This window comes from Paraburkholderia madseniana (assembly GCF_009690905.1).
GTDB classification, from domain to species: Bacteria; Pseudomonadota; Gammaproteobacteria; order Burkholderiales; family Burkholderiaceae; genus Paraburkholderia; species Paraburkholderia madseniana.
In genome coordinates, this window is record NZ_VOSW01000002.1 from 1 (window position 1) to 194734 (window position 194734).

At 62.2% G+C, this 194734-nt stretch carries 186 protein-coding genes, 1 tRNA gene, 1 rRNA gene, 1 other RNA gene, 2 pseudogenes and 1 riboswitch; of the genes and pseudogenes, 77 read left to right on the forward strand and 114 right to left on the reverse strand.

All coding sequences use genetic code 11. The features are described 5' to 3' along the window. Positions 1–712, forward strand: a 712-nt coding sequence (locus FSO04_RS01460) for a sigma-70 family RNA polymerase sigma factor (protein WP_414693368.1), incomplete at its 5' end; no start/stop codon positions are given. Further along, the gene (locus FSO04_RS01465) at positions 709–1362 is read left to right on the forward strand and encodes an NrsF family protein (protein WP_154558034.1); all 654 of its coding nucleotides are present in this window, start codon (positions 709–711) and stop codon (positions 1360–1362) included. The genes FSO04_RS01460 and FSO04_RS01465, both read left to right, overlap by 4 nt. Before the next feature lie 199 nt (positions 1363–1561). On the opposite strand, the gene FSO04_RS47350 is transcribed toward FSO04_RS01465, so the two are convergent. The 3 genes from FSO04_RS47350 to FSO04_RS01480 are packed head-to-tail and all read right to left on the reverse strand — an operon-like array spanning position 1562 to position 2421. Next, a complete protein-coding gene (locus FSO04_RS47350) occupies positions 1562–1774 on the reverse strand; it encodes a GDCCVxC domain-containing (seleno)protein (RefSeq protein ID WP_154558035.1) in 213 nt (70 codons plus the stop codon). Beyond that, positions 1774–2061, reverse strand: coding sequence for a mercury resistance system periplasmic binding protein MerP (gene merP / locus FSO04_RS01475; RefSeq protein WP_154558036.1), 288 nt, complete (start codon positions 2059–2061; stop codon positions 1774–1776). The genes FSO04_RS47350 and merP overlap by 1 nt, the downstream gene beginning before the upstream one ends. Before the next feature lie 9 nt (positions 2062–2070). Beyond that, positions 2071–2421 carry a mercuric transporter MerT family protein gene (locus FSO04_RS01480; RefSeq protein WP_154558037.1) on the reverse strand — a complete coding sequence of 117 codons (351 nt, stop codon included), beginning with the start codon at positions 2419–2421 and terminating at the stop codon, positions 2071–2073. Between the two features lie 67 nt (positions 2422–2488). Here FSO04_RS01480 and merR point away from each other — a divergent pair, with 67 nt between their 5' ends. Further along, on the forward strand, positions 2489–2899 hold the full coding sequence (gene merR / locus FSO04_RS01485; RefSeq protein ID WP_154558038.1) for an Hg(II)-responsive transcriptional regulator: 411 nt from the start codon (positions 2489–2491) through the stop codon (positions 2897–2899). A 188-nt stretch (positions 2900–3087) separates the two neighbouring features. On the opposite strand, the gene FSO04_RS01490 is transcribed toward merR, so the two are convergent. Next, complete coding sequence (locus FSO04_RS01490; RefSeq protein ID WP_154558039.1) at positions 3088–3327, reverse strand: DUF2442 domain-containing protein; 240 nt, start codon at positions 3325–3327, stop codon at positions 3088–3090. 386 nt (positions 3328–3713) lie between these two features. Here FSO04_RS01490 and FSO04_RS01495 point away from each other — a divergent pair, with 386 nt between their 5' ends. Beyond that, complete coding sequence (locus FSO04_RS01495; RefSeq protein WP_154558040.1) at positions 3714–4043, forward strand: hypothetical protein; 330 nt, start codon at positions 3714–3716, stop codon at positions 4041–4043. Between the two features lie 127 nt (positions 4044–4170). Here the strand turns inward: FSO04_RS01495 and FSO04_RS01500 are convergent, their stop codons facing one another. Continuing rightward, on the reverse strand, positions 4171–4614 hold the full coding sequence (locus FSO04_RS01500) for a MarR family winged helix-turn-helix transcriptional regulator (RefSeq protein WP_154558041.1): 444 nt from the start codon (positions 4612–4614) through the stop codon (positions 4171–4173). A 175-nt stretch (positions 4615–4789) separates the two neighbouring features. On the opposite strand from FSO04_RS01500, the gene FSO04_RS01505 reads away from it, so the two are divergent. After that, a complete protein-coding gene (locus FSO04_RS01505) occupies positions 4790–6325 on the forward strand; it encodes a DHA2 family efflux MFS transporter permease subunit (RefSeq protein WP_154558042.1) in 1536 nt (511 codons plus the stop codon). Between the two features lie 47 nt (positions 6326–6372). Here FSO04_RS01505 and FSO04_RS01510 read toward each other — a convergent pair whose 3' ends face one another. Further along, positions 6373–7050 carry a FadR/GntR family transcriptional regulator gene (locus FSO04_RS01510; RefSeq protein ID WP_233464711.1) on the reverse strand — a complete coding sequence of 226 codons (678 nt, stop codon included), beginning with the start codon at positions 7048–7050 and terminating at the stop codon, positions 6373–6375. A 321-nt stretch (positions 7051–7371) separates the two neighbouring features. On the opposite strand from FSO04_RS01510, the gene dgoD reads away from it, so the two are divergent. The 3 genes from dgoD to FSO04_RS48220 all read left to right on the forward strand — a co-directional run bounded on the left by dgoD (position 7372) and on the right by FSO04_RS48220 (position 9308). Further along, the gene (gene dgoD / locus FSO04_RS01515) at positions 7372–8520 is read left to right on the forward strand and encodes a galactonate dehydratase (RefSeq protein ID WP_012434262.1); all 1149 of its coding nucleotides are present in this window, start codon (positions 7372–7374) and stop codon (positions 8518–8520) included. Positions 8521–8748: 228 nt separating this feature from the next. Further along, on the forward strand, positions 8749–9051 hold the full coding sequence (locus FSO04_RS01520) for a hypothetical protein (protein WP_154558043.1): 303 nt from the start codon (positions 8749–8751) through the stop codon (positions 9049–9051). Positions 9052–9077: 26 nt separating this feature from the next. Then, positions 9078–9308, forward strand: a complete 231-nt coding sequence (locus FSO04_RS48220; protein WP_154558044.1) for a YodC family protein — start codon at positions 9078–9080, stop codon at positions 9306–9308. An 85-nt stretch (positions 9309–9393) separates the two neighbouring features. On the opposite strand, the gene FSO04_RS01530 is transcribed toward FSO04_RS48220, so the two are convergent. Next, on the reverse strand, positions 9394–10326 hold the full coding sequence (locus FSO04_RS01530; protein ID WP_154558045.1) for a CopD family protein: 933 nt from the start codon (positions 10324–10326) through the stop codon (positions 9394–9396). Then, on the reverse strand, positions 10323–10700 hold the full coding sequence (copC, locus tag FSO04_RS01535; RefSeq protein WP_154558046.1) for a copper homeostasis periplasmic binding protein CopC: 378 nt from the start codon (positions 10698–10700) through the stop codon (positions 10323–10325). The genes FSO04_RS01530 and copC overlap by 4 nt, the downstream gene beginning before the upstream one ends. A 370-nt stretch (positions 10701–11070) precedes the next feature. Between copC and FSO04_RS01540 the strand changes: the two genes are divergently transcribed. From FSO04_RS01540 to FSO04_RS01555, 4 genes are all read left to right on the forward strand, one after another. Then, on the forward strand, positions 11071–11802 hold the full coding sequence (locus tag FSO04_RS01540) for a c-type cytochrome (RefSeq protein ID WP_154558047.1): 732 nt from the start codon (positions 11071–11073) through the stop codon (positions 11800–11802). Between the two features lie 21 nt (positions 11803–11823). After that, positions 11824–13122 carry a c-type cytochrome gene (locus FSO04_RS01545; protein ID WP_154558048.1) on the forward strand — a complete coding sequence of 433 codons (1299 nt, stop codon included), beginning with the start codon at positions 11824–11826 and terminating at the stop codon, positions 13120–13122. Positions 13123–13240: 118 nt separating this feature from the next. After that, positions 13241–13861 (forward strand): PAQR family membrane homeostasis protein TrhA, encoded by a 621-nt coding sequence (gene trhA / locus FSO04_RS01550; protein WP_093635539.1) that lies wholly within the window; start codon positions 13241–13243, stop codon positions 13859–13861. A gap of 233 nt (positions 13862–14094) precedes the next feature. Then, positions 14095–15675 (forward strand): DEAD/DEAH box helicase, encoded by a 1581-nt coding sequence (locus FSO04_RS01555; protein ID WP_154558050.1) that lies wholly within the window; start codon positions 14095–14097, stop codon positions 15673–15675. 38 nt (positions 15676–15713) lie between these two features. Here the strand turns inward: FSO04_RS01555 and FSO04_RS01560 are convergent, their stop codons facing one another. The 4 genes from FSO04_RS01560 to ggt all read right to left on the reverse strand — a co-directional run bounded on the left by FSO04_RS01560 (position 15714) and on the right by ggt (position 20550). Then, positions 15714–16244 carry a pyridoxamine 5'-phosphate oxidase family protein gene (locus FSO04_RS01560; protein WP_154558051.1) on the reverse strand — a complete coding sequence of 177 codons (531 nt, stop codon included), beginning with the start codon at positions 16242–16244 and terminating at the stop codon, positions 15714–15716. Positions 16245–16379: 135 nt separating this feature from the next. After that, entirely contained in the window at positions 16380–17207 is an 828-nt protein-coding gene (locus FSO04_RS01565; protein WP_154558052.1) for a ferritin-like domain-containing protein, read from the reverse strand. 340 nt (positions 17208–17547) lie between these two features. Continuing rightward, entirely contained in the window at positions 17548–18912 is a 1365-nt protein-coding gene (locus FSO04_RS01570) for an MFS transporter (protein WP_154558053.1), read from the reverse strand. Beyond that, positions 18913–20550 carry a gamma-glutamyltransferase gene (gene ggt, locus FSO04_RS01575; protein WP_154558054.1) on the reverse strand — a complete coding sequence of 546 codons (1638 nt, stop codon included), beginning with the start codon at positions 20548–20550 and terminating at the stop codon, positions 18913–18915. A 342-nt stretch (positions 20551–20892) separates the two neighbouring features. On the opposite strand from ggt, the gene FSO04_RS01580 reads away from it, so the two are divergent. The 3 genes from FSO04_RS01580 (at position 20893) to FSO04_RS01590 (ending at position 22906) form a co-directional block, all read left to right on the forward strand. Beyond that, the gene (locus tag FSO04_RS01580; RefSeq protein ID WP_063497289.1) at positions 20893–21672 is read left to right on the forward strand and encodes a DeoR/GlpR family DNA-binding transcription regulator; all 780 of its coding nucleotides are present in this window, start codon (positions 20893–20895) and stop codon (positions 21670–21672) included. Between the two features lie 308 nt (positions 21673–21980). Further along, a complete protein-coding gene (locus FSO04_RS01585; protein WP_054034465.1) occupies positions 21981–22178 on the forward strand; it encodes a hypothetical protein in 198 nt (65 codons plus the stop codon). A 101-nt stretch (positions 22179–22279) separates the two neighbouring features. Then, on the forward strand, positions 22280–22906 hold the full coding sequence (locus FSO04_RS01590) for a TetR/AcrR family transcriptional regulator (protein ID WP_154558055.1): 627 nt from the start codon (positions 22280–22282) through the stop codon (positions 22904–22906). An 89-nt stretch (positions 22907–22995) separates the two neighbouring features. Here the strand turns inward: FSO04_RS01590 and FSO04_RS01595 are convergent, their stop codons facing one another. Then, positions 22996–23370, reverse strand: a complete 375-nt coding sequence (locus FSO04_RS01595) for a hypothetical protein (RefSeq protein ID WP_154558056.1) — start codon at positions 23368–23370, stop codon at positions 22996–22998. 202 nt (positions 23371–23572) lie between these two features. On the opposite strand from FSO04_RS01595, the gene glpD reads away from it, so the two are divergent. The 4 genes from glpD to FSO04_RS01615 all read left to right on the forward strand — a co-directional run bounded on the left by glpD (position 23573) and on the right by FSO04_RS01615 (position 28621). Then, the gene (gene glpD / locus FSO04_RS01600; protein ID WP_168435532.1) at positions 23573–25102 is read left to right on the forward strand and encodes a glycerol-3-phosphate dehydrogenase; all 1530 of its coding nucleotides are present in this window, start codon (positions 23573–23575) and stop codon (positions 25100–25102) included. 330 nt (positions 25103–25432) lie between these two features. After that, entirely contained in the window at positions 25433–26932 is a 1500-nt protein-coding gene (glpK, locus tag FSO04_RS01605; protein WP_154558058.1) for a glycerol kinase GlpK, read from the forward strand. A 92-nt stretch (positions 26933–27024) separates the two neighbouring features. Continuing rightward, complete coding sequence (locus FSO04_RS01610) at positions 27025–27738, forward strand: MIP/aquaporin family protein (RefSeq protein WP_154558059.1); 714 nt, start codon at positions 27025–27027, stop codon at positions 27736–27738. Positions 27739–27934: 196 nt separating this feature from the next. Then, complete coding sequence (locus FSO04_RS01615; protein WP_154558060.1) at positions 27935–28621, forward strand: HAD family hydrolase; 687 nt, start codon at positions 27935–27937, stop codon at positions 28619–28621. Positions 28622–28714: 93 nt separating this feature from the next. Here the strand turns inward: FSO04_RS01615 and ribB are convergent, their stop codons facing one another. The 4 genes from ribB to FSO04_RS01635 all read right to left on the reverse strand — a co-directional run bounded on the left by ribB (position 28715) and on the right by FSO04_RS01635 (position 32426). After that, entirely contained in the window at positions 28715–29434 is a 720-nt protein-coding gene (gene ribB, locus FSO04_RS01620) for a 3,4-dihydroxy-2-butanone-4-phosphate synthase (RefSeq protein WP_171927487.1), read from the reverse strand. Between the two features lie 146 nt (positions 29435–29580). Next, positions 29581–29763, reverse strand: a riboswitch (FMN riboswitch). A gap of 134 nt (positions 29764–29897) precedes the next feature. Beyond that, positions 29898–30587, reverse strand: coding sequence for a helix-turn-helix domain-containing protein (locus FSO04_RS01625; protein ID WP_054034477.1), 690 nt, complete (start codon positions 30585–30587; stop codon positions 29898–29900). 239 nt (positions 30588–30826) lie between these two features. Next, positions 30827–31993: an MFS transporter gene (locus tag FSO04_RS01630; protein ID WP_154558062.1), complete on the reverse strand. Its 1167-nt coding sequence runs from the start codon at positions 31991–31993 to the stop codon at positions 30827–30829. Between the two features lie 31 nt (positions 31994–32024). Further along, a complete protein-coding gene (locus FSO04_RS01635; protein ID WP_154558063.1) occupies positions 32025–32426 on the reverse strand; it encodes a VOC family protein in 402 nt (133 codons plus the stop codon). A 116-nt stretch (positions 32427–32542) separates the two neighbouring features. Here FSO04_RS01635 and FSO04_RS01640 point away from each other — a divergent pair, with 116 nt between their 5' ends. From FSO04_RS01640 to lnt, 7 genes are all read left to right on the forward strand, one after another. Next, positions 32543–33526, forward strand: a complete 984-nt coding sequence (locus tag FSO04_RS01640) for a LysR family transcriptional regulator (RefSeq protein WP_154558064.1) — start codon at positions 32543–32545, stop codon at positions 33524–33526. Between the two features lie 161 nt (positions 33527–33687). After that, entirely contained in the window at positions 33688–35061 is a 1374-nt protein-coding gene (gene miaB / locus FSO04_RS01645; RefSeq protein WP_154558065.1) for a tRNA (N6-isopentenyl adenosine(37)-C2)-methylthiotransferase MiaB, read from the forward strand. Positions 35062–35107: 46 nt separating this feature from the next. After that, positions 35108–36181, forward strand: coding sequence for a PhoH family protein (locus tag FSO04_RS01650; RefSeq protein ID WP_154558066.1), 1074 nt, complete (start codon positions 35108–35110; stop codon positions 36179–36181). Between the two features lie 84 nt (positions 36182–36265). Next, positions 36266–36727, forward strand: coding sequence for an rRNA maturation RNase YbeY (gene ybeY / locus FSO04_RS01655; RefSeq protein WP_154558067.1), 462 nt, complete (start codon positions 36266–36268; stop codon positions 36725–36727). Positions 36728–36766: 39 nt separating this feature from the next. After that, complete coding sequence (locus FSO04_RS01660) at positions 36767–37480, forward strand: gamma-glutamylcyclotransferase (RefSeq protein ID WP_168435533.1); 714 nt, start codon at positions 36767–36769, stop codon at positions 37478–37480. Between the two features lie 242 nt (positions 37481–37722). Then, entirely contained in the window at positions 37723–38619 is an 897-nt protein-coding gene (locus tag FSO04_RS01665; RefSeq protein WP_054034680.1) for an HlyC/CorC family transporter, read from the forward strand. Positions 38620–38668: 49 nt separating this feature from the next. Beyond that, positions 38669–40378 (forward strand): apolipoprotein N-acyltransferase, encoded by a 1710-nt coding sequence (gene lnt / locus FSO04_RS01670; RefSeq protein ID WP_154558068.1) that lies wholly within the window; start codon positions 38669–38671, stop codon positions 40376–40378. A 125-nt stretch (positions 40379–40503) separates the two neighbouring features. Here lnt and loiP read toward each other — a convergent pair whose 3' ends face one another. Both loiP and FSO04_RS01680 read right to left on the reverse strand, forming a co-directional pair. Next, the gene (gene loiP, locus FSO04_RS01675; protein WP_154558069.1) at positions 40504–41262 is read right to left on the reverse strand and encodes a metalloprotease LoiP; all 759 of its coding nucleotides are present in this window, start codon (positions 41260–41262) and stop codon (positions 40504–40506) included. Between the two features lie 295 nt (positions 41263–41557). After that, positions 41558–42172, reverse strand: coding sequence for a glutathione S-transferase C-terminal domain-containing protein (locus FSO04_RS01680; RefSeq protein WP_171927491.1), 615 nt, complete (start codon positions 42170–42172; stop codon positions 41558–41560). A gap of 233 nt (positions 42173–42405) precedes the next feature. On the opposite strand from FSO04_RS01680, the gene FSO04_RS01685 reads away from it, so the two are divergent. The 8 genes from FSO04_RS01685 to ruvB all read left to right on the forward strand — a co-directional run bounded on the left by FSO04_RS01685 (position 42406) and on the right by ruvB (position 50907). Then, complete coding sequence (locus FSO04_RS01685; protein WP_154558071.1) at positions 42406–43812, forward strand: aminopeptidase P N-terminal domain-containing protein; 1407 nt, start codon at positions 42406–42408, stop codon at positions 43810–43812. Between the two features lie 31 nt (positions 43813–43843). After that, positions 43844–45085 carry a UbiH/UbiF/VisC/COQ6 family ubiquinone biosynthesis hydroxylase gene (locus tag FSO04_RS01690; protein ID WP_154558072.1) on the forward strand — a complete coding sequence of 414 codons (1242 nt, stop codon included), beginning with the start codon at positions 43844–43846 and terminating at the stop codon, positions 45083–45085. A 267-nt stretch (positions 45086–45352) separates the two neighbouring features. Then, positions 45353–46420 (forward strand): tRNA dihydrouridine synthase DusB, encoded by a 1068-nt coding sequence (gene dusB / locus FSO04_RS01695; protein ID WP_154558073.1) that lies wholly within the window; start codon positions 45353–45355, stop codon positions 46418–46420. Next, on the forward strand, positions 46417–46650 hold the full coding sequence (locus FSO04_RS01700) for a Fis family transcriptional regulator (protein WP_007180440.1): 234 nt from the start codon (positions 46417–46419) through the stop codon (positions 46648–46650). The genes dusB and FSO04_RS01700 overlap by 4 nt, the downstream gene beginning before the upstream one ends. Before the next feature lie 55 nt (positions 46651–46705). Continuing rightward, positions 46706–48271 carry a bifunctional phosphoribosylaminoimidazolecarboxamide formyltransferase/IMP cyclohydrolase gene (gene purH / locus FSO04_RS01705; protein WP_154558074.1) on the forward strand — a complete coding sequence of 522 codons (1566 nt, stop codon included), beginning with the start codon at positions 46706–46708 and terminating at the stop codon, positions 48269–48271. Between the two features lie 172 nt (positions 48272–48443). Continuing rightward, complete coding sequence (gene ruvC, locus FSO04_RS01710; protein WP_097390381.1) at positions 48444–48986, forward strand: crossover junction endodeoxyribonuclease RuvC; 543 nt, start codon at positions 48444–48446, stop codon at positions 48984–48986. A gap of 153 nt (positions 48987–49139) precedes the next feature. After that, complete coding sequence (gene ruvA, locus FSO04_RS01715; RefSeq protein WP_093635484.1) at positions 49140–49721, forward strand: Holliday junction branch migration protein RuvA; 582 nt, start codon at positions 49140–49142, stop codon at positions 49719–49721. Positions 49722–49842: 121 nt separating this feature from the next. Continuing rightward, the gene (ruvB, locus tag FSO04_RS01720; RefSeq protein ID WP_154558075.1) at positions 49843–50907 is read left to right on the forward strand and encodes a Holliday junction branch migration DNA helicase RuvB; all 1065 of its coding nucleotides are present in this window, start codon (positions 49843–49845) and stop codon (positions 50905–50907) included. Between the two features lie 33 nt (positions 50908–50940). Here the strand turns inward: ruvB and FSO04_RS01725 are convergent, their stop codons facing one another. The 3 genes from FSO04_RS01725 to tyrS form a co-directional block, all read right to left on the reverse strand. After that, a complete protein-coding gene (locus tag FSO04_RS01725) occupies positions 50941–51621 on the reverse strand; it encodes a histidine phosphatase family protein (protein WP_154558076.1) in 681 nt (226 codons plus the stop codon). A 111-nt stretch (positions 51622–51732) separates the two neighbouring features. After that, the gene (gene dtd, locus FSO04_RS01730; protein ID WP_063497315.1) at positions 51733–52191 is read right to left on the reverse strand and encodes a D-aminoacyl-tRNA deacylase; all 459 of its coding nucleotides are present in this window, start codon (positions 52189–52191) and stop codon (positions 51733–51735) included. Between the two features lie 56 nt (positions 52192–52247). Further along, positions 52248–53492, reverse strand: a complete 1245-nt coding sequence (tyrS, locus tag FSO04_RS01735; protein ID WP_154558077.1) for a tyrosine--tRNA ligase — start codon at positions 53490–53492, stop codon at positions 52248–52250. Positions 53493–53698: 206 nt separating this feature from the next. On the opposite strand from tyrS, the gene FSO04_RS01740 reads away from it, so the two are divergent. Next, the gene (locus tag FSO04_RS01740; RefSeq protein WP_168435534.1) at positions 53699–54829 is read left to right on the forward strand and encodes an anhydro-N-acetylmuramic acid kinase; all 1131 of its coding nucleotides are present in this window, start codon (positions 53699–53701) and stop codon (positions 54827–54829) included. A gap of 87 nt (positions 54830–54916) precedes the next feature. On the opposite strand, the gene erpA is transcribed toward FSO04_RS01740, so the two are convergent. The 4 genes from erpA to FSO04_RS01760 form a co-directional block, all read right to left on the reverse strand. Next, entirely contained in the window at positions 54917–55282 is a 366-nt protein-coding gene (erpA, locus tag FSO04_RS01745) for an iron-sulfur cluster insertion protein ErpA (RefSeq protein ID WP_007180424.1), read from the reverse strand. 269 nt (positions 55283–55551) lie between these two features. Next, entirely contained in the window at positions 55552–55944 is a 393-nt protein-coding gene (gene rpsI, locus FSO04_RS01750) for a 30S ribosomal protein S9 (RefSeq protein WP_007180423.1), read from the reverse strand. An 11-nt stretch (positions 55945–55955) separates the two neighbouring features. Continuing rightward, entirely contained in the window at positions 55956–56384 is a 429-nt protein-coding gene (gene rplM, locus FSO04_RS01755) for a 50S ribosomal protein L13 (protein WP_007180422.1), read from the reverse strand. Then, entirely contained in the window at positions 56356–56979 is a 624-nt protein-coding gene (locus FSO04_RS01760; RefSeq protein WP_154558078.1) for a hypothetical protein, read from the reverse strand. Before FSO04_RS01760 ends, rplM begins: the two co-directional genes overlap by 29 nt. Before the next feature lie 88 nt (positions 56980–57067). Between FSO04_RS01760 and FSO04_RS01765 the strand changes: the two genes are divergently transcribed. Further along, positions 57068–57490, forward strand: coding sequence for an OsmC family protein (locus FSO04_RS01765; RefSeq protein ID WP_063497318.1), 423 nt, complete (start codon positions 57068–57070; stop codon positions 57488–57490). A gap of 104 nt (positions 57491–57594) precedes the next feature. Here FSO04_RS01765 and rnpB read toward each other — a convergent pair. From rnpB to pyrC, 3 genes are all read right to left on the reverse strand, one after another. Beyond that, an RNA gene (gene rnpB, locus FSO04_RS01770) (RNase P RNA component class A) lies at positions 57595–58008 on the reverse strand. A gap of 41 nt (positions 58009–58049) precedes the next feature. Further along, positions 58050–58883: a DUF3025 domain-containing protein gene (locus FSO04_RS01775; protein ID WP_154558079.1), complete on the reverse strand. Its 834-nt coding sequence runs from the start codon at positions 58881–58883 to the stop codon at positions 58050–58052. An 11-nt stretch (positions 58884–58894) separates the two neighbouring features. Further along, positions 58895–59974, reverse strand: a complete 1080-nt coding sequence (gene pyrC, locus FSO04_RS01780) for a dihydroorotase (RefSeq protein WP_154558080.1) — start codon at positions 59972–59974, stop codon at positions 58895–58897. 190 nt (positions 59975–60164) lie between these two features. Here pyrC and FSO04_RS01785 point away from each other — a divergent pair, with 190 nt between their 5' ends. Continuing rightward, a complete protein-coding gene (locus FSO04_RS01785) occupies positions 60165–61094 on the forward strand; it encodes a class II glutamine amidotransferase (protein ID WP_154558081.1) in 930 nt (309 codons plus the stop codon). Between the two features lie 83 nt (positions 61095–61177). Here FSO04_RS01785 and FSO04_RS01790 read toward each other — a convergent pair whose 3' ends face one another. From FSO04_RS01790 to FSO04_RS01815, 6 genes are all read right to left on the reverse strand, one after another. Next, a complete protein-coding gene (locus FSO04_RS01790; RefSeq protein WP_054034498.1) occupies positions 61178–61903 on the reverse strand; it encodes an amino acid ABC transporter ATP-binding protein in 726 nt (241 codons plus the stop codon). Next, positions 61900–62577 (reverse strand): glutamate/aspartate ABC transporter permease GltK, encoded by a 678-nt coding sequence (gene gltK / locus FSO04_RS01795; RefSeq protein ID WP_154558082.1) that lies wholly within the window; start codon positions 62575–62577, stop codon positions 61900–61902. The genes FSO04_RS01790 and gltK overlap by 4 nt, the downstream gene beginning before the upstream one ends. Then, positions 62577–63317 carry an amino acid ABC transporter permease gene (locus FSO04_RS01800; RefSeq protein WP_154558083.1) on the reverse strand — a complete coding sequence of 247 codons (741 nt, stop codon included), beginning with the start codon at positions 63315–63317 and terminating at the stop codon, positions 62577–62579. The genes gltK and FSO04_RS01800 overlap by 1 nt, the downstream gene beginning before the upstream one ends. A gap of 82 nt (positions 63318–63399) precedes the next feature. Beyond that, entirely contained in the window at positions 63400–64293 is an 894-nt protein-coding gene (locus tag FSO04_RS01805; protein ID WP_154558084.1) for a glutamate/aspartate ABC transporter substrate-binding protein, read from the reverse strand. Between the two features lie 265 nt (positions 64294–64558). Beyond that, positions 64559–65872 carry a Glu/Leu/Phe/Val family dehydrogenase gene (locus FSO04_RS01810; protein ID WP_054034502.1) on the reverse strand — a complete coding sequence of 438 codons (1314 nt, stop codon included), beginning with the start codon at positions 65870–65872 and terminating at the stop codon, positions 64559–64561. Between the two features lie 138 nt (positions 65873–66010). Continuing rightward, on the reverse strand, positions 66011–66973 hold the full coding sequence (locus FSO04_RS01815; protein ID WP_154558085.1) for a LysR family transcriptional regulator: 963 nt from the start codon (positions 66971–66973) through the stop codon (positions 66011–66013). Positions 66974–67114: 141 nt separating this feature from the next. Between FSO04_RS01815 and purB the strand changes: the two genes are divergently transcribed. Continuing rightward, on the forward strand, positions 67115–68503 hold the full coding sequence (gene purB, locus FSO04_RS01820) for an adenylosuccinate lyase (protein WP_054034504.1): 1389 nt from the start codon (positions 67115–67117) through the stop codon (positions 68501–68503). 95 nt (positions 68504–68598) lie between these two features. On the opposite strand, the gene FSO04_RS01825 is transcribed toward purB, so the two are convergent. The 4 genes from FSO04_RS01825 to edd form a co-directional block, all read right to left on the reverse strand. Next, positions 68599–69102 (reverse strand): gluconokinase, encoded by a 504-nt coding sequence (locus FSO04_RS01825; protein ID WP_154558086.1) that lies wholly within the window; start codon positions 69100–69102, stop codon positions 68599–68601. 10 nt (positions 69103–69112) lie between these two features. Further along, the gene (locus FSO04_RS01830; RefSeq protein WP_154558087.1) at positions 69113–70498 is read right to left on the reverse strand and encodes a GntP family permease; all 1386 of its coding nucleotides are present in this window, start codon (positions 70496–70498) and stop codon (positions 69113–69115) included. 253 nt (positions 70499–70751) lie between these two features. Further along, positions 70752–71393 (reverse strand): bifunctional 4-hydroxy-2-oxoglutarate aldolase/2-dehydro-3-deoxy-phosphogluconate aldolase, encoded by a 642-nt coding sequence (gene eda, locus FSO04_RS01835; protein ID WP_054034506.1) that lies wholly within the window; start codon positions 71391–71393, stop codon positions 70752–70754. Positions 71394–71395: 2 nt separating this feature from the next. Then, positions 71396–73312 carry a phosphogluconate dehydratase gene (gene edd, locus FSO04_RS01840; protein WP_154558088.1) on the reverse strand — a complete coding sequence of 639 codons (1917 nt, stop codon included), beginning with the start codon at positions 73310–73312 and terminating at the stop codon, positions 71396–71398. A gap of 291 nt (positions 73313–73603) precedes the next feature. Here edd and FSO04_RS01845 point away from each other — a divergent pair, with 291 nt between their 5' ends. Beyond that, positions 73604–74449 carry a MurR/RpiR family transcriptional regulator gene (locus FSO04_RS01845; RefSeq protein WP_154558089.1) on the forward strand — a complete coding sequence of 282 codons (846 nt, stop codon included), beginning with the start codon at positions 73604–73606 and terminating at the stop codon, positions 74447–74449. 126 nt (positions 74450–74575) lie between these two features. Here the strand turns inward: FSO04_RS01845 and FSO04_RS01850 are convergent, their stop codons facing one another. Beyond that, the gene (locus tag FSO04_RS01850; protein WP_166618134.1) at positions 74576–75730 is read right to left on the reverse strand and encodes a YadA family autotransporter adhesin; all 1155 of its coding nucleotides are present in this window, start codon (positions 75728–75730) and stop codon (positions 74576–74578) included. A 572-nt stretch (positions 75731–76302) separates the two neighbouring features. On the opposite strand from FSO04_RS01850, the pseudogene FSO04_RS48670 reads away from it, so the two are divergent. Next, a pseudogene (locus FSO04_RS48670) lies at positions 76303–76564 on the forward strand (hypothetical protein); the annotation flags it as partial. 168 nt (positions 76565–76732) lie between these two features. Here the strand turns inward: FSO04_RS48670 and FSO04_RS01855 are convergent. The 11 genes and pseudogenes from FSO04_RS01855 to FSO04_RS01905 all read right to left on the reverse strand — a co-directional run. Beyond that, a pseudogene (locus FSO04_RS01855) lies at positions 76733–77443 on the reverse strand (YadA family autotransporter adhesin); the annotation flags it as partial. Beyond that, positions 77386–77922, reverse strand: a complete 537-nt coding sequence (locus FSO04_RS01860) for an ESPR-type extended signal peptide-containing protein (RefSeq protein WP_154558091.1) — start codon at positions 77920–77922, stop codon at positions 77386–77388. The pseudogene FSO04_RS01855 and the gene FSO04_RS01860, both read right to left, overlap by 58 nt. A gap of 548 nt (positions 77923–78470) precedes the next feature. Next, positions 78471–78887, reverse strand: a complete 417-nt coding sequence (locus FSO04_RS01865; RefSeq protein WP_054034510.1) for a CopD family protein — start codon at positions 78885–78887, stop codon at positions 78471–78473. 111 nt (positions 78888–78998) lie between these two features. Then, the gene (locus tag FSO04_RS01870) at positions 78999–80270 is read right to left on the reverse strand and encodes a glutamate-5-semialdehyde dehydrogenase (RefSeq protein WP_154558092.1); all 1272 of its coding nucleotides are present in this window, start codon (positions 80268–80270) and stop codon (positions 78999–79001) included. A 126-nt stretch (positions 80271–80396) separates the two neighbouring features. Next, complete coding sequence (holA, locus tag FSO04_RS01875; protein ID WP_154558093.1) at positions 80397–81518, reverse strand: DNA polymerase III subunit delta; 1122 nt, start codon at positions 81516–81518, stop codon at positions 80397–80399. Positions 81519–81602: 84 nt separating this feature from the next. Beyond that, complete coding sequence (locus tag FSO04_RS01880) at positions 81603–82154, reverse strand: LPS-assembly lipoprotein LptE (RefSeq protein WP_168435535.1); 552 nt, start codon at positions 82152–82154, stop codon at positions 81603–81605. A gap of 91 nt (positions 82155–82245) precedes the next feature. Next, entirely contained in the window at positions 82246–84840 is a 2595-nt protein-coding gene (gene leuS / locus FSO04_RS01885) for a leucine--tRNA ligase (RefSeq protein WP_154558094.1), read from the reverse strand. A gap of 218 nt (positions 84841–85058) precedes the next feature. Continuing rightward, positions 85059–85496, reverse strand: coding sequence for an ExbD/TolR family protein (locus tag FSO04_RS01890; RefSeq protein ID WP_154558095.1), 438 nt, complete (start codon positions 85494–85496; stop codon positions 85059–85061). Positions 85497–85524: 28 nt separating this feature from the next. Continuing rightward, complete coding sequence (locus FSO04_RS01895) at positions 85525–86241, reverse strand: MotA/TolQ/ExbB proton channel family protein (RefSeq protein ID WP_154558096.1); 717 nt, start codon at positions 86239–86241, stop codon at positions 85525–85527. A gap of 65 nt (positions 86242–86306) precedes the next feature. Then, positions 86307–87104, reverse strand: coding sequence for a 4-hydroxy-tetrahydrodipicolinate reductase (dapB, locus tag FSO04_RS01900; protein WP_154558097.1), 798 nt, complete (start codon positions 87102–87104; stop codon positions 86307–86309). A 203-nt stretch (positions 87105–87307) separates the two neighbouring features. After that, positions 87308–88147 carry an outer membrane protein assembly factor BamE domain-containing protein gene (locus FSO04_RS01905; RefSeq protein WP_154558170.1) on the reverse strand — a complete coding sequence of 280 codons (840 nt, stop codon included), beginning with the start codon at positions 88145–88147 and terminating at the stop codon, positions 87308–87310. Between the two features lie 158 nt (positions 88148–88305). Here FSO04_RS01905 and fur point away from each other — a divergent pair, with 158 nt between their 5' ends. Beyond that, positions 88306–88734, forward strand: a complete 429-nt coding sequence (fur, locus tag FSO04_RS01910; RefSeq protein WP_012434340.1) for a ferric iron uptake transcriptional regulator — start codon at positions 88306–88308, stop codon at positions 88732–88734. 118 nt (positions 88735–88852) lie between these two features. Here fur and FSO04_RS01915 read toward each other — a convergent pair whose 3' ends face one another. The 3 genes from FSO04_RS01915 to FSO04_RS01925 all read right to left on the reverse strand — a co-directional run bounded on the left by FSO04_RS01915 (position 88853) and on the right by FSO04_RS01925 (position 91852). Beyond that, positions 88853–89365, reverse strand: coding sequence for an ureidoglycolate lyase (locus tag FSO04_RS01915; protein WP_154558098.1), 513 nt, complete (start codon positions 89363–89365; stop codon positions 88853–88855). A 13-nt stretch (positions 89366–89378) separates the two neighbouring features. Beyond that, positions 89379–90389, reverse strand: coding sequence for an allantoicase (gene alc / locus FSO04_RS01920; RefSeq protein WP_154558099.1), 1011 nt, complete (start codon positions 90387–90389; stop codon positions 89379–89381). 134 nt (positions 90390–90523) lie between these two features. Next, positions 90524–91852, reverse strand: coding sequence for a C4-dicarboxylate transporter DctA (locus FSO04_RS01925; RefSeq protein WP_168435536.1), 1329 nt, complete (start codon positions 91850–91852; stop codon positions 90524–90526). 227 nt (positions 91853–92079) lie between these two features. On the opposite strand from FSO04_RS01925, the gene FSO04_RS01930 reads away from it, so the two are divergent. After that, the gene (locus FSO04_RS01930) at positions 92080–92772 is read left to right on the forward strand and encodes a FadR/GntR family transcriptional regulator (RefSeq protein ID WP_154558100.1); all 693 of its coding nucleotides are present in this window, start codon (positions 92080–92082) and stop codon (positions 92770–92772) included. An 88-nt stretch (positions 92773–92860) separates the two neighbouring features. Here the strand turns inward: FSO04_RS01930 and gap are convergent, their stop codons facing one another. Together gap and tkt are read right to left on the reverse strand one after the other, a co-directional pair. Further along, positions 92861–93871 carry a type I glyceraldehyde-3-phosphate dehydrogenase gene (gap, locus tag FSO04_RS01935; RefSeq protein ID WP_063497349.1) on the reverse strand — a complete coding sequence of 337 codons (1011 nt, stop codon included), beginning with the start codon at positions 93869–93871 and terminating at the stop codon, positions 92861–92863. A gap of 96 nt (positions 93872–93967) precedes the next feature. Then, complete coding sequence (gene tkt, locus FSO04_RS01940; protein ID WP_154558101.1) at positions 93968–95989, reverse strand: transketolase; 2022 nt, start codon at positions 95987–95989, stop codon at positions 93968–93970. Between the two features lie 291 nt (positions 95990–96280). Here tkt and speE point away from each other — a divergent pair, with 291 nt between their 5' ends. From speE to FSO04_RS01955, 3 genes are all read left to right on the forward strand, one after another. After that, entirely contained in the window at positions 96281–97168 is an 888-nt protein-coding gene (gene speE, locus FSO04_RS01945; RefSeq protein ID WP_168435537.1) for a polyamine aminopropyltransferase, read from the forward strand. Between the two features lie 114 nt (positions 97169–97282). After that, positions 97283–97696 carry a VOC family protein gene (locus FSO04_RS01950; protein ID WP_054034519.1) on the forward strand — a complete coding sequence of 138 codons (414 nt, stop codon included), beginning with the start codon at positions 97283–97285 and terminating at the stop codon, positions 97694–97696. 19 nt (positions 97697–97715) lie between these two features. Further along, on the forward strand, positions 97716–98456 hold the full coding sequence (locus FSO04_RS01955) for a 16S rRNA (uracil(1498)-N(3))-methyltransferase (RefSeq protein ID WP_154558103.1): 741 nt from the start codon (positions 97716–97718) through the stop codon (positions 98454–98456). 100 nt (positions 98457–98556) lie between these two features. Here FSO04_RS01955 and FSO04_RS01960 read toward each other — a convergent pair whose 3' ends face one another. The 3 genes from FSO04_RS01960 to FSO04_RS01970 all read right to left on the reverse strand — a co-directional run bounded on the left by FSO04_RS01960 (position 98557) and on the right by FSO04_RS01970 (position 102307). Beyond that, positions 98557–99117 (reverse strand): barstar family protein, encoded by a 561-nt coding sequence (locus FSO04_RS01960; RefSeq protein ID WP_054034683.1) that lies wholly within the window; start codon positions 99115–99117, stop codon positions 98557–98559. Between the two features lie 16 nt (positions 99118–99133). Then, positions 99134–99550 (reverse strand): ribonuclease, encoded by a 417-nt coding sequence (locus FSO04_RS01965; protein WP_154558104.1) that lies wholly within the window; start codon positions 99548–99550, stop codon positions 99134–99136. A 417-nt stretch (positions 99551–99967) separates the two neighbouring features. Then, a complete protein-coding gene (locus tag FSO04_RS01970) occupies positions 99968–102307 on the reverse strand; it encodes an NADP-dependent malic enzyme (protein ID WP_154558105.1) in 2340 nt (779 codons plus the stop codon). A gap of 207 nt (positions 102308–102514) precedes the next feature. Here FSO04_RS01970 and thiL point away from each other — a divergent pair, with 207 nt between their 5' ends. The 4 genes from thiL (at position 102515) to FSO04_RS01990 (ending at position 105225) form a co-directional block, all read left to right on the forward strand. After that, positions 102515–103513, forward strand: coding sequence for a thiamine-phosphate kinase (gene thiL / locus FSO04_RS01975; protein WP_154558106.1), 999 nt, complete (start codon positions 102515–102517; stop codon positions 103511–103513). Further along, positions 103503–104075 carry a phosphatidylglycerophosphatase A family protein gene (locus FSO04_RS01980; protein ID WP_171926716.1) on the forward strand — a complete coding sequence of 191 codons (573 nt, stop codon included), beginning with the start codon at positions 103503–103505 and terminating at the stop codon, positions 104073–104075. Before thiL ends, FSO04_RS01980 begins: the two co-directional genes overlap by 11 nt. Before the next feature lie 96 nt (positions 104076–104171). Then, on the forward strand, positions 104172–104672 hold the full coding sequence (locus FSO04_RS01985; RefSeq protein WP_154558107.1) for a CinA family protein: 501 nt from the start codon (positions 104172–104174) through the stop codon (positions 104670–104672). Positions 104673–104712: 40 nt separating this feature from the next. Then, complete coding sequence (locus FSO04_RS01990; protein ID WP_154558108.1) at positions 104713–105225, forward strand: cupin domain-containing protein; 513 nt, start codon at positions 104713–104715, stop codon at positions 105223–105225. 16 nt (positions 105226–105241) lie between these two features. On the opposite strand, the gene pyrF is transcribed toward FSO04_RS01990, so the two are convergent. The 12 genes from pyrF to FSO04_RS02050 all read right to left on the reverse strand — a co-directional run bounded on the left by pyrF (position 105242) and on the right by FSO04_RS02050 (position 118257). Further along, positions 105242–106057 carry an orotidine-5'-phosphate decarboxylase gene (gene pyrF, locus FSO04_RS01995; RefSeq protein ID WP_154558109.1) on the reverse strand — a complete coding sequence of 272 codons (816 nt, stop codon included), beginning with the start codon at positions 106055–106057 and terminating at the stop codon, positions 105242–105244. Positions 106058–106193: 136 nt separating this feature from the next. Continuing rightward, positions 106194–107246, reverse strand: coding sequence for an aldose 1-epimerase (locus tag FSO04_RS02000; RefSeq protein WP_154558110.1), 1053 nt, complete (start codon positions 107244–107246; stop codon positions 106194–106196). Between the two features lie 218 nt (positions 107247–107464). Continuing rightward, on the reverse strand, positions 107465–108424 hold the full coding sequence (locus FSO04_RS02005) for an SMP-30/gluconolactonase/LRE family protein (protein WP_233464709.1): 960 nt from the start codon (positions 108422–108424) through the stop codon (positions 107465–107467). Then, entirely contained in the window at positions 108421–109221 is an 801-nt protein-coding gene (locus FSO04_RS02010) for an SDR family NAD(P)-dependent oxidoreductase (RefSeq protein ID WP_154558111.1), read from the reverse strand. Before FSO04_RS02010 ends, FSO04_RS02005 begins: the two co-directional genes overlap by 4 nt. Before the next feature lie 63 nt (positions 109222–109284). Further along, a complete protein-coding gene (gene araH / locus FSO04_RS02015; protein ID WP_154558112.1) occupies positions 109285–110301 on the reverse strand; it encodes an L-arabinose ABC transporter permease AraH in 1017 nt (338 codons plus the stop codon). Positions 110302–110355: 54 nt separating this feature from the next. Next, positions 110356–111891: an L-arabinose ABC transporter ATP-binding protein AraG gene (gene araG / locus FSO04_RS02020; protein ID WP_168435538.1), complete on the reverse strand. Its 1536-nt coding sequence runs from the start codon at positions 111889–111891 to the stop codon at positions 110356–110358. A 268-nt stretch (positions 111892–112159) separates the two neighbouring features. After that, on the reverse strand, positions 112160–113158 hold the full coding sequence (locus FSO04_RS02025; RefSeq protein ID WP_154558113.1) for an arabinose ABC transporter substrate-binding protein: 999 nt from the start codon (positions 113156–113158) through the stop codon (positions 112160–112162). A gap of 130 nt (positions 113159–113288) precedes the next feature. Beyond that, positions 113289–114065: an SDR family oxidoreductase gene (locus FSO04_RS02030; RefSeq protein ID WP_154558114.1), complete on the reverse strand. Its 777-nt coding sequence runs from the start codon at positions 114063–114065 to the stop codon at positions 113289–113291. Next, complete coding sequence (locus FSO04_RS02035; RefSeq protein WP_154558115.1) at positions 114062–114742, reverse strand: 2-dehydro-3-deoxy-6-phosphogalactonate aldolase; 681 nt, start codon at positions 114740–114742, stop codon at positions 114062–114064. Before FSO04_RS02035 ends, FSO04_RS02030 begins: the two co-directional genes overlap by 4 nt. A 36-nt stretch (positions 114743–114778) precedes the next feature. After that, a complete protein-coding gene (locus tag FSO04_RS02040) occupies positions 114779–115837 on the reverse strand; it encodes a 2-dehydro-3-deoxygalactonokinase (protein ID WP_154558116.1) in 1059 nt (352 codons plus the stop codon). Continuing rightward, positions 115834–116805, reverse strand: coding sequence for an IclR family transcriptional regulator (locus FSO04_RS02045; RefSeq protein WP_154558117.1), 972 nt, complete (start codon positions 116803–116805; stop codon positions 115834–115836). Before FSO04_RS02045 ends, FSO04_RS02040 begins: the two co-directional genes overlap by 4 nt. Before the next feature lie 471 nt (positions 116806–117276). Next, positions 117277–118257 (reverse strand): glycosyltransferase family 2 protein, encoded by a 981-nt coding sequence (locus FSO04_RS02050; RefSeq protein WP_154558118.1) that lies wholly within the window; start codon positions 118255–118257, stop codon positions 117277–117279. Between the two features lie 251 nt (positions 118258–118508). On the opposite strand from FSO04_RS02050, the gene FSO04_RS02055 reads away from it, so the two are divergent. Further along, positions 118509–119336 (forward strand): glycosyltransferase family protein, encoded by an 828-nt coding sequence (locus FSO04_RS02055; protein ID WP_154558119.1) that lies wholly within the window; start codon positions 118509–118511, stop codon positions 119334–119336. A gap of 22 nt (positions 119337–119358) precedes the next feature. On the opposite strand, the gene mtgA is transcribed toward FSO04_RS02055, so the two are convergent. The 5 genes from mtgA to mpl all read right to left on the reverse strand — a co-directional run bounded on the left by mtgA (position 119359) and on the right by mpl (position 125299). Continuing rightward, a complete protein-coding gene (gene mtgA / locus FSO04_RS02060) occupies positions 119359–120081 on the reverse strand; it encodes a monofunctional biosynthetic peptidoglycan transglycosylase (RefSeq protein WP_154558120.1) in 723 nt (240 codons plus the stop codon). Positions 120082–120153: 72 nt separating this feature from the next. After that, the gene (aroE, locus tag FSO04_RS02065) at positions 120154–121017 is read right to left on the reverse strand and encodes a shikimate dehydrogenase (RefSeq protein ID WP_154558121.1); all 864 of its coding nucleotides are present in this window, start codon (positions 121015–121017) and stop codon (positions 120154–120156) included. Further along, a complete protein-coding gene (locus FSO04_RS02070) occupies positions 121014–123128 on the reverse strand; it encodes a ribonuclease catalytic domain-containing protein (protein ID WP_168435539.1) in 2115 nt (704 codons plus the stop codon). Before FSO04_RS02070 ends, aroE begins: the two co-directional genes overlap by 4 nt. 177 nt (positions 123129–123305) lie before the next feature. Then, positions 123306–123908, reverse strand: a complete 603-nt coding sequence (locus tag FSO04_RS02075) for a YqiA/YcfP family alpha/beta fold hydrolase (protein ID WP_093645190.1) — start codon at positions 123906–123908, stop codon at positions 123306–123308. Further along, positions 123905–125299 carry a UDP-N-acetylmuramate:L-alanyl-gamma-D-glutamyl-meso-diaminopimelate ligase gene (gene mpl / locus FSO04_RS02080; RefSeq protein ID WP_154558122.1) on the reverse strand — a complete coding sequence of 465 codons (1395 nt, stop codon included), beginning with the start codon at positions 125297–125299 and terminating at the stop codon, positions 123905–123907. Before mpl ends, FSO04_RS02075 begins: the two co-directional genes overlap by 4 nt. A 212-nt stretch (positions 125300–125511) precedes the next feature. On the opposite strand from mpl, the gene FSO04_RS02085 reads away from it, so the two are divergent. The 10 genes from FSO04_RS02085 to FSO04_RS02130 all read left to right on the forward strand — a co-directional run bounded on the left by FSO04_RS02085 (position 125512) and on the right by FSO04_RS02130 (position 133827). Then, on the forward strand, positions 125512–126165 hold the full coding sequence (locus tag FSO04_RS02085) for a UDP-N-acetylmuramate--alanine ligase (RefSeq protein ID WP_154558123.1): 654 nt from the start codon (positions 125512–125514) through the stop codon (positions 126163–126165). A gap of 11 nt (positions 126166–126176) precedes the next feature. Then, on the forward strand, positions 126177–126725 hold the full coding sequence (locus FSO04_RS02090) for a TlpA family protein disulfide reductase (protein ID WP_154558124.1): 549 nt from the start codon (positions 126177–126179) through the stop codon (positions 126723–126725). Between the two features lie 194 nt (positions 126726–126919). After that, complete coding sequence (gene aroQ, locus FSO04_RS02095; RefSeq protein WP_154558125.1) at positions 126920–127375, forward strand: type II 3-dehydroquinate dehydratase; 456 nt, start codon at positions 126920–126922, stop codon at positions 127373–127375. Between the two features lie 76 nt (positions 127376–127451). Next, a complete protein-coding gene (accB, locus tag FSO04_RS02100) occupies positions 127452–127922 on the forward strand; it encodes an acetyl-CoA carboxylase biotin carboxyl carrier protein (RefSeq protein WP_097390440.1) in 471 nt (156 codons plus the stop codon). A gap of 128 nt (positions 127923–128050) precedes the next feature. After that, the gene (gene accC, locus FSO04_RS02105; RefSeq protein ID WP_054040733.1) at positions 128051–129418 is read left to right on the forward strand and encodes an acetyl-CoA carboxylase biotin carboxylase subunit; all 1368 of its coding nucleotides are present in this window, start codon (positions 128051–128053) and stop codon (positions 129416–129418) included. A 3-nt stretch (positions 129419–129421) separates the two neighbouring features. Then, complete coding sequence (gene prmA / locus FSO04_RS02110; RefSeq protein WP_154558126.1) at positions 129422–130324, forward strand: 50S ribosomal protein L11 methyltransferase; 903 nt, start codon at positions 129422–129424, stop codon at positions 130322–130324. Between the two features lie 48 nt (positions 130325–130372). After that, positions 130373–131719, forward strand: a complete 1347-nt coding sequence (locus FSO04_RS02115; RefSeq protein ID WP_154558127.1) for a zinc-ribbon and DUF3426 domain-containing protein — start codon at positions 130373–130375, stop codon at positions 131717–131719. Between the two features lie 71 nt (positions 131720–131790). Next, positions 131791–132291 carry a thiol peroxidase gene (gene tpx, locus FSO04_RS02120; protein ID WP_154558128.1) on the forward strand — a complete coding sequence of 167 codons (501 nt, stop codon included), beginning with the start codon at positions 131791–131793 and terminating at the stop codon, positions 132289–132291. Between the two features lie 95 nt (positions 132292–132386). Beyond that, positions 132387–133325 (forward strand): carbohydrate kinase family protein, encoded by a 939-nt coding sequence (locus tag FSO04_RS02125; RefSeq protein WP_154558129.1) that lies wholly within the window; start codon positions 132387–132389, stop codon positions 133323–133325. 25 nt (positions 133326–133350) lie between these two features. After that, complete coding sequence (locus tag FSO04_RS02130) at positions 133351–133827, forward strand: outer membrane lipoprotein (RefSeq protein ID WP_054040737.1); 477 nt, start codon at positions 133351–133353, stop codon at positions 133825–133827. 254 nt (positions 133828–134081) lie between these two features. Here FSO04_RS02130 and FSO04_RS02135 read toward each other — a convergent pair whose 3' ends face one another. The 3 genes from FSO04_RS02135 to FSO04_RS02145 form a co-directional block, all read right to left on the reverse strand. After that, positions 134082–134696, reverse strand: coding sequence for a histone H1-like DNA-binding protein (locus FSO04_RS02135; RefSeq protein WP_093645210.1), 615 nt, complete (start codon positions 134694–134696; stop codon positions 134082–134084). Between the two features lie 30 nt (positions 134697–134726). Next, on the reverse strand, positions 134727–135053 hold the full coding sequence (locus tag FSO04_RS02140) for a hypothetical protein (RefSeq protein WP_093645212.1): 327 nt from the start codon (positions 135051–135053) through the stop codon (positions 134727–134729). A gap of 85 nt (positions 135054–135138) precedes the next feature. After that, complete coding sequence (locus FSO04_RS02145; RefSeq protein WP_054040807.1) at positions 135139–136374, reverse strand: ribonucleotide-diphosphate reductase subunit beta; 1236 nt, start codon at positions 136372–136374, stop codon at positions 135139–135141. Between the two features lie 339 nt (positions 136375–136713). Between FSO04_RS02145 and FSO04_RS02150 the strand changes: the two genes are divergently transcribed. Continuing rightward, entirely contained in the window at positions 136714–136989 is a 276-nt protein-coding gene (locus FSO04_RS02150) for a hypothetical protein (RefSeq protein ID WP_154558130.1), read from the forward strand. 88 nt (positions 136990–137077) lie between these two features. Here the strand turns inward: FSO04_RS02150 and FSO04_RS02155 are convergent, their stop codons facing one another. The 4 genes from FSO04_RS02155 to FSO04_RS02170 all read right to left on the reverse strand — a co-directional run bounded on the left by FSO04_RS02155 (position 137078) and on the right by FSO04_RS02170 (position 142484). Next, positions 137078–140083 carry a ribonucleoside-diphosphate reductase subunit alpha gene (locus tag FSO04_RS02155; RefSeq protein ID WP_154558131.1) on the reverse strand — a complete coding sequence of 1002 codons (3006 nt, stop codon included), beginning with the start codon at positions 140081–140083 and terminating at the stop codon, positions 137078–137080. 529 nt (positions 140084–140612) lie between these two features. Continuing rightward, positions 140613–141209, reverse strand: a complete 597-nt coding sequence (gene ampD / locus FSO04_RS02160; RefSeq protein WP_154558132.1) for a 1,6-anhydro-N-acetylmuramyl-L-alanine amidase AmpD — start codon at positions 141207–141209, stop codon at positions 140613–140615. Continuing rightward, positions 141206–141547, reverse strand: coding sequence for a PP0621 family protein (locus FSO04_RS02165; protein ID WP_154558133.1), 342 nt, complete (start codon positions 141545–141547; stop codon positions 141206–141208). The genes ampD and FSO04_RS02165 overlap by 4 nt, the downstream gene beginning before the upstream one ends. Before the next feature lie 10 nt (positions 141548–141557). Next, a complete protein-coding gene (locus tag FSO04_RS02170; protein ID WP_154558134.1) occupies positions 141558–142484 on the reverse strand; it encodes a cytochrome C assembly family protein in 927 nt (308 codons plus the stop codon). An 81-nt stretch (positions 142485–142565) separates the two neighbouring features. On the opposite strand from FSO04_RS02170, the gene ffh reads away from it, so the two are divergent. Both ffh and FSO04_RS02180 read left to right on the forward strand, forming a co-directional pair. Then, entirely contained in the window at positions 142566–143933 is a 1368-nt protein-coding gene (gene ffh / locus FSO04_RS02175; protein ID WP_154558135.1) for a signal recognition particle protein, read from the forward strand. Positions 143934–144076: 143 nt separating this feature from the next. Beyond that, the gene (locus FSO04_RS02180; RefSeq protein ID WP_012434394.1) at positions 144077–144628 is read left to right on the forward strand and encodes a hypoxanthine-guanine phosphoribosyltransferase; all 552 of its coding nucleotides are present in this window, start codon (positions 144077–144079) and stop codon (positions 144626–144628) included. Between the two features lie 138 nt (positions 144629–144766). Here FSO04_RS02180 and FSO04_RS02185 read toward each other — a convergent pair whose 3' ends face one another. Both FSO04_RS02185 and FSO04_RS02190 read right to left on the reverse strand, forming a co-directional pair. Beyond that, a complete protein-coding gene (locus tag FSO04_RS02185; protein WP_054040747.1) occupies positions 144767–145366 on the reverse strand; it encodes a MarC family protein in 600 nt (199 codons plus the stop codon). 12 nt (positions 145367–145378) lie between these two features. Continuing rightward, positions 145379–147115, reverse strand: coding sequence for a proline--tRNA ligase (locus FSO04_RS02190; RefSeq protein WP_154558136.1), 1737 nt, complete (start codon positions 147113–147115; stop codon positions 145379–145381). Positions 147116–147487: 372 nt separating this feature from the next. Here FSO04_RS02190 and FSO04_RS02200 point away from each other — a divergent pair, with 372 nt between their 5' ends. Beyond that, entirely contained in the window at positions 147488–148231 is a 744-nt protein-coding gene (locus FSO04_RS02200) for an RNA pyrophosphohydrolase (RefSeq protein WP_154558138.1), read from the forward strand. A 76-nt stretch (positions 148232–148307) separates the two neighbouring features. Next, positions 148308–148865, forward strand: coding sequence for a CNP1-like family protein (locus FSO04_RS02205; RefSeq protein WP_154558139.1), 558 nt, complete (start codon positions 148308–148310; stop codon positions 148863–148865). A gap of 114 nt (positions 148866–148979) precedes the next feature. Here FSO04_RS02205 and proB read toward each other — a convergent pair whose 3' ends face one another. The 4 genes from proB to rplU form a co-directional block, all read right to left on the reverse strand. Next, a complete protein-coding gene (gene proB / locus FSO04_RS02210; RefSeq protein WP_093645233.1) occupies positions 148980–150098 on the reverse strand; it encodes a glutamate 5-kinase in 1119 nt (372 codons plus the stop codon). Between the two features lie 73 nt (positions 150099–150171). Then, positions 150172–151296: an Obg family GTPase CgtA gene (cgtA, locus tag FSO04_RS02215; RefSeq protein ID WP_154558140.1), complete on the reverse strand. Its 1125-nt coding sequence runs from the start codon at positions 151294–151296 to the stop codon at positions 150172–150174. Positions 151297–151525: 229 nt separating this feature from the next. Then, entirely contained in the window at positions 151526–151789 is a 264-nt protein-coding gene (rpmA, locus tag FSO04_RS02220; RefSeq protein ID WP_007180330.1) for a 50S ribosomal protein L27, read from the reverse strand. A 25-nt stretch (positions 151790–151814) separates the two neighbouring features. Further along, positions 151815–152126: a 50S ribosomal protein L21 gene (gene rplU, locus FSO04_RS02225; RefSeq protein ID WP_007180329.1), complete on the reverse strand. Its 312-nt coding sequence runs from the start codon at positions 152124–152126 to the stop codon at positions 151815–151817. Positions 152127–152365: 239 nt separating this feature from the next. Between rplU and FSO04_RS02230 the strand changes: the two genes are divergently transcribed. The 9 genes from FSO04_RS02230 to FSO04_RS02270 all read left to right on the forward strand — a co-directional run bounded on the left by FSO04_RS02230 (position 152366) and on the right by FSO04_RS02270 (position 160481). Then, the gene (locus FSO04_RS02230; RefSeq protein WP_154558141.1) at positions 152366–153358 is read left to right on the forward strand and encodes a polyprenyl synthetase family protein; all 993 of its coding nucleotides are present in this window, start codon (positions 152366–152368) and stop codon (positions 153356–153358) included. A 36-nt stretch (positions 153359–153394) separates the two neighbouring features. Then, positions 153395–153471 (forward strand) — tRNA-Pro (locus tag FSO04_RS02235). Positions 153472–153674: 203 nt separating this feature from the next. Next, the gene (locus FSO04_RS02240; protein ID WP_171926738.1) at positions 153675–154979 is read left to right on the forward strand and encodes an HlyC/CorC family transporter; all 1305 of its coding nucleotides are present in this window, start codon (positions 153675–153677) and stop codon (positions 154977–154979) included. A gap of 132 nt (positions 154980–155111) precedes the next feature. Then, complete coding sequence (locus tag FSO04_RS02245; protein WP_154558142.1) at positions 155112–156419, forward strand: GspE/PulE family protein; 1308 nt, start codon at positions 155112–155114, stop codon at positions 156417–156419. Continuing rightward, entirely contained in the window at positions 156416–157645 is a 1230-nt protein-coding gene (locus FSO04_RS02250; RefSeq protein WP_154558143.1) for a type II secretion system F family protein, read from the forward strand. The genes FSO04_RS02245 and FSO04_RS02250 overlap by 4 nt, the downstream gene beginning before the upstream one ends. Positions 157646–157671: 26 nt before the next feature. Beyond that, a complete protein-coding gene (locus tag FSO04_RS02255; protein ID WP_154558144.1) occupies positions 157672–158613 on the forward strand; it encodes a prepilin peptidase in 942 nt (313 codons plus the stop codon). 3 nt (positions 158614–158616) lie between these two features. Then, positions 158617–159225, forward strand: coding sequence for a dephospho-CoA kinase (gene coaE, locus FSO04_RS02260; RefSeq protein ID WP_154558145.1), 609 nt, complete (start codon positions 158617–158619; stop codon positions 159223–159225). A 200-nt stretch (positions 159226–159425) separates the two neighbouring features. After that, complete coding sequence (gene zapD / locus FSO04_RS02265; RefSeq protein WP_030100922.1) at positions 159426–160181, forward strand: cell division protein ZapD; 756 nt, start codon at positions 159426–159428, stop codon at positions 160179–160181. Positions 160182–160283: 102 nt separating this feature from the next. Further along, positions 160284–160481, forward strand: a complete 198-nt coding sequence (locus tag FSO04_RS02270) for a DNA gyrase inhibitor YacG (protein WP_154558146.1) — start codon at positions 160284–160286, stop codon at positions 160479–160481. 99 nt (positions 160482–160580) lie between these two features. Here the strand turns inward: FSO04_RS02270 and FSO04_RS02275 are convergent, their stop codons facing one another. The 4 genes from FSO04_RS02275 to secA all read right to left on the reverse strand — a co-directional run bounded on the left by FSO04_RS02275 (position 160581) and on the right by secA (position 166115). Then, entirely contained in the window at positions 160581–161003 is a 423-nt protein-coding gene (locus FSO04_RS02275) for an NUDIX domain-containing protein (RefSeq protein WP_154558147.1), read from the reverse strand. Continuing rightward, positions 161000–161869 carry an ATP-binding protein gene (locus FSO04_RS02280; protein WP_154558148.1) on the reverse strand — a complete coding sequence of 290 codons (870 nt, stop codon included), beginning with the start codon at positions 161867–161869 and terminating at the stop codon, positions 161000–161002. The genes FSO04_RS02275 and FSO04_RS02280 overlap by 4 nt, the downstream gene beginning before the upstream one ends. A 42-nt stretch (positions 161870–161911) precedes the next feature. After that, positions 161912–163153, reverse strand: coding sequence for a bifunctional glutamate N-acetyltransferase/amino-acid acetyltransferase ArgJ (gene argJ / locus FSO04_RS02285; RefSeq protein WP_154558149.1), 1242 nt, complete (start codon positions 163151–163153; stop codon positions 161912–161914). Positions 163154–163304: 151 nt separating this feature from the next. Next, positions 163305–166115 (reverse strand): preprotein translocase subunit SecA, encoded by a 2811-nt coding sequence (gene secA / locus FSO04_RS02290; protein WP_154558177.1) that lies wholly within the window; start codon positions 166113–166115, stop codon positions 163305–163307. Positions 166116–166405: 290 nt separating this feature from the next. On the opposite strand from secA, the gene FSO04_RS02295 reads away from it, so the two are divergent. Next, a complete protein-coding gene (locus FSO04_RS02295; RefSeq protein WP_054040773.1) occupies positions 166406–166891 on the forward strand; it encodes a DciA family protein in 486 nt (161 codons plus the stop codon). Between the two features lie 81 nt (positions 166892–166972). Here the strand turns inward: FSO04_RS02295 and lpxC are convergent, their stop codons facing one another. From lpxC to coq7, 18 genes are all read right to left on the reverse strand, one after another. Continuing rightward, entirely contained in the window at positions 166973–167890 is a 918-nt protein-coding gene (gene lpxC / locus FSO04_RS02300) for a UDP-3-O-acyl-N-acetylglucosamine deacetylase (RefSeq protein ID WP_097390468.1), read from the reverse strand. 290 nt (positions 167891–168180) lie between these two features. Then, the gene (locus tag FSO04_RS02305; RefSeq protein ID WP_154558150.1) at positions 168181–168684 is read right to left on the reverse strand and encodes a peroxiredoxin; all 504 of its coding nucleotides are present in this window, start codon (positions 168682–168684) and stop codon (positions 168181–168183) included. Positions 168685–168934: 250 nt separating this feature from the next. Then, on the reverse strand, positions 168935–170131 hold the full coding sequence (gene ftsZ, locus FSO04_RS02310) for a cell division protein FtsZ (protein ID WP_054040778.1): 1197 nt from the start codon (positions 170129–170131) through the stop codon (positions 168935–168937). A 132-nt stretch (positions 170132–170263) separates the two neighbouring features. Beyond that, positions 170264–171496, reverse strand: coding sequence for a cell division protein FtsA (gene ftsA, locus FSO04_RS02315; protein WP_074282118.1), 1233 nt, complete (start codon positions 171494–171496; stop codon positions 170264–170266). 27 nt (positions 171497–171523) lie between these two features. Further along, complete coding sequence (locus FSO04_RS02320) at positions 171524–172276, reverse strand: cell division protein FtsQ/DivIB (protein WP_154558151.1); 753 nt, start codon at positions 172274–172276, stop codon at positions 171524–171526. Positions 172277–172311: 35 nt separating this feature from the next. Further along, the gene (locus tag FSO04_RS02325; protein WP_097393451.1) at positions 172312–173253 is read right to left on the reverse strand and encodes a D-alanine--D-alanine ligase; all 942 of its coding nucleotides are present in this window, start codon (positions 173251–173253) and stop codon (positions 172312–172314) included. A gap of 5 nt (positions 173254–173258) precedes the next feature. Further along, positions 173259–174662, reverse strand: coding sequence for a UDP-N-acetylmuramate--L-alanine ligase (murC, locus tag FSO04_RS02330; protein ID WP_154558152.1), 1404 nt, complete (start codon positions 174660–174662; stop codon positions 173259–173261). After that, positions 174659–175777, reverse strand: a complete 1119-nt coding sequence (gene murG / locus FSO04_RS02335) for an undecaprenyldiphospho-muramoylpentapeptide beta-N-acetylglucosaminyltransferase (protein ID WP_154558153.1) — start codon at positions 175775–175777, stop codon at positions 174659–174661. The genes murC and murG overlap by 4 nt, the downstream gene beginning before the upstream one ends. Then, positions 175774–177054, reverse strand: coding sequence for a putative lipid II flippase FtsW (gene ftsW / locus FSO04_RS02340; RefSeq protein WP_154558154.1), 1281 nt, complete (start codon positions 177052–177054; stop codon positions 175774–175776). The genes murG and ftsW overlap by 4 nt, the downstream gene beginning before the upstream one ends. Continuing rightward, entirely contained in the window at positions 177051–178562 is a 1512-nt protein-coding gene (gene murD, locus FSO04_RS02345; RefSeq protein WP_154558155.1) for a UDP-N-acetylmuramoyl-L-alanine--D-glutamate ligase, read from the reverse strand. The genes ftsW and murD overlap by 4 nt, the downstream gene beginning before the upstream one ends. A gap of 23 nt (positions 178563–178585) precedes the next feature. Beyond that, positions 178586–179755, reverse strand: coding sequence for a phospho-N-acetylmuramoyl-pentapeptide-transferase (mraY, locus tag FSO04_RS02350; RefSeq protein ID WP_154558156.1), 1170 nt, complete (start codon positions 179753–179755; stop codon positions 178586–178588). A gap of 17 nt (positions 179756–179772) precedes the next feature. After that, positions 179773–181200 carry a UDP-N-acetylmuramoyl-tripeptide--D-alanyl-D-alanine ligase gene (locus tag FSO04_RS02355; protein ID WP_174825269.1) on the reverse strand — a complete coding sequence of 476 codons (1428 nt, stop codon included), beginning with the start codon at positions 181198–181200 and terminating at the stop codon, positions 179773–179775. Continuing rightward, a complete protein-coding gene (locus FSO04_RS02360; RefSeq protein ID WP_154558157.1) occupies positions 181197–182744 on the reverse strand; it encodes a UDP-N-acetylmuramoyl-L-alanyl-D-glutamate--2,6-diaminopimelate ligase in 1548 nt (515 codons plus the stop codon). Before FSO04_RS02360 ends, FSO04_RS02355 begins: the two co-directional genes overlap by 4 nt. After that, on the reverse strand, positions 182741–184606 hold the full coding sequence (locus FSO04_RS02365) for a peptidoglycan D,D-transpeptidase FtsI family protein (protein ID WP_154558158.1): 1866 nt from the start codon (positions 184604–184606) through the stop codon (positions 182741–182743). The genes FSO04_RS02360 and FSO04_RS02365 overlap by 4 nt, the downstream gene beginning before the upstream one ends. Continuing rightward, positions 184603–184953 (reverse strand): cell division protein FtsL, encoded by a 351-nt coding sequence (gene ftsL / locus FSO04_RS02370; protein ID WP_115781101.1) that lies wholly within the window; start codon positions 184951–184953, stop codon positions 184603–184605. The genes FSO04_RS02365 and ftsL overlap by 4 nt, the downstream gene beginning before the upstream one ends. Then, positions 184950–185903: a 16S rRNA (cytosine(1402)-N(4))-methyltransferase RsmH gene (gene rsmH / locus FSO04_RS02375; RefSeq protein ID WP_154558159.1), complete on the reverse strand. Its 954-nt coding sequence runs from the start codon at positions 185901–185903 to the stop codon at positions 184950–184952. The genes ftsL and rsmH overlap by 4 nt, the downstream gene beginning before the upstream one ends. 15 nt (positions 185904–185918) lie before the next feature. Continuing rightward, positions 185919–186347 (reverse strand): division/cell wall cluster transcriptional repressor MraZ, encoded by a 429-nt coding sequence (gene mraZ, locus FSO04_RS02380; protein WP_025647927.1) that lies wholly within the window; start codon positions 186345–186347, stop codon positions 185919–185921. A gap of 410 nt (positions 186348–186757) precedes the next feature. After that, the gene (coq7, locus tag FSO04_RS02385) at positions 186758–187390 is read right to left on the reverse strand and encodes a 2-polyprenyl-3-methyl-6-methoxy-1,4-benzoquinone monooxygenase (protein ID WP_154558160.1); all 633 of its coding nucleotides are present in this window, start codon (positions 187388–187390) and stop codon (positions 186758–186760) included. A 302-nt stretch (positions 187391–187692) separates the two neighbouring features. Here coq7 and FSO04_RS02390 point away from each other — a divergent pair, with 302 nt between their 5' ends. Next, entirely contained in the window at positions 187693–188865 is a 1173-nt protein-coding gene (locus tag FSO04_RS02390) for a porin (RefSeq protein ID WP_154558161.1), read from the forward strand. Between the two features lie 208 nt (positions 188866–189073). On the opposite strand, the gene FSO04_RS02395 is transcribed toward FSO04_RS02390, so the two are convergent. Then, positions 189074–190747, reverse strand: coding sequence for a long-chain fatty acid--CoA ligase (locus FSO04_RS02395; RefSeq protein WP_154558162.1), 1674 nt, complete (start codon positions 190745–190747; stop codon positions 189074–189076). Positions 190748–190893: 146 nt separating this feature from the next. After that, entirely contained in the window at positions 190894–192972 is a 2079-nt protein-coding gene (locus FSO04_RS02400) for a molybdopterin-containing oxidoreductase family protein (RefSeq protein ID WP_154558163.1), read from the reverse strand. Between the two features lie 178 nt (positions 192973–193150). Between FSO04_RS02400 and FSO04_RS02405 the strand changes: the two genes are divergently transcribed. After that, positions 193151–194347, forward strand: a complete 1197-nt coding sequence (locus FSO04_RS02405; RefSeq protein ID WP_154558164.1) for a M20 aminoacylase family protein — start codon at positions 193151–193153, stop codon at positions 194345–194347. A gap of 265 nt (positions 194348–194612) precedes the next feature. On the opposite strand, the gene rrf is transcribed toward FSO04_RS02405, so the two are convergent. Continuing rightward, positions 194613–194725 (reverse strand): 5S ribosomal RNA (gene rrf, locus FSO04_RS02410). Positions 194726–194734 lie beyond the last annotated feature (9 nt).

Genomic DNA, 194734 nt, shown 5'->3' on the forward strand with positions numbered 1-194734 from the left:
CTTTTTTCTGCGTGACAACCTACCGACCGCGCAGCAAAATTCCCACTGGCTCCGGCACCCCCCCCCCCCCCCGCCTCATCCACTTCAAGGCTCCGAGCGAAAGGGCCGAGGCTCGTCCACGCCGACCCGGCAGGCTGCGCCACTGGCCAGTCGTGCGGATGGCAAGCTGGACTGGTCCCTGGCCATGGCGCAGGCGCAAACCGGCGACCAGGATGCCTATCGTCGGTTGCTCGAAGACATCACTCCGTATCTTCGTGCGCTCGCTTCACGGCACATCCGGAATGTCGACGACATTGAGGACACGGTTCAGGACGTGTTGCTAACCGTGCACTCAGTGCGCAACACATACGACCCGTCCCGCCCATTCGGGCCGTGGCTGGTCGCCATCGCAAGCAGACGCATCGTCGACGGTCTGCGTCGGCGTGGACGCGTTTGCTCACATGAATCTTTAATGGAAAATGAGCTGGAAACCTTTGTTGCTGATGGAGCGAACCTACAGGAAGAGGCAGTGAACGCCCGCCTGATACGGGAAGCTATCGAACAATTGACGGTCGGCCAGCGCGACGCGATGCGCATGCTGAAGCTTGAAGAAATGTCACTTCAGGAGGCTGCTGCCGCAAGCGGAATGTCGGTTGCGGCGTTGAAAGTAGCTACACATCGAGCAATGAAACATTTACGGGAAATGTTCCGGCAGAAAGGTAGCGAATCATGACCCGAACCTCCGACCTGATTGATGTCCTGGTCGCTGACGTAACACCTGTCAGGCGTCTGCGTGCTCCTGCGGCGAGAGCCGCATGCTGGTTATTGTTTGCGGGAGCTGTGATGCTCTTCGTCGGTATCGCGCACGGGGTACGTGCAGACATCGCAGTCAAACTGCATCAACCTCCTTATGTCGTCGGCGTCGCTGCAGCCATGACAACGGGTGTTCTGGCCGCCGCGGGTGCTTTTCTTGGCGGCGTGCCTGGCATGTCGCGCCGCTGGCTTCTTTTACCCGCCCCGGGCTCGCTCGTTTGGGTCGCCACGATTGGCTACGGCTGCCTGACTAACTGGGTCACAACTGGCCCGGAAGGTATGTCTATCGGCGAGACGGCCAAATGCTTTGCCACGTTGGTATTAGTCGGGATGCCACTATCGCTCGTGATGCTCATTATGCTGCGCCACGTTGCCCGACTATCGCCAGGCCCGGTCATCATGGCAGGAAGTCTCGCGGTCGCTGCAATGACTTCCGTGGCCTTGTCGATTCTCCACCCGCTCGACGCCACCGCGATGATATTGCTGTGGAACCTCGGTGTCGCCGGGCTTTATCTGTCGTTGAGCGGCCGGTATGGCGAGCGACTTTTGAGCTGGGTAACGCAGCGTTAGCGCGCGGGTGATTCGAATAAGACGTGTACCGGTCCAAAGCCCCGGATACAGTCAGTGGTACCGCGCGCACCTTGACGTCTGGCATGACCGCGCCGTCTTCCACTTCCTGATGAACCCATCGCAACGGGACCCTTACATCCGCGTGCTGATGAGAACACTCAGGTCGAATGGTCACGTTGTGATAGCCACGTGAACATGGTCAGGCGCAGCAGGAGCCAGACTGCTGCATCGGCGGGCACCTGTTGGTACCGTACGAGCAATACACGCAGCAATCCCCGGGTTTCGGTCTGACCACTGCCTTGCAATGCTCGCATTCGTAAAACCACACACAGGCGTCGGTGGGCATTGTCTCGTCTTTCCTGTGCCCGCAGGCGGGACACGTGATGCTCGAATCCAGCACGACTGCAGCCATCACTGCACCTGCTTTACGTGAGACGGATAGCCGGCATCGGTCGTGGCGTTCGTCAACGCGTCGACCGAAACCTTCTTCGGGTCAAATACCACCTCCGCGCGCTTGCTTGCGAAGTCGACCTTTGCCGAGGTCACGCCGGGCACTTTCTCAAGTGCCTTGCGAACCGTAATCGGACACACAGCGCAATCCATGTTCGTGACGTCAAGGGTGACCTTGCGAAGCCCCTCGGCGAGGGCCGTGGATGCACTCAGCGCCGTCGCGACGAGCACAGCAATCAATTTCTTCATGGCAGGTACTCAATAGAAGAGCGGCGCATACAGGGGAAACGACATGAGCGCGAGCGCAGCCGGCATCACGACCCAGAAAATGAAGCGCTGCCGATGTCGCGCCGAAGGCACCGCGCAGGCTTTGCCCACCGCACATTCTTCGGACCTGGTGTAGAGCCTGCGAAAAGCGACCGCGAAAAACGCGATGGATATGGCGACAAATAGGGGTTGGAACGGCTGCAACGCGGTCAGGCGCGAGCCCCATGCGCCCCCGACTCCCAGCACAACAAGGAGCAAGGGGCCGGCGCAACAGGCGGATGCCCCGAATGCGGCAGCGGTTCCGGCTAACAAGGAGCCGGTAGTGGCCCAGCGAGGTCGCATGGCACTTCCTTTTCGGACTGGTTGAGTCTAGTCTAGGTGCGTACCTAAGTACGGAGTCAAGCGCGCCATGCAGGAAATGACCATCGGACAACTGGCTGAAGCGGCAGAGGTCAACATCGAAACAGTGAGGTACTACCATCGTCGCGGGTTACTGCCGGCGCCACCCCGCCCAGCAGGCGGCATCCGCCGATACCCGATAGCCGTACTGACGAGGCTTCGCTTTATCAGGCGGTCCCAGTCGCTTGGCTTTTCGCTCGATGAGGTGGAGGCGCTGTTGTCTCTGCACGATGGTCAGGCGTGCAACGCCGCGCGCGCTATCGCCGAACACAAGCTTGTCGATGTGCGCCAGCGCATCCAGGATTTGTCCATGCTGGAAGCCGCGTTGGCAACACTGGTACAGCGCTGCTCGACGTCGAAGGGCAAGGTTTCGTGCCCACTCATCGACACGCTGATGAACGGCGGTGGGCTGACCCAGTGAGCGCGTCAGCTTGACGCCGTCGAACGGACACGGATGTTTTGGCTAGACCTGCGCGACAGTGACGCTCACGGCATTGACGCCCGAGCCGCGTGTGTATGCGGGGTGTGACGAATCGCCCGACAGACGTGATATCGGAACGCACACGCGTACGCTGCAGGTCCAGGCAGAATACGCTCAACAGCGAAACGCTAGCGACCCGCGTTCTCGGGCCGATATGAAAGCAACGCTGGAACGTTCACGTCTTCATCTATTTCAGGCCAGATTATCTGCTCATGGTCCAGAGAGATGGCAAAGTGTTCGCGCTCGGCTGCCGTGGCGGCCTGCAACACGGGAAACCAGTCCAGTGGAAATTGAACGGCGGGGCCGTCGGACATGTCGATGAACATGTGCACGCGGTCAAAATGCACGTCCACCGCAGCGCGGTTCATGGTCATCTCCTGAAGTGAATCAGCTTAAAGATAGACCGCGGCAGAGCGGCATTCAAGAAAGAAGGCAGGAAAGAAGGCCCGCGCCAGCGCTGGTGTTTCGGGCAATTATCACCGGGGTGGGCTTGTACGCCTTGGGCGGCTCGTTACCCGGACAGGAAGCGAAGTGGGAACCGTCCCTGAAACCGAATGTAAAACTATGCGCGACTGCTACCCGGAACTGCTATCCTGAGAATCCTAGCAGCCGCGAAACCAAGCCGGACAAGGCTCACCGGCCATCTGGCGCGAGTCCCTGATTCGCCACAACTGCAAGAAAAAGCCGCTGATCCGCAAGGTCAGCGGCTTTTTTGTTTTGGTCTTCCAAATAGCAACTGCAAGGAGGTTTCTTGATGACGTTCCGCACCGCCGCGCTTGCCGTGGCCACCGCATCCGTCGCGCTTTTCACCGCCGCATCGCAACTCTCCGTCAACGCCCAAACGCCGCCCGACAGTCAGTGGCGCGCCAGTCCAATCACGCTTTCGACGTTGCTGCAGGACGGCTACAAAATCGTCGCCGTAGTAAACGGCGCGCACGGCAATGCCGGCTCGGCCGATACGATTTTCGTTCAGCGCGATCAGAGCGCCTTCAAATGTATCGACCCGTCTCCGGCCGATGCAAAAACCAAGGCTGCGTGCTTCGAACTGGTTCAGCCGTCAGGCGCCGCCCCCGAATCCAAATAGGCGGATGACTTTGCAGAATCGAGTCATCGGCTTTAACGCTCGCAACGAAAAAGGAGCGGGCTTACGCTCGCTCCTTCGCACTATCTTTGCCGGATCCTGCGCCAACTAAAACGGACAAGCCCCACGCTCACCGATCCACCAGCCGGCTGAGATTCCCGCGCACCCGTTGCAGCAGCGCGATGAGCTGCTTCGCTTCTTCGTCGGTAAAACCGTTCAGCGCTTCGAGCGCGATTTCATCGCCCACTTTGCGGGCCTTGCCGAGCGTGCGCTCGGCCTTCGGTGTCATGCGCACCTGGCGTTCGCGGCGATCCTCCGGATTGGCCGTGCGCTCGATCCAGCCGCCCTCCTCCATCCGGTCCAGCAGACGCCCCGCCGAAATGGGCGCGACTTCGAGCAGGTCCGCGAGGCGCGCCTGATTGACATCGCCGTAATGGGCGAGGTTGGCCAGCACGCGGCACTGCGCGCGCGTCAGATCGACCGATGACTTCGCGAGATCGTCGAAACGCTTGCCTGTCAGGCGGCCGACGTCGGAAATCAGAAAGCCGAAGCGTTCTTCGAGTTGGATGGTCATGGGCCGATTATACGAAAGGCTTCCGTTTGTCAGCGTCGAAATGGGCGGAAAACCGGCGCAACGGGCGCAACGGGCGCAACGGGCGCAATTCAGGCTCCGCATAAATCCTGATGGGCGGATGCGCTTGCAGCCAATATAATAAGCATGCTTACTATCTCGAAGGTCCCACTCCCCCATGTCCACCGACTCCGCGTCGACGAGCGCCGCCCGGCTCAATCGGCCGATGATCACCATCTCGATCATGCTCGCGACGCTGATCCAGACGCTCGACAGCACCATCGCCAACGTCGCGCTGCCTCACATGCAGGGCACGCTGTCGGCGTCGCAGGATGAGATCACGTGGGTGCTGACCTCGTACATCGTCGCGGCCGCGATCGCAACGCCGCTGACCGGCTGGCTGTCCGACCGGCTGAGCGTCAAGCGGCTGCTGATCTTCTCGATCGGCGGCTTCACGGTGGCCTCGGCGCTATGCGGCTTGTCGGAAACGCTGACGCAGATCGTCGCATCGCGTTTGCTGCAGGGGATTTTCGGGGCCTCGCTGGTGCCGCTGTCGCAGTCGATCCTGCTCGACATCAATCCGCGCGAAAAGCAGGGCCAGGCGATGGCGGTGTGGGGCATGGGCGTGATGGTCGGACCGATTCTCGGGCCGACGCTCGGCGGCTGGCTCACCGATAGCTACAACTGGCGCTGGGTGTTTTTCATCAACGTGCCGATCGGCGCGTTTGCGCTGTTCGGCGTAGCGACCTTCCTGCCCGCGCGTGAACCGAAGCACGACGCGAAATTCGACGCGTTCGGCTTTGCCACCCTGGGTCTCGCGATTGGCGCGCTGCAGGCAATGCTCGACCGCGGCGAGCAACTCGACTGGTTCGGTTCGAATGAGATTGTCATCGAGGCGCTGGTCGCTGCGATCAGCTTCGCGTTCTTCCTCGTGCATACGGCGACGGTCGGCAAGAAATCGTTCTTCAAATATGAGTTGCTGAAGGACCCGAACTTCGCCACCGGCACGTTCTTCATCTTCGTGATCGGCGCGGTGATGTATGCGACGCGCGCGTTGCTGCCGCCAATGCTGCAAAACCTGATGAACTATCCCGTCGCGACCACGGGCCTCGTCACGGCGCCGAGCGGCGCGGGAACCATGGTCGCGATGCTGTTCGCCGGACGGCTATTGAAGCGGATCGACGCGCGGCTTCTCCTGCTCGCCGGCTTCCTGATCTCCGCGTTCGCACTGTGGCAGATGATGCATTACACGATCGTGCTGTCGGAGTCGGACATCGTCTGGCCCGGCGTGGTGCAGGGCTTTGGTCTCGGCCTCGTGTTCGTGCCATTGAGCGCGCTGACCTTCTCCACGCTTATGCCCGAACTGCGCGCCGACGGCACTGCGACGTACAGCCTGATGCGCAACATCGGCAGCAGTATCGGCATTTCGATCGTGCAGACGCTGATGACCCGCAACACGCAGGTCTCGCATGCTGACCTCGCAGCGAATGTCACGCCGTTCAATCCGGCAATCCAGTCGATGCTCAATAGCGGCTCGAATTACGACCTGGCGGTGCTGAATGCGTCGATCACGCAGCAGGCGTCGATGATCGCCTATCTGAACGACTTCAAGCTGATGTTCGTGGCGACGCTACTGGTCATTCCGCTGCTGCTGTTGATCCGCCCAGCGCGCCAGGCGCCGGATGCATCAGTGGCGCACGCGGCAATGGATTGAGCACGATGATGGCGTCAAGCGGGAGCGGCACAGCTTTCGCGTCACACTCACGCTTCGATTCTTCCTCGCGTTACGCCCAGCAATCCCGCCATTGCGTCTCGCGCCGCCGTTGCATCACGGTCGCGGATCGCTTCGAACACCGCCGTGTGTTCGGCCAGCGACGCGTTGAACACGTCTGCGCGTTTCGCGTTCAGGCGTAGCTGCGCTTCCAATGTGCGCTCGATTAGCGTGCCGAGCGGGATCAGCAATTCGTTGCTGCAAGCCGTCAGCACGCTCAGATGAAATTGCAGATCGGCGCGCACCCATTCATCGACGTTACGCGCCCCGACCATCGACGCATGCGCTGCCGCGAGCGCATTGAAGGTGCCGTCCGTATGCGAGGCCGCCGCCAGACCCGCCGCATACGGCTCGATCATCTCGCGCATTTCCTGCAGCTTGAGCGCGAAGGCCATCGGCTCGGCGACGCGCGAATACCAGTCGAGCACATCGACATCGAGCAGATTCCACGCGTGTTTCGGCCGCACCCGTGTGCCCACCCGTGGCCGCGATTCGATCAGCCCTTTCGACGTCAGCGTACGCAGCGCCTCGCGCAACACCGTCCGACTCACGCCGAAGGTGTCCATCAACTCCGCCTCGCGCGGCAGGATCGAATCGGGCGCGTAGTCGCCACGCAGAATCGCGGTCGCCAGCAGATGGGCGACGCGCCCATGCAGATCGTGCTGAATAGCTTTCTCCCAGCAGCCTCTCGGCGCTATTGATATCGGAACTGAGCCCGGAACGACCGCGATTATCCGGCATCTCAACCCGCCGACCTCTGGCTTCGGCGCCGTTGCGGCGTTGGCATGCTGGCCGGCGTTCGGCGGCAACCTCATCGTCGCCGTCGCCCGGCGAATATCCAGCCGCCCCGGCCGGCATCTTTACCAACGCCCGGCCACCATTTGGCCAATAGTACTATTAATAGTACTTACTCGCGCTTTTGTTGTAGCATGTGAATCCTCGAAATTGTCCGCACACGCAGGCACCCAGGCCGCAAGGAGACGCACACCATGAAAATCACCAAGCTCGAAACCTTCATCGTTCCGCCGCGCTGGTGCTTCCTGAAGATCGAGACGGACGAAGGCATCGTCGGCTGGGGCGAGCCGGTGGTCGAGGGCCGCGCGCACACCGTGGCGGCCGCCGTCGAGGAGCTGTCCGACTATCTGATCGGGAAAGACCCGCTGCTGATCGAAGACCACTGGCAGGTGATGTATCGCTCGGGCTTCTACCGCGGCGGCCCGATCACGATGAGCGCGATCGCCGGCGTCGACCAGGCGCTGTGGGACATCAAGGGCAAGCATCATGGCGTGCCGATTCATGCGCTGCTCGGCGGCCAGGTGCGCGACAAGATCAAGGTGTATTCGTGGATCGGCGGCGACCGTCCGAGCGACGTCGCGAATAACGCGCGTGCCGTGGTCGAACGCGGCTTCAAGGCAGTGAAGATGAACGGCTCCGAAGAGCTGCAGATCATCGACACCTTCGACAAGGTGCAAGGCGTCATCAACAACGTCGCCGCCGTGCGCGAAGCGGTGGGACCGAACATCGGCATCGGCGTGGACTTCCACGGCCGCGTGCATAAGCCGATGGCGAAGGTGCTGGCCAAGGAACTCGACCCGTACAAGCTGCTCTTCATCGAAGAGCCGGTGTTGTCGGAAAACGCGGAAGCCTTGCGCGACATCGTCAACCAGACCAACACGCCGATCGCGCTGGGCGAACGTCTGTATTCGCGCTGGGACTTCAAGCACATCCTGTCGGGCGGCTACGTCGACATCATCCAGCCGGACGCGTCGCACGCGGGCGGGATCACCGAGTGCCGCAAGATCGCGTCGATGGCCGAGGCGTACGACGTCGCGCTCGCGCTGCACTGCCCGCTCGGCCCGATCGCCTTGGCCACCTGCCTGCAAATCGACGCGGTGAGCTACAACGCGTTCATTCAGGAACAGAGCCTGGGCATTCACTACAACCAGGGCAACGACCTGCTCGACTACATCAAGAACCCCGAAGTCTTCAAATACGAAGACGGCTTCGTGTCGATTCCGCAAGGCCCGGGCCTCGGCATCGAAGTGAACGAAGAGAAGGTGCGCGAGATGGCGAAGGTCGGCCACCGCTGGCGCAATCCGGTGTGGCGCCATGAGGATGGTAGCGTCGCGGAATGGTAATTGCCGGCGCACACGTTACGGCTGACGTAGCGTGTGCCGTCTCAGTTACGTAACACCCCGGACCGAACCGGCCGGAATACGCCCTTCGCGGCACTTTGCCGGCGCGGTCACACCACCCGCAAAGCCTTACCCACAAAGGCTTTCAAGCCGTTTGTTCGGCATCAGACATACGCATGGCCCGCTCCTTGCTCAAATGCATTCAAAACGACAAATGCATCGGGGAACATCATGGGCGAATTCCTTCCAGACTATCTGCTACGCGAACAGGCCGCCGTCGGCGCGCTGGTGGTGTTCGGCGTGCTTCGCATCATCGGCGCGATGCTCGCGTACGAACGCGGCTGGCGCATCTCGGTGGTCGAAAAATGCTTTATCGCTGCCGCGGTGCTGTACTGCCTGCCGCAACTCTTCGAGCTGCTGACCCACATGTACAGCTCACGTGCCGCAGGCGCGGAACTGGAAGGCAAAGCAGCGGGCTGCGCGATCGCGCTCTTCTGCGCGCCGATTCTCGGACATCGGCTCGGCCTCGAATGATCGGTTTCATCGAACGGACGCTCATCATGCGACCGCGAAAGAGACCTGCGAGCCCCGCGAAACCTGCCTACCGAGCCGGCGACGTCCTGACGCTCAGGTCCGGCGGACGTCCGATGACCGCCACCTGGAGCGGACCGGTGCTGTTCGCGCCGGGCAACTGGTTGATCTGCCAGTGGTTCGGCAACGACGGCGAACTGCAGCAGGAAATGTTTCCGGAAGAGACGCTGAAACGGGCGCACAACACGCTCGCCGCCTAAAGGGCAGTAACGGATCAGCCGGCCACCGCCGGGCGACCGTGTGTATTGCGCCGCACGCCTTTGCTGTGCGGCGCTTTTTTTAGCCTTAACTGCCCAACGCGGCGAATGCCGGCACGCTGTGCGACAACACGGCCGCAGCGACGAACACGCCGACCATCGCCAGCGCTTCGAGATAGAGCACGTTGACGAAGGTATGCGCGTCCATCGTCGAGGCCGTGCGGCGCAGGCGCGGCAGCGCCGAGAAGCGATTGAGCCCGCCGAGCACCAGCGCGAGCGCGACTAGCGCGAGCTTCAGCGTCAGCACATGGCCCCACGTGCTCATCTGGATGGCTTCGAACGAGCCGCCCGATCCACGCACGGCATTGAAGATCCCGGTGAGCAGCACCAACCCGACCGCCACAACGGATACGTGCGACACCTGCGTCGCCGTGCGGATCAGCATCCCGCGCGCGGTCGACGTGCCGAGCGCGGGCAATACCGCGAGCCCCGCCGCCATCGCCAGTCCGCCCCAGACGCTCGTCACCAGCACATGCAGCGTCTGCATGCCGATCGCCGCCGAGGCCGGGCCGGCATCCGCCGCATGTCCGAGCGACGCCTTGCCCGCCGCGATGGCTATCACCGCGAGCCACAGCAGCGCATTGCGCAGCATGCCCGTGTGATTGGCCATGGCCGTGCCCAGCAGCACCAGCGCGCCGGCGAACGCCACGCTCCAGCCGTAACCGACATGGGTTTGCGTCAATACAGTCGGCACCACGCCAATCGCCGACGGCAACGCGAGGCCGCTCATCGACGCCGCCTGATACAGCAGCCAGCCCAGATCCGCGAGCACCAGCACGACGGTGGCGGTCAGCATCGACCGTTGCGCGCGCAACCAGGCGGGCCGTGCGGGGTTGATCTTGCTCTGCGCGTCCTTGGCGAGCCAGGCGCTGAGCAACGCCGAACCGACGGCAAACGCAAACGCGACATTCATGAGCGCGGCCATCGCGACCTGCCCGATCCACAGTCCGTCCATGCTCATTTGACGATGAACGCGAAGTTGCCTTGCGTACGGTGGCCGTCCGTGGCAACGGCGACCCAGTGCACCGCGTAGCGGCCGGCCGTCAACTGCGGCAGCGCCAGGTGCATCACCTTTGCATCACTTTGGTCGACTTGCGACGCAGTCGGCGCGGCGGGCTTGCCGCTCGCGTCGCTGAGTTCGATCCGGCTGAAAGCCGGTTCGAGCGGCTCGGTGAAATGGATCGTCACTTCAGTGGCAGTGGCCACTTCGGCGTTCGCCGCCGGCTCGCTCGACACTAGATGCGCATGCGCGAAAGCCGTGGACGTCATGACCAGCGCCGCGGCGCCGAACGTCAACGCACGGAGCGCCGGACGGGAAAAATTGAATAGCTTCATGTAAGGCCGATAGCTTGTGGAAAGTAAAACGGTAGACGGTGAGCCGATGGTCGTCCGCGTCAGAGGGACGCCGGCGCGCCCGGAAGTGTACGCTTCGATGGCCGGTGCGCGCGTCGGTTCAACTTGCTTTGTTATGCAGGCCCATGGGAACGACATGTGCGTCTGTGATCCGGCAGACAAAAATCGAGATGGCCGCCCCGCTTGCCAGCCGATGACGCGCGTCAAACTGTCGCATCGCCGTGACACCCGGAACCTTCTCTAATGTGGCAAATAGTCACCATCAGCCTTCGATGATAGAATGCTGCGTCGCCGCAGCGCCGGCTGCCCTTCACACCGAGCCGCTCGAAGTTCGGTCAGGTCCCCGATTTTGATGGAGTTACGCGTGTCTTCAAGACGCATTTTCCGCCCGTTGCTTGCCCTTCTGCTGATCGGCTCCGCGGGTGTCTATAGCGCTGCGAAAGCGCAGACTCAACCGAAGGCCCCCGATACGATGGAAGCGCGCGTGCAAGGCTGCACGGCCTGCCACGGCTCCCATGGCCAAGGTACCGACAACGACTACTTCCCGCGTCTCGCAGGCAAGCCGGCCGACTATCTGTACAACCAGTTGCAGAACTTCCGCGAAGGGCGCCGCAAATACCCGCCGATGAACTACCTCGTCACGTATCTCTCGGACGACTACCTTCATCAGATCGCCACGTACTTCTCGCAGCAACGCCCGCCCTACCCCACGCCGGCCAAGCCGACCGTGTCGGCGGCCATCGTTGCGCGCGGCCAGCAGATCGTCCTGAACGGCGACGCATCCAAACAGATTCCGGCTTGCGCGGCTTGCCACGGCAAGGCGTTGACCGGCATGGAACCCGCTATCCCGGGTCTGGTCGGCCTGCATGCTGACTACATGAGCGCGCAACTGGGCGCATGGCGTTCGGGCTCGCGCCATGCCATCGCACCGGATTGCATGCACACCATCGCCACCCGCCTGACTGACGAAGACGTGAACGCCGTCGCTGCCTGGCTTGCCACGCAAAAGGCTCCACAAAACCCCGTGCCGGCTCCGGCCCGCTCGTTGAAGACTCCGCTTGCCTGCGGCAGCGAACCGCAATAAGGCACCGGGAGAGACACTCAAATGAAACGCAAGTCTTTGTTCGCCCTCTCGGCAGTCGTCGTCGTTGCGGCTGCCGCACTCGTTCCCGTCCTGTGGTCGGGCGGCGACAACCTGCATAACGGCACGGCCATGGCGGCAACGCCCGCCGACCAGGCCGCACTGATCAAGAAGGGCGAGTACCTCGCCCGCGCCGGCGACTGTATCGCCTGCCACACGGTGCGCGGCGGCAAGCAGTTCGCCGGCGGCCTGCCGATGGCTACGCCGTTCGGCACGATGTTCACGCCGAACATCACGCCTGACGACCAGTACGGTATCGGCAAGTGGACGCAGGACGACTTCTACCGCGCGATGCACACGGGCCGTTCGAAAGACGGCAGCCTGCTGTACCCGGGCTTCCCGTTCACGAGCTACACGAAGGTCACGCGCGCCGACTCGGACGCGATCTACGCGTACCTGCGCTCGGTCACGCCGGTCAATGTGGCGAGCCGTCCGCACGAACTGAAATTCCCGTTCAACCAGCGCAACATGCTGATCGGCTGGCGCACGCTGTTCTTCCGCGAAGGCGAGTACAAGGCTGATCCAACCAAGTCGGTCGAATGGAACCGTGGCGCGTACCTGATCGAAGGCCTCGGCCACTGCGGTATGTGCCACACGTCGATCAACGCCATGGGCGGCCCGGTCAACTCGGCTGCTTTTGCCGGCGGCCTGATCCCGCTGCAGAACTGGTATGCGCCGTCGTTGACGTCGAACAAGGAAGCCGGCCTCGGCGACTGGGAAACCAAAGACATCGCCGATCTGCTGAAGACCGGTGTGTCGAACCGCGGCGCGGTGTTCGGTCCGATGGCTGAAGTGGTTCACAACAGCCTGCAGTACATGTCGGACGAAGACATCAACGCGATGGCCACGTACCTGAAGACGATTCCGCAGAAGAGCGAAGCGCCGGAACCGCTGCAGCTCGAGACCTCGGAAAAGTTCGGTGGCGAACTGTTGAAGCAAGGTCAGAAGATCTACGCTGACAACTGCGCGAAGTGTCACGCGGAAAACGGTCTCGGTATGCCGCCGTCCTTCCCGCCGCTGGCGAACAACCAGTCGATCCAGATGCCGTCGGCGGTCAATCCGATCCGTATGGTGCTGAACGGCGGCTACCCGCCGAGCACGGAAGCCAACCCGCATCCGTACGGCATGCCGCCGTTCGCACAGGCACTGTCGAACACGGAAGTGGCCGCTGTTGTGACGTACATTCGTATGTCGTGGGGCAACCATGGTACGGCTGTGTCGCCACAGCAAGTGTCTGATCTGCGTTCGGCGCCGCTCGACTAAGCGGCGTTAGATGTACCGGGGGCGCGGCCTGCGGAATACGCGGCCGCGCCCTTCGTTTTTGCAGGACCGGTATCATGTGGGTACAAACCCTTATGAAACCGCGCAGGAGGAAAGAGCCGTGCATGTCGGTGAGCGTTTCAACAGCATTACCCATCTCGTCGGCGCCGTGCTGTCGGTGGCGGGGCTGGCTACGCTCGTGACAATGGGCGCGCTCGACGGCGACGCGTACAAGGTGGTGAGTTTCAGCGTCTACGGTGCGATGCTGTTCGTGCTGTATGCTATCTCGACGCTCTACCACAGCGTGCGCAACCCGCGTGTCAAAGCGGTTCTGCAAAAATGCGACCATTCGGCGATCTATCTGTTGATCGCCGGCAGCTACACCCCGTTCACGCTGGTCACTTTGCGTGGGCCGTGGGGCTGGTCGCTATTCGGCGTAAGCTGGGGGCTTGCCGCTCTCGGCATCGTGCAGGAACTGACGCTCGGGCGACGCACCCGCAGCGTTTCGATGGTGCTGTATGTCTTGATGGGATGGCTCGCGCTCGTTGCCGTCCGCCCGCTGGTTCAAGCTTTACCGGCAGCGGGTACCGCCTGGCTCGTGGCCGGCGGGGTCATCTACAGCGCCGGCATCTACTTCTTCATCAACGACGAGCGCATCCGGCACGGACATGGTATCTGGCACCTGTTCGTACTGGCGGGCAGTCTGTGTCAATTCGTCAGTGTTGCGCGCTACGTCGCGTGACATCCCACGGCGGCGAAATGCAACTTAAGGCCAGTCAACGTGTCTGCATAGCGCGTTGAAGCATTCGGCACGCATTTGAGCGTGCCGCCGATTTCTCTGCGACCGGAACTGGGCTTTGGCCTCGAACGCGCCATAGAGGCGTGTTCATGCCGTGCCTGTGCCCGCTGGTACCCGCCTGGGTCCATTGGGTGCCGTCTGGTGCCGTTCGCGAAACTGCATTGCAAAGAGCATTTATGTCTTTTGATTCCCTCGGCTTGTCCGAACCGCTGGTCCGCGCTGTACACGAACTCGGCTACACCACCCCGACTCCGATCCAGACACAAGCAATCCCCGCCGTGCTCAACGGCGGCGACCTGCTGGCTGGCGCGCAGACCGGCACCGGCAAGACCGCCGGCTTCACGCTGCCGATCCTGCAGCGTCTGAACACCATGCCCGCCGTCACCACGGCATCGGGCAAGCGCGCCGTGCGCGCGCTGATCCTCACGCCGACGCGTGAGCTGGCCGCACAGGTCGAAGAAAGCGTGCGCGCCTACGGCAAGTATCTGAAATTGAAGTCGACCGTGATGTTCGGCGGCGTCGGCATCAATCCGCAAATCGGCGCGCTGCGCAGCGGCGTGGACATCGTCGTCGCGACGCCGGGCCGTTTGCTCGACCACATGCAGCAGAAGACCATCGACCTGTCGCATCTCGAGATTCTCGTGCTCGACGAAGCGGACCGCATGCTGGACATGGGCTTCATCCATGACATCAAGCGCGTGCTCGCGAAGCTGCCGCCGAAGCGTCAGAACCTGCTGTTCTCGGCTACGTTCTCCGACGAGATCAAGACCCTCGCCGACAATCTGCTCGACTCGCCGGCACTGATCGAAGTCGCCCGTCGCAACACGACGGCTGAACTCGTCGCACAAAAGATTCACCCGGTCGACCGCGATAAGAAGCGTGAGCTGCTCACGCACCTCATCAAGCAACACAACTGGTTCCAGGTGCTGGTGTTCACGCGCACCAAGCACGGCGCGAACCGCCTTGCCGAACAACTGACGAAAGACGGCATCAGCGCACTGGCGATTCACGGCAACAAGAGCCAATCGGCCCGCACACGCGCGCTCGCCGAGTTCAAGGACGCCACACTGCAAGTGCTGGTCGCGACCGACATCGCCGCACGTGGCATCGATATCGATCAGCTGCCGCACGTGGTCAACTACGATTTGCCGAACGTGCCGGAAGATTACGTGCACCGCATCGGCCGCACGGGTCGTGCAGGCGCATCGGGCGAAGCGATTTCGCTGGTGTGCGTCGACGAACTGCAATTGCTGAAGGACATCGAGAAGCTGATCAAGCGTCAGGTGCCGCAGGAAGTGATCGCCGGTTTTGAGCCGGATCCGACTGCGAAGCCGGAACCGATTCTGCGCCGTGGCCAGGGTGGTGGCGGCGGCGGTGGCAATCGTCAGCCGCGTCAGAGCCAGGGTGCGCCGAAGCGCGAGGGCGGCCAGCGTGACGGCGGCCGCCGCGATGGCGCGTCGTCTGCCAAGCCCGCACAACGTTCGGGTCAGCGTCCGGCGAATGGTCAGCAGCAGCCGAAGCCGCAAGGTGCGAAGCCGGCCGGCAACGGCGGCCAGCCGCGCCGCGACGGCCAGCGCCATGACGGTCAGCCGCGTGCAGCGGCGCACGAAGGCAGCGCCGCGCAACATGCACCGCGCAAACCGCAGGGTGCAAAGCCGCAAGGCGGCAATCCGGGGGCTTTGCTGGGTGGCGCAAAGCCGCGCAACGACGCGCCGCGTGGCGGCCAGCCGACGCGCAGCGGCCAGCGCGGCCGTTAAGTTTCAAGCACTGCCCGCTCGCTAGCCGTCGTCCCAGACTAACGGCTAGCCGCAGCGGCAGCCTGCTTCAGGTGCTCGATCTGCCGTTCCCATCGATCGAGCACCGCCTCCCCTTCCCCTTCCCCTTCCAGTTCAAACGTGATGCCGTTCGTCAGGCGCGCATAACGCACGCTCTGCGCCTCCGCTGTGTCGATCGAGCCGATCATGTACACGAGGCCGCTATCGTCGCCTGTCACGCCCGCTAGCGGCGTCAAACGCAACTGCACCTGATAGAACGCCTCGTCGCAGACGAACGTCAGCGCGGCCCGGCCGTTTTGCGCGATCACGCGTGCCGCCCGAGCCTGTGGCCACAATGCGATGCACAGCGAGCGCGAATCAGGCGCGTACAACTCGCCGACGCCAAGCAGCGACGTGCGCACATGGCCGTTTGGATCGACGGTGAGCAGCGACGCGGTGAACCCCGTCTTGCTCGCCAGCGACGACCCGTCGAACAACGTGCGGACGGAGTCGGGCCATTCGTCGAACACGTTCTGTTCGAGCGGACGTTCGGGTGAAGGAGAATCGCTCATGGTATCGATCCAGTCAGTGGCGAGTTGCCGAGGTTGCGAAGGCTGCCGAGGATCAATCATGCCTCGAAAAACAAATGGCCCGCACAAGCGGGCCATTCATCTTCATCTGTACACCGCGAACTCAGCAGAAAAACCTCAGCGAAAGAACACGTGCTGCGTGATCTTGGCGAGCGGATAATGCACGCCCGGCTGAATCTTGGCCGGCAGATCGAGCGGCTTGAGCAGCATCTTCACGCACATGTCCGCTGACAGATTGCGCCGAACCAGCGCATTGATGCGCGCAGCGCGTTCGCGGTTATAGGCCGAATCGTGCACGCGTTCCGGATAACGAATCGCGAAAACATGGCGCAACGCGATCTCCGAGTCTTCGTTCTTGATCTCAATCACACGCCGCATCAATGCGCCGAGAACCGCAAGACGGCCATTGCCTTCGATCTTGTTGTACTTCTTGAAGAACTTGAAAAAGTGTTTGTAGTGACGGACTTCGTCAGTGCGAATGTTGTCGGTGATCTGCTTGAGCACGGGCTCGTCCGAACATTCGCCAATCGCGCGATACAGCGTTGCGGTACCCGTTTCCACCACACAGCGCGCGACCATCTCGAGCGCGCGGGTCTTTTCGAAGTCTTCGACCGAGCAGGTCAGCGAATACTCTTCCATGAAATTGCGGAACGCGGTGTCCCAATCGAACTCAGGCCAGACGTAGGCGACATACGTCTTGAGCGCCCGGCCATGCTGCATTTCTTCCGGCTCCCACTCCTGGTTGAGCCAGGCCGAGACTTCGGGGTCGCCGTCGAAGAAAGTACTCAGATTACTGGTGTAAAGATCGGTACCGCTTTCGATAAACGAAGCGGCGCACAACAGAAGCAGCAGGTCCTCGTTAGCGACGGCCTTCTGACGGTCTATGCGGGTGAGGTCGATATCCTCGATCCGCCAGGGCATCACATGGTTCAGCTCAGTGTGCATTGTGTCTTTGCTCCGAAAGCTGTATCGACTCGTGGAGCGCTCGAAACCGCCCACTATCGCAAGGGCGGTCCGCCGTGTCAGATACAGCGCCTTGATTAGAGTTAACCCCTTGTATCCTGCATCTTAGCCGGTGTTTCACAATTCTGCAGATAACCCAGCACAGACCGTGCCGAACCACCGCAGTTCCAATTTCACGGTAGTCGATTCCTTCAGTTGGTTACAAGCGGCACACGCAAGGCAAAAAAAAACCAGCTCGAAGAACTGGCTTTGGCTTGAAAAGAGATTCCACGTCAACCGCGACAAGGCTCGCTGCGAAGCACAACGGCTGCCGGCCACGCCGTCATGCGGGCTGAACGCCGTCGAGAAGCCGGACGCGCCGCATACGCCACGCGACCACGACAAGCGACAACCCCGACAACACTGCCGCAATCAGGACGTAGTAACTTGGCGCCAGCTTGTCGCCGGTCAAGTGAATGAAGGTCTCCACGATCGTCGGTGCAAAACCGCCGAAAATCGTTACGCCGATGCTGTAACCGATTGAAAGACCGGTCGAGCGCACCTGCGTTGGAAAGATCTCGGACATCAGTGCGGGCATCGGTCCGGAGTAAGCCGCCTTGAAAATTCCGGCGGTGCCTTGCAACAGCAGCAGCCAGCCGATCGTCGGATGCGACTGCAGCAAAGCGAACATCGGATAGATCAGCAAGCCCATCAGTATCGACGTGGTCAGCATGATGCGAATCCGGCCAATGCGGTCGGACAATGCGCCCATCACGGGCGAAAGCAGGAACTGCAAGCCGCCGTTGAGCACCACCACCCCGAACGACGCAGCAGCGGGCATGTGCAACTGCTTGACCGCGTACATCGGCATGTAGAGCTGCAGCACGTACACGCCAACCGTGGATTGCGCGACGATGCCCACGGCCAGCAACAGATTCACCCACTGGTTGCTGAACGACGCGTCCTTCGCGTCAGACGCCACCTGATGTTTGCTCGCGGACTCACGCGCTTTACGCAAGGCGAGAAACTCCGGCGTCTCGTCGAGATGCGAACGGATGTAATAGCCCACCGGCCCGACCAGCAGACCGAAGATAAACGGAAGGCGCCAGCCCCAGCTATTGAGTTGCTCAGGCGGCATCCACGCGGTCAGGAGCGAACCAAAGGCCGCCGCGGTGATCGCGGCCAGACCCTGGCTCGCGAACTGCCAACTCGCGTAGTAGCCACGCCGTGACGCGCTGTGTTCGACCATGAAGGCCGTCGCGCTGCCGAACTCACCGCCCACCGCGAAACCTTGCACGAGCCGCGCGAGCAGGATCAACACGGGCGCCGCAAGACCGATCGACGCATACGGCGGCATCACCGCCATCGTGAAGGTGCCGACCATCATCAGCGCGATGGCGAGCGTGAGCGCCGCCTTGCGGCCCTTGCGGTCGCCGTAGACGCCCAGCACGATCGCACCCAGCGGCCGCATCAGGAACGAGATGCCGAAGGTGGCAATGGCGAGCAGCGTAGAGAGCCACTCGTCCTGCATCGGGAAGAACTGTTTCGCGATGATGGTCGCGAAGTAACCGTAGACCAGAAAGTCGAACCACTCGAGCGCATTGCCGACCGACGAAGAAAACACGATACGCCGCACCATCGCTTTGGAAAGCGGCGCGGACGTGGAATGCGGGGATGCAGTCGCGGATTGCGACGCGGGGATGTTCATTTAGAACCCCGCTGCCAATCCGTCGCGACGGCTGTCGCTTGCCGCCACATAGCCGCGCTCCGGATCGTTGCGGTCGAGCTTCCAGATGTACTGGCCGGAGCCGAAGTCCATGTACGGATCGTCGACCGACTTGATCGTGTGACCCAGCTTCTCCAGCGCCGCGGCGGTCGTCGGATCGAGCGTCGCTTCGATGTCGATCGTGAAGTCGCGGTTGACCTTCCAGCGCGGCGCATCGCAGGCGGCCTGAGGTTGCTGACCGTAGTCGAGCATCCGCACGATCGATTGCAGGTGGCCTTGCGGCTGCATATCGCCGCCCATCACACCGAAGCTCATCACCGCTTCCTGCTTGCCGTCCACCTGCTGCGTCAGGAACGACGGGATGATCGTGTGGAACGGCCGTTTGCCGCCCTCCACCACGTTCGGCGACTTCGGGTCCATCGAGAAGCCGCAGCCGCGGTTCTGCATCGCGATGCCGCTATCGGGCACCACGATGCCCGAGCCGAAGCCCATGTAGTTCGACTGGATGAAGCTGACCATCATGCCGCGCTCGTCCGCCACCGACATGTAGATCGTGCCGCCGGCCTTCGGCATGCCGAAGTCGAATTGCGTGGCGCGTTTGTGATCGATCAGCTTCGCGCGCGACGTGAGGTACGCGTCGTCGAGCATCTGCTCGGGCGTGACGTCCATCGAACGCGGATCGGCGACGTAGCGGTAGACGTCGGCGAATGCCAGCTTCATCGCTTCGATTTGCAAATGCTGCGACTCGACGTTGTCGACGGCGAGTTCCTTCACGTCGAATTTTTCGAGGATGCCCAGCGCGATCAGCGCCGCGATGCCCTGGCCGTTCGGCGGAATCTCATGCACGGTGTAGCCGCGATAATCCTTGCCGATCGGCTCGACCCAATCCGCTTCGTAGTTGCGCAGGTCGTCGAGGGTCAACGCGCCGCCGCCTTCACGCGCAAACGCCGCGATCTGTTCGGCGATCTCGCCTTCGTAGTAGGCGCGCGGACCTTGTTCGGCGAGCTTGCGCAACGTCTTCGCGTGGCCGGGAAAGCGCACCAGTTCGCTGACTTCCGGCGCGCGGCCGCGCGGCATGAAGGTTTGCGCGAAGCCCGGCAGGTCCTTCAATTCGGGTACGGCTGCCGCCCATTTGTAGGCGACGATGCTCGCCACCGCGTGACCACGCTCGGCGATCTCGATCGCCGGCTCCATCAGATCGGCAAACGGCAGCGAGCCGAATTTCTGATGCAATGCTTCCCAGCCGGCGATCACGCCCGGCACCGTCACGGCATCCCAGCCGCGCTTGGGTTGTTTGGCAAGACCGTTTTCCTCACCGTACTTGCGCTTGAAGTAATCGACGTTCCAGGCCGCCGGCGAGACGCCCGACGCATTCAGGCCATGCAGCTTCTTGCCGTCCCACACCAGCGCGAAGGCGTCCCCGCCGAGGCCGCAGGAGACCGGCTCGACCACCGTGATGGCGGCCGCTGCCGCGATCGCCGCGTCGACGGCATTACCGCCTTTCCACAGCATCCGCAGACCGGCTTGCGCTGCGAGCGGATGCGAAGTCGAAACGATGTTGCGCGCGAATACAGGCAGACGCGGCGTCGGATAGGGGTTTTGCCAGTTGAAGCCAGTCATGTCGAACACTCTCGAAAGCGCGGTCCGGCGCGTTCTATAACGCCGGAAACCATGGGGAACGGGTAAAACTCGGGTAGCACGCGGGGTACAACGCGGAGCCTTGGATTGCAGCGCGATCCGGCACAAAAAACAAATTCATTTATCAAATGAATAAATGCGTAAATGACCTGAATAGGTCGCCGCAGGGTCGCCCTGGACCCGAACCATGACGCATGAGTTGGCAGACAAGACGCGCGATGGTCTTACAATACGCTCACCCTCGTTCACGCATTACCCGTTTGCCGGCTCGGCTTGTCGCGCCGGTGACGGGCAGCGCCGACAAAAACCCACGACCCGAGACACATGACCCGAGACCCCCGCCTGACTCTCAACGCCCGGCAACAGGAACTGCTGGAGTGGGTGCAACGCGACGGCTTCGTGACCGTGGACGACCTCGCGGCCCACTTCGACGTGACGCCGCAGACGATCCGCCGCGACGTCAACTGGCTCGCCGACATGAACCTGCTGCGCCGCTATCACGGCGGCGCAAGTCTGCCGACCAGCTCCGAGAACGTCTCGTACACGGCGCGTCAGCGGATGTTCCACGAAGAGAAGCGGCGCATTGCAACGCTAGTGGCCACTCACATTCCCGATCAGGCGTCCCTCTTCATCAACCTCGGCACGACGACCGAAGAAGTCGCACGAGCGCTCAACCGGCATCGCGGCCTGCGCGTGATCACCAACAATCTGAATGTCGCCAGCATGATGAGCGGCTATCCGGATTGCGAAGTGCTGGTGACGGGCGGCATCGTGCGGCCGTGGGATAAGGGCATCGTCGGCGAACTGGCGATCGACTTCATCCGGCAGTTCAAGGTGGACTTCGCGATCATCGGTACGTCGAGCATTGAAACGGACGGCACGCTGCGCGATTTCGACACCCGCGAAGTGCGCGTGGCCGAGGCGATCATCCAGCATGCACGCACCGTGTTTCTCGCCGCCGACAACTCCAAATTCGGCCGTCCGGCGCTCGTTCGCCAAGGTCACCTCGATCAGATCGACGCGCTTTTCACCGACGCCGCGCCACCCGCCGAGATGAACGAAACGCTCGCCGCCGCCAACTGCCAGGTGTATATCGCCGAGTGATCCCAGGCGTCTTCCGCCATGTTGCAGTGCACGCGAAACTTCGAGTGAAATCAAGGATCTGGCCGCTGCCCCAAACCGCCTCTGCGGGTCGCAATTGTCAAAGGGAAAATTTACTGGGACCCCTTTGGTGTTTGTCCGGCGGTTGACTACACTCCAGTTCCCCGGCGTCCGTTCCGCGTTACGCGGAGTGCCGGCAGCGTGAACCTGTCGTGATAGCCGCACCTCCCGCCTGATCCTCTAGCGGACTCCACTGGCATCGTGCCAGTCGCCTCCAAGGCCGTCCGCGTTTGCTTGACATGGAGAGAACGATGCTGAGTCCGCATGAATTCGCCACGTTGTTGCTCGTCAAGGACGCTCCCAATCAAGTCGATATGGAGCGAGAAGAACTCGACGCCTTGCTGGAACGCCAGCTTGTGCAACTTGAACGGCTCGCGTCGGGCAACGAACAATGGCGCGTAACCGAAACCGGCGACAGTGCGCTGCGGGCCATCAAGCGTTTTTCCTAGTACCCTGGATTACAAAGCAAAGCGGCCGCATCAACGGCCGCTTTGTTGTGCCCAATTCATTTACGCAGTAAATTGACGCGACGGACCTTCTGCCTTCGCGCATGCCAAAAACGCTCTCTTCCGACGACATCCAGCAATTCCGCGAAACCATGCGGCGCGTAGCCGAAAACGCATTCGCCACGCGCGGCGCGCAAGGCGTGACGATGCGCGAACTGGCGAAGGAACTGGGTTGCAGCGCGATGACGCCCTATCGCTACTTCCGCGACAAAGACGAAATCCTTGCGATGGTCCGCGCGGCGGCGTTCAACCGTTTCGCGGCGCGACTCGAAGCCGTGGCGAAGGAAGCGCCCGCGACCGACCGTTCCGCCGTCAGCGACGCCTACGTGGCGTTCGCACTCGACGAGCCGCACGCCTACCGCCTGATGTTCGATCTGACGCAGCAGGATGGCGCCTATCCGGAACTCCAGGCCGCATCGCACCGCGCCTGGCGCATGCTCGGGGCGCATTTCGAGCAGCTCGTCGCCGCGGGCCTTCTGGAAGGCGATCCGGAATTGATCGGTTACGCCTACTGGGCAAGCCTGCACGGCTTCACCATGCTGGCGCTCGCCAATCAGTTGCCTTTGCCACAGGCGCAACAAGCCGCAGGGAGCAACGCGCCGACGCGCGAGGCCGTCTTCGCGCAGATTCGTCGGATGTTGTGGCGCGGGGCGCAGCCGCAGCGCTGCTAGTCGCGCGTTAGCTCCGAGTCAGCGGCGCAACCCACTCGACGCGAATATCCGAGTGGGAAGGACTGGGTGGAAAACGCCGGGCGTGAAACTCAGCCCGCTCGCAAAGTCGGATCGGCCGCCGCGCGCCAGCTCAACGCTTTGGCTCGCTGGTCGGTGAAGAAAGTCACCCACTGATTACGCGCTTGCGGGTCCGTACTCGCTCCGAGGCTCGTGTAATGCTGTGCAAGCGACGCCTGAAACGCGCAGTAATCGTCCTTCGACAACTTGCCGCGCCGGTTCGCCACATACGCATCGAACAGCGTCGCGTAGACGCCTTGCGCGTCGTTGCCGTAGTCGACCGTCTGGGCACTGCACATCTGCTGCAACGATGCGAACGAAGGTGCGCCCATCGTCCCGTTCAAGCTCGGCGAGCTGATGCATCCCGTCAGGAGCGCTGCGGCGCCGATTATCCAAAATCCACGCATGAATTCACCTCGAAATGGCTGCTTCCGAGAGTATCGTCCGTGGCCACGCGTTACGCCACCAACTTAGCCAACCGCTAGAGGGGTCCGTAAGAAAACCGAACTTTACTTTTTCGAATATGTTCATTAAAGTTCGCAAACGAACACTATCGGTTCAATAGTTTTTCCAAACCAGTTTCTGAATACGACGCAGAGGACACAGCAGGTGACGCAAGGCTCGAGATACGATTTGCTCGTCGTGGGCGGCGGGATCAACGGCGCAGGCATCGCACGCGATGCGGCGGGCCGCGGCCTGTCGGTGCTGCTCTGCGAACAGGACGATCTGGCGTCCCATACGTCGTCGGCCAGCACCAAGCTGATTCATGGCGGCTTGCGCTACCTCGAGTACCGAGAGTTCGGGCTGGTGCGCAAAGCCCTGCAGGAGCGCGAAACGCTGCTGCGCGCCGCGCCGCACATCATGTGGCCGCTGCGCTTCGTGATGCCGCACATGCCCGATCTGCGCCCGGCCTGGCTGATCCGCGCCGGCCTGTTCCTTTACGATCACCTCGCCAAACGCGAACTGCTGCCCGGCTCGCGCGGCATTGTGATGCGCAACCATCCTGCCGGCGCGCCGCTGGTCGATTCGATCAAGCGCGGTTTCGTGTATTCGGACGGCTGGGTGAATGACGCGCGTCTGGTCGTGCTGAACGCGCTGGATGCGAAGGAACGCGGCGCGAAGATTCTCACGCGCACCAAGCTGCTGAGCGCGGTACGCGCCGGCGGCGAATGGCGCGCACAACTCAAGCGCGCGGACGGCACGATCCTCGACGTGCGCGCCGCTTCGATCGCGAATGCGGCCGGACCGTGGGTCGGCGAATTGCTGCACGGCGCGCTCGGACGGGAAGCAACGCACAGCGTGCGCCTCGTGAAAGGCAGCCATATCGTCACGCGCCGTCTGTTCGAACACGATCACGCGTACATCTTCCAGAATCCGGACAAGCGGATCATCTTCGCGATTCCGTACGAACACGATTACACGCTGATCGGCACGACCGACCTCGAATATCGCGGCGACCCATCGCAAGTGGCGATCAACGCCGACGAAACACAGTACCTGTGCGATTCGATCAACCGCTACTTCAAAGAGAAGATCTCGCCGCAAGACGTGCGCTGGACCTACTCGGGCGTGCGTCCGCTGCTCGAGGAAGAAGGCGCGGACAACCCATCGGCGGTTACGCGCGACTACTCGCTCGAACTCGATGCACCTGCGGGCGAAGCGCCGCTGCTGTCGGTGTTCGGCGGCAAGATCACGACCTTCCGCAAGCTCGCGGAAGAAGCCGTCGACAAACTCGCGTACGCGCTGCATAACGGCACACCCTCGTGGACGGCCGGTGCGCCGTTGCCCGGTGGCGATATTCCGCAAGCCAACTTCGAGCGCTTCCTCGCCGGTTTCAAGCAACAAAATGCATGGCTGCCCGCCGATCTGGCTCACCGCCTCGCGCGTGCATACGGCACGCGTGTGAAAAACATCATTGGCAACGCGCGCTCGGTGGCCGACCTCGGCCGCGCTTTCGCGCCGGGTCTCTACGAAGCCGAACTCACTTACCTGCGCGACACCGAATGGGCGCGCAGCGCGCAGGACGTCCTGTGGCGCCGCTCGAAACTCGGCCTGCACGTCGAACCGGGCACGCTCGATTCGATCACACACGACATTGACGCATGGTTCGCCCGCGAGCCGTTCCGACAGAGCGCCTAGCTAAACCGGTTAGTTGGATCGCTTAGTTAGGCCGCTTGGTTAAACCACTTAGTTGGGTCATTTAGTTGGGTCATTTAGTTGGGTCATTTAGTCAGGTCACTGAGTTAAGCCATTTAGCTGAGCCGCATAGCCAGACCACCTGGGTCAGGCTATCGCAACACGGCCTCGCTACGTGAATGGACCCGCATGACCCGAACGAATTTTCACCCCTCGGCTACTGACAAAGCCGGGACGCACACGCTCAAACTGTTGCAGCCCGCTTAAAACAACAAGCCGTTCCCGTCGCCGGTCAGCAATCCGGCGATTCATAAAACACATGGAGAAGAGACAATGCAGGATCAGTACATCCTCGCGCTTGACCAAGGCACCACCAGCTCCCGCGCGATGCTGTTTGACCGGCTCGGCAATATCGTGTCGACCGCTCAGAAAGAATTCCAGCAAATCTATCCACGTCCGGGTTGGGTCGAACACGACCCGCAGGAAATCTGGTCGACCCAGGCCGGCGTCGCCGCCGAAGCGGTCACGCGTGCCGGCATGAACGGCACCTCGATTGCCGCGATCGGCATTACCAATCAGCGTGAGACCACCATCGTGTGGGACCGCGAAACCGGTCATCCGATTTATAACGCGATCGTCTGGCAAGACCGCCGCACCGCCGACTTCTGCGATCAGCTCAAAGAGCAAGGTCTCGAAGAGAAAGTCCGCGCGAAAACCGGTCTGCCGATCGACTCGTACTTCTCGGCGACCAAGATCCGCTGGATTCTCGACAACGTCGAAGGCGCACGCGAAAAAGCGAAGCAAGGCCGCCTCGCCTTCGGCACGGTGGATAGCTGGCTGGTTTGGAATTTCACCAAAGGTGGTCTGCACGTCACCGACGTGACCAACGCGTCGCGCACGATGCTGTTCAATATCCACACGCTGAAGTGGGACGACGAACTGCTCGAAGCGCTCGACATTCCGCGCAACATGCTGCCGGAAGTGCGTGCATCGTCGGAAGTGTACGGGCCGACCAAGACCACCGTGTTCGCCTCCAAGATTCCGCTCGCGGGCATCGCCGGCGATCAGCACGCGGCCCTGTTCGGCCAGATGTGCACGGAGTCGGGCATGGTGAAGAACACCTACGGTACCGGCTGCTTCCTCGTGATGAACACCGGCGACAAGCCGATCGAATCGAAGAACAATCTCGTCACCACCATTGCGTGGCAGATCGGCGACCAGATCAACTACGCGCTCGAAGGCAGCATCTTCATCGGCGGCGCGGTAGTGCAATGGTTGCGCGACGGCCTCGGCATCATCAAGAACGCAGCCGAGATCGAAACGATGGCGCGCAGCGTGCCGCATAGTGATGGCGTGTATCTGGTGCCCGCGTTTGCAGGCCTCGGTGCGCCGCACTGGAATGCACGGGCTCGCGGCACGCTGTTCGGTGTGACGCGCGGCACGAGTTCGGCGCACATCGCTCGCGCCGCGCTCGACTCGATCGCGTATCAGTCGCTCGACGTGCTGAAAGCGATGGAGGCCGACTCCGGCATTCGCATCGGCGAATTGCGTGTGGACGGCGGCGCTTGCGCGAACAATCTGCTGATGCAATTCCAGGCGGACATTCTCGGCGTGGACGCAGTGCGTCCGAAGATATCGGAGACGACCGCATTGGGCGCGGCGTATCTGGCCGGTCTCGCAGTCGGCTACTGGAAAGACGTGAACGAACTGAAAAGCCAGTGGGCGCTCGATCGTCGTTTCACGCCTGCCCTGCCGCACGCTGACGTCAAGGAGTGCCTCGACGGCTGGCAGCGCGCGATCCGCGCCGCGAAGGCCTGGGCCGACACGCCCTGATTGCTTTCCACCGGTTCCATAAGACACCTTTCGACATAACGAAGCCGCCTATCCAGCGGCTTCCCTAACAACTATATTTCGGATACCAAATCATGTCTCCTTACATTGCGGAATTCATCGGCACCGCGCTCCTCGTGCTGCTCGGCAACGGCGCGGTTGCCAACGTGCTGCTCGCGCGCACCAAGGGCAAAGGCGCGGACCTGATCGTGATCGTGATGGGCTGGGCGATGGCCGTGTTCATCGCCGTGTACGTCACGGCATCGTACAGCGGCGCGCACCTGAATCCTGTGGTCACGATCAGCCTCGCGCTGGCAGGCAAATTCGCGTGGCTCAAAGTGCCGGGCTACATCGCGGCGCAGATGCTCGGCGGGATGGCGGGCGCCCTGCTCGTGTGGCTCGCGTATCGTCAGCACTTCAATAAGGAAGGCGATGCCGACGTGAAGCTCGGCGTGTTCTGCACGTCGCCCGCGATTCGCAGCGTGCCGCATAACCTGCTCACTGAAATGATCGCGACGTTCGTGCTGATTCTCGGCGTGCTGTATCTGGCTTCGCCGCAAGTTGGCCTCGGTGCGCTCGACGCGCTGCCGGTCGGCCTGCTGGTACTCGGCATCGGCATTTCGCTCGGTGGCCCGACCGGTTACGCGATGAGCCCCGCGCGCGACCTGTCGCCGCGTCTGATGCACGCGCTGCTGCCGATTCCGGGCAAACGTGACAGCGACTGGCGTTATTCGTGGATTCCGGTGTGCGGTCCGTTGTTGGGCGGCGCGGCGGCAACAGGGCTGTATTTGTATCTGCACGCGCACTGATTCTGCACCGCACGTGGGAGCGTATATGGGGCCCGCACAAGGCGCACTGATCACGCTCCCACGGCGCAAATGAGCGCCGACGGCAAGCGAAGGCGCCGCGCACGCGGCGTCAAAGCACGTATCATGATGCTTTCAATCTCCGCGCATGAGCTTGCAACTGTCTTGCTCGCGTGCCTCTCGCTTCCCGTTTTAAAGCATGATCGACCACCTCATCTGTGACTGCGACGGCGTGCTCGTCGACAGCGAAATCATCGCTGACCGCGTAATGCTCGAAACGCTGTCCGCCACCTTCCCCGGCCTCGACTTCGAACCCGTCGTCAAGACGGCGTTCGGCCAGCAGACCTCGCGCTTTCTCGAAGGCATCGAGAAGTCGTTCGATATCACGCTGCCTGCCGATTTCTTCAATACGATTGAACACAATGTCGAGCTTGAACTCGCGGCGTCGCTCAGCCCGATCAACGGCGTGCGCGACGCCTTGCAACGCGTGACGCTGCCGGCCGCGGTCGTGTCGAACAGCCGGATGGCGCGCGTGAATGCGTCGGTGCGGCGCGCGGGTTTGCAGCAGATTTTCGGCGAGCGGATTTTCAGCGCCGAACAGGTCGCGCGGCCCAAGCCTTATCCGGACGTGTATCTGTTCGCTGCGAAGACGCTGGGCGTGGAGCCCTCGCGCTGCGTCGTCGTGGAAGACAGCGTGGCCGGTTTGAATGCGGCACGAGCGGCGGGCATGAAGACGATTGCTTTCGTCGGTGCGAGCCACATCCCCGACGGTTATGCGGACGCGCTGCGCAAGATGGGCATGACACGCATCATGAAGCATATGGATGAACTGCCCGCGCTGGTCGAGGCCGGTGTGCGCGGCGAGTTTGGCGACGTGCAGTCTTAACGGATGCAGCAATAAAAAAGCCGGCTGCAATTGCCGGCTTCAGAATCCTGAGAAACCCCGCGCTTTTCCGAGCGCGGGGTTTTTTCTAACGCATCAAACCTCATCCGCGACGCATTCGCGCGCCGTCGCCAGCGCCTGGCGGAATTCCACCAGCTCGGCGATCGTCAGCATCGGCAGATTGTGTTGTTGAGCGAAGCGCTCCACATCCGCGCCGCGCGTCATCGTGCCGTCCGCGTTCATCAGCTCGCACAGCACGCCGGCCGGCTTCAGACCCGCGAGAATCGCCAGATCGACCGTGCCTTCGGTGTGGCCGCGACGCGCGAGCACGCCGCCTGGTTGTGCACGCAGCGGAAACACGTGTCCCGGACGCACGATGTCGGCAGGTTTCGCCGTATCGCTGATAGCCGCGCGGATTGTCGTCACGCGATCGAGTGCGGACACGCCGGTGGTCACCCCATCGCGCGCTTCGATCGAGACCGTGAACGCGGTGCCGTGACGGCTCTCGTTGTTGACAGACATCGGCGGCAGTTCGAGTGCGCGGATCTTCTCGTCGGGCAGGCACAGGCAGACGATGCCGCTGCATTCGCGGATCAGCAAGGCCATGGTTTCGACGGAAAGACGCTCGGCGGAAACGATCAGATCGGCTTCGTTCTCGCGGTCGTGATCGTCTTGCAGGACGACAGCGCGGCCATCGCGCATGGCTTGCAAGGCGGCGGCGATACGCGGCGGAACGGGCTCGGTGGCGAGCAGCGGGAGGTCAAGTGACGCGCTATCCGCAATCACCGACGGAGCAGGAAAAGTAGCAAAGGACATAGTTGAAACGCTCATCGCAAAAGTTGGGCGAAAAACGTTTCAGGGCATTGCAAACAGACAAAGACGCGCCGTTGAACGCCGCGCAAAGCGGCGCTCGCGCACCGCCCGAACCTCTGGCGGCATCACGGAAACGAACATGACTATCTGCACATCTTCTTCCATCCGGACTCTAACCGTCGGCTCTGGCTTCTCACCAGATCTGCTGACCCCACTGCGCTTTCGATACGCTGAAAGCTGAACGAAGCGGGCGCTCGCGGGCTCACCGGCTCACGCTTTCGCGCTGCCGGCATACCGCCGGTGGGGAATTTCGCCCCGCCCTGAAGACGCACTGATTGCCGGATTGACCGGCCGGCAAAGAATACAACAGTCGCGCGAAACCTGCAGCGCAACCCCTACTGGCTAGACGGACATCTCGGCTTCACCGCCGATTTTGACAGCACATCCGCCTGAAAAACCGCATTCGTCAAACCGGCGCGGCCTGGCGTGTCAAATCGTGCGGCGCGGGCACATCCCAGCGCGGCGGCGTTTCCGCCTTCAACGTGACGCGAAACGCGCGCGCTTCGGTGTCGCCGGGATTGCGCAGGCTGTGCGGCTGGTCGGCATCGAACACGATTGCGTCGCCCGTGGCCAGCAATTGGCGCTGGTCGTGCACGCTGACTTCCAGCGTGCCTTCGCTGACCACCAGATTCACCGTGGTGCCCGGCGCGCGGCGCGTGCCGGCCTCGGTATGCAACGGCGCGATACGCAGCTCGTGAAACTCGGCGGCGGTCGGTTCGGCGTCGGGATAAAGCGGCCGGGCCGAGTAGCGCCCATTCGAACTGACGAGCCGCGACGAACGCTCCGCCGGCAAATGCTCGAAGCCGTTGGTCGCATGACGCCGCAAGAACGCCGCCACCGAAACCTTCAACGCCGATGCCACTTTGCAGAGCACCTTGATCGACGGCACGCTGCGCGCCGACTCGATCTGCGCGAGCATCGCTCGCGAGACGCCCGAGGCGCGGGCGAGAGCGTCAAGCGAAAGTTGGCGCTCGGCGCGCAAACGGGCGAGATTCACGCCGACCAGATGTTCAAGAGCATCGAAAGGTTCAGCGGCACGCGGCGACGCATCGGTGTCAGCCGTGGGATCGCGAACCAGCGCAAGCGGGGAATGCATGATTGCCTCCAGGAGCGCCGCCGGACGGCGGGCAAGCGGTTAGTGGAAGCAAGATAGCACTGCGCCCCGCCGCGCCCAACGAAGTTATCTTCACACTGTTATCAGCATTGCGGAGGACGATTCTCGCAAAGCTTGTGCGAATTTTTCATATGGGCGTGTCTGGGGCAGATGTGGTTGAGCACGCTCACACGCACTCAACCACATCTGGATCCGTGGACGTCAGGTGCGCCCACGCAGACTCAGGCGCCTTGCGCCACGGTCCTTGCCGGCGCATCCATCCGCGCCGCGAACCACGTGAGCAACAACGCCACCACGCTAACCGCTGCCGCAACCCACGGCAGCGTATCGAGCGAATGGCCGTGATTGATCACCAGACCGCCGAGCCACGCGCCGCCCGCATTGCCCACGTTGAACGCACCGATGTTCAGCGTCGAAGCCAGATTCGGCGCGGCGGCGGCCTTCTCGACCACACGCATCTGCAACGGCGGCACCGTCGCGAACGCCGCAATGCCCCACACGAAAATGGTAATCGCCGCCGCCACCTGCGAGTGGCTGGTACGCGCGAAGATCGCCATGACTACCGCGAGCGCCACCAGGATTCCCATCAGCGAAGGCATCAACGCGCGATCCGCGAGCTTGCCGCCCACGGTGTTGCCGATCGTGAGACCGACGCCGAACAGCACCAGAATCAGCGTGACACCACGCGGCGAGAAACCGCTGACCTGTTCGAGAATCGGCGCGATATAGGTGAACACGACGAACACACCACCGAAGCCCAGCACGGTCATCGCGAGCGCAGTCCAAACTTGCGGGTCCTTCAGCACGCGCACTTCGTGACCCAGACCAACCGGGCCGGAATCATGGCGATTTGGCACCAGCAGCGACACGCCCGCCAGCGACAGCACGCCAAATGCGCTGACGATCCAGAACGCCGCACGCCAGCCAAACTCCTGGCCGACGAAAGTCCCGAACGGCACGCCGAGTACATTCGCGAGCGTCAAGCCGGTGAACATCAGCGCAATGGCGCTTGCCCGCTTTTCAGCCGGCACGAGCGAAGCCGCCACCACCGCACCGATGCCAAAGAACGAGCCATGCGCGAACGACGTCACCACGCGCGCGATCATCAGCACCGAATAGCTGGACGCAATCGCGCACAGCGTATTGCCGACGATGAACACGCCCATCAGCAACTGCAACGCGAGTTTGCGCGGCATCTTGCTGGTGACCACGGCGAGCAGCGGCGCACCGACGGCGACGCCGAGCGCATAGCCGCTCACCAGCAAACCGGCCGAGGGAATCGACACAGTCAGATCGCGCGCGACCTCGGGCAGCAAGCCCATGATCACGAACTCGGTCGTGCCGATCGCGAAAGCGCTAATCGCGAGCGCCAGTAATGGAATGGGCATTTTTCTACTCCAGGTTCTAAAGTTGAGCGTGTTAGCCACGGTGGGCGTTGCGCAGCGCCGTCACGAATTCGATGACCACACCCGGCGCGAGCGCGACGAAAAGCTGCTGTTCGGCTTGCTGCGGCCCCATCTGCGGCACTTCGGCAAGCTGATAAAGCAGGTCCGCCGCATGCACGCGCCGCAAGAGCGTCGCCCATTCGTCGGCACTTTCCAGCCGGAAGGCGACATGGTCGATGCGCGGCATGGCCCTGCCCGCTACGGCGGGCACCGTCGCATCGATCAGATGAATCACCGGCCGGCCGTTCGCATACAGCCAGTAGCCGTCGATCGAAAACGGCGGACGCGCGCCCTCCGTCAGCCCGGCGACGTCGACGAAGAAACGTCGGGCGGTCTCGAGGTCAGCGGTGACGATCGTTGCGTGATCGAGTTGCATGGCGTGGGCTGCACGGAGCACAAAGGGTTTACGAGGAGTGCATTGTGAGCGGAACACGCCAGTTTGATAATTGGCGTAGCATTTGAAGCATTTTCAAATCTATTTGAAAGATCGCGATGGACAACCTCGGTGACATCCGCCTGTTCGTGGAAGCGGCGCAGCAGGGCAGCCTGTCGGCGGCGGGCCGCAAGATGGGCCTGACGCCGGCCGCCGCCAGCGCGCGGCTGGCCAAACTCGAAACCGGGCTGAAAACGCGCCTGTTCGAGCGCACCACCCGTCAGCTCAGGCTCACGGACGAAGGCCGCCTCTACCTGAACTGCTGTCGCCAGGCGCTGCAATCGCTCGACGACGCCGAAGCCGCGCTGCAAGCCGGCCAGGGCGTGGTGCGCGGCAAGGTGCGGATCTCCGCGACCTCGGACTTCGGTCGCAACCTGCTGATGCATTGGCTCGACGAGTTCAACGCGCTTTATCCGGAAGTCACTTTCGCGCTGACGCTGTCGGACTCGCTGTCGAATCTGGTGCAGGAAGACATTGATCTGGCGATCCGCTTCGGCGTGCCGCAGGACAGCTCGCTCATCGCCCGCAAACTGGCGCCGAACCGCCGTGTGCTGTGCGCGTCGCCGGACTACATCGCACGCAAGGGCGAGCCGAAAGACCCGAACGATCTGGCGAATTTCGACTGCATCGTGCTCGGCACCGCATCCGGCCCGGCCAACGAATGGCGTTTCACGCGCGGCGACGAAGTGCAGCACTACACGGTGCCGTTCGAAACGTCCCGGGAAACCAACGACGGCGCCGTCGCCCGCGAATGGGCGCGGCGCGGCTACGGGATCGTCATCAAGTCGATGTGGGACGTGGAAGCGGACTTGCGGAGCGACTGCCTGAAAATCCTGCTGCCCGAATGGCGCTACCCGGACGCGCCGTTGCACGCGCTCTACCACCGCAACCGTTTCATGGCGCCGCGCGTGCGCGTGCTGCTCGATTTTCTGAGCGAGCGCTTCGCGCAGGTGTCGGACGAACTGGAAGGCCTGCTGGGCTTGCCGCCGGAGCGGCCGCGAGCCAAGGCGGCCGCGGAAACCGCATCCGGTGAAGGGCTATAATATTGAGCTACGCTGCAAACGTGCATTGAAAGTGGACCGAAATAGGCTCAAGCGGGCTCAAGCAAGCCCAGGCGCCGCCCCGCGGGCAGTCCGCACGTTTTCACCTCTCTCCACCTTTTAAACGACGCCCCCAGGTTAACCACTGCGACCGGCGAAAATCGATGACCAAGAAAGTTTATGTAAAGACCTACGGCTGCCAGATGAACGAGTACGACTCCGACAAGATGGTCGACGTACTCGGCGCGGCTGAAGGCCTCGTCAAGACCGACACCCCGGAAGACGCGGACGTCATTCTCTTCAACACCTGCTCGGTGCGCGAAAAAGCGCAGGAGAAAGTCTTCTCCGAACTCGGCCGTGTGCGCGAGTTGAAAGAAGCGAACCCGAATCTGATCATCGGCGTGGGCGGTTGCGTGGCGAGCCAGGAAGGCGCGTCGATCGTTGCGCGCGCACCGTATGTCGATCTGGTGTTCGGGCCGCAAACGCTGCACCGTCTGCCGCAAATGATCGACAAGCGCCGCGAAAGCGGCCGCGCTCAGGTCGACATCTCGTTCCCGGAAATCGAAAAGTTCGATCACCTGCCGCCGGCGCGCGTCGATGGCGCGAGCGCGTTCGTGTCGATCATGGAAGGGTGCAGCAAGTACTGCAGCTACTGCGTCGTGCCGTACACGCGCGGTGAAGAAGTGTCGCGTCCGCTCGACGACGTGCTGACCGAAATCGCCGGCCTCGCCGACCAGGGCGTGCGCGAAGTCACGCTGCTCGGCCAGAACGTGAATGCTTACCGCGCCGGCATCACGCTCGGTTCGTCGGAAATCGCCGACTTCGCCCAGTTGATCGAATACGTCGCGGACATTCCTGGCATCGAACGGATTCGCTACACCACGTCGCATCCGAAGGAATTCACGCAGCGCCTGATCGACACCTACGCCAAGGTGCCGAAGCTCGTCAGCCACCTGCATCTGCCGGTGCAGCACGGCTCCGACCGCATTCTGATGGCGATGAAGCGTGGCTACACCGTGCTCGAATACAAATCGGTGATCCGCAAGCTGCGCGCGATCCGCCCTGACCTGTCGTTGTCGACGGACATGATCGTCGGCTTCCCGGGCGAGACGGAAGAAGACTTCGACAAGATGATGGCGCTGGTGCACGAGCTGAAGTACGACACCAGCTTCTCGTTCATCTACAGCCCGCGTCCCGGCACGCCGGCCGCGAATCTGCACGACGACACCCCGCGTGAAGTGAAGCTCAAACGTCTGCAACATTTGCAGGCTACGATCGAAGAGAACGTGCAGCGCATCAGCGATTCGATGGTCGGCAAGATCGAGCGGATTCTGGTCGAGCGCCCGGCGCGCAAGGACCCAAACGAACTCGCGGGCCGCACCGAGAACAACCGCGTGGTGAATTTTCCGGCGCCGGTCGCGTCGCACGCACGGTTGATCGGCCAGATGGTGGACGTGAAAATCGTCCATGCGTACCCACATTCGTTGCGTGGCGAACTCGTGCTGGTGCACGACGACGCGCCCGCAACCACCCACTGAGCGACGCCAGCCAGCGTCACGAACCCCACAGGATCGATCCTCCGCCTTGAAGACCACTCAGCAGCATCTGGAATTCACCGCTTCGCGCGACGACAACGCGCGGCTCGCCAACCTCTGCGGACCGCTCGACGAAAATCTGCGGCAGATCGAGCAGGCGCTCGACGTGACGCTGCAACGCCGTGGCCACCGCATCACGATTCGCGGGCGCGGCGCGAAACTTGCGCTTACCGCGCTCGAAAAGTTCTACGACAACTCGCAGAAGCCCCTGTCGGTCGACGACATCCAGCTCGCGCTCGTTGAAGTGCGTCAGCCGGCACGCCATCGCGCGAACGGCAACGGCCATGGCACGGAAGCGCTGGACCCGCGCTTTCCGGGCAATCCGGATCACCCGTTCGACCAGCCCGCCGACAGCGGTGACGACGATCTCGAAGAACTCGGCCCGAAGCTGTACACACGCCGCGCCGATCTGCGCGGCCGCACGCCGATGCAACGCGAGTATCTGAAGCAGATCATTTCGCACGACGTGACTTTCGGCATCGGTCCCGCCGGAACGGGCAAGACCTATCTCGCGGTGGCTTGCGCGGTGGACGCGCTGGAGCGCGACCAGGTCAAACGCATCGTGTTGACGCGTCCGGCCGTCGAAGCGGGCGAACGCCTTGGCTTCCTGCCGGGCGATCTGGCGCAGAAGGTCGATCCGTATCTGCGTCCTTTGTATGACGCGCTATACGACCTGCTCGGCTTCGACAAGACCGCCAAGATGTTCGAGCGGCAGATGATCGAAATCGCGCCGCTCGCCTACATGCGCGGCCGCACGCTGAATCACGCGTTCATCATCCTCGACGAGGCGCAGAACACCACGCCCGAACAGATGAAAATGTTCCTCACGCGGATCGGCTTCGGCTCGAAGGCGGTGGTCACCGGCGACACGACCCAGGTCGACTTGCCGCGTGGCGCGAAGAGCGGGCTGATCGAAGCGCAGCAGGTGCTGGCGGACGTGCGCGGCATTGCGCTCACCCGCTTCACGAGCGCGGACGTGGTGCGGCATCCGCTGGTCGCGCGAATTGTGGAGGCGTACGATGCGCATTCGCAGAAAACCGCCAGTCCGGCGGATTCGCGCTAGATTGCGTCGTTGATTTACGTCGTTAATTTTGCGCCGAACTCCACTGGACAGGCCGCAGCAAACCAGGCAACAAACCGAACAAGCATGAGCCGCGCACCGAAACTGACGTTGAATCTGCAATTCCCTGCCGCCAAGACCTGGCCGGAACATAAGGCGCTGCTGCCGCGCGCCACCGTGGCCGGCTGGATCAAGGCGGCGCTCTTCGCGGACGGCGAGCTGACCGTGCGTTTCGTCGATGCCGACGAAGGCCGCACGCTGAACCGCACCTATCGCGGCAAGGATTACTCGACCAATGTGCTGACGTTTGCGTACGCCGAATCGGAAGACGATCCGGTGACGGGCGATCTGATCCTGTGCTGTCCGGTGGTCGAAAAAGAAGCCGCCGAACAGGGTAAGCCGCTGATCGCGCACTACGCGCATCTGCTGGTGCACGGCACCCTCCATGCGCAAGGCTACGACCACGAGGTCGAGGAAGAAGCCGAGGAGATGGAAGCGATCGAAACCGAAATTCTCGGCAAGCTCGGGTTCCCGGATCCTTACCAATAGTCTTTCCCAACCTCTTTACCCTCTCCGTCAGAAACCACCGTGAGCACGTCCTCCCCTGAAACCGATACGCGAACCACGCCCTGCCCGGACTACCCGCCCGCGCTCGGCGAACCGCGGCTGCTGACGGACGAGGAGTTGCGCGCGTCGCTCGAATGCACGTTGCGCGACTGGGACCGCAAGAGCGATCTGTGGCTGTTCGGTTATGGTTCGCTGATCTGGAATCCCGGTCTGCCTTCCGTCGAAGCGGCCCGCTCGAAAGTGCACGGTTATCACCGCGGACTGTATCTGTGGTCGCGCGTGAATCGTGGCACGCCCGAACAGCCGGGCCTCGTGCTCGCGCTCGATCGCGGCGGCTCGTGCTCCGGCATCGCCTTCCGCCTCGCCGCCGAGGGCGCGATGCCGCATCTGGAAGCGCTGTGGCGCCGTGAAATGCCGATGGGTTCGTATCGCCCGACGTGGCTGCCCTGCGTGCTCGCAGACGGCCGGCGCGTCGACGCGCTCGCGTTCGTGATGCGGCGTGACGTACCGACCTATACCGGCAAGCTGCGCGACGAGGTCGTCAAAACCGTGTTCGGCTGCGCGAGCGGTCGCTACGGCACCACGCTCGACTACGTCAGCCGCACTGTGCACGCGCTGCGCGAAAGCGGCATGCCCGACCGCGCGCTCGAAGCGCTGCTCGAGCGTTGCCGGGAGGAAAACCGCGAGGCCGGTCATGACGCTGACCGGCAAACGGGCCAAGGATCGGCACAATAAGCCGCGCGCAGCCGAACGCACTGCAGCGCGCCGCCACACTCCACCACACGCCGTACTTTTTTGCTCGAAAACGCTTTTCTTCGCGTAATCAGTTAGGATTGACCCATGCCCACCGCACGCGGCCGGGCGGGTTCATCACTGCTTCGCTCATCGCCCAGCCCGGCAGGACACGGTCCTGCCATGTGCCTGGTGTATCCTTAATGCTCTGCAACAGCGCGCCCAGTCTCGCCGGGCGCACTACCATGAACGACACGTATCCCAGTCGACACCGAACTAGCGACAAACCACAGGAAAAACGCTCACTCCTCGAGCGTCTGACCGACTTCATCTCGCCCGAACCCGACTCGCGGGCCGAACTCCTTGAAATCCTCCAGGACGCGCACGAGCGCAACCTGATCGACGCCGACTCGCTGTCGATGATCGAGGGCGTATTCCAGGTGTCCGAACTCAGCGCCCGCGACATCATGGTGCCGCGTGCTCAAATGGACGCGATCAACATCGCGGACAACCCCGCTGAATTCATTCCCTACGTGCTGGAAAAGGCGCACTCGCGCTATCCGGTGTTCGAAGGCAATCGCGACAACATCATTGGCGTGCTGCTCGCGAAAGATCTGCTGCGCTACTACGCCGAAGACGAATTCGACGTGCGCGGCATGCTGCGCCCCGCTGTCTTCATTCCGGAGTCCAAGCGCCTGAATGTGCTGCTGCACGACTTCCGCGTGAATCGCAATCACCTCGCGGTGGTGGTCGACGAATACGGCGGCGTGGCCGGCCTGATCACGATCGAAGACGTGCTGGAACAGATCGTCGGCGATATCGAAGACGAATACGATTTCGACGAGGAAAGCGGCAACATCATCGCCTCGCCGGACGGCCGCTTCCGCGTGCGCGCGCTCACGGAGATCGAGCAGTTCAACGAGTCCTTCGGCACGCATTTCCCGGACGACGAAGTCGATACGATCGGCGGTCTCGTCACGCATCATTTCGGACGGGTGCCGCATCGCGGCGAAAAAGTCCGCCTCGACGATCTGATCTTCGAGATTCTGCGCGGCGACGCCCGCCAGATTCACATGCTGCTGGTGCGCCGCGACCCGCTCGCCGGCCAGCGCGAGCGCGAAGCACAGCACGTGCAGACCTGATCCGCTCCTTTTCCTCGCTTCTTCAACTCCTCACGCCGACCGCGCAACAATGGCCGACCCGATTACATCCCGTTCGCGCCGCGGCGTGAGTGCCTCTGCCGCCCCTGCCACCCGGGAAGCGCGCGGCCGTGCACTGCCCCGCTGGCATTACCTCGTCGCGCTGGTCGCTGGTGCGGCCAATACGCTGTCTTTCGCGCCAACGCCTCATGGCGGCTGGCTCGAACTCGTGATCTTCGCGTTCTTTTTCGCATGGCTCACGCGCACGACCGGCTGGAAAAGCGCCGCGCTGACGGGCGGCGCATTCGGCTTCGGCAACTACGTCACCGGCGTATGGTGGCTGTACGTCAGCATGCACGACTACGGTGGCATGGCCGCACCGCTGGCGGGCGCCGCGGTCGTGCTGTTCACGCTGTATCTGGCGGTGTATCCGGCGCTGGCTGCCGGCGTCTGGTCGTTCTGCGCGGGGCACGCGCGCAACGGCGCGGCCGATACCGACAAGCCGTTCTCGCCGACCTGGCACGGCGCGCTGGCGTTTGCGAGCGCGTGGGCGATCGGTGAATGGCTGCGCGGCACCGTGTTCACCGGTTTTCCGTGGCTCGCGAGCGGTTATGCGCAGGTTGACGGGCCGTTCGCCGGGTTTGCGCCCATGGCGGGCGTGTACGGCGTCGGCTGGATGCTGGCGCTGGTCGCGGCTTTGATCGTGCAGGCGCTGATGCCGCTGTTGCCTTCGCGCGGGCAGCTCGATACCGCCGACGGCGGCAATGAGGGCAAACGCGGCGTCGCACGCGTTGCTATGCCGGCGGGAATCGCGGTTGCGCTGATCGCGGCCGGCCTGCTGCTGCCGCTCGCGCAATGGACCCTGCCCGCCAACGCACCGCTGACGGTGCGCCTCCTGCAAGGCAACGTCAAACAGGAAATGAAGTTCGAAGAATCCGGCATGCGCGCCGCGATCGACCAGTATCAGCAGATGATCACGTCGAAGCCCGCCGACCTGATTGTCACGCCGGAAACCGCCATTCCGGTGCTCGCGCAGCAATTGCCGCCGCAGTTCGCGTCGGCGGTGCGCAACTTTTCGGACACGACCGGCACTGCGATCGTGTTCGGCGCGATCGGCGGCACGATTACGCCGGAAGGCCAGGTGATCGACTATACGAACAGCCTGTTCGGCGTCACGCCGGGCACGCGCGACGTATATCGCTACGACAAACACCATCTCGTGCCATTCGGCGAATTCGTGCCGTGGGGCTTTCGCTGGTTCGTGAATCTGATGAGCATTCCGCTCGGCGATTTCGCGCGCGGCGCGCCAGTGCAGAAGCCGTTTATCGTGCATAACCAGCCGGTCTCGGTCGACATCTGCTACGAGGATATTTTCGGCGAGGAGATTGCGCGAAACATTCGCGAGAGCGACACGCCCGCAGGTGTACTGGTCAACTCGACCAATCTCGCCTGGTTCGGCGACACGATCGCGCTGGATCAGCATCTGCAGATTGCGCGCATGCGTTCGCTGGAAACCGGCAGACCGATGCTGCGCGCGACCAACACCGGCATGACCGCCGCGATCGACGCCAACGGCAAGGTGATCGGACGCCTGACGCCGTACACGATCGGCTCGCTCGATGTGACGGTGCAAGGCACCTCGGGCAGCACGCCCTATGTGACGAGTGGCAATAACACGGTGCTGGCAGTTTCGTTATTGCTGCTGGCGTTCGGGTTTGCATTCGGCCCGGGGATTACGCGGCGGCAAAGCGGTAAGAAATAACTCGCGATAAACGGCGTGACTGTGCGCATGCCGTTTAAACGTGAAAGCACAGTGGTGAATCTCGCCCCAATAGAAAAACGCGCGCTCCGGAACCCCGTGAGCGCGCGTTTACAAAAAATCAGGCTTTACTGATTCGATGCGATCCGCTGCTGAATATGTTGGGCGCGCGCCGGTGAAGCCGGATGCGAACTCAACATGCTCGACTTGCCGCCATCCAGTTGTGCGAGCTTGTTGAACGCCGTCACCAATCCCGACGGATCGAGATTCTTCTTTTTCTGCAAGTCGAATGAATAATCGTCGGCCGCGCTTTCCTGAGTTTGCGAGAACTGCGCATTAATCAGCTTCTCGGAAAAATCGCCAAGCTGCGAACCGGACAACGCCCCCGCCACACCACCCGCCGACGATGCCACCGAACGCGCCGCCGAAGTCGCGTACGCGACCTGCATCGCCTTCTTCGTATGGCCGAGCGCAACGTGGCCCATCTCGTGGCCGACCACACCGCGCACTTCGTTGTCGTTCATCATGTCCATCAGACCGCTATAGACGCGCACGCAGCCGTTGGCCATCGCCCATGCATTGACGTCCTTGGTTACGTACACCTTGTAGTTCACCGGCACGCCGTTGATGTTGTTGCCCAGTTGCGCGGCGATCTTGTTCAGGCGTTTCTGATACTTGCTGTTCGCGGCGGCAATCTGATTTTCACTATCCAGTTGCGCGCACGACTTGTCGGTCAGCGCACGCACATCAGCATCGCTGAGTGTGGCGGCCTGGGCGGCCTGCTGGCCGGACTGGATCAGCGCAGTCGGATTAACGTTGCTGACGTTCGAGCACGCAGCAAACAGCGCACAGGCAGAAGCGGCAATAACAAAGCGGTACGATTTCATGGTGGAAGTCTCTTTTGCGGACGTTATTAATATCGACGGCGCGTTTTAATGCACCGTCCATTCGCAATGGCCGCAAATCACGGGAGAAAAACTCCACGTATGTCGATTGCATAAACCATTGCGCCACGCGGCAGACAAAAAAAATGCGCCTGACGGGTAGGCGCATTTTTACCACAAACGTAAGCTTAAATTTATGCTTATGAAAGCGTGAATGACATCATTTTGCAATTTAGCGAAAATTGCGGGCAGCGCGATTCCAGACAACCGCACCATTGAGCGGCAACGAGTACTTCGCTCAATTCGCCGGCACCGTATCAATGAACGACTGACGCAACGACAGTTTCTGGAAATGTTTATCCAGATTCGGATACCCTTCGCGCCAGTTCAACTCAGGCATGCGGAAATCGAGGTAGCCCAGCGCACAGCCCACCGCGATATCCGCGAGTGTGTAGTGATTGCCCGTGCACCACGGCTTGGTGCCCAAGCCTTGTGACATGGCGATCAGGCCTTCGTCGATCTTGCGCTGCTGCCGCGCGACCCACGCGTCCACGCGCTGTTCGGGCGCGCGCTGGGTGCTTTCGAGGCGAATCAGCACCGCGGCGTCCAGCATGCCGTCGGCGAGCGCCTCCCAGCAGCGCACTTCGACGCGCTCGCGCCCCGACGGCGGAATCAGCTTGCCGACTGGCGACAGCGTATCCACGTATTCGCAGATCACCCGCGAGTCGAACACCGCTTCGCCGTCTTCCATCACGAGGCACGGCACCTTGCCGATCGGATTGAAGGTGTGAATCGTGGTATCCGGCGCCCAGACGTTCTCGGGCACGAGTTCGTAGTCGATCTTCTTGTCGGCCAGAACGATCCGCGCTTTGCGCACGAACGGGCTGGCGAGCGAACCGATGAGTTTCATCATTACCATCTGCCTTTTCTTGAATTCGGCGAAAGTATAAGTGGTCGGCGGCATTCCCGAGCACAGCGCTGTCGCTTCGCAAGCCGCATGGATGCTCGCTGTGGATGGATTGCAACATTGCCGCGACACTAGCATGCCGTCTACCCGGCCAAATGGCTAACGTGGCTGGGGCGACCACCTCTCCCCGCCAGTATCCGCGCAAAATAAGTCTCCGCATTGGGCGCTACAATCTCACGATGAACCAGCCGACCGAACCCACCATCGCCATCGACGTCTACCGCACGCGCCGCGAGCGCGTCCTCGCCGCGCTGCGCGCGACGGGTGGGGGCGTCGCCATCGTCCCCACCGCGCCGGAAAAGCTGCGCAACCGGGACGCCGACTACCCCTACCGGCACGATAGCTATTTCTACTATCTGACGGGTTTCACGGAGCCCGAGGCCTTGCTGGTGCTCGACGCAAGCGCCGCATCGGGCGAACCGGCCTCGATCCTGTTCTGCCGCGAGAAGAATGTCGAGCGCGAGACATGGGAAGGTTTCCGTTTCGGGCCGGAGGGCGCACGCGAGGCGTTCGGCTTCGACGCCGCCTTCCCCGAGAGCGAAGTCGACGCGCAACTACCACGCATTCTCGCCGACAAGCCATCGCTGCATTACGCGCTCGGCACGTCGGCGGCACTGGACGAACAGGTGCGCGGCTGGCTCGACGCGGTGCGCTCGCTAGGCCGCAGCGGCGTCGCCACGCCCACAGTCGCGCATGATCTGATCCCGTTGCTCGACGACATGCGGCTCATCAAGGATCCCCACGAACTCGCCATCATGCGTCGCGCCGGACAGATTTCCGCGCAGGCGCATCGCCGCGCAATGGCCGCCTGCCACCCCGGCGTGCGTGAGTACGAACTGGAAGCCGAGCTGCTCTACACCTTCCGCAAATTCGGCTCGCAGGCGCCGGCTTACACGTCGATCGTCGCCGCGGGCGCCAACGCCTGCGTGCTGCACTACCCGGCCGGCAACGCGATCGCCCAGGACGGCGACCTGATCCTGATCGACGCCGCCTGCGAACTCGACGGCTACGCATCCGACATCACCCGCACCTTCCCGGCGAGCGGCCGCTTCACGCCGGCGCAGCGCGAGTTGTACGACATCGTGCTGGGCGCGCAGCAGGCTGCCGTCGACGCCACCCGCGTCGGTGCCACCTTCGACGATCCGCACCAGGCCGCCGTGCGCGTGCTATCGCAAGGGCTGCTCGACACCGGCATCGTCGACCGCGCGAAGTTCGCCTCGGTCGACGCAGTGATCGCGGAGCGCGCCTATGCGCCGTTCTATATGCACCGTACTGGCCACTGGATCGGCATGGACGTGCACGATGTCGGCGACTACCGCGAACGCGGCGCACCACGCGACGAAGCGGGCGCGCTGCCGTGGCGCACGCTGCAGGTGGGGATGACGCTGACCATCGAGCCCGGCTTGTACATCCGTCCGACCGAAGGCGTGCCGGAGCGCTACTGGAACATCGGCATCCGCATTGAAGACGACGCGATCGTCACGGCGGCAGGTTGCGAGCTGATCACACGCGACGTCCCGGTGGCGGCCGGCGAGATCGAGGCGCTGATGCAGGAAGCCCGCGCGGCCCAGCCGCTAAAGCAGTAACCGAGGCAGTAACCCAAGGAAGCAACCCGCAATGAACGACGTTTCCCAGTCGACGGTGATTCTGAAACCCGCCGCGTCCGACCATGGCTTCGATTTCGACGTGACGATCGTCGGCGCCGGGCCGGTCGGGCTGGCGCTTGCCGGCTGGCTGGCGCGCCGCAGCGCGACGCAGGCGCTGAAGATCGCGTTGATCGACGCGCGCGAACCGGAAGATTCGATTACCGATCCGCGCGCGATCGCCGTCTCGCACGGCAGCCGGATGATTCTCGAACCACTGCGCTGGCCAGCCGACGCCACCGCGATCCAGCGCATCCACGTGTCGCAGCGCGGCCATTTCGGCCGCACGCTGATCGACCACAGCGAGCACGGTTTGCCGGCGCTCGGTTACGTGCTGCGTTATGGCTCGATCGTGCACGGTCTCGCCGAAGCGGTTCACGCGACCTCGGTGCACTGGTTCCGCTCCACCTCCGCCGCGGCGCCGACTCAGGACCTCGACGGCGTCACGCTGCCGATCGAAACCGCGGGTGTCACACGCAATCTGCGCACGCGGATTCTGGTGAATGCCGAAGGCGGCCTGTTCGGCGACCAGAAACAGAAAGCCACCGGGAGCACGGGCAGCAGCGCAGTCGGCGGAACGCGCGATTACGGGCAGACCGCGCTGGTCGGCACGGTCGCCGTGTCGGCGCCGCAACCGCATGTGGCGTGGGAGCGCTTCACGTCGCAAGGACCGATCGCATTGCTGCCGATGGGCGGCGTGCGCGGCGCGAATTACGCGCTGGTCTGGTGCTGCGCACCCGACGAAGCCGCGCGACGCGCACAACTCTCCGACGACGAATTCCTGCTCGAACTCGGCGCCGCATTCGGCAACCGCATGGGCCGCTTTACGCAAATCAAGGGACGCGCGTCGTTCCCGCTGGGACTGAACGCGGTCGATACGCTGGTGAACGGCCATGTCGTTGCAATCGGCAATGCGGCGCAGACGCTGCATCCGGTGGCAGGTCAAGGTCTGAATCTGGGCTTGCGCGACGCACACGCGCTCGCCGATGCCTTGTCGGCGGAAGGTCCGACCCCGCTGGCTCTCGCGACGTTCGCGCAACGCCGCGCGCTCGACCGGCGCCTGACGATCGGCGCCACCGACACGCTCGCGCGCCTTTTCACCGTCGACTTCCCGCCGCTCGCCGCCTTGCGCGGCCTCGCCCTCACCGCGCTCGAATTCGTGCCGCCGGTGAAAACCGCGCTGGCGCGGCAAATGATGTTCGGCCAGCGCCGCTGAGCGCGCCGCCCGTTCGCGCCCAACGCCCTCGGCCGCTGCAGCCTTTTTAGGCACCGTGCCAGGCACATAAGCAGGCCCATCAGCGTCGCCGCGCGAACGGTGCCGGTTCTATGAACCGGACCACTTTCATAGAAGATTTAATGAGTTACGACAGACTCAAGTCGGGTGTCGACTATCCGTTAACGCTAAAATGGCGGTTTTCCTTCGCATTTCGCGCAAGCTCCGATTGACAGAAACTTAACAATCGGTCACAAGCGCGTCCAAGTCATGCCCACTCTCGGCTCCCACAATCTGCGTAACAACCTGTTCGTCGCCCCCATGGCCGGCGTAACCGACCGGCCGTTCCGGCAACTGTGCAAACGGCTGGGCGCGGGCTATGCGGTGTCGGAAATGGTCGCCTCGAACGCGCAGTTGTGGAAAAGCGAAAAAACCATGCGCCGCGCCAACCACACGGGCGAGGTCGAGCCGATCGCCGTGCAGATCGCCGGCGCCGATCCGGCCATGATGGCCGAAGCCGCTCGCTACAACGTGGCGAACGGCGCGCAGATCATCGACATCAACATGGGCTGCCCGGCCAAGAAGGTGTGCAACGTGGCCGCGGGTTCCGCCTTGCTGCAGAACGAGCCGCTGGTGCAGCGCATCGTCGAGGCCGTGGTGGGCGCAGTGGGCGTCGGGCCGGATGCGGTGCCCGTCACGCTGAAGATCCGCACCGGCTGGGATCGCGACAACAAAAACGCTTTGACGGTAGCGCGTCTGGCCGAAGCCGCCGGCATTTCCATGCTGACCGTGCACGGCCGCACCCGCGCCGACCTGTATCACGGCGACGCCGAATACGAGACCATCGCTGCCGTCAAAGCAGCGGTGCGCATTCCGGTGGTCGCCAATGGCGACATCACGTCGCCGCAAAAAGCCCGCGAGGTGCTCGCCGCCACCGGCGCCGACGCCATCATGATCGGCCGCGCCGCCCAGGGGCGTCCGTGGCTGTTTCGCGAGATCGAGCATTTCCTGCAAACGGGTGAGTTGCTGCCGCCGCCGCGCATCGACGAAATCCAGCAGGTGATGAACGAGCATCTCGAAGATCACTACGCGTTCTACGGCGAATTTACGGGCGTGCGCACTGCGCGTAAGCATATCGGCTGGTACACTCGCGGCCTTTCTGGCGCCAACGTGTTCCGGCACCGTATGAATACGCTGGACACCACGCGCGAACAACTCCTCGCCGTCAACGAATTCTTCAACGCCCAAAAGGCGATTTCCGACCGCCTCGTCTACGTCGACGAGACGCTCAGCAAGAACGACGGCGAGCCGGACCATACCGACCGACTAGCAGCATGAGCAAGAACAATATCGAACAATCTGTCCGCGACAGCCTGGGGATGTATTTCCAGGATCTCGACGGCTCCAATCCGCATGACGTCTACGACATGGTTATTTCATGCGTGGAAAAACCCTTGCTCGAAGTGGTGCTCGAGCAGGCCGGCGGCAATCAGTCGCTGGCCGCCGAGTATCTCGGCATCAACCGCAATACGCTGCGCAAGAAGCTGCAACAGCACGGTTTGCTGTAGTTCGTTGTAGTTTCAAGCGCCCTGCCACGTTTCCCTTCGGCTTTTCGTCTTCATCATGATCAAGCAAGCGCTCATCTCCGTTTCCGACAAGTCCGGCATCGTCGACTTCGCCAAGTCGCTGTCGGACCTCGGCGTCAAGATCCTGTCGACCGGCGGCACCGCGAAACTGCTCGCGGACGCGGGCCTCTCCGTCACCGAAGTCGCCGACTACACGGGCTTCCCGGAAATGCTGGACGGGCGTGTGAAAACGCTGCATCCGAAGGTGCACGGCGGCATTCTTGCGCGCCGCGACCTGCCGGAACACATGGCAGCGCTTGAAAAGCACGACATCCCGACGATCGACCTGCTGGTCGTGAATCTGTACCCGTTCGTGCAGACCGTGTCGAAAGAAACGTGCTCGCTGGAAGACGCGATCGAGAATATCGACATCGGCGGCCCGACCATGCTGCGCTCGGCCGCGAAGAATCATCGCGACGTGACGGTGGTGGTCGATCCGGCCGACTACGCGGTCGTGCTCGACGAAATGCGTGCGAATAGCAACGCTGTCTCGTACAAGACGAACTTCCGTCTGGCCACCAAGGTGTTCGCGCACACCGCGCAGTACGACGGCGCGATCACGAACTACCTGACGAGCCTCACCGACGAATTGCAACACTCGTCGCGCAACACCTACCCGGCTACCTTCAACCTGGCTTTCGACAAGGTGCAGGATCTGCGCTACGGCGAGAACCCGCACCAGAGCGCCGCGTTCTATCGCGATCTGTCCGTGCCGGCTGGCGCACTGGCGAACTACAACCAGTTGCAAGGCAAGGAACTGTCGTACAACAACATCGCCGATTCCGATGCAGCGTGGGAATGCGTGAAGACGTTCGACGTACCGGCCTGCGTGATCGTCAAGCACGCGAATCCGTGCGGCGTCGCAGTGGGCGCGGACGCGAACGAAGCGTATGCGAAGGCGTTCCAGACCGATCCGACCTCGGCGTTCGGCGGCATCATCGCGTTCAACCGTGAAGTCGACGAAACGGCGGCGCAAGCCGTGGCCAAGCAGTTCGTCGAAGTGCTGATCGCACCGTCGTTCAGCACGGCGGCTCGTCAGGTGTTCGCGGCCAAGCAGAACGTGCGTCTGTTGGAAATCGCCTTGGGTGACGGTCATAACGCGTTCGATCTGAAGCGCGTCGGCGGCGGCCTGCTGGTGCAATCGCTCGATTCGAAAAACGTGCAGCCGCACGAATTGCGCGTGGTCACGAAGCGTCACCCGACGCCGAAGGAAATGGACGACCTGCTGTTCGCATGGCGCGTCGCGAAGTACGTGAAGTCGAACGCGATCGTGTTCTGCGGCAACGGCATGACGCTCGGCGTCGGCGCGGGCCAGATGAGCCGCGTGGACTCGGCGCGTATTGCGAGTATCAAGGCGCAGAACGCCGGTTTGACGCTGGCGGGTTCGGCGGTGGCGTCGGACGCGTTCTTCCCGTTCCGTGACGGTCTGGATGTGGTGGTTGCAGCAGGCGCGACCTGCGTGATTCAACCGGGCGGCTCGATGCGCGACGACGAAGTGATCGGTGCAGCAGACGAGCACAACATCGCGATGGTGGTGACCGGCGTGCGTCATTTCCGGCATTGAATTCGACTTCGCGGGCGGCGTCTTTGTGATGCGATGCTCGCCTGCGTAGCTTGCGCGAAACGGCCCGGTGGAGTTTTCCGCCGGGTCGTTTTGTTTTGGAACACCGACCGCCACACGGCGCGTTCGTTGTAGTATCGCAAGCACCTGGTTTTAACCGCATACGCGGCATCTCATGAGAATTCTCGGCATCGACCCCGGCTTGCGCGTGACCGGCTTTGGCGTAATCGATCAAACCGGACACACGCTCAGCTACGTCGCAAGCGGCGTGATCAAAACCGCCGACGCCGATCTGCCATCGCGTCTCGGCACCATTTTCGAAGGCATTTCGACGCTGATCCGCCAGCACTCGCCGGATCAGTCGGCGATCGAAAAAGTGTTCGTCAACGTCAATCCGCAATCCACCCTGCTGCTTGGTCAGGCGCGCGGCGCGGCGATTTGTGGGCTGGTGGCGGGCGGCGTGCCGGTTGCCGAATATACGGCGTTGCAGTTGAAGCAGGCTGTGGTCGGTTATGGCCGCGCGACCAAGGAGCAGATGCAGCAGATGGTGGTGCGGCTGCTCAACCTCTCCGGCGTGCCTGGCACTGATGCCGCTGACGCCCTCGGCATGGCGATTTGCCACGCGCATGGGGGCTCGACGCTGAGTACGCTCGGCGGCATTGCGCCGTCGCTAGCGAAGAAAGGCTTGCGTGTGCGGCGTGGGCGGTTGGTGGGCTAGGTGTTCAGTTCCGGCTGCCAGCGCCATGATCCGCAACATCACTGAGCCTGCTTCGGGCCGCACGAATTGTGGAAACAGCGCGAATCGCGACTACGCATCATGCCGCGCACCCACTGCGCTACACTCGCCCTTTCTCTCAAGATTGAATCCGCCATGATCGGTCGCATTGCCGGCGTTCTGCTGGAAAAAAACCCGCCGCATCTACTCGTCGACTGCAACGGCGTCGGTTACGAAGTCGATGTGCCGATGAGCACGTTCTACAACCTGCCGTCGACCGGTGAACGCGTCGTGCTGCTCACGCAAATGATCGTGCGTGAAGACGCGCATCTCCTCTATGGCTTCGGCACCGCCGAAGAACGCTCGACGTTCCGCGAACTGCTGAAGATCACAGGCATCGGCGCGCGTATGGCGCTCGCCGTGCTCTCCGGCATGAGCGTGCATGAGCTGGCGCAGACCGTCACGATGCAGGACGCCGCGCGCCTGACTCGTGTGCCGGGCATCGGCAAGAAAACAGCGGAGCGGCTGCTCCTCGAACTGAAGGGGAAGATCGGCGCCGACCTGGGCGCGCTGGCGGGCGCGGCGTCGGCATCCGACCACGCCTCCGATATCCTGAACGCACTGATCGCATTGGGTTACTCCGAAAAAGAAGCGTTGGCGGCCGTCAAGAACGTGCCGGCCGGCACCGGCGTTTCCGAAGGCATCAAGCTCGCGTTGAAGGCGTTGTCCAAGGGTTAAAAGCCCATGCCGTGACGGTGGCGCCGCGTGCGACAAGTAAAGCTTCGCACACGGCGGTGCGGCGCACACCCTGGCCGTTCGGCCGAGTTTCGCAACGGGCGGGGCGCGGTACAATGACCGCATGATCGAAACCGACAAACTCGCCGCCGAGCGCATCATCGCGGCCACGCCCGTCTCGCCGAACGAAGAAGCGTTCGAGCGCGCGTTGCGCCCACGCCAGCTCGAAGAATATGTCGGGCAGGAAAAAATACGCGGTCAACTGGAAATCTTCATCGAGGCTGCCAGGCGCCGGTCGGAATCGCTCGACCACGTGCTGCTGTTCGGGCCGCCGGGTCTCGGCAAGACCACGCTCGCGCACATCATCGCGCGGGAAATGGGTGTCAATCTGCGGCAAACATCCGGCCCGGTTCTTGAACGCGCCGGCGACCTCGCTGCATTGCTCACCAACCTCGAAGCCAACGACGTGCTGTTCATCGACGAAATCCACCGGCTCTCGCCGGTCGTCGAAGAAATTCTGTATCCGGCGTTGGAGGATTATCAGATCGACATCATGATCGGCGAAGGGCCGGCCGCGCGCAGCGTGAAGCTGGATCTGCAGCCGTTCACGCTGGTCGGCGCAACCACCCGCGCGGGTATGCTGACCAATCCGCTGCGCGACCGCTTCGGTATCGTCGCACGGCTCGAGTTTTATAACGCCGAAGAGTTGGCGCGCATCGTCACGCGTTCGGCATCGTTGCTACATGCGCAGATCCACCCGGATGGCGCATTCGAAATCGCCAAGCGCGCACGCGGCACGCCGCGGATCGCGAACCGGCTGTTGCGCCGCGTGCGCGATTTCGCAGAGGTGAAAGCGGACGGCAACATCACCGCTCAAGTGGCGGACGCGGCACTCAAGATGCTCGACGTGGATGCGGTCGGCTTCGACCTGATGGACCGCAAACTGCTCGAGGCGATCCTGCACAAATTCGACGGTGGCCCGGTCGGCGTCGACAATCTGGCAGCGGCAATCGGCGAAGAGCGCGACACGATCGAAGACGTGCTCGAACCGTACCTGATCCAGCAAGGCTTCCTGCAGCGCACGCCGCGCGGCCGCGTCGCCACACTGCTCACGTACCGGCATTTCGGTCTCGCCGCGCCGGATGCTTCGAGCCCCATATCCGGCCTGTGGGATGCGGCCGCGACCTGAGCCGGATGCGCGAGTTGAAATAACTCGCGCCGTTTAACGCCCCGGTTCCGGCACCCTCTTCTTGAAGCTATCGTCATCGCTCGGCGCGTCGAGATGCGACACGTCCGCCCACGACACGATCGTCGCCTTGCTGGCGTCGTCGGCATAATCCACCACGTTGACGCTCGTATTCAGCAACGCGTAATCACGCGGCGCATCGAGTGACAAACCGCACGCAAAACGACGTACGCAATCGAGCACACCGCCATGCGCGACCACAGCGATCCGGCCGCCCGGATGCACTGCCACCAGAGGCTCGATCGCGTGCAGCACGCGGTGATAGAGCGTGCGCTGCGATTCACCTTCAGGCGGCGCGAAGCCAGGATCGCGGGTTTGCCAGTGCGCGTACTCATCAGGGAAACGGACGGCGATTTCGTCGCTGTCATGCCCCTGGAACGCACCATACGAACGCTCACGCAAACCTTCACGCAGTTGCAGCGGCAGGCCGAGCGCGTCGGCGATCGGCTGCGCGGTTTGTTGGGCACGTTGCAGATCGCTCGAATAGATCGCGTCGAGCCGTGCGCCCTCTTTCACCTCACCCGCGATGCGGCGTGCAAGGCGTTGCGCCTGCGCGAGGCCGGTCGTCGCGAGCGGAATGTCGATGTGACCTTGAATGCGCTTGATGCGGTTCCAGTCGGTCTCGCCGTGGCGGATGAACAGAATCTGCGTAGTCATGGGATGAGCGTGGGCGCCAGTAGCCGGTTATGCCGAGCCGCTATTGTCGCAAGAAGCGGCTGGAGGAGTGGAAGCGTGCCGCCGCGTACACCATGCGGCAGCAGTGGAAGCTCAAGCGTTCGTCTGCAGCCAGAACGTGACCGGTCCGTCATTGACTAGCGACACCTGCATATCGGCGCCGAACTCGCCTGTCTCGACGATCGGGTGCTTGGCGCGCGCTGCCGAGACGAAGTAATCGAATAGCCGCTTGCCCTCGTCGGGCGGCGCGGCGGGCGTGAAGCTGGGACGCAGGCCGCTGTTGGTGTCGGCAGCCAGCGTGAACTGCGAAACGAGCAGCAAGCCGCCTGCGCGCCCTGCGCCGTCGAGGTTCTGCACGGAGAGATTCATCTTGCCGGCCGCATCGCTGAAGACGCGATAGCCGAGCACCTTGGCGAGCAGCCGGTCGGCTGCAGCCTCCGTGTCGCCACGTTCGGCGCATACGAGCGCGAGCAGGCCCGCCTCGATTGCGCCGGTCACGCGGTCGTCCACGCGCACTTCCGCGCGGCGAACGCGCTGGATCAGCGCGATCATCGGCTCGACTCCAGATGCAACAACGCTCGAGTCGCCATCGTGTTATCGCTGAGTCATCAAGCCGTCAGCGTGACACGCGCGAAACGGCGCTTGCCGACCTGCACGACGTACTCGCCGGCTTCGACCTTCAGTCCCTTGTCGGACACGGTCGTGCCATCGATCTTCACGCCGCCTTGCTCGATGTTGCGCAGCGCCTCGCTGGTCGACGGCACGAGGTTGGCCTGCTTGAGCAACTGGCCGATTGCGAGCGGTGCGCCCGCGAGCGTCACGGCCGGAATATCGTCCGGCACGCCGCCCTTCGCGCGATGATTGAAGTCCTCGAGCGCGCGTTCGGCATCGGCTTGCGAGTGGAAGCGCGCGACAATTTCCTGACCGAGCATCACCTTGAAATCGCGCGGATTGCGGCCCGCTTCGATTTCCTTCTTGAAGCCGGCGATCTCGTCCATCGGACGGAACGACAGCAGTTCGAAGTAACGCCACATCAGCACGTCGGAAATGCTCATTAGCTTGCCGAACATGTCGGTCGGCCTTTCGCTGATACCGATGTAGTTGTTCTTCGACTTCGACATCTTCTCGACGCCGTCCAAGCCTTCGAGCAAGGGCATCGTCAAGATGCACTGCTGTTCCTGACCGTACTGCTTCTGCAGTTCACGGCCCACCAGCAGATTGAACTTCTGGTCCGTGCCGCCGAGCTCGAGGTCGGCATTCAGCGCGACCGAGTCATACCCTTGCATCAACGGGTACAGGAATTCGTGGATCGAGATCGGCACGCCGCCCTGGAAGCGCTTGGTGAAATCTTCGCGCTCGAGAATCCGCGCCACCGTGTAGCGCGAGGCGAGCTTGATCATGCCGTCGGCGCCGAGCGGCATCGACCACTCGCTGTTGTAGCGGATTTCGGTTTTGTCGCGGTCGAGCACGAGTGCTGCCTGCTCGAAATACGTCTTCGCGTTCGATTCGATCTGCTCGCGCGTGAGCGGCGGGCGCGTGGCATTGCGGCCCGACGGATCGCCGATCAGCGAGGTGAAGTCGCCGATCAGGAAAATCACCGTATGACCGAGATCCTGCAACTGGCGCATCTTGTTCAGCACGACCGTGTGGCCGATGTGGATGTCCGGCGCGGTCGGATCGAGGCCGAGCTTGATGCGCAGGGGCACACCAGTGGCCGCGCTCTTCGCGAGCTTCTGTGCGAATTCTTCTTCGATCAGCAGTTCGTCGACGCCGCGTTTGGTGACGGCGAGTGCGTGACGGACTTCGTCGGTGATCGGGAAGGCGGGGCTAGGCTTGGTGGACTCGGTGCTCATGCTGGAAACGTGAAGTCGCGAAAAAAGGAGATTGTCCCATAGATGCGCGCCGCCGCGCCCACTGACTCGGCTACAGGCGCACCGTCGACGCATGATTTCGGCTTGCCGGGACGCGCCATTGGCACTGTGACGCTTTATATTCGACCGCGCTTGCGCCGATAATCTGCTAAAACAGATCGCAACGAATCATCGAGAGGAGCAACAACGTGGCGCAAGACCCCGCAGACGGCGTCTACTTGGGATTGATGTCCGGCACGAGCATGGACGGCGTGGACGGTGTTGCCGTCAGATTCGCGAAAGGAAAGCCGCCGGTGGTGCTGGCCGAGGCGTTTGTCGGCTTCGCGGCAGGCTTGCGCGACGCGCTGTTCGCGCTTCAACAGCCTGGGGACAACGAGATCGAACGCGAAGCGCTGGCCGCCAATGCACTCGCCACGCGCTACACGGTGTGCTGCCACGAACTGCTGGGAGCCAGCCGTGTTCCGGCCTCAGAAGTCCGTGCAATCGGCGTGCACGGTCAGACGGTGCGGCATCGGCCGGAAAAGGGTTACACGCGGCAGATCAACAACCCCGCGCTGCTCGCGGAAATGATGCACATCGACGTGGTTGCCGATTTTCGCAGCCGCGACGTCGCGGCCGGCGGCCAGGGCGCGCCGCTCGTGCCGGCGTTTCACGCCACGGTGTTCGGCGCGAAAGACGAAACGCGGGTGGTCTGCAATCTCGGCGGCATCAGCAATATTACGATCCTGAACGCGACCGGCGGCGTGCGCGGTTTCGACTGCGGACCGGCGAACGCGCTGCTCGACGAATGGGCGCAGCGCCATCTCGGCAAGCCCTTCGACGAAAACGGCCATTTCGCTGCGGGCGGACAGGTCGATCGCACGTTGCTTTGTGCATTGCTCGACGAACCCTTTTTCACGCAACAACCACCGAAAAGCACCGGCCGAGACCTGTTCAACCCGCAATGGCTGGATGCCAAGCTCCAACCGTTCGCCGCCCTCGCTCCCGCCGACGTGCAAGCGACACTGGTCGCGCTGACCGCAGTAACGGTTGCCCGCGAAATCGAACGGCATGCGTCGGACGCCAAGGCGGTCTATGTGTGTGGCGGCGGCGCGCGCAATCCGGAGATTCTGAAGGCCCTGCGACAGGCGCTGGAAGACAGCGGTGTAAGCGGCGTGCCCGTGATGACAACCGACGCGCTCGGCGTCCCGCCGAGCCAGGTCGAGCCGCTGGCGTTCGCATGGCTGGCGATGCGTTGTGTGGCGCGCTTGCCGGGCAATTTGCCGGCGGTCACTGGCGCCGCTGCCGAGCGCGTGCTCGGGGCGATCTACCCGCGTTAAGCCAAGAGCCTGGCTTTCAGCGCAGGCAACAAAAAACGGGGCCGAAGCCCCGTTGCTTTTACATCCTGTCGTCTAACCGGCCAACCATCAAACCGAGAACGACGAGCCGCAACCACACGTGGTCGTAGCATTCGGGTTCTTGATGACGAACTGCGCGCCGTTGATGTCGTCCTTGTAGTCGATCTCAGCGCCGACCAGATACTGGTAGCTCATCGAATCGATCAGCAACTGGACGCCGCTCTTGTTCATGACGGTGTCGTCTTCGTTGACGGCTTCGTCGAACGTAAAACCGTACTGAAAGCCCGAGCAGCCGCCGCCCTGCACGAAAACGCGCAGTTTGAGGTCCGCATTGCCTTCTTCTTCGATCAGTTGCTTGACCTTGTCAGCCGCTGCGTCGGTAAAAACGAAGGGGGCGGGCATCTCGGTCACGGGTGTATCGGTGACTGCGTTCATTCGAACTCTCCAAAAAGCTTCTAACCGCTATTGTAGGGCTGATCTCGATATCGTGCCGAAGCCCACAAAATCAATGGGTTCTTACAGCAAATTCAATGGTCGGCCCTGATGCCGCCACCAGCCTGCCTGAGCAGACCGCGTCGGCAGCTCCGGCAACAAAACCCTTACCGCGCAGCCTGGCCGCGAACCAATAAAAAAAGCCGCCTTCGCGAAAGCGTTGGCGGCTTTTGCAGCATTCCAGCCCGAAAGCCGGATTGCACACGAAGCGATTAACGCTTCGAGAATTGCTTCCGGCGACGTGCCTTGTGGAAGCCGACCTTCTTACGTTCGACTTCACGAGCGTCACGCGTAACGAAGCCAGCCTTCGACAGTTCCGGCTTCAGCGTTGCGTCATAGTCCATCAGCGCGCGGGTGATGCCGTGGCGAACCGCACCGGCTTGACCCGTTTCACCGCCACCGTTCACGTTGACTTTGATGTCGAACGTGACGCCGTGGTTCGTGAGTTCCAGCGGCTGACGCACGATCATCAGTGACGTTTCGCGCGAGAAGTAATCGGCGATAGGCTTGCCGTTTACAATGATCTCGCCCTTGCCAGCCTTGATGAAGACGCGTGCGACGGCGCTCTTGCGGCGGCCCGTGCCGTAATTCCAGTTACCGATCATGTGGGCTCCCCTTAGATCTCGAGCGCTTTCGGCTGTTGTGCCGAATGCGGATGCGTTGCTTCAGCGTAGACCTTCAGCTTCTTGATCATCGCGTAGCCGAGCGGGCCCTTCGGCAGCATGCCCTTGACCGCTTTCTCGAGCGCACGGCCCGGGAAGCGTTCTTGCATCTTGCCGAACGTCGTTTCATAAATACCGCCCGGGTAACCCGAGTGACGGTAGTACTTCTTGTCAGTAGCCTTGTTGCCCGTGACACGCAGCTTGCCGGCGTTGATAACGATGATGAAATCACCGGTGTCGACGTGCGGAGTGAATTCAGGCTTGTGCTTGCCGCGAAGACGGTGTGCCACTTCGCTGGCGACACGCCCGAGAACCTTATCCGTCGCGTCAATCACGTACCATTCACGCGTAACCTCATGGGCTTTTGCGGAAAACGTCTTCATGATCGATCCAAAAAAATTGCTGCGCCCAATGTATTTTTTCCTGCTTGTAGTGTGCGCATCGAGGCGCGTGCAGGCTCTCCCTGGTTCTTCCTCCGCGGGCGCGGATGCGGAAAAGCTCTGAATTATAAAGGAATTTGTCACGCGGAGTCAAAGCTTGCGGGGGTTTGGGCGAGAAATCGGGCGATCCGGCACCCGGATTTGGCCATTTGCCCTTCCCGCTCGCCCCGAATCTGGGGTTCGTGAGATCGAAGCCGTGGGCGAAAAAAAACCCGAACGAGCGGTTCGGGTTTAATCCACCAAAGGAGGAGGTGGAGGAGACAGCGGAGGTTGCAGAACTGCTGCAACCGATGGGATCGATTATATGAGGCGCCCTTGTGCGACGCAAGAACATTTGCATTGTGAAATTCGATTTTACAATGTGGCAGACGGGCTCACTGGCCAAAAAATTCTGAATTCCTTTTAAAATCAATGGCAAAAACCCTTTTAAGAGCTTGCATACACAGACATCATCTAGAGTAAAACCCCTAAACCCGTCAGGGCATTCCCGAATCACCGAAACATGCCGCACCGCAACACGCAAGCGGTCATCGGGCATAAGTTCCAGCGAAAGTCCCTTCGGGCGGACGCGCAAACACCGGGCTACAATGCGTTTTCGATATAAGCGAAGCGCGGTGGAGCACAGCATGGAATGCAAAGTTAGCTGGATGGGGCAAGACGGGATGGCATTTGCGGCCGAGACGGGCAGCGGTCATCTGGTCACGATGGATGGCGCGCCGGAAGGCGGCGGCCGCAATCTCGCTCCGCGTCCGATGGAAATGGTTCTGCTCGGCACGGGCGGCTGCACGGCGTACGACGTCGTGATGATCCTGAAGAAAAGCCGCCAGGAAATCGCCGGTTGCTCGGTGACGCTGAAGGCCGAACGCGCCAGCGAAGATCCGAAGGTGTTCACCAAGATTCACTTCCACTTCACCGTGACGGGCAAGAATCTGAACCCGGCTACCGTGGAGCGCGCGATCAATCTGTCGCACGACAAATACTGCTCGGCGTCGATCATGATCGCGAAGACTGCTGAACTCACGCACTCGTTCGATATCGTCGCGGGTTGAGCGCGGCGCGTCGGCTTCTGCGCGGATAGCCGCGCATTTAGCCTAGCCAGTGCGCACAAATAAAAATGCCGGCGTCCACACGGACGCCGGCATTTTTTGTTGGGTGGCAAAGCAAGCCGATAAGCCGGATTCTGTGCACGCGCCACGTCCGAAAACGCGATGCGCGTAGCAGTCATTCCTCTAGGCGCGCCATTACTGACGCGCTCAAGCTTCCTACCCGCAGACGTGACGGGGGCCCCGTCCTGCATCTCGAAGATGCTAGCCTGCCTACTTGGAATTGCTCCGGGTGGAGGTTACCGTGCCGGTCTGCCTTGCAGCAGCCGCGGTGCGCTCTTACCGCACCGTTTCACCCTTACCTGATCCCGGCTTGCGCCGGGCCATCGGCGGTTTGCTTTCTGTTGCCCTGTTCCGCGTGTCACCACGGATGGCCGTTAGCCATCACCCTGCCCTATGGAGTCCGGACTTTCCTCGCCCTCTTTGGCCGAAACCGCAGAGGCCGCGACTGCCTGGCCTGCTTTGCTGGGGCGCATTTTAACACTGCGGCGAATAGGGTGCGGCTTTAGCGCGAACGTCGTCCTGTACGAAAGACCGACGTGTCTTCGTAAAACTCGGGCGATTCGTTCTCGGCGCACCAGCCCGGAATCCCCAGCACCGGCAGCGGCGCAAACATGCGGCTCGTCAATGCCTCGGTGTTCAGGAGTGCCGTGCTGACAGCCTCGTCGAGCCAAGCGTCGCGCGCTGCGGCGTCCCATCCGAAGTACTCGGACGGCACGTCGACGATCCACGCGTGGCCCGTGCAGGCCTTGAACGGCGCGATCAGCTTTTCCAGCAACGCATGACCGAAGCAGCGCACTTCGCAGCGTGCGCCCCAGGCATCACGGTGAGCAACCATGAGCGTCTGCCAGTCGAACCCGCGCAATGCCGCGCTCAACGCGGGGTCGGCGCAGGCGAACAGCAGCGCGTTTTCGTCGAATAAGGTCAGCGTATCGCGCACGCCGCCGCGGGTCGGGCCGACGCCTAACACGTCGATCGCCGCCGACTGCCGCGCGTTCAGCGCCGCCTTGATCCGCGGAAAAGCAAACCACATCGACCCATTGAAGAAGTCATGCAGGTTGTGGCGCGTCGGCACGCAGCCGGTCGACGCGATGTGCGCCTCGTAAGCCGCGCCCGGCGGCAGATCTTCCTGCGCAATGAACGCGAGGCGCTGGCCGCGCCCCGTAACCTGCCGCATCTCACCGGCATCGGCATTCATTTCTGCAAGCAAGGCCGCGTAGCTCGTCAGCGCGCCCTGCTGCCAGCGCTCGCCGCGCGCCGCGAACTGCGCGAACCACGGTTTCGACCAGTCGATATCGGCGAAACCGAAGCCTACGCGCGCCGCTTCTTGCACCTGCATCTAATGCAACTTCAGACGAGGCGCCAGCCAATCGACTCACCGCCACGCAGCGGCACAACAGGCGTATCGCCGACCGGCAACTCGGCCGGCAGCGTCCATTCTTCGCGACGCAACGTGACTTTCTCTTCGCTGCGCGGCAGACCGTAGAAATCCGCGCCGAAGAAGCTGGCGAAGCCTTCGAGCTTGTCCAGTGCGCCGGCTTTGTCGAATGCTTCCGTATAGAGTTCGAGCGCATGCAACGCCGTGTAGCAACCCGCACAGCCGCACGCGTGCTCCTTCAAACCCTTCGGATGCGGCGCGCTATCCGTGCCGAGGAAGAAGCGCGGATTACCCGAGGTCGCCGCCTCCACCAGCGCCACGCGATGCGTCTCGCGCTTCAACACCGGCAGGCAGTAGTAATGCGGGCGAATGCCGCCCTGGAAGATCGCGTTGCGGTTGTACAGCAGATGGTGCGCGGTGATCGTCGCGCCCAGCAGCCCCGGCGCCACGCCGGCTTCGCGGATGTAGTCGACTGCATCTTTCGTGGTGATGTGCTCGAACACCACCTTCAGCGCCGGAAATGCGCGGCGCAGAGGCGTCATCACGCGGTCGATAAACACTTTCTCGCGATCGAACAGGTCGATCGACGAATCCGTCACTTCGCCGTGCACCAGCAGCGGCATGCCGGTTTCCTGCATCACTTCGAGCGTTTTGGCGCACTTCATGATGTCGGTGACGCCCGCGTCCGAATTGGTCGTGGCACCCGCCGGGTACAGCTTCACGCCGTGCACGAAGCCGCTTTCGCGCGCGCGGCGGATTTCGTCGGGCGGCGTGTTATCGGTCAGGTACAGCGTCATCAGCGGTTCGAACTTCGCCCCAGCCGGGATCGCGGCGACGATGCGCTCGCGGTACGCCTGCGCCATTGCGGTCGTGGTGACCGGCGGCTTCAGGTTAGGCATGATGATCGCGCGGCCGAACTGGCGCGCGGTATCCGGCAACACGGCAGCGAGCATCTCGCCGTCGCGAACGTGCAGGTGCCAGTCGTCCGGGCGGGCGAGCGTAACGGAGTTGATGGTGTCGACGGAATCGAGGGAGGCGTTGGAAGCGGTCATGGCGAGAGGGGAACGAGATTCGGCGGCAAAAAAAGCAAATCGGCGCGCTCGAAGCGGTACAAATCACAGCAATTCGCAGCGCTGGAGCCTAAACACACGTCAATTTTGCTATTTGGCGCTTCTGGCTCGGTGATATGCTTGGAAAATCATCATTGTAACGGCTCGCCCCGTTCACAGGCTTACCCGCAACATGTGCCAACTTCTCGGAATGAACTGCGCCGCGCCGACGGACGTCACGTTCTCGTTCACCGGCTTTGCGGCGCGCGGCGGCGTCACCGATCACCACGCGGACGGCTGGGGCATCGCCTTCTTCGAAGACAAAGCCTGCCGCCTGTTCATCGACCATCAATCGTCGGCGACCTCGCCGATCGCCGAGATGGTCAAGCGCTACCCGATCAAATCGAAGAACACGATCGCGCATATTCGCAAAGCGACGCAAGGGCACATCCTGCTTGAGAACTGCCACCCGTTCATGCGCGAATTGTGGGGGCGCCACTGGATCTTCGCGCATAACGGCGACCTGAAAGATTATTCGCCGGCGCTCAACGGCGTCTATCAACCCGTCGGCACAACCGATAGCGAACTCGCCTTCTGCGCGTTGCTGCAAGGTTTGCGCAAGGCTTTTCCGGGCTGCCAACCGCCGCTGGAAGAACTGTTCGCAGCGCTCGAAACGCTCACGCGCGAGATCACGCAATTTGGCGTGTTCAATTTCCTGATGTCGAACGGCCAGGCGCTGTTCGCGCATTGCTCGACGCATCTGCATTACATCGTGCGGCGCTGGCCGTTCTCGACCGCGCATCTGGTCGATGCCGACGTGTCGATCGATTTCGCCAAATACACGACTCCGGAAGACCGCGTCGCCGTGATCGCGACCAAGCCGCTCACCGATAACGAAGTGTGGACCGCCTTCAAACCGGGCGATCTACTGATGTTCCAGCACGGCGAAGTGATCGGCCGGGTCAATGTGCCGGTGCCGGCTTCGGTGCTGGAGAAGCTGCGCAATCCGGCGTTGGATGCATCGGCTTCGGCAACTACGATTGCGGCTTCGGTTGAGGCGGTTGCCACAGCCGCCGATGTCGACCTCGAAGCCGCGGACGACACGGCTGCTTTCGAGTCCTGATACGAAAAAGCCGCCCGGTTCGCGCCGGGCGGCTTTTTTCTGCCTAGGCCACGCCAACCAACCAGCGCGGCCCAAGAACACCCTCAGTGCAGGATCTTCGCCAGAAAATCCTTCGCACGATCCGACTTCGGATTCGCGAAGAAGTCTTCCTTCTTGTCGTCTTCCACGATCAAGCCCTTGTCCATAAAGATCACGCGGTGTGCGACCTTCTTGGCAAAGCCCATTTCGTGCGTGACGCACATCATCGTCATGCCTTCTTGTGCCAGTTCGACCATCACGTCGAGCACTTCGTTGATCATTTCCGGATCGAGTGCCGAAGTCGGCTCGTCGAACAGCATGGCGATCGGGTCCATCGACAGCGCGCGCGCAATCGCCACGCGCTGCTGCTGACCGCCCGACAATTGCCCCGGAAACTTATCCGCATGCGCACGCAGGCCGACTCGATCGAGCAGCTTGTAGCCCTTGGTCGTGGCTTCGTCCTTCGAGCGGCCGAGCACCTTGACCTGTGCGAGCGTCAGGTTCTGCACGATCGACAGATGCGGGAACAGCTCGAAGTGCTGGAACACCATGCCGACCTTCGCACGCAGCTTCGACAGATTGGTTTTCTTGTCGGTCAGCGATTGGCCGTTGATGACGATCTCGCCCTTCTGGAACGGCTCGAGGCCGTTGACGGTTTTGATCAGCGTGGACTTGCCCGAGCCCGACGGCCCGCACACCACCACCACTTCACCTTTTTTGACTTCCGTCGTGCAGTCGGTCAGCACTTGAAACTGGCCGTACCACTTCGAAACATTCTTGATAGAGATCATCTTGCGACCTTTTTCTGAAGACCTTTGACGAGGCTCGACGCGATCACGCAGATCACGAAATAACACGCGCCCGCGAACAGTACCATTTCGACATTCGTGCCGTCACGGTCGCCAATATTCGTGGCGGTGCGGAAGAAGTCGGCGAGGCTGATCACGTAGACGAGCGACGTATCCTGAAACAGCACGATACCTTGGGTGAGCAGCAGCGGCACCATCGCGCGGAACGCCTGCGGCAGCACGATGAGGCGCATCGCCTGCGGGTAGCTCATGCCGAGCGCAAACGCGGCATTGACCTGCCCACGCGGCACCGCCTGAATGCCAGCGCGGATGATCTCCGAATAGTACGCCGCCTCGAACAGTGAGAAAGCGACCATCGCCGAAGCCAGCCGGATGTCGATATCCGGCGACAAACCCAGCACGTTCTGCAGCACCTGCGGCACGATCAGGAAGAACCACAGCAGCACCATCACCAGCGGGATCGAACGGAACACCGTCACGTAGGCCTTGGCGAACCATTCGAACGGCTTGATCGGCGAAAGCCGCATGATCGCGAGAAGAGTGCCCCAGACAATGCCGATCACAATCGCAATCAGCGTGATCTTGATGGTGACGATAGCGCCGATCCACAGCGTAGGCAGTGCGCCCGGAATACCGCTCCAGTCGAAATGATGCATCACTTACCTCCGATATAGCCGGGCAACCGGGTCTTGGCTTCGACCCAGCGCATCAGTTGCATCACGACCAGATTGATCAGCACATAGGCTAGCGTGACCGCGATGAACGACTCATACGTCTGCGACGTGTAGTCGACCAGTTGGCGCGCCTGGGCTGACAGATCCAGCAGACCGATGGTCGACGCAACCGCCGAGTTCTTGAAGATGTTCAGAAACTCGGACGTGAGCGGCGGCACGATGATCCGGTACGCAACCGGCAACAGCACGTAGCGATACGTCTGCCATTGCGTAAAACCCATTGCCAGACCCGCGGCACGCTGGCCGCGCGGCAATGCGTTGATACCCGAGCGCACCTGCTCGCACACGCGCGCGGCGGTAAAGAGCCCGAGGCACAAAATAGACGATGAGAAGAACTGCGCGCTCGGCGGCAGTTGTTTGTACCAGTTCCCCATCGACACGGGCAGCAACTCCGGTATCACCAGATACCAGATAAAGAACTGCACGATCAGCGGGATGTTGCGGAAGATCGCGACATAGAGCGTGCCGATACCCGATGCCCATTTGTTCGGCACCGTGCGCAGCACACCGAACAACGAACCGACAATCAGCGCGATCACCCATGCCGACAGCGACACGGTGATCGTCACCCAGAAGCCGGACAGCAGCCAGCCCAGATAGGTGGTCGGCTCGCCGGTGGAGACCGGACTCAGCAGAATGCCCCAGTTCCAGTGATATGACATGACCAAGACTCCAGCAAAAAGAAACGGAAGAAGCGCGTGGCCCCTTCCGTTTCGTTCAGCGTTTCAAAAAAACAGCTAAGGTTTAATCGATTGCCTTGTCATTCGGGCTCTTGTAGAGCGCCTTGATGTCGTCGCTTTCCGGGAAGGCCAGGTTCAGGCCCTTCGGCGGAATCGGCGATTCGAACCACTTCTTGTAGATCTGGTCGGCTTCGCCCGAGGTTTCGACCTTCGCGATCGCGTCGTCGACGACCTTCTTGAATTCCGGATCGTTCTTGCGAATCATGCAGCCGTACGCTTCATGCGATTGCGGCGTGCCAACGATCACGAAATCGCCCGGGTTGTTCGACTTGGCGCGTTCGCCTGCCAGCAGCGCGTCGTCCATCATGAACGCGGCAGCACGGCCGGTGGAGAGCGTCAGGAACGACTCGCCGTGGTCCTTCGCGCTGATGATGTTCATGCCCATGCTCTTGTCCTGATTCATCTTGCGAAGCAGGCGCTCAGAGGTGGTGCCGGCGGTCGTGACGACCGTCTTGCCCTTCAGGTCAGCGAAGTCCTTGATGCCGGAGTCTTTCTTGGTCATCAGGCGCGTGCCGATCACGAAGATCGTGTTCGAGAACGCAGCCTGTTGCTGGCGCTCGGTGTTATTCGTGGTGGAGCCGCATTCCATGTCGACGGTGCCGTTTTGCACCAGCGGAATACGGTTCTGCGACGTGACCGGGGTGAGCTTGACCTTCAGGTTAGGCATATTCAGCTTTGCCTTGACCGCATCCACCACCTTCAGCGCGAATTCCTGCGAGTAGCCGATGACATTCTGCTTGTCGTCGTAATACGAAAACGGGATCGACGATTCGCGGTGACCCAGCGAAATGACGCCCGTGTCCTTGATCTTTTTCAGCGTACCAGCGTCTTGCGCATGCGCGCCAACCGTAAACAGTCCGAGAGTCGCGAGCAGCAGCGCAGCTTTTTTAACCTTCATTTGTGATCTCCTTGGCAAGAACCGGCGCCAGTTTAGCAAAGTAATTATTCTGAAAGTATGGCTATAAACCATGTTTGTTGCGCACGCGCGCCGCGGCGGGATTACAGCAGCTTAACCCGTCAATTCAAACGCGGCGGACACGCAAAGGCGGGCGGCATCGATAGGATGCCGCCCGCCGGGGGAAACACGCGGTCTTGTGGACCACGTCAAAGCAAGGATTCGCAGCGGCCCGCGAGGTGGCGGGCCGCCGTGTCATGCCAGTCGATCAGGGATACAGGCCGCGCAATTCGCGCGCTTCCAGTATCCGCTTACACGCGACGATAAACGCCGCGGTCCGCACGGAGACCTTCTGTTCGCTCGACACTTGCCACACTGCGGCAAATGCTTCGCGCATCACGCGCTCGAGACGCTGGTTGATCTCGTCTTCCGTCCAGAAGAAGCTCGAGAAGTCCTGCACCCACTCGAAGTACGACACCGTCACGCCACCGGCGTTGGCCACCACGTCCGGAATCACGAGAATGCCACGGTCGTGCAAAATGTCGTCCGCTGCCGTGGTGGTCGGGCCGTTGGCGCCTTCCACGACGATCTTCGTCTTGATCTTGCCGGCGTTCTTTTCGGTGATCTGGTTTTCCAGCGCGGCCGGAATCAGGATGTCCGATTCGACCGTCCAGAATTCTTCGTTCGTGACTGCATCGGCTTCCGGGAAACCGCCCACGCCGCCGTTCTTCGCCACGTAATCCGCCAGCGCAACAGCATCGATACCAGTCGACTTGTACAGCGAGCCGGTGTGATCCTGCACTGCGACCAGCTTCGAGCCCGCTTCCTGGAACAGACGTGCGGCGATACCGCCCACGTTACCGAAACCCTGAACGGCAATCCGCGCGCCTTCGATGTCGACACCGATACGGCGTGCAGCTTCGGAAGCCACCACGAACACGCCACGGCCCGTCGCTTCACGGCGGCCCAGCGAACCACCCAGCGCGATCGGCTTGCCCGTCACGACGCCCGTAGCCGTTTGGCCCTGGTTCATCGAGTACGTGTCCATCATCCACGCCATGATCTGCTCGTTCGTGTTCACGTCCGGCGCGGGGATGTCGGTATTCGGTCCGATGATGATGCCGATTTCACTCGTGTAGCGGCGCGTCACGCGCTCCAGCTCGCCACGCGACAGCGTACGCGGATCGACACGGATACCACCCTTCGCACCGCCGTACGGCACGTTCACAGCAGCATTCTTCACCGACATCCACGCCGACAGCGCCATCACTTCCGAAAGCGTCACGTCCTGGTGATATCGCACACCGCCCTTACCCGGACCGCGCGACACGTTGTGCTGCACGCGATAGCCTTCGAAGTGCGCGACCGTGCCGTTATCGAGTTCGATAGGCACATCGACGATCAGAATGCGCTTCGGGCGCTTCAGGGTTTCGAGCCAGCGGGACAGCGAGCCGAGGTACGGCGCGACGCGGTCGACCTGACGCAGGTAGTTGCCCCACGGGCCGAGGTCGTCTTTATTCAGGTAGGAAGGAACAGACTGCAACGTTGACGCGGATTGTGCTGCTTGTTGCTGGGATGACATGAACGCTCCGGCGTTGATCGAGTGACAGCATTGTCGAAAAACGCCGTTTTGAAATCCAATGCCGTTTCATTATCCGATTATGTTTTTTTTGCATAACCGTTAAGAAGCTGCAAATTCGCGTCGTGGGGACGCAGGTTTTCAGGCAGCGCCTGCGCCTTGCGCCAACTCCTCCGATACCACGTCCCACAACTGCCGCACGAGTATCTGCCGCGCGTCGTCGCCTTTCGCGGCCAGCTTGTCGCGATAGAGGCGAATCTCCATGGTCAGCGTGAGCTGCCCCTCGGGTGTGCCACGCGTTGCGCGATCGAGGCGGATCAGCTTGCCGTCCGCAATCGCGTCTTCCACCGCGCTGTGCGGCAGGAAGGCGATGCCGTGGCCGGCCAGCGCCATGGCCTTGAGCCCCTCGGCCATGTCGGTTTCGTACAACCGGTCGAGATACAGACGCTCCGGCGCGTTGGCGAGGATCACCTCGGTCATGCGGCCCAGGTACGCGTTCGGCGTGTAGGACAGATAGGGCGTGGGCGCCTCGGGGGTGCCCGGCAACGTATGACGCGCCCGGCCGGCGCGGCCCGGCGCGGAGAACGGGCTGATCGGCTCGTTGCCGAGCGTGAGCATGTCGTAGCGCGCCGGATCGAGCGCGATTGGATGGCTCGGATGGTGATAGGCCATCATCAGATCGCAGCCGCCTTCCACCAGCGCCAGAGCCGCGTCGTGCACGTTCAACGCCCGCAGCCGGGTATGGATCGGACCCATTTGCGCTTCGATGCGCTGCAGCCAGCGCGGGAAGTACGTGAGCGACAGCGTGTGCGGTACCGCGAACTCGATGGTGGCCTGCGGCGTCGCCGTGTGCCCGCGCAGCAAGGCACGCGCCTCGTGGAACTGCGACAGCATCGCGAGCGCCTGCTCGTAGAACACCTGGCCTGCTGCCGTCAGCCGCGTCGGGTAAACCGAACGATCGATCAGTTCCGTGCCCAGCCACGCTTCCAGCGCCTGAATCCGCCGCGAAAATGCTGGCTGCGTGACGTGACGAGATTCGGCCGAGCGGCTGAAACTACGCGTTTCCGCCAGCGAAACGAAGTCTTCGAGCCATTTCAGTTCCATGCGGGGCCTGCTACCAGCGGGAGGGAGGAAGTCAGCATTCTAGCGGCGCGGGGTGGTGCCGCCGGGTTGAGTGGTAAAATTCGCGGTTCCCTCCGTTCCCGATCCGCTCGCTGAGCGCTCGCTTTGACTCCGGCCCCCATCATGTCCGACACCCGCCCCGACACCCTGTTCGCGCTGAACGCGCTCTCCCCGCTCGACGGCCGTTACGCCTCGAAGACCGAAGCCCTGCGCGACTGGCTTTCGGAAGCCGCTTTCATGCGCAATCGCGTGACGGTTGAAATTCACTGGCTGATCGCGCTCTCGCACGCCGGTTTCGCCGAAGTGCCGCGCTTTTCCGAAGCCGCCGAACAATTCCTGCTGCAACTGGCCGAGCGCTTCACCGCGCACGACGCCGCGCGCATCAAGGATATCGAACGTGTGACGAATCACGACGTGAAAGCGGTCGAGTACTGGCTGAAGGAATCGGTCAAGGGTCAGGAAGAACTGGAACGCGCGAGCGAGTTCATTCACTTCGCGTGCACCTCAGAAGACATCAACAACACCTCGCACGGCCTGATGCTCGCCGGCGCACGTGAACACGTGATTCTGCCGGCACTGCGCTCGGTGCATCAGCGCCTCGTTGCGCTGGCTCACGCGCAAGCCGAACAGCCGATGCTGTCGCGCACGCACGGCCAGCCGGCCAGCCCGACCACGCTCGGCAAGGAAATCGCCAACGTCGCCGCACGTCTGGAACGCGCGATCGATCGTATCGCCAAGGTCGAACTGCTGGGCAAGATGAACGGCGCGGTCGGCAACTTCAATGCGCACCTGTCCGCATATCCGGAATTCGACTGGGAAGCGTTCTCGCGCGAAGTCGTCGAACAGCGCCTGAAGCTCACGTTCAATCCGTACACGATCCAGATCGAACCGCACGACTACATGGCCGAACTGTTCGACGCCGTATCGCGCGCCAATACGATCCTGCTGGATCTGGACCGCGACGTGTGGGGCTACATCTCGGTCGGCTACTTCAAGCAACGCACGAAGGCCGGCGAAATCGGATCGTCGACGATGCCGCACAAGGTCAATCCGATCGACTTCGAGAACTCGGAAGGTAATCTGGGTCTCGCCAACGCCACCCTGCGCCACCTCGCCGACAAGCTGCCGATTTCGCGCTGGCAGCGTGACCTGACCGACTCGACGGTGCTGCGCAACATGGGCGTTGCGTTCGGCTACTCGCTGCTCGCATACGACTCGCTGATTCGCGGTCTGGACAAGCTCGAAGTGAATGCACAGCGTCTGAACGAAGACCTCGACAACTGCTGGGAAGTGCTGGCCGAACCGGTGCAAACGGTGATGCGCCGTTACGGCATCGAAAACCCGTATGAGCAGTTGAAGGAACTGACGCGCGGCAAGGGCATCACGCGTGAAGCGCTGCAAACGTTCGTGACCGGTCTCGCGATTCCGCAAGATGCGAAGGACCGTTTGCTTGCCATGACGCCGGGTTCGTATATCGGCAAGGCAGTCGAACTGGCGAAGCGGATCGCTTAAGGCCGAGTCATTACCTCGCAGCTTCGACCATAAAAAAGGCGCTCACAAACGTGAGCGCCTTTTTTTCATCCTGCGACGTCAGTAAGCCTAAAGCCTCAGCGCGAAGTCATCTGCTTCAACACCTCTTCGACGATCTCTTCCGGCGACAATTCGATGCTCACCGTGATCGCCTCATCCGGGCCCGGCTCTTCGAGCGTATCGAGCTGGCTTTGCAACAGCGACGGATCGAAGAAGTGACCGGTGCGCGTGGTCAACCGCCCGCGCAGCACCTCGAACGAACCCTTCAGATAGACGAAGCACACGTCCTTATCGCCGCTGCTACCGCCGCGCAGAACATCGCGGTACGAGCGTTTCAGCGACGAACACGTGAACACCGCCTTCTCGCCCGCCCTCTGCTTTTCCTCGATCGCCGCACGGATGGTTTGCAACCACGGCCAACGGTCTTCGTCCGTAAGCGGAATGCCGTGGTGCATTTTCTCCTTGTTGGCGGCGCTGTGAAACGCGTCGCCGTCGGTGAACGCGCAGTGCAGGCGTTCCGCCAGCATTTCGCCAATCTTCGTCTTGCCGGCGCCCGACACGCCCATTGCGATCAAAATCATCAAAAACTCCTTACACGACCGTCGCGAGCGCGAAAGTCAAACCCAAGCCCATCAGCGAAATGATGGTTTCGAGGAGCGACCATGTCTTGAAGGTCTGCCCCACCGTCATACCGAAGTATTCCTTGATCAGCCAGAAACCGCCGTCGTTGACGTGCGAGAAAATCAGCGAACCCGAACCGGTGGCGAGCACCAGCAATTCCGGCGTGACCTGCACGCCGCTGGCGGCCGTGATCGGCGCGACGATGCCGCATGCGGTGGTCATGGCAACCGTCGCCGAACCCGTGGCCAGACGAATCAGCGCGGCCACCAGCCAGCCGAACAGCAGTGGCGACAGATGCATGGCCGTCGCAACGGTGACGATTTCCTTCGAAATGCCGCTATCCATCAGCACGCGCCCAAAACCACCGCCCGCGCCGACGATCAGCGTGATACCCGCGATCGGTGCGAGACATTCGCCACAGAACTTCTGGATCTGTTCACGACTGAAGCCGCGGCTCGCACCGAAGGTCCAGAAGCTAACCAGCACGGCGATCAACAATGCTACGTCCGAATTGCCCACGAAGTGCAGCAGATCGTTCGGCAAAGTCTTCGGCGTGGAGACGAGGTCGGCCCAACTGCCGATCAGCATCAGAATTACCGGCAAGAGGATCGTGAACAACGTGACACCGAAGCTCGGCAATTCGCGCTTCGGCGCCGCGCTTTTCGCGTTATTTTGCGCGTCATCACCATGGCCGAGGAATTGCGCGGCGAGCGGATTGTTCTCCGGCAGCTTGATGTAACGGCTGATCAGCAGCGCGAACAGCGGGCCGGCGACGATCGCCGTCGGCACGCCCACGATCAGACCGTACGCAATCGTCTTGCCGATGTCGGCGTGATACGCCTGCACCGCGAGCATCGCTGCCGGGTGCGGCGGAATCAGACCGTGCACGACGGACAGACCCGCGACCATCGGCAAGCCGACCAGCAGCAACGACTTGTTGGTACGTTTGGCGACGTTGAACGCGATCGGAATCAGCAGCACGAAACCGACTTCGAAAAACACCGGCAAGCCGACGATGATCGCTACGACCATCATCGCCCAATGGATGTTCTTCTCACCGAACCACTCGATCAGCGTGGTGGCGACGCGCTCCGCGCCGCCGGATTCGGCCATCATCTTGCCGAGCATGGTGCCGAGGCCGACCACGACCGCGATGTGGCCGAGCGTATTGCCGTTGCCGGTTTCGAACGATTTGACGATCGTGCCGATCGGCATGCCGGATACAAGACCCAGCAGCAGCGAAACGATGATCAGGACGAGGAACGGGTAAACCTTGTAACGGGTGATCAGCAGGATCAGAAGTGCGATGGCGATCACCGCGAAGACCAGCAGCGTGCTGCCGTGGACAGCTTCCATGAAGCTCCTCCTTTGCGTTATTGATTGTTGGTGCGGAACACAGCTGGCACCTGTCTCACGGCGACCTCAAGCGGTGCCTGAAAACCCGGCAAGCCGCGCGGACGCTGAATTTTACTGTTTGTTGTCTCTAAAAGCGCGCGAATCCGGCGCGCATATCGCAAAGGAGCCTCGGCGCGACAGCCTGACAGGCTGTTTCGACGAGGCTCCTTTGTGTAGGGCCTGGTTACCGGCCTAAAGTACGCGCCGTTTCAACTCAATGTGCAGGCGCGGCCAGCTCGCTGGCGGCACGTGCGAGACGCGTGACTTCGTCCCAGTTTTGCGCGGCAAGTGCAGCCTTCGGCGTCAACCACGATCCGCCCACACACACCACATTCGGTTGTGCGAGGAAATTGATGGCGCTTTCGGCCGTGATGCCACCGGTCGGACAGAATTTCAGCGTCGGGAACGGGCCGTAAAACGCCTGCAGCATCGGGATACCGCCGGCTTGCTGCGCCGGGAAGAACTTGACGATTTCGTAGCCGAGTTCGAGCGCCGCGATAATGTCGCTCGGCGTCATGACACCCGGCAGCAGCGGCAAACCCGCATCTTGCGCGGCCTTGTGCATGTCTTTCGTGAGACCTGGCGACACGCCGAATTGCGCGCCCGCTTTCTTCGCCTGAAAACAATGCTCGGGCTTCGTGATCGTGCCGACCCCGACCACGATGTCTTCGGACAGCTGGCTCGCGCGTTCGATCGCTCCGAGTCCCGCAGCCGTGCGCAGCGTGATTTCGAGCACCTTCACGCCGCCCGCATGCAGCGCGCGCGACACGTTTTCGCCCTGTTCGACCGAGTCGAACGCGAGCACCGGAATCACCGGGCCGAGGCGCACGATATCGCTTACTGTTTTCGCCGTCATAGTCAGACTCCTTGTTTCTGCAGCTCGTGGCTGGCTTGAGTGGTGCTTGTGTGTGCTTTCTTGTGTTCGCCGTGCTGCGCGCCGCGTTCGCCCACCATCGGACCGAACACCGAGGCGCCCTGCTCCGCCGGCGCTGCCGCCGCACGGAACACGCCGAACAGTTCGCGGCCGAAGCCGACTTCGTTTTCCGCCTGATGCTGCGGCAATGCTTCCGGCCGCGCCGCCCATTCGGCTGCATCGATTTCGATGTCGAGCACGCCTGCGTCTGCATCGATCACCAGCATGTCGCCGGTGCGGACTTTGCCGATCGGGCCTTGCAGCAATGCTTCCGGCGACAGGTGAATCACCGCCGGCACTTTGCCCGACGCGCCGGACATACGCCCGTCGGTGACCAGTGCAACGTGGAAACCTTGATCCTGCAACACACCGAGCAACGGCGTCAAACGATGCAATTCGGGCATGCCATTTGCGCGGGCGCCCTGGAAGCGCACCACGGCAATGAAATCACGCTTGAGCTCGCCGTTGTCGAACGCGGCCTGCACGGCTTCCTGCGAATCGAACACGATCGCGGGCGCCTTCACCTTGCGATGCTGCGCTGCGACGGCCGAAATCTTGATCACGCCGCGGCCAAGTTTGCCCTGCATCAGACGCAAGCCGCCATCCGGCTGGAACGGTTCCTTGATACCGCGCAGCACCGCCGTGTCTTCGCTCTTTTCCGTGCCCGGCACCCATTGCAGCTTGCCGTCGAGCAGCTTCGGTTCTTCGGTGTAGTGATGGAGACCCTTGCCGGCGACTGTGTTCACGTCTTCATGGAGCAAGCCGCCTTCCAGCAGATTGCGGACCAGGAACGCGACACCGCCCGCAGCGTGGAAGTGGTTCACGTCGGCCTTACCGTTCGGGTAAATCTTGGCGAGCAGCGGCACGGCTTGCGACAGCGTGTCGAAGTCGTCCCAGTCGATCACGATGCCGGCCGCGCGCGCGATCGCGACGAGGTGCAGCGTGTGATTGGTCGAACCGCCCGTTGCCAGCAAAGCGACGATGCCGTTGACGATGGCTTTCTCGTCGACCACGTGGCCGATCGGCATGTAGTTGCCGCGATCCACCGTCAAGTCGAGCACGCGGCGCGCGGCTTGCGCGGTCAATGCGTCGCGCAGCGGCGTATGCGGGTGCACAAACGCCGAACTCGGCAGATGCAGGCCCATCACTTCCATCAGCATCTGGTTGCTGTTTGCCGTGCCGTAGAACGTGCAGGTGCCGTGGCTGTGATACGCGGCGGCTTCTGCTTCGAGCAGCGCGTCGCGGCCGCACTGGCCAGTGGCGAAAAGCTGACGCGTCTTGGCTTTGTCGTCGTTTGACAGGCCGCTGCCCATCGGGCCGGCCGGCACGAAAATCGTCGGCAGATGGCCGAATTGCAGTGCACCGATCAGCAGGCCCGGCACGATCTTGTCGCAGATGCCGAGGCACAGCGCTGCGTCGAACATGTTGTGCGTGAGGGCAACCGCCGTGCTCATCGCAATCACTTCACGCGAGAACAGCGACAGTTCCATGCCCGCATTGCCTTGCGTGACGCCGTCGCACATGGCCGGCACGCCGCCGGCAAATTGCGCGACGCCGCCGTTTTCACGCGCAGCTTCCTTGATGATGTCCGGGTAGTTTTTGTACGGCGCGTGCGCCGACAGCATTTCGTTATACGAGGACACGATGCCGATGTTCGGCTGGCGAATCTGCTTGATGACGAGCTTGTCGTGGCCTTCAAGACCAGCAAAGCCGTGAGCCAGATTGGCGCACGAGAGCGCGCCGCGTGCAGGGAATTTGCCCTGGGCGTGCTCGATACGGGCCAGATACGCCTCGCGAGTGGGCTTGCTGCGCTCGACCACGCGTTGCGTGACCTTCAACAATTGCGAATGCGGGGAAACCATCGGAGCTCCTTCGTCGCTGGCGTGAGGCGTAGACGCACTATGCCAGGCAGGTATCGCGGGGATGTCGAAACAGTCGACGTCGCAATGTTAGTAGAAAAACTACACGATCGCAATCACGACTCCTGTTGCGCCGCGACATTTTTGAATAGCCTGAACGCCTTACTGGCTTTACCTTGGCCACGTATAGGGCAAAACCCAGGGAATATACCTACTGCCCGATATGTAGTTTTTGTACCTTTTTCTGCAATCAGATATAGTCCACGCATTCTTCAGCATAGTGCGAGTTTTCCGATGATGCTGTCCCAGGTGGAAGAGATGCGCGACCAGTTGCGTCCGTCCGAACGCAAGCTGGCCGATTACGTGATCGAAGCGCCGCGCGAGGTGCTCGATCTCTCGATGACCGAGGTGGCCGCGCGCGCGGGTGTCAGCCAGCCGACCATCGCGCGGTTTTGTCACGCGCTAGGGTTTTCGGGCTTTCGCGAGTTCAAGATCCGGCTGGCGCAAGGCATCGCCGCGGAAGTGCCCGTCGTCTATCGCGACGTGCGGCCGGACGAGCCGACGCCGGGCGTCGCCGCGAAGGTACTCGACCGGACTATTGGCGCGCTGATCCAGGTGCGCAACAATCTGTCATCGGACAGCGTGGCCGCGGCGATCGCGCTGCTGGCGCAGGCGCGGCGCATCGAGTTTTACGGCGCGGGAGGCTCGGGCATTGCTGCGCTGGATGTGCAACACAAGTTTTTTCGCTTGGGTATGCCGAGCGTCGCGTATTCGGATCCGCATACGTTTCTGATGTCGGCAACGCTGCTGGGTGAGGGCGATGTGGTCGTGGCGATTTCGAATACCGGACGTACGCGCGATATCGTTGACGCGGCGAAATCGGCGTTGGCAAGCGGCGCGAAGGTAATCGCGATCACACACGGTAATTCGCCGCTCGCGCGGCTCGCGACGGTAGGGCTGTTTGCGAACGTCGATGAAGACACAGATATTTTTTCGCCGATGACCTCGCGCGTGTCGCATCTGGCGATCGGCGACATTCTGGCGGTGGGGGTGGCGTTGAGCCGCGGACCGGAACTGGTTGAGAAGCTGGCGCAGGCGAAGGAAGTGATCAACCGCCGAAGGATCGATCCACGCTCATAACGATAAAAGCAACGAGATCATGGCGGTAAGAGTGCGTCCATGCTGGGCGAACAGCAAAAATCCCCGCCAGCCTTCCGGCTACCGGGGATTTCCGTTCAACTACCGTACGCTATCGAAAACCGTCGATCAGAACTCGTAGCCAACCTGAGCGCGCGCGCCCGCATCGCCCGTCGACGTCACGGAGACCGCACCGTTCGCGAGCCAGTGGCCCGTTTGCGAGCGATAGGTGACGCCCACCGCTCCTGCCGATGCGCCCTTATACGTGCCACCACCCGCCGCAACGACCGTCTTGCCGGGACCTGAGGGCGTCATGTTGGGCATGGCCATCGCCGCAGCTACGCCGGCATACGCGTTCTTCGCGATTTTGTCGGTGTAGTTCTTCGCCTGCGTCTTCGCCTCGTTCAACTGGTTCACGTTCACCGCGTCGGTCCCTTGCGTACCATTCGCCACGTTCACGATACGGCGCTCGTTGCCTTGCGAACCCACAGAGAAGGTGTTCGCCTGATCGGCCACCGACCCCGCACCGATGGCCACCGAATTATCACCGCTTGCTTGCGCTCCACCGCCGAACGCGACTGCATTGGTGCCCGACGATGTGGGCGCAGGCAGGCCCGCCGTGCTTACCGACATGGCCGACTTTACCGATTGAGTCAAATCGGCCAGGTTCTGATTGGTACTCGACAACTGGGCGCCGGTCACCGCGTCAGTGCTGGTCGCCGACAATTCGCCGTCCTGCAGATTGCTCAGTTTCACCGCCTGCGCGTTAGCCGAACCGCCCAGCGTCACCCGATCATGTTCCAAGGAGTCGTACTTGACGACCGTGTTGTTCAAGTCCGCGATGTCCGCTGTGTTCTTTTCGATTTCCGTCGTGTTCTTTTCGATGTCCGTCGTATTCTTTGCCACGCGACCGTCGAGGTTCGAGATCGCGTCGCCGACGTTGTTCACGGTCTTGCCATCGACACTATACGTTGGCGCCGAAATCGTGCCGTCTGCAGCAACCTTCGCGCCACCGCCGAGTGCCGCTGCTGTGCTGGCAGCGTTCGCATACAGCTCCGAGCCGTTCACCGCATCCTTACTCGTGCTGTTCACGGCACCTGCCCCGACGTTCTGGATAACGCCGTCCGAATTGATCGAAACGATCTGCCCATCAGAGCCTGCGCGGAAGTTAACCGTATTCGTCGTGTCGTCGGCGTAAACCACCGACCCGCCCGCCTCGAGCTCCGCAATATCGTGACCTGCGGGAAGATAGGCGTTGTTGGCACAACCGCTGACAACCGCCACCGTTGCTCCTCCTCCGAACGACACCGCGTCTTTTCCATCGCCGCCCGTCGCGCATACCTCGGCCGCAAACGCGCCTCCAGAAAGGAAAGCCGCTGCGGCGCCTGCGCCGACTAGCCTGGAGACGGTTGAAGCTGCACGCGTAGATCCGCCAACTTTGCGCGACTTTTCCCCAGATGGCCGGGTCGACTCGGATACCGCCACTTGGGCGCCCGTTGCCTTATTCGATACGTTTTTATGCGACTTACTCATGAATTTATCCCTCCGGACAGCATATCCGGTTCTGCATTAGAAAATGGCGTGTTGCAGGATTTTCGAACACACCAACCAGTAACGGGGGATCGAAACATGGTCACCGCTATGGAAATTCATGGACCATTTCGTTATTCCACCCGATCTGACAGCAGAGTAAGATTTGTATGTCAGATTTCGAATCGGAGCATTCTTAAACTGGACTGATTGGAGTAAGAGCACATAAGAAAAACGTCACTCAATAGTCGACCTCTTCAGAAGAGGCGGATCACGGGACTGTTAAAGGTCTGCCTGGAACGAGGGGGCGAACTCGCGGAAATAAAATGGACCTGATTTTCTTTCTGGGAGTTCGAGTTCGCTGTCACGAGCACCGACGATTTTTCCGTAACCGGCTGGACGCGATGATTGATCTTCGTCATCCGCTGGCTGTGCTGGCGAGACGGATGCCGTGGGCATCGAAGCGACGCTAGCCCCTTGCCCGCGCGGCGCGCTCCCGAAGGCCGGGTCAGTGAAGGCGTTGATCCGTTCGGCACGACACCGGCGCTAGCGGGCGCGGGCCAGAGCGAGGCAGGACGTCCGCGGCTGATCACCTTGCGAGCGGCGCGCGATGCAAACGCGCTTGGCAGGCACCGATGTGCAGAGGCGCAAAAAAGGCGGGCTCCCCGAAGAGAGCCCGCCTTTTTACTACCTACCTAAGACCGGTTCACGAAAAACACCCAAACCGCAGCGCTTTTCGCGACCATCACCCAACGCTTACCACTGATACGATGCACCTGCCCCGTAGGTCGTATCCGCCGCGCTGATCCCTGCACCGATCTTGACCTTCAGGTTCGCGGTAATACGCGCCGACGCGCCCAGTGCCACGGCCTGATAGCCCTTGTAGTTGCCCCCGGCAATACCGACCGCCAGCGTCTTGCCCGGATCGACTTCCGGAATCATCGTCAACGCGGTAGCGGCTGCAACACCGCTGTAAGCGTTACGTGCGACCGAGCCCAGACCCTGCTGGAACTGACGCATGTTCACGGCGTCCGTCGGGCCTTGGCCGTCAGCGACGTTCGTGATACGGCGCTCGTTGCCCGGCGAACCCACCGATACGGTGTTCGCCTGATCTGCCACCGAGCCTGCGCCGAGTGCCACCGAGTTGTCGCCACTTGCCTGAGCGCCGCCGCCCATCGCAATCGCGCCACTGCCGGTCGCCGTAGCGGCCGGAGCGCCAGATGTGTCGATCGCCAGCGCGCTGCTGCCGGTCGACTGCTGGTTCTGCACCGCCTGGTTCAGGTTAGCGACTTGCTGGTTGGTATTCCACAACTGCGCGCCAGTCACCGCGTCTGAACTCGTCGCCGACAGTTCACCGTCCTGCAAATTGGTCAGCTTCACCTTCGGCGCGCTGGCCGAACCGCCCAACGTCACCTGGTTGTGCGCCGCGCTGTCATACGACACCGCGTTCGCCACCGAGCCGTCGAGTTCGCACCCAATGCGACGGCGTTGGCCGCGGTGACAGAGGAGGCGTTACCAATGGCTATGCCGTTTTGCGCATTGGTTACGCTGGCCAGGCGGCCGAGGGCTATTCCGGCAGTCGAGTTGTCGTCGACTACCGTGTTGGTGCCGATAGCAACCGAATCTATTGCCGCTGCCTTACCCGAGCCATCCGTGTTTCCGCCGATGTAAATTGAATTCGCGGCGGTTGCGTTGGCGCCTTGGCCCACAGCGACTGCGTTCGTTGCACTGGCTTTCGCGCCCGTTCCGATTGCCTCGGCAGCGGCACCGGTGGCGCTGCCGCCATCCAAACCGCCCGCAATGGCATCCATCGACACTCCAATCGCCAGCAGTGCTGTTACCAGCGCCGTCTTCCGGCTCGACTTGCCGCGGCCCTTCGCCAGCTCGGAAGCGGCCACATACGTCCCAGTGATTTCATTCCATACACTCTTGTACGACTTGTTCATGATTTGATCCTTCTGAATATCAGTTATGGGTTTTGATGTCGCGGGAGGTGTCTTACCGAAGTCCTGCGCGCGTCACTGAGTAGCAAAAGGATTAAAACAGGGTCGTCGCAATTGGCTTTTTTTGACCATCCCATTAATCCCTCTGGAATGGAACCACTATATGACCGGGCAATTCTCAAATTAATAGGACAGTTCTTAAATCCTATGGAACAATAAGAATGCACAACGACAGATTGACAAAAATAGGACTCGCGGGCAGCAAACAGCCTACTGCGTATGGCTTGCGGATAACGGACACACGGAAGGATTCAGCGCAAGCGCACGAGCAACGTCACGTTCAGATCAAGAAAAATCTGAACGAATCACCTACTATGGGAGCACTTTGACTGGACGAGGTTGGCGTAGAGACAGCCAGATTAAATCAACACTTCTTGACGAATGCCAACCACTCAACATTCGATTATTGAATCGCATCCAGCACGATTTTAAACACCGCGCGGGCGGATAAAAATTTGATCGACAAAAATAAATAGGAGAATTCCTATTTATCAAAACGGCTTAATAACTACCAACGCCACTGCCGCCAGCATCCCCAGCACGGGCAGTTCATTAAACATCCGATACCACTTATCCGAGCGGCGATTCTCGCCACGCTCGAATGTCCGCAACAGCACGCCGCAATACGCGTGGTAAATGATCAGCAACACCACCACACCGACCTTCGCGTGAATCCAGCCCTGCCCACGTCCGATGCCGACCGCGAGCCACAGCCACAGACCGCAAGCGAGCGCCGGCACCGCGATAAACGTCATGAAGCGGAACAGCTTGCGCGCCATCGTCAGAAGGCGCGCCGTGGCGGCGGGCTCCGTCTCCATCGCCAGATTGACGAAGATGCGCGGCAGATAGAACAGGCCGGCAAACCAGGAAGCAATCAGAACGATGTGAAACGTCTTTACCCAAAGCATCAGCGGTCCTCGTACTGCTTGTCAGCGTGGAAATGAACAGGGGCTACCCGCGCACTGAACGGAAAGCATGCGCCATCCCAAGGATGACAACAGCGCGCCGGCAGCGAACCGTTATTGCCGGCCTTCGCCGTGCCCCAGCACAATGTATTTCAGCGACGTCAGCCCTTCCAGCCCCACCGGCCCACGCGCATGCAGCTTGTCGTTCGAGATGCCGATCTCCGCGCCCAAACCAAATTCGAAGCCGTCGGCAAAGCGCGTCGACGCGTTGACCATCACGCTTGCCGAGTCGACTTCGCGCAGGAAACGCATCGCGCGGTCATGGTCTTCGGTGACGATCGCGTCGGTGTGTTGCGAGCTGTAGGTATTGATGTGGTCGATGGCCGCATCGAGGTCGTCCACCACCTTGATCGCCAGCACCGGCGCGAGATATTCGGTGCGCCAGTCTTCTTCGGTGGCATCGACGAGCGGGCCCACGCCTGCATCCGACAACACCGCGCGCGCTGCCGCGTCCACGCGTAGTTCGACTTCCTTGTCGCGATACAGCTTGCCCAAAGGCGGCAGCACCTCAGCCGCAATGCCGCGCGCCACCAGCAGCGTTTCCATCGTGTTGCAGGTGCCGTAGCGGTGCGTCTTCGCGTTATCGCAGACGGTCAACGCCTTCGCCACGTCGGCGCGATCGTCGACATAAACATGGCAGATGCCGTCGAGGTGCTTGATCATCGGCACGCGCGCTTCGTTCATCAGCCGCTCGATCAGGCTCTTGCCGCCGCGCGGCACGATTACGTCGACGTATTCGGTCATCGTGATCAGCTTGCCAACCGCGGCGCGATCGGACGTGGCCACGACTTGCACCGCGTCCTGCGGCAAACCGGCGGCTTCCAGCCCTTCACCGATCAGCTTTGCCAACGCCGTGTTGCACTCCAGCGCTTCCGACCCGCCGCGCAGGATCGTCGCATTGCCCGACTTCAGACACAGCGCGGCCGCGTCGATCGTCACGTTCGGGCGCGATTCGTAGATGATGCCGATCACACCGAGCGGCACGCGCATCTGACCGACCTGAATGCCGCTCGGCCGATACTTCAGGTTGCTGATCTCGCCAATCGGATCGGCCAGCGCGGCGACTTGCCGCAAGCCTTCGACCATCGTCCCGAGCGCCTTGTCCGACAGCGTCAAACGGTCGATGAACGCGGCGTCGAGCCCTTTCTCGCGTGCACGGGCAACGTCACGCGCATTGGCATCCTTCAGCAACGCGGCATCGCGTTCGATCGCGTGAGCAACAGCCGCGAGCGCGGCGTTTTTTGCCGCCGTCGACGCCCGCGCCATCGCACGCGATGCGTGGCGGGCGCGGCGGCCGAGGTCGGTCATGTACTGGTCGATATCCATGGTGAGTCTCATAGCGCCGCGCACGTCGAGGTGCGGCGGACAGGCAGAATTAGCGAAAGATCAAACGATTGTAAGTCGGGTGGCGGAGCTTTGCTCGCCGCCACAAGCCGTGCCGGCGGGGCCTGATCAGGCCGGCCTGCGAGCAGGTGCGGCACCCGCAGAGCGAGGTCGTGGCGGCGGCACGGGCGCCGCTTTTGCCGGCGAAGCGACTGTCATCGCCAGTTCGAACAAGCCGTCCCACGGATCAGGCGGCGGATCGTTGCGATGATTGCCCGGCGTGCCGCCGGACAATCCCTTCACCTGCCGATCCAGCCGCGCCGCCAAAGCGAGCGCCTTTTCAAGCGCCCCCTCGGTGACGCGCGACAGCGCCGGTCCGATCAGCCGCTCACGCGGCCCCCAGACGCGGTTCTCACGCACCAGCATCGCTAGCGGCTTGCCTGCCGCCACGCCACGCTTGATCCGCAATAGCGTGCGCACTTCTTCGACAACGGCCCACAGCACCAGCACCGCAGCCTCGCCTTCGCCGCGCAGCCCGTCGAGCATGCGCGCCAGACGGCCAACGTCACCGGCGAGCATCGCCTCGTTCAGCTTGAAAACGTCATAACGGGCGACGTTCAGCACAGCGTCCTGAATCTGTTCAAAACTCAACGAACCGGCCGGATACAGCAGCCCCAGCTTCTGAATTTCCTGATGCGCTGCCAGCAGGTTACCTTCCACGCGCTCGGCGATGAACGCCAACGCGCGCCGCCCTTCTTCACCAGCGGCAACCCGCTGGCCCTGAGCCGCGAGTCGCTGACCGACCCAATTCGGCAACTGTGCGCGCTCGACCGGATCGATTTTCAGCGCGACGCCAGCCTCAGACAGCGCGGTGAACCATGCAGACTTTTGCGTGGCGGCGTCCAATCGCGGCAGCGTGATCATCGTCAACACGTCGTCATTCACGGCGGCAGCGAGCGCCTTCAGCGCATCCGCGCCTTCCTTGCCGGGCTTGCCCGATGGAATGCGCAATTCGACCAGTTGACGGTCGCCGAACAGCGACATCGATTGACTCGCGCCAAGCAGCGAACTCCAGTCGAAACCGCGCTCGACGGTGAACACCGAGCGGTCGGTAAAACCGGCTGCACGCGCCGTCGCACGAATCCGGTCGCACGCTTCCTGCGCGAGCAGGTGCTCGTCGCCATACACGACGTACAGTCCGGCGAGTCCCTTCGCGAGATGCGTTTCGAGCGCGTCAAGTCGCAGTTGCATGGCTACCGATCGGCGAGGTTGAACGAGTACATGAGCGGGTACAAGAGCACGTACAGCACACTAAACAAAGACACAGCACACCGCTCACAGCGGCGGCGGCGGTAACGGCGCGCGCGGCGCAACCGCCGGCACCTGCTGACCCGGCTCCGGATGCAGCGAACGCACCAGCGACAGACGGCGCGTCAACTGGTCGATCGCGTCGTTCTCCATGTCCGCGTACAGAATGTCGGCTTCAGCAGCCTTGGCCTGCGAGAACTGGTCGCTGTAAGTCATCGCGCGGTTTAGCGCGATCACGCTCGGCGGAATCAGCACCGTGCCGTCCTTGCCGACCAGCGTATAGGTCATCGAGAGATTCATCGCATACTCTTCGACGACACCGAGCGAGTTCAGCGTGAGCGTACTGAGGCCGCGGCCTTCGGTGATCTGCAGCGTTGCGTCGGCATTCGCGACCGAAGTGACCACCACCGTGTCGCTGCCGCCCTGCACGATACGCGTGAGCCGCGCGCCGGCCGCTGCCGAACCGCCGGAGATAAAGAGTCGTTTGAATGCGTAGTCCTGCTGGCCGCGCAACTGGAAGCCGCAGGCGGACAACATCAGCACGCTGCACACCAGCGTCAATAACGATCTGCGAGTCACATGGGCTCCTGGTTCGCAGTAGATTCCGCGACGCAGACAAGCGCCGCCATGAGCGGCGGCGTCTTGCCTGCTGTCATGTTTCGGTGGGCTTTCAAACGACGACGTTCACGAGACGGCCCGGCACCACGACGATCTTCTTCGGTGCCTTGCCTTCGCTGAACTTCCCGACCGCCTCATGCGCAGCGGCGAGCTGTTCGATCGCTTCACGTGTCGCATCTTTCGACACCGTGAGCGCACCGCGCACCTTGCCGTTCACCTGCAGCACGAGTTCGATTTCGGCCTGTTCGAGCGCCTGTTCGTCGACCTTCGGCCATGCTGCGTCGAGCAGCGAGCCGAATTCGTCGGCGTAACCGAGTTCCTGCCACAACTGGAACGTCTGATGCGGCACGACCGGGTACAGCACGCGCAGCATCACGCTGTACGTCTCGCGCAGCACGGCCGGTTGCGCGCCCTTCGCGCTGTCGAGCGCGTTGAGCATCTTCATCGCCGCCGACACCACCGTGTTGTATTGCAAACGCTGGTAGTCGAAGTCGGCCTGCTTCAGCACGCTGTAGATCTCGCGGCGCAGCACCTTGTCGACTTCGCCGAGTTGCGAGGCTTCGAACTTGCCGCCGGCGCGCAGCGCTGCTTCATTCGCGTGACCAAAGCTCCACACGCGGCGCAGGAAACGGCTCGCGCCTTCCACGCCCGAACCCGACCATTCGAGCTGCTGCTCGGGCGGTGCGGCGAACATCACGAACAGGCGCGCTGTGTCCGCGCCGTGTTGATCGATCAGCAATTGCGGATCAACACCGTTGTTCTTCGACTTCGACATCTTCTCGACGCCGCCGAGCACCACCGGCTGGCCGTCCGAATTCAGCACGGCGCCAACCGGGCGGCCCTTGTCGTCGAACGAGACGTTGACGTCAGCCGGGTTGTACCAGGTCTTCTTACCCGCTTCGTTTTCGCGGTAGTAAGTTTCGTTGAGCACCATGCCCTGCGTCAGCAGGTTCTTGGCCGGCTCGCCGAACTCGATCAAGCCCATGTCGCGCATCACCTTCGCCCAGAAGCGCGAGTACAAAAGGTGCAGAATCGCGTGCTCGATGCCGCCGATGTACTGGTCCATCGGCGCCCAGTAATCGGTGCGCTCGTCGACCATGGTTTTCGCGTCCGGCGCCGCGTAGCGGTAGAAGTACCAGGACGAATCGACGAATGTATCCATCGTGTCGGTTTCGCGCTTGGCCGCGCCGCCGCAGGTCGGGCAGGTGCAGTTCACAAACGCTTCGGACTTCGCGAGCGGATTGCCCGTGCCGTCCGGCACGAGGTCTTCCGGCAGCACCACTGGCAGATCTTTTTCCGGCACCGGCACGTCGCCGCAGGTCGGGCAGTGGATGATCGGAATCGGCGTGCCCCAATAACGCTGGCGCGACACGCCCCAGTCACGCAGACGCCACGTGATCTGCTTGTCGCCGAGGCCGAGTTCTTTCAGATCGGCGGCAATCGCGTCGACTGCCTGCGTGTAGTTCAGACCGTCGTACTTGCCGCTGTTGATGCAGACGCCGCCTTCCTTCTCGCCATACCATTCCTGCCACGCTTCGGTCGAGTATTCCTTGCCTTCAAGGGCGATCACCTGCTTGATCGGCAGACCGTATTTCTTCGCGAACGCGAAGTCGCGCTCGTCGTGTGAAGGCACGCCCATCACCGCGCCTTCGCCGTAGCTCATCAGCACGTAGTTGCCGATCCACACTTCGACCTGTTCCTGCGTCAGCGGATGCGTGACGTAAAAGCCGGTGGCCATGCCCTTCTTTTCCATCGTCGCCATGTCGGCTTCAGCCACACCGCCGCGCTTGCATTCTTCGATGAAGGCCTGCAGTTCCGGCTTGTCTTGCGCGAGACGCGTGGCGAGCGGATGCTCGGCGGCGACCGCGCAGAAGGTCACGCCCATGATCGTGTCGGCGCGCGTGGTAAACACGCGCAGCAGCTTCTGTTCGCCGTCGATTTCATACGGGAAACCGAAGTTCACGCCGAAGCTCTTGCCGATCCAGTTCTGCTGCATGATCTTGACGCGCTCGGGCCAGCCGAGGCCTTCGAGGTCGTTCAGCAGCTCATCCGCGTACTGCGTGATGCGCATGTAGTACATCGGGATTTCGCGCTTTTCGATCAGCGCGCCCGAACGCCAGCCGCGGCCGTCGATCACCTGCTCGTTGGCGAGCACGGTCTGATCGACCGGGTCCCAGTTAACGGTGCCGGTTTTCTTGTACGCGATGCCCTTTTCGAGCATCTTCAGGAACAGCCACTGGTTCCACTTGTAGTAATCGGGGCTGCAGGTTGCGACCTCGCGCGACCAGTCGATCGCGAGGCCCATCGACTGCATCTGCTTCTTCATGTAAGCGATGTTGTCGTAGGTCCACTTCGCCGGCGGCACGTTGTTGGCCATCGCGGCGTTTTCCGCCGGCATGCCGAACGCGTCCCAACCCATCGGCATCAGCACGTTGTAGCCGTTCATCCGCAGATAGCGGTACATCACGTCGTTGATCGTGTAGTTCCGTACGTGCCCCATGTGCAGCTTGCCCGACGGGTACGGCAGCATCGAGACGCAATAGAACTTGGGCTTATCAGTGGTTTCCGACGTCTTATACGCGTCGATGGCGCGCCATTGCCCTTGCGCGGCGGCTTCGACGTCGGAGGGAACGTATTTTTCGTGCATGGTGTGATGGAATCGCTGGGTTCGGTGCTTTCGCACCGGGCCTGGTGCTCTGCTGGATGAAATGGCGTCGTTTCCCCTTCTGCGGGGGAAAGGGCTGATTATACCGTCCGCGGACGGGTGCGCCGCGTGGCGTGGCGCGCGGGGCGGCCTCGCAGGCGCAGGAGCGGCGGCATGTTTGCGGCATGGCCCGCCGGGCGCGGCGCCGCCCGATAACGCCGCTAGGGTTTAGCGCCCGGCGGCGGCGGATCCGTCACGAAACCGATCCGCTCGAGCCCGGCCTGCTGCGCCGCGCCCATCACCTGCGCGATCACTTCGTAGCGCGTGGAGCGCTCGGCGCTCAGGTGGATCTCCGGCTGGTCGGTCTGCGCCGCTTTGCCCGCCGCCATGAATTGCGCGCGCATCTGCTGCAGCGTAATGACGCTGCCGTTCCAGTACAGCTTGCCGGCGGCATCGATTGAAAGAGAAATGGTTTGCGGCGTTTGCCGCGCGGGCGCGGCCGCGACTTTGGGCAAATCGAGCCGGATCGCATGCGTGAATAAAGGCGCGGTAATGATAAAAATCACCAGCAGCACGAGCATCACGTCGATCAACGGCGTCATGTTGATCTCGGCCATCGGCGCAGCCGTCTGCTTTTTTTCGAGTCCGCCGAATGCCATGTCGCCTCCTTCTGCCTGAGCGCTGCGCTTAGTGGGTCGGGGTCCGGGCCTGGGCTTGCTGCGGCTGAGGCCGGGGCTGATCCGCCGGCGCGCACACATAGGCGTGCAGATCGTGCGCGAAGCCGTCGAGTTCCTCCGACAACTGCCGCACCATCCGCCCAAGCACGTTATAGGCGAGCACCGCCGGAATCGCGACCACGAGGCCGAAAGCCGTCATGATCAGCGCCTCGCCGACCGGACCCGCGACGTTTTCGATCTGCGCCTGACCGCTCGCCGCGATACTGCCGAGCGCGTGATAGATGCCCCAAACCGTGCCGAGCAGGCCGACGAACGGCGCCGTGCTGCCGACCGAGGCCAGCAGCACCTGGCCGAACTCGAGCCGCCGCTGCGACGCGTTGAGCGCCTGGCGCAGCGCCCGCAACACCCGCTCGCCGCGTTCGACGCGGGCAAGCAGTACGCCAGGAATGTCCACTTCGGCGGCATGCAACGCGGCCTCGGCGAGCGGCGTGAAGACGCGCTCGCGGTCCACGCGCCTCATTGCCGCGACGCCGTCCGACAACGTCGACGCTTGCCAGAACTGCGCAATCGCCGGCGTGGCCTGACGTTTGGCGCGCGTGAGGATCCAGCTTTTGACGATCAGAAAGCACCAGCTCGCAATCGACATGGCCAGCAGCACATACGCGACGCCATGCGTGATCGCGTCGCTGGTTTCCAGGTAGTGGATGATGCCGCTGCTGCCTGCCATCTGACCTCGCTATCGGAAAGTGATTACAGGGGCGTAACGGGGCCCTGCGCAGGCCCCGTGGCTGCTCAACGCAGCCCGAGCACGTCCTGCATGTCGAAAAAGCCCGTCTCGTGGCTTTCGAGGAAACGTACAGCACGAAGCGCGCCTTGCGCATACGACAGGCGGCTCGCCGATTTGTGCGTGATTTCGATGCGCTCGCCGATGCCGGCAAACAGCACCGTATGGTCGCCGACGATATCGCCGCCACGAATTGCCGAAAAACCGATCGTGGACGGATCGCGTTCGCCGGTCACGCCTTCGCGGCTGTAGACCGCGCATTCGTCGAGATTGCGGCCGAGCGCGTTGGCGATCACTTCACCCATGGTCAGCGCCGTGCCGGACGGCGCGTCGACCTTGTGGCGGTGATGCGCCTCGATGATTTCGATGTCGTAGCCGGTCGCGAAATGCTTCGCGGCGTATTCGAGCAGCTTCAGCGTGACATTGACGCCCACGCTCATGTTCGACGAGAACATGATGGCGATCTTGTCCGCCGCGGCGCGCAGTTGCGCTTTCTGCTCGTTGTCGAAGCCGGTCGTGCCGATCACCATTTTGACGTTGTGGCGCTGCGCGGCTTCCAGATGCATCAGCGTGCCTTCGGGACGCGTGAAGTCGATCAGGTAGTCGGATTCCGCGAACACGCGCTCGACGTTGTCCGTCAGCAGCACGCCCGTCTGTTTGCCGAGAAACGCACCGGCGTCCTGACCGAGTTGCGAGGAGCCCGCACGGTCGAGCGCACCGGACAGCGTGGCGTCGGAATCATTGAGGACGGTTTCGATGAGCATCCGGCCCATACGGCCCGATGCGCCAGCAATGGCAATTTTCATGGCTACGAGGGTTCGAAAGGGGTAAAACGCGGCAAAACCCGTCAAATGCGGGCAAAAGCGGCGGCGGGCAGCACACCCGGGCGCCGCACATACAGGACCAGCAGACGACCAGTACAGGTACGGCAGAACGGCTGACGGGCGCTGCGCACGGTACATTCCGACGCAGCGCCCGTCTTAAACGTCCCAAGAGAAGGACAGCGTGCCTAGCCGCCCGTTCCCACAGTGGACGAAGAAGACGTCAACGGCGCGTTATGCGTTGGGCCGCCATTGCTGCTTTGCGGGCCCGTCGGTCCCACCGGATTATCCTGCGTGCCTGGAACCTGCGGCGGCGGCGGACGATGGAACTGGAACTGCGGCTGCCCGGCGGCCGTGGGGCCTTGCTGCGGAATACCGCCGCCGTTGGCGGTCGGCGCGGTGGAGCGCACCGACGACTGCGTTTTGCCCGACGGCGATTGCACCGCATTGGTCAGCCGATTCGCGGCCTGCGCGGCTTCGGCGTTGGCGTCCGTTGACGGCACGGCCGCTGCTGCCGCGGCGGCGTCGACGGACGGCGAACTCGTGGTGTCCACGGCAGCCGGCGCAGCAGCCACCGGCGCGCTGGCGCCAGTCGCAGCACTTGCCACATTCGGCACGGCTGCCTTCTTCTTGCCGGACTTGTCGCCGTCAATTTCAGCCAGCAACTCGAGGTTGGACGGCAGATCTTCGCCACCCGACCAGCTGGCGACACGGTCGCCCGCGAACAGGATCACGAAGTCGCGCTGCTGCACGACGTTAGTCGAGCCGCGCTTGAAATAGAACACGTAGTCCCAGCGGTCTGCGTGGAACATGTCGGTCAACAACGGTGTGCCGAGCAACTGCTTCACCTGGGCGCGCGACATACCGACCTGCATCTGGGCAGCCGCTTCTTGCGAGACGAAATTGCCTTGCACCACCGTAATACGGTACGGGGTAATGCTTTGGGCAACGCGCTGCGTCAAGCTGTCGTAGGTGGAACATCCGGCAAGAACCGCGACAGTCGCAACAGCGATCAAGGTACCCCGCATGCGGCTCCCCCGGTAGATCAATTGAGATTTTGAAATCATTTCACTCACCGTGCGGGCCCGCTGACGAGCCGCGCGAGTTTCATTCCATCGAAGATGACCAGAACGGCAAAAACACATTACTATGAGAGCCCAGCATTGTACTCTAGGGATCCCTTGTCATGACCAATCCAACCGATCTCAAGAATATCGGGCTCAAGGCGACCCTTCCGCGCCTCAAAATCCTTGAGATTTTCCAGCATAGCCCAGTGCGTCATCTGACTGCAGAAGACGTCTACCGCAACCTGCTGCACGAAGAGCTCGATATCGGTCTCGCAACCGTGTATCGGGTGCTGACGCAGTTCGAGCAGGCTGGCCTGCTGTCGCGCAGCAACTTCGAATCCGGCAAAGCGGTGTTCGAATTGAACGAAGGGTCGCATCACGACCACCTCGTTTGCCTCGATTGCGGGCTCGTCGAAGAGTTTTTCGACTCCGAGATCGAAAGCCGCCAGCAATCCATCGCGAAGGAACGCGGCTTCAAGCTGCAGGAACATGCGCTGGCGCTGTACGGCGCGTGCACCAAGGAGAATTGCCCGCATCGCAAGCATTGAAGTCGAATGCTTGAGATGCCGGCCGCGTCGGGGGTGCGCGGTTCGGCGGGCAAAGAAAAAACCCGGTCGCCGGCAAATCGACCGGGTTTTTTTACGCGTGCGGCGCTGCGATTCCAGCCTATTCCGCCAGCTCGACGCTCGCTTCGAACAGCAGCCGCCACGGCTCGGCCAATGACAATTCATCGCAGTTAGGCTGCTCGCCGCCACGATCCACCACCACAAAATCGCTCACCTGATCGAGCGCGAGCAGGGGGTGGTGCCAAACACCTTTCGAATAATTCACGCCCTGCCAACCGTCGCTCCAGAACGCCCGCATCCGCGCCGGATCGAACTCTCCCGCCGGCGCGACGACCACCAGATAGCGCCGTTCCGTTAAGGGAATGAAAGCCTGGCTGCCCAGCGGATGCCGCTCCATCATCGTGATTTCGATCGGCAGCGCCCGCGGTTGCGCCCGAAACAGGTTGATCAACGGCCGGCCGCCGTGCTCCGTCACGTCGACGTTCGCGAGGTCGTGATAGCGCTCGGTCGTGCCGCCGTTGATCGGGAAATGGCGCGCGCCGTCCAGTTCGATGACGTCGCCGAACGGCGCGAAGGCCGCGCGCGTCAGACGTTCCACATGCAAGGTTTTCATCGACGCAACTCCGTTATGCGATCTCGCCCCACAAGCGCAGACGCGATACGCCGCCGTCCGGGAAGATATTGAAACGCACATGCGTCACCGGGCCGAGAGAGGCGATGTCGTCCGCGAACGTGTGCACGTGGTCCATCTGCAGCTTCTGTTCGCCGAGCAGCACCGGCCAGAACATCGCCTGCGTGACGAGCGAATCGTCCGTCCCACCCGTCACCGAGGCCGCCTGCAGCGAACAGCGATCGGGATAATTGCCCTTGAAGTGCGCGGTATCGACTTCGATCTTGCGAATCACGCCCGGCCGCGCAAGCGCGACGATCGCCCAGTCGTTGCCCGGCTCGCGACGGCGTCGCGTTTCCCAGCCGTCGCCCATGTTGACGCCGCGGCCCGGCATCAGCATCTGCGAGGCCGGCCCGAAATGCTGGTTGTTCGCGGCGACAAGGTACGCGCCGTTTTCGATCGCGGCGAGATCCAGCAGCGTGCCGCGCTCGACGCGCTCCCAGTCCCGCTTCGGCTGGCCATACACGCGCAGACGCGCGAGACCGCCGTCTGGATAGAGATTTACGCGCAGATGGGTGAACGCGCGGGCGTCGTTCACTTCGACGTAATGGTGCTGATTGCCCTGCAGCGTGGTGGCCGGCACGAGCGTTTGCCAGTCGGCGTTGTCGGGCGGAACGTCGCCGTCCACGTAGCATGCATCGATCGACGCGGCCGGCGGGAAGTTGCCGGTGAAGTGGCTCGTGTCCAGATCGACGCCGTACACGACGCCCGGCCGCGCGAGCCGGATCACGCAATAGTCGTGGCCGGTGGTGCGCTTGCGGCGGGTTTCCCAGCCGTCCATCCATTTGCCGTGGTCGTCGTACTTGCCGGGAATGAACACTGCCGGTTGCGGCTCGAGCATGCGTTCTTTCGGGGCGAAGAATTCGTCGCTCGCGTGGAGCGCCTGCGCGCCAAGACGCGGGTCGGCGAGGTTCATGTAGCGACGGGTGAAAGCAGGAGCGTTAGGGTCGAGGATCGGATTAGCCATAGTCTCTGTCAGGCAACGAAAAGTAAGGAAGAGGCGGCGGAGTCAGCGCATCCGCCGGGTCAGAACGCGCGTTGCGTTGGCGCGCGGTTGAATAGCGATGAATCTGGCCACAGCGCAACTGCGGTTGTGCTTTTTCAAACTGCCGGTGCGTGTTCGCCGGCGGCCGGCTCGGCGCCTACATCTTCGCCTGCGGGTACGTAGCGCAGCGCTGCGTCACGGTTCAACACGCGATGGGCGCGCGCCCGGTCGATATCGTTTTCCCACACGGCGACCACCACCGTCGCCACGCAATTGCCGATCAGGTTGGTCAACGCACGGGCAATGCCGACGAACCAGTCGACCGGCAGAATCAGCACGAGGCCGAGCACGGGGATCGCCGGAATCGCGGACAGCGTCGCGGCCAGAATCACGATGGCCGAGCCGGGAATGCCGTGCGCGCCCTTCGACGTCACCAGGGACACCAGCACCACTACGATCAGGTCGTGGATGGACAGCGGCGTATTGGTGGCCTGCGCGATGAAAATCACCGCAAGCGTCAGATAGATGGAGAAGCCGTCCAGATTGAAGGAGTAGCCGGTCGGAATGACCAGTCCGACGGTCGAATCCTTGACGCCCATCCATTCGAGCTTGCGCATGATCTGCGGCAGCACGGCATCCGAAGAGGCTGTACCCAGTACGATCGAAAGCTCCTCGCGAAGATAGCGGATCAGCTTGAAGATGCTGAAGCCAGCCAGACGCATCACCACGCCCAGCACAACCACCACGAACACGAAGCAGCTCGCGTAGAACACCAGCACCAGCATGCCGAGTTGCTTGAGCGACTCGACGCCGTAGGTGCCGGTCGTGAACGCGATCGCGCCGAGCACGCCGAGCGGCGCGAGCTTGATGATGAAACCCATCACGCGGAAAAACACCTGCGAAAGCTCGTCGATCAGGCTACTGACGCGCTGTGCCTTATTGCCCAACAGCGACAGCGCCGAGCCGAACAGCACCGAAAACACGAGGATTTGCAGGATGTCGCCGGTGGCGAATGCGTTGATCGCCGTGTCGGGGATGATCTTCAGCAGGAAGCCGGCCGTGTCCTTCAGGCTTTTCGCGTGCTCGGTGTAGGTCGACAGCGAAGCGGGGTCGAGCGAATGCAGGTTGATGTTCATGCCGACGCCAGGCCGTGTTGCGTAGGCCAGCACCGCGCCGATCACGAGCGCAATCGTCGTCATGATCTCGAAGTAGATCACCGCCTTCAGGCCGACGCGGCCAACCTTGCGCAGATCGCCGGCATGCGCCATGCCGCTCACCACGACGCAGAAAACGATCGGGCCGATCACCATCTTGATCAGCTTGAGAAAGCCGTCGCCGAGCGGGCGCAGCGATTGGGCGAAATGCGGGAACACGGCGCCGATCACGATGCCCGCGACCAACGCTATGACGACCCGGCCAAACAGCGAATTGAAGAATTTCAACACGGCTTCCTCCTGGTTGCGATTCACATCTGTTCAGACTGGTCCGACCAGTTCTGTTATCTCGAATAGTAGGAAGCCGATATACTGGCGTCAAGGATTCGTTAAATAGCGTTTACCCGCTATTTTTTTGCAGTTCCGGGGCCGGATTGCGCACGTTAAACGGCCCGTCGTACGAGCGTTCAGAACGCGTATTACAATGCTGGTCAGACCGCGCACCCAAGTGAGCCACGATGAAAAACGTTCCGCACACCGTCACCGATGCCGCCATCGCGACCATCCGCGAACGGATCGAAGTGGGCGTCTATCCGGTGGGCAGTTTGCTGCCGGCACAGCGTCAGCTCTCCGAGGAACTGGCGATCAGCCGCGCATCGTTGCGCGAGGCGCTCTCGACGCTCGAAGCGCTCGGTCTGCTGATGATCCGTCCCGGTAAGGGCGTTTATGTGGAAAGTGCGCAGGCCGCGGCTGCGCAACCGTGGCGCTTCGCGGAGCAGTCGTCGCTGCCGGATACGTACCAGATGCGTTTCGCGTTGGAAGGCTTTATCGCGCGCATGGCGGCGCTGGCTGTCACCGATTCCGACCTCGCCTGGTTCGAAGACAACATTGCGGCCATGCAGACGGCGCTCGCCTGCGACGAACTCGACGAAGCCGCTCGCCTCGACTACGACTTCCACATGCGCATCGTGAGCATTGCCGGCAACGCGGCGATCGAATCGATTCTGAGCAGTGCCGCGGAAATCATGAAGGAAAGCCAGCGGATGCCGTTTTATCGGCGCGAGTTAGTGCTGTCTACGTACACCGAGCATCGGGCGATTCTCGACGCGCTCAAGGCGCGCGATTCCGCTGCCGCCGGCAAGGCGATCGAAACGCATATCTCGAACGCCGCGCAGCGCGCCGGCGTCTATTTCCCCACGCCTCAGGCGTAAAAAAACCGCTCCGAGGAGCGGTTTTTTGCAGTTGCCCTGCCACCGGCCCACGGCCAGCAGCAGAAACACACGAAGCTAGAACACCAGCTTACTTCGCGTTGGCCAGCGCCACAGCCGTGTCCAGCATGCGGTTCGAGAAGCCCCACTCGTTGTCGTACCAGCTCGACACCTTCACCAGACGGCCCGACACCTTGGTCAGCGTTGCGTCGAACGTCGACGAAGCCGGGTTGTGGTTGAAGTCGATCGAGACCAGCGGTGCGTCGTTGTAACCGAGGATGCCCTTCAGCGAGCCTTCCGACGCTTCCTTCATGATCGCGTTGACTTCCTCGACCGTCGTGTCGCGTGCAGCGATGAACGACAGGTCGACGACCGACACGTTGATCGTCGGGACGCGAATCGCGTAGCCGTCCAGCTTGCCGTTCAGTTCCGGCAGCACGAGACCCACTGCCGATGCAGCACCGGTCTTCGTCGGGATCTGGCTGTGCGTAGCCGAGCGCGCGCGGCGCAGGTCTTCGTGGTACACGTCCGTCAGAACCTGGTCGTTCGTGTACGCGTGGATCGTGGTCATCAGACCGTTCACGAGGCCGATCTTGTCGTTCAGCGGCTTGACGAGCGGTGCCAGGCAGTTGGTCGTGCACGATGCGTTCGAGATCACCGTGTCCGATGCCTTCAGGACATTGTGGTTCACGCCGTAGACGATCGTTGCGTCGACGTCCTTACCGCCTGGCGCCGAGATGATGACCTTCTTTGCGCCGCCCTTGATGTGCGCGCTGGCCTTTTCCTTGGTCGTGAAAAAGCCCGTGCATTCCATCACGACGTCGACGTTCAGCTCGCCCCACGGCAGTTCTGCCGGGTTGCGGTTCGCCAGCACGCGGATCTTGTCGCCGTTGACGACCAGGTAGTCGCCGTCCACCGAGACTTCGCCCGGAAACTTGCCGTGCGCCGTGTCGTATTGCGTCAGGTGAGCATTGGTCTTGGCATCGCCAAGATCGTTGATGGCGACGATTTCGATATCGTGCTTCTTGCCGTTTTCATAGAAGGCGCGCAGCGTGTTGCGGCCGATCCGGCCGTAGCCGTTGATTGCGACGCGAATCGTCATGATCTATCTCCTGATGGCTGAAAAAAAATCGTCCATGTTGGCCTGTCCTTCCGGCGCAACCGCGCGTGGGGCACACGCGGCTGCGCTTACCGAAGGTCAGCCGAGTGCGGCTTTTGCCGTCTCTACCACGTGCTCGACGGTGAAACCGAAATGCTTGAACAGCACGCCAGCCGGGGCCGATTCGCCGAACGTGTCGATGCCGACCACGCCGCCTTCCAGACCCACGTACTTGCGCCAGAAATCCGTGACACCCGCTTCGATCGCGACGCGGCGCACGCCCTTCGGCAGCACGCGTTCACGGTACTCGGCGTCCTGCTTGTCGAACACGGTGGTCGACGGCATCGACACGACGCGTGCCGCGATGCCTTCGCGAGCCAGCGGCTCGACCGCGTTCAACGCCAGTTCGATTTCCGAACCGGTGGCGATCAGGATGACCTTGCGCGCGACGATCTCGTCGTTCCAGTCGCGCAGCACGTAACCACCCTTCTCGATATTGGCGATCTGCGCGTCAGTACGCTCCGAGAACGGCAGATTCTGACGGCTGAAGATCAGGCACGACGGGCCATGATGCTCGACCGCGTGGGTCCAGGCCACCGCCGTTTCGACCGTATCGGCCGGGCGCCACACTTGCAGATTCGGGATCAGACGCAGGCTTGCGACGTGTTCGATCGACTGATGGGTCGGACCGTCTTCGCCCAGACCGATCGAGTCGTGCGTGAACACGAAAATCGACGGCGACTTCATCAACGCGGCGACGCGCAGCGCGTTGCGGCTGTAGTCCGAGAACGTCAGAAACGTGCCGCCGAAGGCCTTGAAGCCGCCATGCAGCGCGATGCCGTTGATCGCGGCGCTCATGCCGAATTCGCGCACGCCGTAGTTCACGTAGTTGCCGGCAGCCTTGCCTTCGGCGTTCACACGCACCGGCTTGGCGGCCTTCCAGTTGGTCAGGTTCGAACCGGTCAGGTCGGCGGAACCGCCAAGCAGTTCCGGCAACACGGCCGACAAACCTTCGATAGCCTGTTGCGATGCCTTACGCGTCGCGACAGTTTCCTTGCGTTCGTTCGCGCCGGCGATGATCGCCTTCGCCTTTTCCTTCCAGTCGGCGGGCAATTGCTTCGCGTCGCGGCGCTTGAATTCAGCGGCTTCCTGCGGGTATTTGGCTGCGTAAGCTGCAAACGCCTTGTCCCAGTCGGATTCGTTGCGTGCGCCAGCCTCTGTTGCATCCCATGCCGCATAGACTTCCTGCGGAATCACGAACGGCTCCCACTTCCAGCCGATCGCTTCGCGCGTGGCCGCGATTTCCTTGTCGCCGAGCGGCGAGCCGTGCGAATCGTGGCTGCCGGACTTGGTCGGTGCGCCTTCGCCGATCACGGTCTTGCAGCAGATCAGCGTCGGCTTGTCCGATTGCTTGGCTTGCTTGATCGCGGCGTCGACCGCGTCGACGTCATGGCCGACCACGTTCGGGATCACGTTCCAGCCGTACGCTTCGAAGCGCTTCGGCGTGTTGTCGTGGAACCAGTGAACCACTTCGCCGTCGATCGAGATGCCGTTGTCGTCGTAGAACGCGATCAGCTTGTTCAGCTTCAGCACGCCCGCGAGCGAGCAGGCTTCATGCGAGATGCCTTCCATCAGGCAGCCGTCGCCAACGAACACATACGTGTGATGGTCGACGATCTTCGCGTCAGACTTGTTGAATTCGGTGGCGAGCAGCGATTCGGCGAGCGCCATGCCGACTGCGTTGGCCAGACCCTGGCCGAGCGGGCCGGTGGTGGTCTCGACGCCCGGCGTGATGCCGTATTCCGGGTGACCCGGCGTCTTCGAATGCATCTGACGGAAGTTCTTCAGCTCTTCCATCGGCAGGTTGTAGCCGGTCAGATGCAGCAGCGAGTACAGCAGCATCGAGCCGTGACCGTTCGACAGCACGAAGCGGTCGCGATCGGCCCATTGCGGGTTCTTCGGGTTGTGACGCAGATGGCGCGACCACAAAGCCACGCCGATTTCGGCCATGCCCATCGGCATGCCGGGGTGGCCGGAGTTCGCTTTTTGAACGGCGTCCATGGACAACGCGCGGATTGCGTTGGCCATCAGGGAAGTGTGTGCGGGAGACGGGGTCGTCATGTCGAGTCCGGAGACAGAGTCAGAAGGCGGTGCGCGCTTGAGGCCCGGATGCTCGAATGCCAGTCCACTTCGGCGCACGGTGCGGCGCCAGGAGACGCGAAACGGGCAGAGCAAACGGACAAGGCTGAAAGCGTGACATTCTAACAGAACGTTAGCCGGCACCCCTCGCGCAAAGCCGCCTGGCGGCCTGGTTTCAGGCTGGTTCCGCACGCGGACCGGGCCCGCGCGACGCCTGCGCCTTTACAATTGAGCGACACCAACCCACCGCGCTCCCAACGGAGCCCGTCATCCGTGAGCGCTCCCTTGCTGTTCCACCCCACCGCCGACGCCGTCTACGGATTTCCGAACGCGCGGCGGCTTGCGCGCGTCGATTCGCCCTACCAGCGGATCGAGGTATGGGACACGCCACAGCTCGGCCGGCTGTTTACGCTCGACGGCCGCCCGATGACCTCCACCGGCGACGAATTCATCTACCACGAATGCATGGTGCATCCGGCCGCGCTCGCGCATCCATCGCCGAACGCAGCACTGGTGCTGGGCGGCGGCGATGGTGGTGCTGCGCGGCAATTGCTGAAGCACCCGGGCATCGAGCGGATCGTCGTGGCGGAGCTCGATGCCGAAGTCGTGCGCCTGACCCGCGAGTATCTGCCCGAGGTGCACGGCGGCGCTTTCGACGATCCGCGCGTCGAACTGGTGATCGGCGACGCCGCGCATTACGTCACGGGGGCCGCCCAATCGGCCCCAGCGACAGCACAATTCGATCTCGTCGTGTTCGACCTGACACCGCCAGACTCGCCCGCCTCAGGCCTCTACACCCCGGACTTCTATACGCGGCTCAAGCGCGTCATGAGCCCAACCGCCGCGCTCTCGCTGCATCTCGGTTCTCCCTATTTCCACGCGGAGCGCATCGCCGGCCTGCTCGACGATCTGCGCGACACCTTCGCCATCGTGCGCACAATGAGCACCTTCATCCCGCTCTACGGTTCGCTCTGGATGATGGCGACTGCCAGCGACACGCTCAACCCCGCCGCCCTCACCGCCGAAGCACTCTCCGAACGCCTTGCCGAGCGCCGAATCGACTCGTTGAAGCACTACGACCCGGCCCTGCATGCCGGACTGTTCTCGGCATCCCGGTCCGTGCGCGATAAACTAAGTCAATTCTTAAAGCCATCAAGCTAACGCGTGGGCAGAATGCACCGTTCGGTCGGCGCGCGCCATCGGTGTATCGATGCGCGACCGCCCGTCTGGCCTCGCAGCATGCATCCCGCAACCCCAAAAGATCCGGAGAACCCCATGACCGCCTCCCGCCCAGCCGGTGTGCCCTGGTTGACCCCCTATCTGACGGTGCGCGACGCACGTGCCGCCACGGCGTTCTTCGAAGCGGCATTCGGCTTCGAGGTCCGTGATAGCGTCCAGGACGACGGTGTCGTCATGCATGTCGAGATGACCTATCAAGGCCAGCTGATCGTGATGTTCGCGCCGGAAGGCGCGTTCGGCTCGGCGGCGAAAACACCCAAAAGCGCGGGCGCGATCGCGCCGCAATCGTTCTATGTCTATGTCGACGATGTCGACGCGGTTTACACGCGGGCGCTGGCCGCCGGCGCAAAATCGCTGAGCGAGCCACAGGATCAATTCTGGGGCGACCGGTTTGCCCAGGTCGAAGATCTGGACGGCTACCGTTGGGCGCTCGCTCGCCACCTTTCCTGAACCAATGAGTATTTTTCTGATGCCTCGCTTCTTCGTCGGTACGGCCCTCAAGCCCGACGACATCATGCAGTTGCCCGATGACGTCACGCGCCACATCCTCGTGCTGCGTTTGCAGCCCGGCGACTCGATCGTGCTTTTCAACGGCGAAGGCGGCGAATACAGCGCCGAACTCGTCGAAGTCGAACGCCGCTCGGCCAAGGTGAGAATTCGCGAATTCCGCGATATTGAAGTGGAAGCGCCGTATCACCTCACGCTCGCGCAGGGCATCGCCGGCGGCGACAAGATGGACTGGCTCATCGAGAAGGCGGTCGAACTCGGGGCATCGTGTTTCGTGCCGCTGACCACCACGCGCAGCGTCGTGCGTCTTTCTGGCGACCGCGCGCAGCGGCGGCATGTGCATTGGCAAGGCATCGTGCGCGCGTCGTGCGAGCAGTGCGGGCGCAATCGCCTGCCGGAAGTGATGCCGGTGCGTGAGATCGCTACATGGCTCGGCGCGCTGCCCCGCGCGCCTGAAGAAGGCGAAATGCGCATTCTGCTGTCGCCGCGCGCCAGCATCAGCTTTTCGGCGCTGCCCGTTAATCCGCCGTTCGGGCGCGTGACCGTGCTGGTCGGCCCGGAAGGCGGTTTTTCGGCAGCGGAAGAAGCCGCTGCGACTGATCACGGATTTACCGCCGTCGGTCTCGGTCCGCGTGTGTTACGCACGGAAACCGCAGGCATCGCAGTGCTCTCGGCGTTAGCAGCTCGCTGGGGCGGCTGGTAAGCCAAAAGCAAAGGCCCGCCAATTGGCGGGCCTTTCTCATTCTTTTACAGCGGTAAGCGGTACTCAGACACCCCATTCAGGCAAAGTGCTCAGGCCTACCTTACGCAAACGAATAAAACACCCGGAACGCAACCTTGCGCTCGGCCCAGAACTCGGACGCTTCGCGGAACACGTCAAGTAGCGTCTCGCGCCCTTCCTTGTCGAACTTTTGCGCGACCGGCAATTGCTCGAGCACGATCACGAAGCCGGGCTGCGCACCTGCCTTATGGACCAGATCGGTCAGGCAATCGTACAGCGCGTCGTAATTCTTGCCGAAATGCTTCGGAAACAGGAACGACGTAGCAATGGTCTCCAGCACTTCCTGTTTGGACTGAGCGTTCGCGCAGTACGCGTACAGAAAGTGCTGGCCGAGCTGGTTGGCCTCGTCAGCGAGATCCTGCACGCGAAACGCGCGGATCGACTGTACGATGTTCGGTCGTACGGTCTTGAAAAGACTCATGGGCTCCTCATTCGATGCAAGCACAGTGCTGCCTTCGCTCTGGGTATCCCGGCCCTGGTCGCCGGCGCGCATCCGCATGACGCGCTGGAACAAATTGCCGTCGCCGGCCGCGAAAAGATCCGTCGCGACTCCGGAGTCGTGCGCGTAGACGTTGTCGCTCATGCCGTTCATCCCGATGTCATTCAACAATACGATTAAAACTGGTGTAATGGTCGTCCGAGTAATAACAGTTGTCGATCCGCTGTAGCGGACCTCCGCAGACGATGCGACGCGCCCGGCGGTTTCGTGAACGAGGCGTAGGAACGGTGTATTCGTGGTAATAGCCGCGCCGATGCGGTGGTAGCAACCGTTCGCGATTGCCGAATACGATGCCGTCCTTCTCATACGGGTAAGGCCCGCCCGCGGCAATCAAGTTCAATGTATTGACCGCTTCGCGCGGCAACTGTGCCGCTGCAATAGTGCCCTGCACCTGAGCTTGTGTATCGGCAGATGTCGTGTAGTCGCGCGCAAACGCGCCAGGCACGGAGCCGAATAAAGCGCAGAGCGTCAAAGCACCGATCAGCACGCCTTTAATGCGCAGCCACTTGCGTGCCATGAATCAAGGTTCCCCGCTGTTAGATCACGAGTTTGACGACCATGAAAGTCGTAAGGGTATCGCTAAAACCCCACAGAATCAACGTTCGCCGGACAGGCAAAAGCTTCCAATCGCGTGGGAAAGAGCCACGGAACGGGCTTTGACGACTTTTGACAGAATATTTAGCTTGTGCAGGCTAAAATTAACCTGACGAAGCAAATGGGGCGCGCACAAACCCACGGGGCGCCCATTGCGCGGCCCATTCCCTCTAATGAAAGCCTTGCGGTTCCCGCAGTCTCTCGAAGGCGGAATGGTCTCATTCGGCCTTTTTTAGGGTGGCTATCCCCTGTTCACCCGCAGGCGTGCCCATTGCGGGCACGCCTTTTTTTTGCGCGGCGCCCAATTAGGCGGCGCCACGCTTCATTCCCGGATCAAGGATCAGCGGGAGGCGATTACGTCGGCAACCAGCAGCGCCGTCATGTTGACGATGCGGCGAACCGTGGCCGAGGCCGTCAGCACGTGCACCGGCTTGGCTGCGCCGAGCAGCATCGGACCAATCGCGATGTTGTTGCCCGCGGCGGTCTTCAGCAGGTTGTACGAGATGTTGGCCGCGTCGATATTCGGCAGCACCAGCAGATTTGCATCGCCTTCGAGCGTCGAGTCGGGCAACACTTCGCGGCGCAGATTCGCGTCGAGCGCGAGGTCGCCGTGCATTTCGCCGTCCACTTGCAGGTCGGGCGCGCGCTCGCGCAGGATCGCCAGCGTGTCGCGCATTTTCTGCGCGGTCGGCGCATTGCTCGAACCGAAGTTCGAATGCGACACCAGCGCGATCTTCGGCTCGATACCGAAGCGGCGCACTTCCTCGGCTGCCATGATCGTAATCTCAGCGAGTTGTTCCGGCGTCGGATCGACGTTCACGTGCGTGTCGACCAGGAAAATCTGGCGGTTCGGCAACACCAGCGCATTCATCGCCGCATAGACCTTCGCGCCTTCCTTCTTGCCGATCACCTGATCGATGAAGTGCAGGTGGCGATGCGTGGTGGACACCGTGCCGCAGATCATGCCGTCCGCCTCGCCCTTTTCCACCATCATCGCGCCGATCAGCGTGGTGCGGCGGCGCATTTCGAGCTTCGCCATCTGCTCGGTGATGCCCTTGCGGGACATCATCTTGTGATATTCCTGCCAGAAATCGCGGTAACGCTCGTCGTGGTCGGTGTTCACGACCGTGTAGTCCTGACCCGCGACCAGCCGCAGGCCGTAACGCGCGATGCGTTGTTCGATCACCGCCGGACGGCCGATCAGGATCGGCTTCGCGAGCTTTTCGTCGACGATGATCTGCATGGCGCGCAGCACGCGCTCTTCTTCGCCTTCCGCAAACACGATGCGCTTCTTCTCCGGCTCGACACCACGCGCCAGCTGGAAAATCGGCTTCATGGTCGTGCCGCTGTGATACACGAACTGCTGCAGATGCTGTTCGTACGCTTCCATGTCTTCGATCGGACGCTCGGCGACGCCCGAATCCATCGCTGCCTTCGCCACCGCCGGCGCGACCTTGACGATCAGGCGCGGGTCGAACGGCTTCGGAATCAGATATTCCGAACCAAACGAAAGATCCTGGATACCGTACGCAGTCGCGACGATATCGCTCTGCTCCTGGCGGGCCAGTTCGGCGATCGCGTTGACCGCGGCGATCTCCATTTCACGCGTCACCGTCGTCGCGCCCGCATCCAGCGCGCCGCGGAACAGGAACGGGAACACCAGCACGTTGTTCACCTGGTTCGGATAGTCCGTACGGCCCGTGCAGAGCACGGCGTCCGGACGCACTTCGAGCGCCAGTTCCGGCAGGATTTCTGGGGTCGGGTTGGCCAGCGCCAGAATCAGCGGCTTGTCAGCCATCTGCTTGACCATGTCCTGCTTCAGCACGCCGCCGGCCGAGAGACCCAGGAAAATATCCGCGCCGCCGATCGCCTCAGCGAGCGTGCGGGCGTCGGTTTCGCGCGCAAAGCGTTCCTTGTCCGGGTCCATCAGTTCGACGCGGCCCTTGTAGACCACGCCGGCGAGGTCGGTAACGGTGATGTTTTCGAGCGGCAGGCCGATGTCGACCAGCAGATCCAGGCAGGCCAGCGCCGCCGCGCCCGCGCCGGACGACACCAGCTTGACCTCCTTGATGTCCTTGCCGACCACCTTCAAGCCGTTGGTGATGGCCGCCGCGACGACGATGGCCGTACCGTGCTGGTCATCGTGGAAAACCGGAATCTTCATGCGCTTGCGGCATTCGCGCTCGACGATGAAGCAGTCCGGCGCCTTGATGTCTTCGAGGTTGATACCGCCGAAGGTCGGCTCCAGCGCCGCGATCACCTCGACCAGCTTGTGCGGATCGGACTCGTTCAGCTCGATATCGAACACGTCGATGCCGGCGAACTTCTTGAACAGGACGGCCTTGCCTTCCATGACCGGCTTCGAGGCGAGCGGCCCGATGTTGCCGAGACCCAGCACAGCGGTGCCGTTCGTGACGACGCCGACCAAGTTGCTGCGCGCGGTGAAACGGGCGGCGTTCAGCGGGTTTTCGACGATTTCCTCACACGCGAACGCGACGCCCGGCGAGTACGCCAGCGCGAGGTCGCGCTGGTTGATCATCTGCTTGGTCGGGGCGATCGCGATCTTCCCGGGGGTCGGGAACTCGTGATAATCGAGAGCGGCTTCGCGGAGTTTGCTATTGACGGGAGTCGACATAAGGCGGGCTTCGAAGGGCGGATTAGAATAGATGTTCGACGGCATTGTAGCCCCAATTGCCGGCTCAATTCCTTCAATACGGGTACAACTGCCGCGACTGAAATATAGCGAAAGGCAGACATGGCACGCTTTGGGCCAACCACCAGTCGAATCGGAGTTGTGCGCGAATAGAGTGTTTACCCGCGAACATCTCCGTACAATGCGCGCCGTTAGCGGCTTTTCGTTGCACTTATCCGTTCACCCATTGCCACCATGCTCTCCGAGTTTTCGCTGATCGATCGATTCTTCGCCCGCCGCGCAGCCGCTGCGTCATCCCGTGCTGCAGAAGGCGAACTCGGCATCGGCGACGACTGCGCCCTGCTCGCGCCGCGCCCCGGTGAAATGCTGGCGATATCGACGGACATGCTGGTGGAAGGCCGCCACTTCTTTCCCGACATCGATCCCGAGGCGCTCGGTCGCAAGGCGCTCGCGGTGAACCTGTCGGACCTGGCCGCGATGGGCGCAGAGCCGCTGGCGTTCACGCTGGCGTTCTCCTTGCCCAAAGCCGACGAAGCGTGGCTCGCCGCTTTCAGCGATGGCCTCTTCGCGCTGGCTGAGCGCTACCGCTGCAATCTGATCGGCGGCGACACGACCGGCGGCCCGTTGAATCTGTGCATCACCGTGTTCGGCAGCGTGCAGCCGCAGGTTGCGTTGCGCCGCGATGCCGCGCAACCGGGCGACGACATCTGGATCTCCGGCACGCTCGGCGACGCGCGCGCGGGTCTCGGCGTCCAGCGCGGAGAGTGGTCTGCCGATGCCAGCGACACTGCGACGTTTCGTCGCGCCCTCGAGCGTCCCGAGCCGCGCATCTTCCTCGGTCTCGCGTTGCGGGGCATCGCGCACGCAGCGCTCGATCTATCTGACGGGCTCGCCGGCGACTTGCTGCACATCCTGGAACGCTCGGAAATGCAGGCCACGGTCGACGTCGACGCCGTGCCGCGTTCGGCCGCGCTACGCCGCCTCTCGCCCGAGATCCAGCAACGTTGCACGCTAGCCGGCGGCGACGATTACGAACTGTGCTTCACCGCACCGGCCGCAGCGCGCGCCAAGGTCGAAGCAGCCGGGCGCGAGGTGGCCGTGCCGGTCACCCGCATCGGTACAATAAGCGCTCTTCAAACGGCGGCCGACCGCCCGGCGATCGGCTGGCGCGATGCCGCCGGCGCGCCGCTCACTCTGACGTTGCAAGGCTTCGACCATTTCCATGCAGACTGATCCCCCGCTGGGCCCCGCCGATGATCTGATCGGCCATCCGCAGCCCAACGCGTCCGGCCCGCGCGCGCCCCGTCCTCAGCCACGCCGCGCCACCGCGCGTTTCATGCTGTCGCATCCGCTGCACATTCTGTCGCTGGGTTTTGGCAGCGGCTTGTCGCCGGTTGCGCCGGGCACCGTCGGTACTCTGTTCGCATGGGCCTCGTTCGCCGTCCTGAGCCGTTATCTGACCGTGGTCGAATGGGGCGTGCTGATCGTCGCCGGCTTTTTCGGCGGCATTGCGATCTGCGGCTTTACAGCCAAGAAGCTGGGTACCGACGATCCGTCGCCGGTCGTCTGGGACGAAATCATCGCGTTCTGGCTGGTGTTGCTGATGGTCACGCCGGTCACGCTGACCGGGCAACTCTGGGCGTTCATCGTATTCCGCTTCTTTGACATGGTTAAACCGCCGCCCATCGGTTATTTCGATCGCCGACTGAAAGGTGGTTTTGGCATCATGTTCGACGACCTGGTCGCTGCGTTCTTCACGTTGCTCGTGATTGCGCTCTGGCGCATGTCGGTTTAACCGTTGCCCGTCGGCTGGTGCCGGTCGGCCTTTGCCCGCCGGCCACCGGCTGCCGACTGCCTCCCGCAGCAGTTCCCCGTTTTCCGGATTGACGCCATGCCTACCGATTCCGTGGTTCACCAGCTTGCGATTCGCGTGAGCAACCGCCTGCGCGACGAGCGCCTGATGCTCGTCACCGCCGAATCCTGCACAGGCGGCATGGTGGCGACCGCGATCACCGATATTTCCGGCAGCAGCGGCTGGTTCGAGCGCGGCTTCGTCACGTATTCGAATCAGGCGAAGTCCGAGATGATCGGCGTGCCGACCGACCTGATCGAAAAGCACGGCGCGGTCAGCGAACAGGTGGCGCGTGCGATGGCGGAGGGCGCGCTGCGCAACAGTCGCGCGCAGGTGTCTGTCTCGATTACCGGCGTTGCCGGCCCGGGCGGCGGCACGGAAACCAAGCCGGTCGGCATGGTGTCGTTCGGCTGGAGCAATCGGCTGCATACGTCCGTCGAAACCAAGGTCTTCAAGGGCGACCGCGAGAAGATCCGCGTGCAGGCCGCCGCGCACGCGTTGCGCGGTGTGCTGGCCCTGCTCGACGAGCGCGAACATTAACGTCCGGTTCAAATTCTGAGGCGCCGCCACGATGCCCAACATGTCGACTTCGCACGCAGCCAAAGACGAGTTGATCCGCCGCTTCGATCTAAAGCCGCATCCGGAAGGCGGATTTTTCAGCGAGACGTATCGATCCGCGGAGTCCGTGCGCCGCGATGATGGTTCAACGAAGACGCGCTCGGCGTCCACCGCGATTTACTACCTGCTCTGCGACGGCGCGCATTCGGCGTGGCATCGGATCAAGTCCGATGAGGTCTGGCATTTTTATGCCGGTGAGCCGTTGAATGTTCACGTGCTCGACGAAGCGGGCACGTTGATTACGCACAAGTTGGGCAATGTGCTGACGCATTCGGATGCCGTGTTTCAGGCAGTGGTGCCCGCGGGGCTGTGGTTTGCCGCGGAATGCGCGGACCCGGCGACGTTCGCGCTCGTGGGCTGCACGGTCGCGCCGGGGTTTGAGTTCAGCGAGTTCGAGCTGGCGGATGTCGAGGCGCTGAAAGCGCGGCATCCGCAGCGTGCGGCGTTTATCGAACGACTGGGGCCGGTTACCTGACCGGCCTCATCCGCCATCACCGGAACGCATTGATCCGGTCACGCGTTTCCATCGCGGCCTTAGCTGCGGCTTCGGCGAAATCGTCATCCTTACCGGCGTAGATAATCGCCCGCGACGAGTTGATCAGCATGCCCGTGCCGTTCGCCGTCCGGCCGGCGTTGACCGTCGCCTGAACATCGCCGCCTTGCGCGCCGATGCCCGGAATCAGCAGCGGCATATCGCCGACGATCCCACGCACCACTTCGATTTCCTTCGGGAACGTCGCGCCAACCACGAGCGCCAACTGGCCGCTCGCGTTCCACTTGTCCGCCGCCAGTTGCGCGACGACCTGATACAGCGGACGTCCGCCCGTCTCCAGAAACTGCAGGTCCGAACCACCCGCGTTCGAGGTCCGGCACAACACGATCACGCCCTTGCCCTCGTGCTCCAGATACGGCTGGATCGAATCGAAACCCATATACGGATTCACCGTCACCGCGTCCGCCTGATACCGCTCGAAGGCTTCACGCGCGTACTGCTCGGCGGTGCTGCCGATATCGCCGCGCTTCGCGTCCAGAATCACCGGCAAGCCCGGGTGGTTCGTATGAATGTGCGCGATCAACTGCTCAAGTTGGTCTTCCGCGCGATGAGCGGCGAAGTAGGCGATCTGCGGCTTGAACGACGACGCATAGGGCGCGGTCGCATCGACGATGGTGCGGCAGAAGTCGAAAATCGCTTCGGGACGGCCCGCGAGCGCGCCCGGGAATTTGCTGGGCTCCGGATCGAGGCCGACGCACAGCAGCGAGTTCGTGCGCTGCCAGGCGTCGTTGAGTGTCTGGATGAAATTGGACATGGTGAGTCTCGCGGCGAGCCGATAACGGAAGAGGCGCGTATTTTACCTGTCCTACGCGGCAAGCCGCCGCCACGCGTCACACCGGCTCAGGCTGGGGCGTGACGGGTACGCCGTACTGCTCCGCCCTGCTCTCCCCTTACTGCCGCCGGCGCGAACCACGTGCGCCCGGCATCGAGCGCAAACCCGTGCGTTCGACGGTAAAGCGGAACGTGCGCGTGAGCCGTTCGCCGCGCGCGAGCATCGTCATTCCGTTCTCGCACGCGCCGCCCGCCAGATTCATCGCGTTGATCGGATGATCGACTGGCTCGAAGCAGAAGAAGTCTTCGCGCGGCGGCGTGTACAGCACGTAGTAATCGGTGTCGGCGGCGATATTCAGCGACAGCCGCCGCTTCGGCCACACCACCGCCGCCTGCCCGCTCCAGCCCGTGAACGCGTGATTGACGATGGTTTCCGGCAAGGGATACGCCACGCCGAATTGCCATGCGGGCGGCGCCGGCACGTGGCGCACCGGCAGCCAGTCGTCGCCGGAAAGCCACAGGCCGCCGGCCGCCGCCGACAGTTCGGTGTCGGCGTCACGCACAAAAAATGGATGCACGCCCAGCCCGAAAGGCAGCGCCTCGCGGCCGGCATTCTCGATGTCCAGCGTGATGACGAGTGTGGGGCCGTCCAACGTATAGGTTTGCGTCGCGCGGAACGCGTACGGTTTGCCGTCGTGGCGATCGAGCGTCAGACGGACGTTTTCGCGGTCCGACTCCGCGACCTGCCAGGCCGAGAGCCAACCGTCGCCATGAATCGGCAAGGCCTCGTCGGCGCGATTTTGCGGCACCTCGACGCGCCGCCCCGCCACATTGAAATGACCGCCACCGATGCGATTCGAATACGGCAGCAGCGGATAGCATGCCAACTGGTTCGGCTGGGTATCCGAGGCGATGTGACGGCAGCGCCGGAAAATCGGCGTGAGCGCGCCGTCGTTGCGCCAATCGAAACGGGTGACGCCGCCACCGAGCGTCGGCGCGACATCGAGGCGCAAATGCGCGTTGGCGAGCGTGATGCACGCGAGCTCGCCGCCGCTCGTCTCACCGACCGCAACCGCAGAAGTACTGGGACCCGGAAGCACCGGATTGGCCGCCGCGTTAAGTCGCGCGCGTCGGCTCTGAGAAGAGGCGGAAACAGGATTCGCAACAGTCATATCTGGCTCCATCGAGAGGCGTGGGACGTTGCCGTCATTGCTGACGGATGCTGTTGGGCGATTTTTTTTGCACAGGTCGCCTCAGGGTCCGAACTGCATGCTGCCGATCTACTGCCGATTTGCTGGCACTGGGTTTGCGACATCAACGCTGGTTCACTTACAAAGTCACTGCGCGACTACACTCTGCTGCCTCGAGACTGAGGTTGCGCCATTCTGCGCTATGCGGGCGCGCCTTGGAACACCGGCTCCGGCAAACCTTGTCGTCCGGGCGTTGCGACGAACACGCCGCCCGCATGAGAATCGCCCGCGAGCGCGGCGGCATCGAGATCGATACGCGCACTCGTGATGTACAACGTGTCCAGTTGCACAGGCCCTGACGGAAGTCCTCTTGAGGGGCCGCCAAACGCGACGCAACTCGGCTGCGCAGTCGGCACGTCGACACGCTCGGTTTCCACGCCGTCGGGGCCATATCGCACTACTCTCCTGCCGCCCCACTGCGCGTTCCACACACCACCGTCGCGGTCGACGGTCGAGCCGTCGGGCTCGCCGGTCGCGTCCGTTAATGTCGTAAAGGCGCGGTCGTTGGCAATGCTGCCGTCCGCGCGATAGTCGCAGACGCGAATTTCACGCGTCGGCGAATCGCAGTAGTACATCGCCGCGCCGTCGGGACTGAACGCGATGCTGTTCGAGATCGCCGGTGCGGGCAACGGCAATCGCTCCAGCGACAAATCGTGATTCAGACGATAAAACCCGCCGACCGCCTGCAGCGGCGAGCCTTCGTCTTTCGTACCGAATACGAAACGACCTTGACGATCGCAGCGGCCGTCGTTCACGCGCGTGTTCAAGCCAGGTTCGACGTCGACGATACGCTGCGTCTCGCCGGTTGTCAGATCGAAGAACGCCAGATGCGTCGCCAATCCGAGCAGCAGGTAGCGCGGATCGGCGCACAACGCAAAACTCCCGAGACGCTCGGGCATGCGCCAGAACGTGCTGCCGCCGTCGCGCGGGTCATAGCGCCACAGCCGCGCGCCTTCGATGTCGTTCCAGTAGAAGCGATCGGTCCTCGCGCACCACGTCGCGCCTTCTCCGAGCGTGCATTTCGTGTCGAGCAGCAGCGCCGCGCTGTGTGCAGGCAAAGCCGCACCCGCATCCGAACCCGCAGACACGCCGGCACTCACGCCCAGCCTCCGTCGACGACGATATCCTGCGCGGTGATCATCCTGCTGTCATCGGCGGCTAGGAACAAGGCCATGCGGGCGAGATCGGCCGGTTGCAGTTCAGCATCGATGCACTGGCCTTCCTTGATCGAGCGACGGCCTGCATCGTCGAGCCACAAACGCTTCTGCTTGTCCGTCATCACCCAGCCCGGCACCAGCGTATTGACGCGAATATTGAAGTGACCGAGGTCGCGCGCGAGCCCGCGCGTCAGACCCTGCACTGCCGATTTCGACATCACGTACACCGGATAGCCGCCGTTCTTCAGCATCCAGCTGATCGAGCCCAGGTTGATGATCGAACCCGCGTTGGCGGCCTTCATGTCCTCCATCACCGCTTGCGCTGCGAAGAACTGGTGACGGATATTCACCGCGATGCCCGCGTCGAAAAACTCGCGCGTCACGTCGCCAATCGCGTGACGTTTGTCGTTCGCGGCGTTGTTCACCAGCACCTGAATCGGACCGAGTGTGGCCTTCACATCGGCGATCGCTTTTTGCAGCGCGTCGATGTCGGTCAGATCGCAGGGCAGGAACAGCGGCTTGTGTTTCGAATCGCCGAGTTCGTCGGCGAGCGCTTCACCCGCGGTCGCGTCGATATCGAAGAACGCGACGCGCGCACCCTGCGCCGCAAAATGCTCGACGAACGATGCGCCGATACCGGTCGCGCCGCCCGTGATCAACACTGTTCGGTCGACGAGACTCGGATAGCGGGCAAACGCGTTGTCCGCGAGGCGGTCGTTTGCATTGGCCGGAGACGACATCGTTCGATTCCTTTTAGAGCAAGGTGGGTGAGCCGCGGGTTTATTTCCGGGTTCAATCCCGGGTTAGTCCCGTGAGCCGCGGTTCTTCAACTGGTCGAGCAGCACAGCGGCGAGCAGGATCGCGCCACGCACGAGGTACTGATAGAACGCGTCGATGTTCATCAGGTTCATCACGTTCTCGACCGTACCCATGATCAGCACGCCGATCACGACACCGGAAATCGTCGCGCGACCGCCGAGCAGCGACACGCCGCCCAACACGCAAGCCGAAATCACGTTCAGCTCGAAGCCTTCCGCGGCATTCGGCTGGCCCGACGTAATCCGCGAAGCCAGAATCACCCCGGCCAGCGCGGTGACGGCGCCCTGAATCAGGAAGATAAAAACGCGCGTGCGTTCGACATTGATACCGGCAAGACGCGAGGCTTCCGGATTACCGCCGATTGCCAGCGTATTACGGCCGTACACGGTCTGATTGAGCATCACGCCGAACACGATGAAGCACAGCAGCGTGACCCAGATCGGCAGCGACACGCCGAAGAAGCTCAAACCGCCCAGCGCGATGAACGTATCCGACGACACGCCCACGGCTTGACCGCGCGACACGATAAACCCGAGACCGCGGACGATTTCCATCGTCGCGAGCGTCGTGATCAGCGCGTTGATGCGCAGGTAGGCGATCACGGCGCCGTTGACGAAGCCGATCACCGCACCCGCGAACACCGCCGCGATGATCGCGATGAACGTGTTACCGGTCGCGTTCAGCACCATCGCGCACAACACACCGGCGAACGCGACCGTCGAACCCACCGACAAGTCGAAATCGCGGGACGCCAGACAGAACATCATCGTGCACGCGACCATGCCGATCTGCGAAATCGACAGGGCGAGACCGAGCATGTTCTCGATCGAGAAGAAGTGGTCGACCGTCAGCGACATCGTGATGAACATCACGATGAAGATCAGAATCAGGCTGTACTCGGTGATCTGCTGCCACCATTTCGCCTTGTCGTTGCCTTGCGGAATCAGCGCTTCGGCCGCACTTTTTGCGGCTTGTTGCGCGAGGTTTTCTCTGGCTTGCATGTTGAAGACTCCTCCCGTTCCCCACGGGTTGCCGGACTTTCGTCCAAATAATGTTCAGGCCGCTTGCTCGGTGGCTGCGGTTCCGGGCAGCGCTGTCGAGCTTTGCGGCAAGGCGAGGCCCAACACGGATTGTTCCGTTGCGTCCTTACGCGCCAGCTCGCCGGAAATCCGACCCTGGCGCATCACGACGATCCGGTCGGATACGCCGAGCACTTCCGGCAATTCCGACGAAATCATCACGATCGCGCAGCCGCGTTCGGCAAGCTGATAAATCACGTTATAGATCTCATGCTTGGCACCGACGTCGATCCCGCGCGTCGGCTCGTCGAGAATCACGACCTTCAGATCGGGCTCGGCCAGCCAGCGCGACAGAATCGCCTTCTGCTGGTTGCCGCCCGACAGAAAACGGATCTTCTGACGACGGCTCGGCGTCTTGATCTTCAGCAGCTTGATAAAACGGTCCGCGGTTTCCGCTTCTTTCTTGCGATCGAGGAACATCCCGGCGCGCAGATAGTGACGGCGGCAACTGATATTGATGTTCTCCGACACGGTCGCCATCGCGACGATGCCTTCTTCCTTGCGGTCTTCCGGACACAGCACAATGCCGTGCTTGATCGCCTCACCCGCGCTGCGCACCTTGATCGGCTTGCCGTCGAGCACGATTTCACCGGCCTTCTTGTGATCTGCGCCGTACACCAGATGCATCAGTTCGCTGCGCCCGGCACCCACCAGACCGAAGAAACCGACGATCTCGCCGCGCCGCACTTCGAAGCTGGCCGGCTGCGCGAGCGCATGACCTTCGATCGCTTTCGCCGCGAAACGCACTTCGCCGAGCGGTCGTGAAGAGTAGTTGTAAATGTCGGCGATTTCACGTCCGACCATTTCGCTGACGATGGTGTCGCGTTTCACGCCTTCGAGCGTCGGATGCGAAGCAATTTTGCGGCCGTCGCGGAAGATCGTGCAGGCATCGCACAGCTCGTAGATCTCGTCCATGCGGTGCGAGATGTAGATCATCGCGCGATTGTCGGCACGCAGATCGCGCACCAGTTTGAACAGCACTTCGGTCTCGCGATGCGACAGCGAGCTGGTCGGCTCATCCAATGCGATCACGCGTGCGTTGCGCAGCAGCGCCTTGCAGATCTCGACCATCTGCCGCTGCGCGATCGAGAGCTTGCGCAGCTTCGCGTTCGGATCCAGCGCCACGCCCATCGCTTCGAGGCGTTCACGCACGAAGCGTTTGGCTTCGCCCTTGTTGACCCAGCCGAGCGAGTTCGGCAACTGGCCCAGCAGCAGGTTTTCCGCGACCGTCAGATCGGGCACGTATTGCAGTTCCTGGTGAATCACCGCGATCCCCGCCGCGATCGACGACGCCGCGCTCGTGAAGCGCACCTCATTGCCGTCGATCATCACGCGGCCCGAATCGGGCTGGTATTCACCGCCGAGAATCTTCAGCAGGGTCGATTTCCCTGCGCCGTTTTCGCCCATCAGGCCGTGCACCTGGCCGACGTTGACGTCGAAGGACACACCGTCGAGCGCGCGCACGCCTGGAAAGACTTTGCCGATATTGTCAAAACGTAGCGTCGCTGACACTTCGCCTCCTATGTCGACCGGTGTTAGTGCTTCAGCTGTCGACCAGAGTTCGCGCTTTAGCGCGTTACTCTGGTCCCATGCAAAGCCCTTACTCCGGTCCCATGCAATTAATTGCTGCTTCGTGTGAACCGTGCTTCTTCAGGTGCCTCATGGGCACAAAGCGTGGTCTGTCTCAACTGCTGATCTTGTATTGCTGTTGCCGGCGCGCCCAATCCTTGGAGAAACGACGCACCGGCAGTTCACTTCATTTAACTACGCTTTCAGCCGCTTAATTTGCCGCGAGGCCCATCTTCTGGCGCACATCGGCAACGTTGTCACGCGTGGCCAGCATGCCGCTCGTCAGCGTGAGCATCGGCGGTTCCTTGCCTTGCGTGATCCAGTCGTACATCAGCGTCGAGGTTTCTTCGCCGTGACGCTTCGGGCTGATGATGACCGTGCCGTAGAAGCCGGTCGGCGACGGCTTCTTGAATTCGTTCAGTGCCGATTCCGAACCGCCGATGCCGATACCGATCATGTTGTCCGCCTTGAAGCCGCGGCCTTCCGCTGCGCGCACCGCGCCGAGCACGCCTTCGTCGTTCAGCGCGTAAGCCACCCAGTGCTTGAAGTTCGGGTTCTTCGTCAGCGCGATGTTGGCGGCGTTGAACGCGTTTTCCGTGTCGGTCTTCGCTTGCGGCGCGGCGATGATGTTCGCCTTCGGGAAGCCGGCGGCAACCAGCGCGTCGGTCGCGCCGGTCGTGCGGTCATGCGCGGTCGGCAGCTGTTCGTAGGTTACGTCGATCGCGCCGACGTCCTTCATGTCCCAGCCGCGCTTCTTGATTTCCGCAGCCAGACCGTCACCCACCTGCTTGCCGATGTTGTATGCCGAGATGCCCATATGCGGCACCGAGGCGATCGGCTTGCCCGCGCCGTCGACGAGACGGTCGTCGACCGTCATCATCTTCAGGCCGTCGGCCTTCGCCTTGGCGACGATGCCCGGTCCGAGCTTGACGTCAGGCGTGCAGATCACAAAGCCTTGTGCCTTCTGTGCCGACAGGTTGTCGATAGCGCTCATCACCTTCTCGCCCGACGGCGCGCCGATCTTCACCAGCGTGAAGCCCTTCTCCTTGGCGGCCATTTCGGCGAACTTCCATTCGTCCTGGAACCACGGTTCTTCCGGTTGCTTCACGAGGAAGCCGATCTTGACCGGATCCGCGGCTTGCGCCACCGGTGCGTTGAAGAGCACACCCGCCGCCGCTGCTGCCAGCGTGAGGAAAATTCTTCGTTTCATAATGCGTGTCTCCTGACTAATTGATAACGAGAAGGTATCGGCCGCGTCTTCTTGTACCGGGTATGACACACGCGGCCAGCGCGTCGTCCGGTGAAACCTTTGCTGCTTTGTTCTTGCTGCCCCACTACGTTCAGTCGTGATACACCGCCGAGCGGCCGCCATCCACCGTGATGCAGGTGGCGTTGATGAACGGTGCCTCATCCGAGGCGAGAAACACCGCCGTCATCGCTACTTCCTCCGGGCGCCCGATGCGCTTCATCGGTTGCAGAGCCAGCGTCGCCTGTTTCGCGGCAGCCGGATCGGCTTGTTCGTTCCACCAGTCGTGCGTCAATTGCGTTTCGATGTACCCCGGCGCGATCGCGTTGACCCGCACGTTGCGCGGCGCGTATTCGATGCCGAGCGCACGCGTCAATCCGATCACGCCATGCTTCGCGACCGGGTACGGAAAACATCCCGGAATGATCTTGAATGCATGCGTCGACGCGATATTCACGATGCTGCCCGCGCCGCGTTCGACCATGCCCGGCAACACCGCGCGACACCCATTCCAGACGCCGTCGAGATCGACCGCGAAGCAACGGCGCCAGTCGTCATCCGTCATGGTCAGAGGGTCGCAGAACACGTTGATGCCGGCGTTGTTGACCAGTACGTCGAGCGCACCGAACGCCTGTTCAGCCTCGCTCACCGCGTGCTGAACCGAGGCCGATTGCGTCACATCCGTCTGCACCGCCAGCACGCGTGCGCCGGTTTGTGCCTTGATCTGTTCCGCCGTCTGCTGCGCGGTTTCGATATCGAGTTCCGCCAGCACGACCGCCGCGCCCTCGCGCGCAAACGCAAACGCGATCGCCGCACCGATGCCGCGCCCGGCGCCGGTGATCAACGTGACTTTGTCGGCGAGCCGCTTCATTTCTTCGCGCCTGCACGGGCGATGCGCAACCCGTTGATGAACGCCTTCGCGTGCGACGCGGTCACCGCCGCGCTCTGTCCCGGCTTGTACAGCGCCGAGCCGAGGCCGAAGCCATTCGCGCCGGCACTCAAAAACGGACCCATGTTGTCCGGCGTGATCCCACCAACCGGCACCAGCGGCACTTCCGCCGCGATCACCGCGCGCCACGCCTTCACGACCTGGCAGCCGAGTTGTTCGGCGGGGAACATCTTCAGCACATCCGCGCCGTTTTTCAGCGCGATGAAGGCTTCGTTCGGTGTCGCGACGCCCGGCGCGCACGCCATGCCTTGCGCCTTCGCGGCGCCGACGACCTCCGGGTCGCTATGCGGCATCACGATCAGTTCGCCACCGGCCGCCTTCACGTCGTTGACGAAACTCGGATGCAGCACCGTGCCCGCACCGACGATCGCATCGGCCGGCAACACCTTGCGGATCGCCGCGATGCTGTCGAACGGCTGCGGCGAATTCAACGGCACTTCGACGATGCGAAAGCCGGCTTCGTACAGCGCCTGACCGTGCTCGGCAGCATCGGCGGGCGTCACGCCACGCATGATCGCGATCAGCGGGCAGACCTCGAACGCCGCGATCAACCCCGCGTGCGGCATGTACGGGGCGGGCAGATTGATGTGAGGTTGCATGTCGGTTCCTTATTTCGTGAGCGGCGGCGCTGCCGATTAGCCGACGTGCGCCGCTTGTGGCGTGGGCTTGACGAGCCCCGCCTGGGTGGCGACGCGCCACAAGCCGCGCTCGGTGGCGTGCTTCACCAGTTCCGCGTGAGTGCAACCGAATTGCACCAGTGCCACGCGATAGCGTTCGCACAGCGCTTCATTGCCGATCAGACGCAGATGCTGCCCGGCGAGCGAGTTTTGCTGTTGCGTCAGCACGGCTTCGAGACCGGCCAGTTCGTGCCCGATCAGCAAACCAGACAGATAGTCCGGCTGCTGCTCGCGCGAAAGTTGTCCGGTGAGCCCGAGCGTGCGGGAGCTGAATACGGTTGCCAGCATCCCCGCCTGACCTTTATCGCGAGCGATGTTCACGCCGTGCAGAAACGAAGCGGTATCCGGACGATCCGGCGTGACCATCGTGCGGCCGAGGATGGTGTGCTCTCGCAATGCCGCGAACACTTCACCGGTCATGAAGGTGTGAAAGCGTTCGATGCGGCCCGCCTGCACGACGGCCCACTTCGCGTGCGTGCCAGGCAAGCCGATCAGTGCGCGCTTACCGCTGTCCGCTGCACCTGTGTCCTGCCCGAGCGCGCCGAAAATCTGGGTTTCTTCGCCGCGCATGACGTTGGGCAGCTCGCCGCGCTGCAGGACGCCCGGCACGATGTGCAGCGTCACGCCGCACGCGGCTTTCACACGGACGATGCCGGCCACCAGCGCATCCGCACTCGCCGGCGCGTCGACATACGGTGCTTCGAGCCAGCCTTGCGCGCTGCCGACCATACCGGCTGCGATCACCGACACGGCGGGCGCCTGTTCGAGCCATGCGCCGCACGCGTCCTCGAAGGCCGCGTCGAAGCCGCCTTGCTCGGCGCTACGCGGCAAATTCATGATGCCGGCCGTCGATGCCCGCGTCGCCAGTACCTCGCCGGCCGCGTCGTACAGATACGCGCGCAGCGACGTCGTGCCCCAGTCGAGCGCAATGAGCGCTGCGTCTTGGAGGGTAGCGTCGGCGACCGCGGCGGCGTGCACCGGATTGGCCGCTTGCGTGTGAGAAACCGCTCGCTTCATCGCTTGATCCTGCGGGTTGCCGGTTGCGGGGCACGCCAGCCGAGTTCCTCCGAGATCGCACGCGCTTCGCGCTGCACGACCGGAATCAGTTCATCCATGCGTTCGAGCGACATATACGGAATCGTGCTCGCCACCGACAGCGCCGCCACGACTGCGCCCGATGCATCGCGCACCGGCGCCGCGACGCAACGGATCGACGCTTCGTTTTCTTCGAGGTCGAAGGTGTAGCCGCCGGCGGCGTAGTTGGTCATGCGCTGCATGAAAGTCTGCGCATCGGGGCGGTTATCCGGCTTGAAACTGACGCCGGCGAGCGCACGCCGCGATGCTTCGAAGAGCGACTGCCAGACGTCCGGCGTGAGGTCGAGCATCATGGCTTTGCCGATCCCCGTCGACGCCAGCGGCATCCGGTGACCGACGCGCGAGCGCATTTCGAGGCCACGGGTGCCGGGGATTTTGTCGATGTACAGCACGTCGTCGCCATCGCGCACACCGAGGTGGATCGTGTCGAGCGTTTGCTCGGCGAGCGATTCGAGGTGCTGACGGGCCACGGCCGTCAGCGGCATCTGTTCGAGCGCGATGGTGCCGAGTTCGATCAGCTTCGGGCCGAGCAGATAGCCGCCTTGCACTTGCCGCAGATAGCGCGCCTGAACGAGGCTGCTCACCAGCCGATGCGTGGTGCTGCGGGTCGTGCCGAGCGCTGCGCCGAAGGTGCGCAGATCGCGGACACCGGCGGCGGCGGCTTCCAGAATCGCGAGGCCGCGCAGCAGTGTTTGCGTGCCGGCCTGTTGCGGCGTGATGTCGAGCAACGTGCTCGGCAAGGCGATTTCGTCGACCACGCCGTTTGGCGCTGCGGCGTGCGGCTTTTTTACGGCGCCGGCCAGTTGCGGGGCGGCACTGGGCAGCTCCGCCTGCGGCGTGACATCGGCGGCGGACGTGCTGGCGGCGTGAGTAGGCATCGCTTTGTTCATGGCGATAGGCAGAGGACTTTGGGTGGGCTACGGCGCGAGGCCGCTGGCGTGGTGCGATGAACTGCAAGCGCGAGCTTCCTGCCGCGAGGTCGATGGCGTCACTGGCTTGTCTCCGGTTTTTTTGCTGGCCGTGGCGATCCGTTGTGTGCGTCGCCGGCGTGTTGGTATGCATTGTAGGGCGGCTTTTTTCAAATCTCCAATATGTGAATGATTGGACCATATATTGGGATATTGACGTCATTTAGCAGCAGTCATGCGCCGCACCATAGCCCTAGGCGCGCGACCGACGATGAAGCGGGCGCGAACATCGTGGGAACGCGAGTCGCGGCTCGATCGGCCCGCGCGGGCTCGCTATGCGGCCGGATACCCGGAGACGTGGGAAACGAAAGACTTGGGGAGAACGTCGAGCGAGGGCTCGACGCGAGGATGGGGAAAACTCAAGCCGCAATGGCGACGGATTCGTGACGGGTTCTAGTGGCCGCCGCCAGCCAGAGCGGCCTGAAATGCAGCCACACGACTGGAATCCGCGACATGGGCGTAGAACGCCGCCCGGTTCGCAAAAGCAGGAAACACGGTCTGAAAGTAGCTGACCAATTCGGTCAACCTGCGGTTGCGCAAAACCCGCAGAAACGCGGCCAGGTCCTGTTCGTCGAGATCAGCCGAGAATAGTCGCGGCCCAGCCGCGCATAACGCCTGTGCGATCACCGCAGCCACCTCGACGCGCACCTTGCTCTGGTCTTCCCAGATCGTATTGTTCGGGTGCACCCGATAGGCAATGTGCTCCTCTTCCAGGTCGAGGTACACGCTGCTGTTAGCGCAAGCGAACATCAGGAAGTCCAGATCGTGGCAATACCGAAGTGACTGGAATCCGCCCGCCGCGCGCCAAAGCTCGCGTGCGAACACCATGTTCGATGTCGTCGCGACGAAATTCTCATTCAACAGCGCGAGTTGCGGCAGCTTCGTCTCATGGAGAAAGCGTCGGGCACGGTCGAGCCAGTCGATCGCGAAACCCGACTGCAGGCGAACACCGTTACCGTCAATGATGCCCAAATTTCCCGCGATCAAGCCGACGTCTCGCCGCTCACGAAGGATCACCCGACAACATTCGAGCTTCGCCGGCGCGAAGAGGTCGTCCGAGTTCAGTACGGCGATGTAATCGCCGCTGCTGAGTTCAATGCCCCGGTTGATCGTGGTATGCGCGCCCGCATTTTCCTGCCTGAAGGTCTTCGCGTGAGGCACATTCGAGAGCACCTGTTGCGCGAGCTCGAAGCCGTTATCCGACGAGCCGTCGTCGATCAGGATGATTTCGTCAGCGGCGGAGGTCTGGCTCAGCACACTGCCAAGCGCGGCTTCGATATACGGGGCGTGGTTATAAAGCGGGACCACCACGGAAATAGTGGGCGCCGCAGACGCGGCCGATGTCCACGCCGGTCGTAATTCGAAGTTCAACATTTCGGGGAAAGGGCCAATGAATCGTGCGGCGAAATACTGCCACTGCTTTTAGGCACGCCATTCTACCCTCAATATTTTTTAGATGGTTTTTATCCTTAAAAATAAATTAATAGTCGCAACACCCCATATATAATAATTTTAAGAATTGTCTCATTGCCAATTTAATTAAAAAGAATATCCTTTAACGGACTTAATTTCAAGATTCACATTCAATGCGCGTACTCATAGCAACCGCCTCAAACGACGCATACATGCCCCTCTTGCGCGGCTTACTGAATTCCCTCAAACAATTCGGAAATCCGCAGCCCTACTCGGACATCGGGTGTCTCGACGTGGGCCTGAATGCAGAAAACCGCGCCTGGGTTTGCTCACAGGGTGCGCACGTCGTCGAACCCGGCTGGGACCTGCCAGTCGATCCGGCAATGCGCGAACGCATGCCTTATCTGCGATCGCTAACGGCCCGGCCGTTTCTTCCCGCGTACTTCCCCGGCTATGACATGTATGTCTGGATTGACTGTGACGCCTGGGTTCAGGAGCGGTTCGTTTTCAACTGGTTGTTCAACGCAGCGAAAGACGGCGAATTGGGCATCGTGCCTGAGCTTCAGGTAGCCTATAAACAGAACATAACGGCTTCATGGCGAGCGCATCGCCTCGCTCAGTACTACAACGAAAATTTCTCGACTCAATCGCTAACGCAGAATTACTTTAACGCGGGCGTATTCGCGCTCACAGCAGATGCACCGCATTGGGCGCATTGGGCCCAACATTTCGATCAAGGATTGAGAGCGACGCATGGCACTCTCGTTTGCGATCAAACGGCTCTTAATGGCGCAATCTGGTCTGATTCACTTCCGGTGCATCCCCTGCCGTCGCTTTGCAACTGGCTATGTCATCTTGCGTTACCGGTTTTCAGTGTCGAGAACGCAAAGTTTTGCGAACCGTTCACCCCGTACAACACAATCGGCATCCTGCATCTCACCTCGGCAACCAAAGACCTGGTCTTCAGGTTGAAGGACAAAAACGGCTTGCCAATCGAGATCAGTCTTCGCTTTCCCGTCGCTGACCAGACGCCCATATAGCTCTCCGGTGCCGTGCACGGCGCTAGTCAGGCAACTCAGCCGCCCCCATCCGCCGCGCAATCACCCGCGAACGTTGAGCAAGATACCCTGAGCTCCTGTGCTCATCAAAATACTTAGGCTGCGGCAGCATCACAGCCAGCCGCGCCGACTGCCCCGCAGTCAATTTGGCAGCGGAAGTCTTGTAGTAATAATGCGCGGCCGCCTCCGCGCCATAAACCCCATTTCCCCACTCAACGGAGTTGAGATAAATCTCAAAGATCCGCTGCTTGTCCATCAGGGTCTCGAGCATCCACGTGATGATCAGTTCCTGGCCCTTGCGGATATAGCTCTTCTCACGAGATAGAAAAAGATTCCGCGCCAACTGCTGAGTAATCGTCGAGCCGCCGCGAACGATCTTGCCCTTGGCCTTGTTCTTCTCCCACGCCTGCAAAATGGCGTCGGTCTCGTAGCCGTTGTTATTCACGAAGTTCGCGTCTTCGGAAGCGATAATCGCTCGCTTCAGATTGTGCGAAATCTGTTCGTACGGCACCCACGTGCGTTGCACAGACAGATCAGGCCGATCCTGCGACAAGCGCCACGCGTCCGACCGCATAAAAGCGGTCGACTGAGGATTCGTGTAATTCCACACCGCGATCTGCGCGAAGTAAAACGCCTGCGTCGCAAGCCACGCAATCGCCACCACGGCGCCGAGATAAACGATCCATCGCACCGGACCTGGCCGGCTCGCGCGCCGCGTTGTTTTCATCGTGCCTGGAGTCCTCGAGTCGGTGAACGTGTGGGTTGGCGAGTTGCGTATTCCGGAAGTTAAAGCGGGGGTCTAGCCGTGCGGCGGCGCCGTCAACAACGCTCGCAATTCGGCCAGCACCGGCGCGCCGTCGGGCCGCACGCCTCGCCACACGTAAAACGATTCGGCTGCCTGCTCGACCAGCATGCCGAGACCGTCGGCGCCCCGTGCACCCAGCTTCCGCGCGTGCTCCATGAACACCGTCGGATGCGCGCCGTACATCATGTCGTAAGCGAGCGTACCGGTGCCGAACGCGCGGTCGTCGCAGTCCGGCAACGAAGCATCCAGACTGCCCGCCGTCGCGTTGACGATCACGTCGTATGCGCCTGCTTCGATCGCTCGCGCGCTGCCGCCGGTCAGACGGCAAGCGGCATCGCGTGCCGCCTGCGCGAACTGGTCCACTAACACTTCAGCCTTCGCTGCCGTACGGTTGACGATCGTCAGCGTATGCGGCGAACGGTCCAGCATCGGCAGCACGACGCCGCGCGCGGCACCGCCGGCACCGAGCAGCAAAATCCGCGCACCCTTCAATGAAACGCTGAGATTCACCTCGATGTCTCGAACGAGGCCGAAGCCGTCCGTGTTGTCGCCGTAGACACCGTTTCCGTCGAACCGCAGCGTGTTCACCGCGCCCGCTGCTGCCGCCCGCGGCGACAGGGTGTTAGCGAACGCATGCGCGTCGAGCTTGAATGGCACCGTCACGTTCATGCCGCGACCGCCAGCTTCGATAAAAGCGCGCACATGCGGGACGAATGCATCGACCGGCGCGAGCAAGTGGCCGTACTCGATCGGCTCGCCGGTTTGCGCGGCAAAGCGGCCATGAATGAACGGCGATTTGCTATGGCCGACCGGGTTGCCGATGACCGCGTAGCGGTCGCGCGAATCGTTGACGCTCATCGTCCCGGCTCCGCTACGTGCTGCTGGCCGGCTGCCGCATCGCTGGTGCCGGCGGCGTTTTCGGCATCGCCCGGTTCCGCCGCGCCGCCGTCGAGGTCGGCTTCCGCCTGAGCCTCGGCTTCGCCTTCGGCGCTTTCTTCCGCCACGTCGATGATTTCCTCTTCACCCTCGTCAGCTTCTTCAGCTTCGCTGCCGCTCGTCACCGTCGGCGCGTCGAGCACATGCAATAGGCGCACGGACGCTTCGACGGTCAGTTCGTCGATCGACATCACTTCCATCTGCAAGCGCGTACCGCGTGCGTGCACGCCGAGACCCGGCACATGCAGCAGCAGCGGAATCTCTTCCAGACGCACGAGATCGCCCTTCACCACCGATGCCACCACCTGCTTCCGGTTCTCCTGCTTCAGCCACCGCAGGCACCAGAAGTACTCCATGCGACGCTGGTGATCGGCATACGCGGTGTAGGTGTCGTCGAAACCTTGCACGACGGCGAACAGATCGGCGTCCTTAGGCTTGAACGGCGCAGCCAGTTTCGCGGTCACGCCATGCTGCACGCAGGCGAGCAACTGCCACTGGTTCACGAGGTCGACATAGCGGCGCAGCGGCGACGTGCTCCACGCGTATTGCGTGACGCCCAGGCCTTCGTGCGGCGCCGCATTGGTTTGCATGCGGGTGCGTTTCGGACCGGTTGGCGCGCCGAACGCGCGCTGCGAACGATAGATGCCCGGCACGCCGTGGTCATGCAGGAACGCGCCCCACGACGAGTTTGCGAGAATCGCGAGCTCCGCGACGATCGTATCGAGCGGCGAGCCACGCCTGCGCGGCGTGATCGTGATGTGCTCGCCTTCCACATAGAAGTTGAAATCGGTGTTGCGCTGCACTTCGCGGCGCAGGCCGTAACCGGCGCGCGCGGTCTGACGCTTTTCGAACAGCGCCTGCGCGAACGGCCACAGCACGGCGATGTCTTCCTTGTGCGGATAGTCGCCTGTGCCGGCGGCGAGCGCCTCTTCGGTGACCAGCTCATCCAGCGTGTTGTGGCGCAGATTGTTCTTCACGAACACGCGCTCGGCGCGCGTTTCGCTCGCCACGATTTCCTGCGTCTCGCGATTGATGATCACGTAGAGCGACAGAGCCGGCCGCAAGCCACCTTCAGCCAGCGTGAACGCTTCCACGACGCTATCGGGCAGCATCGTGATCTTGTCGCCCGGCATATAGACAGTCGACAAACGCGTACGTGCGATCGCATCGACATCGTCGCCACGGGCAATGCCGAGCGCCGGCGCGGCGATGTGCACGCCGATCCGCACGCGGCCGTCGGCCAGATGCTCGACGGAGAATGCATCGTCGATTTCGGTCGTGGTGATGTCGTCGATCGAGAACGCCTGTACATCGGCTTCCGGCAGATCTTCCGGCAATGTGCCGACCGTGACCGGCGGAAAACCGGTGCCGTGCGGGAAAAACTCGGAGAGGAATTTCGCCTCATGCAACGCGCGAGCCGACGGAATTCCGCCGCATTCGAGCATCAGCCGCGCCTGCGAAATGCCTCGTGCCGCTGCCGCGCCTTCGAGCGCCTTGTATTCGATCGTGTTCTTGTCCGGCCTCGTGAGCAAAGCCAACGCCTTGCTGCCGCTGAAGCCTTCCGGCAGACGGCCTGCCTTCAGTTCGTCTTCGTAACCGGCTTGCACCAGCGCCTGCTGGCGCTTGCGCTCCAGCCCGGCGAGCGCCATCTTGAGTTGCTCCTGCGGCGCGCGCTGGTACATGCCGCGGCCCTTGCGGCGGAAATACACCGGTGCGCCGTGCATGCGCAACACCAGCGCCGCGCGCTCGATGGCACCGAACGCTTCGCCGAAGTACTCGGCGCCCAGCGTGGCAAACGGAAATTCGTCGTCCGGTGCGCATTCCCACAGGAAGTCCAGATCGATGTCCTGCGCGGCGGCGTCAGCCTGTTGCATCAGTTCGCCCGCGCCCGGCTTTTCGAATTCGATCAGCACGTCTTTCGCGCGCACCTTGGCGCGCCGGCCGCCCGGCAGTTCGACCTGAAAAGCATCGCCCTGGCGCGACAGCACGCTGCCCGCCTTGAAACTGCCCGATTCCTCGAAGAAAACGTTCACTCAATACTCTCGTTCTGTCTTGCATCTGCCGGCGCGCCCGATTGGGTTCAGCTATCGGTCACTGCGTGCGCGGCACGGCAACGTGTTCGTGGTAGTGGATCCGCGGCGCGATACGCGCGCGCCGGCGGCATGATTCTGGTGATCCTCAGCGGCCTCGCTGCGGGATCGTCGCCACGCTCAGGCGGCTTCGCGCGGCGCCGGCGGCTCGACGTCTTCGGCATCGCAAAAGGCCAGCACCTCGTCGACGTATTGCGCGAATTCGCTGATTGCGTGGTCACTCCCTTGGATCAGCGTAGTGCGCGCGCCCGGATAGTGCGCGAGCATTTCGCGGTAATCGAGCACTTCGTCGCCGGTGGCGGCCATCAAATAATAGCGTTCGGGCCGCGTGATCGACGCGACGCCGAGCGCGCGCAGCTCGTCCAGATGATGTGGCTCGACCGTGATGCTGCCGCCGCCGTGCCACAGCGGCTGCTCGCCGAGATAGGCGCTCAGGTCACGCTGCGGCACGACCGCCGGGTTCAGCAGCACCGCCGGCCAGCCGTGCTTCTCGGCAAGATGCGTGGCGAAGTAGCCGCCGAGCGAACTGCCGATCACCGTGACGTCTTTCGGCTTCGCGGCCGCCACCAGCGATTCGGCGAGCGCCACGGTCTCGAACGGCGAGACCGGCAGCATCGGACAGCACCATTCGTCGCTGCGGCCGAGTTCGACGAGGCGCGCCGCCAGCACGCGCGCCTTGAACGAATTAGGTGACGAGCGGAAACCGTGCAGATAAAGGATCACGAAGCCCCTCGCGCGGAAAGTGCGTCGAGCAGCTTCTGATGCACGCCGCCGAAGCCGCCGTTGCTCATCACCAGAATCTGGTCGCCGGGGCGCGCTGCGTGAACCACCGCCTTGACCAGCGCGTCGAGATTGTCGAAAGCCTGCGCTTTGCCGTCGAGGGGCGCGAGCGCTTCGCCGAGATCCCAGCCGAGTGCGTCGCGGCCAGCGGGCGCGCCGTAGCCGAACACGAGATCCGCATCGGCCAGACTCGCCGGCAGTTGCGCTTTCATCACGCCGAGCTTCATGGTGTTCGAGCGCGGCTCCAGCACGGCCAGAATTCGTGTGTTTTCATGGCCGACGCGTGCACGCAGTCCGGCCACCGTGGTTTCGATCGCCGTGGGGTGGTGCGCGAAATCGTCGTAGACGGTCACGCCGTCGACGCTTCCGCGCACTTCCATACGGCGCTTCACATTCCGGAAGCTCGCCAGCGACTTCGCGGCTTGCGCCGGCGGCACGCCGACATGGCGCGCGGCGGCGATCGCAGCAAGCGCGTTCATGCGGTTGTGTTCGCCCTGCACCTGCCAATCGACCACGCCGACGCGCTCACTGTTGTGATACACGGCGAAACGCTCGTCGACCGGCACGCCGTCTTCCGCCGGCAAGGTTTCCCAGCCGCCTTGCACGCCGAACCGTTCGACTTCGCTCCAGCAACCGCGCGTCAGCACGCGCTCCAGCGCGTCTTCACGACCGTTCGTGACGATACGGCCAATGCCCGGCACCGTGCGGATCAGGTGATGGAACTGCGTTTCGATCGCCGCCAGATCCGGGAAAATGTCGGCGTGATCGAACTCGAGGTTGTTCAGGACCGCGGTTTTCGGCCGGTAGTGGACGAACTTCGAGCGCTTGTCGAAGAAGGCCGTGTCGTATTCGTCGGCTTCGATCACGAAGAAGCTCGAATCGGTCAGCCGCGCCGACACGCCGAAGTTCAGCGGCACGCCGCCGATCAGGAAGCCCGGATTAAGACCCGCGTCTTCGAGCAGCCAGGTCAGCATCGAACTGGTGGTGGTCTTGCCGTGCGTGCCGGCCACCGCCAGCACCCACTTGCCGTTCAGCACATGCTCGCCGAGCCACTGCGGACCGGAGACGTAAGGCAGGCCGCGATCGAGAATCGCTTCCATGAGCGTGTTGCCGCGCGAGACCACATTGCCGATCACGAACAGGTCGGCGTTGAGGCCGTTCAACTGCTCGGCGTCATAGCCTTCAATCAGACGAATGCCTTGCGCCTCGAGCTGCGTGCTCATCGGCGGATAGACGCCGGCGTCGCAGCCCGTCACGGTGTGGCCCGCGGCGCGCGCGAGGACCGCGAGTCCGCCCATGAACGTGCCGCAGATACCGAGGATGTGGATGTGCATAAGCCTGTCGTGCCGCGCGGGCGTATTTTGCGAGGGATGGGAGTGCAGAAGAGCGGTCGAAACGACCGTCCGCAAAGGACGCTATTGTAACCGACGCCTCCGAATCGCCCTACGAACGGGGCCGCCAGGATGGCTGCCCGCCCCGCCCCCGCAAAATGCCCGGCATGAACCGCCCAGAAAGGGCTGCCATCAATCTCTAGTATGATTGAGAGATGGTTCGCAAATCACATTTCGATCCGCAGCGCGTGCGCGAGGAAATCGCCATTGCGGCTGCCCGGATGATCGCTGAAGACGGTCTGGACTACGCAACGGCCAAGCGTAAAGCGGCACGGCAGGTAGTCGGCGAGAGCCGTGTTGCCGGCGAATGGCTGCCGGATAACGACCAGATTGAAGAAGAAATCCGTGAATATCAGTCGCTTTTCCAGGGTGACAGCCAGCCGGCGCTGTTGCGGCGGCTGCGCCGTATCGCGATCGACTGGATGGAGCGGCTTGCGCCGTTCAATCCCTATCTGACCGGCGCGGTGCTCGGCGGCACAGCGGGTGAACACTCGGATATTCACCTGCAGGTGTTCTGCGACAACCCGAAAGAAGTCGCGATCTACTTTCTGAACGCCAACATCCAGTACGACGTTTCGGAGACGCGGCATTTTGCCGGCCGCGGTTACGTCGAGACGCTGAGCTTCCTCTGGCGCCCCACAAACGAAGGGCGCGATGCGGAGCCGACCGGCATCCACGTCGCCCTGTACGAAACGGACGACTTGCGCGGCGCGGTTCGGGCCGACGCGCGCGGCCGCACGGCCCGGGCGAATCAGCAGGCCGTTCAGGCGCTGCTCGACAGCAGCAACGTCACCTCTTCAACTAATTAGACAGACCTGGAATGAATACGACACGGATTCTGGCAGGCGCGCTTGTCGCGATCGCCGCTGCGGGTGGCGGGGTGCTGGCCAATCACTTGCTGAACGGCGCCCCGGAAGTCGCCCACGCGGCGCAGCCCGGTTCCACGCAAAGCGCAGTCGAGCAACTTTGGACCGCGCCCGTCACGAATGTCGACGGCAAGCCGCAATCGCTAAGTTTGCTTAAAGGCCACCCAATCGTCGTCAACTTCTGGGCGTCGTGGTGCGGACCGTGCGTCGAGGAAATGCCCGCTCTTTCGCAACTTCAACGCGAATATGCAAAGAAAGGGATCCAGTTCGTAGGACTTGGCGTCGATTCGGATAAAAACGTTCAGGCGTTCCTGCAGAAGGTGAAAGTAGCCTATCCGATCTACGTGACCGGATTCGGCGGCGCCGACCTCGCGCGCGCGTTTGGCAACACCGCCGGTGGCCTGCCCTTTACCGTCGTCATTGACGCAAAAGGCAACATTCGTTCGACAAAATTAGGCCAAATCGACCCGCAAGCGCTGAAACAGACGCTCGACGCGCTCTAAATTTCACATTCTTTTGACGATCAGATCGGGGCAAAAGGCGCGAAATTACGCGCAAATCGCTCAAATTTGGGAGAAGATGGGCGCCCGGAGAGGCGGCGAAAGGTCGCCGGGATCGTTTCCAACGCGCAGGAAACTAGACAAGTTTCTCTAATCAGCGCTAAAGTGCGCCCAATTCCACGGAAAAAGAAGCGACCATGACGCGACTGCTGGTACTGCACGGCCCCAACCTCAACCTTCTCGGCACCCGGGAACCCGAGGTTTATGGTCGAGTAACGCTGCCGCAGATCGATCAGGCACTCGCGGACCGCGCAGCGGACGCGGGCGTCGACCTCGCATCCTTCCAGAGCAATCATGAAGGCGCTCTCGTCGATCGCATCCAATCCGCCCGGACTGAAAAAACCGATTTCATACTAATCAATCCCGCCGCGTACACGCACACCAGCGTGGCCATTCGGGACGCACTGGCGGGGGTCGGCATCCCGTTCGTCGAGATTCATCTGTCGAACGTACATCGCCGCGAACCGTTCCGGCATCACTCGTATTTCTCCGACCAGGCTGAAGGCGTGATTTGCGGCCTCGGCTGGAAGGGATATATGTACGCGCTCGAATTCGCGCTCGACCGGCTGTCGGCCGGCTCGTCGCGCGGCTGATTCCAAACACGTCCAATTTAAGCCGGGTACTGCGATTGCACGCGCCGGCACTTTACGCATTGAAAGGGGCTTCCTGATGGATCTACGTAAACTTAAAACTCTGATCGACCTCGTCTCGGAGTCCGGTATTTCCGAACTCGAAGTGACTGAAGGCGAAGGCAAGGTCCGCATCGTCAAGAATGCGCCGCCGGTTTACGTGCAACCGTCCGCTTCGTATGCTCCGCAATATGCCCAGCCGGTACCGCTGCCGGGCGGCGAAGCACCGGCTGCCGCAGCGGGCGCCCCGGCTACGCCGGCCGCCGTCGCGCCGCAAGGCCACGTGGTGACCTCGCCGATGGTCGGCACCTTCTACCGCGCGCCGTCGCCGGGCGCCGATCCGTTCGTCCAGGTGGGCGACACGGTCAAGGAAGGCCAGACGATCTGCATCATCGAAGCGATGAAGTTGCTCAACGAAATCGAGTCGGACAAGTCCGGCGTGGTGAAGGAAATCCTCGTCGAAAACGGCCAGGCGGTCGAGTACGGCCAACCGTTGTTCGTGGTCGGCTAACGCGGCACGCTTTGCGCTTTTTTTGCGCCTGCCGCCCGCGCGTCTGCTGTCCAAGGCGCGCGACCGATCCTCTGAGGCAGCCTGTGTTGTGATCAACCGGGCGCCCATTGATGAGTCGAAAATCCGCTATGTTTGAAAAAATTCTCATTGCCAATCGCGGCGAGATCGCGCTTCGTATCCAGCGCGCCTGCCGCGAACTCGGCGTCAAGACGGTCGTCGTCTATTCGGAAGCCGACAAGGAAGCCAAGTACGTGAAGCTCGCCGACGAGGCGGTCTGTATCGGCCCGGCGCCTTCGAATCTGAGCTACCTGAACATGCCGGCGCTGATCAGCGCGGCAGAAGTGACGGACGCCGAAGCGATCCACCCCGGCTACGGCTTCCTGTCGGAAAACGCCGACTTCGCCGAGCGCGTCGAGCAGTCCGGCTTCACCTTTATCGGCCCGCGCCCGGAAACGATCCGGATGATGGGCGACAAGGTGACCGCCAAGCAAACCATGATCAAGACCGGCGTGCCCTGCGTGCCGGGTTCTGAAGGCGCGTTGCCGGAAGATCCGAAAGAGATCGTGAAAATTGCCCGCCAGGTCGGCTACCCGGTGATCATCAAGGCCGCCGGCGGCGGCGGTGGCCGCGGCATGCGCGTGGTCCACACCGAAGCGGCGCTGGTCAACGCGGTCAACATGACGCGCGAGGAAGCCGGCCGTGCCTTCGGCAACCCGCAGGTCTACATGGAGAAATTCCTGGAGAACCCGCGGCACATCGAAATTCAGATCCTGTCCGACTCGTTCAAGAACGCAGTCTGGCTCGGCGAGCGCGATTGCTCGATGCAGCGCCGTCACCAGAAGGTGATCGAAGAAGCGCCGGCGCCCGGTATCGCGCGCCGCCTGATCGACCGCATCGGCGATCGCTGCGCGGACGCCTGCAAGAAGATGGGCTATCTTGGCGCGGGTACGTTCGAATTCCTGTACGAAAACGGCGAGTTTTACTTCATCGAGATGAACACGCGCGTGCAGGTCGAGCATCCGGTGACCGAGCTGATCACCGGCGTTGACATCGTGCAGGAACAGATTCGCATCGCAGCGGGCGAGAAGCTCGCGTTCCGTCAGCGCGACATCGTGTTCAAGGGTCATGCGATCGAATGCCGGATCAACGCGGAAGATCCGTTCAAGTTCACGCCGTCGCCGGGACGTTTGACGTCGTGGCATATGCCGGGCGGTCCCGGCATCCGCGTCGATTCGCACGCCTACAATGGCTATTTCGTGCCGCCGAACTATGATTCGATGATCGGCAAGCTGATAGCTTATGGCGCGACGCGCGAGCAGGCGATCAAGCGGATGCGCATCGCGCTGTCGGAAATGGTGGTGGAAGGCATTCAGACCAACATCCCGCTGCACCGCGAGCTGATGCTGGACGCGAAGTTCGTGGAAGGCGGCACCAGCATTCACTACCTCGAAAACCGGTTGGCCGCGAAGCAGCAGGCCGCGCCGGAAGAAGCGTAAGTCATGAGCTACCGGGAACTGATCGCCGAGCTGGCACGCGAGCACGCGGAGGAGTTCTCCGACGCGCTGCTCGAGTTGGGTGCGCTGTCCGTATCGGTCGAAGATGCGGACGCCGACACGCCCGACGAGCAGCCGCTGTTCGGCGAACCCGGTCTCACGCCGGATCGCACGGCGTGGCAGCGTTCGCGCGTGATCGCACTGCTCGCGCCGGAACAGGAGCCGGGTGTGCTGCTCGCGGCGGCGGCCAATGAGGTGGGACTGGAAAGCGCGCCATCGTTTACCGTGCGTGAAGTCGAAGAGCAGGATTGGGTGCGTCTCACACAGTCGCAATTCGATCCGATTTCGATCGGCGAGCGCATCTGGGTGGTGCCCTCGTGGCACGACGCACCGGACCCTGACGCACTCGTGCTGGAACTCGATCCGGGCCTCGCATTCGGTACCGGCAGCCACCCCACTACGCGTCTGTGCATGGAATGGCTGGAGCAGTCGGTGAAGGCGGAGCAATCCGTGCTCGACTACGGCTGCGGCTCGGGCATCCTTGCAATCCTCGCGAAGAAGTGCGGCGCCAACCCGGTGTACGGCATCGATATCGACCCGCAGGCGGTCGAATCGGCCCGTCACAACAGCGAGCGCAACCGGGCGGAAGTCACGTACGGTTTGCCTGACGAATGCCCCACCGGCGAGTTCGATATCGTGGTCGCCAACATCCTGTCCAACCCGCTCAAGCTGATGGCCTCGATGCTGTCGTCGAAGGTCAAGCCGGGCGGCCGGATCGCGCTGTCAGGCATTCTGGCGCGCCAGGCGGACGAAGTGGCGCGGGTCTATTCGCGATGGATCGACATCGGCGTATGGCGCGAACACGAAGGTTGGGTATGCCTGACGGGAACGCGCCGCGAAAGCCATTAGAATAAGGCGTATTGTCCAACCAACGGCCTTTCGGCTTACCGGCTCAATATGCTCCTGGCGACGCGTTGCCCCTTCTGCGAAACCGTCTTCCGCCTGCAACCGGCGCAGCTCGCGCTGCGCCGCGGCCTCGTGCGTTGCGGGCAGTGCCATGAAGTATTTGACGCATCGAGCAGCCTGTTCGAACTGAACGAGGACGGCGACTTCTCCACCGCCAAGCCGGTTGCCGCGGCTGCGGCGATCGAGGCTTTGTCCGGCGTACGCCCCAAGGGCCCCGATTTCAGTGCTGAAGCATGGGATCCGTGGGCACCGGCGCCCGACGCCGCGATCGACAACCGCCTGCTTCACAACGCCAGCAACCTGCCGCTCACGCCGATTTCCACCGGTGCAGGCGTCGCGGTCACGCCGCGCCACGCTACCGAGCCGGAACTGCCGGCGAGCGCCTTCACCGCGCCGATTGCTGCCGACCACGAACCCAGTCTCGCGAACGCGCCGCTCGAACCCGTTGCCCACGAGGCCGAGGCGCCCCCGGACCTGCCGCGTGAGCCTTTCGCTTACGAGGCCAATCCGTCTGCGGACGCAGCGCCGCGCGTCTGGCACAAGACCGAGCGTCCTTCTGAACATCTCGCTGATGCTGACGAGCCGGTTTTGCACGAACCGGCCAGCTTGCATGGCATTCCTGACAATGAACCGCATTTCGGTGCGGCCGGCTTAGGTGGGGCCGCCTCAGGTGGGGCCGGCTTAGGCGCTGCAGGCGTAGCTGCGGCAGCCGGACTGGGTGCCGCCGCCGCGGGCGGTGGCTCAGGTCCAGGTCCAGCCACCTTTGGATCGAGCGGCGAACCCTTCGCGGTCCAGCCGGTGCATGACGGCGTCGATCCCTTCCCGGTGGTACGCGAAACACGTCCGGCCGAACCGCGCCGCCTCGGCTGGATCATCTTCGGCTCGGTGGTCGCCGCGCTACTGGTTATCGCCCTGCTCGCGCAACTCGCCTGGTGGCAGCGTGAAACCATGCAGGTCTACTTCCCACGTTCGCAGACGCTCTACGTAAAGGCCTGCGCGCAGCTCGGCTGCCAGATCACGCCGCCGCACGACATCGACGGTTTGCAGGTCGAACCATCCGACCTGCGGCAGATCGACGGCCCGCACAAGCTCGAACTGAAGATGCCGCTGCGCAACCGCGCCAATGTTGCGCTGGCCTACCCGGCCATCGAACTCACGCTGCTCGACGACCAGAACAATGTCGCCGTGCGCCGCGTGCTGTGGCCGCAAGACTACGTCGCACCCGGCACGCCGATCGCGGCCGGATTGCCGGCGCACACGACCCAGACCATGATCGTGCATCTCGACACGGGCAATGCGGTCGCGTCCAATTTCCGCGTACAGATTTTTTATCCGTAACGCATCCTCGCGCCCGGCACTGACCGGGCGTGTTCACCGTCATTACTGACGAATTTTCGGAGCACGACAACATGAGTCAAGTTACGCTGGGTGGCAACCCGATCGAAGTAGCCGGCACGTTCCCGAGCGCGGGCCAGACTGCCCCCGCCTTCTCGCTGGTCGGCAAGGATCTGAAGCCCCTGTCGCTGGCCGACTTTGCCGGCAAGCGCAAGGTGCTGAACATCGTCCCGAGCCTCGACACGCCGACCTGCGCCACGTCGACCCGCAAGTTCAACGAGGCAGCAGCCAAGCTGAGCAACACGGCTGTGATCGTCGTGTCGGGCGACCTGCCGTTCGCCGCATCGCGTTTCTGCACGACCGAAGGCATCGAGAACGTCGTGACGGCGTCCACGTTCCGCGGCCATGAGTTCGCGCAAGCCTATGGCGTCGACGTCACGAGCGGCCCGCTAACGGGTCTGACGGCACGCGCCGTGGTGGTCCTCGACGAGAACGACAAGGTCGTGCACGCTGAGCTGGTCGGCGAAATCAAGAACGAACCGAACTACGACGCAGCGCTTGCCGCGCTGAAGTAAAACCTTCGCGCACGAACCCCGGCGCCGCGCTTCATGCGCGGCGCTGTCACGTCGTCGCGCCATTCTCTTTATCGATTTTTACAGGAACGCTCGCCTTGGCTACGCTGATTTGCGGTTCGCTCGCCTACGACAACATCATGACCTTCGAAGGCCGCTTTCGGGAGCACATCCTGCCGGAGCAGGTCCACATCCTGAACGTGAGCTTCCTCGTGCCGACGATGCGCCGTGAGTTCGGCGGCTGCGCGGGCAATATCGCCTACTCGCTGCATCTACTCGGTGGCAACGCGCGCATCATGGGCGCGCTTGGCGCGGTCGACGCGCAGCTCTACATGGACCGCTTCAAGCAGCTCGGCCTCTCGACGGAAAACGTCCTGGTGGTGCCGGACACGTACTCGGCCCAGGCGATGATCACCACCGACCTCGAAAACAACCAGATCACGGCGTTCCACCCGGGCGCGATGATGCAGGCGCATCTGAACCGTGCCGACGAAGCGAAGGGCATCACACTCGGCATCGTCGGACCGGATGGTTACGACGCCATGATCCAGCATTCCGAGCACCTGGCAGCGGCCGGCGTGCCGTTTATCTTCGATCCGGGTCAAGGTTTGCCGCTGTTCGACGGTGAGTCGCTACGCCGCATGATTGAACTTGCTACTTACGTAGCTGTCAACGATTACGAAGCCAAACTGGTGAGCAATAAAACGGGTTGGTCGATCGAAGAGATCGCCGGCAAGATCGAAGCGCTGATTGTCACGCTCGGCGAACAAGGCGCGCAGATCCATCACGCCGGCGGCATCGAAGCCATTCCGGCGGTCAAGGCACAGCAGGTGCTCGATCCTACGGGCTGTGGCGACGCGTTCCGCGGCGGCCTGCTGTATGGCATCGAGAACAAGCTGGGCTGGGCGACCACCGGGCGTCTGGCGAGCCTGATGGGCGCGCTGAAGATCGAACACCAGGGCCCGCAAAACTACGCGCCCAACCGGGCGGAGATCAACGAACGGTTCAAGCAGGCGTTCGGATACGACCTGCAGTAATGCCGCAAGCTATTGGAGTTAGGGAATGAGAACAACGAGTCGTCTGGTAGTGGCCGCCTTGATTGCCGGTTCGCTGGCCATGTCGGGGTGTGCGTACAACAGCAGTTCTGCCGACGTCTACACCGCGTCGCAGGCACAGCGCGAAGAGACGGTCCGCATGGGCACGGTCGACAGCGTTCGGGCCGTGAAGATCAGTTCGAACAACGGCCAGCCGAGCGGCCTGGGTGCGATCGGCGGCGGTGCGTTGGGCGCGGTGGCCGGCAGCGCGATCGGCGGCGGTCGCGGCTCGATCGTGACGGGCATCATCGGCGGCCTGGCTGGCGCAGTGGCAGGCAATGCAGTCGAGAACGGCGTCGCGGTGCACGACGGCCTCGAGATCACCGTGCGACTCGATAACGGCGACATGCGCGCGATCACCCAAAGCGCCACCGGCGAAATCTTCCGCGCCGGCGAGCGCGTCCGTCTGCTTTCCAGCGGCGGCGTCACGCGCGTCACGCACTAAGTTTCCCCTCTCGTGCGGTCGCGCTTCACGCGCCGCCGCGACGACCTCAAACGCATGCCCTCTGTGCATGCGTTTTTTTTTCGCCTGCGGGTTTTGCACTCGTTTCTCAAAACCGGCGCCTTCGCCCGAGCAAAAAAAATCCCGTCGCCAGAAACCCGGCAACGGGACCCTGACCGAGTAGCGCTCGGTGATGTTGCTTCAAGCGCTACTCGATCATCGACACACAGTACGACGTGTCGAAGTACTTCTACCGCTTACGGACGGCTGCCCGTCGGGAACGGCCATGCCGCTGCCGGGTTCAGCGCGGTCTTCACCGTCGCCGCCGGTGCGCTCGAGACAGAAGTCGCAGCGGGAGCAGGAGCAGCCTTCTTGGCGACAGCCTTCTTCGCAGGGGCAGCCTTCTTGGCAGGAGCAGCGGCCTTCTTCGCGGCAGCCTTCTTGGCAGGCGCAGCCTTTTTAGCGGCAGCCTTTTTCGCAGGCGCAGCCTTCTTGGCGGCAGCCTTCTTAGCAGGCGCAGCTTTCTTGGCAGCAGCCTTCTTGGCAGGCGCAGCCTTCTTGGCAGCAGCCTTCTTAGCCGGCGCCTTCTTTGCTGCAGCCTTCTTCGCCGGTGCTGCCTTCTTTGCTGCAACCTTCTTCACTGCTGCCTTCTTAGCCGGCGCCGCCTTCTTTGCCGGTGCCTTCTTCGCTGCAACCTTCTTCACTGCGACTTTCTTAGCAGCGACTTTCTTCGCCGGAGCAGCCTTCTTCGCTGCAACCTTCTTCACTGCGACTTTCTTAGCAGCGACTTTTTTCGCCGGAGCAGCCTTCTTTGCCGGAGCAGCTTTCTTAGCTGCGGGTTTCTTAGCTGCTGCTTTCTTGATAGTTGCCATCATTTTCTCCTTCAGGTTTTCAGATGAGAGTCAGTTCAAACTACACCCTTCGTCAAAACCCGCTTCCCGCGGACGCTTCTCAGGGCGCGCGCTACGAAGCGGGCTATTCATCGGCGTACGCAGGTGCTGCGCGCTTACGCTAATGAATGCGGTAAGGCGCGCCGTGCCCTTGGGCACCGCGCGCCAGATCTGGTCGGCGCTGGATCTCAACGCCGGCAATTGCTTGATCGGGCCGCTGGCGGCGACGCCAGCGGCTTTTTCCGGGGGGAAGTTTGCCCATCCCACTGAAGGGTTCGCAAAGTGCCAGTCATGTTTGTGGGCCGCGAAGGCACGCGGCGCACTGGGCACAATTTGCATCAGGCGGTTCTGCTCCTAACTAAATTGCCGCGGCCGAAGCCTGCCGGCATCCCCAAAATGAATGCATCTGCGACACGAACCCGGATCACTCCCAGGTCAGCGCGCCGCCAGTCTGATATTCGATCACTCGCGTCTCGAAGAAGTTGCGTTCCTTCTTCAGGTCGATCATCTCGCTCATCCACGGGAACGGGTTTTCCTCGTTCGGGTACAGCGGATCGAGACCGATCTGCTGGCAACGGCGGTTGCAGATGAAACGCAGATAGCTCTTGAACATCGACGCATTGAGGCCGAGCACCCCGCGCGGCATCGTATCTTCTGCGTAACGATATTCAAGTTCGACCGCTTGCTGGAAGATCTCGCGGATTTCCGCGCGGAACTCAGCCGTCCAGAGTTGCGGGTTTTCGAGTTTGATCTGGTTGATCAGGTCGATGCCGAAATTGCAGTGCATCGACTCGTCGCGCAGGATGTATTGGTACTGTTCCGCCGCGCCGGTCATCTTGTTCTGGCGGCCCAGCGCCAGGATTTGCGTAAAGCCGACGTAGAAGAACAGGCCCTCCATCACACAGGCGAACACGATCAGCGAGCGCAGCAGGGTCTGGTCTGCCTCGAGCGTGCCGGTCTTGAAGGCCGGGTCGGTCAGCGTATGGATGAACGGAATCAGGAATTCGTCTTTCGCGCGGATCGAGGAAACCTCGTGATACGCGTTGAAGATTTCGCCTTCGTCGAGACCCAGGGACTCGACGATGTACTGGTAAGCGTGCGTGTGGATCGCCTCTTCGAACGCCTGGCGCAGCAGGAACTGGCGGCATTCGGGCGCCGTGATGTGGCGGTAGGTGCCCAGCACGATGTTGTTGGCGGCCAGAGAATCTGCCGTCACGAAGAAGCCCAGGTTGCGCTTGACGATGCGGCGCTCGTCTTCGGTCAGCCCGTTCGGGTCTTTCCAGAGGGCGATGTCGCGCGACATGTTCACTTCTTGCGGCATCCAGTGGTTGGCGCAACCAGCCAGATACTTTTCCCAGGCCCACTTGTATTTGAACGGCACTAACTGATTGACGTCGGTCTGGCCGTTGATGATGCGTTTGTCGGCGACATTGACTCGCGCTTCGGAGGCGGCAGCCGTTCCGGTAGCAGCGTGGGTCACATGAGCGACGGGAGCGACTGCGATGTCGTTCGCGAAGATGTCTTGAGCCGAGGGAGCGTGAGGAGCGGAACGCGTTCCGACTTGCGAACCGACAGCCGATCCCGCAGCGTTGCGCAACACATTCTGTTGCGTAGCGCTCGAGGGAGTTACGGCAGTGATCTCGTCATCCCAGTTGAGCATAAATGTCACCATCAATTTAGAACGGTTTGTACCATCTTTTCACGAGCGATAAAAGAGTTCGCTGATGAAAAATCCTGTTTTCGATTCGCGTTGCTACGTTCATACAACACTTTGTTCAACAGACTGTGTGTGTCGCCTCATGTGAAGCGTGTTGAACGTGTGTCGTCGAGGTGCTTCGCGAGCTCGAAGAGCAACGTGTTAAAGCGACGTTTCGCTGCTCTATCTATCTGTATTGCGGAGCGTGCTTGCAGCGTTTTGCGATTGCTTCCTGCTGCCTCGTGCTGACGTTCCGGCTGTCCCGTGGTTGCCTGTTCGTCAGTGCCGGCGAGGTGAAGTTCAATGCAATGTCGAGCGATGCATCTGGCCGGCTGTGTCGATCGAGCTTCGACCGGGGCGTTTGCTGAGCGCTTCATGTCGAGCGCTTCGTCTGTGCTGCCGACTGCTGTCTGCTTCATCTACTACTTGCTTACCGCTTGCCTGCTGTTCGCCTGCCGCTTCACGACTTCAGTTGCTTGCCGTGCTTCGCTGCTTTTCGACGAGCGGCGCAACGTCGATTTCGTTTCGCTGCGCCGCTCGTCTACTTCACTTATGCATCACTTCTATGAGGCTTGCTGATCGCTGCATTCGGGTCTTTACCTACAACCCTTAGCCAGGCGGCGATCCTTCCGCCTGCTTCGTGCTTGCCCGGCAGTTGCCAGGCTTCTTACTGGCAAGCCTCGCACTCGTCGAAACCAGGATCGCCCGGACGCATCATGCACACCGGACCATCTGCTTCCGGCGCTGCTTCGACCGCAACTGCCGGCGCTGCCGCCGCGACCTGGATGCCGCCCGAAGCTGCACCGCCGCTCGCGCCGAAGCCGCCGGCCGCGCCGCCGCCGACACCACCCGCACCGCCCGATCCTTCGCCGCCACCCGAGCTCACCGCGTTCAGCGCGCCGTGCGCCACCGTCGACTTCTCGACGTGCGTCGCCGCCATCGTGCGGAGGTAGTAGGTCGTCTTCAGACCGCGTACCCATGCGAGCTTGTAGATCTCGTCGAGCTTCTTGCCCGACGCGCCGCCCATGTAAATGTTCAGCGACTGGGCCTGGTCGATCCACTTCTGGCGACGCGAAGCCGCCTCGACCAGCCACACCGGGTCGAGTTCGAACGCGGTCGCGTAGATCGCGCGCAGGTCGGCCGGGATGCGGTCGATGCGCGACAGCGTGCCGTCGAAGTACTTCAGGTCGGCGACCATGACTTCGTCCCACAGACCGCGTTCCTTCAGGTCGCGCACCAGGTAGTCGTTGACCACCGTGAATTCGCCCGACAGATTCGACTTCACATACAGGTTCTGGAACGTCGGTTCGATACAGGCCGACACGCCGATGATGTTCGAGATGGTCGCCGTCGGTGCGATGGCGACGCAGTTCGAGTTGCGCATGCCGTAGGTGGCGATGCGCGAACGCAGTTCGGTCCAGTCCATCGATTCGCTCGAATCGACTTCAACGTAACCGCCACGCGCTTCGGCCAGCAGCTTCACCGAGTCTTGCGGCAGGATGCCGCGATCCCACAGCGAGCCGCGGTAGCTGGAGTAACGGCCGCGTTCCTGCGCCAGTTCCGTCGACGCGTAGTAAGCGTAGTAGCAGACCGCTTCCATCGACGTATCGGCGAACGCAACCGCCTCTTGCGACGCGTACGGCGTGCGCAGCAGGTGCAGGCAGTCCTGGAAGCCCATGATGCCCATGCCGACCGGACGGTGCTTCAGGTTCGAGTTACGCGCCTTGGCGACTGCGTAGTAATTGATGTCGATCACGTTGTCGAGCATGCGCATCGCGACGCTGACGGTGCGCTTCAGCTTGTCGTGGTCGAGCGCCAGGGTGCCGTCGGCCTGTTCCTTCAGGTGAGCGACGAGGTTCACGGAGCCCAGGTTGCAGACGGCGATTTCGGCGTCGCTGGTGTTCAGCGTGATTTCCGTGCACAGGTTCGACGAGTGGACGACACCGACGTGCTGTTGCGGCGAACGCACATTGCACGGATCCTTGAACGTGATCCACGGGTGGCCGGTTTCGAACAGCATGCCCAGCATCTTGCGCCACAGTTGCGCCGCCGGGATCTTCTTGAACAGCTTGATCTCGCCGCGCGCAACCTTGTCTTCGTAAGCCGTGTAAGCCGTTTCGAATTCGGCGCCGAACTTGTCGTGCAGGTCCGGGCAGGTGGACGGCGAGAACAGCGTCCAGTCGCCGCCTTCGTGCACGCGCTTCATGAACAGGTCGGGAATCCAGTTCGCCGTGTTCATGTCGTGGGTGCGGCGACGATCGTCGCCGGTGTTCTTACGCAGCTCGAGGAATTCTTCGATGTCCAGGTGCCACGTTTCCAGGTACGCGCAGACCGCGCCCTTGCGCTTGCCGCCCTGGTTCACAGCGACAGCCGTGTCGTTGACGACCTTCAGGAACGGCACGACGCCTTGCGACTTGCCATTGGTGCCCTTGATGTGCGAACCCAGAGCACGCACGCGCGTCCAGTCGTTGCCCAGACCGCCGGCGAATTTCGACAGCAGCGCGTTTTCCTTCAGCGCTTCGTAGATGCCGTCGAGGTCGTCGTCGACCGTCGTCAGGTAGCACGACGACAGTTGCGAGCGGCGGGTACCCGAGTTGAACAAAGTGGGCGTGGACGACATGAAGTCGAAGCTCGACAGCACCTTGTAAAACTCGATCGCGCGCGCTTCGCGGTCGATCTCGTTCAGCGACAGACCCATCGCCACACGCATAAAGAATGCCTGCGGCATTTCGATGCGCACGCCGTCGTGATGCAGGAAGTAGCGGTCGTACAGCGTTTGCAGACCGAGGTAGCCGAACTGCAGGTCGCGGTTGTTGTCGAGTGCGGCGCCGAGGCGCTTCAGGTCGAACTGCAGCAGCTTGTCGTCGAGCAGCTCGGCTTGCACGCCGCGCTTGATGAATTGCGGGAAGTACTCGGCGTAGCGTTCGCCCATTTCCGTTTGCGTGACTTCCTCTTCGAGGATCTCGCGGCGGATCGTGTGCAGCAGGATGCGTGCGGTGACCTGGCTATAAGCCGGGTCTTTTTCGATCATCGTGCGGGCAGCCAGAATTGCCGAGTCGTAGACCTGGCTCATCGGCACGCCGTCGTACAGATTCTTGACCGTTTCCGCGATGATCGGATCGGCGCTCACGGCGTCGCCCAGGTTCGAGCAGGCCAGTTCGATGATGCCGCGCAGCGCAGCCATGTCGAGCGGACGCGTCACGCCGTTGTCGGTGACGTTCAGGCCCGGCGTGCTGGCGACGATCTGGTCGTCATGACCGCGCGCCTGGGTGCGCTTCTCGCGATACAGCACATACGCACGCGCGACGTTGTGTTCGCCGCCGCGCATCAGCGCGAGTTCGACCTGATCCTGGATGTCTTCGATATGGAACGTGCCGCCGTTCGGACGGCTGCGCACGAGCGCACGCACCACATTCTGCGTGAGTTGCTCGACCAGTTCGCGCACGCGAGCCGACGCCGCGCCTTGACCACCGTTGACGGCCAGAAATGCCTTCGTCACGGCGATGGCGATTTTCGACGGCTCGAACGACACCACGCTGCCGTTACGACGGATCACCTTGTAGTCGGCGTAGGTCACTTGCGGCGCGAGCGCCTGGGCGCCTTGTGTCTGGCCGAAGGCCTGGCCAGCCGGTGAACCCTCGTACCGGGTCGTCGCGTTGTCGGTGGTTTGCATGTGCAAAGCTCCTGGTCTTGGAAATGTTGCGGAGATAACCGCGGATTAAAACGAACGCTGCGCCGCCGCGTGCGCAAGCGATGGGGTGCAGGAAAAAGGCCGGCTGAGCCGGGTGGCGGGATGCGACAGCGATGAAGCCTGATTCGAATTGATAACGGTCTTCACCATGTGTGTCGCGATCACTTGCTATGCCCTTTTCCTGAATGCTTCTGGACGCTGCCGGCTCTCTCGACCGGCCACGCCGCAGGAATATTTTTCGCTGCCCGGAATGCTTGCGGCGCCATGCTCGGGAAGCGGGACGCCGCAGACTTATGCACTCAGTTATGCACAGAGTTATACACACCGGACACAAGATATAGTGCGAAACTGAATTTCTGGCACCAAGTATAGTGTAGTTTCAAGACAGGTCAAATCGTTTTATTTGCTTTCAAAGGCTTGACTTTTGCATAGCGCGACGCGAAGCCGACTCCCCGGAGAACAAGGCAGCGCCTTGTTCTCCTCGCATCACGCGAGGTTGCGCGAAGGGTCGTTACAGCGTTTTGGAAAACTTGAGATAGGGGAAGTACTGATCCGCTAACGCGGCGTCGCGCTGCAGACGCTGCCACTCGAAATGCGGCCCTGGATCGGTCTTGCGGCCGGGGGCGATGTCCGAGTGACCGGCGAGGCCTTCGACCGGATAGCGGGCCTTGAGCGCCGTCACAAGTGCACCGAGCGTGCGATATTGCGCCGCTTCGAAAGCAGTCGTATCACTGCCCTCCAGCTCGATGCCGATCGAGAAATCGTTGCAGCGCTCGCGGCCGAAAAAATTCGACGGCCCGGCGTGCCATGCCCGCTCGTTGCAGGACACGAATTGCTCGAGCGCGCCGTCGCGATGAATCACGAAATGCGCCGACACCCGCACGCCGCGCAGATGCGTGTCGTAGTACGGGTGAGCGTCGCAGTCGAGTGTGTTCTGGAACAGTTCGGCGATCGCCGTGCCGCCAAACTCATCTGGCGGCAGGCTGATGTTGTGGACGACGATCAGCGTCGGCACGGCCCCTTCGGGCCGCGCTTCGAAATTCGGCGATGGCAGCTTGCGTGCGGCGGCAACCCAACCGTCGGCATCGACGGTGAACGCGACGTTCATCGAGCGTCGCGGCCCGAGGGACGCGCGCCATGACGCTGCGCGTGCGCGGCGCTGCAGAAAGGCTGCCCCGCCACCACCACGGAGTCGCTCTTCGGCGCGTGCACGCCGCACTCGGCGCAACGGATCATCGGCTCGGCGAGCTGGGGCTGCGCTTGCGGCGCATTGGGTCCACGCGCGCCGCCATTCGGACCGCTCTGGCCTCTTGCACCGCCGGCACCCGCGGCGCCATTCGCACCGGCGCCGGTGCGTTGCGACGCTTGCGCGTCATGGCGACGCAGCGCCTTGACCAGCCACTGGCCAACGATGAACAACAGGATCAGCAGAAAAATTTGTCGCATAGCAGGACACTCACACTACAGCACGGTGCAACAGCACCTCGAATACGAAACGGCTGCCGACGTACGCCAGCAACAGCGCGACGAACGACGCCAGCACCCAGCGCAATGCCGCACGGCCGCGCCAGCCGGAAACCTTGCGCGCAGTCAGCAGCGCGCCGAACATCACCCAGGAAAGAATCGCGAAGACGGTCTTGTGATCGAGCCGCAAGGCGCGGTCGACCAGTTGCTCGCTGAACAGGATGCCCGATACCAGCGTCAGCGTGAGCAGCACGAAGCCGGCGCCGATCAGACGGAACAGCAGCTTTTCAAGTGTCAGCAGCGGCGGCAAGGTGTCGAGCCAGCTCGACAGCCAGCCGTTGCCCGCCGCAGCCGTATTGCGTTGCGACATGCCGCCGCGCATGGCATGCAGACGCCGCTCGACCAGCAGCATCAGAACCGCGTGCAGCGCCGCGATCGCGAACAAGCCGTACGCGATATTGGCGATCAGAAAATGCAGCTTGAACATCGGCGCGGCTGAATACGGCAGCACGCGCACGCCATTGAACGCCAGCGGCAATAAAGAAGCGACGCAGGCAAGCGGCAACACCAGCAGGCGCAAGCCGTCGAGTGGAAAGAAAAAGCTCTCGATCCAGTAGATGCCGGCGCCGAGCCAGAACATCGCCGACAGCGCGAACGCGAAACCGAACACCATCGCGTTTTGGGGAAAGATGGTGGTGTGCAGCAGCACGCCGTGGGCAAGCAGCGCGACAAACAGCAGCGCGCGGCCCGAGGTGCTCATGCCCGAAGCGGCCGATGAGGCCGGGATGCCCGCGGAGACGGGCACCGGCGGCACGCTCTCGAGCATGGGGCGCAAGGCGGCGTGCCGGTGCGAGCGCCAGCCGGCCACGGCTAGACCGCCGTAGAGGAGCGCAGTGAGGGCATACAGTACAATATCCATATTCGAAGTTTACACTAGGCCCCTGCTCCGCGACGTCTCCCTCATCGCGCCCCGCTCCGGCCGCACAGTTCATCGCTCCCCATGCTCGACAATCTGACTCAACGGATGGCGCGCGTCGTCAAGACGCTGCGCGGCGAAGCCCGGCTCACCGAGGCGAACACCCAGGAAATGCTGCGTGAAGTGCGCCTCGCGCTCCTCGAAGCGGACGTGGCGCTGCCCGTCGTGCGCGAGTTCATCGCCAAGGTGAAGGAAAAAGCGCTCGGCGAGGAGGTGATCAGCAGCCTGTCCCCGGGTCAGGCGCTGGTCGGCGTGGTGCAGCGCGAGCTGACCGCGATCATCGGCGGCGACTATGAAGGCAAGGCTGTCGAGCTGAACCTCGCCGTCACGCCGCCGGCCGTCATCCTGATGGCGGGTCTGCAAGGCGCCGGCAAAACGACCACGGTCGGCAAGCTCGCCAAGCTCCTGCGCGAAAAGTACAAGAAGAAGGTCCTCACCGTTTCGTGCGACGTCTACCGCCCGGCTGCTATTGCGCAGTTGAAGACGGTGACCGAGCAGGTCGGCGCGGACTTCTTCCCGTCGGAACCGGATCAGAAGCCAGTGGATATCGCGATCGCCGCGGTGGATTGGGCCAAGCGCCACTACCACGACGTGCTGCTGGTCGACACGGCCGGCCGTCTGGGTATCGACGAAGCGATGATGGCCGAAATCACCGCGCTGCACAGCACGCTGAAACCGGCGGAAACGCTGTTCGTCGTCGACGCGATGCTCGGCCAGGACGCGGTCAACACCGCGAAGGCCTTTAGCGACGCATTGCCGCTCACCGGCGTCGTCCTCACCAAGCTCGACGGCGATTCACGCGGTGGCGCGGCGCTCTCCGTGCGCCACGTGACGGGCAAGCCGATCAAGTTCGTCGGCGTCGCCGAAAAGCTCGATGGCCTCGAAATTTTCTACCCGGATCGCATGGCGAACCGGATTCTCGGCATGGGCGACATTCTCGCCCTCGTCGAAGAAGCACAACGCGGTGTGGACGTTCAGGCCGCGCAGAAGCTCGCCGACAAGGTCAAGAAAGGCGGCGACTTCGACCTCAACGATTTCCGCACGCAGCTTACGCAGATGAAGAGCATGGGCGGCCTGTCGTCGCTGATGGACAAGCTGCCCGCGCAGTTCCAGCAGGCCGCTGCCGGCGCCAATATGGGCATGGCCGAATCGCAGATGCGCCGCATGGAAGGCATCATCAATTCGATGACACCGCTGGAGCGCGCCAAGCCCGATCTGATCAAGGCCACCCGCAAGCGCCGCATTGCCGCCGGCGCGGGCGTGCAGGTGCAGGAAGTCAACCGCATGCTGAATCAGTACGACCAGATGCGCACGATGATGAAAAAGCTGAAGGGCGGCAATCTGCAAAAGATGATGCGCGGCATGAAGGGCATGATGCCCGGCATGCGCTAAGCTTTAGCAAGACGGCGGCGCGCGTGCTTCCGTGCGTAAACAACGGCACGCGCGGCTGACTCCGGATTTGTGCGGGTTTATTCTGTACCGCACGCCGTCGTTCTCACCCACACTATGTATACAGTTACCGCCCGTCAGACGTCATGAACCGCGAAGAAGCTCTCCATATTTTTAGCCACTCCGAAGAAATCGTTTCGGCCGACGACGTCAACGCGTCGATCAGCGGCATGGCTGCCGCCATCCGCAACGAGATGAGCGAGGACTTCCCGCTCGTGCTGTCGGTGATGGGCGGCGCGGCGGTGTTCACCGGCATGTTGCTGCCGCACCTCGATTTCCCGCTCGAGTTCGACTACATCCACCTGACCCGCTATCGCAACACCACCAAGGGTGGCAATGAGATGCAGTGGCGCGTGGCGCCGGCTGAGTCGGTGAAGGATCGCGTCGTGCTGGTGCTCGACGACATCCTCGACGAAGGCGAGACGATGGCCGCGATCCGCGATCGCATCCTCGCGATGGGCGCGAAGCGCTTCCTGAGCGCGGTGCTGTGCGAGAAGATCATTCCGAAGGCCAAGCCGCTGCGCCCGGATTACTGTGGTTTCGAAGTGCCGGACCGTTACGTGTTCGGTTGCGGGATGGATGCGAAAGGCTACTGGCGCAACCTGCCGACTATTCGGGCGTTGACCGAAGGGGCTTAACTTAAAGCCAGGTTGGTTTGGCGGCGCCATTTACGGCGCGCACCGGCGTAAAAAAAGCGGCCCACTGGCCGCTTTTTGTTTATCAGGCAGGTGATAGCACTGCTGCGCTACCGCGCTGAACCCCATACCCGATCTCACTCAAAGTTGATGCACAAAAGAGCGGATACCGCCGAGCATCATTTCGACTGAGATCGCCACCAGCACCAATCCCATTAGCCGCTCAAAGGCCATCATCGCGCGCTCGCCGAGCCACGCCTGAATGCGCTCCGCCAGCATCAGCACGATCGCGCAGACGATCATTGTGACGGTCAGCGCACCGATCCACTCGAACATCTTGCCGGGCGCCTGCGACGTCAACAACATCACCGTCGCCAGCGCCGACGGGCCAGCCAGTGCCGGAATGGCAAGAGGCACGATGAGCGGCTCGCCGCCGCGCGTGTCACCGCCGAACGGACCGTCAGGATGCGGAAACACCATCCTGAGCGCAATCAGAAACAGCACAATCCCGCCACCGATGCGCAAAGACTGGTCGGTCAGACTCATCATGCGCAGGAAGCGGTCGCCGACCACCATGAAGACCAGCAGGATCGCGAAGGCGATCGCCACCTCGCGGAGAATGACGATCGTGCGCCGCTTAGGCGATACGCTGCGCAGACAACTGATAAAGAGCGGAATATTGCCGAGCGGATCGGTGATCAGAATCAGCAGGACGGTCGCGGATACGAAGGTGTACTCCACCGTCCGCTCCGCTTATTGCGCCAATGCTGCGCGAACCTTGCCGATCACCGTTTGGGCGGCGTCTTCGACCGGCAGCAGCGTCGCTTCAGCGTCGCGGCGGCCTTGATACTCGAGCTTGCCGTCCTTGAGACCACGATCGCCGATCACCAGACGATGCGGCACGCCGATCAGCTCCCAGTCGGCGAACATCACGCCCGGACGTTCGCCGCGATCGTCGAGGATCACGTCGACACCGGCTTCGACCAGTTCCGCGTACAGCTTGTCGGCCTGCTCACGCACGGCTTCGCTGCGGTCGTAACCCATCGGGCACAGCACGACCTCGAACGGTGCGATCGACTCCGGCCAGATGATGCCCTTGTCGTCGAAATTCTGTTCGATCGCCGCGCCCAGAATACGCGTGATGCCGATGCCGTAGCAGCCCATTTCCATCGGCTGCGGCTTGCCGTTCTCGTCGAGACAGGTCGCGTTCATCGCTTCCGAGTATTTCTTGCCGAGCTGGAACACGTGGCCGACTTCGATGCCACGGCAGATGTCGATCACGCCCTTGCCGTCCGGCGACGGATCCCCCTTCTTCACATTGCGGATATCGGCGATGACCGGCTCCGGCAGATCGCGGCCCCAGTTCACGCCGGTGGTGTGGTAATCCACTTCGTTCGTACCCACCACGAAGTCGCTCATGTTCGCGACTGTGCGATCCGCGACGACTTTGATCGGCTTCTTCGTGTTGATCGGGCCGAGATAACCCGGCGGCGTGCCGAAGGTCTCGATGATCTCGGCTTCGGTCGCCATGCGGAAGTCCGCCAGACCCGGCAGCTTGCTTGCCTTGATCTCGTTCAGCTCGTGATCGCCGCGCAGCATCAGCAACCAGATGGTCGGTTCGGCGCCTTCGTTTTCCGTGGCGAGAATGATCGACTTGATGGTGCGCTCGAGCGGGATGTTCAGCAGCTCGGCCACGGCCTCGCACTTTGCTTTGCCCGGCGTCGCGGTCTTCTTCATCTCTTCGGTCGGCGCTGCGCGTTCCGCGTACAGCGGCAACGCTTCGGCCGCCTCAACGTTCGCAGCGAACTCCGAGGTCGGGCAATACGCGATCGCGTCTTCCCCGGTGTCGGCGATCACGTGGAATTCGTGTGAGCCGCTGCCGCCGATCGAACCGTTGTCCGCTGCCACTGCGCGGAAATCCAGGCCGAGGCGTGTGAAGATACGCACGTACGCGTCGTACATCTTGCGATACGACTCGCGCAGGCCTTCCGCGTCCTTGTCGAACGAGTACGCGTCTTTCATGATGAACTCGCGGCCACGCATCACGCCGAAACGCGGACGGATCTCGTCGCGAAACTTCGTCTGGATCTGATAGAAGTTCACGGGCAACTGGCGGTAGCTCTTGATCTGGCCGCGCGCGATATCCGTGACCACTTCTTCGTGGGTCGGTCCGAGCACAAAATCGGATTGCTTGCGATCCTTGAAGCGCAGCAGTTCGGGGCCGTACTTTTCCCAACGGCCCGATTCCTGCCACAGTTCAGCCGGCTGCACCGAAGGCATCAACAGTTCGATCGCGCCTGCCCGGTTCATTTCTTCGCGCACGATGGCTTCCACCTTGCGGATCGAACGCAGGCCGATGGGCAGGTAGTTATAGATGCCACCGGCAACGCGGCGGATCATGCCGGCGCGTACCATGAGCTTGTGGCTGACGATCTCGGCGTCGGCGGGCGCTTCTTTCAGTGTGCCGATAAAGAAACGGGAAGCTTTCATTCAGATTTTCCAAAAGCGGCGGCTCCGGAGGGACCGCCCGAAAGGTGAAAACGGTGGGGAAACCGACACAGACCCGGCCTCGCGCCGGCACGGACTTGCCACATACCCGGCCAAAGTCTGTCCAGGAATCCGGCTCAGACCCGGCAAATGGTCCGCGTATACCAGGCAAAACCCCGGCAAAACCGGCCCGATCGCGGCGCCGAAGCCGCCGCGCAAAGCCTTTGCAGCAAGGGATAAGGCACGGAAAGACTGACAGGCTACCGCAAACGCGGGCCTTTTGCGGCGAATCGTTCCAATCTGGTGCGAATCGGTGCGTCGGGTCCGTTATCTGTTTATAATCAAAGCAATTTTAAAGGATTCGAAGGTGGTTGTATGCTGGATCGTGAAGGCTTTCGCCCGAACGTCGGCATCATCCTCTTGAACGCGCACAACGAGGTGTTTTGGGGCAAACGGCTCCGTGAACATTCCTGGCAGTTTCCCCAAGGGGGCATCAAGTACGGAGAGACCCCCGTGCAAGCGATGTATCGGGAGTTACACGAAGAAACCGGGCTGCTTCCTGAGCACGTCAAGGTGATCGGTCGCACGCGCGACTGGTTGCGTTACGAGGTGCCTGACAAGTTCATCAAGCGCGAAGTACGCGGTCATTACCGCGGCCAGAAACAAATCTGGTTCTTGCTCCGGATGGTTGGACGCGATTGCGACATTTGCTTGCGCGCCACCGACCACCCTGAGTTCGATGCGTGGCGCTGGAACGAGTACTGGGTGCCGCTCGACTGTGTGATCGAGTTCAAGCGGGATGTGTATCAGTTGGCGCTGACGGAGCTATCCCGTTTCATGCGCCGGGCTGCGCCGCGTGCGGAAAAACCTGGCGGGCACCATGGGCCGCGTTATCCCCGGATAGCGTCGTCGATGGAAAGTCCGCCGGATTCGACGATGATGACGGTCACCACCTCGGTGACCACAGTCAGCATCGAAACGTCGATTCACACGACGTTCGCGTCTGATTGCGGTCCGGGCTCCGGGTCGGTTGCCGAAGTTGGCTCCGCGTCGGAACACGAAGACGAATCGGAGCGCGAAACCGCCGGCTCGCTGTTCCGCCCTGGCGTGCGCAATTAACAATTCTGTGCGGCTGTCCACGCCGCTTCTGCTGGTGCGGCTCAATGAGCCGCACCAGTGTTTCGAGGAAACCATATTGAAAGCACTTGCTCTCGTCGTGGCGTGCGTCGCCACCGGCGCCCTGCTGGCTGGATGTTCGAGCGCCGGCAAACCTACCAATAAAGACGACAGCGAGTTTGCCTACCTGTTGGACCGGCCGAGCACCTGGGTTGAAAACAAGGTGGACGCCTTGCCGCCGCTGCCGCAAGACTCGAATCTTCTGCCCTTCGAGGTTTCGGGCAATACGCCGCTGCATTTCGCGATCGATAGAAATTCGCTTACCGTCGGGACCGACGGCGTGGTGCGCTACACCGTCGTCGTAACGAGCCCGAGCGGCGCGCGCAACGTGAACTACGAAGGGATTCGCTGCGATACGTATGAATGGCGCCAGTACGCGGGGCTGAACGCCGATCACGACGGCTGGGATCAAACCGTCGCCAACGACTTCAGGCGCATTGAGAATGGCGCGCTGAACGCCTATCAGGCTGCGCTGTATCAGGATTACCTGTGTGCGAACAAGATGCCCACGGGCAACGCCAAGCAAATTGTCGAGAACATCCGCTACAAGCGCACGCAGACCTCGTTGATTCACTAAGGCCGTTTTCGCGAGCGTCCTTCTTCGAATGTGGAAGCCGCCGCGAATGTGAAAAAGCCGTTCCAGCTCACGCCGGAACGGCTTTTTTTCTGTCGTGCGAACCGTGCTCGGGAGTCAGACCAGCACAAGGTTGTCGCGGTGAATCACCTCAGGCTCCAGCATATAGCCGAGCACCGATTCAATGTCGCCGCTCGGACGCCGCTGGATCAGCTTGGTTTCCGCGCTGCTGTAGTTCGTCAGGCCGCGCGCTACTTCACGCCCTGCCGCGCTCAGGCAAGCGATCACTTCGCCGCGCGCAAACGCGCCCTGCACACCGACGATGCCGATCGGCAGCAAACTCTTGCCGCCTTCGGTCAGCTTTTCGACTGCGCCGTCGTCGATCACCACGTGGCCGCGCACCTGCAGATGATCGGCCATCCATTGCTTGCGCGCCGCCATGCGTGCAGTGCGCGCGATCAACTGTGTGCCGATCGCCTCACCCGAGGCAAGCCGTGACAACACGTCTGCTTCACGCCCGCTCGCGATTACCGTATTGGCGCCGCTGTGCGCCGCGCGTTTGGCCGCGAGAATCTTGGTCAGCATGCCGCCTCGGCCCAAGCTCGAACCCGCGCCGCCCGCCATTGCTTCGAGCTCCGGCGCACCGGCATCCGCCTGCTGAACGAGCGTCGCGTTCGGATCCTTGCGCGGGTCTGCGGTGAAAAGCCCCTGCTGATCGGTGAGGATAATGAGCGCATCGCCTTCGATCAGATTGGCGACCAAGGCGCCTAGCGTGTCGTTGTCGCCGAACTTGATTTCGTCGGTAACGACCGTGTCGTTCTCGTTGATGATCGGCACGACGCCCAGACGCAGCAGGGTCAGCAACGTGGAACGCGCGTTCAGATAGCGTTCGCGGTCGGCCAGATCGGCGTGGGTCAGCAGAATCTGCGCAGTCTGGATCGAATGCTCGGCGAAGCGGCTTTCGTAGACTTGCGCGAGACCCATTTGACCGACAGCCGCGGCCGCCTGCAATTCGTCGATTTCGCGTGGCCGCTTGGTCCAGCCGAGCCGCTGCATCCCTTCGGCAATAGCACCCGAACTGACCAGCACCACTTCCTTGCCCTGCGCGCGCAGTGCTGCAATCTGCGCGGCCCAGCGGCCGATTGCAGCATGATCGAGGCCGCGCCCGTCATTCGTAACGAGGCTCGAGCCGACTTTCACTACCAATCGCCGTGAATCTGCGATGACGGAACGCATTGTGCGCGGTCTCCCAAGATGACGCGTGATGCATGCCGGCAGCCCGTGCAGGCGCCGGCGCTCAGGCTTGTTATTACTGCTGCGGGTCGACGCTCGAGTCGTCCGACGCAGCGGCCGGTGCTTCCGGCTTTGCGCGGAAACGCACGTCAGCAGCGAGATCTTCGGCTTCCGCCGCGCGCTGCGCGTCCGAATGCGCGGCGATGTGGTCATACACCGCGTAGCAAAGACTTTCGCAACCCTGACCGGTCAGCGCAGAGATTTCGAACACCGGGCCCTCCCAACCGTAGCCTTCAAGGAAGGCCGACACGCGCGCTTCGCGCTCGTCTTCGGGCACCATGTCGAGCTTGTTGAGCACCAGCCAGCGGGGCTTCTCATAGAGCAGCTCGTCGTACTTGCGCAGCTCGTTGACGATCGCCTTGGCTTCCGCGACGGGATCGACGGCTTCGTCGAACGGCGCGAGGTCGACGATATGCAACAGCAAGCCGGTGCGCTGCAGGTGACGCAGGAACTGGTGACCCAGGCCGGCGCCTTCCGCCGCGCCTTCGATCAGGCCAGGAATGTCGGCAATTACGAAGCTGCGGCTCGGCCCAACACGTACCACGCCGAGATTCGGCGCGAGCGTCGTGAACGGATAGTCCGCGATCTTCGGCCGCGCGTTCGACACCGACGAGATGAAGGTCGACTTGCCGGCGTTCGGCATTCCGAGCAGACCGACGTCGGCCAGCACCTTCAATTCGAGGCGCACCATACGGCGCTCGCCGGGCTTGCCGTCGGTTTTCTGACGCGGCGCGCGGTTCGTACTGGATTTGAAATGCAGGTTACCGAGACCGCCCGCACCGCCCTGCGCGATTTGCACGCTCTGGTTGTGCTCGGTCAAATCGGCGATCAGCTCGCCGGTTTCCATATCGGTGATAGTCGTGCCGACCGGCATGCGCAGCGTGATGTCGTCGCCGCCCTTGCCGTAGCAGTCCGCGCCGCGGCCGTTTTCGCCGTTGCGCGCCAAATGTTTTTTCGCGTAGCGGTAGTCGATCAGCGTGTTGATGTTGCGGTCTGCAACCGCGATCACGCTGCCGCCCCGGCCGCCGTCGCCGCCATCCGGGCCGCCGAACGGAACGAATTTCTCGCGGCGCATCGACGCGCTGCCATCCCCTCCGTCGCCGGCGATGACTTCAATCCTCGCTTCGTCAATGAACTTCATGCGTAACTCCGTCCCGTGGTGTGCTGCTAGATGGTGCTGCTGGGTTGATGCTTTCAGATGCTGCTATTTTGCCGCGCCCGCCGTGCGGTGGGCAATCGGCCGATCGGCTAACCGCGCCGATTTGGCCGTGCAATCCGCCAATTCTTCGGACAAAAAGCGCTGCAATAAAAAAAGCCCCGCGAACTTCGCGGGGCCTTTTTCCGGTCCTGAAGCCCGTGCCTGATTAAACTCAGACTGCTGCCGGGACGACGTTGACCATGTGCTTCTTCGCTGCGCCCTTCGTCGAAAAATTGACGTGGCCGTCCGTCAGCGCGAACAAGGTGTGATCCTTGCCGATACCGACGTTTTCGCCCGGGTGCATGCGCGTGCCACGTTGGCGAACGATGATGCCGCCAGCGTTGATGGCCTGACCGCCGTAAACCTTGACGCCGAGACGCTTCGATTCAGAGTCGCGGCCGTTGCGGGATGATCCGCCTGCCTTTTTGTGTGCCATTTGATTTGCTCCTTAACCGTTGCGCTTACGCGTTGATCGCGTCGATGCGCAGTTCGGTATAGTTCTGGCGGTGGCCGCCATGCTTCTGGTAGTGCTTCCGGCGACGCATCTTGAAGATGGTCACTTTTGCGTGACGACCTTGCGACACGACGGTAGCCTTGACGGAAGCCCCACTGACCAGCGGCGTACCGAACTTAATCGATTCGCCTTCGCCCACTGCGAGAACCTGGTCGAGCGTGATTTCAGCGTCAATGTCTGCCGGTATCTGTTCTACTTTAAGTTTTTCGCCGACGGCAACTTTATACTGCTTGCCACCGGTTTTTATGACCGCGTACATTGAGAACCTCACTCTGTGTTCATTTTTCCCACGCACCGCGCGCGGAAACCCGTGATTATACATAGAGTTAGCTGCTCGGTCAAAACTCATTGAGAGTCGCCGCGCGCACCGCCCGGCGACTTGCCGTCCAGCCCCGGCACACGGCCTGGCCGTTGCCTCCGTCGCGCCGTGCCGCAGCCTGCGACCCGGAACTGTCGCGATTCGCCTTATAATTCGCGGCACTACCCAATTCAGCCATCATGTCGTCGACTGCCACCCCCTCCTCCAACGCCGCCAGCCTGCTCGCTCCGATCGCCGAAGACATGCAGCAGGTCAATCGCGTCATACGGCACCGTCTGGCGTCCGACGTGATGCTGATCAATCAGATCTCCGAGTACATCATCAGCGCCGGGGGCAAACGGCTGCGGCCCGCGCTACTGCTGCTGGTGGCGGGCGCGCTCGGCGAAACCACCGGGCACCGGCACGAACTCGCCGCGGTGGTGGAATTCATCCACACGGCCACGCTGCTGCACGACGACGTGGTCGACGAATCCGACCTGCGGCGCGGCCGCCAGACGGCCAATGCGCTGTTCGGCAACGCTGCGAGCGTGCTGGTCGGCGATTTTCTCTACTCCCGCTCGTTCCAGATGATGGTCGGCGTGGGCAAGATGCGCGTGATGGAAATCCTGTCAGAGGCGACCAACATCATCTCCGAGGGCGAAGTGCTGCAGTTGCTGAACATGCACGACGCCGACGTGGACGAAGCACGTTACATGCAGGTGATCCGCTACAAAACCGCCAAATTGTTCGAGGCGGCCGCCCAACTCGGTGCGGTGCTGGCAGGGTCGGACGCGAAGACGGAAGCCGCCGCCGCGGAATTCGGCCGCCGCATCGGCACCGCGTTTCAGATCATGGACGACTGGCTCGACTACACGGGCACGGCTGAATCGATGGGCAAGAACGCCGGCGACGATCTGCGCGAAGGCAAACCCACGCTCCCGCTGATTTATCTGATCGAACGCGGCACGCCCGAGCAGTCGGCGCTCGCGCGGGAAGCCATCGAGCAAGGCGGCACGGACCGTTTCGACACCATTTTCGAGGCGATCACGCGTTCCGGCGCGCTGGATCACACGCTCGAGTGCGCGAAGCAGGAAGCGACGGCCGCAGCTGCAGCAATTTCTTCATTTCCGGATTCCATTTTCAAAGATAGCCTGCTAGAATTATGTTCTTACTCGACGGCAAGACAGTCTTGAAAGAGACTGAAACACCGTAGGAGTCCAGTACCAAATCGGGGTGTAGCTTAGCCTGGTAGAGCGCTACGTTCGGGACGTAGAGGCCGGAGGTTCGAATCCTCTCACCCCGACCAGATTTGCCTTGTTAGTTCAAGGCTCGAAAAACCGCCCAGCTTGCTTGGCGGTTTTTTTGTTTTGGGTCGTGATTTTTTGTGCCCCGCCGACGCCTTGCCACAACATACGATTTGTCCCAGTCTTCATAGACCATCCGCGGAGGCGGCTCGCCCAGCCCCCTCTGCTATATTCTCTCCATCCCGTCCCCTATCCTTCACTACGCGTGGAACAACTTCCCTTATGGGCGCAGATCGGCGCCGTCTTTCTGCTGCTTATCTGCTCCAGCTTCTTTTCGATTTCCGAAACGGCGATGATGGCGATCAACCGCCATCGCCTGAAACACCTTGCCAACCAGAATGCGCTCGGCGCAAAGACCACTCAGGGCCTGCTCGCGCACACCGACCAACTGCTGAGCGTGGTCCTGATCGGCAACAATCTGTTCAACACGATCATCCCGGTGCTCACCACCTCGATCGCGCTGCATACCTTCGGCCATAACAATGTGGTGCTGTCGATCGCGACCGGCATCGTTGCGTTCCTGATCATCGTGTTCGCGGAAATCACGCCGAAGATCGTCGGCGCGACGTTCCCCGAGAAGATCGCCCTGCCGGCCAGCCTGCTGATCGCGCCGATGATGCGCGTCGGCAAGCCACTCGTCTGGTTCGTCAATCTGTTCGCGAACACGATCCTGCGCGTGCTGCATATCAATACCAAAGGCGCGCAAGATCAGCGGCTCTCCACCGAAGAGCTGCGCACCATCGTGCTCGAATCGGGCAGCTTCATGCCGACCAAGCACCGCAGCATTCTGTTGAACCTGTTCGACCTCGAAAACATTTCCGTCGACGACGTGATGATCCCGCGCCGCCGCATCGAAGCGCTCGACTTTGACGCACCGTTCGAGCAGATCCTGCATCAGTTGGAAACCTGTTATCACAACAAGCTGATCGTCTATCAAGGCGACATCGACCGGGTGCTCGGCGTGCTCCACGTGCGCAAGACACTGGCTGCGCTGCACAACCAGGAACTGGAGCGCGAGACGCTGCGCGAACTGCTGGCCGAGCCGTATTTCGTGCCGAGCGGCACCCCGGTATTCCAGCAACTACAGTACTTCCAGGAAAGCCGTCACCGCACGGCGCTGGTCGTGAACGAATACGGCGAGTTGCAAGGGCTGGTTACGCCGGAAGACATCATCGAAGAGCTGATCGGCGAATTCACTACGTCGATTCCGCGTAGCGCCAATTCGCGCGGCGGATGGAACGAGAACGGCGAATGTATCGTGGCGGGCAGCATGCCGCTGCGCGAACTGAACCGCTGGCTGCATCTCACGCTGCCGACCGACGGACCGAAAACGCTCAACGGCCTGATCCTCGAGATTCTCGAAGAGATTCCGGACGGCGACGTTTGCGTGCAGATCCGCGAGGTGAAACTCGAAGTGATGCGCAGCGACGACCAGGCGATCCGCACCGTCAAGCTGTTCAAACCGCCCACTCGCACGGGCGCGAAAGCCGTCAAGGCGGCGCGCGGTTAAGGCCTACACGCTGCGCAGCGTCGCACATCGGCTCGAAACGCGCCATTAGCCGATTGGCTGAATGGTGGTGCCTGCGGCGTTACCGGATGATGGAGTCGTCGTGTTCTACAGGCGGCTCATCACCGGTCTCTCATGCAAGATTCTTTTCAACGCGCGGCGTCGTTGCGGCCTGTCGCCGTTGATAGCGAAAGTCCAGCGAAACCCAGACATAACGCCTTTGCGGCCGACACCAGTGCCAGCTCCAACCTCAACTCGAGTCTCCCCGATTCCGACAACGCGCCTGCCGTACGCCTATTGACCGACACCTTGCAGGAGGCAACCCGCCGCAATGCGTCGGACCTGCACATCGAGCCGGCGGAGCACGGCTGGCGCGTGCGTTTGCGTATCGACGGCGTACTGCATGAAATCCCTCAGCCCCCTGCGCATCTGCGCGATGCGTTCATCACGCGCGTGAAGGTGCTGGCGCGCATGGATATCGCCGAGCGGCGCGTACCGCAGGACGGACGGCTGCGTATTGCCACGTCGCCCGGTCGCGTCGAAGACTATCGTGTCAACTCGCTGCCTACGTTGTTCGGCGAAAAGCTGGTGTTGCGCAGGCTCGACGCGTTGCCCACCAATCTTTCGCTCGACTCGCTCGGCCTCGATCCACAGCAACGTGAAGCGGTCGATGCCGCCATTCGCGCGCCGCACGGCCTCGTGCTGGTCACTGGGCCCACCGGCAGCGGCAAGACACTGTCGCTGTATTGCTTCCTGCACATGCTCAACGACGAGGCACGCAATCTGTGCTCGGTAGAGGATCCGGCGGAGATTCAACTGGCGGGTATCAATCAGGTGAGCGTGCGCGAAAAGGCTGGCCTGACATTCGCGGTTGCGCTGCGTGCGTTCCTCCGTCAGGATCCCGATGTGATCATGGTCGGCGAAATCCGTGACGACGAGACCGCCGATGTTGCCGTGAAGGCAGCGCAAACCGGTCACCTGGTGCTGTCCACCTTGCATACGAACGACGCACCTGCTGCTGTCGCGCGCCTGATCGACATCGGCGTCGAGCCTTACAACCTGGCCGCCGCGCTAAGGATGGTGACGGCACAGCGGCTGGTGCGGCGACTCTGCGTTGCATGCCGCGCACCGGCGCCGCAATCGGCAGCGGCGCTGCGAGCAGCGGGCTTCGCCGACGATCGTCTCGACGGCTGGCAACCATTCGCCGCCACCGGATGCGAAGCCTGCCACGGCATCGGCTACCGCGGCCGCGTCGGAGTTCACCAGGTGATGCCGGGCTCCGATGCGATGCGCGAGTTGATCGTGGCACGCGCAGGCACCCATGAGCTGGCCCGGCTCGCGCAAAGTGAACAGGTCGCCACCTTGCGCGACGCAGCCCTGGCGCGTGTACGCGACGGCACGACGAGCCTGACCGAAGCGCTGGCCGCCACCGAGGTCACATGAACGCAGCGACGACTCACCCACCCCCAGCGCCCGAGATGCGCTTCAGATGGCGCGGCGTCGATGCCGACGGCGTACAGAAAACCGGTGCGCTCATTGCGCCGGACGTCAGCACCGCACGAGCCATACTCAAACGCGAAAAGCTGTTTATCGTCGAACTCGCGGCACGCGGGCACGCGCCACGCCCTCAAACCCGCACCACCGACGTCACGGTGTTCACCCGGCAGCTCGCCAGTCTGCTGCGCGCAGGCTTGCCACTCGCGCCTTCGCTGGAACTGCTGGCGCAAGCGGATGGTTCGCGCGGCCAAGGTATGCAGCGGATCGTCGGCGCGCTGGCACGCGACATCACCGGTGGCCTGCGCTTCTCCGCAGCATTGCAACGGCACCCTGCTCAGTTCAACGCGCTGTACTGTCAACTTGTCGAAGTCGGCGAAGCAGCCGGCGCGCTGCCCGCCGTCCTCGCCCGGATCGCGGACGACCGCGAACGCGCCGCCGCGCAGCGTGCCAAGGTGCGCGCGGCGCTCACCTATCCGGTCGCAATCCTGTTGCTTGCGATCGCAATAACCGCCGCGTTGCTGGTTTGGGTCGTGCCGACTTTCAAGCAAATCTTCGACGGCTTCGGCGCGAAACTACCCGCGCCCACGCAGTTCGTGCTGGCCTTGTCAGCGGGTGCCGCGCGCTGGAGCATTCCTCTGGTCGTCACGGTTTTCGCCGCGGGCTCGGCTATGACGTTTCTGCTGCGACGTTCCGAAGCTGCGCGCATTCGGTTCGCCCGCTTATCGCTGACAATGCCGGTCGCCGGTTCGTTGCTGCGCACGTTGTGCGCGGCGCGCTGGAGCCGCGCACTCGGTACCTTGCTGTCGGCCGGCACACCGCTCGCGGATGCGTTCGATTCACTGACTCACGCCACCGGCAACGCTTTCTTCGATCGCGCCACGGTGGAGATCGCCGCCCGGCTGCGGCGCGGCGAACGGCTCGCCGCCGCGATGCGCGCGGCGCACTGCTTTCCACCGGAGGTAGTGCAGCCGGTTGCGGTTGCCGAGGAGTCCGGGGCGCTCGACAGGATGCTGATCGATGTGGCGTCGCTCGCCGATCGTCAGGTAGACGAAAAGATCGGCACGCTCTCGAGCCTGTGCGAACCGCTTGTCATCATCGTGCTGGGCACGCTGGTCGGCGGCCTGGTGATCGCGATGTATCTTCCCATTATTCAACTCGGCAACGTGGTGTAGCATCGCAGCCGAATCCCACCCTTTATATGCAGGCTACCCTTCCGCCCGTGTCAGATACTTCTTCCAGCCTGTTTTCGGGCCTGCTGTCCGGCCACGTCACAACCAGTCTCGGCCTGGCGTTCGGCAGCTTGCCCAACGGCCTGCAGATCGCATTCGCGATCGTGTTCGGTCTGGTGATCGGCAGTTTCCTGAACGTGGTCGTGCATCGGGTGCCGATCATGCTGGAGCGTGCGTGGCGCGAGGAAGTCAGCGAGGCCACCGAACAAGCGCTCGAAGACGACGGCTTGCCCGCCCGCTACAACCTGTGGGTGCCACGCAGTGCGTGCCCTCATTGCGGCCATGTGCTCAGCGCGTGGGAGAACCTGCCGGTGCTGAGCTATCTGCTGTTGCGCGGGCGCTGCTCCGCATGCAAGACACGCGTAAGCCTGCGCTACCCGCTGCTCGAAATCGCCAGCGCCGCCTTCGCGGCCGGGGCGCTCGCGCTGTATGGGCCGACCGGCATGGCACTCGCCGCCTTCGGACTGTGCGCCGCGTTGCTCGCAATGAGCGCGATCGACATCGACACCCACCTGCTGCCGGACTCGATGACGCTGCCGCTCCTGTGGGCCGGCTTGATCGTGAACTTCAACGGCATGTTCGCGAACCTCCACGATGCCGTGCTTGGCGCGATCTTCGGCTATCTGGTGCTGTGGGTCGTGCATTGGCTGTTCCGTCTGGTGCGCGGCGTCGAAGGGATGGGATATGGCGATTTCAAACTGCTGGCGGCGCTCGGCGCGTGGCTCGGCTGGGCGGCGCTACCGCAGATCGTGCTGATCGCGGCGGTCGCTGGCGCGGTGGTCGGCCTCGCGGCGACGTGGCGCGGCCGCATGCGCTTCGAAGAACCCCTACCGTTCGGGCCGTTTCTTGCAGCGGGCGGTGCTGTTACGCTATTTCTCGGCACACCGCTTTATCTGGCGTTGGGAGGCTGAAGCATGTTTGCTGTGGGATTGACCGGCGGCATCGGCAGCGGCAAATCGACCGTGGCTGACCTGTTCGCCGCGCACGGCGTGCCGCTGGTCGACACGGACCTGATTGCGCACCGCATCACGGCGCCGCACGGCATTGCGATGCCGCAGATTGCCGCGGAGTTCGGCGATTCGTTCGTGGCGGCAGATGGTTCGCTCGACCGCGCCCGCATGCGCACGCTGGTATTCAGCGACGACGGCGCGCGCAAACGCCTCGAAGGCATCACGCATCCATTGATTCGTGCGGAGACCGAACGCGAGCAGCGCGAGGCGCAAGGGCCGTACGTGATCGTAGTAGTGCCGTTGCTGGTGGAGTCAGGTAGCTGGAAAACTCGCGTGAATCGTGTGCTGACGGTCGATTGCAGCGTCGAGACGCAAATCTCTCGCGTGATGAGCCGCAACGGCTTTAGCCGCGAACAGGTGCTGGCGATCATCGCCCGCCAGGCGACACGCGAAGCACGCCTCGTCGCAGCCGACGACGTCATCGACAACGACAACGACAACGCGCCGCTCGACGCACTCAAGACGCAGGTCGATGCACAGCATCGCGTCTATCTGTCCCTAGCGAGCGCGTGAGAATACGCTGAACATGGCTTGTAGCGTGCGTGGTTTGCTCAGCCATGCAGCGGCACGCACGCAAAGCACGCGCCAAACCGCCTGAAACACGTGAAAAAAGTTGCGAAAGCGCGCTGAAAAAGTGCGTGATTGCTAGGGTAGTCCCACGGCATTAGAATGTTCTGCATTCCCGTCACCGACCACGCCCGAGGCGAGCCCGCTTGATCCTTTACGAGTATCCCTTCAACGAGCGAATCCGGACGCTATTGCGCCTCGAAGATCTGTTCGAGCGCTTCACGTTCTTTCTGACTCAGGAAGACGCCAGGGAACATCACGTCGCACTGACAACGTTGTTCGAAATCTCAGAGGTTGCAGGTCGCGCGGATCTGAAGTCCGATCTGATGAAGGAGCTCGAGCGCCAACGGCAAACTCTGGCGCCGTTCCGGGGCAATCCGGGGATCGAGCAGAACGCGCTGGAAGCAGTGCTAGGGGAGATCGAGCAGACCTTGTCAGGGCTTTCACAGATGCAGGGTAAGACCGGCCAGCATCTGGCGGACAACGAGTGGCTTGCCAGCATCCGCAGCCGCGCGATCATCCCGGGCGGCACTTGCAAGTTCGATTTGCCTTCGTACTACGCGTGGCAGCAGATCCATCCAGATCAGCGTCGGCAGGATATTGCCAAATGGGTCACGCCGCTGCTGCCGTTGCGCGATGCGGCAACAATCGTGCTGCGCCTCGCGCGCGAATCGGGTCAGGCGTCCAAAGTCATGGCGATGCAGGGCAGCTATCAGCAGATGCTGTCAGGTCGTTCATACCAATTGATGCAAGTACGGGTGGCACCGGAATTGCGGGTGATCCCCGAGGCCAGTGCTAACAAGTACATGCTCTGGGTGCGATTCACGGTGCAGGACGGCGATTTGCGTCCGCGCGCGGTGGATGTCGACGTGCCGTTCCAGCTCACGCTTTGCAGCCTGTAACGCTTGCCCTGTAGAACTGAATCGCGGGGCCGCGTCTTTAAAGCGGCGAAAAATGCCCCTATATTCGTAACTTGTTCCGTTTCCGATTGACTGCCTGACCGTATGCCTACCGTCGTCAAATGCCCCACTTGCGGCAAGGATGTCCGCTGGACTCCAGAAAGCCGCTTCCGCCCGTTCTGCTCTGACCGCTGCAAGCAGACCGACCTCGGCGCCTGGGCCGCTGAGAAGTACAAGATAGGCGGCACGGAGGAAGAAACGCCGTCTGATGAATCACCTGGCGCGGACTACACCCCGCATTGAGCACTGCAGGTTGCAGACGCACACCGCATGCGCGGCGTGTTGCAGTTGCGCAGGACGGCGCTGCGCACGCAGCGCCGTTTAAAACCGCCGATAATTTCCCTAGTTTTTCTCAGCCGCGAGCCATTCCAGCACGGGGATCGTCGCCGGCAACAGTGGCGAGACATCCGCCGGCAGCGCCTGCCACACAAATGCCTGGCCTTCGCGGCCGTGCGGTTCGCCGGACCACTGCGTGACCTTGCAGAAGAACAGCCGCACGTAGGCGTGCGGGTAATCGTGTTCGAGCGTGTGCCAAAGATGGCTCGTCTTGACGTCGATACCCAGTTCCTCGTGCAGCTCGCGGGCTAGCGCGGCCTCGACCGACTCGCCCGCTTCCAGCTTGCCACCCGGAAACTCCCAGTACCCCTCGTACGGCTTGCCTGCCGGGCGCTGCGCCAGCAGATAGCGTCCATCCGGCTGAATCAGCACGCCGACGGCGACTTCAGTCACCGGGCGGCCAGCCACGTTCTTCTGCGCATCGTTCATGCCGGGGTCTTCCGTCCTGACCAGTCGCGAGCGAATTGCCACGCGACGCGCCCGGAGCGTGAACCGCGCTCCAGCGCCCACACCAGCGCATCGCCGCGCGCCGCTTCGACTTCCGCGTCGTCGCAGCCGAAATGGCGAAGCCAGTGGCCGATGATCGACAGGTAGTCGTCCTGCTTGAACGGATAGAAGCTGACCCACAGGCCGAAGCGCTCGGACAGCGAGATCTTTTCTTCGACCAGTTCGCCCGGATGAATCTCGCCGTCGGCCATGTGCTTGTACGTCTCGTTGTCGCTCATGTACTCGGGCAGCAGATGGCGGCGGTTGGACGTTGCGTAGATCAGCACGTTGTCTGACTGCGCAGCGATCGATCCGTCGAGCGCGACCTTCAGCGCCTTGTAGCCCGACTCGCCATCTTCGAACGACAGGTCGTCGCAGAACACCACGAAGCGCTCAGGCCGCTGCGCGATCAGATCGACGATGTCGCCCAGATCGTGCAGATCGTCTTTATCCACTTCGATCAGGCGCAGGCCGTCTTTCGCATAGGCGTTCAGGCAAGCCTTGATCAGCGACGACTTGCCCGTGCCGCGCGCACCCGTCAGCAGCACGTTGTTGGCCGGCTGCTTACGCACGAACTGAAGCGTGTTCTGCTCGATCAACCCTTTCTGGCGATCGATGTTTTGCAGGTCGCCGAGCGTGATCGACGAAATGGCGGGCACGGGCTGCAGATAGCCGCGCCCCTGGCGCTTGCGCCAACGAAAGGCGACCGCCGCCGACCAGTCGATCTCCGGTTCGGCGGGAGGAAGCATCGCTTCGAGGCGGACGAGTACGGCTTCTGCCCGGGTCAGAAACTTTTCGAGTTTGTCCATGGCTGTAAGGTAAGCGGCCAAAACGCCGCGCAATAAACCTGGTTACGAACGATAGTCGGCGTTGATGCTCACGTAGTCGTGCGACAGATCGCAAGTCCAGATCGTGGCTTGCGCATTGCCCCGGCCGAGTACGACGCGAATGCCGATCTCGCTCTTTTTCATGACGCGCTGGCCGTCTTCCTCACGGTAGGCCGGATTGCGGCCGCCGGCAGTGGCGACCAGCACGTCGTCCAGATACAGATCGATCTTGCCGACGTCGAGATCGTCCACGCCTGCATAGCCGATGGCCGCGAGAATGCGGCCGAGATTCGGATCCGATGCATAGAAGGCCGTCTTCACGAGCGGCGAGTGGCCGATCGCGTACGCGATCTGGCGACATTCGCCGACGCTCGAGCCGCCTTCGACATGCACGGTCATGAATTTGGTCGCGCCTTCGCCGTCGCGCACGATCAGTTGGGCGAGGGTCTGTGCGACTTCGGTCACCGCGTCGCGCAGCGCTGCATAAGCGGGCGAATCGGTGGACGTGATCGCCGGCAGGCTCGATTTGCCCGAGGCGATCAGGATGAAAGAATCGTTGGTCGACGTATCGCCGTCGATCGTGATGCAGTTGAACGAGCGGTCCGCCACGTGCTTGACCAGTGCGTCGAGCACCGGTTGCGCGACGGCGGCGTCGAACGCGAGGAAGCCGAGCATGGTCGCCATGTTCGGCTTGATCATGCCGGCGCCCTTGCTGATACCGGTGAGCGTGACCGTGTGGCCGTCGATCGTGACCTGACGCGAGGTGGCTTTCGGCAAGGTATCCGTGGTCATGATCGCCTGGGCGGCGTCGTACCAGTTGGCTTCCTTGCGGTTCGCCAGCGCGGCAGGCAGACCGGCCTTCAGACGATCGACCGGCAGCGGTTCCAGAATCACGCCCGTCGAAAACGGCAACACCTGTTCCGGCGCGATGTCCACGAGGCGCGCGAGCTCAACGCAGGTTTCGCGCGCGGCCACGAGGCCAGGTTCGCCCGTGCCCGCGTTCGCGTTGCCCGTGTTGATCACCAGCGCACGAATCGGCTTGCCGCCCGCGCGCACGCGCTCCAGATTCTCGCGACACACCGTGACGGGTGCGGCGCAAAAACGGTTCTGTGTGAACACGCCGCCTACCGCCGCGCCTTCGCCAACGGAAATGACCAGCACGTCCTTGCGGTTCGGCTTGCGGATATTCGCCTCCGCCCAGCCCAGCGTGACGCCGGCGACAGGGTGAAGTTGAGCGGGATCGATCGAGGGGAAATTGACAGCCATGGTCGCGACCTGTCGAAGAAAATGCCGGCGTGGCGCCGGCATCGAGGGATCGGTAACTGATGGCTCGAGCCTGTAGCCGAACCACCGCGAAATCATCAACAAAACATCGTGTAAAACGAAGCGGCGCGCTTAAAGCGCGCCGCTTTCGGCATTATGCGATCTTGCCGTGACACTGCTTGTACTTCTTGCCGCTGCCGCACGGGCACGGGTCGTTACGGCCCACCTTCGGCACGTTGTCCACGCTCACGTCCGACCCAATGGCGTGCGAGGCGCCGTGGCTCATCGCGTCGCCGATCATGGCGGCGGTAGCCGCTTCCGCAGCGGCAGGCGCTGCTGCTGCCGCTTCGGCGAATTCGGCGTGACGGAACTCGACGTTTTCGAGGTGGCTGCCTTGCTCTTCGAGTTGCTCGGCGGCCTGTTCCAGCTGTTCCGGCGACTGGATCTGCACGTTCATCACCACCCGAGTGACTTCGAGCTTCACGGCGTCGAGCATCGCGGCGAACAGTTCGAACGCCTCGCGCTTGTATTCCTGTTTCGGATTCTTCTGCGCATACCCGCGCAGATGGATACCCTGGCGCAGGTGGTCGAGCGCGGCCAGATGTTCGCGCCAGCTACGGTCCAGCGTTTGCAGCATGATTGAGCGTTCGAACGCGCTGAACGATTCGCGGCCGACCTGTTCAACCTTCGATTCGTACGCTTCGTCCGCGGCGGCTTCGACAGCTTCGAGAATCTCGTCCGCGCTGATCGAGTTCGACTCGTTGATCATTTCCTGGATCGCGAGGTCGAGCTGCCATTCGTTGCGCAGCACTTCCTCCAGCTCGGGCACGTCCCACTGCTCTTCGATGCTGCCGGCCGGCACGAACTGGTGAACGATATCGGCGATCACGCCGCCGCGCATCGCGCCGATCGTTTCGGTGATGTCGTTCGCTTCGAGCAATTCATTGCGCTGCTGATAAATCACCTTGCGCTGGTCGTTCGACACATCGTCGTATTCGAGCAATTGCTTGCGAACGTCGAAGTTGCGCGCTTCAACCTTGCGCTGCGCCGATTCGATCGAACGCGACACGATGCCCGCCTCGATCGCTTCGCCTTCCGGCATCTTCAGGCGGTCCATGATCGCGCGCACGCGATCGCCCGCGAAAATGCGCAGCAGCGGATCTTCCAGCGACAGATAGAAACGCGACGAACCCGGGTCGCCCTGACGGCCGGCACGGCCGCGCAACTGGTTGTCGATCCGGCGCGACTCGTGACGTTCGGTGCCGATGATGTGCAGACCGCCCGCGGCCTTCACCTGATCGTGCAGCGCCTGCCATTCGTCGTGCAGCTTCTGGATACGGCGTTGCTTCTCGTCTTCAGAAAGCGTTTCGTCCTTTTCGATGAAGGACGCCTGTTTTTCGGCATTGCCGCCGAGCACGATGTCGGTACCGCGACCGGCCATGTTCGTGGCGATCGTGACCCGCTTCGGACGGCCCGCTTCCGCGACGATCTCGGCTTCACGCGCGTGCTGCTTGGCGTTCAGCACTTCGTGCGGCAACCCGGCCTGCTTCAGCAGATGCGAGAGCAGTTCCGAGTTTTCGATCGAGGTCGTGCCGACCAGCACCGGCTGACCACGCTCGTGGCAATCGCGGATGTCGCGGATCACCGCGTCATAGCGTTCCTTGGCGGTCTTGTAGATCTGATCCTGCTTGTCGATCCGCTTCGGCGGACGGTTGGTCGGGATCACGACCGTTTCGAGACCGTAGATCTCGTTGAATTCGTACGCTTCGGTGTCGGCCGTGCCGGTCATGCCGGACAGCTTCGCGTACATACGGAAGTAGTTCTGGAACGTGATCGACGCGAGCGTCTGGTTCTCGCTCTGGATCTTGACGTGTTCCTTCGCCTCGACAGCCTGGTGCAAGCCATCCGACCAGCGGCGGCCCGACATCAAACGGCCGGTGAATTCGTCGACGATCACGACTTCGCCGTTCTGCACGACGTAGTGCTGATCCTTGAAGAACAGCGTGTGCGCGCGCAGTGCGGCGTACACGTGGTGCATCAGCGTGATGTTCTGCGGCGCGTACAGGCTTTCGCCTTCGCCAATCAGGCCCCATTCGGCGAGCAGACGCTCAGCCTTTTCGTGGCCCGATTCCGTCAGGAAGACCTGGCGGCCTTTTTCGTCCAGCGTGTAGTCGCCTGGTTTTTCGACGCCGGTGCCGTCCGCTTTCTCTTCGCCGATCTGGCGTTCGAGCAACGGCGGCAGCGCATTCATGCGCACGTAGAGTTCGGTATGATCTTCGGCCTGGCCGGAGATGATCAGCGGCGTGCGGGCTTCGTCGATCAGGATCGAGTCGACCTCGTCGACCACCGCGAAATTCAGGGCTCGCTGCACACGCGCATCGGTCTCGTAGACCATGTTGTCGCGCAGGTAGTCGAAGCCGAATTCGTTGTTGGTGCCGTAGGTAATGTCAGCGGCGTACGCTTCCTGCTTCGCGCCGTGATCCATCTGCGACAGATTGATGCCGACCGACAGACCGAGGAAGTTGTACAGACGCGCCATCCATTCGGCGTCGCGCTGGGCCAGGTAATCGTTGACGGTGACGACGTGCACGCCACGGCCGGACAGCGCATTCAGGTACACCGGGAGCGTAGCGACGAGCGTCTTGCCTTCGCCGGTGCGCATTTCGCCGATCTTGCCGTAGTGCAGGACCATGCCGCCGATCAACTGCACGTCGAAGTGGCGCATTTTCAGCGTCCGCTTGCTGGCCTCGCGGCACACCGCGAAGGCCTCCGGCAGGAGCTTGTCGAGCGACTCGCCGCTCGCGACGCGCTGGCGGAATTCACCCGTTTTGGCGCGCAGTTGATCATCCGTCAATTGCTCGATCTGCGGCTCGAGCGCATTGATCGCCGTGACGGTCTTTTGATATTGCTTGACTAGCCGCTGGTTGCGGCTGCCAAAAATCTTCTGTAGAAAACCGGTGGTCATCGGATCGGTGTCTGCGTCGCGGCTTCGGCTGGTTCGCGGCGTGCAGTTCATGCACGTGCGCTCCGGGGTCGGAAGGGCCTCGGCGGCTTAGTCCAAGAGTGAATTCGAATCGCGCATTTTAGCACGCGCCCCCGCCCGCGCCTGTGTCAGCCGTGCGACGCCGGCAAGGCACAGAAAGCCCGCCGCAGCGACGTCCGACGGTACGCATTGAGGCGGGTCCGCGTGCATCCCGCGCGGTACAATCGCGGCGTGAACGCACATAGGGTGCGAACGCGCCGTCACTATCGAACATGAGCCGTATTCCGTCCTTTTCAAGGCCGCCGCCCAAGCAGTTCAAAGCGCGCCGCCCGCAGCCCGTCGCCGAAGTGCTGAATCGCACCGACGCATTCGTGGCCCTGCGCGCGGGCGTCGAGCAAATTGCGGCGCTGGAAAAGGATTTGCGCGAGCTGCTGCCGGACTATCTGGCCACGAGCGTGGAGCCCAGCTTTATCAAGGAAGGCGTGCTGGCCCTTTTTGCCGCGCACAATGCGCTGGCCGCCCGCCTGCGCCAGATCGAGCCGAGGTTGCTGTCGGATCTGCAGCAGCGTGGCTGGCCGGTCAATGCGCTAAGGATTCGCGTGCGGCCGCAGCCTTTGAAGGAGCCGCCGCCGGTCAAACAGGCGCGCATGACGCCGGTCGGCGCGGACGCGCTGCACGCGCTCTCCCAATCGCTCGCGCCCTCGCCGCTGCAGGAAGCTTTGGCGAAAATGGCAGCGCGGCATCGGAGAAATCGCTGAACAAAAAAATAAGCGGCCCAGAAGGGCCGCTTATTTTTCATCCATTCGTTTCGGACATTTCAGCCGAAGGCGCTACACAAATTACGCAAATGCCGTCTGCGTTTCGTACGCGAAGCCGCGTGGCGCCTTCTGCGTATCGTCGAACGTGACGATTTCGTACGCATCTTCATGCGCCAGCAACTCGCGCAGCAGCGCGTTGTTCAGGCCGTGGCCCGACTTGTATGCCGTGTACGAAGCCAGCAACGGATGGCCGACCACGTACAGATCGCCGATCGCGTCGAGCATCTTGTGCTTCACGAATTCGTCGTCGTAACGCAGGCCGTCGTTGTTCAGAATGCGGTATTCGTCCAGCACGATGGCGTTATCCATGCTGCCACCGCGCGCCAAACCGAGTTCGCGCATCATTTCCACTTCATGCGCAAAGCCGAACGTACGCGCACGGGCGATTTCCCGCACATACGACGTATTGGCAAAATCCACTTCCAGCGCCTGGCCGGTTTTATCCACAGCCGGGTGACGGAAATCGATGGTGAATTTGAGCTTGAAACCGAAATACGGATCGAGACGCGCGAATTTATCGCCGTCGCGAATTTCAACCGGCTTGGTGACCTTGATGAATTTCTTCGGCGCGTTCTGCTCTTCAATACCGGCCGACTGAATCAGAAACACGAACGAACCCGCACTGCCGTCCATGATCGGAATTTCTTCAGCGGTGACGTCGATATAAAGATTGTCGATGCCGAGGCCTGCGCATGCGGACATCAAATGCTCGATGGTCGACACGCGCGCGCCGTCTTTCTGCAGTACGGAAGCCAGACGCGTATCGCCAATCGCCATCGCCGACGCAGGGATATCCACCGGCGTGGGCAAATCCACCCGCGAAAACACAATGCCGGTGTTCGCCGCCGCCGGGCGGAGCGTCAGTTCGACCTTGCGGCCGGAGTGCAGGCCGATGCCGACTGTCTTGACGATTGATTTGATAGTGCGCTGCTTCAACATGGTGATCTTCTATTCGATTGAAAATCCCAATCGGGACTTTTTATTCCATAGCGCGAAGTATACTCCAATACCCTAAGGAGCGTCGTTACACGGAACGTATCAATCTGTTTCGCTGCATTACCCAAAGCGCGCCCGTCAGGGAAAGCGTGACGGGCCGATGTCCGGAACGGAGGCGTTTCCGGTCATCGGCCCGAGTAACGGCCCGTCACAAAAGCGTCTTATGCGCCGTTGCCCTGATACAACGCGGTAACCGCGCAGGCTCGAGGCAAAGGCATCGAACGCAATCGTGCCTAGCTCAACGTAGCGAGGATACTCCCTGCATCGCTGACTTCGAATTTGCCGGCAGCCTCGACGTTCAACGTCTTGACCACGCCGTCGTCGACAACCATCGCGTAGCGCTGGGAACGGATTCCCATGCCGCGCGCCGACAAATCCTGCTCAAGACCGAGCGCCCGCGTGAAAGCCGCACTGCCATCCGCCATCATGCGCACCTTGCCCGAGGCGTGCTGATCGCGTCCCCACGCGCCCATTACGAACGCGTCGTTGACGGACACGCACCAGATCTCGTCGATGCCAAGCGCGCGCAACTGCTCGGCGTGCTCGACGTAACTCGGCACATGTTTGGCTGAACAGGTCGGCGTGAACGCACCGGGCAACCCGAAGATCACCACGCGCTTACCCGCCGTCTGCTCGCGCACGTCGAAGCTGTTAGGCCCCAGCGTGCAACCCGCCCGCGTGTCTTCGACGAACTCGAAGAGCGTCGCGTCGGGCAGCTTTTCACCTGCTTGAATCATGCTCAGTCCCTTGCATCGATGCGAAGTACGTTCGCACGTCGTCGTGTCGCAGTGAATTTCAGCATCTGCCTAACTGCAGGCTCCGCCATCCGGCGACAGTTGCCCCATCCGCTTCGCGAATCCGAAGAGGGCACTTGTCCTTGCCGCGAATCAGACGATACGCGGCTTGTTCGCCGTTCACCCGCCACGCTCGTGCATTCGTCCGCCAGTGCTACGCAAGCAGCACCGCAACGAAAGCCTGCTCGTGCGCTCAGTCCGCCTGCTTGCGCAGGAATGCCGGAATGTCGTACGTGTCGACGCCCTTTTCCTGCAGCGCCTGCACGTGCGAAGCCGCCGTATCGCGCGACGTGCGCCACACAGCCGGCGTATCCAGCGCGCCGTAATCCGCCGTGCTTGCGTGCGACTGCGACGGTGCGTAAGCAGCGTGCGCGCTGATCGGCTGATTGTCCGTGCCGGTGCGCAGCAGCGTCATCGGTGCCGATTGCTGCTTCTTCGCCGCACGGCCCAGACCCGTTGCCACGACCGTCACGCGCAGCGCGTCGCCCATTGCATCGTCGTACACCGCGCCGAAAATCACGGTTGCGTCTTCAGCAGCATAGCTCTTGATGGTGTTCATCACTTCGCGCGTTTCCGACAGACGCAGCGAACGGCTCGACGTGATGTTGACCAGCACGCCACGCGCGCCCGACAGATCCACCCCTTCCAGCAGCGGGCTGGCCACAGCCTGCTCGGCAGCCAGACGCGCGCGATCGACGCCGGCAACCGTCGCCGTGCCCATCATCGCCTTGCCCTGCTCGCCCATCACCGTCTTCACGTCTTCGAAGTCGACGTTCACCAGACCGTCGACATTGATGATTTCCGCGATACCGGCAACTGCGTTGTTGAGAACGTCGTCTGCGCACTGGAAGCACTTGTCCATCTCGGCGTCATCGCCCATCACCTCGAACAGCTTGTCGTTCAGAACGACGATCAGCGAGTCGACGTGATCCTCCAGTTGCTGCGAACCAGCTTCTGCCACGCGCATGCGCTTGCCGCCTTCGAATTCGAACGGCTTGCTGACCACGCCAACAGTCAAGATACCCATTTCCTTGGCGATCTGCGCGACCACCGGTGCTGCGCCCGTGCCCGTGCCGCCGCCCATACCGGCGGTGATGAACACCATGTGCGCGCCACGCAGTGCGTCGGCGATGCGCTCACGTGCTTCTTCTGCTGCGGCGCGGCCCATTTCCGGCTTGGCGCCAGCGCCCAGACCCGTGTTACCGAGCTGGATCACCGCGGAAGCGCGCGAACGCGACAGAGCCTGCGCGTCCGTGTTCATCACGATGAAGTCGACGCCTTGCACGCCTTTGTTGATCATGTGCTGAACGGCATTGCCGCCAGCGCCACCTACTCCGATCACCTTGATGATGGTGCCGTTCGTTTCGGTTTCCAGCATCTGGAATTCCATGTTGCCTCCGTCAAGATAAAAAATTGCAGCCACTTCGGCCGTTATTCGGCAGGAGATCGGGCAACCTCCTGTCGCGCGCCAGCCGCCGGCACCAGCGCGTATTTACGTAAAACCGTTCGAAAAGCGAATTCGTTAGAAGTTGCCGAGGAACCAGTCTTTCATTCGCGTGAAGACCTGACCCATCGACCCCGACTGCACAGCGACCTTGCGGCCGCGCATCCGTTGCGAGCGTCCTTCGAAGAGCAGACCCATCGCCGTCGAATAACGCGGGTTACGCACGACGTCAGCGAGACCGCCCGCGTATTCCGGCACGCCAATTCGCACCGGCTTCAGGAAAATGTCCTCGCCGAGTTCGACCATGCCGAGCATCATCGACGCGCCGCCGGTCAGCACCACGCCGGAGCTAAGCAGTTCCTCGTAACCCGACTCGCGCACCACCTGCTGCACGAGCGAAAACAGTTCTTCGACCCGCGGCTCGACCACCGCCGCCAATGCCTGACGCGACAGCGTGCGCGGACCGCGCTCGCCGAGACCCGGCACTTCGATCATTTCGTCCGGATCGGCCAAGGCTTGCTTTGCAATGCCGTAGTCGACCTTGATGTCTTCCGCGTCCGGCGTCGGCGTGCGCAGCGCCATCGCGATGTCGCTGGTGATCTGGTCGCCGGCGATCGGAATCACCGCCGTGTGACGAATCGCGCCTTCGCTGAAAATCGCAATATCAGTCGTGCCGCCGCCGATATCGACCAGCACCACGCCGAGTTCTTTTTCGTCTTCCGTCAGTACCGCGAGCGACGAAGCCAGCGGCTGCAGGATCAGATCGTTCACTTCGAGCCCGCAACGGCGCACGCACTTCACGATGTTCTGCGCCGCGCTCACCGCACCGGTGACGATATGCACCTTCACTTCCAGGCGGATGCCGCTCATGCCGATCGGCTCGCGCACATCTTCCTGACCGTCGATGATGAATTCCTGCGTCAGGATATGCAGCACCTGCTGATCGGTCGGGATGTTGATCGCCTTCGCCGTCTCGATCACGCGCGCGACGTCTGTCTGCGTGACTTCCTTTTCCTTGATCGCCACCATGCCGCTCGAATTGAAGCTGCGGATATGGCTGCCGGCGATCCCGGTAAATACGTTCGTGATCTTGCAATCGGCCATCAGCTCGGCTTCCTCGAGCGCGCGCTGAATGGACTGCACGGTGGCTTCGATGTTCACCACCACGCCCTTCTTGAGCCCCTTCGATTCGCTCTGGCCGAGGCCGATCACCTCGTAGTGGCCCTCGCCCTTCAACTCGGCGACGATAGCCACTACCTTCGACGTCCCAATGTCGAGGGCGACCAGCAGATCTTTATAGTCTTTACTCATAGCGTGCTCATTGCGTGTGATGTCCGTTTACTTCTTGCCCTTGTCGGGTTCGCTGATGAAGCGCATGCCAGCGGCACGAATCGCGAAACCGTTCGGATAGCGCAAGTCCGCATACTCGATATCCTTTCCCCAACGTTGCGTCACCGCGTTCCACGCCGCGGTCAGGCGCCTGCTCCGATCGAGCAATGTGTCCTGATTGCGTTCGCGTCCAAGTTCCACCTGCATGCCGTTCGACAGCTTCACCGTCCACGCGTAACGCGGCGACAGCGTGACTTCTTCGGGCGTCGCGCCCAACGGCGCAAACCACTTCTTGAAGTCGCTATAACGCGCGACGACTTCCTTGGCCGTACCGTCCGGTCCGTCGAACGCGGGCAGCTCTTCTTCGAGCTCGCCCTGGTTCGCGGTGAACAGTTCGCCGTCCACGCTTACCAGTTGATCGCTGCCCCACGTTCCTAGCGGTTTGTACTCTTCAAGCGTGACAGCCAGTGCGTTCGGCCAAACCCTCCGCACACTCGCGTGACGCACCCATGGCATCTGCTCGAACGCCTGGCGCGCGACGTCGAGATCCACCGTAAAAAAGTTGCCTTTCAAGCGCCCTACTACACCCGCGCGCACCGTCGGCGAATTGATGTGCTCGGTGTCGCCGTCGATCTGGATTTCGCGTAACGCGAAATTCGGACGCTGGATGAGCCAGTAACCGCCTGCCGCCAGCAGCACGAGCACCAGCAACGCATGCAATGCGTTGGCGGCGAGATTGAGCTGGCGAACGTTGTTCCACATGGAGTTGCTTTCGGGTTGCCCCGGTTAGTCCTTTGTTAATCCTTGAGCGTCAGCGCCAACACGCCGACCACCAGTTCCTGATAGCTGATGCCCACCGCACGCGCCGCTTTCGGCGGCAGCGAGTGATCGGTCATCCCAGGCGCCGTGTTCACTTCGAGGAAGTACGGGTTGCCATCTGCGTCGAGCATGAAATCGGCACGACCCCAATCGGTGCAGCCAAGTACGTCGAACGCGCGGCGCGCCAGCACTTTCAGGCGCGACTCTTCGTCAGCCGCCAGACCGCACGGAATCAGATACTGCGTGTCGTTCGCGATGTACTTCGCGTGGTAGTCGTAAAACTCGCCGGCCGGCACGATGCGGATCACCGGCAGATCCAGATCGCCGGCGATACAGGCCGTAAATTCGCCGCCGCCCTCGATGCTCTTTTCCACCACGACGATCTTGTCGTACTTGACCGCTTCAAGCAGCGCTGCCGGCAATGCGTCGGCGCTTTTCACCTTGATCACCGCGACGCTTGAGCCTTCGCTGGCCGGCTTCACGAACAGCGGCAAGCCAAGCTTCGCGACGATGTCTTTTGCGCGTGCTTCGTAGTCGTCGCCGCGCAGCACGGCCTCGAATGGCGGCGTCGGAATGCCGAGTTGCTGCCACACGAGCTTGGTGCGGAACTTGTCCAGACCCAGCGCCGAGCCGAGCACACCGCTACCGGTGTAACGGATGCCGTAAAAATCCAGCGCACCCTGAATCTGGCCGTTTTCGCCATAACCGCCGTGCAACGCGTTGAACGCGCGCACGAAGCCTTCGTCCTTCAATGCGGCGAGCGGACGCTCGGCCGGATCGAACGGATGCGCGTCGATACCGGCGTCGCGCAGACCTTGCAGCACGAGGCGGCCGGAATTGAGCGACACCTCGCGCTCGGCGGAATCCCCACCGAGCAGCACTGCTACTTTGCCGAACTGTTTAGGGTCGATGCTGCTCATTTCACTCACACCTTCGTTTCTTGCGCCAGGCGACCCGGCACACCGCCGATCGAACCCGCGCCCATCGTGATCACCACATCGCCGTCGCGCACCACTGCTGAGAGCGCGTCCGGCACTTCATCAACCGTATCGACAAACACCGGTTCGACCTTGCCCGCCACGCGCAACGCGCGCGCGAGAGCGCGGCCATCCGCGGCGACGATCGGCGCTTCGCCGGCCGAATAAACTTCGGTCAGCACGAGCGCGTCGACGGTCGACAGCACCTTCACAAAATCTTCGAAGCAATCGCGCGTACGCGTGAAGCGGTGCGGCTGGAAGGCCAGCACCAGACGCCGCCCCGGAAACGCGCCACGCGCCGCCGCAACCGTTGCCGCCATTTCGACCGGGTGATGGCCGTAATCGTCGACCAGCGTGTATGCGCCGGCCGGATTGCCTTCCGATACGACCGGCACTTCGCCGTAGCGCTGGAAGCGTCGGCCCACGCCGTTGAAATCCGCCAGCGCTCGCTGGATATCGGCATCTTTCACTTCAAGTTCAGTCGCAATTGCAATTGCGGCCAAAGCGTTCTGCACGTTGTGCTCGCCCGGCAGGTTCAAGACGATGTCGATCGGCGCCGCGTCTTCGCGCATTGCCGTGAAATGCATCTTGCCGCCGTGCGCTTCGACGTTGACCGCGCGCACCTGTGCGTCCGGCGCAAAGCCGTAACGGATGATCGGCTTCGACACGAACGGCAGGATCTCCTTCACGTTCGGATCGTCGACGCACAGCACCGCGATGCCATAGAACGGCAGGCGGTGCGTGAATTCGATGAACGCCTGCTTGAGCCGCGCGAAGTCGTGGCCGTAGGTGTCCATGTGATCGGCGTCGATGTTCGTGATGACTTCGATCACCGGGAACAGATTCAGGAACGACGCATCCGACTCGTCCGCTTCGGCGACGATGAAATCACCCGTACCCAGACGCGCATTCGCGCCCGCGCTGATCAGGCGACCGCCAATCACGAACGTCGGATCGAGCCCGCCCGCCGCCAGCACGCTCGCCACTAGCGAGGTGGTCGTGGTCTTGCCGTGCGTGCCGGCAATCGCGATGCCCTGTTTCAGGCGCATCAGTTCCGCGAGCATCACGGCGCGCGGCACGATCGGAATTCGGCGATGACGCGCGGCCAGCACTTCCGGGTTGTCGCTGCGCACTGCTGTGGAAACAACCACAGCGTTCGCGCCTTCGATGTTCTCCGCCGCATGGCCGATCGCGATGCGTGCGCCGAGTGCGGCGAGGCGATCGGTGATCGCGTTGCTCGACAAATCCGAGCCGCTCACCTGATAGCCGAGGTTGACCAGCACCTCCGCGATGCCGCTCATGCCGACACCGCCGATGCCGACAAAGTGAATGTGTTTGACGATGTGTTTCATTGCTTTCCTTCTGGGCTCGCGCCCGAAATCGAACCCGCCACAGTCGCGCAAATCTTTGCGACCTGTTCCGTGGCGTCGGGTTTCGCGAGCGAGCGCGAACGCTCTGCCATCTCTGCGAGGGTTTCTCGCGTCTGGCTGCGCAACCAGTCGGCGAGCATTTCCGCCGACAGATCGCGTTGCTGCACGACCAGCGCCGCACCGTTGTCGGCGAGGAACGCTGCATTAGTGGTTTGGTGATCGTCTACTGCAAACGGGAACGGCACGAAGAATGCCGCCACGCCTACTGCTGAAATCTCCGACACGGTCATCGCACCCGAGCGGCAGATCACCAGATCCGCATTCGAGTACGCGCTTGTCATGTCGTCGATGAAAGGCACGAGTTCCACATCGGCACCGGCCTGCAGGCACGCTGCCGCATAGTTCTCGCGCAGTGCTTCAATATGCTTCGCGCCCGCCTGATGCACGATGCGCGGACGTTCATTCGGCGCCAGCAGCGCAACCGCGCGCGGCACCACTTCATTCAACGCCGCCGCGCCCAGACTGCCGCCCACCACCAGTACATTCAACGGACCGCTGCGCGCTGCGTAGCGTGCTTTGGGTGCAATTGCGCCCGCAAGTTCCGCACGAATCGGGTTTCCGGTCCATTCGCCATGCGGCAGCGCATTCGGAAATGCAACCAGCACGCGTTTCGCGACTTTCGCGAGCACCTTGTTGGCGAGACCCGCAATCGAATTCTGTTCATGCAACACCAGCGGACGGCCGCTCAATGCGGTCATCAAACCCGCCGGGAACGTGATGTAACCGCCCATGCCGAGCACGACATCCGGCTTCACGCGACGCAGCACACTCAAACTCTGCGAGCAGGCGCACAGCAGATTGAGCGGCAGCATCAGCTTGGTCTTCAGGCCCTTGCCGCGCAGCCCGCCGAAGCGCACATATTCCATCGGGATGCCGTGCTTCGGCACTAGCGTGGCTTCCATGCCCGCGGGATTTCCGAGCCATACGACCTTCCAGCCCCACGCCTGCATCAGGTGCGCGACCGCGAGCCCCGGGAACACGTGTCCCCCGGTGCCACCGGCCATCACCATCAGCGTGCGTTGCGGGAGAGCCGTCATACCTTCCCTCCGCGCATGAGCACCCGGTTCTCGTAGTCCACACGCATCAATACGGCCACTGCCACGCAGTTCAGCACGATGCCCGAGCCGCCGTAGCTGACGAGCGGCAACGTCAGACCTTTGGTCGGCAGCAGGCCGAGATTCACGCCCATGTTGATAAAAGTCTGCGCGCCGAACCAGATGCCAACGCCCTTCGCGACTAACCCGGCAAACGTCCGGTCAAGTGCGAGCGCCTGACGGCCGATCTCGAACGAACGGCGCACGATCCAGTAAAACATCAGGATCACGACGAGCACTCCGACAAAACCCAGTTCCTCGCCGATCACCGCGAGGATGAAGTCGGTATGTGCTTCCGGCAGGTAGTTGAGCTTCTCGACACTGCCGCCCAAACCCACGCCAAACCATTCGCCACGCCCGAACGCGATCAACGAGTGCGTCAATTGATAAGCCTTGCCTTGCGCGTAACGGTCGTCCCACGGATCGAGGTAAGCAAAGATCCGCTCACGACGCCACGGTGATGCCCATACCAGCAAGCTGAACGTACCGACCGCAGTCGCCACGAGGCCGCCGAACAGCTTGCCGTTCACGCCGCCGAGGAACAACACGCCCATCGCGATCGCAGCGATCACCATGAACGCGCCCATGTCCGGCTCAAGCAGCAGCAACGCGCCGACGAGACCCACTGCAACTGCCATCGGCAGAAAGCCCTTGGCGAAGCTGTGCATGTATTCCTGCTTACGCACCGTATAGTTCGCCGCGTAAATCGTCACGGCCAGCTTCATGATTTCCGACGGCTGCATGTTCGTGATGCCGAGCGGAATCCAGCGACGCGCGCCGTTCACGCCCTTACCGACGTGCGGGATCAGCACGATCACCAGCGCGGCCAGCGAAATCAGGAACAGCTTCGGCGCGTACTTATCCCACGTCGAGATCGGAATGCGGAACGACACGACGCCGATCACCGAGCCCATCACCACGAAAATGATCTGGCGCACGAGGAAGGCATAGTCGCGGTACGACGCGTACTTCGGCGAATCGGGCATCGCGATCGACGCCGAATACACCATCACGACGCCGAGCCCGAGCAACGCGACGACCACCCACAGCAGCGAGTGATCGTAGTCGAGCATCCGCGAGCGCAGCGGACGCACGCCGTTCACGGCGCTCGCGAGACCACTGCCGCCGGTGCGGCCGGAGGTGCGGCCCGTGCTACCCGTATCGCCATTGCCGGCACGGGAGCCGGCCAGGCGCGAACCGAAACGTTCCGACCAGCTCATATTATCGTCCCCCGTTCAGCCGCGATGTCTTCCACCGTGCTGCGGAACACCGCCGCGCGATGGGCGTAACCCTTGAACATGTCAAAGCTCGCGCAAGCCGGCGACAGCAACACGGCGTCCCCGGGTTGCGCCAATGCGGTGGCGGCCCGCGTCGCGTCTTCGAGCGTCGCGTGGTCGGTCATTGCGATGCCGGTGTCTTCCAGCGCGGCGCGGATCTGCGGTGCGTCGCGGCCGATCAGCATCACGGCGCGGCACCAGCGCATCACCGGCTCGGCGAGCGGCTCGAAATCCTGACCCTTGCCGTCGCCACCGGCGATCAGCACCGCACGCTGCGCGAGACCGTCGAGCGCAGCAACCGTCGCGCCGACATTGGTGCCCTTGCTGTCGTCGACGTAATCGACGCCTTCAATCGAGGCGATCAATTCCACGCGATGTGGCTCGCCACGGTATTCGCGCAGACCGTGCAGGAGCGGCGCGCCAGGCAGACCGATCGCGCGCGCCAATGCGTACGCGGCCAATGCGTTGGCGGCGTTGTGCAGGCCACGGATACGCAATGCGTCCGCCGGCATCAGGCGCTTGAGCGCGATGTTCTTCGGTGCCGCCACTTCGTTCTTGCGACGGCGCGTCGGCGCGGGTTCGTCGCTGACGTCGCGATCGTGCGCTTCGACCAGCCAGATCATGCCGTTGTCGCGCAGCAGACCATAGTCGCCGTCGTTCTTCGGCTCGGTCACGCCGAACGTGACCATTGCGACGTCACCGTCCGAAGGCGTGAGCGCCATCACTCGGGCGTCATCGCGATTCAATACGCGCACGGTTTGTGTACCGAAGATGCGGCCCTTCGCGGCAGCGTACGCATCCAGGCCACCATGCCAATCCAGGTGATCTTGCGTGATGTTCAAGACGACCGCTGCATCCGGAGTAAACGTGTGTGCAGTTTCCAGCTGGAAGCTCGACAGTTCCAGCACCCACACGTCAGGCAACGCGGTGTTGTCGATCGCTTCGCTGAGCTTGTCCAGTGCCGCCGGGCTGATGTTGCCCGCCACCGCGACCTTCTTGCCGGCGCGTTCGCACAAGAGGCCAGTGAGGCTCGTCGTCGTGGTCTTGCCGTTGGTGCCGGTGATCGCGATCACCTTTGGCGCATAGCCGCTTTCGCCAAGCGTCTTCAATGCTTGCGCGAAGAATTCGAGTTCGCCCCACACGGGGATGTCTCGCTCACGCGCCGCAGTGATGAGCGGCAGCAAGTCAGCGGCGAGCGGCGACAACCCCGGGCTGATCGCGACGAGTTCGACGCCTTCGAGCAACGAGAGCGAGAACGGGCCGCCGACGAACTCGGCATCGACGCTGTGCGCTTCCAGCGCGGACAGGTTCGGCGGCACTTCGCGCGTATCGGCCACACGCAGCCGACAGCCGTGCCGCGCGCACCAGCGCGCCATCGCGAGACCGGATTCACCGAGTCCCAGCACGAGCACCATCGGCTTTTGCCGATCCCGAAACTTCTCGCCAAACATCGCCTGCTTCCCCTAAATACGACTTAACGCAACTTGAGCGTGGACAATCCGAACAGACACAACATCAACGTGATGATCCAGAAGCGCACCACCACCTGCGTTTCCTTCCAACCCGACAATTCAAAATGGTGATGCAGCGGCGCCATTTTGAAGAGACGCCGCCCTTCGCCGAAGCGGCGCTTGGTGAACTTGAACCACGTCACCTGCAACATCACGGAAAGCGTCTCCGCGACGAAAATGCCGCCCATGATGAAGAGCACAATTTCCTGACGCACGATCACGGCGACCGTGCCAAGTGCGCCGCCGAGCGCGAGCGCCCCGACGTCGCCCATGAACATCTGCGCCGGGTGCGTGTTGAACCAAAGGAACGCGAGCCCTGCCCCGCCCATCGCCGAACAGAAGATCAGCAATTCACCGGCACCGGGGATATGCGGAAACAGCAGGTACTTCGAATAGACCGAACTACCCATCACATAAGCGAACACACCGAGCGATGCACCGACCAGCACGACCGGCATGATCACGAGGCCGTCGAGACCATCGGTGAGATTGACCGCGTTACTCGCGCCGACGATCACCAGATACGTCAGTACGATGAAGCCCCATACGCCGAGCGGATAGCTGATCGATTTAACGAACGGCAGCATCAGGTCGGCGCGCGCCGGCAAGCCCATCGACAAGCCGCTGCGCACCCACGCCATGAACAGGTCGAACACGCGCACGTTGCTCGCTTCGGACACGCTGAATGCGAGATACACCGCCGCGAACAGGCCGATCACCGACTGCCAGAAATACTTTTCGCGCGACGACATCCCGCGCGGGTCCTTGTAGACCACCTTGCGGTAATCGTCGACCCAGCCGATCACGCCGAAACCGAACGTGACGAGAATCACGATCCAGATGAAACGGTTGGTCAGATCGGCCCACAGCAACGTTGCCACGGCGATGCCGAGCAGAATCAACACGCCGCCCATCGTCGGCGTACCGGATTTGACGAGGTGCGTTTGCGGACCGTCTTTACGAACGGCCTGACCGACCTTCATCGCGGTCAGCTTGCGGATCACCGCCGGGCCACAGACGAGCCCGATCAGCAGCGCGGTGATGGTGGCCATCACCGCTCGGAAAGTCAGATAACTGAACACGCGCAAGAAGCTTGCGTCATTCTGCAGCCATTGCGCCAGCGCCAGTAGCATGCTTCGGTCCTTCTATTTCAATGTGCAGCGGGCGTATTGCCCGCTGCGTTGGGTTGTGGACTCGTTACGGCGTCCACCACGCGTTCCATTTGCATGAAGCGCGAGCCTTTCACGAGAAGCGTTGCAGCGGCGCCAAAACCCGCCTGCTGCAATTGCGCGACCAGCGTGCCGACATCGGCCACGTGATGTGCGCCCGTGCCATACGCGGTGCAGGCGTCGCGCGAGGCGTCGCCCATGGCGTACAGGACGTCGATACCGCGTTCTTTGGCGTAGGCACCGATTTCACGGTGAAACGCCGGGCCGTTGTCGCCGACTTCGCCCATGTCGCCCATCACCAGCACGCGCGGTGATTCGCGCGACGCGAGTACGTCGATCGCCGCGCGCATTGAATCGGGGTTCGCGTTGTAGGTGTCGTCGATCACCGTTGCGCCGGCGAGTGTGCCGAGCGCGGCGCGCTTCACCTGCAAACGGCCTTTCACGGCGCCGAACGATTCGAGGCCGCGCTTGATTGCGTCGAGCGACACGCCTGCAGCGAGCGCGGCGGAAGTCGCGGCCAACGCGTTGTGCGCGTTGTGGTTGCCGAGCACTTGCAGCGTGACGTCGACGTGGCCTTCCGGTGTGTCGATGCTCAGAACGTTGCCGGTGAACGTGCCGGTTACGGCGGCTTCGGTCACGCGCTCGGCGGTGTTCAAGGCGAAGTCGATGATGCGGTTGCCGGTTGCGGCGACGCGCCAGATGCTTGCGTAGGCATCATCGGCCGGGAACACGGCGACGCCTTCCGGCGTGAGCGCGTGAATCACGCTGGCGTGTTCGAGCGCAACGGCTTCGACTGTCGCCATGAATTCCTGATGCTCGCGCTGTGCGTTGTTCACCACCGATACCGTCGGCTCGGCGATCTTCGCGAGCAGCGAGGTCTCGCCCGGATGGTTCATGCCGAGTTCGACCACCGCCAGTTGATGCGCGGCGTGCAGACGGAACAGCGTGAGCGGCAAGCCGATATCGTTGTTGAAGTTGCCAGCAGTCGCGAGGCGTGCGTCCGCGCCGACCGCAGCGGCGAAGATCGATGCGATCATTTCCTTGACCGTCGTCTTGCCGTTGCTGCCCGTCACGGCGACGAGCGGCATGCTGAATGTGCGCCGCCAGCCGCGCGCAAGTGCACCGAGCGCGAAACGCGTATCGGCTACGCGCAAAGCGGGCACGTGCCAGTCTTGAGGCGTGCGCGTCACCAATGCCGCCGTGACGTTACGCGACGCGACTTCCGGCAGGAAATCGTGCGCATCGAAACGCTCACCCTTGATCGCGACGAACAGATCGCCCGGACCGACACTGCGGCTATCGGTCGAAACACGTTCGAACGTGACGTTGTCGTCACCCAGCACGGTGGCGCCGGGGATCAGCGCAGCGGCTTCACGCAGCGAGAACATTGCGGTACGCCGCCCGGTCATTCGCCACCTCCGCGTGCGTGCGTCGCCCGTGCGGCGAGCGCAAGGCGAGCATGGTCCTGATCGGAGAACGCGCGTTTCTTACCCATGATTTCCTGTGTTGCTTCGTGCCCCTTGCCGGCCAGCACGATGACATCTTCGCGCGCGGCGCAGCGGATCGATTGCAGGATCGCACTTGCGCGGTCTTCGATGCGACGGGCCTTCGACGCGTCTTTCATGCCTGCGGCAATCTGCTCGATGATCGACTGCGGATCTTCGCTGCGCGGGTTGTCGCTCGTCACGACGACGCCGTCGGCGAGCTTCTCGGCGATCGCGCCCATCAGCGGACGCTTGGTCGCGTCGCGGTCGCCGCCGCAACCGAACATGCAGATCAGTTCGCCGCCGCGTGCGGCCGCCATCGGGCGCAGTGCTTCCAGGGTCTTTTCCAGCGCGTCCGGCGTGTGCGCGTAATCGATCACGACGAGCGGCTCATCGTTCTGCAAACGGCCGCCGAGACGCTGCATGCGGCCATTTACCGGTTCGAGCTTCGCCAGTTCGGCCAGTGCGGCGTCAAAAGGCACATCAGCGGCAAGCAATGCGCCGAGTACGCCGAGCAGATTACTGACGTTGAAAGCGCCGAGCGTTTGCACTTCGACGTCGGCATTGCCCCAGTCGGATGTGGTCAGGTGAAACGCGGTGCCGATCGCGGTGGCGCGCACGTTCGAGGCGAGCAGCAACGCGTCGGCTTGCGGCGCGTCTTTGAGCGCTTCGTCGAGACCGAAGGCGACCGTGCGAGCATGGCCCTTCGTGCTCGCGAGCAGCCGACGACCTGCAGCGTCGTCACGGTTGATCACCGCGGCGCGCAGTTCCGGCCATGCGAAAAGACGCGCCTTCGCCGTTTCGTACGCTTCGAACGTACCGTGATAGTCGAGGTGGTCCTGTGTGAGATTCGTGAACACGGCGATGTCGAACGCCGTGCCGTTCACGCGGCCTTGATGCAGCGCGTGCGACGACACTTCCATCGCGACTGCTTGAGCGCCGGCATCGCGCAATTGCGCGAGACTGCGTTGCAGTTGCGGCGCGTCGGGCGTCGTGAAACCGGTGTGTACGAGTTGACCCGGCAGACCGGTGCCGAGCGTGCCGATGATCGCACAACGCTTGCCGAGCGCGGTCAAGGCTGCCGAGATCCATTGGCTGCAGGAGGTCTTGCCGTTCGTGCCGGTGATACCGACCGTCAGCATGCCGTCGCTCGGATCGTTATACCAGGCGCTCGCAATCGAACCGGCGAGTTCGTTCAACGCCGGCACGGCCAGCGTAGTGGACGAATCGATCGCACCGCTAAAGCCTTCGGGCTGAACCAGCACGGCTGCCGCGCCACGCTCGATCGCGCCGTCGATGAACGGACGGTTGTCCGCGCCGTCGACCGCATAGGCGAAAAACGCGTCGCCCGCTGCAAGCGAGCGCGTGTCGGCGTGCAGATGCGCGCCTGGCTGCACGCGAGCGTGCAGCCAGTTGAGTGCGTCGGCAATTTGCCGGTGCGCTGGGTGCTTCTTACGCAGCGCGCTCATCGCACAACTCCGGGATGGCTTTTCGCGTTGGCGGAAATCGTCATTTTCTTCGCGCCGGCGCTGGTGGAAAGTTTCTTGACCGTTGCGGGCGAGGGCGGTGCGCCTGGCGCAGCAGGCGCTGAGTCGTCCGACACGACCATCTGTTTGACCGGCATATCCGGCGGCACATTCAGCGAACGCAGCGTGTCGCCGACAATCGACGAGAACACCGGACCGGACACCTGACCGCCGAAGTGGCTGCCCGCCGTCGGTTCGTCGACCGACACGGCGACGACGATGCGCGGATTCGGCATCGGCGCCATGCCGACGAACGAGGCGCGGTACTTGGAGTGGTCGTAGCCGTGAGCACCATGCTTGTACGCAGTGCCGCTCTTGCCGCCGACGCGATAGCCCGGCACGGCCGCATCCGGCGACGTGCCGCCAGGCGCCGTGACGGTTTCAAGCATCGCCCGCACTTCGCGAGCGGTGGTGGGCGCGAAAATTTGCGGCCCCGTGGCCGGCTGATCGCCAGGCGTGCGGAAAATCGACACCGGCATGATCTCGCCGTCATGCGCAATCGCGGTGTACGCACGGCCCAACTGGAACAGCGACACCGACAAGCCGTAGCCGTACGACATGGTCGCCTGTTCGATGCGGCGCCAGCTCTTCCACGGACGCAGACGGCCCGCCGCCGCGCCCGGGAAGCCGACCTTCGGCGCCTGGCCGAGACCGATGCTGGTGTACATGTTCCACATCTCTTCGGGCTTGAGCTGCATGGCGATCTTCGTCGCGCCGATATTGCTCGACTTCTGGATCACGCCGCCTACAGTCAGCACGCCGAACGCGCTGTCGTCGGTAATTGGCGCACCGTCGAGCACAAAGCGGCCCGGCCCCGTATCTACCAGTGTAGTCGGCGTCACGCGGTGCAGGTCGAGCGCGAGCGACACCGTGAACGGCTTCATGATCGAACCCGGCTCGAAGGTGTCCGTGAGAATGCGGTTGCGAAGTTGGTCGCCTGTGAGGTGCGAACGGTCGTTCGGGTTGTACGTCGGGTAGTTAACCAGCGCGAGCACTTCGCCGGTTCGCACGTCGATCACCATCGCCGCGCCGGCCTTCGCCTTGAATTTCTCGACGGCCGCTTTCAGGTTCGTATAAGCGATGTACTGGATCTTGCTGTCGATAGAGAGATCGACGTCCTGGCCGTTGTGCGGCACGACCTGTTCGTCCACATCCTCGATGATGTGACCCATGCGGTCCTTAATGACGCGGCGGCTGCCCGACATGCCGGCCAGCAACTTCTGGTCGCCGAGTTCGACGCCTTCCTGGCCTTCGTCTTCCACATTGGTGAAGCCGATCAGGTGAGCCGTGATCTCGCCTTCCGGATAAAAGCGCTTGTACTCGTCGCGTGCGTAAATGCCGGGGATGTCCAGCTCGGTGACTTTCTCGGCGACGTCGACCGGCACCTGCCGCTTCACGTAGACGAAGTTCTTGTCCTCGGACAGCTTGGCGCGCAACTCCTTGTTCGTCATGCCGAGCAGCTTGCCGAGCTGATTCAGCTTGTCGGCCCCGAGGTCGTCCGGCACCGAATCGGGAATTGCCCAGATCGCGCGCACCGGCAGACTCGTGGCGAGCACGAGGCCGTTGCGGTCGAGAATCTTGCCGCGCGTGGCCGGCAGTTCGAGCCGGCGCTGATAGCGGATTTCACCCTGCTTCTGATAGAAGGCGTTGCCCGGCCCCTGAATCCAGAAGGCGCGCGCGGTCAGCGCGACAAACGCCATGAACAGCATGAACACGACGAGTTTCGAGCGCCACATGGGCAGGCGCACCGACAGGATCGGGTTCGCCGAAAAGGCGACGCTTTTGCGAGTCGACGATTTTTTCATCGCACGCCTCCGCGACGGCTCGCGACCGGCGCCGACGCCGGGCCGGAAGTCGGGATCGGTGCGTCCTCAGCCTTGGCGGCGCCCGGATCGAGCGTCAGGTACTGGGTGCGCCCGGTCGTGACTGATTGCATCTTCAGGGAATCAGTGGCGATCTGCTCGATGCGCGACGTCTTCGACAACGCGCTCTGCTGATATTGAAGCTGCGAATAATCCTGCTGCAACTGGCGCTCCTGCGATTGCGCGCGCTGCAACTGGATAAAGATCTGACGCTGCTGATTGGTAGCGTTGACGACCGACAAAGCGCAGCCCATCACGATCATCAGCAGGAAGATATTGAGGCGGCTCATGGCGCGATCCGCTCCGCCACACGCATCACGGCAGAACGGGCGCGCGGGTTCGCGGCGACTTCAGCGTCGCTGGCGAACACGCGGCCAATGATTTTGAGCGGAGGGCTCGGCAAATCGACCGCACGAATCGGCAGACGGCGGTCCACCGCAGGCGTACTGGCGTGCGCCTGCATGAATCGTTTGACGATCCGGTCCTCGAGCGAATGAAAGCTGATGACCACCAGCCGCCCCCCTTGCTCCAACAGCGACAACGCTGCTTCTAAAACGACTTGCAGCTCCGCAAGCTCTTGATTGATGTGAATCCGTATAGCTTGAAAGGTGCGGGTTGCCGGATCCTTGCCCTTCTCACGGGTTTTGACGACGTTAGCCACGATTTGGGCAAGCTCGCCCGTGCTGACGAGAGGCCCAAGACGGTCGGACTCTGCCCGGCGAGCAACAAGCGCCTTTGCAATCTGAAAAGCAAACCGTTCTTCCCCATAATCTCGTATCACCTCCGTCAGTTCCTGCACCGTGGCCCGCGCCAGCCAGTCAGCCGCAGACTCGCCGCGCGTCGGGTCCATCCGCATGTCGAGCGGGCCGTCGGCGCGGAAACTGAAACCCCGCTCCGGGTCGTCGACTTGCGGCGACGACACGCCCAGATCCAGCAAAACACCCGACACCCGCCCTACCCCGCGCTCCGCAATCGCGTCACGCAGTGAAGCAAAACTCTCGTGCACGATGCCAAAGCGCGGATCCGCAATCTGCTGGGCCGTGGCGATGGCGAGCGGGTCTTTGTCGAACGCGATCAGGCGTCCGGCTTCACCCAGCTTCTCCAGCACCAGGCGGCTATGACCGCCGCGCCCAAACGTACCGTCCACATAAACGCCGTCCGCGCGCGTGACCAGCGCTTCAACCGCCTCTTCCAGCAGCACCGTGCGATGCTGCAATTCGTTTCCCATCGCAGGTGCCATATATGTAGTCCGCGATCAGAACGTGAAATTCTTTAACGCTTCGGGCATGCCCTCAGCGATCGCTGCCTGTTCCTTTGCTGCGTAAATTTGTGCGTCCCACAATTCAAAATGACGACCCATGCCGAGCAGGTTCACTTCCTTTTCCAGCGAGCCGGCCGCGCGCAATTCCGGCGACACGAGCACGCGGCCCGCGCCGTCCATATCGACGTCCATGGCATTGCCGAGAAAAATGCGCTTCCACCACGCCGCGTTCATAGGCAACTTGTCGACCTTGTCGCGAAAGATCTCCCATTCCGGGCGCGGAAAGAGCAACAGGCAGCCGTCCGGGTGCTTGGTGATCGTCACCCGGCCCTCTGCCTGTGTTTGCAGCGCGTCCCGATAGCGAGAGGGAATCGACATCCGCCCTTTCGCATCGAGCGTCAGCGCCGACGCCCCTTGGAACACTTCGCTCTCCCGTGTCGGCGTTTTTTTCGCCGGCTGTCCGATTCGTGAAAATCTACCCGAAACCGCCTGTGAGATCACACAAAAATACACTTTCTCACACTGTCTCCCACTTTAGAGTAACGCTAAACAGGGGTCAAGGGAGATACGCGCTTTTCGAGCGAATTTTGTTTGTTAGAACAAGGACTTAGCGCGACTCCTTCACGTCAGACATAAAACGGAAAACCGTTATAAATGAATGAGCTAGTGAATCTTGTGAAGGTGATACGTGAAAAGTGCGAGGGAAAGGCGCGGAATGTAAGAGATCGTGAAGCGGGATCGGGAGGTGTTTGCTGGCGTTCCGGGTATTTCAAGCGGACGGCGCGCGAGGCGCCGCCCCACTCTCAGGCGGTGCGTGAGCAGAGGTCTCGGACCTATATATAGTAGGCGGTGCGTGTCATGACTTTCGATACCGCTCGCATCAGCGCTCGCGCAGGGAACGGTAGTTCGACGCCGCCCGCGTCCATGGCGGATTTGCCGTGCTCCGCTTCATCTACGCGCATCTGTTCGACGATCGCGCGTGACTCGCGGTCGGCCGCAGGCAACTGATCCAGATGGCTATCCAGATGCTGTTCGACCTGGCGCTCGGTTTCGGCCATGAAGCCGAGACTCACCCGATCACCCAGGCGGCCTGCCGCGAGGCCGATTGCCAGCGCACCTGTATACCAGAGCGGGTTCAACAGACTTGGACGCGAATCGAGCGCCTCGAGGCGTTTGGCGGTCCACGCCAGATGATCCTCTTCTTCTGTGGCAGCGTGATTAAACACAGCTCGCAAAGACGGCGACCTGGTAGCAAGTTTTTGAGCCTGATAAAGCGCTTGGGCGCACACCTCACCGACGTGGTTCACACGCATCAAACCGGCCGCATGCGCGCGTTCCGCCGGGGAGAGCTCGGCAGGCTCCGCCGCCGATTCTTGCGGAATCGGCAATGGACGACTCATCCGCGACACGCCGGTTATTGAGCGTAAACCCCTATCAAACTCGCTAATCAACTCGTCCAGAAACATTCAGCACTCCCTGATTCGACAACCGCCCCGCCGCGCTGACAGGTCCCCGCGACAAGACTTTGCGGGGTAAACCCGGCGTCGCGAAGGCCTTGAATTCAAACGATTCCGACGGCCAATTTCAGATTTTAGACCATGTTGCGTAAACGAAACAGGACCGGTCCCGGCCGTCTCCTTTTTCTTTGTGCCATGTAGGCCTTTTGTTACATTACGTGCAACTTCTCGCGAAGTTGGACAAGCAAGGCCTCAACGCTAGACAAATATTCGCCTTGTACAAAAGATTCGTAATCCTTGGAGATCATTCGATGAAAAAGTCGCTTCTCGCTCTCGCAGCACTGGGCGCATTCGCAGGCGTCGCTCATGCTCAGAGCAGCGTGACCCTGTACGGTATTATTGATGAAGGCTTCAACATCAACACCAACGCTAACGGCAAGCACCTGTACAACCTGTCCAGCGGCGTTCTGCAAGGCTCGCGCTTCGGCCTGCGCGGCACCGAAGATCTGGGCGGTGGTTTGAAGGCAATCTTCGTGTTGGAAAACGGCTTTGACGTGAACACCGGCAAGCTGGGTCAAGGCGGCCTGATGTTTGGTCGTCAAGCTTACGTCGGCCTGTCGACGAGCCAGTTCGGCACGGTTACGCTGGGTCGTCAGTACGACTCCGTGGTTGACTATGTCGGTCCGCTGGAAGCCGGTGACCAATGGGGTGGCTCCATCGCAGCTCACCCGAGCGACCTCGACAACTTCAACAACTCGTTCCGCACCAACAACACGGTCAAGTACACGAGCGCAAACTACGGCGGCCTGACGTTCGGCGGCACGTACAGCTTCGGCGGTCAAGCCGGCAATTTCTCGCAGAACCAGATCTGGTCGTTGGGCGCTGGCTACAACAACGGCCCTCTCGTTCTCGGCGTTGGTTACTTGAACGCACGCACCCCGGCAAATTCGGGCGGCCTGTTCAACACGCCTGCCACGCCGTCTGCGGCAGCCGCAGCTGTGACGTCGGGCGTGTACACCGGCTTCGCGTCGGCTAACACGTACCAAGTCATTGGTGCAGGCGGTGCATACACGTTCGGCGCAGCAACGATCGGCGCAACGTACTCGAATATCCGCTTCGGGAACTTGGGCGCTACGTACCATTCGCCGTTCGCGGGCCAATCGGCTACGTTCAACAATGCGGAACTCAACTTCAAGTATCAGTTGACCCCGGCGTTACTGGTCGGCGCAGCATATGACTACACCCGCGGTGCGGAAATCCAAGGTCAATCGCGCGCTCAGTACCACCAAGGTGCAGTTGGCGTGGATTACTTCCTGTCCAAGCGTACCGACGTGTACGTGACGGGTGTGTACCAGCACGCTTTGGGCGAGACGCTGAACACTGCAGGTGGCCTGACTCCTGCAACTGCATCCATCGCCAGCATCACCCCGTCGGCGAACCAGAACCAGTTCACGGCTCGCATCGGTATCCGCCACAAGTTCTAATAAGTCGTAATAAAGCAGTTTGCCTCAAAGGCGCCTTCGGGCGCCTTTTTTTATGGCCGCGCACCCGCGCAGATCAGACTTGGTTGGCGTGGAGGCGACGGGCCAAAGAGAAAGGCCCGGCAGACTTCCGTCTGTCGGGCCTTTCTCTTTCTTTCGTGCAATGCTTTACTTCGCGCCCGCTTTGGTCGGGCCGATGGGCCTGATGCGCTTACGCCCGGCCGTCGCGCAACTCGCGACGCAGAATCTTGCCAACATTGCTCTTAGGCAACTCTGTACGGAATTCGACGATCTTCGGCCGCTTGTAGCCGGTCAATTGCTGTTTGCAATACGCGAAGATATCCGCATCGGTAAGCGCCTGATCCTTCTTCACTACAAACAGCTTCACCGCTTCGCCCGAATGCTGATCCGGCACGCCGACCGCGGCGACTTCGAACACGCCCGGCAGCTTGGCAACCACGTCCTCGATCTCGTTCGGATAGACGTTGAAGCCGGAGACCAGAATCATGTCCTTCTTCCGATCGACGATCTTGACGAAGCCATTTTCGTTCATCAAGCCGACATCGCCCGATTTGAAGAAGCCATCCGGTGTCATAACCTTGGCCGTTTCGTCCGGGCGGTTCCAGTAACCCGCCATCACTTGCGGGCCACGGATGCAGATTTCTCCCGGCTGGCCGAGCGGCACCTCATTGCCTTCGTCGTCGCGAATCGAGATTTCCGTCGACGGCAGCGGCAAACCGATCGTGCCACTATATTCCGTAACGGTGACCGGATTGCAGGTGACGCACGGCGAGGTCTCCGACAGACCGTAGCCCTCGATGATCGGCCTATGTGTGTGCTCGAACCAGCGCTTGGCGACCGCTTCCTGCACCGCCATCCCGCCGCCATTTGCTGCGATCAGCTTCGAAAAATCCAGTTTGTGGAAGTCTGGGCTGTTCAACATCGCGTTGTACAGCGTGTTGACGGCGGGAATCGTCGTGATCGGATAACCTTCCAGCGCCTTGATCATGCCGGGGATATCGCGCGGATTCGGAATCAGCACGCCGAGGCCGCCAGTACGGATCGTCAACAGCCCGCAGACCGTCAGCGCAAAGACGTGATAAAGCGGCAACGCAACAACCGTGACGAACTGATCGATGTCCTTGCGGTTCGCGCGAACCGGATCGAGCCAGATTTCCGACTGCAACACGTTGGCGATCAGGTTCCGATGCAGGAGCGTCGCGCCCTTGGCCACGCCGGTCGTGCCGCCTGTGTACTGTAGAAACGCGACGTCGTCTGGACCTTGCTGGACCGGCTTAAAACTCTGGCGACCGCCTTCGGCGATCGCCGTGTTGAATTTGACGTGGCCCGGTAGACTCCACGCCGGTACCATTTTCTTCACGCGCCGCACGACAAAATTCACCAGCGCGCCCTTCACGCCCATCAGATCGCCCATTGCGGCGACGACGACGTGCTTGATCGACGTATTGCGCACGATCGCCTGCAGCGTGACAGCGAAGTTTTCGAGCAGGATGATCGCTTCCGCGCCGCTATCCTTGAGCTGATGCTCGAGCTCCCGCGGGGTGTAGAGCGGGTTCACATTCACCACAACGTAGCCCGCGCGCAAGATCGCCGCAATCGCGACAGGATATTGCAGCACGTTCGGCATCATGATCGCGATGCGCGCGCCGCGGGCAAGACCCTTCGACTGAAACCACGCGGCCAGCTTGCGCGAGAGCTCGTCGAGCTCGCCGTAGCTGATCTCCTTGCCCATGCAGACAAACGCCGGTTTGGCGCGGTGGTCGCGGAAGGCTTCTTCGAGCAGTTCGGCGACGGACGAATAGCGAGTCGGGTCAATCTCTGCGGGAACGCCGGGTGGATAAGATTTCAGCCAGATTTTGTCCATGCAGCGTCTCCTCCTTTATTTTCGAATGGTCGTGCTAAAAACGCATCGTAGCATGGGCTTCCCTGTGTTATTCGTGAAAAGCGGCCAGGTTAGACTGCAACCTCGAACCCGTTAAGAGCCGTTGCAGCGGGATTTTTGAACGTGCTTCAGGCGCGTTCGACTTCGACGAGGCAGTCGTAGAACGTGGCTGATCCACCCAGATCGGTGAGCGCCTGGCTGGTGACCTGATTGGCGTTGCAGCCGTCAGGCGCGAGCTTCTTCCACCAGATTGACAGGCCGACCACGAGCCCTTTACGTGTCTTGTCGGTGACACGGGCGCGCGCCTGCATCGCGCCACGATCGTTGAATATGCGCACCAGGTCACCGTCGGCGATGTTTCGCTGCTGCGCGTCGGCCGGGTGGATGTCCAGGTGCGGCTCGCCTTCTGTCGAGCGCAGGCTTTCGATGTTCACGAAGGTGCTGTTCAGGAAGTTACGGGCAGGCGGCGAGATCATCGCAAGCGGGTAACGAGCGGCGAGTTCAGGCGCACCGTCTTCGGATTCGTAAGGCGGCAGGTAGTCGGGCAACGGATCGAGCCCTTGCAGCGCGAGGCGCTCGCTGAAGAACTCGCATTTGCCGGACGGCGTGCGAAAGCCGCCCTCTGCGAATGGCGCGTCAGGCAGATTCAGTGCGGCCCAGCCGGTTTTCTTTAGCGAGTCCCAGTTCACGCCTTCCAGCGTTTTGTCGTTCCAGCGGAAAGCAGACTGCGCGATAGCGTCGTCACTCTCGTAAAGCGCCGGTTCCTGCAGGCCCATGTGGCGCGCCAGGCCGCGAAAGATTTCCGTGTTCGGGCGTGCATCGCCGACCGGCGCGATCGCCGGCAAGTTGGCCATCACGTGCGTGTGTCCGTACGACTTGTGCACGTCGAGATGCTCCAACTGCGTCGTGGCAGGCAAAAGCAGATCGGCGTAGTCCGCGGTGTCGGTCTGAAAGTGCTCGAGGACGATCGTGAACAGATCTTCGCGTGCAAAACCTGCGGCGACCCGTTCCGAGTCCGGCGCGACCGCCACCGGATTCGAGTTGTAGACGATGATCGCCTCGACTTTCGGGCCGAACGTGGCATCGCCCGGATGCAGCAACGCGTCGCCGATTGCGTTCATATTGATGACGCGCGAAGTCTTGGCGGGCCAGCCCGGCATCAGGTCCGGCCGCTGCAACGCGTGCGAGTCCACTGGCGCCCATCCGCCCGAAGACAGCAACACACCACCCGCCCGCTCGCGCCATGCACCTGTCAGCGAAGGTAAGCAGGCGATTGCGCGCACAGCGTTACCGCCGCCACGCACCCGCTGCAGGCCATAGTTCATCCGGATCGCGGCCTTTTTCGTGCTGCCGTAAAGGCGCGCAAGATTGACGATCACCTGCTCGTCGACACCGCAGATTTGAGCAGCACGTGACGGCGGATAACTGAGCGCGCGGACCTTCAGTTCAGCAAAGCCCAAGGTATGAGCCGCGATGTAGGCGTGATCGAGAAGATTTTCCGTGATCAACACGTTGATCATGCCGAGCGCCAAAGCGCCATCAGTTCCGGGTTTCAGCGCAATGTGCTGGTGGCATTTTTCCGCCGTCAGCGATCGATACGGATCGATCGCGATCAGCCTTGCGCCGCGACGCTTGGCTTCCTGGGCGCGTGTCCAGAAGTGCAGGTTCGAAGCGATGGGGTTCGAGCCCCAGATCAGGATGACCTCGCTTTCGCCGAAAAACTCGGTGAGCATGCCAATGCCGGCGCCGTAGGTGTATTTCAACCCCGCCGCACCGGCGGCTGCACAAATCGTGCGGTCTAACTGCGATGCGCCGAGTTTGTGAAAGAACCGTTGCGCAATGCTGTCGCCTTGGACCAGACCCATCGTACCAGCGTAGCTGTAGGGCATGATGGCTTCGGGCGCACGGCTCGCGATCTCCGACAGGCGCGTTGCCGCGAACTCAAGCGCCTCATCCCAACTGATCGGCTCAAAACGGCCTTCGCCTTTGCGGCCGACGCGCTTCATCGGTGTCGTCAACCGATGCGGATGGTGCACCCGCTCGGCATAGCGGCTGACCTTGGTACATAGCGCGCCTTGGGTCGGCGGATGATCGGGATCGCCGACGACCTTGATCGCCCGTCCGCCTTCGACGGTCACGCGCATCGCGCAGGTATCAGGGCAATCGTGCGGGCACACCGCGCGGGCGAATTCAGTCGGAGCATTCATCGGCGATCCGTCCAGGAGAGCGTTAAGCGGTGGGGCAATTCCGAATTTTATTACGTCCTTTGCCCGTTGCCCCGTATGGTGCCGCCAAAAACGCCTTCGGCGTAGAATCGGTTATCAACGTGCCCGGGCAATATGGCCCCGAGCGATTCCACGCAAAGCAAAGCACAAGCGCACCATCATGAAACTGATCCCAGAAATTCAGGCCGCCCACGGCGAAATTCAAACCCTTCGACGAACCATTCATGCCCACCCCGAGCTGCGTTATGAAGAAACAGCAACTGCGGATCTGGTTGCCCGGACACTTGAGTCCTGGGGCATCGAGACTCATCGCGGATTGGGCAAAACGGGCGTAGTCGGCGTACTGAAGCGCGGTAACGGATCGCGCTCGATCGGACTGCGCGCCGACATGGACGCGCTGCCGATTCAGGAGCTAAACAGCTTCGACCATCGCTCGCAGAACGACGGCAAAATGCACGCGTGCGGCCATGACGGACATACTGCGATGCTGCTTGGCGCGGCGCGCCATCTGGCCAAGCACGGAGAATTTGACGGCACGATCGTATTCATCTTTCAACCGGCAGAAGAAGGCGGTGCCGGCGCACAGGCAATGATCGACGATGGCCTGTTTACGAAGTTTCCGGTCGATGCAGTCTTCGGCATTCACAACTGGCCGGGCATGCCGTCAGGCCACTTCGGCGTGACCGAAGGCCCGATCATGGCGTCCAGCAACGAATTTCGCATTGAAATCAAGGGCGTGGGTTCACACGCGGCACTCCCGCACAACGGACGCGACCCCGTGTTCACCGCGGTTCAGATTGCGAGCGGGCTGCAAAGCATCATCACGCGAAACAAGAAACCGCTCGATACCGCCGTATTGTCGATCACCCAGATTCACGCTGGCGACGCCCTCAATGTCGTCCCCGACGATGCGTGGATCGCAGGGACCGTGCGGACGTTTACCACCGAAACGCTCGATCTGATCGAAACACGCATGCGCAAGATCGCCCAGAGCACGGCAGAGGCTTACGATTGCTCGGTCGATATCCACTTCCATCGAAACTACCCGCCGACCATCAACAGTAGCGAAGAGACCCGCTTCGCGGCGGCGGTCATGAAGGAAATTGTCGGCGTGGAAAATGTCGATGACGCGGTCGAACCGACGATGGGCGCCGAGGATTTTTCATTCATGCTGCTGGCGAAGCCGGGCTGTTACGCATTTCTCGGTAACGGCGACGGTGGGCACCGGGACTCAGGACATGGTGCCGGGCCTTGCATGCTGCATAACGCGAGCTATGACTTCAACGACGAGCTATTGCCAATCGGCGCGACGTATTGGGTTCGGCTGGCGCAGCGATTTCTGGCACAAGAGAAATAAAGCGGCTGAATGGATCTGGGAGACGGCTTGTGATTCGGCCGTCGCTGCCACTGTGCGTATGTCGACGCGCGGCGCTACTGATGTCGGACGTGCTTATCTGGAGCTGACGCGGTACGCGAACGCGCTGCGGATCGGGAAGGAGTGAGACCAGAAGAGCCGGAGCGCTTCGAGGGTCTGACGGCGGCGATGTTTTCTGCGCCTGTTTTTGCCGGGTAAACGCAGAAACCCCACCTTTGCGGGGTGGGGTTTCTGGTCTTGCAGGGGAGCCTGACGATTACCTACTTTCACACGGGAATCCGCACTATCATCGGCGTGGAGTCGTTTCACGGTCCTGTTCGGGATGGGAAGGGGTGGGACCGACTCGCTATGGTCATCAGGCATGACTTG

Coding starts and splice junctions, on each gene's coding strand:
- ftsZ (WP_054040778.1), bottom strand. CDS start 170,131: ATGGAATTCCAGATGCTGGAAACCGAAACGAACGGCACCATCATCAAG.
- FSO04_RS01775 (WP_154558079.1), bottom strand. CDS start 58,883: ATGCAGGTGCAAGAAGCGGCGCGCGTAGGCTTCGGTTTCGCCGATATC.
- dusB (WP_154558073.1), top strand. CDS start 45,353: ATGCCCACTCTCGGCTCCCACAATCTGCGTAACAACCTGTTCGTCGCC.
- FSO04_RS01955 (WP_154558103.1), top strand. CDS start 97,716: ATGCCTCGCTTCTTCGTCGGTACGGCCCTCAAGCCCGACGACATCATG.
- FSO04_RS01685 (WP_154558071.1), top strand. CDS start 42,406: ATGAACCAGCCGACCGAACCCACCATCGCCATCGACGTCTACCGCACG.
- FSO04_RS02085 (WP_154558123.1), top strand. CDS start 125,512: ATGGTTCGCAAATCACATTTCGATCCGCAGCGCGTGCGCGAGGAAATC.
- FSO04_RS01915 (WP_154558098.1), bottom strand. CDS start 89,365: ATGAAAACCTTGCATGTGGAACGTCTGACGCGCGCGGCCTTCGCGCCG.
- FSO04_RS01930 (WP_154558100.1), top strand. CDS start 92,080: ATGAAAAACGTTCCGCACACCGTCACCGATGCCGCCATCGCGACCATC.
- argJ (WP_154558149.1), bottom strand. CDS start 163,153: ATGGCTGTCAATTTCCCCTCGATCGATCCCGCTCAACTTCACCCTGTC.
- FSO04_RS01965 (WP_154558104.1), bottom strand. CDS start 99,550: ATGGCACGCAAGTGGCTGCGCATTAAAGGCGTGCTGATCGGTGCTTTG.
- purB (WP_054034504.1), top strand. CDS start 67,115: ATGTCCGACACCCGCCCCGACACCCTGTTCGCGCTGAACGCGCTCTCC.
- murD (WP_154558155.1), bottom strand. CDS start 178,562: ATGTTTGGCGAGAAGTTTCGGGATCGGCAAAAGCCGATGGTGCTCGTG.
- FSO04_RS01990 (WP_154558108.1), top strand. CDS start 104,713: ATGTCGACTTCGCACGCAGCCAAAGACGAGTTGATCCGCCGCTTCGAT.
- FSO04_RS02000 (WP_154558110.1), bottom strand. CDS start 107,246: ATGACTGTTGCGAATCCTGTTTCCGCCTCTTCTCAGAGCCGACGCGCG.
- thiL (WP_154558106.1), top strand. CDS start 102,515: ATGCTCTCCGAGTTTTCGCTGATCGATCGATTCTTCGCCCGCCGCGCA.
- eda (WP_054034506.1), bottom strand. CDS start 71,393: ATGACGGCGAAAACAGTAAGCGATATCGTGCGCCTCGGCCCGGTGATT.
- ftsA (WP_074282118.1), bottom strand. CDS start 171,496: ATGAGTAAAGACTATAAAGATCTGCTGGTCGCCCTCGACATTGGGACG.
- FSO04_RS01640 (WP_154558064.1), top strand. CDS start 32,543: ATGGACAACCTCGGTGACATCCGCCTGTTCGTGGAAGCGGCGCAGCAG.
- FSO04_RS01905 (WP_154558170.1), bottom strand. CDS start 88,147: ATGCGGGGTACCTTGATCGCTGTTGCGACTGTCGCGGTTCTTGCCGGA.
- FSO04_RS01595 (WP_154558056.1), bottom strand. CDS start 23,370: ATGCGTGGATTTTGGATAATCGGCGCCGCAGCGCTCCTGACGGGATGC.
- accB (WP_097390440.1), top strand. CDS start 127,452: ATGGATCTACGTAAACTTAAAACTCTGATCGACCTCGTCTCGGAGTCC.
- murC (WP_154558152.1), bottom strand. CDS start 174,662: ATGAAACACATCGTCAAACACATTCACTTTGTCGGCATCGGCGGTGTC.
- FSO04_RS01585 (WP_054034465.1), top strand. CDS start 21,981: ATGCTGAGTCCGCATGAATTCGCCACGTTGTTGCTCGTCAAGGACGCT.
- FSO04_RS01985 (WP_154558107.1), top strand. CDS start 104,172: ATGCCTACCGATTCCGTGGTTCACCAGCTTGCGATTCGCGTGAGCAAC.
- FSO04_RS02180 (WP_012434394.1), top strand. CDS start 144,077: ATGAACCGCGAAGAAGCTCTCCATATTTTTAGCCACTCCGAAGAAATC.
- FSO04_RS02145 (WP_054040807.1), bottom strand. CDS start 136,374: ATGCTCAACTGGGATGACGAGATCACTGCCGTAACTCCCTCGAGCGCT.
- FSO04_RS01615 (WP_154558060.1), top strand. CDS start 27,935: ATGATCGACCACCTCATCTGTGACTGCGACGGCGTGCTCGTCGACAGC.
- FSO04_RS01630 (WP_154558062.1), bottom strand. CDS start 31,993: ATGCCCATTCCATTACTGGCGCTCGCGATTAGCGCTTTCGCGATCGGC.
- erpA (WP_007180424.1), bottom strand. CDS start 55,282: ATGAACGCAGTCACCGATACACCCGTGACCGAGATGCCCGCCCCCTTC.
- FSO04_RS02030 (WP_154558114.1), bottom strand. CDS start 114,065: ATGAAGCGGCTCGCCGACAAAGTCACGTTGATCACCGGCGCCGGGCGC.
- FSO04_RS02405 (WP_154558164.1), top strand. CDS start 193,151: ATGAAACTGATCCCAGAAATTCAGGCCGCCCACGGCGAAATTCAAACC.
- FSO04_RS01865 (WP_054034510.1), bottom strand. CDS start 78,887: ATGCTTTGGGTAAAGACGTTTCACATCGTTCTGATTGCTTCCTGGTTT.
- FSO04_RS01970 (WP_154558105.1), bottom strand. CDS start 102,307: ATGCCGTCGAACATCTATTCTAATCCGCCCTTCGAAGCCCGCCTTATG.
- FSO04_RS02250 (WP_154558143.1), top strand. CDS start 156,416: ATGAACGCAGCGACGACTCACCCACCCCCAGCGCCCGAGATGCGCTTC.
- FSO04_RS01765 (WP_063497318.1), top strand. CDS start 57,068: ATGGAATGCAAAGTTAGCTGGATGGGGCAAGACGGGATGGCATTTGCG.
- FSO04_RS01890 (WP_154558095.1), bottom strand. CDS start 85,496: ATGGCATTCGGCGGACTCGAAAAAAAGCAGACGGCTGCGCCGATGGCC.
- FSO04_RS01495 (WP_154558040.1), top strand. CDS start 3,714: ATGACGTTCCGCACCGCCGCGCTTGCCGTGGCCACCGCATCCGTCGCG.
- leuS (WP_154558094.1), bottom strand. CDS start 84,840: ATGCACGAAAAATACGTTCCCTCCGACGTCGAAGCCGCCGCGCAAGGG.
- FSO04_RS01760 (WP_154558078.1), bottom strand. CDS start 56,979: ATGCCCGATGACCGCTTGCGTGTTGCGGTGCGGCATGTTTCGGTGATT.
- FSO04_RS48220 (WP_154558044.1), top strand. CDS start 9,078: ATGCGACCGCGAAAGAGACCTGCGAGCCCCGCGAAACCTGCCTACCGA.
- rplU (WP_007180329.1), bottom strand. CDS start 152,126: ATGTACGCGGTCATAAAAACCGGTGGCAAGCAGTATAAAGTTGCCGTC.
- FSO04_RS01540 (WP_154558047.1), top strand. CDS start 11,071: ATGGAGTTACGCGTGTCTTCAAGACGCATTTTCCGCCCGTTGCTTGCC.
- prmA (WP_154558126.1), top strand. CDS start 129,422: ATGAGCTACCGGGAACTGATCGCCGAGCTGGCACGCGAGCACGCGGAG.
- alc (WP_154558099.1), bottom strand. CDS start 90,389: ATGGCTAATCCGATCCTCGACCCTAACGCTCCTGCTTTCACCCGTCGC.
- mtgA (WP_154558120.1), bottom strand. CDS start 120,081: ATGAAAACAACGCGGCGCGCGAGCCGGCCAGGTCCGGTGCGATGGATC.
- tpx (WP_154558128.1), top strand. CDS start 131,791: ATGAGTCAAGTTACGCTGGGTGGCAACCCGATCGAAGTAGCCGGCACG.
- FSO04_RS02355 (WP_174825269.1), bottom strand. CDS start 181,200: ATGACCGGGCGGCGTACCGCAATGTTCTCGCTGCGTGAAGCCGCTGCG.
- merR (WP_154558038.1), top strand. CDS start 2,489: ATGCAGGAAATGACCATCGGACAACTGGCTGAAGCGGCAGAGGTCAAC.
- dtd (WP_063497315.1), bottom strand. CDS start 52,191: ATGATCGCGCTGATCCAGCGCGTTCGCCGCGCGGAAGTGCGCGTGGAC.
- FSO04_RS02135 (WP_093645210.1), bottom strand. CDS start 134,696: ATGGCAACTATCAAGAAAGCAGCAGCTAAGAAACCCGCAGCTAAGAAA.
- dgoD (WP_012434262.1), top strand. CDS start 7,372: ATGAAAATCACCAAGCTCGAAACCTTCATCGTTCCGCCGCGCTGGTGC.
- FSO04_RS02035 (WP_154558115.1), bottom strand. CDS start 114,742: ATGCAACCTCACATCAATCTGCCCGCCCCGTACATGCCGCACGCGGGG.
- FSO04_RS01530 (WP_154558045.1), bottom strand. CDS start 10,326: ATGAGCATGGACGGACTGTGGATCGGGCAGGTCGCGATGGCCGCGCTC.
- FSO04_RS02305 (WP_154558150.1), bottom strand. CDS start 168,684: ATGATTCAAGCAGGTGAAAAGCTGCCCGACGCGACGCTCTTCGAGTTC.
- FSO04_RS02040 (WP_154558116.1), bottom strand. CDS start 115,837: ATGAAGCGAGCGGTTTCTCACACGCAAGCGGCCAATCCGGTGCACGCC.
- FSO04_RS01825 (WP_154558086.1), bottom strand. CDS start 69,102: ATGATTTTGATCGCAATGGGCGTGTCGGGCGCCGGCAAGACGAAGATT.
- pyrF (WP_154558109.1), bottom strand. CDS start 106,057: ATGTCCAATTTCATCCAGACACTCAACGACGCCTGGCAGCGCACGAAC.
- FSO04_RS01560 (WP_154558051.1), bottom strand. CDS start 16,244: ATGAGCGATTCTCCTTCACCCGAACGTCCGCTCGAACAGAACGTGTTC.
- lpxC (WP_097390468.1), bottom strand. CDS start 167,890: ATGTTGAAGCAGCGCACTATCAAATCAATCGTCAAGACAGTCGGCATC.
- FSO04_RS02400 (WP_154558163.1), bottom strand. CDS start 192,972: ATGAATGCTCCGACTGAATTCGCCCGCGCGGTGTGCCCGCACGATTGC.
- fur (WP_012434340.1), top strand. CDS start 88,306: ATGACCAATCCAACCGATCTCAAGAATATCGGGCTCAAGGCGACCCTT.
- FSO04_RS02365 (WP_154558158.1), bottom strand. CDS start 184,606: ATGAAAAAATCGTCGACTCGCAAAAGCGTCGCCTTTTCGGCGAACCCG.
- accC (WP_054040733.1), top strand. CDS start 128,051: ATGTTTGAAAAAATTCTCATTGCCAATCGCGGCGAGATCGCGCTTCGT.
- FSO04_RS02115 (WP_154558127.1), top strand. CDS start 130,373: ATGCTCCTGGCGACGCGTTGCCCCTTCTGCGAAACCGTCTTCCGCCTG.
- purH (WP_154558074.1), top strand. CDS start 46,706: ATGATCAAGCAAGCGCTCATCTCCGTTTCCGACAAGTCCGGCATCGTC.
- FSO04_RS02325 (WP_097393451.1), bottom strand. CDS start 173,253: ATGAGCAGCATCGACCCTAAACAGTTCGGCAAAGTAGCAGTGCTGCTC.
- FSO04_RS01555 (WP_154558050.1), top strand. CDS start 14,095: ATGTCTTTTGATTCCCTCGGCTTGTCCGAACCGCTGGTCCGCGCTGTA.
- FSO04_RS01635 (WP_154558063.1), bottom strand. CDS start 32,426: ATGCAACTCGATCACGCAACGATCGTCACCGCTGACCTCGAGACCGCC.
- ruvC (WP_097390381.1), top strand. CDS start 48,444: ATGAGAATTCTCGGCATCGACCCCGGCTTGCGCGTGACCGGCTTTGGC.
- FSO04_RS01805 (WP_154558084.1), bottom strand. CDS start 64,293: ATGAAGGTTAAAAAAGCTGCGCTGCTGCTCGCGACTCTCGGACTGTTT.
- FSO04_RS01700 (WP_007180440.1), top strand. CDS start 46,417: ATGAGCAAGAACAATATCGAACAATCTGTCCGCGACAGCCTGGGGATG.
- FSO04_RS01810 (WP_054034502.1), bottom strand. CDS start 65,872: ATGTCATCCCAGCAACAAGCAGCACAATCCGCGTCAACGTTGCAGTCT.
- edd (WP_154558088.1), bottom strand. CDS start 73,312: ATGGTTTCCCCGCATTCGCAATTGTTGAAGGTCACGCAACGCGTGGTC.
- FSO04_RS01545 (WP_154558048.1), top strand. CDS start 11,824: ATGAAACGCAAGTCTTTGTTCGCCCTCTCGGCAGTCGTCGTCGTTGCG.
- FSO04_RS01570 (WP_154558053.1), bottom strand. CDS start 18,912: ATGAACATCCCCGCGTCGCAATCCGCGACTGCATCCCCGCATTCCACG.
- ribB (WP_171927487.1), bottom strand. CDS start 29,434: ATGTCCTTTGCTACTTTTCCTGCTCCGTCGGTGATTGCGGATAGCGCG.
- FSO04_RS01610 (WP_154558059.1), top strand. CDS start 27,025: ATGTCTCCTTACATTGCGGAATTCATCGGCACCGCGCTCCTCGTGCTG.
- FSO04_RS01950 (WP_054034519.1), top strand. CDS start 97,283: ATGACCGCCTCCCGCCCAGCCGGTGTGCCCTGGTTGACCCCCTATCTG.
- murG (WP_154558153.1), bottom strand. CDS start 175,777: ATGACGGCTCTCCCGCAACGCACGCTGATGGTGATGGCCGGTGGCACC.
- gap (WP_063497349.1), bottom strand. CDS start 93,871: ATGACGATTCGCGTCGCAATCAACGGCTACGGCCGGATCGGCCGCAAC.
- FSO04_RS01725 (WP_154558076.1), bottom strand. CDS start 51,621: ATGACTACGCAGATTCTGTTCATCCGCCACGGCGAGACCGACTGGAAC.
- FSO04_RS02190 (WP_154558136.1), bottom strand. CDS start 147,115: ATGAAAGCTTCCCGTTTCTTTATCGGCACACTGAAAGAAGCGCCCGCC.
- FSO04_RS02155 (WP_154558131.1), bottom strand. CDS start 140,083: ATGCAAACCACCGACAACGCGACGACCCGGTACGAGGGTTCACCGGCT.
- FSO04_RS02275 (WP_154558147.1), bottom strand. CDS start 161,003: ATGAACGATGCGCAGAAGAACGTGGCTGGCCGCCCGGTGACTGAAGTC.
- miaB (WP_154558065.1), top strand. CDS start 33,688: ATGACCAAGAAAGTTTATGTAAAGACCTACGGCTGCCAGATGAACGAG.
- FSO04_RS02050 (WP_154558118.1), bottom strand. CDS start 118,257: ATGTTGAACTTCGAATTACGACCGGCGTGGACATCGGCCGCGTCTGCG.
- FSO04_RS01860 (WP_154558091.1), bottom strand. CDS start 77,922: ATGAACAAGTCGTACAAGAGTGTATGGAATGAAATCACTGGGACGTAT.
- tkt (WP_154558101.1), bottom strand. CDS start 95,989: ATGACGACCCCGTCTCCCGCACACACTTCCCTGATGGCCAACGCAATC.
- FSO04_RS02395 (WP_154558162.1), bottom strand. CDS start 190,747: ATGGACAAAATCTGGCTGAAATCTTATCCACCCGGCGTTCCCGCAGAG.
- FSO04_RS01680 (WP_171927491.1), bottom strand. CDS start 42,172: ATGATGAAACTCATCGGTTCGCTCGCCAGCCCGTTCGTGCGCAAAGCG.
- secA (WP_154558177.1), bottom strand. CDS start 166,115: ATGACCACCGGTTTTCTACAGAAGATTTTTGGCAGCCGCAACCAGCGG.
- FSO04_RS02025 (WP_154558113.1), bottom strand. CDS start 113,158: ATGAAACGAAGAATTTTCCTCACGCTGGCAGCAGCGGCGGCGGGTGTG.
- FSO04_RS01520 (WP_154558043.1), top strand. CDS start 8,749: ATGGGCGAATTCCTTCCAGACTATCTGCTACGCGAACAGGCCGCCGTC.
- FSO04_RS01980 (WP_171926716.1), top strand. CDS start 103,503: ATGCAGACTGATCCCCCGCTGGGCCCCGCCGATGATCTGATCGGCCAT.
- ampD (WP_154558132.1), bottom strand. CDS start 141,209: ATGAACGTCGCGTTCACCGTCGATGCCGACGGTTGGGTTGCCGCCGCA.
- ggt (WP_154558054.1), bottom strand. CDS start 20,550: ATGACTGGCTTCAACTGGCAAAACCCCTATCCGACGCCGCGTCTGCCT.
- merP (WP_154558036.1), bottom strand. CDS start 2,061: ATGAAGAAATTGATTGCTGTGCTCGTCGCGACGGCGCTGAGTGCATCC.
- rpsI (WP_007180423.1), bottom strand. CDS start 55,944: ATGATCGGTAACTGGAATTACGGCACGGGCCGCCGCAAGAGCGCCGTC.
- mraY (WP_154558156.1), bottom strand. CDS start 179,755: ATGCTACTGGCGCTGGCGCAATGGCTGCAGAATGACGCAAGCTTCTTG.
- aroQ (WP_154558125.1), top strand. CDS start 126,920: ATGACGCGACTGCTGGTACTGCACGGCCCCAACCTCAACCTTCTCGGC.
- FSO04_RS02170 (WP_154558134.1), bottom strand. CDS start 142,484: ATGGATATTGTACTGTATGCCCTCACTGCGCTCCTCTACGGCGGTCTA.
- ruvB (WP_154558075.1), top strand. CDS start 49,843: ATGATCGAAACCGACAAACTCGCCGCCGAGCGCATCATCGCGGCCACG.
- FSO04_RS02280 (WP_154558148.1), bottom strand. CDS start 161,869: ATGGACAAACTCGAAAAGTTTCTGACCCGGGCAGAAGCCGTACTCGTC.
- proB (WP_093645233.1), bottom strand. CDS start 150,098: ATGCGTTCCGTCATCGCAGATTCACGGCGATTGGTAGTGAAAGTCGGC.
- rplM (WP_007180422.1), bottom strand. CDS start 56,384: ATGAAGACGTTTTCCGCAAAAGCCCATGAGGTTACGCGTGAATGGTAC.
- FSO04_RS01690 (WP_154558072.1), top strand. CDS start 43,844: ATGAACGACGTTTCCCAGTCGACGGTGATTCTGAAACCCGCCGCGTCC.
- FSO04_RS01580 (WP_063497289.1), top strand. CDS start 20,893: ATGACCCGAGACCCCCGCCTGACTCTCAACGCCCGGCAACAGGAACTG.
- glpK (WP_154558058.1), top strand. CDS start 25,433: ATGCAGGATCAGTACATCCTCGCGCTTGACCAAGGCACCACCAGCTCC.
- holA (WP_154558093.1), bottom strand. CDS start 81,518: ATGCAACTGCGACTTGACGCGCTCGAAACGCATCTCGCGAAGGGACTC.
- FSO04_RS01505 (WP_154558042.1), top strand. CDS start 4,790: ATGTCCACCGACTCCGCGTCGACGAGCGCCGCCCGGCTCAATCGGCCG.
- FSO04_RS02150 (WP_154558130.1), top strand. CDS start 136,714: ATGCAATGTCGAGCGATGCATCTGGCCGGCTGTGTCGATCGAGCTTCG.
- dapB (WP_154558097.1), bottom strand. CDS start 87,104: ATGAAAATTGCCATTGCTGGCGCATCGGGCCGTATGGGCCGGATGCTC.
- FSO04_RS02130 (WP_054040737.1), top strand. CDS start 133,351: ATGAGAACAACGAGTCGTCTGGTAGTGGCCGCCTTGATTGCCGGTTCG.
- FSO04_RS47350 (WP_154558035.1), bottom strand. CDS start 1,774: ATGGCTGCAGTCGTGCTGGATTCGAGCATCACGTGTCCCGCCTGCGGG.
- ffh (WP_154558135.1), top strand. CDS start 142,566: ATGCTCGACAATCTGACTCAACGGATGGCGCGCGTCGTCAAGACGCTG.
- FSO04_RS01565 (WP_154558052.1), bottom strand. CDS start 17,207: ATGCACACTGAGCTGAACCATGTGATGCCCTGGCGGATCGAGGATATC.
- gltK (WP_154558082.1), bottom strand. CDS start 62,577: ATGCATCATTTCGACTGGAGCGGTATTCCGGGCGCACTGCCTACGCTG.
- ftsL (WP_115781101.1), bottom strand. CDS start 184,953: ATGAGCCGCCTCAATATCTTCCTGCTGATGATCGTGATGGGCTGCGCT.
- araH (WP_154558112.1), bottom strand. CDS start 110,301: ATGCAAGCCAGAGAAAACCTCGCGCAACAAGCCGCAAAAAGTGCGGCC.
- ruvA (WP_093635484.1), top strand. CDS start 49,140: ATGATCGGTCGCATTGCCGGCGTTCTGCTGGAAAAAAACCCGCCGCAT.
- FSO04_RS02140 (WP_093645212.1), bottom strand. CDS start 135,053: ATGCAAATTGTGCCCAGTGCGCCGCGTGCCTTCGCGGCCCACAAACAT.
- FSO04_RS01845 (WP_154558089.1), top strand. CDS start 73,604: ATGATGCTGTCCCAGGTGGAAGAGATGCGCGACCAGTTGCGTCCGTCC.
- ftsW (WP_154558154.1), bottom strand. CDS start 177,054: ATGAGCTGGTCGGAACGTTTCGGTTCGCGCCTGGCCGGCTCCCGTGCC.
- coq7 (WP_154558160.1), bottom strand. CDS start 187,390: ATGTTTCTGGACGAGTTGATTAGCGAGTTTGATAGGGGTTTACGCTCA.
- FSO04_RS01490 (WP_154558039.1), bottom strand. CDS start 3,327: ATGAACCGCGCTGCGGTGGACGTGCATTTTGACCGCGTGCACATGTTC.
- FSO04_RS02045 (WP_154558117.1), bottom strand. CDS start 116,805: ATGAACAAAGCGATGCCTACTCACGCCGCCAGCACGTCCGCCGCCGAT.
- tyrS (WP_154558077.1), bottom strand. CDS start 53,492: ATGAGCACCGAGTCCACCAAGCCTAGCCCCGCCTTCCCGATCACCGAC.
- FSO04_RS02090 (WP_154558124.1), top strand. CDS start 126,177: ATGAATACGACACGGATTCTGGCAGGCGCGCTTGTCGCGATCGCCGCT.
- FSO04_RS02320 (WP_154558151.1), bottom strand. CDS start 172,276: ATGTGGAACAACGTTCGCCAGCTCAATCTCGCCGCCAACGCATTGCAT.
- FSO04_RS01500 (WP_154558041.1), bottom strand. CDS start 4,614: ATGACCATCCAACTCGAAGAACGCTTCGGCTTTCTGATTTCCGACGTC.
- FSO04_RS01870 (WP_154558092.1), bottom strand. CDS start 80,270: ATGGATATCGACCAGTACATGACCGACCTCGGCCGCCGCGCCCGCCAC.
- FSO04_RS01815 (WP_154558085.1), bottom strand. CDS start 66,973: ATGGAACTGAAATGGCTCGAAGACTTCGTTTCGCTGGCGGAAACGCGT.
- FSO04_RS02295 (WP_054040773.1), top strand. CDS start 166,406: ATGAGCCGTATTCCGTCCTTTTCAAGGCCGCCGCCCAAGCAGTTCAAA.
- pyrC (WP_154558080.1), bottom strand. CDS start 59,974: ATGACCGCTTCCAACGCCTCCCTCGATTCCGTCGACACCATCAACTCC.
- coaE (WP_154558145.1), top strand. CDS start 158,617: ATGTTTGCTGTGGGATTGACCGGCGGCATCGGCAGCGGCAAATCGACC.
- FSO04_RS02230 (WP_154558141.1), top strand. CDS start 152,366: ATGTCGTCGACTGCCACCCCCTCCTCCAACGCCGCCAGCCTGCTCGCT.
- FSO04_RS01785 (WP_154558081.1), top strand. CDS start 60,165: ATGTGCCAACTTCTCGGAATGAACTGCGCCGCGCCGACGGACGTCACG.
- FSO04_RS02255 (WP_154558144.1), top strand. CDS start 157,672: ATGCAGGCTACCCTTCCGCCCGTGTCAGATACTTCTTCCAGCCTGTTT.
- FSO04_RS02010 (WP_154558111.1), bottom strand. CDS start 109,221: ATGTCGTCTCCGGCCAATGCAAACGACCGCCTCGCGGACAACGCGTTT.
- FSO04_RS01465 (WP_154558034.1), top strand. CDS start 709: ATGACCCGAACCTCCGACCTGATTGATGTCCTGGTCGCTGACGTAACA.
- FSO04_RS01790 (WP_054034498.1), bottom strand. CDS start 61,903: ATGATCTCTATCAAGAATGTTTCGAAGTGGTACGGCCAGTTTCAAGTG.
- aroE (WP_154558121.1), bottom strand. CDS start 121,017: ATGAGCGTCAACGATTCGCGCGACCGCTACGCGGTCATCGGCAACCCG.
- loiP (WP_154558069.1), bottom strand. CDS start 41,262: ATGAAATCGTACCGCTTTGTTATTGCCGCTTCTGCCTGTGCGCTGTTT.
- FSO04_RS02245 (WP_154558142.1), top strand. CDS start 155,112: ATGCAAGATTCTTTTCAACGCGCGGCGTCGTTGCGGCCTGTCGCCGTT.
- FSO04_RS01480 (WP_154558037.1), bottom strand. CDS start 2,421: ATGCGACCTCGCTGGGCCACTACCGGCTCCTTGTTAGCCGGAACCGCT.
- ybeY (WP_154558067.1), top strand. CDS start 36,266: ATGAGCCGCGCACCGAAACTGACGTTGAATCTGCAATTCCCTGCCGCC.
- FSO04_RS01590 (WP_154558055.1), top strand. CDS start 22,280: ATGCCAAAAACGCTCTCTTCCGACGACATCCAGCAATTCCGCGAAACC.
- FSO04_RS02055 (WP_154558119.1), top strand. CDS start 118,509: ATGCCCCTCTTGCGCGGCTTACTGAATTCCCTCAAACAATTCGGAAAT.
- mpl (WP_154558122.1), bottom strand. CDS start 125,299: ATGCACATCCACATCCTCGGTATCTGCGGCACGTTCATGGGCGGACTC.
- lnt (WP_154558068.1), top strand. CDS start 38,669: ATGGCCGACCCGATTACATCCCGTTCGCGCCGCGGCGTGAGTGCCTCT.
- FSO04_RS01830 (WP_154558087.1), bottom strand. CDS start 70,498: ATGGAAGCTGTCCACGGCAGCACGCTGCTGGTCTTCGCGGTGATCGCC.
- FSO04_RS01895 (WP_154558096.1), bottom strand. CDS start 86,241: ATGGCAGGCAGCAGCGGCATCATCCACTACCTGGAAACCAGCGACGCG.
- rpmA (WP_007180330.1), bottom strand. CDS start 151,789: ATGGCACACAAAAAGGCAGGCGGATCATCCCGCAACGGCCGCGACTCT.
- FSO04_RS02165 (WP_154558133.1), bottom strand. CDS start 141,547: ATGCGACAAATTTTTCTGCTGATCCTGTTGTTCATCGTTGGCCAGTGG.
- FSO04_RS01625 (WP_054034477.1), bottom strand. CDS start 30,587: ATGCATTCCCCGCTTGCGCTGGTTCGCGATCCCACGGCTGACACCGAT.
- FSO04_RS02390 (WP_154558161.1), top strand. CDS start 187,693: ATGAAAAAGTCGCTTCTCGCTCTCGCAGCACTGGGCGCATTCGCAGGC.
- FSO04_RS01960 (WP_054034683.1), bottom strand. CDS start 99,117: ATGAGCGACAACGTCTACGCGCACGACTCCGGAGTCGCGACGGATCTT.
- FSO04_RS02200 (WP_154558138.1), top strand. CDS start 147,488: ATGCTGGATCGTGAAGGCTTTCGCCCGAACGTCGGCATCATCCTCTTG.
- copC (WP_154558046.1), bottom strand. CDS start 10,700: ATGAAGCTATTCAATTTTTCCCGTCCGGCGCTCCGTGCGTTGACGTTC.
- cgtA (WP_154558140.1), bottom strand. CDS start 151,296: ATGAAGTTCATTGACGAAGCGAGGATTGAAGTCATCGCCGGCGACGGA.
- FSO04_RS01800 (WP_154558083.1), bottom strand. CDS start 63,317: ATGTCATATCACTGGAACTGGGGCATTCTGCTGAGTCCGGTCTCCACC.
- FSO04_RS02360 (WP_154558157.1), bottom strand. CDS start 182,744: ATGAGCGCGCTGCGTAAGAAGCACCCAGCGCACCGGCAAATTGCCGAC.
- FSO04_RS01665 (WP_054034680.1), top strand. CDS start 37,723: ATGAACGACACGTATCCCAGTCGACACCGAACTAGCGACAAACCACAG.
- rsmH (WP_154558159.1), bottom strand. CDS start 185,903: ATGGCACCTGCGATGGGAAACGAATTGCAGCATCGCACGGTGCTGCTG.
- FSO04_RS02270 (WP_154558146.1), top strand. CDS start 160,284: ATGCCTACCGTCGTCAAATGCCCCACTTGCGGCAAGGATGTCCGCTGG.